This window comes from Rhizobium sp. PP-CC-3G-465 (assembly GCF_004343445.1).
Lineage (GTDB): Bacteria > Pseudomonadota > Alphaproteobacteria > Rhizobiales > Rhizobiaceae > Ferranicluibacter > Ferranicluibacter rubi.
Window position 1 is genome coordinate 1 of sequence record NZ_SLYH01000007.1, and the last position, 206,561, is coordinate 206,561.

Below are 206,561 nucleotides of genomic sequence, written 5' to 3' on the forward strand. Positions count from 1 at the left end.
CAGGCGGCGGCCGCCGAAATCAGCGGTCTCTCCGGCGAGACGGTGCAGGTGGCGACCGAAGCCGGCGACATGCTCGGACGCCTCGTGCCCGACATCCGCAAGACGGCCGAACTGATCGCCGAGATCTCGGCTGCCTGCCGCGAGCAGGATATCGGGGCCTCGCAGATCAACGAGGCGATCCAGCAGCTCGACAAGGTGACGCAGCAGAATGCCGGTGCCTCCGAGCAGATGTCGGCGACATCAGAGGAACTGGCCGCCCAGGCCGAGGAGCTTCAGGCCTCCATCGCCTTCTTCCGGGTGGACAACGTCTCGCACAAGCCGGCCCCGGTCGCCGCCGCTCCCCAGCGGTCCACGCATCATGCGGCCCATCATACGGCAACCGCACGCCCGGCCGCCGCCCCGCGCAAGCCGGCAGCTGCCGCCCCCCGCCAGAGCGTTTCTGCCCAGCAGGCCCGCGTGAAGGGTTTTGCGCTGGATATGTCAATGGGCGGCCCGGACGCCGACGACGCCGACTTCAAGCAGAGCGCCTGAGATGGACCATATGCCGGCGGAGTCCCAGTTCGTCACCTTCAGCCTCGGGGAAGAGCTGTTTGCCGTTCCCGTCACCGTGGTCCGGGAGATCCTGGACCACGAGGACCCGTTCAAGATCCCGCATGGCCCCGACTACCTGATGGGCCTGCGCGACGTGCGCGGTCAGGGCGTACCGATCATCGACCTGCGCCTGCGGCTGGGCATGACGCCCACCGTGCGCACGCCCCACACCCGCATTCTGGTGCTCGACATTCCCTTGGGCGAGAAGGACCTCGCGCTGGGGCTGGTGGCCGACAAGGTGTTCGAGGTAACCCCCTTCCGGCGCGACAGCATCGAGCAGGCGCCGGACATCGGCGTGCGCTGGCGCTCGGACTACATCCGCGGCGTGGTGCGCCGCGAAACCGGCTTCGTCGTCATCATCGATCTTGCTAAGCTGTTCTCGGACAGTGGGCCGGCGCTTGCAGGAACCACCCTTCCAGAGCGGAGCGTCGCATGAGCACGGCAAGGCCCGCCATCCCAGGAGCATCTTTTCCGTGACACAGGCCGCTTCCTATCAAAACGCTTCCCGTCATGGCGCTTCCTCTACGGAAGGCGGACGGCTGAGTGCGCGCAACTTCAAGCGGCTTGGCGCCTATATCTACGACTATAGCGGCATTAAGATGCCGCAGAGCAAGGCCACCATGCTCGAAGGCCGGTTGCGGCGGCGGCTGCGCGCTACCGGTATCGAAACGCTCGACGCCTATTGCGACTTTCTGTTCGACGGGCATGGGATCGAGCGCGAGGCGATCCACCTGATCGACGCCGTCACCACCAACAAGACGGATTTCTTCCGCGAGCCGAACCATTTCGATATCCTGCGCCAGACGATCCTGCCGGGATTGAAGGAACAGGGCGTGCGGCGTGTCCGCACCTGGAGTGCGGCCTGTTCCACGGGTGCAGAACCCTACACGATGGCGATGGTGCTGGAAGACTACCGGCAGACCTGCAACGGCCCTGATTACTCGATCCTTGCCACCGATCTCTCGACACAGGTTCTCGAGGTCGCGACCAAGGGCATCTATACGGAGGAGATGATCCGGCCGGTTCCGGCCGATCTGCGCCGCCGCTTCGTCATGACCGCTCGGGACCCGGCGCGCGGTGAGGTGCGCATCGTGCCCCAGCTACGCTCCCGCGTCGGCTGCATGCGGCTGAATTTCATGGACGACGTCTATCGCGTCGGCGAGCCGATGCATGTGATTTTCTGCCGCAACGTGCTGATCTATTTCGATAAGAAGACCCAGATGCATGTGCTGAACCGTCTGGTCGATTGCCTGCTTCCCGGCGGGCATCTGCTGATCGGCCATTCCGAGTCGATCACCGGCATGAACCTGCCGGTCCGCCAGCTTGCCAATACCGTCTTCGTGAAGGAATAGCCTGTGCCCGGCAAACAGATCCGCGTCCTGATCGTCGATGATTCCGCCAGCGTCCGGCAGACGCTGACGGCCGTTCTGGAATCCGACCCGGGCATTACCGTCATCGGCGCGGCCTCGGATCCGTTCATGGCCGCCAAGCGCATCCAGGAGGAAATTCCCGACGTCATCACGCTGGATGTGGAGATGCCGCGCATGGACGGCATCACCTTCCTGCGCAAGCTGATGTCGCAGCGGCCCATTCCCGTCGTCATGTGTTCATCGCTGACGGAGACGGGTACGGAAACGCTGATGCAGGCGCTGGAAGCCGGTGCCGTCGATGTGATCCTGAAGCCGAAGATCGGCGCGGCCGACTATCTCGCCGAACAGGCTGCCCGGATCTGTGACGTGGTCAAGAGTGCGGCCCAGGCGCGCGTCCGGCAGAAAGCCGGACGCGTCGTGTCGGCATCTGCAGGCGGACCCAGCGAGAAGCTGACGGCCGATGCCATGCTACCGCCGCCCTCCGGCAAGGCCATGGCGCGCACCACGGAAATGGTCGTCTGCATCGGCGCCTCCACCGGCGGCACGGAAGCGCTGCGCGAACTGCTCGAACGGCTGCCGTCGAATGCGCCCGGCATCGTCATCGTCCAGCACATGCCGGAGAAATTCACCGCCGCCTTCGCCAAACGCCTGAACGGGCTTTGCGAGGTGGAGGTGAAGGAGGCCGAGGATGGCGACCCGGTGCTGCGCGGCCATGTGCTGATTGCACCGGGCGACCGCCATATGATGCTGGAGCGGCAGGGTGCGCGCTATCACGTCTCGGTCCGGCCCGGGCCACTCGTCTCGCGCCATCGCCCTTCGGTGGATGTGCTGTTCCGCTCGGCCGCGCGGGCGGCCGGCAGCAATGCCATGGCGGCGATCATGACAGGGATGGGCGACGACGGTGCGCGCGGCATGCTGGAAATGCATCAGGCCGGCGCCTTCACGATCGCCCAGGACGAAGCGACGTCCGTCGTCTTCGGCATGCCGAAGGAAGCGATCGCCCGTGGCGGCGTCGATCGGATCGTGCCGCTCGGCCAGATCGCCATGGAAATTCTCTCCGAGGACAGGCGCCGCTAGCGCGTTTCCGCTTTTCTCCGAATCGCGAAAACCCTCCATCTCATTGTTTCAACGCTATTCCGGATGCAAAACCGCTGCGCACTTTTGCGGGAAATGCTGTAGCTGTTTTAACCCGGCCTTAACCATGACGCCGCAAAACTTGTTTCGGACGCCATGTGAGCGGCGGTCGGGACGGGCGATGACAAGCTCTGTGACGGAAACGGGGTTTGCAATGGCTATCATCACTTTCGCCAATACCAAGGGCGGCGCCGGCAAGACCACGGCCGTGCTTCTTCTGGCGACGGAACTCGTGCGGCGTGGCCATCGCGTGGCGATCATCGACACCGATCCGCAACGCTGGATCTCCCGCTGGTTCGAGGCCGCAGATCCCGTCGCCAACCTGACGGTCGCCACCTTCGTTTCGCTCTCGGCCTTGCCGCGCACGGTCGAGGAATATCGCTCCGCCGATTACGTGATCATCGATCTCCCCGGCGCCCAGTCGCCCTTGCTGGCGACCGCGCTCGGCCTGTCCGATCACGTGCTGATCCCCATACAGGGCAGTTCCATGGATGCGCAGGGCGGGGCGCAGGTTCTGGAGCTGCTGTCCTATCTCGACCGCAAGGCCGGCATCCGCATTCCCCATTCCGTGGTTCTCTCGCGGGTCAATTCCATGGTCACCACGCGCGGTCTTCTCGCCGTCAAGATGCTGCTGCAGGAGCGCTCGGTGCATATGCTCTCGACCCCGATCATCGAGCGCGCCGCGTTCCGCGACATGTTCGAGTACAAGACCTTCCTGCATCTCATGAACCGCGATCGCGTCAGCAATCTCGACAAGGCGATCCTCAATGCGGAACGCTATGCCGACGAGGTGCAGGCGCTGGTGAAGGGCCGGGCGAGGGGCGCTGAGTCCAACCTTTCCCTCAAGGCCGACGCAGCCTGACGGGGGTCGAGGCTAGAACAACGCGTCTTCGAAGAGATCGTCGTCGCTCATCGCAGCAGCGGGCGTTGCCGCCGCAGGTGCCGTGTCCAGCTCGTCCGTCGGGAAGATCGACAGGTGAATGTCGCGCTCCTGCGCCATCGTGTAGGTCCGGTAGATGGTCTGCGACAGGCTTGCCGCTGCCGCTGACGGCACGGGCGCACCCAGATCATCGGCAAAGCGGCCGGCCATCTCGACGCAGGCTTCCAGAACGGTGCCGAGGCTGCTTTCGAAGTCGAGCGCGCCGATGGCCGAAGCGATCTTTCCGAAGACGGCATCGCCCTGTTCGTTGAAGGCGTCGAGATTTTCATCCATCTGCGTCGAGACGGCGGAGATCGACTGGAGGGCCATGTCGAGCGGCATTGCGATATTCGCGATCTCAGAGCCGCTGCCGGACGAAAGCGAGGCGGCGGAGGTTTCGATCCGCCGCATGCCGGCGACGACATTGTCGGCGGGCTCTTCCAGTCGGCCTGCAAAGGTGCGCAGCTCGCCACTGACGACGTTGACCGAGCGACCGGCATCGCCCAGCCGCGAGCATCGCAGGTTGGAGTTCAGCGCCATGTAGTGGATGTCGACCTTGATCGACCGGATCATCTCGATCGCGGTGATCAGCGTCTGCACGGCATCGACGACGGAAGCGACGAGCGCCGTCGCATCGCGGCTGCGACCCTCGACACGGGCGGCAAGGTCACAGGCGTGGCGAATGTCGCGCGCGATGACCTTCAGAATGTCCTCGTCCGGCGCGTCGCGAAAGCCCGCAAGCTCCGACCGGAGGTCGAGAATGCGGGAAGCATCCGCCGTGAAGCTCGAGATCGTCGTGAAGACGCTGGCACATTTCTTCCGGAAATCCAGCAGTGTCTCTTCCAGCTGGGCATGGGCCAGATGCAGGACGCAGGCGGCGATGCCGTCTCGCTCGGCACTGCCGAGATGCCGGCCATCGCCTTCGAGGAAGGCATCGAGATGGGTGAAGCTCGCCTGGACATGCTCGATCCGCTGGCGCGTGATGTCGCCGATCTGAAGGGCAGACAACGCCGCGGCGATCTTCGTCTGGACGTTGGCAGCGACAGCCCTGACTTCGCCGGCGCGCTTGGTCATGGCCGCGTGCTGCGCGATCAGCCGGGTCGCATTGCCGGTGAGGTTGGCGACGATCTCGGGGATGGCGACGCGAAAATCGCCGAGGACGGAGGAGGAAAAGCTGCGCGCGGTGGACAGTTCGCCCTGCATGGATTTGAGCTCGGCTGCGAAACGCTCGATCTCGCTCGCGCCCGAATGGATGCGGTCTCTGATCTCGTCGGCGAAATCGGCAAACTCGTCGAGGCCGGCACCAGTGATCTTGACGGTGATGGCGAAGACCTTGAGGTAGCGAAAGGTCTCGTGCATGTCATCGACGTGTCGGCGCGATGCGGCGCAGAGATCGGCGATCTCGTCGAAGGACAATTGCCGTTCTGCCATGATGTCCGGCAGGCGGGCGAGCTCTGCGATCGTCCGGTGCAGACCGGCAATCGCCGCCGTGGTTGTCTCGCCGTCCAGTGCGCCGGTGACACGATCGAGTGTGCCGACGAGCCCGGTCACGAGCTCCATGACGGCCACGAGGGACGCTCCGCCATCCAGAAACGCCGTCTCGATCCGCTGATGCGCCTGTGTCAACCTGTCTTCGAGGTTGCCGCGTGCATAGGTGCTCGATTGGGAATTACGCAAGGCTAGCGGCATGGTTCTGGGTCCATTCTTCGTTCCCCCGACGTATAGCGGAAAGGCCCGAAGGTGCCGTAAAGGAGCAGGCTTAAGGGATCGTAACCTGAGGTTTTCTTCGGCTTGCAACCTTTCGGCTCGCTCGATGGGAACTTTTGTGCCGGTCATCCGTTGCTGCCTCGGCGCGCCGAGACTTGGTCGAACTCCGCTTCCTGCCCGCGGTAACCACTGTTGCCCCGGCCACGCGCGCCAGCGATGATATCCTCTACGTCACGATCGTCGAAACCTTACGATCTCCCAAGACAAGGAACAGAACCCATGGACCAGTCCGTAAAATCGCGCCGTAAGGCCGACCTGAAGACGCCGACAGGACTTTCGCAGGAAGGCGTGAAGGACATTTCCGGAGGCGCGACCGCCCTTCTGGCCGATGTCTTCGCCCTTTACCTGAAGACGAAGAATTTTCACTGGCATATGTCCGGCGCGAATTTTCGCGACTACCATCTGCTGCTCGACGATCACGGTGCCGAACTTCTCGCCATCACAGACCCGCTGGCCGAGCGTGTTCGCAAGCTCGGCGGATCGACCCTGAAGTCGATCGGTGACATCTCCCGTCAGCAGCGGATCAAGGACAACGACGCCGACTTCGTCCACCCGCACGAAATGCTGGCGGAACTTCGCGACGATAACGGAGCCCTGGTCCAGAGCATGCGGGAACTGCATGACGTCTGCGACGAGCATGGCGACGTCGCAACGGCGAGCCTGCTTGAAAACTGGATTGACGACGGCGAGAAGCGCGTCTGGTTCCTGTTCGAGATTCTGCGCGACACCAACGCCTGACGGGTGACTGATCGGTCGTTCCGGAGGCCGTACGAATGAAGAGAGGCGCAGGCCTTGCAGCCTGCGCCTCTCTTCATGTTCGATAGATTGTCGAGATTGCGTTCAGATCTTGCCGTCCTGAAGACGCGACAGGAGGTACTTGCCGTAGGTGCTTTTGCCGAGCTTCTTGCCGAGCACTTCTAGCTGGTTGGCGTCGATGAAGCCGTTGAGGTAGGCGATTTCCTCCGGGCAGGCGATCTTGAAGCCCTGGCGACGCTCCAGCGTGGCGACGAATTCGCCGGCGTCCAGCAGGCTGTCGGGGGTTCCCGTATCGAGCCAGGCATAGCCGCGGCCCATCAGTTCGACGCTGAGATTGCCGCGCTCCAGGTAGACCCGGTTGACATCGGTGATCTCAAGCTCGCCGCGCGGCGAGGGCTTGAGGTTGGCGGCGATCTCGACGACGGCGGCGTCGTAGAAGTAGAGACCGGTTACGGCCCAGTTGGACTTCGGCTCTGGCGGCTTTTCCTCGATGGAGAGCGCCTTCATGCTCTTGTCGAACTCGACCACGCCGTAGCGTTCCGGATCGGCGACGTGATAGGCGAACACGGTGGCACCGTCCGTGCGGGCGCTTGCGCGGTCGAACAGCTCGGTGATCCCGTGGCCGTAGAAGATGTTGTCGCCGAGGATGAGGCAGGAAGGATCCGAGCCGACGAAGTCGGCGCCGATGATGTAGGCCTGTGCCAGACCATCCGGGGACGGCTGTTCGGCATAGGTGAGGTTGATGCCCCAGGCGCTGCCGTCACCCAGCAGACGCTGGAAGTTCGGCAGGTCGACCGGGGTCGAGATGATCAGGATGTCCTTAATACCGGCCAGCATGAGCGTCGACAGCGGATAGTAGATCATCGGCTTGTCGTAGACCGGCATCAGCTGCTTGGATGTAACCAGCGTCATCGGATGCAGGCGCGTGCCACTGCCGCCGGCGAGAATGATACCCTTCATCGAAATACTCCTAAATGAATTATGCCTGGAGGATGCGGGTGACGACCGTTTCGGTCGCTGCGCGCCAGTCCTGCAGGGTGACGCCGTGCGTGGCGGAAAGCTTGCTGCCGTCGAGTTGGGAATTGGCCGGGCGCTTTGCCGGCGTCGGATAGGCACTCGACGGGATCGGGTTGACCTTCGCCGACGGGCCGCCTTGCTCTGCCGAGAGGCGGAAGATCTCGGTTGCAAACTCCGCCCAGCTGGCGCGGCCGGCATTGGTTAGGTGGAATATGCCGCGCAGCGCCGCATCGTCGCTCTTCAGCAGGTTGCCGGCAACGGCAAGGACGGCATCGGCGATGTCGAGCGCCGAGGTCGGGCAGCCCACCTGATCGGCGACCACGTTCATCTCGTCGCGGTCGGCCGCCACGCGCAGCATCGTCTTGACGAAGTTCTTGCCATAGGGGCTATGGACCCAGGCGGTGCGCAGAATTGCGTGGTTCGGCGTGGCCGCTGCCACCGCTTCTTCACCGGCAAGCTTCGAGCGGCCATAGGCGCCGATCGGCGCGACCGGATCGCTCTCGACATAGGCGCCCGACTTGGTGCCGTCGAAGACGTAATCGGTGGAGATGTGGACGATCGGAATGCCAAGACCGGCCGCCGCTCTGGCCAGCGCGCCCGCCGCCTCGCCATTGACCGTAGTGGCGAGGTCTTCTTCGCTTTCCGCCTGATCCACCGCGGTGTAGGCGGCAGCGGAGATGATGATGTCAGGCCGGACAGTTGCGATAGCCGGTCCGAGCGTTTCCGGCGCACTGAAATCCACGTCCGGGCGACCGAAGGTAACGATGGCGATGTCGGGATGGTTGGCGGCCCGCTCGATGATCGAGCGGACGACCTGTCCTTCCTTGCCGGTGACGAGATATTTCAGGGCCATCAGGAAGCCTTCGGCTGCGTCTGGATGAGGCCGAGGCGGCCGCCGTCATAGCCGTCGCGCAGCGGCTTCCACCACCATTCGTTCTCCAGATACCAGCGCACCGTCTTCTCGATGCCGGTGTCGAAGTTCTCGAGTGCCTTCCAGCCGAGTTCGGTTTCCAGACGCGTCGCGTCGATCGCGTAGCGGGCGTCGTGGCCCGGGCGGTCGGTGACGTGCTCGATCAGCTTGGCATGCGGTGCGCCTTGCGGGCGCAGCGTGTCCATGAGTTCGCAGACGCGGTGGACGACGTCGATATTGCGCCGCTCGTTGCGGCCGCCGACATTGTAGGTCTCGCCGACCTGGCCGCGTTCGGCGATCAGGTCCAGCGCGCGGGCGTGATCCTCGACATAGAGCCAGTCGCGAATGTTGGCGCCGCTGCCGTAGACCGGCAGCTTCTTGCCGTGCATCGCGTTGAGAATGATCAGCGGGATGAGCTTTTCCGGGAAGTGGTAGGGGCCGTAATTGTTCGAGCAGTTCGACACGACGATCGGCAGACCGTAGGTGCGCTGCCAGGCCTTGGCCAGATGGTCCGACGAGGCCTTGGAGGCCGAGTAGGGCGAGCTTGGGTCGTAGGGCGTCGTTTCGGTGAAGAGGCCGTCGTCGCCGAGCGAGCCGTAGACCTCGTCCGTGGACACGTGCAGGAAGCGGAAGGCGTCCTTGGCATCGGCTTCCAGCGTGTTCCAGTAGGCGCGCGCGGCTTCGAGCATGGTGAACGTGCCGATGACGTTGGTCTGCACGAAGTCGGCAGCACCGGTGATCGACCGGTCGACATGGCTTTCGGCGGCCAGATGCATGACGCGGTCCGGGCGGAACGTGTCGAAGGCTTCCTGAATGGCGCTGCGATCGCAGATGTCGGCCTGTAGGAACCTGTGGTTTGCCTGGTTGCTGATGCTTTCGAGAGAGGTCAGCGTGCCGGCATAGGTCAGCTTGTCGATGGTGAGAACCTCGTAGCCCTTCTCAAGGACGAGATAACGAACCACGGCCGAACCGATGAAGCCGGCGCCTCCGGTAACAATAACGCGCATAGTCGGGATTCCTGATGGTTACGAGTTGGCGTTGGGGCCGGTATAGGTGAAGCTTTCCTTCAGGTCGGCCAGCAGCGGCTGCAGCGTGTCCTTCTTCGACAGGACGGGCGTCCTGGCGACATCTGGCCAGACGATGCCGATGGCCGGATCGTCCCAGCGAAGCCCGCGGTCGTGTTCGGCGCTGTAATAGTCCGTCACCTTGTAGCTGACCTCCGTGGCCGGCACCAGAGTGCAGAACCCATGGGCAAAGCCTGCGGGAACCCACAGCTGATGGCCGTTCTGCGCGGTCAGTTCCGCGCCGACATACTGGCCATAGGTGGGCGAGCCGACGCGGATATCGACGGCGACGTCGTAGATGGCGCCGGCGATGCAGCGCACGAGCTTGCCCTGCGCGCGTGGTTCCAGCTGGAAGTGCAATCCGCGCACCGTGCCGGCATCTGCCGAAAGCGACTGATTGTCCTGACGGAACTCGACCTTGGCAGCCTGTTCTTCGAACAGGGACTGGCGGAACGTTTCCATGAAGTAACCACGGTCGTCACCGATCTTGTTCGGCTTGATCAGTATCACGTCGGAAATCGAGAGGCGCTCAAAATTCATCCAAAAGTCCATCTATCGTTGCTGAAATATCGATTGGCTGCCAATGCTTGTACCAACTTGTCTGTGCAGCTTTCAAGACATGTGTGAGAAGCAGGCCCCGGAGAGGCAGGATTTCCGTCTAATCCTTAATGGAGCCGTCTTCGCGATCGCGCGTCAGGTTGACGTTGTAGTAGGGATCGTTGGTAATCCGCTGCTTCCAACGGGCAAGGACCGTTTCGGCTTCGCGGCGGAATCGGTCCGCTTTCTCCCCCGTCATGTCGAGGCCGCGGGTGGCGCTTTCCAAGTGGATGAGGCGCGCTGCCGGCACCATGAGATTGCGGTAGCCGGCAGCATCGAGCTTGAGGCAGAGATCGACGTCGTTGAAGGCGATCTGCAGGGCGGCTTCATCCATACCGCCGACCTCGGCATATTTGCGGCGCTCCACGATGAGGCAGGCAGCGGTGACAGTGGAAACGCGGTGCGTGGCGACGAGGCTGTCCATGTAGCCGCGGTCATCCCGTGCCTTGAACTTCTGCGGATGCGCGGTGACGTAGCCGACACCGCAGGCCATGCCGCCGTGCTGCACGTGGCCGGAGGGGTAGAGAAGCTTTGCGCCGACCGCGCCGATGTCCGGCCGCACGGCTTCCGCAACCATGTCCTTCAGCCAGGAGGGCTCGATGGCGAGGATGTCGTTGTTGACGAGGCCGAGCACGGCGCCCTTGGCCACCGTCGCCGCCTGGTTGTTCAGATGAGCGAAGTTGAAGGGGCCCGGCACCTTGACGATGCCGACCTGTCCGCCCGCCGCGATCTCATCGAAATAGGCCAGCGTTTCCGGCTGCGTACTGCCGTTGTCGATGATGAGGATATCGAAGCTTGGATAGTCGGTCTCGCGAAGAAGCGAGGCGACGCCGTTGCGCAGGATATCGACGCTGTCGCGTGTCGGGATCATCAGCGTGACGTGCGGCCAGCCGCCGACCGGCGCCTCTGGAGGCTGCGGCAGGGAGGCGATGGGCTTCGGCGTGACGTGACGATGGTTCAGCACGTCGGGGATATGCAGCACGTCCGTTTCCTCGGCGCCAGACAGCACGGTCGCCAAAACGTCCTGCCACCGGTCGGACGGTCCGGAGAGTGCCTGGCTCAGCCGGTCCTGACGAATTGTGACGAAGGTGCCGATGTAGCCGGTCGAGGCCTGAAAGTCCGGATCCCAATCGGGCTTGAAGAGCGGGTCGCGGCGCTCGCCCGAGACCCAATGATCCTCGTCCGTGTAGATGATGTCCGTGCCCTTGCCGCGTCTGGCGAAGATCTCTTCCGCAAAACGGAACAGCGCCGCGGGAGAAAGCCGGTCGCCCGCGTCGATATGCACGATGTGGTTGCCCTGCCGGCTGTCGAGGGCTTCGGACAGGTCGGCGGGGAAGGCCGTACCGGGGACGACCGTCTCGATCTGTTGCCGTTCCCCTGCCGTCAATGGGCGGGGTGAAAGGATGTCGAGCGTCCAGTGCGGATAGATTTGTTCTGCGAGCGATGCCAGCGTCTCGGTAATGGGCATCGTTTCCGAAGCGTCCCATTCAACAAGGACCGCCAGAGCCGGCTTCTTCGGCCAGCGTGCGATGTTCTTGCGGGCTTGATCTGGGGCAAGCCGCGACGGCGTCTCGTAGCGGCGGATCCAGCGCTGGTAGGCGTCGAGCGCGGGGTTCGCAAGGCGTTGCACCAATGCTTCTTCCATGGCCGACGGGCCTTCGTTCCGGCGCTTGGCCAGGGCTTCGCGCGTCGCGGCGCGGTCCCGTTTCCACGCATGACGCACGACGCGGCTCAGCCCGATCTGGCGCAGGCCGATCTGCGTGACGGTGAAGGGGCCGGCGGCGTTGGACGGGTCGAGCCGGAGGCCGAGGATGGGCGCTTCCAGCCGGCAGACGGCGTGGAACCGGCCATTGCGCGGGACGAGGCGGAAGGTCGAGAAGGCCTGCCACTGCGGTGCATGCTCGACATAGAGGATCGGCTCGATGATCGGCGTCGTCATGTCGATGCCGAAATCGATCTCGACCCAGCCTGGGGCGCATGCGGTGGCGCACCGGATCTCGAATTGCGGATTGTCGGTGGTTCCCGTGAGAACGCCGTCGCGAATGACCAGATTGGCCTTGGGCACCAGTTCGGCCTTGAGGTCGGTCGAGCAGGTGAGGGACGGGAGACGCGGGCGCGTCGTCGTGTCCGCCGCCGGTGCGGTATCGGTAAGATCGACGCCGGCACGCGTCAGCTCGCCCGAGAGGTCGTCCAGCAGGGCATGGAGGCGCGGTGAAAGCGGGGAGGCGGGCGGTGGCGCTGAGGGGCGCTGGATCACGCTGTTTTCGGGCAGGAGCGCGACGCGCAAGCCGGCCATCTCGTGCTCGACATTTGGTCCGTCCGGCAGCGCGCGGATGGTCTCGAACATCGTCAGCGCCTCCGGCAGCCGGTCGAGACGTTTCAACAGGTGGGCGAGGTGCAGTCTCGGATCCCATTCCGTGCCGTCGCACCGGATCGCCGTTCGATAGGCCTTCTCGGCTTCTTCCAGAGCGCCCGCGTCCTTCAGCAGATGCGCGAACTGGACCCAGCGCGGTGAAGACGTGATCTCGCGCCGGAGTTCGCCCGTCATGGCGGTGATGGCTGCAAGACGGCGTTGGTCGTCCAGGGAGATCTCGGCGGACACGAATGGCTTCTCCGAAAGCGTGCGATGCCGAACGCTTTAAACGATCTCTGCGCGAAGGGAAACGCCGACGTCCGCCCGCAGGCTGCACAGGCCGGCGATCGCGGTGACCCGCGCTTGAGGCGTTCTTTTCACCCCGATGGTCAGCACGCGGCAAGCTCGTCGCTTCATGGTCGTTTTCCCGTGGGAGAGATGGCGGGGTGCGCTATAGTTTAGCGTAACAGGATTGGAAGAAAGCCGCAGACATGCCGCATCGCAGGGACGCTCGCAACAAGCAGACAGGGCGCGCTACCAGCGTGGCAGCAGGGGATCTGGAGGAAGAGCAGACGCTTGGCCAGCAGCTGCGGATGATGCAGCAGGCCTTCGTCGCCTCGCCGTCGCGGCGTATCATCCTGTTGCTGGCTGCCGGGCTCCTTGCAGTCATCATCGCCATTGCCATCGGGCAGATCTTTCTCAATCGCTGGTACAAGCCGTTCTACGACACGCTGGAGCGGCGCGACCTGCCGGCCTTTCTCGGGCAATTCGTCGTCTTCGGGCAGATTGCCGGCGTCATTCTCGTCCTCAACGTCATCCAGACCTGGCTTGGGCAGTGGATCAAGATCAAGCTGCGGGAAGGGCTGACGCGGGATTTGATCACCGAGTGGATGAAGCCGACGCGGGCGTTCCGCCTTGCCAATGCCGGCTCGCTCGGCATCAATCCGGACCAGCGCATCCACGAGGATGCACGGCATCTGACCGATCTGACGGCCGGTCTCGGCATCGGGCTCGTGCAGTCCGGCATCCTGCTCGTCAGCTTCATCGGCGTGCTCTGGTCGCTGTCGGCCGGTTTCGTTTTCCGTTTCCAAGGCTATGCCGTGGCCATTCCCGGTTACATGGTCTGGGCCGCCATCCTCTATGCGGGTGTCGCCTCGTGGCTCAGCTGGCTGGTCGGGCGGCCGCTCGTGAAGCTCAACGGCGAGCACTACCAGCGCGAGGCAGCCCTCCGGTTCTCCCTCATGCGCGTCAACGAACATATCGAGGCGGTGTCGCTCTCGGGCGGCGAGGCGAACGAGAAACGCCGGATCGAGCGCGATCTTGCCTCGGTGCTGGAGATCAGCCGCGGCCTGATGTTTGCGATGACCCGGCTGACCTGGGTGACGGCCGGCTATGGCTGGGTCACGGTCATCGCGCCGATCGTCATCGCGGCGCCGGTGTTCTTCGCCGGAAATCTCTCCTTCGGCGGGCTGATGATGGCCGTCGGCGCCTTCAACCAGGTGCATGCGTCGCTGCGCTGGTTCGTCGACAATATCGAGGCGGTGGCCGACTGGCGCGCGACGCTGCTGCGGGTTTCCGCCTTCCGCTCGGCCATGCTGATGACGGACGAGCGCTACGAGAACGACAAGCGGATCGTCTATGCCGAGCCGGGTTCCGGCAGCATCGTCATGGACGACCTTGCGGTGGCGTCGCCGTCCGGCAGCGTCAAGCTCGCCGATACGCATGTCGAGATCCTGCCCGGAGACCGGGTGCTGATCACGGCTCGCACCGACGTCGACAAAAGCTCATTCTTCCGCGCGGTGACGGGCCTCTGGCCCTGGGGGCGCGGGCGGCTCGCCCTGCCGCCGTCGGACAGCATGGCGTTCATTCCGCGCACACCTTATTTTCCGCCGGGCAGCGTGGCGGAAACCTTGATCCATCCCGCCGCACCCGACCGGTTCCCGCGCGAGCAGCTCGCCTCCGTGCTGACGCGCCTCGGGCTCGATCGTTTCGTGGCAGGGCTCGATCAACCGTTGCAGTCGCAGGTGAAGCCCACGGAGGCGGAGCTGCGCCTGCTCGCCATCGCCCGGCTCGGCCTGCACAAGCCGCGCTGGATCGTGGTCGAGGAGGTGCTCGATACGCTCGATCCTGAAACCTACCAGCGCGTCGTCACCTTCTTCACCGTGGAGACGGCGAAGGCTGCCATTATCAATATCGGGCGGATGCAGCCGAACGACACGTTCTTCAAGCGCGTGTTGCACCTGGAAAACGACCCTGGCGGAAAGACGCTGAAGCGCCTGCAGCCGCGAAGCCTGAGGACGCGTCGCGACGGTTAGGCGGCTTTTTCGCGCCGCCATTAATCGGCTATTGGCGAATTTGGCCTATCCCGGATGCAACCGCCCTCAGGGGCGGACGCTACGGCATCCGCGCCTTTGGCGGATCGGGAGGTTCGACGTGGAAGGACCACTGCAACATCGCTTTTCCCTCGTTGTGGCGACCCTCGGGCGGGTCGATGAGATCGAGCGCCTTCTGATGTCGCTCGTCGCGCAGCAGCGACGGGATCTCGAGGTTCTGTTCGTCGATCAGAACGGTGACGACCGGCTCGTGCCGGTTCTCGCGCGGTTTTCCCAAGAGATCGACATCGTCCATATCCGATCAGCGGAAAAGGGCGTCTGTCGCGCGCGAAACCGCGGTGCGGCGCAGTCGCGCGGCATCTGGCTGATGTTTCCGGACGACGACTGCTGGTACCCCGACGATTTCTTCCGGACGCTGGAGTCGCTGATGGCGTTAGAGCCGGCCGACATCTATAGCGGCCGGCCGACGGCGCCCGATGGACGGACGATCATGGGGAGCTTTGCCACGGAGACGACGGTGCTGACACGGGACACGGTCTGGAATACGCTGATGGAGTGGATCGTGGTCGTGCGGAAACCGGTGTTCGAGGCCGCAGGCGGGTTCGATGCGGCTCTGGGGCCGGGGTCGGGCACGATCTGGGGCGCACACGAGGTCCAGGATATGGTGCTCAAATGCCTCGAGACCGGCGCCAGCGGACAGTATTATCCGACACTCACGGCCCATCATCCCGAAGACCATGGCGATCGGCGGACGCGCGAGAATGCGCAGAAGATGTATCGCTACGGGGCGGGGCTCGGCTATGTACTGCGGCGGCACGGTTTTTCGATGGGGCGGTTTCTGCCGGAAATCCTTCGTCCGCTGGCCGGTATCCTCGTTTACGGTCTCAAGGGTGATAGGGCGATGGCCCGACGCTCGCGACATTTGCTTCTCGGTCGCCTGCAAGGGTGGCGTACCGCGCCTGCCCGAAATACGGCGCCGCAGACCGTTCTCAAACCCGTCTCGCCCAAGGTCTGAAGGGTCGGATCTTCATGAGAATGATCGAATATTAACCGCTGCCGCCTTAGATTGACGAGCCGCGCACGCTTGTGCGTCCAACCAACGGAACCGAATGCGCGATGACTGCCGTCAGCATGGATGCCATCCAGATGCCCCGTCCTGCCGGTCGGCCGGTCACGTTCGAGAACACCGTTGGCCTCTTCACGCCGGCACAAGGAGTGATAACGCGCGCCGCCGTTCTGTTTATCAGCCCCTGGGGGCTGGAAGAGCTTTGCGTGCATAAGGCGTGGCGCGAGCTTGCCGATAGTCTTGCCGATGCCGGCATGGCCAGCCTGCGCTACGATCATCCCGGCACAGGTGATGCGCTAGACCTGTTCGAACCCTCGGGTCTCGAACCCTTCACGACGACAGCGCTGGCCGCTGCGCGATGCCTTCGCGATCTCTCCGGGCTTGAACGTCTGGTGGTGGTGGCGCAGGGGTTCGGATCGCTGTCGGTTCCGGACCTGCTGAAGGCCAATGACCCCTCGCTTCGGTTTGCGGGCGTCGCGCTTCTCGCCCCTGTCACGAGCGGACGGCGGTATCTGCGCGAGCTTTCGCTCTGGGCAAAGGTCGTGGACGAAGGACTGGGCCTGCCGCCCGGCAGTGGCGGTCCTAGCACGTCCATCGCAGGTCTGGTGATGGAGGACAGCGTTGCCGCCGCCGTGCGCAGCGCGGATCCCAAGGCATTCAAACCAGCGGGATCGACACGTTTTTTCATCGCGGAACGTCCGCAATCGGATGCTGACGGTGCGCTGGCTGTTCAGTTGCAGACGGAGGGTGCCGATGTCACCCGGGTCGTCTTCGACGGCTATTCCGATCTCGTGTCGAACCCGACCATCGCCGAGACGCCTGTTGCCGTCTTCAAGGCCTTGACCAGCTGGATCCTCGGCCTCGATGCTTCTGAGCTCGAAAAGGGTGCCGGGCAGGGGGCGCCGTCTTCCGGTGTTCTCGATGGCGGCAGCTTCATCGAATGTCCCATGCGGTTCGGCGCCGGAGATCGGCTGTTCGGTGTCCTCTGCACGCCGGCCGATGCCATTCCCGTGGGAACGGCCCTTTTGCTCGGCACCGGCTACGACCGGCAGTCCGGCTGGGCCCGCTCCACCGTCGAGACGGCGCGGATGCTGGCCACATCCGGCATTGCCTCGTTCCGGTTCGACGCCGCCGGCATCGCCGACAGCCCGCCGGTGCCGGAAGGTGACCGACAGGTGCTCTATTCGCCCGGACAGATTTCCGATGTGCGCGCCGCACTCGATCGCATCGAGGCCATCGGCCTGCCCGACCCCGTCTTCGTCGGGCGATGCAGCGGCGCCTACCTCGCGTTCAACGCGGCACTGGCCGATCCGCGGTGCCGCGGTGTCATTGCGATCAATATTTTGACCTTCGCCTGGGATCCGCGCGACGATGTGGATCAGATGATCCGCTACAATCCCCGCTCTCTCGACGACTACAAACGACGCGCCCTGCGCATGGAGACGGCCTACCGGTTGATCTCCGGCAAGATCGACGTGCCGCGCGCCGCCGGCAATATCCTGAAGATCGTCGCCCGCCGCGTCTCGCGGACGGCAGCGCCGGTGCTGGGCTCGCTGTCGGTCGAAGCAAGGTTGCGCAATGGGGTGCACCGCGCGTTCCGCCAGTTGCGCGAACGTCATGTGCCCGTTTCGCTCGTCTACAGCGAAGGCGATATCGGCCTTGCGCGGCTGAACCAGCATTTCGGCCGGGACGGCCAGCTTCTGGCACGATATCCGAACGTTTCGCGCATTCTGCTGGCCGATGCCGACCACAACGTCACACCGCCCAAGGCGCGGCGCGAACTGCGCGAGCACCTCCACGATACGATCCTTGCGATCGTGTCCGGCACGCGCAAGGCATCGTGAGCGGATCGTTACTGCATAATTCAGGGCGCTCTATACGCGGATCAAAAGTTGACAGGGAAGGCGCTGCCGATGGCGGCAACGTCGCCTGAGGGGCGCGCCGGCTTCTCCCTCGTCTCCGGCTGTGTCGCCTGCGGTGCCAGCTGGATACGGCGGGGGAGACCGGGCGCCAGGTGGAACCAGTTGTCGGACGGCAGGAAGCCGGGGCAGGCAATGTGCACCGACTGGGCCAGGCGATCAGTCGCGATGTCGAGCGCGAATCCCTCGTCAGTCTCGACCAGGGCGGCCGTCAGCGTAGCATCGTGGATTGCCGGGCGACGGCCGAGCGGGAAGTGGAAGGCTTCGGCGACGGGTTCGTTCGTTTCCGTGGAGACGAGGCGGGCAACCGTTACGTCGTGCTGTGGGCCGGCGAAGCGGTAGGCATAGGTCGTATCGAAGAAGGCGCCGAAGAGATCGGTTGCGGGCAGACGAAGCCTCGATTGCGCGGGCAGGAGGACGTCTCGGCGGCCGGAGATGACGGGCTGGCGACCCGCGCGCAGGCAGGTGAGTTCGAGCCGCACCGCTTCGTCGCGCGCCGTGTCGTTGACGAGATGGATGTCGAGGCCGTTCGTTCCCTCGTCGAGGAGAAGCACCTGGACCGGGCGGAAGGCGCGGCGCACGGCGTGCCAGACGGGCTTCGGGAGACCGGTGGCATCGACGAGACCCCAGCCTGCCCCTGCGAGCAGATCCTGAAACGTCCAGACGAGCGCGCCGCCGCAGGCGGAGCCCGCGCGGCGCCACTCCGAGAACGTCGCCTCGATCACCTCGCCGGTCACCGCGCGGGAGAGGTCGAGATAGCGTGCGGGATCTTCCCGCCGCAGCCGCGCCGGATCGAGATCGTAGAGGCGGCCGAGATAGTGGTCGCGCGTATCCTCGAAATCCCAGGAGGCATCGCGGTCGCGGGGAACGCGGGCCTTCCAGCGGGGATCGTGGACGGGGGCGACGGGCAGGTGCGCATCGAGCGTCACTTGCTCCGGCACGTTGGCAAAGGCGAGGCATTCGGCAGCAAAGCTGACATCGGCGCGGCGCGCATCCTCGAGCGGTCGGTCATAGGCGCCGACGCCATAGTAGTGGCCGACGCCGGCATTCGGCGAGAAGGGCTGCGCGCCCCCGAAGGGGGAATTGGGGACATAGGCGATATCAGGCCGCTCGTTGGCCACGATGCCCGGCAGGATCGTTTCGGTGAGAGGGCCGGCCCAGACGCGTTCCGCGAGACCCATCATCGCGGCCTGCTGGTACATCTCGCTGCCGCCGCAGAAGACGGCGAGCGACGGCGAGGCGCGTGTCGACCGCAGCAGCGTCTCGACCTCTTCGCGCAGCAGGGCGGCAAAGGCCTCGTCCTCGACCGGATAGTCGAAATTGGCCAGCATGGCGTCCTGCCAGACCATCAATCCGAGTTCGTCGCAGAGCGCGAAGAAGGCCTGCGTTTCGTAGGTCATGGTGCCGCCGATGCGGATCATGTTCATGTTGGCGTCTGCCGCAAGCCGCAGCCAGGGCGCATAGGCTTCCCGTGTTCCCTGTAAGCCTACGATATCCGCATTGGTCCAGACGGCGCCGCGGCAGAAGATGTCGATGCCGTTGACCTTCAGGGCGAAACGCGTGCCCTCGGCGCCGCGGTCGATCTCGACCCGGCGGAAGCCGGTGCGGCCGAGGACGAGACGGTCCTCACCCATGAGAATCTCGACTTCGTGAAGCACCGGTTCGCCATGGCTGCGTGGCCACCAGGGTGCGATGCCGGGCAAGGCGAGCGTCGCCTCCGCGCGGCCGTTTTCGACGGTAACGGTGGTCTCGTGGCTGGCACAGCGCAGCCGGATTGGCTCTGTTGCCGTCGTCTCGAAGCGGACGTTCAGGTGCCCGGTGCGGTCGGTATCGAGAGAGGCGGCGATATCGACGGAGTTGACGGAAGCCTGTTCGGCGCGGCTGAGCGTGACGGGACGATAGGGGCCGGCGGCATGGATCTCCGGGCACCAACCGGGCATGTAGCCGAGCGCCGTGGTGCGCACGCCGCGCAGGCCTGCGGGAACGATCATCTTGGTGCGCCAGCGCGCCCGCTTCAGCTTGCGGGACAGATGCGGCAGGAGCGCCCGGCAGCAGATGGCGAGGTGGTCGTTGCCGCTGAGGTGCACGGGGACGTCGTGGCTCGTAAACATGCTGTGCGAGGACAGGATCTTCTCGCCGTTGAGGAAGACGTCGGAAAGGGTCGCCAGGCCTTCGAAACGAAGAACGGCCTCACCCGGCGGTTCATCCGCGATGACGGTGAGGAACCAGGCATCCTGCCCGTTCAGCGGGTGGGGGGCCGTGCGGTCGAATTGGCCCGCCGCTTTCAGGGCTCCGGCGACGGTGCCGGGCACGATCGCGGGGATGCCGTCATCGTCAGGCAGGGCCGATGGGTCGGCGTGGAGCCCCGGGGGCGTCAGGACGAGGCGCCAGCCTTGCGTCAGGGGGCGTGCATCCACGAGACGAAGGGGGGCGGGCAGCGTTGTCATGATGTCCTGAGGTTTCCTGTCTGTCGGCCGCGAACGTGTCAGGCGAGCTTTGCCGCCAGCCCCTGCATCAGAGCATCCCAGGCCTCTGCGGCCGGCGTCAGCGTGCCTGCCAGCGCATCGAACTTCTTGCGGTTGACGGCGCGGGCGACCTGGAACTGCACGGTCTTGCCGACCTCGGAGATCTTCAGGGCCGCGAGGCGTTCCGCCTCATAGCGACCGTCCGGCGAAAGCCATCCGAGATGGGTGGCGAGCAGTTCGTAATTCGCACCGAACTGGCGCAGTGTGTTGAAGGCGTATTTGTGGAAGAAGTCGAAGTCGCGGCTGGCCAGCGCCTCCACCTGCGCCGGGAACACGGCGGCGAAGGCCCGAAACGGGTTTTCCTGCGGGCGGCGGGCGAAGTGAAACGCGAGCAGCGCCTGCGCCTTCTCCCGGATCCGCGCCTCGTCCGGCAGCACGGTCGGCAGCTTGGCGAACTCGGTATAGGGCAGGAGCGGCAAGGCCTCCGGGGCAGCCAGCGTCTGGAACAGGCCGTCGAAATCGTCGCCTTCCAGATGGAAGAAGCCGCCATTGTGGAAATAATCGAGGCTTCGGTCCGCCACGTCCAGCCGATTGATGCCGATCGTCGTCTTGCCGTGCTCGCGGCCATAGGCGACGCCCGCGGTGTCGGGCATGAAGAAGCTGTCCATCTCGACGAGGCAGAGACGGCCGCGGGCGATCTGGGTCTCCAGATGCCGCTCGACCCTGTCGAAGATGGCGAGTTCCGTGCAGGTGATGCCGTACAGAGCTTCGAGGTCTTCCAGCGGCACCTTGAAGAAGGTGAACTGGTCGCCCTCGAAGTCTTGGCCCAGCGTGAAGCCGAGCATGGCTTCCGGCGGCAGGCCCAGCGTGTTCAAGACCTCGATCCAGAGATCGATGTAGCAGTTGGTCTCCGGCCACATGCGCGCCGTGTCGTGGAGCGCATGTGGGCGATAGGTCTCGGGCGCGATGCCGGGGAAGACGGCTTGCATGGTTCGATCAGCCCCAGAGCGTCTTGCGGACGTGTGCCGGCCACTCGTTGACGTCGAGGCCGTGGTGCTTGAAAAGCGCCAGCGCGATGCGCTCCAGGCCGAAACCGACGCAGGCGGTGTGCGCGGTTTCGCCGTCATCCGTCGTCAGGCCCCAGGTCTTGCCAAAATGGTCCTGATGGTAGTTGAAGCTCATGCAGGCGGTCGGGCCGGCATTGGCGTTGACGGGGATCAGCAGTTCGAACTTGAGGTTCTGGTTGCGCTGGTTGTTCTTGTACATCTTGCCGGCGCGGCCGAAGAAGGGGTCGTTGGCGACGTCGATCTCGACGGGCAGGCCAACCGATTCCATCAGCTTGGTGCCGCGCTCCATCCAATCCTGGCGGAAGGCGACGACGTCCGTCGGCTTGCCCATGCGGACATATTCGCGCATGCGGAACAGCTGCATGCGGGTCGGCTCTTTCGACGGCTCATGACGGAAGCAATAGGACTGCAGGTCGAAGAGACCGCCGCCGGCCGGCAGGGCGCCACGCTTGGCGATCGTCGGGTAGAGCGGGTAGCAGGCCGCGGGCGTCAGCACGATGTCGGTCGCCTGCTGCTGGCCGGTCCAGTCCTTGCCTTCCTCCATGCAGGTCAAGAGGCTGACATGGTCGAGTTCGCAGCCGCAGAAGGAGTGGATGGTGCCGGCGAGCTGCGGGAAACTCTTCATGTAGCCGGAGCCTTCGAAATGGGCGCGGTTCATGCCGGGCGGGAAGCGGATGGTCTCCGGCTTGTCTACACCGCCGAGACCGTCGATGACGGCTTCGAAGCGGGTGATGACGTCTTCGAACGCACCGCTGCGGCCGTAGAGGCCATCGACGCCGGTGTCGATGAGGAGGCCGGCCGCAAACAGCCGGTCGAGCAAGGGAAGCTGCATATCCATGGTCGGTTACCCCAGAAGGTTGGTTTCAATCTTGTTCACGAGAAGCATGTTCGACGTATTGGCGAGAATGCGGTCGTTGGAGATCATCAGCTGCGCCGACTGGGCGTCGCGCAGGTGGCGTCCGAGCGAGAACGGGGTGCCGTTCTTGTAGCCCATGATGCCGGTAATCTGCATGGCGTGGTCGATGATCTCGGGCACGGTCCGGGAGACCGCGATCTTCACGTTGTTCATCGCGACGGAGAAGCCCATGGAGGAGAGCAGTTCCGGCTCGGCAAGGGCTGCCTCATAGCGGGCAAGGCCGGCCGTGACGTTGGCGCGGACCTGTTGCAGGAGGCTGGAGGCTTCTGCGAGGTGTAGCGCACCGGGCGGTGTCTGGCCGGGGCTCTTGCGGGCTGCAGCGCGGACGAAGGCCTGAGCGCGGGTCATCGCATTGACCGCGATACCGTACCAGACGCCGCCCCAGAGCAGGTGCGAGCTTGCCAGCATGGACTGCGCCGCGATCTCCGCGAAAGGTTTCGGCAGGATCTGTTCCTTCGGGGCCTCGCCCTTGAAGAGATAGCCTTCCGAACAGGTGCCGCGCATGCCGAGCGTGTCCCACTCGTTGGTACGCTCCAGCGTGTACTGGTCCTTCGTGAAGACGGTCATGACCTGATCGGTCGTTACGGCATCCGGATGGGCGCGGGACGTGATGAGGATCGCATCGGCGTGGCGACCGTAGGAGATGACCGTCGCGTCCTTCTGGAGCCGGCAGGTGTCGCCATTGATCTCGATGGCGCAGATCGAGTTGCGCATATTGCCGCCGATGCCGCCTTCCGTCGTCGCCGAGGCGATGAGAAGCTGTTCGTCGACGATGCGGCGCATGAAGCTCTGGTGCCAGGGGCTGTCGATGCCGTGGGTGACCAGGCTCGAAAGCTTGATGTGGTGCATGGCGAAGACCATTGCGGAGGCGGAGCAGGCCTGGCCGAGAACGGTGCAGACTTCCGCAATCTGCGCGGTCGTCGCGCCCTCTCCGCCCAGGGTGACGGGGATCTGGATCGACAGCAGTCGTTCCGAGATCAGGGCATCCGCCGCTTCACGCGGGAAGCGGGCATTGCGGTCCACGTCGTCGGCGTGCTGGCCGGCGATACCCGCCACGCGGCGGGCGCGCTCCAGCAGCGTCGATCCTTGAGCGTTGAGGGAGACGTCCATCAGGCGGCTTCTTTCGCGGCCACCAGCTGGTTGACCGTCTGCTCGATAATGGCGATCGTGGAGAAGGACTTGCGGTTGAGCAGGTTGTCGGGAAACTCGACGTCAAAAGTGTCTTCCAGCGCCAGCATCAGCTGCACCGAGCCATGCGACGACATGCCGGCCGCATAGAGGTCCGCATCGTCGTCCAGACCGGCGGCCGAGGGCAGGGAGGCATATTGGGCAAGCATCTCACGGATCTGGGTCTTCACGGCGTCACTCCTTTGCAGCGCGGCTCGAGGGCCTGTGGCTCTGATGACGCAGGGATAGCGGTTGCGGGCTAAAAACGGGCTAAGGAATATAGCTAAAGTTTCCTCAAGCCATGCCTGATATGGCCCGACGCCCGGGACGTTCGTCCTTAAGTCCCTGCAAATGCTGTGCTTCGCATCAATGTAAGTCACGACGTTCAGGGGTTGTTAACCATAAGCTGTCAATTCTTCGGATCGAGAACCTTGTGCGGGCTGCAGGTCATTGTCCGAACCCGCCGAGCCGAGATGTGAGCGCGGACAAAACAACCTGGCGTGGATATGGAAGCCCTATGGACATCGACGTCTTTCAACTTCCGTCGATCGTGATGCGCCGCATCGGCATCGTCATCGTGACGGCGCTGATCTTCGGTGGTCTGGGGTTTGCGTTCGTTCTCAGCCAGCCGGCCGTGTTCCGTGCCTCCACCCAGATCCTGCTCGACCCCGAACGGCTTGCCGCCGTCGGCCAGTCCGCCGGCGATACCGCCGCACCGGCGCAGGCGCAGCAGGCGATCGACAGCCAGATCTACGTCATGCAGTCCTTCAGCGTCCTCTCCGAGGCTGCGCGCAAGCTCGCATTGCAGGAGGATCCTTTCTTTCAGGCGAAGGTGGGCCTGATCGGCCGTCTTCTCGGCCGGTCGCCATCGCTCCCCGTTTCGGAAGAGGCGGCAGCGGCGGGCGCCGCAGCGACGCTCGCGCAGAACCTCATCATCGCGCGTGCCGATCAGTCGCTGGTCTTCACCATCACCGCCCAGCATCCGAACGCGGCGCGCGCCGCCGAGATCGCCAATACCGTCTCGGCGATCTACCTGGAGAAAGCCAACAAGATCGGGTCCGACAAGAGCCTCAAGGCCAGCATGAGCCTTCAGGTCGAGGCCGAAGAGCTGCGCAAGCGGTTGCTCGAAGCCGAAGACAAGGTCGTCAAGTTCCGCACGCAGAACGGCCTGATCAGCACCGGCGAGAAGGGCCTCGTGACCGACCAGCAACTCGAGGCTGTGACGCAGCAGCTCGGCAGTGCCCGCGCCGCCCTCGAGCAGCAGCAGATCAATTACAATCAGGTTCGCACGTTGACGACGGGCGATCTCGCCTCGGGCGCGATCCCCGAAGCGCTGCAGCAGACGTCGGTCACGACGTTGCGCACGCGCTACGCGCAGACGCTCGACCGGTTGGCGGAGCTGCAGACCAGTCTCGGTAGCCGCCATCCGCAGCTCCAGACCGCGCAGGCGCAGGCCGAAAGCATGCGGCGGGCGCTGGAGTCGGAATTGAAGCGCGTTCAGGATTCGGTACGCAATACCTACGAGCGCAGCAAGGCCAATGTCGCGGCGCTCGAAACGCGCTTCGCCGCGCTTCGCAACGCCAATGGCGACAGCGGCGATGCGCGCACGACCCTTGCGCAACTGCAGAGCGAGGCCGATGCGATCCGCGGCGTCTACACCTCATTCGTCACGCGCTCGGAAGAGTTGAGCCGCCAGTACGATATCGGTTCGGGCAATTCCCGCATCATCTCGGAGGCCCTGCCGCCGATAAAGACGACGCGCGCCTCCGCCCTGCTGGTCGCCATCGCCGGCTTCCTGTTCGGGGCTGCGGCCGGATCGGCCATCGCCGTCGGGCTGGATCTGCTCGACGGGCGCGTGACCTCCGACCGGCAGATCGTCGATACGCTCGGCGTTCCCGTCATCGCTCGGATCGCGGCTCGGCAGACGCGGGGAACATCGGATGTGCCGGACGATGGCTGGCCTTCCGGGCGTTCGCGGCGCAACGGTGGTCTCGTCGCGCGGATGAAGCGCCGCCTGCCGTTTTCCGGCAAGGCGGCTGCACGGTCGCATGCCGCAGAACGCCAACGCGAGGCGGGCGTCACGCGCTCGGCCTATGTGCTGACCGATGCCGTTGCGGCCCTGCCGGCCCGGATCGTGTTTCTTTCGCCCGGCATGGAAAAGCCGGATGAAACGCTGGTGGGCGACATCGCGCTCGCGCTGGCCGATACGGGTGCTGCCGTCGATATCGCAGCGGCATCCGTGCCTGCCTCGTCTCTGCTGGCCGGCACGCTGAAGCGCATGCAGATGGGCGGTGTCCCTGCTTTTGAAAGCGTCAGTTACCGCCGTCTCGATCGCCATGCCATGCCGCGGCAGCGCAGCCGCGCTTCCGGCTCGCTCCTGTCGGCGGCAGTCAAGCCGGCACCCGCCGACTTTTCCGTGGTCGATGCGACCGGCGAAGAGAATGCCGCGCGGTTGATGGCCTTCGTGAAGGATAGCGACGCGATCGCCATCGTCATCCGGCCCGGCCGGGTGGGTCGCGCCGACCTCAAGGATCTCGCACAGACGCTCGGCCCCTGGAGAACCAAGCTCGTCGGTGTCGTGATCGTCGAGGCGGTCGCCTGATGAGCGTTATTCAGGACGTATCCGCGCGATATGCCCTGCCGGTCGGTGGTCTCTCGGCCAAGAATGACGACGCCTGGCGGGGGCTCTACACGCGGCTTGCGGCCTTCAGCGTCATCGGCGGCCTCGTCTTCAACGCGCTTCTCTGCCTCGTCAACACACGGGTGATGCGGGTCTCCGACGGGCATGTGATGATGTCGGAAATGGTGCTGGTCGGCTGCGTCTTCATCGTGGCGCTCGGGCGGCGCACGGCACCCTACATGCTGCTGGCCGTCTATATCTCCTACATGATCTTCCTCTTCACCATGCGCGGCGCGCCGGACCTCAAGGCCGTGCGCGACATCCTCATCCCCATCGGATTCTATTTCGCCGGCCGGACGCTGCAGGACTTGAAGCTGGCGGATCGGCTGGTCTTCATCTCCTCGGCTATTGTGGTGGCCGTCGGCCTGTTCGAATATATGGCGCTCGACGTCTACATCTCCTTCTTCAACGTCATCGGCTATTATCTCGCGCGCGGCAGCGTCACCGTCGATCAGCTCTACGGGCAGACGACCGGCCTCTTCATCAGCGGCATGCGGCCCAGCGCACGCACCATCCTGCCGTTTCTCGGCATGCACCGCGTGTCCTCGGTCTTTCTGGAGCCGGTTTCCGTCGGCAATTTCGGAGCGATCGTCTATGGCTGGTGCCTCTTCCGGCCGACCATGCGCCTGCGCTTCGTGACGCTCTTTCTCGCCCTTACGGTCATCGCGCTCGGCGATGCGCGGTTCGGGCTCTATACCTGCATCCTGATGACGCTGCTTCTGCCGGTCTACCGCTTCATGCCGCGCTTGGCCTGGTACGTGCTGCCGTTCATCATGCTGTCGGTGCTCGCCTATTACGGTATCCAGTCGGGAACGCAGGGCGGGCCGAACGATATCGGCGGGCGGTTTCAGGTGACGGCGCACCTTCTGACCTCGCTCGACCTGCGCGTGGTGTTCGGCGCCCAGACGACGACGCAGTTCACGGCGGATTCGGGGCTTGCCTATACGCTGACGAAGTTCGGCCTGTTCGGCTTCATGGGACTATGGGGCCTGCTCGTCTTTGCGCCGCTCAATAGTGTGAAGGCCCGGACCTTCCACGGCATGGTCATCGTCTATCTGCTGCTGCTGATGATCATCAGCGACAGCGGCTACTCCATCAAGACCGCGGGACTGCTGTGGTTCCTGTTCGGCACCATCTCGGTGCTCGACGATGCGGCGCTCGGTCGCAAGCCGCGTGACCGGAGCCCTGCAGCAGCCACTGGTCGGAACCTCAGCGCGGCCTGACCGTGTCCAAGGCGGGGCAGGCGTCTTCCTCGCGGGCGAGCTTGCGTGTCGTCAGGGCTTTCAGCTGCAGCCTGTCGCCGGTGTCCGTCGGTTGAATGTTGAGGGGTTCGTCCGGCGACCACCAGTCGCCGGCGGCCCAGTAGGTCCAGCCGATCCAGACGTCGTTTGCCTCTGCCATCACATCGACCATGCGGGCGAGCCCGATCATGCAGTCCGATGTCGCCGATCCTCCGAACTCGCCGAGGAAGCCGCGTGTCTTGTTGGCCCGGAACCAGTCGGTCATGGCGCGAAGCGCGGCGGCCGCATCGTCGCCACGCGGGCAATCGTCGTTCGTGCCGGAGAAATCGCTATCGAGATACTGGTGCACCTCGAAGGCGAGGTTGTTCGCCGTATCCTTGACGTCGATCATAGTGGAGGCATTGGAAGAGCCCTCGATATCGGCCTGCCAGCTGTGCGCGCCCGTCCAGGAGACGCCGGGCACCAGCACGAGGTTCTTCGCACCCGTCTTGCGGATCGCGGCGATCGCGGCATTGGCCGGCTGCAGCCAGGCGGTGGGGGGCATGTCGAACGGCTCGTTCATCAGCCCGAAGACCACGCCCTTCTGGTTGGCGAAAACCTTGGCGAGGCGCGCCCAGACATCGGCGAGCGCTGCGTCCGGCACGTCCTTCGTGCCGACGATCTTCTCGTTATAGCGGGCGAAATTGTGGAGGTCGAGAATGACGGTCTGGCCGTGCGCGCGCATGGCCGCGACGCTTTCTTTCAGACGGGCAAGCTCCTCCCGGTCGAGTGGGCCGTTCAGCCTGCGCTGGATTCGCTCCCAGCGAAAGGGGAGGCGGACGGTGTTGAAGCTCTTGCCGGCGAAGTAGTCGATCGTTTCCTGGGAGGGGTAGGTATATTCCTTGCCGAACACGCCGGGCATGGTGCCGAACTCTGCGCCTGCGAGATTGATGCCGTTGAAGCAGCCGGCGAGCGCCGGCTGGACGCCGGTGGAAAGGCAGGCCGCAAGCGCGACGAGACGGGCGGCGCGTCCGGCGAGAGAACGTGTCGGTTGCATGGTGTCGGTCCTCATCGGGCAGGGGCGGTCGTGTCGAACGACATAGCGGGGGGCGACACGGAGGCAAGGCCGAGAACCGAGCGATAGACGTCGCAGTAACGGTCCGCTACGGCGCTCCAGCCGTAGGCATGGGCTGCCGACATCAGATCGGCCCGGAGCGCAGGCCCCTGTGTCTCGAGGCGCGCATAGGCGGCTTCCACCGTATCGGCCGTTGTGGCGATGTCGGCAAAATCACAGAGCGACAGCGCGGGATGCCGGCCCGCGAGATCGACGAAGGCGGCATTGGCGTTGAGCACCGGAAGCAGCCCTGCGCTCATCGCCTCGACGGCCACGAGGCCGAAGCCTTCATAGTCGGACGCCGAGACGAACAGGGATGCCTCGGCGAGGCGATGGCGGATTTCGGGATTGGTCAGGCCCTTGTGGACTGTCACGGCCGTCTCGACCCCCTGCTTGCGGGCCTCGGCCTGCAGCATATCCACCGTGAGGTCGGAGGGAACGCCGATGATGTCGAGGCTCCAGTCGGGATGGCGGGCCTTCAGGGCGGCCGTCAGCGCGATCAGCAGGGGCAGCCGCTTGTTGGAGGAGAAGCGGCCGATGGTGACGAGCCGGCGTGCCGGCACTTTACTGGCGGCATCCTCGAATTTGCCGATATCGACGCCGTTCTCGATCAGGCGAACGCGGTCGCCGGCGATCGGCTGGAAGGTGCGCACATCCGCCTCGCTGCAGCCGATGATGTTGGCGTAACCCTGGGCGGACACGCGCGTGACGCTGTTGAACCACGTCGTCTTCAGGGCCGAAAAAGCCTTGGTGTGGAAGAAGCCGCCATGGGTCGTCGCGACCATCGGGCGACGGTGAAGGAGGCGTCCCCAGGACAGGGCATCGAAGAAGAAGTCGATGGCGTGGACATGGACGAGATCGGCTTGCCGCAGATGCCGGAAGACCGCAGGTGCGACGGGATAGCGCGTGGAGCCGCGCCAGGGGATGCGGACGATCTCGATACCGTCGATGACCTCCTCGACGGGCAGGCGTCCCCGTTCCGGCTCGGAGAACAGGCTGTCGCAGGTGACGACGCGCACGCGAAAGCCACGCTCTGGAAGCGAATGGCAGAGATTGGCGACCACGTCTTCCAGGCCGCCGCGATTAGGCAGGAACTGCCGCACGACCTGAACGATCAGCGGCTTTCGCGCTTGCGACGTCATGTCCTTCCGCTCCTGCTTGCCCACCTCAGGCTCCTTGATTCTCGATCGTCTTTGGTGCGGCGACCGCCGGCGGAAACGTGCGTCCGACGGTCGATGGGTTCGTGACGGAGCCCTCGCCACCGCGCGATCCCCGGCGGTTCCATGCGCCTCTTGCGACCGACAGGGTTTCATCGAAGATCGCCCGTTCCTGAAAACGCAGGAGCGCGATGGAGATGAGCATGCTGACGCAGGCGGCCGCGAGAAGAGCGACGATCGAGCCTGCAAGGAAAAACTGGAGCGCACCGGCCGCCACGACCAGCACGGCGGAGGGGAAAAGTGCGCGGAAAATGCGCCGGGGCATCTGGGAGAAGAGAATGAGCAGGCTGCAATCGAGATAGCCGCGGCAGAGGAAGGCGATGGCGGCACCGAGGATGCCGAACTGGTGCGTCAGGACCAGCAGCAGGAGGACATAGGGCACCATCTGCGCCACATGGATCTTCGCCGTCATGTCGGGGCGGCCTTGCCCCTGCAAAAGCGTGTAGGGGGCGAAGGTCAGGGCATTCGGCCAGCTGCCCATGAGGAGGACGACGGCGACGGTGCCGGCGATCGCCGTGAAGGGCGGTCCCATCCACAGGTCGAGGAACGGCCGCATGAGAAGGATGCCGGCCGCGCAAAGCCCGGCATAAAGAATGCCGCTCACCATCATCGCGCGTTCGGAAATGGCGATGGCTTCCGCGCGTGGCAGGCTCGACAGCCGGGGAAACAGCGTGCGGGCGAGCGAGCTGGTGAAGACCTGGCTGCGCATCACGAGGTTCATCGGCACGGAATAGTAGGTGACGGCGCTGACGCCGAGCGTCTTGCCGATGACGATCTGATCGAGCGTGTTGAGAACCGGCAGGACGATGGAGGAGAGCGTGATCCAGCCGCCGTAGTTCATCAGCGAGCGGACCTTGGCGAACCGGAACCGGTCGAAACGGAAGCCCTGCTCGGTATAGAGCGCGATCAGCGTCGCCACGACGACGGAGGCCGCGCGGGAGAGGGCGGCGGCGGGAATGATGACCGAGAGATCGGGCGAGATGAAGATGGCGCAGAGGACGGGCACGATCTGCCCGACGATCATGCCGCCGATCTGCAGCGCATTGGCGAGCAGGAAGCGCTCGCGCGATTCGAGGATGCCGATGGAAAAGCCGGAAATGAGCGCGAGCGGCAAAAGACAGGCGATGAACGGCAGGGCGGCCGCGATTTCGGCTTCGAGTTCCGGCGGTACGGTGAAGACGGTGAGTAGGAGGAAATTGCCCGCGAAATAGAGCAGTATGGCGCCGAGGCTCGCCAGTGCCATGTTGAGAATGAAAGAGGTCGCGACGATTTCGGAGCGTTCCTGCTTTGCGGAAAACGGCAGGCGCGACAGGGCATTCGTCGAGGCCCGCGACAGGCCGAGATCGAGGAAGCCGAGATAGCCGAGCAGGACCCAGACGATCGACATGACGCCGTAGCGGGCGTCGCCGATATGGCGCACGAGAATGGGCACCGTCACGAGCGCGATCACGATCGGCGCGATGGCTCCTGCAACGTTGATGGCGAAATTCACCGATAATTGCCGTTTGGGCTTTTCCGTGGACATAGGGTCTTCCCGGGTCATTGCCGTCACCGAACAGGACACAGCCTCGCTTCTGGACGCGGATGGTCGTTCAGCGGGCAGATGTAGCGGGCAAAGACTAATGGATGCTGCAGAGATCCGGGCATGTGCTCGGAAGGGTAACCGGGATGTTAACAGGATTCGGACGATGCATCTGCGCCGCCGGGGGGAAAGCCGGTTGGCTGGAAGCGCCATGGCGACGACGCGGTAGTGACCGGATGGCCGGTTCCTGCTAGCGGATGTCGCGAAGCGGATGGACGGAGGGTTCGCAAGCACGGTAGCTTGCAGCCTGCCGGACGATTGCGTCCGCGGCGATCTGCGAAGGCGAGAGACAAACCCCATGAAGAGCTATGTGCTGACCGTCAGCTGCAAATCCACCCGCGGCATCGTGGCTGCCATTTCCGGCTATCTGACCACGCAAGGCTGCAATATCGTTGATAGTTCGCAGTTCGACGATCTCCAGACCGGTCTCTTCTTCATGCGGGTCAGCTTCATTTCCGAGGAAGGCGTCACCGAGGCTGCGATCCAGGACGGGTTCGTGGCCATCGCCGAGACCTTCGCCATGACGTGGCAGATCCACGACTCTGCAAAGCGCATGAAGGTACTGCTGATGGTGTCGCGTTTCGGACATTGTCTCAACGATCTTCTCTACCGTTGGAAGATCGGCGCGCTGCCGGTCGAGATCGTCGGTGTGGTGTCCAACCACTTCGAGTACCAGAAGGTGGTCGTCAATCACGACATTCCCTTCCATCACATCAAAGTGACGAAGGAGAACAAGCTCGAGGCCGAGGCGCGGCTGATGGAGATCGTCGAGCAGTCGAATGCGGAGCTGATCGTGCTGGCCCGCTACATGCAGGTTCTTTCGGATGCCGTCTGCAAGAAGATGTCGGGCCGCATCATCAATATCCACCACTCCTTCCTGCCGAGCTTCAAGGGTGCAAACCCCTACAAGCAGGCCTATGAGCGCGGCGTGAAGCTCATCGGCGCGACGGCGCACTACGTCACCGCGGATCTCGACGAGGGCCCGATCATCGAGCAGGACATTGCCCGCATCACCCATGCGCAGTCGCCCGACGATTACGTCTCCATCGGCCGCGATGTGGAAAGCCAGGTTCTCGCCCGCGCCGTGCATGCCCATATCCACCACCGCGTCTTCATGAACGGCAACCGCACCATCGTGTTTCCGGCAAGCCCGGGCTCCTACGCGTCCGAGCGGATGGGCTGAGGCTTTTTCGCTCGCGGTGGCGGGTTGACAGGCGCGGTTGCTTCACGCTCCCATGCGGGCCGCGGAGGACATGACCTCCGTTCCCGCTCCGCTTGCTCATCCGGATGACACCATGGTCCAGACATCGCCGCCACGGCTGGTTATCCGGCTTGATCTGCCCGGCCCGTCGGGGCCCGAGCGGCTGGGGCGCGGCAAGATCGCGCTTCTCGAACATATCCGCGAGACGGGTTCGATCTCGGCTGCGGGCCGTGCCATGGACATGAGCTATCGCCGCGCCTGGCTGCTGGTCAGTGCCCTGAACGCGATGTTCGAGGAGGAGTCGGTCACCTCGCAGCGCGGCGGCAAGCAAGGCGGCGGCGCGGTGGTGACGCCGTTCGGCGAAGCGCTGATCGCCCGGTTCCGGGCCATGGAGGAAAAGGCGCTGGCGGCCATGGCCGAGGATGTCGCCTGGCTCGAGGCGCATCGCGCCTCGTCTTGAGGCATGTCGTTTTCCCGAAACCGCTCCACCCTTTCTTTCAGGCAACATGCTTTCAGGGATCCAGCGCCACCGTCTTGATCACGGCATGGACCGGCATTCCGGGTGCAAGGCCCAGCATATCGACGGAGACGCTGGTGATGCGCGCCGTTAGCCGAGTGCCGGCACAGTCGAGCGCGACATCGACCTGATCCCGACCGGACGGCTCCATGCCGCTGATAACCCCCTCGATGATGTTCAGCGCGCTCAGGCCTTCGGGCCTCTTCGTGGCGAGCATGATGTCGCGGGCGGCGATGCGCAGGCGCAGACGCTGTTCGGGCTGTCGCTCGGTGCCGACCAGCCAGAGTGTCAGGCCGCCGGCCGCGACCTTGACGATCCGGGGATCGGGCTGGTGGGGTGCAACCGTCGCCTCGATCACGGTTCCCGCCTCGCGGCGGCTGATCGCCTCGCTCGATCCGGGCAGGCTGAGCATCTCCGACGCGGTGCCGCTTGCGGTCAGCCGGCCGTTTTCGATCATCAGGACGCGATCGGCGAGCTGGGTCACCTCCGCGACGGAATGGCTGACATAGAGGATGGGGATGTCCGTCTCGTCGCGCAGACGCTTGAGATAGGGCAGGATTTCGGCCTTGCGCGCGTCGTCGAGGGCGGCAAGCGGTTCGTCCATCAGGAGAAGGCGTGGGCGTGCCAGAAGCGCCCGGCCGATCGCCACGCGCTGCATCTCGCCGCCGGAGAGATTGGCCGTGGGGCGGGCGAGCAGCGGGGCGATACCGAGAAGGTCGACGATGCGCTCGATGTCGCCGGTGCCGACAGGGGCTTTGGAAAACCAGCGGCCGTAGAGCAGGTTCTGTCGCACGCTGAGGTGCGGAAACAGGCGGCCCTCCTGAAAGACCGTCCCGAAGCGCCGGCGATGCGGCGGGGTGATGGTCCGGCTTGCGGTGTCGAGGATCGTTTCGCCATCGAGCCGCACATGGCCGTCGTCAGGGCGGATCAGACCGGCCAGAACACGAATGAGCGAGGTCTTGCCGGAGCCCGAGCGGCCGAACAGAGCGGTGATGCCGCCGTCCGTCGAGAAGGCGATGTCGAGCGAGAAGGCGTCGAGCCGGTGGCGCACGGAGACATCGAGCGTCATGTGCCGGACACCCTGCGGGCGGCGGCGGTCGCCAGCCATTCCGACAGCAGCAGCGCCGCCATGGAGAGGACCACCGAGACGAGCGTCAGGCGGAGCGCGCCGCTATCGCCGCCCGGCACCTGCGTGAAAGTGTAGATAGCGGCCGACAGCGTCTGCGTTTCGCCTGGAATGTTGGAGACAAAAGTGATGGTAGCGCCGAACTCGCCCATCGCCTTGGCGAAGGAGAGGATCATGCCGGCGATGATGCCGGGCAGGATCAGCGGCAGGGTGATGGTGGCAAAGACCCAGGCCGGCGAGGCGCCGAGCGTGGCGGCCGCCTGCTCCAGTCGCCCGTCCACGGCCTCGATCGACAGGCGGATGCTGCGCACCATCAGGGGGAAGCCCATGACCGCGCAGGCAAGGGCCGCGCCCGTCCAGCGAAAGGAAAAGACGAGGCCCGTATAGGTTTCGAGAAACGCACCGACCGGACCGCGTCGCCCGAATAGGATGAGCAGCAGGAAACCGGTAACGACCGGCGGCAGGATCAGCGGCAGGTGGACGATCCCGTTCAAGAGGGAGCGCCCCCAGAACCGGCCGCGGGCAAGCGCCATTGCCGCTAGAAGCGCTAAGGGCAGGCTCGCCAGCATAGCGACGGCCGAGACCTTCAGGCTCAGCCGGATCGCCGTCCATTCCGCATCGCTGAGCGCAAGCCAGTCCAAAGTCGCAATGTCCTCCACGCCGCCGGGCCCGGTTTAAAGGCCGGATGGAAGCCTTTTCCTATTTGGCGAGGACGGTAAAGCCCTGTGCCTCGAAAAGCGGCTTTGCGGCCGGTGAGCGGACGAAATCGAGATAAGCGGCCGCGTCTGGATGGGTGCTCTCCGAGAGGATCGCGATCGGATAGACGATCGGCGGGTGAGAGCTCTCGGGGAAGGTGCCGACGATCTTGACCGAGGGGTCGGCGGCAGCGTCCGTTTCGTAGACGATGCCGAGGGGTGCCTCGCCCTTGGAGACAAGGAGGAGGGCGGCGCGAACGTTCTCGGCACCTGCGACATCCTTCTCGACCGATGGCCAGACACCAAGCTTCTCAAGCGCCGCCTTGCCGTACTTGCCGGCCGGCACCGTCTCCACGGCGCCCATGGCGAGCTTGCCGCCGGCAAGCCGCGCCTTCAGGTCGAACCCCTGGCCGATCTCCACCGGCTTGGCGTCTGCTGCCGGCGCGACGAGGACGAGACGATTGCCGAGAAGCGTCGAGCGGCTGTCCTCGCGGATCAGCTTCTTGCCTGCGACGTAGTCCATCCAGGCGAGATCGGCGGAAATGAAGATATCGGCCGGTGCACCCGCTTCGATCTGCTTGGCCAGCGCCGAGCTTGCGGCATAGGAGGCCGTCACCGCATGTCCGCTCTGCTGCTGCCAGGCGTCGTTCACAGCATCGAGCGCGTTCTTGAGGCTCGCGGCGGCAAAGACCGTCACTTTCTCCGCGGCCATGGCCGGCGTCGCCAGCGACGCTGCGGCGACAATGAGAACCGTCAACACGGCCCGTACGTTCGTCTTCAGTCCTTGCATTGTCAGCATTATAGCATCTCCAGAGATCGAAATATCTTGAGGAATATAACGTGCGCGAGGCGGTTGGCCAGCGATATGTTTGTGGAAATACATTGCAGTGGTGCTCTTGCGATGCCGGCGCGATGATCTATCGTTTCCCGCTCGTGGGACGACCGGCAACAAGCAGGAGACGGCAGGATGGACGGGACGGTGAGGCTGGAGGAAAGCTGGAAACAAGCGCTTTCGAAAGAATTCGACAGCGCCTACATGGGCACGCTCAAAGGCTTCCTTCAGGCGGAGAAGCAGGCGGGGAAACAGATCTTCCCCAAGGGGTCGGAGTATTTCCGGGCCTTGGACCTGACGCCGCTCGAAAAAGTCAGTGTCGTCATCCTCGGGCAGGACCCCTATCACGGCGAGGGGCAGGCACATGGGCTGTCCTTCAGCGTACGGCCCGGCGTGCGCATTCCGCCGTCGCTCGTCAATATCTACAAGGAACTTCAGAACGATCTCGGCATACCGCCGGCGCGCCATGGTTTTCTCGAGCATTGGGCGGAGCAGGGGGTGTTGCTTCTCAACAGCGTGCTGACGGTGGAGCGGGCTCTGGCTGCATCTCACCAGAAGCGGGGATGGGAGACGTTCACCGACGCCATCATCCGGGCGGTCAACGATCAGCCTCGGCCGGTGGTGTTCATCCTCTGGGGCTCCTATGCACAGAAGAAGGCCGCGTTCGTTGACCAGAGCCGGCATCTGGTGCTGCGCTCGGCGCATCCGTCACCGCTGTCGGCGCATAACGGCTTCTTCGGCACGGCGCCGTTCTCCAAGGCGAACGCGTTTCTCGAGGCCAATGGCCGCCCGCCGATCGACTGGGCGCTGCCGCCGCTCTGAATGCCGGTATTATGCCCGCGGGTGTGTGCCCGCGGCGCCGGCCCGGCGGGCGACGACGCTTTCGCGCCAGACGGTGAAGATGCCGGCGGCGACGACGATGACGGCACCGACGATCATGTTGACGCTGAGCACCTCGCCGAAGACGGAAACGCCGATGATGCTGGCAAAGACCAGCTGCAGGTAGGTCAGCGGCTGCACTTCCGACGCGTCGAGATATTCATAGGCCTTGATCAGGAAGAAGTGGCTCGATGTGCCTGTGATGCAGAGGAGCCCCATCCACAGCCAATCGACCGGGGCGAACCATGTCCAGTAGAACGGCCCGATCAGCGTGATCGCCACGGCGCCGGCAGCGCCGGTGTAGAAGAAGCTCGTCATGGCCGTATCCTCGCGGCTGACGAGGCGGGTGGTGACGACGTAGAAGGCGAAGATCAGCGCGGAGGAGACGGGAACGACGAGCAGGGAGGCGGATTCGTCGCCGGTCGGGTCCAGGATGACGATGACGCCGATGAGGCCGACGAAGATCGCCGTCCAGCGCCGCCAGCCGACGCGCTCGCCGAGAATGACGATCGAGAGAAGGGCGACGAAGATCGGCCCGACGGAGAAGATCGCCTGCGAATGGGCGAGCCCGACGCTGGCGAAAGAGGCGATGACCAGCACGATCTGGCTCACCAGCAGCAGCCCGCGCACGATCTGCAGGACGGGGTGCTTCGTGGTCACCGCCGCCTTCAGCCCGCCGCTCGACCGTGCCGCCAGGATGAGAACGAAGGCCGCAAACGCCCAGTAGCGGATCATCGTGATGAAAACCGGGGGATAGAGCCCGCCCATGTGCTTGGATGTCGCATCCTGCAACGTGAAGATCAGGATCGCGACGAAGACGAAGAGATAGCCTTTGCGCTTGGATGTCATCAGTCGTCTTGCCGTGCTCGCCTCGACGACCGTGTTGGACGCGCTCAGGTCTTTTGGGACATGCCCTGGTCGGGCACGCTTGTCTCTACTGCATAATTCCCGGGACCGGTATCGGTTTCAGGAGGAATTATCCAACCGGTATAGAGTGGTAGAGCGACGTTAAGGTGCTGCAGGAAACGGCGCCCCCGAGCCGGGAGCGCCTGTTCGTCCCGTCAGTCTTCCCGGAAGGTGCGCTGCATCTGTTCGGTCAGCGGTTTTGCGAGATAGGAAATGACGGTGCGGTCGGCGATCTTGATATAGGTTTCCGCCGGCATGCCCGGATAGAGCGTGAGGCCCTTGAGGGCGCTAAGGCTCTCCGGCTTCGGGCGGATGCGCAAGGGGTAGTAGCTTGCGCCCGTGCGCTGGTCGGTTACCTGGTCCGGGGCGATATTGGCGACCTCGCCTTCGACCACGGGTGTCGTGCGCTGGTTGAAGGCGCTGAAGCGGATCTCGACCGGCTGGCCGAGCGTGATCTGGTCGATATCGCTGGTGGCGATCCGGGCTTCGACCGTCAGCGTGTCCGCGGCGGGAACGACGAGCATCAGGACCTCGCCGGCATTGACGACGCCATCGACCGTGTGGATGGCAAGCTGGGAGACGCGACCCGATAACGGTGAGCGGATGTCCAGCCGCTTCAGCTGGTCCAGCGCGGCCACGCCACGATCCTCATATTCCGCGATCCGCGCTTCGACATCGGTCAGGTCCTTGGCGTTCTCCGTCCGGCGATCTTCGTCCAGCTGCAGGATCTGCAGGTCGATCTCGCTCGATTTGCCGGCGGCCTGCGCGCGGGCGGCGATGCGGGCGCCGCGGTCGCCTTCGAGCTGGGCGCGGTCGCGCTTGAGGGCGGTGACGCGCTGCATGGAGACGAGGCCCTGGGCATAGAGCTTGTCGACGCCTTCGAGCTCTTGGCTGATCAGCGTCAGGCTGTCGGCGATGGCGTTGAGCTGAACCGTCTGCCCCTCGATCTCGTCCTTCAACTGAGCCTTGCGCGAGGCGAGCTGGTTCTTCATGCCGACCAGCGCGCTCCGGCGGCTGTCGAAGAGGCGTCGTTCGCTGTCCTCGAAGCCGGTGGACACCATGTCCGTCGGCACGACCTGCGTGATCTTCGGCACGGTGAAGGTCTTTTCTCCCGCCTGCTCGGCGAGGATCCGGGCGCGGCGGGCATAGAGCTGGGCCAGCGTGTTCTGGACGATCGACAGGTTGGCGCGCACGGTGGTGCCATCCAGCCGCACGAGCACCTGCCCGGCCTCGACGGTTTCACCCTCGCGCACGTTCAGTTCGCCGACGATGCCGCCGGTCAGGTGCTGGATCTTCTTGACGTTGTTCTCGACGACGACAGTGCCGGAGGCGACGATGGCGCTCGAAAGCTCCGTCGTTCCGGCCCATCCGCCGATGCCGCCGACGAGCACCACCGCCATGACGCCGACGGCCGTGATGTGGCGGGAGAGGGAGCGGCGCGACTGTGCCGGGGGAAGCGCGGCGGACGATTCGCTTGTGCTCATGATGCAGTTTCCTGTCCATTGCCCACGGCTTTCAGCGCGGGCGGCTGCGCCTGCAGCTGTGTCTGGAAATTCGGCTGGAACGGTTGTCCGGCTGCGGGGCGCGGTGGCTCCCGGCGCAGGATCTGCGCCAGAACCTCGTCCTTCGGCCCGAACGCCTGCATGCGGCCCTCGTTCATCATCAGCACCAGATCGACGCTGGCAAGCGCGCTCGGGCGGTGGGCGACGACGATGACGATGCCGCCGCGGGCACGCACGCCGAGGATCGCCTCGCTCAGCGCCTGCTCGCCTTCGGCGTCGAGGTTGGAATTCGGCTCGTCGAGAACGACGAGGAAGGGCTCGCCATACAGCGCGCGGGCAAGGGCGACGCGCTGGCGCTGGCCGGCCGACAGGGACGAGCCGCCATCGCCGATCTCGGTTTCATAGCCGTTTGGCAGTTTGAGGATGAGGTCGTTGACGCGCGCGGCCTTGGCGGCCTCGACGATCGCGCCGGGTGCGGCGTCTTCCTCGAAACGCGCGATGTTCTGCGCCACCGTGCCGGAGAACAGTTCGACGTCCTGGGGCAAATAGCCGATATGCTTGCCCAGGCGATCGCTGTCCCACTGGTCGAGCGCTGCGCCATCCAGGCGCACCGCGCCGCGCAGGGTCGGCCAGATGCCGATCAGCGCGCGGGCGAGCGAGGACTTGCCGGAGGCGCTCGGCCCGATGATGCCGAGTGCGCTGCCGCTTTTCAGGGTGAAGGTGACATCCGCAAAGGTCAGGCGCTGAACGCCGGGCGGTCCGCCGGCAATGCCCTCTGCGGTCAGCTTTTCGCGCGGCACCGGCAGTTCCAGCGGTGCATCGCGTTCGGGAAGGGCGGTGAGGAGTTCGCCGAGACGCTTCCAGCTCTGTCGTGCCGCCACGAAGGAGCGCCAGTTGCCGATCGCCAGTTCCACCGGCGCCAGCGCCCGGGCGGTAAGGATGGAGCCCGCAATGATGATGCCGGGCGAGGCGAGGCCCTCGATGACGAGCACCGCGCCGGTGGCCAGAACCGCCGACTGGAGGATCATGCGGGACACCTTCGACAGGGCGCCGTAGCCGTTCGAGACGTCGGAATTGACGAGGTTGTGGTGCCGGTAGGCATCGTTGCGCTCGCCCCAGAGAGTGGACATGCGGCCAAGCATGCCCATGGACTGCATGACCTCGGCATTGCGCTGGGATGCCTGAGCGAAGGCATTGCGCAGGTTTCCGGTTTCCGACGCCTTCTTGGACGGGCCCTGCGTTCCCCGGTTGGTCAGGAAGGTGAGGGCGATGAGGATCAAGGAGCCGACGACCGAGACCATGCCGATGACCGGATGGAACAGGAAGCAGATACCGATGTAGAAGGGCAGCCAGGGCAGGTCGAAGAAGGCGGCGGGTCCTGCGCCCGAGAGGAAGGCGCGCACCTGATCGAAATCGCGCAGCGGCTGCAGGCCATCGCCGGCCGTGCGCATCTTCAACGGCTGGCGGACGACGGTGCGGTAGATCCGCCCGGTCATCGCCTCGTCCAGCGCACCGGCGATACGCACGAGCATGCGGCCGCGGATCCACTCGAATGCGCCCTGGAAGGCGTAGAGCATGAGCGCGAGAATGCAGAGCGCGACGAGCGTCGGGATGCTGCGGCTCGGCAGGACGCGGTCGTAGACCTCGAGCATGAAGAACGAGCCGGTGAGGTACAGCACGTTGACGAGCGCGCTGGCGACGCCGACGCCGATGAAGGCGCCTTTGCAATCCCGCAAAGCCTGCGCCGGCTCGGCGCCTGAATGTCTGGTCTGTGTCATCGTTACCCCGAGTGCCCGGCAGCGGCCTGCCATCCCGAACGTGAAGCCACCCTCTGCGGTCGCTCTTGCCCTTGTAGATGCGGGCACATTAGAGAACATGATGTCAATTTTTTATCACCGAACGCGTATTTTCGATTTTATTTTAGCATTACCCGTTTCTCGGTTCCACGGGCTATAGGCACGGGCAGAATGCCGCAGGCCCTGCGGCGCGGCGAATGCTCTGCGTGATCGTGCCTTGAAGGAGAAGCCATGCGACGGATTCTGGTGATCGGAATCGGTACGGGACATCCCGACCACCTGACGCTCGAGGCCATCCGGGCGATCGGCGCCGCGGACGTGATCTTCGTGCCGACGAAAGGCGAGGACAAAGCCGAGCTTGCCGATGTCCGCCGCAGCATGATCGCCCGGCATGGAGCGGCGGGCGCAAGGCTGGTCGATTTTGCCGTGCCGCGGCGGCACACGGATGGCGTCGGCTATCGGCAGGGCGTCGATCTCTGGCATGCCGAGATCGCCGATATCCACGAGCGGTTGTTTCTCGACCATCTGGCAGAAGGGGAAGCGGGGGCCTTCCTCGTCTGGGGTGATCCCATGCTCTACGACAGCACGATCCGCATTCTGGAGCGTGTGCGCGAGGGTGGGCGCGTTGCGTTCGAGGTTTCCGTGCTGCCGGGCATCACCAGCATGCAGCTGCTGGCGGCCCGCCATCGCATTCCCATCAATGGCATCGGGCAGCCGGTGACCATTACCCCCGGTCGTCGGCTCTCCGAGATTTTCCCGCAGACGGCGCAGGCGGTCGTGGTGATGCTCGACGGCGAGGAGGCGTTTCTGGCGGTCGAGGATCTCGAGACCGAAATCTTCTGGGGCGCCTATCTTGGCCTGCCGCAGGAGATCACGATTGCCGGACGGCTCGGCGCGGTGCGCGAGGCGATCGTTGCGGCGCGCGCCGCGGCACGGGCGCGTCATGGCTGGATCATGGACATTTATCTCCTGCGCACGCCGGCGTCGTCGTCGGCTGCATAGACGACGTGCCTGTGACCCGGGGGATGTGAGCCGGGATTTGCGTGGCCCTTGCCGCATGCTGTATGACGGCTGATCGAAGGGCACCGACATGATGATGGCCGGGACGGCAATGCGCAGGGATAGGACGACGACGGGATCACCATCGGCGCTGCGTCGCGGTGCCTGCCCGACGCTGGCAGCCCCGATGCAGACCGGCGACGGACTGCTTGCGCGGCTGCGGCCGGCCTCCGGTTTCTTCACGGCAGAGGCGTTTCTGGCTCTTCTGGATGCGGCGGACGCGTTCGGCTCGGGCAGGCTGGATATTACCGCGCGAGGCAACCTGCAGATCCGGGGTCTGCGGGCGGAGAGCGTCGCGCCCTTGTCGGCCGCTATTGCCGGTGCAGGCATCATGCCGTGCGAGGGCATTGCCGTGGAAATGCCGCCTCTTGCAGGGCTCGACCCGTCCGAAGGGACCGACCCGCGCCCGCTCGCCCGAAAGCTTGCGGACCGGATCGGCGACAGCGGCCTTCATCTTGCGCCGAAGCTGGCCATCATTGTGGATGGCGGGGGGAGGCTGCATCTCGATGGTGTCGCGGCCGATATCAAGCTTGTGGCGGAAGCCGCCGGCGCCTCGTCGCGCTGGCGTCTGCTCGTTGCAGGGCGGCAGACGGGTCTTGTGGGCACGGCAGACGAGATGATCGAAGCGGCGATGTCCGTCGTTGAGCACATCGCGGCCTGCGGGCCTGCCGCGCGGGCGCGCGATCTTCCGGCGGATCGGCTGCCGTCCAGTTCTTCGTCGCTCGTAAAACGGGACATCGCCATGTCGCCGGTTGGCAGATTTGATCTCGGCGCGCATGTCGTGCTGGGGGTGGCGCCGGCGTTCGGACAAATGGAAGCGCAGGCCGTTCGACAGCTGGTCCTTGCCGCCATGGCCGGGGGCCTGTCCGAGGTGCGGCTCGCGCCCGGCAGAGCGCTTCTCCTCGTCGGTCCTGCCGGCTGTGAAATGTCGGCACTCGCTCTCCTCGCCAAGGCGCTCGGCTTCGTCGTGGACGCCGGCGATCCTGCCCTGCGAATCGATGCCTGCGCCGGTCAACGTGGCTGTGCCTCGGCGCGTATCGACACGCACGCGGTTGCAGGGCACCTGATTGCGCGCGCTCCGGCGCTGATGGACGGCTCGCTCGACCTGCATGTGTCCGGATGTGCCAAGGGTTGCGCCCGGCCGCGTGCTGCGGATCTCACGCTGGTTGCGGCGTTCTGTGACGGCCAGCCGGGGCTCGGCATCGTCGTGGGTGGGCGCGCCGGTGACAGTCCGGTTGCGACAAAGCGGCTGGAAGACGGCGCTTGCGCCATCACGGCGCTTGGCCAATGGGTTGCCGAGACGATAGAGAAGGGCGAATCGGCTGCCGCCTGCCTGAAACGGCTGGGGCCGGCGCGGATCGCCGCCGCCTTCTCAGGGGCTCGCTTCAACGGGATTGACCATGCCGGCTTATGACTACATCCGCGATGGCGACGCCATCTACGAACGCTCCTTCGCCATCATCCGGGCGGAAACCGACCTGTCGCGGTTCTCGCCGGAGGAGGCCGACGTTGCCGTGCGCATGGTGCACGCCTGCGGGCTGGTGGAAGCGGCCCGCGACTTCGTCTTCTCGCCGGGCTTCGTCACGGCGGCGCGCACGGCGCTGGCCGCCGGCGCCCCGATCCTCTGCGATGCCTTCATGGTGGTGAACGGGGTGACGCGCGCGCGGCTGACGGCCGGAAACGACGTGATCTGTACCCTGCGCGAACCGGAAACGCCGGGGCTTGCCCGCGAGATCGGCAATACGCGGTCGGCCGCTGCGCTGCGGCTCTGGGGTGAGCGGATGGGCGGCGCGGTGGTTGCCATCGGCAATGCGCCGACCGCGCTCTTCCATCTCCTGGAAATGCTGCGCGACGGCGCGCCGAAGCCGGCGGCGATCCTCGGCATGCCGGTCGGCTTCGTCGGCGCGGCGGAATCCAAGGATGCCCTTGCCGAACAGTCCTATGGCGTGCCCTTCGCCATCGTCCGCGGCCGGCTCGGCGGCAGCGCCATCACGGCCGCTGCCATCAACGCGCTGGCGAGGCCGGGCCTGTGAGAGTGTCGATGACCGGAGAGATGGAGACGAGTGTCGGCGGCGCAGCCCTTGCGGGCGTGGCGGCCGGACGCCTGATCGGCGTCGGCACCGGGCCGGGCGATCCGGAGTTGCTGACGCTGAAGGCGGTGCGGGCGCTGGCCGAGGCCGATGTGCTCGCCTATTTCGCAAAGGCCGGTCGGCGCGGCAACGGGCGCACCATTCTCGATGGCCTGGGGAAGGCGGACGGCGTTGCCGCCTTGTTTGCGCCGGGGCAGATGGCGGGCATCCTGAAGCCCGGGCGCATCGAGCTGCCGCTCTATTATCCCGTTACCGTCGAGATCGACAAGGAGCACGACGACTACAAGGGCCAGATCACCGGCTTCTACGATGCGTCTGCCGCGAGCGTCGCCGCGCATCTGGATGCCGGGCGGACGGTGGCGATCCTCAGCGAAGGCGATCCGATGTTTTACGGGTCCTACATGCACCTGCATGTGCGGCTGGCAGGGCGCTACGCCGCCGAGGTCGTGCCGGGGGTGACGGCAATGTCCGGCTGCTGGTCGCTCGCCGGCCTGCCGATCGTGCAGGGCGACGACGTGCTGTCGGTCCTGCCGGGCACCATGGACGAGGCCGAACTCTGCCGCCGGCTCGGCGATACGCAGGCGGCGGTGATCATGAAGGTGGGGCGCAACCTGCCAAAAATCCGCCGCGCGCTTGCTGCTTCCGGCAAGCTTGAAAACGCCGTCTATGTCGAGCGCGGCACGATGGCGAATGCGGCGATGACGCCGCTTGCCGACAAGCTGACCGACGAAGCGCCCTATTTCTCGCTGGTGCTCGTGCCCGGCTGGAGCGGCCGCATCATGGACGGCTCCGCATGAGCGGCTGTCTGACCATCGTCGGTACGGGGCCGGGCGATCCGCGTCAGACGACGCCGGAGGCGCTGGAGGCGATCGCAGCGGCCAGCCATTTCTTCGGCTACGGACCCTATCTCGACCGTCTCTCACTGCGCCCAGATCAGGTCCGCGTCGCCTCGGACAATCGCGAAGAACTGGATCGCGCCAAAGCGGCGCTCATGCAGGCTACAGGGGGTGCCGACGTCTGCGTCGTCTCCGGCGGAGATCCGGGCGTATTCGCGATGGCCGCTGCCGTCTGCGAGGCGATCGACCATGGGCCAGCCATCTGGCGCGAGATCGACTTTCGCGTGACGCCCGGCGTGACGGCCATGCTGGCGGTTGCGGCCCGGATCGGCGCCCCGCTCGGGCACGACTTCTGCGCCATTTCGCTCTCGGACAATCTGAAGCCGTGGGAGATCATCACCCGGCGGCTGGCGCTGGTAGCAGAGGCCGGGCTCGTCATCGCGCTCTACAATCCCATCAGCAAGGCGCGGCCGTGGCAACTCGGCGCTGCCTTCGACGTGTTGCGGCCGATCCTGCCGGCCCAAACGCCCGTGATCTTCGGCCGCGCCGCCGGCCGGCCGGACGAGCGGATGCGCGTCATGCCGCTCGCCGAGGCGGATGCGACGGTTGCCGACATGGCAACCTGCGTCATCATCGGCTCGCCGGAAACACGCGTTATCGCCCGGCCCGGCCGTGGCGATCTTGTCTATACGCCGCGTTTCCTGCCCGGAGCGAGCACGTGATCGATGCGGGCGAGCGCCTCCTCCACCGTGCCGACCGTGGGCAGCACAGCCTCGCTCGAGCGTTCGACGAGGATAATGGGTACCTTCAGCGCTCTGGCCGCTGCGATCTTGCCATAGGTGGCACTGCCGCCGCTGTTTTTGGCGACGATGCAGTCGATGCCGTGCTCCACGAGCAAGGCATGTTCTTCGGTTTCACCGAACGGCCCTGTCGCGAGGATGTAACGGACATCCGGCAGGGTGAGGGTCGGATCGACGGGATCGACGCTGCGCACGAGATAGGCATGCTGCGGCGCGGCTTCAAACAGTGCTGCCTCCTGTCGGCCGATCGCAAGGAGCACGCGCCGCGGCGTTTTGCCCAGCGCTGTGACGGCGGCATTTATACTCTCGACACAGGTCCAGAGGTCGCCCGGCTGGCGCTCCCAGGGCGGACGGCGAAGGGCGAAGGCGGGGATGCCGGTTTCGAGGGCAGCCCTCGCGGCATTGTTCGAAATACGGGTCGCAAAGGGATGCGTCGCGTCGATGAGAAGATCGAAGCCTTCGGTTGTCAGCGTCCGCGCGAGGCCCTCGGCGCCGCCGAAGCCGCCGATGCGGGTAGGGACAGGCTGCGCCATCGGCGCGCTCGTTCGGCCGGCAAGGGAGAGCACCACGTCGTGCGCAGTCGTGGCCAAGGCACCGGCCAGCGCGCGGGCTTCCGTGGTGCCGCCGAGAATAAGGATATGATGGCTCATGCGTGACGGCGAAAACGCTTCCCTGACGACGGAACCCTGGCTGACGATCGTCGGCCTTGGAGAAGACGGTCTAGCGGGTCTCGGCGAGGAGGCCAAGCAGGCGATCTCCGCGGCGCGTCTCGTCTTCGGCGGCACGCGGCATCTGGCTCTGGCCGCGCCGCTCATCAGCGGGGAAAGCTGCCCTTGGTCGAGCCCGTTCGAGACCGCCATCGATGTCGTGGTGGCGATGGCCGGCATGCCGGTCGTCGTGCTCGCCTCGGGCGATCCCTTCTTCTTCGGCGTGGGCGTCACCCTGTCGCGCCGCATCTATCCGGCGCAGATGCGCGTCCTGCCTGCGCCCTCGGCCTTCAGTCTTGCGGCAGCGCGGCTCGGTTGGGCGCTGCAGGATGTCGTCTGCCTGTCGCTGCACGGCCGGCCGCTCGATTTGATCCGCCCGCATCTGCACAGGGGAACGCGAATTCTTGCGCTGACATCCGACGGGGACGGGCCGGCGGCCGTTGCCGAACTCATGTGCGACACCGGCTTTGGCGCCTCCACTTTCACCGTGCTCGAAGCGATGGGTGGGCCGCAGGAGCGGGTGAGCCTTCATACGGCGGGCGGGTTCGATCTTGTGGATTGCCATTCCCTCAATGTCTGCGCCATCGAGGTGGTCGCTGGGGCGAATGCGCGGGTTCTTGGCCTGTCGCCGGGGCTTGCCGATGATCTGTTCGAGCATGACGGGCAGATCACCAAGCGGGAGGTTCGGGCGCTGACGCTCTCGGCGTTGTCTCCACGGCGTAGCGAATGGCTTTGGGATATCGGCGCGGGTGCCGGGTCCATCGCGATCGAGTGGATGCTGGCCGATCCATCGCTGCGCGCCGTCGCCATCGAGGCGCATCCGGAGCGGGCGGCACGAATCGGCCGCAATGCGCGTGCCTTCGGCGTGCCGGACCTGCGCGTTGTCGAGGGCTCAGCGCCGCAGTCGCTGGCGGGCCTCGCCGAGTTGTACCGACCCGATGCAATCTTCGTCGGCGGTGGTGGCAGCGAACCGGGTGTCATGGATGCGGCGCTCGCCGCCCTGCGGCCCGGCGGACGGCTGGTCGCGAATGCGGTGACGACGGAGATGGAAGCGGTGCTGCTCGCCGCTCACGCGACCCATGGCGGTAGCCTGACCCGGATCGACATTGCGCGTGCGTCACCTGTGGGCACGATGACGGGCTGGCGCCCGGCTATGCCGGTAACGCAGTGGGCTTGGGCCAAGTCGCTGCAAGACGACACCGGCGAAGACGCACATGGCAGCACGCAGGGAGAGCCGGCATGACCGTTCATTTTATCGGTGCCGGTCCGGGTGCTGCCGATCTCATCACCGTGCGCGGGCGCGATCTGATCGCGGCCTCGCCTGTCTGCCTGTTTGCCGGCTCCATCGTATCGCGCGACCTGCTCGGTTATTGCCCGCCGGGCGCCCGGATCGTGGATACGGCGCCTTTATCGCTGGACGAGATCGAGGCGGAATATGTGCGGGCGGAGGCTGGTGGCGAGGATGTGGCGCGGCTGCATTCCGGCGATCTCTCCGTCTGGAGTGCGGTGGCCGAGCAGGTGCGGCGGCTGGAGGCACATGGTATCGCCTATACGATGACGCCCGGGGTGCCGGCTTTTGCGGCGGCGGCGGCGGCACTTGGGCGTGAACTGACCTTGCCGGCGCTGGCGCAGAGCCTCGTGCTCACGCGGGTTTCCGGTCGTGCCTCGCCCATGCCGAATGCGGAGACGCTGGCCAATTTCGGCGCGACGGGTGCGACGCTCGCCATTCACCTTGCCATTCACGCGCTGCCGCAGATCGTCGCCGAGCTCACCCCGCTCTATGGCGCCGACTGCCCGGTGGCCATCGTCGTCAAGGCGTCGTGGCCGGACGAGCGGGTGGTGCGCGGTACGCTGGAGGATATCGAGGCGCGTGTAGCGGAAAACCCGATCGAGCGGACGGCGCTGATCTTCGTCGGGCGGACGCTCACGGCCGACGGGTTCCGCGAGAGTGCGCTTTACGATGCGGGTTACCAGCGGCGGTTCCGCGGGCGCGACGGGCTTTAGATGTCGATGCCCGGATCGGCCTTGGCCGTTTCCGTCTTGCGCGGGACTTCCGCGCTCTTTTCCGCACGGTCGCGATAGAGCGCGGACTGGCCGAGCAGCATGAGCGTGACCGGCGTCGTGACGATCATGAAGATCACGATGAGGACTTCATGCACGATCCAGCGGTTCTGGAGCACGGCGAAGGCGAGCATCGAGGACATGGCGATCAGCAGGACACCGCCGCTGGTGCAGAGCGTCGGCGCGTGCAGGCGCTCGTAGAAGCTCGGGAAGCGGACGAGCCCGATGGCGCCGGCCAGCGTGATGGCGGCGCCCGACAGCAGGAGCAGGCAGACGGGGATGGCGGCCCAGACCGGCAGATCGACCAGAAATGTCATTCGATCACCTCGCCGCGCATCAGGAACTTGGCAAAGGCGATCGTCGAAACGAAGCCTAGCATGGCGATCGTCAGAGCGGCTTCGAAATAGAGCACGTTGGCCGTGCGGATGCCGAACGTCAGAAGCAGCAGCATGCCGGTGATGTAGACCGTATCGAGCCCGAGAATGCGATCCTGCGCTCGTGGCCCCTTGGCGACGCGGTAGAGCGCGCAGATCATGGCAAGGCCGATCATGATCTGCGAGATCAGTACCGACCAGATGATGAGAAGTTCGGTCATTCGAAGATCTCCTTGAGAAGCCGCTCGTAACGGTTGGTGACGATGGACTGCCAGTCCTTGCCGTCGGCCGTGTCGAGCACGTGAATGAGGAGCATGCGGGTCTGGCGGTCATATTCGAGCCAGGCGGTGCCGGGCGTGGTCGTGAGGATGCATGCGAGCAGCGCGAGGGCGTTGTCGTCCTTCAGCGTCAGTTCCAGCATCACGAAGGCCGACTGGACGGGCGGCTTGCGACGCGACAGGACGGCGCCGAGAACGGCGACGTTGGATTGCGCGATATCCTTGATCACGGTGCCTGCCAGACGGAGCGCGGCGCCCGGCCGGCGCAGGCGCGATTTGCTCGGCTCCAGATTGACCATGGCCCAGGAAAGGGACACGGACAGGATGGTGCCCAGCACGATCTGTCCCGGGGACACCGACTGGTTGACGAGCAGCCAGAAGCCGAGAAGCAGGAGCGACAGAAGCGGATAGGGGAACCAGTAGCGCATCACGACCCCCCGTGGGAAACGACCGGCACGGCATCGCGCACGCTGCCGATGTAGATCTGCGGCTGCGACAGGACCGTTGCCGTATCCTGAAGATAGCGCAGCGCGTGGCCGGACTGAAGCGTGAGGAAACCGCAGGCGGCGAGCAGCACGAGCACGGGCGTGATCTCGATCAGCCGGACGCGGGGCACGGTGCCCTCGATCGAATTCCAGAAGGTGCGGATGCCGACCCGGTTGAGCGCGATCAGCGCTGCAAGGCCCGAGAGGATGAGCAGTGCCACGAAGGTCCACTGCGCCGCCGTGATGGGGGCGTTTTCGCCGAGGCTCGCAAACAGTCCGTGAAGGATCGCGAACTTGGCGACGAAGCCCGACAGGGGCGGCAGGCCCGCCATCAGCATGGTGCAGGCGACGAAGCAGATGCCGAGCACCGCCATGGTGCCGGGCACCGCTGCGCCGACTTCCTTCTCGGCCTCGTCGTCATCGCCGTCGCCATAGGCCTCCATCGTGACCGCGAGAACGTCGGCCCCCGCGTCTCTGGCGCGCTCCACGAGGTCGATGAGCAGGAAGAAGGCGCAGATGCCGAGCGTGGACGAGATCAGGTAGAACAGTGTGCCGGGAATGACGCCGGTGATGCCGAGGCCGATAGCGGCCATCAGCGATCCGGACGAGATCAGCACGTAGTAGCTCGCAAGCCGGCCCATCGCCTGCGACGCCATGACGCCGATCGTGCCGAAGGTGACGGTGAGCAGGCCGCCATAGAGGAGGACGCCCTGTCCGAAGCCCGCGGACGTGCCGGCCTCATTGCCGAAGAGAAGGAGCGACAGGCGAAGCAGGATATAAACGCCGACCTTGGTGAGGATGGCGAACATCGCCGCGACGGGTGGCGTTGCCGCCGAATAGGCCTGCGGCAGCCAGAAGCCGAGCGGCCACATACCCGCTTTCACGAGAAATGCGACGCCGAGAACGGCAGCGCCGGCCTCCAGCAGCATGCGGTTCTCGGCACTCAGATCCGGAATCCGCAGAGCGAGATCGGCCATGTTGAGTGTGCCGGATGCCCCGTAGATCAGGCTGACGCCGATGAGGAACAGCGACGACGCGGCGAGATTGATGGCGATGTAATGCAGGCCCGCTTTGACGCGCACGGGGCCGGATCCGTGCAGCATGAGTCCATAGGACGCGGCCAGCATGATCTCGAAAAAGACGAACAGGTTGAACAGGTCGCCCGTGAGAAACGCGCCGTTGACCCCGACCAGCATGAACTGGAACAGCGTGTGGAAGTGGGGGCCGGCCTTGTGCCAGCGGGCCATGGAGAACATCTGGGCGCAGAGCGCCATCAGCGTCGTCAGCGTGATCATCATCGCCGAAAGGCGATCGACGACGAGGACGATGCCGTAGGGAGCAGCCCAGTTGCCGAGCTGATAGACGAGCGAGCCGTTGTCCTGCGCCGTGGCGGAGGCGATCATCAGGGCCGTGCCGGTGAGCAGCAACACGAGCGTCGCACCGAAGCTCAAGCTACCTTTCAATATTCGCCGGCGCTCGTCGATCGGGATCAGAGCCGCAGCGGTGACGAAGGGCAGGAGGATCGGCAGGATGATCAGGTGTCCGAGCCAGTTCATCGCTCTTCCCTCCCGTCCACATGGTCGTTGCCGGTAAAGCCGCGCGAGGCGAGCAGGACCACGAGGAAGAGCGCCGTCATGGCAAAGCCGATGACGATGGCGGTGAGCACCAGCGCCTGCGGCAGCGGATCGGTATGGGTGAGGAAACCGCCGGCGACGCCTTTTTCGAGCACCGGCGGCGCGTTGAGCCGCAGGCGCCCCATGCCGAAGATGAAGAGGTTGACCGCATAGGACAGCAGCGCCAGCCCGACGACGACCTGATAGGTTCGCGGACGGAAGAGGAGCCAGATGCCCGAGCCCGCGAAGACGCCGATGCCGGCGGACAAAACGAGTTCCATCAGCTCCTCTCCTTTCCGGACAGTTTGACGCTGCGCATATGCGCGCGCGGCGAGCGGACGGACTGGTGGGCGAGCGCGATGAGGATCAGCACGGTGGCGCCGGTCACGAGCGAGAAGACGCCGAGATCGAACAGGATGGCGCTTGCGAGTGGCATCTCGCCGATCAGCGGCAGGTCCGCATAGCGCGAATGCGTGGTGAGGAAGGGATAGCCGAACATCCAGGATCCGAGCCCCGTGGCGGTGGAAACCAGAAGGCCGACGCTGATCCAGCGTAGCGGATGGATGCGCAGCCGCTCCTCCACCCAGCGCGTGCCGCTGCTCATATACTGCAGGATGAAGCCAATGGAGAGTGCGATGCCCGCCGCAAAGCCGCCGCCCGGCAGGTCGTGACCGCGGAAGAACAGGAAGGCCGCGAACATGCCGATGACGGGGAAGAGCCAGCGCATGATGACCGAGGGGATGTGCAGATATTCGGCCACGCTCTCGCCTGTTTCGCGCTCGGGATGACGCGCATCGAACGCATTCTGGACACGCTGCTGTTCCGGACGCTCGAGGCTTTCGGCGGCCGGTCGGAAGCGCAGCAGCAGCGAGAACACGGTGAGCGCGACGATGGCGAGAACCGCGATTTCACCGAACGTATCGAACCCGCGGAAGTCGACGAGGATCACGTTGACCACATTGGTACCGCCGCCTTCGGAATAGGCACGTTCCAGGAAGTAGCTGGAGATCGTCTCCGGCATCGGCCGCGTCATAACCGTGTAGGAGATCAGCATCAGTCCGACCCCGGCGGTGACCGCGACCACGAGATCGCGAAGGCGGCGCATGCGCACGCCGACGGACATGGCGGCGGCGTCGCCCTTCTCGAAGCGCTTGGGAAGCCAGCGCAGGCCGAGGAGAATGAGAACCGTCGTGACGATTTCGACCAGAAGCTGGGTGACGGCCAAATCTGGTGCCGACAGCCAGACGAAGGTGATGCAGGTGACGAGGCCCGCGCCGCCGAGAAGAACGAGGGCCGCGAGACGGTGGAACTTCGCCTGGTAGGCCGCGCCGACGGCGCAGCCCATGCCGATCAGCCAAAGAATCGCGAAGACCGGATCTATGCCGCGGAAAGCGAAGTCGGTGGGCTGGAAGCGACCCCACAGAAGGGGTGCGGCCGTTGCGACGATGGCTGCGAAGATAAGGATGCGCATCTGCGGCTGGAGACGCCGCGTGCCGGCCTTCATTTCCACCATGCGTGCCCATTTCCAGGAGATGGTGACGAGGATGCGCTCGAAGATGCGCTGGCCCTGCAGCCTGCGGAAATAGGGCGGGCCCTCGACGCTGGTGGCAAGGTAGGGCCGCATGACGACATAGAGCAGGATGCCGGCCACGAGCGCGAAGAGGCTCATGAAAAAGGGCAGGTTCCACCCGTGCCAGACGGCAAGGCTGTAGACCGGCGTTGCGTCGCGCAGCACGGAAACCACGGCCGTGTGCAGCAGCGGTCCGATGGTGAGGCTCGGCACGATGCCGATCACGAGGCAGGCGAGCACGAGGAAGCCGATCGGCGCGATCATCCAGGGCGGTGGCTCGTGCGGCTCGCTCGGCAGGTCGTGCGGCTTCGGGCCGAAGAAGACGGTGTAGATGAAGCGGAGCGAATAGGTGACGGCAAAGAGGCTTGCCAGCGTCGCCACATAGGGCGTCAGCGTGTCGAGAAGGTTGACCCGGTGCGTCTCGATGGCTTCTGCAAAGAACATTTCCTTGGAGAGGAAGCCGTTGAGGAGCGGCACGCCCGCCATGGAGGCGCTCGCGACCATGGCGAGCGTGGCGGTTATCGGCATGTATCGAAACAGCCCGCTGAGGCGCCGCATGTCGCGCGTTCCGGTCTCGTGATCAATGATGCCCGCGGCCATGAACAGCGATGCCTTGAAGGTCGCGTGGTTCATGGTGTGGAAGATCGCGGCAACGGCCGCCAGCGGACTGCCGAGGCTGAGGAGAACGGTGATGAGACCGAGATGGCTGATGGTGGAGTAGGCGAGCAGGCCCTTGAGGTCCTGCTGGAAGATGGCGAAGTAGGCACTGAGCAGCAGCGTCGAGAGGCCGGCAAGGCCGACCAGCCAGAACCAGGCATCGGTGCCCGCCATGACCGGCCAGAACCGGGTGAGAAGGAAGACGCCGGCCTTGACCAGCGTGGCTGAATGGAGAAAAGCGGAGACAGGCGTGGGGGCCGCCATGGCCTGCGGCAGCCAGAAGTGGAACGGAAACTGCGCGCTCTTGGTCAAAGCACCGACGAGCACCAGAACGAGGATCGGCACATAGAGCGGATGGTCGCGGATCGTATCGCCGGAGGCCAGCACCACGTCGAGATCATAGCTGCCGACGACATGGCCGACGAGCAGCAGGCCGACGAAAAGGCAGAGCCCGCCGGTGCCCGTGACGGTCAGCGCCATGCGTGCGCCGTCTCGCGCATTGGCATTGTGATACCAGTAGCCGATCAGCAGGAAGGAGATGATGCTGGTCAGCTCCCAGAAGATCGACAGGAGGATGAGATTGCCCGAGAGCACGAGGCCGAGCATGGCGCCCATGAAGGCGAGGAACATCGAGAAGAAGCGCGGAACCGGATCTTCCGCCGACATGTAGTAGCGCGCATAGACCACGACCAGCAGCGCGATGGCGCTGATCAGGGCCGAAAATAGCCAGGAGAAGCCATCCATGCGCAGCGTAAAATTCAGGCCGAACTGCGGAATCCAGGCGATATCGGTGCGCAGCACGCTGCCTTCGATCACGAAGACATAGAGCGAGGTGGTGATCGCCAGACACAGGAAGGCGATCGTGCCCGAAAGCCAGGCGGCCAGCGTGCTTCGGTCGCTCGGCAGGCTGATGGCGATGAGGCTTCCCACGAACGGCGTGAGCACGAGCAACAGCAACAGGGTTTGCGCGATCTCTATGGTCATTTCCCCAGTTTGATCGTTACGATGTCAGCTTCCTCGTGCCGGCCTCTGCGCGATGCAGCGGCGGACGAAGCCTTCGGGGCCGGGTGGCATGAAGGGTCGGCGCGAGCGAACGCCGCGCGACACGCCGGAAATTTATGCCGGTATTCCGCCGCGATGCCAACCCGCGAAAGTGGCAAATAGACGCCCCTCGTCGTTTTTCCAGTTTGTCTTATAAACATCATGCGGTGTTTTCGGCGGGCGGGAGCCCTGCCTAACGTTTCGTGGCCGGGAGAGCCAAGGAAACATTGCGTTACCCATTCGTGATGGGCGACAGGAGGCCGGCCTGAAGATGGCGAGCGCTGCCCGGAATGCAAAACGCACCGGAGAAAGCATCTCCGGTGCGTTTTCACGTTGGTCTTGTTGCCGTCGCTTACTTCGTCGCGACTTCGATGCCCGAGCCACCGCCGAGGGCGACGTTGAGGGCGACATAGTTGGCGGCCAGGCTGCGGATGGCGGCTGCGAGCTGGATACGGCTGTTGGACAGCGTGCGTTCCGCATCGAGCACGTCGAGCAGCGAGGTTGCACCGCCGCGATAGCTTTCGCGGGCAAGGCCGAGAGCCTGTTCCGAGGAGGCAACGACCCGGCGCAGGGCGGACACCGTCTCATAGTTCTTGCGCAGCGCGATCATCGCGTTCTCGACTTCCTCGATGCCGTTGAGGACGGTCTGCTTCCAGACGAGATACTGCTCCTGTGCGACGGAGCGTTGCGCTTCGACATTGGCACGCAGGCGGCCGCCGTTGAAGATCGGTACGTCGAGCGTCGGGCCGAAGGACCAGCTCGTCAGGTTGCCCGTGACGGCATTGCCGAAGGTGCGGCCGGCGTTGATCGAGCCGCTGAGCGATAGGCTCGGATAGAGCTGCGCTTCGGCCACGCCGATGCTGGCGGTTGCGGCGGCCAGCTGCCGCTCGGCAACGCGGATGTCGGGACGGTTGCGCACGAGATCGGCGGGAACGCCGACCTTGGTGTTGAACTTCGGCCAGGGCTGCGCCTTGCCGCGTGTCAGCTCGGCAGTGATGGAGGTGGCGGGAAGGCCGAGCAGCGTTGCGATGTGGTTCGCCGCCTGGTGGAAGCCGGTCTCATAGGCCGGAAGTTCGGCGAGCGTCGAGTTCACGAGACCTTCGGCCTGCACGACATCAAGGCTCGATGCGGCGCCGGCGCTGCGGATGTCGTTGGTCAGCTTCAGAGTCTCGCGCCGCGACGACAGGCTCAGCCTGGCAAGGGCCAGAGCTTCCTGATTGTAGCGGGCGTCGATGTAGGACGTCACGAGATCCGAGAGATAGGCGAGACGGGCGACGTTGATGTTGTTGTACGCGGCATCGAGCGACGCGTTGGCGCTTTCGCGAGCACGGCGGTACTGGCCGAAGAGATCGAGCAGCCAGGAGGCGCCGAGGCCGCTATCGAGCGACTTGGTCTCGGTGTGGCTGGCGCCGGAGGTCTTCTGAAGGTACGAGCCATCGGAGCCCTGCAAGTTGCCGGAACCGCTGCCATTCAGCGCGGGAAGGCCATCGGCACCTGCGATCACGACGTTGGCCCGCGCCTGGACGATGCGTTCGATCGACTGCTGGACATCAAGGTTCTGGTTCATGCCCTGGGCCACGAGAGCGTCAAGCTTCTTGTCGTGGAAACTCTGCCACCAGGGGTTCAGGGTCACGTTGGCTGCGGGGGCATCGGCCTTGGAAAATTTGGCTGGCAGGTTGTCGGACGGCGTCTGGTAATCCGGACCCACCACGCAGCCGGACAGCAGGAGCATGCTCATGGGAAGGAGCGCTTGAGCAATCTTCATAAGGGTCCCCATCCGGCAAACGATGCGCCGGTAACGAATGATTCACAATTGGTCTTTAGCATGTTCACCATCCGAAGCGAGGAAACAATCCAAAAGCTGAGGGCCTTCCGCATTATTGTCTGAAAGTGTTCCCCGCATGCCACGCTTCGCGAGCGTCATGTGGCGCGCAACGCATGGGCGAAGATGACGAAGTCTGTTCTAAATATCTGTAATCGCTATCGATTTTTGGTATGTCCCAATCCATGCCACCCACGCGGATTGTGTTTTCCTTATTCCTTTTTCGGCCGTCTACCGGACGATCGAAGCGCGGCATTTCGTGTTTTCGGGCCTCAGAGCTGGCTTACCGAGCAATTCCGGCGTCCTTTCCATCGGACAGGGCGGACGCTGAATCGCACGGCCGCCGCGATATTGACGACGAACGGTCGAGACGGAGGCCTGAGGAAGAATCACTGTCTGTCGATCGGCTGGAAACAGCCATGCCGCGAAAAAGTGCAATTGCCGGGAACAAAGAGGCCTGATGTTTCGGGCATTCGAACCGGTTGCAAAATCCTCTTGAAACCGGATTACACGTCGTCCGTCACCGGAGCGCCCGCGTCGATCATCGACACCAGCGTCTCCAGCCGGTCGGCGTCGCGCGGCAGCTTGTCCGTTCTCAAGCGCGAGATGCGGGGGAAGCGCATGGCGACGCCCGACTTGTGGCGGGAGGAGAAGGCGATGCCTTCGAACGCGACCTCCACCACGAAGCCCTGGTCGGGTTCCGCCCTCACCGAGCGAACCGGGCCGAAGCGTTCGACCGTGTTGTTGCGGACATAGCGGTCGAGCACTTCAAGCTCGGCATCGGTAAAGCCGAAATAGGCCTTGCCGACAGGCACGAGAACGTCGCCCTCGCCCTTGTCGCTCTGCGTCCAGACGCCAAAGGTGAAGTCGGAATAATAGCTCGACCGTTTGCCATGACCGCGTTGGGCATACATCAGCACGGCGTCGATATTGTAGGGCTCGCGCTTCCACTTGAACCACGGCCCCTTCATCCGCCCGGGTGTATAGGGCGAATCGCGGCGTTTCAGCATGATCCCCTCGATGACGGGATCGGGCGGCGCGGTCCGCAGCCGGTCGAGTTCCTCCCAGGATGAGAAGGGTACGAGCGGCGAGAGGTCGAAATGCAGAGGCGGCGTGGTGGCGATCAGTTTTTCCAGCGCTTCGCGCCTGACGTCGAACGGCTCCGGGCGCATGTCGCGCGGGCCATCGAACAGGAGGTCGTAGCCGCGCAGGAAGGCCGGATATTCCTCGATGGTCTTGCGGGTCACGACCTTGCGGTTCAGGCGCTGCTGCAGGTCGGAGAAGCTGCGCGTCGCCTGGTTGGAGCGGAGCGTTCCCCCGACCAGAAGCTCGCCATCGATCACGCCTTCGAAATCCACCGCTTCGAGGATGTCGGGGAAAGCGCCGGAGATATCGTCGCCGCTGCGGGAATAAAGCCGGCGCGTGCCCGAGAGATTGGCCAGCTGCACGCGGATGCCGTCCCATTTCCATTCGGCGACGAAATCGGCGGGGTCGAGACTATCGAGATCCTTGTCGCCGACCGGCGTTGCCAGCATGACCGAGTGGAAGACGGCCGGCATGGTAAGTTCCGGGCGGCCGGAATGGCCATCGAGCCAGGCGAACAGCTCGACATAAGGCGGCAGCAGGCCGTGCCACAGCGTTTCGATCTCACCGACATCGACCGTGCCCATCTCGCCCAGCGCCTGCTTGACGAGGCGGGACGAGACGCCGATGCGCATGGAGCCGGTGATGAGCTTGAGGAAGGCGAAGCGGCTGGAGCCGTCCAGGCGATCGAGCAAAGTGCGCACGAGGTTGCGCACGTCCGCCCGACCGACCGACTGGAGCTGCGCGACGATGACCCCGAGCGAGAGATCGCCGACATCAGCCTCGTCGGGCTCGGTGCCCTCCCAGACGAGCGAGATGGTTTCGGCGAGATCGCCGACATAATCATAGGAATATTGGAAGAGGACCGGGTCCATCCGCTCCAGCATCAGCTGGCGCAGCACGTTGGGCTTGACGGTGGAGAGGGTCAGCGTGCCGGCGAGGGCGGCCAGCGCGTAGCCGCGGTCCGGGTCTGGCGCCGTGCGGAAATAGTCGGTCAGCAGGCGGATCTTCGCATTGCGCGAGGGTGTGAGGACCAGACGGTCGAGAAGTTCGGCAAAATCCCGCATCATTCGCCCTCGTCGTCATAGCCGACCAGATGCAGCGGGCGGGCCTTAATGCCCTCCAGCTCGCACCAGCGGACGAGCGCTTCCTCGCGCCCGTGGGTCACCCACACCTGTCCCGGCCGGATCTCGCGGATGGTGTCGGTCAGCTCCGCCCAATCGCAATGGTCGGAGATAATGATCGGCAGTTCGACGCCGCGCTGCTTTGCCCTCTGGCGCACGAGCATCCAGCCGGAAGCGAAGATAGGGATCGGATCGGGGAAGCGGCGTGCCCATTTGTCGGCAAAGGCCGAGGGTGGGCCGATGACGACGGCGCCTGCAAAGGCCGGCTTCTCCTTCGCCGTGACGGTCGCCGGACGCAGTTCGCCGAGCGGAATACCCTTGGAGAGATAGTAGTCGCAGAGCTTGACCAGCGCGCCGTGAATGTAGATCGGCTCGTGATAGCCCGCCTCCCGTAGGAGCATGATCACCCGCTGCGCCTTGCCGAGCGCGTAGGCGCCGACGAGATGGGCGCGCTCGGGAAACTGGCGCAGCGAGGTCAGGAGCTTGCCCACCTCGTCCGCATCCGACGGATGATGGAAGACGGGCAGGCCGAAGGTCGCTTCCGTGATGAAGACATCGCAGGGCACGGGCTCGAAGGGGAGGCATGTCGGGTCGCGGCGGCGTTTGTAGTCGCCGGAGACGACGATTTTCGTACCCCCGCGACTGACCGCGATCTGGGCGGAGCCGAGAACATGGCCGGCTGGATGGAAGCTGACAGTCACGTCGCCGATTGTCATCGTTTCGCCGAGCACCGCCTTCTGCGACCGGCGACAGAAATCCGCTCCGTAGCGGATCGCCATGATCTCCAGCGTCTCCCGCGTCGCCAGCACCTCGCCATGGCCGGAGCGGGCGTGGTCCGCATGACCGTGCGTGATCAGGGCCTTGTCGACCGGATGCACCGGATCGATGTAAAAGCCGCCCGCTTCGCAAAACAGGCCCTTGGGCGTGGGATAAAGCAGCGTTTCCGGTCTCATGAGGATCTAGATAGCCGGACCGGGGCCGGCCGCCAGAGAGGCGGCCGGGATTCTTTGCAGCAGACGCTTACACGCGCGACAGCGTTTCGGTGATCAGCGCCATCACGGCATCCGCATCGATATCCGTGCAGACGGTCTGGCTCGGCAGCTCGTCCCAGGGGCTGGGCGGGAAGGATCGGCCATCGGCTTTCTGGATGGTCTGGCCATCGGCGATGCCGCCGCAGACGACGCGGATTGCGCCGGTTCGCGTGGTGAAAAGCTCGGGCGCCACGACATAGACGCAGGCGCAGCTGTCATGCACGACCATGCCGTCGGCGACGATGTGGGCGTAGAAGTCGATGTAGAAATCGGAGATATCGGCCAGCAGTTTTGCGCGCGGGCCGGAGGCGGCGGCGATGGCTGCGAGTGCCGGGCGGGTCATGACCGTCTTCATCGTCACGTCGAGGCCGATGACGGTGACGGGCCATGCTGCACCCATCACGATGTCCGCTGCCTCCGGGTCGCCGTGGATATTGGCTTCGGCGGCGGGCGTGATGTTGCCGGCGACATCGAAAGCGCCGCCCATGATGACCACGGCCTTCACCAGCGAGACGATCTCCGGATCGTCTGCCAGCGCCCGGGCAAGATTGGTCATGCGTCCCACAGCGACCAGCGTGACCTCGCCCGGATGAGCGCGCACCGTGTCGATGATGAAGCGATGGGCGGGACGCGCATCGGGCTCGCCCTCGACCGTGTCGGGAACCCCGATATTGCCGAGGCCGTCATGGCCATGGATCATGACGGGCCAGCCGACATGCGCGCGGGCGGGGTCGATCGTCTCGGCCACGCCCTTTGCAACCGGTGCCGGAATGTCCCAGGCGCTTTTGAGGAACAGGGCGTTGCGGGTCGTCGTCTCGATGGACGCGTTGCCGAAGATGGTCGTGATGCCGAGAAGGTCGATGTCAGGGTGTTGATGCAGGAAGAGCAGCGCCATGGCGTCGTCCACGCCGGGATCGGTATCGAAAATGACTTTGTGCATGATGTCCCCCTCAGGCCTTGGTGCCGCGCTGGAAGCGGCGAATGCTGAATGGCGCGAGCGCCGGTTGCTCGCCCTTGTCGAACAGGTCCGCGACCAGCCGGCCGGTGGTGGCCGAAAGCGTGAGACCGAGATGGCCGTGGCCAAAGGCGAGCGCGATGCGCGGGTCGTCGGGGTTGAGGCTGATGACCGGCAGGCTGTCGGGCGTCGAGGGACGCCGGCCCATCCATTCCGTGCCGCCTGTCTCGGGCAGCGCGGGCACGTAACGGCGCATCTTGGTGCGCATCGCTTTCGCGCGGGCGAAGTTCGCAGGTGCGTCCGGCCGTGCCAGCTCCACGGCGCCGCCGACCCGTAGCGCATTGTCGAACGGCGTGGCGCAGAAGCCGTGCTCGGAGAAGAAGATCGGCATGGGCAGCGTCACTTGAGGATCTGCGAAGGTCGTGTTGTAGCCGCGCTCGGTTTCCAGAGAGACGCGAAGACCGAGGCCGCGTACGAGGTCGCGCGACCAGACGCCCGCGGCAATCACGGCCTTGTCGAAGGTGTGCGTGGCGCCGGCGGATGTCGTGAGGGTGATGCCATCCGGGCTCGGGCGGACCGCGGAAATGCTGGCATCGACCAGGGTCGCCCGGGCACGGACGTGCGCCTGCAGAGCGCGCAGGAAGGTCTCGGGGTGGCGGAAGGTGTGGTAGCCGGCCGAGAGGATGCCGCCTGCAAGCGAGCCCTCGAGGGCCGGAATGCGCGCGCGAACGTCGGCGGGGCTCAGGCGCTCCACCGCAAAGCCGAGCAGCTTTGCCGTTTCGCTTTCGTGACGGAAGGCCGCATCGAGCGACGTCGGCGTGTCGAAGATCGTCATGGCACCGGTGTGCTGCACCGGATCGACAAGGGAGACCATGTCGGCGAGGTGCCTGTGGTCGTCGAGGACGGTTCGCATCAGGCCGAGGAGGGCGGTGCGGGTGCGGGCGGCCTGCGCCGGACGGGCCGAGCGCAGAAAGGCGAGCAGCCAGGGGGTGAGGGCCGGCAAGTCACTCCAGCGCAGGGTCAGCGGCCCCAGCGGATCGGCAAGCCAGCGCGGGGCGGACAGAAGCATGTCCGGCCGGGCAATGGGGTCGATCTCCGGGATCGCCATAATGCCGGCATTGCCGACCGAGGCGGGAAGGCCGGTCGCGTCCTGCTCGAACAGCGTGACGTCATGGCCGCGCGCGATCAGGTGGATTGCCGTCGCACAACCGATGATGCCGCCGCCCACTATGCCGATCCGTGCCATGCCGTCCTGTCCGATGCTCAAGAAGTCTCTTGCCCAAGGTCATGCGCCATCCGGCCATCGGCAATCAAGGGCAAACGCAAGGGAGCGCACGGTTTTTCGCGAAGCGCGGGCCACCGTGGAGGCTTGCGGATTAAAGCTTCCTCAACCCTGTTCGTTTACGGTCCAGCCGTGACGTCTGCCGCTGGCAGGCCATTTGGAGCGCGGGATTGGGCATGGAGCGGCGGAGGTGAAAGGTTTTTCCCTGAAGGTCCGGCTGTCGAAGAAGCGTCTTCTCGGCGCAGCTGTCGTTCTGGTCCTCGTCGGCGGCGCTGGCGCCTATGTGCTGCAGAGCGGTCTGCTTTCGCATGAGGAGGCCATGGTCGAGGCTTCCCAGCCCTCGGGCGTTGCCTGCAGCACGGCGGATCTCATCAAGCTTAATCGCGGCGGCCAGCGCTGGCTGCGCAAATATGTCCGTACGGACAATGTCGACGGCATCGAACGGGTGCGCACCGCGCTGCGCGTTGCCGGCGTGCTCGCACAGTCGGAGAAGGCGGATCTCTATCAGATCGTCGTGCTCGACCGGGCGGGGCCGGAGGGCCGGGCAAACCTGCGCGGTGCAGCGATCGGCGCCGAGGTGCTGTTTGCGCCCGACCCGACGAAGTTGCCGGATATGGACCAATCCTTCATCGCCCGCTACGCCGACGGCAAGGCCAACGCTGTCGGCTTGTTCTATGGTGAGCGCAAGGCGCTTTCTCCCGAAGACATTCGCACGACGCTGACAGCAATGACCGATCGCGCCGATTGCGAGACGCTGGTCGCCGATGCATCCGTTGCGGTCGAGGGCGATGCGGTGGGCGGACACGGCAAGCCCGCCGGGCACGGCGAGAGCGTGGCCGAGGGAAATGGCGCACCTGCGGAAGGTCACGGCGAGGCGCCGGCAGAGCATGGTGCGCCTGCCGAAGGGCATGATGCGCCGGCAGCCGCTGGCGAATCAAGCCACGAGGCACCCGTGAGCGAACACGCAGAAGGCGAGGCCGGTGGCGAGCCGACCGTTGCGGCAGAGGGCGGATGGTTCTCGACCGTAACCGCCTGGATCCCAGGCATGGGCGGCAAGGCCGCGCATGCGGATGGCGAAATATCGAAGGCTGCGGAACCTGCCCGGGATGGCATGTTGTCCACGGTCATGCGGCTGATCCCGGGAATGGGTGCGGACAAGGCGGAAGCGCCGGTGGCGAACGACGATCATGCGCCCGAGACGCCTGAGCCCGGCACGTCCAAGCATGGTGCGCCCGAACAGGCGGTGACGGCTCCCGAGGATGGTCACGAGACAGATTCAGCGGAAACCGGGGGGCATGCAGCGGATGCGGCCCATGCGCCGAAGACGCCTGAGCCTGAGACGCCCGAGCATGGCACCTCCGAACAGGCGGTGACGGTTCCCGAGGCCGATCACGAGAAGGATACGGCGGAAACCAAGGGACATGGCAAGGTTGCGGAAGACGCGGCTCAGGCTCCCGTCGCGGCCGAGGTGGAGCACGAGGCGGCAGTACCGCATGGCGTGACGCCGGAGGAGACCGGCGCCACGCATTGATGGCGCCGGTCCCGAAAGACTCTTTTCCTCAGTCCGCCTTGCGGCGGGCCGGGAAGAGGATGACGTCGCGGATCGACGGGGCGTTGGTCAATAGCATCACCAGGCGATCGACGCCGATGCCGAGACCGCCTGCGGGCGGCATGCCCTGGTCGATCGCATCGAGGAAGTCGTCGTCCAACTGCTTTTCCTTCTCGCCGCGGGCATGGGCCTGCTCCAGCTGCTCCACCATGCGGCGGCGCTGTTCTTCCGGATCGTTGAGTTCCGAGAAGGCGTTGCCGACTTCCCAGGCATTGCAATAGGTCTCGAAGCGCTCGACCAGGCGCGGCTCGCCGGGTACTTCCTTGGCAAAGGGCGAGATGTCCTTGGGGAAATGCGTGACGTGGCTCGGCTGGATCAGCGTGCCCTCGACCTTCTCCTCGAAGATGAAGGCGAGGCATTCGCCCCAGGTCCAATCCTTCTCCACCTCGAAGCCGGCAGCCTTGGCGGCGGCGCGCGCCTCCTCGTCGGTCTTGATGGCGAGGAAATCGATGCCGGTAACGTCCTTCACCGCATCCGGCATGGGGACGCGCTTGAACGGTCCGGCAAACGACAGCGTCTTGTCGCCGAAGGTCACCTCGGTCGAGCCGTGGATGGCCATCGCGAGCGAGGAAAACAGGCGCTCGACGAGGTCCATGATGTCCTCATAGTCGGCATAGGCCCAGTAGCACTCCATCATCGTGAACTCGGGATTGTGCCGGGTGGAGACGCCTTCGTTGCGGAAGTTGCGGTTGACCTCGAAAACCTTGTCGGCAAGGCCCGAAACCAGCGTGCGCTTCAGGAACAGTTCCGGCGCGATGCGCAGATACATGTCGAGCTTCAGCGTGTTGTGGTGCGTCTTGAAGGGCTCGGCGGTCGCGCCGCCATAGACGGAATGCAGCATGGGGGTCTCGACCTCCATGAAGCCGTCTTCCTCCATGAAGCGGCGGATGCCGGAGATGATGCGGGCGCGCTGCTGGAAGCGGAGCTTCGAGTCCTCGTTGGTGAGAATGTCGAGGTGCCGCTTGCGGTAGCGCAGCTCGATGTCCGACAGGCCGTGCCACTTCTCGGGCATCGGCAGCAGCGCCTTGGTCAGCATGGTGATCTCTTGCGCATTGATCGTCAGCTCGCCGCGCTTGGTGCGGCGCACGACGCCGGTGACGCCGATGATGTCGCCGATATCGACCATCGGCAGCAGGGCGCGGGCTTCCTCGGGCGTCGTGTCCTTGTGCGAGAAGATCTGGATTTTAGCCCCGGCATCGCGGATGTCCATGAACATGCCGGAATTACGCGACGAGAAGACGCGGCCGGCTACGGTGACCACATCTTCGGTCACGGCGTCAGGCTCCAGCCCTTCGTATTTATCGGCGAGCTCACCGTTGGTAATCGTCCGGTGAAAATGCGCGGGGTAGACATCGCCGATCTGCTCGCGCAGCAGCTTCAGCTTCTGGGCGCGGACTTCGGTGACGTCGGATGAGAGGGCGGTGTCAAGCTTTTCGGTCATGGTTGCCTGTCCTGTGGCGGCGGGGCCGCGAAATGGTTCGATCTGATGACGATCTGTGGTGGGTGTGGCTGCCCCTCACCCTAGCCCTCTCCCCGCTTGCGGGGAGAGGGGACGTGCCCGACGGCCGCTCCGAGTCCCTTCTCCCTGGCCAAGCGGGGAGAAGGTGCCGGCAGGCGGATGAGGCGCTGCCATCCCCCAGATGTTATTTTCCTGCGTTCGCCGCCATCAATGCTACCACCTGGCCCGCGACCTTCAGGCGCTGGCGCACGACGGAGCGGCCGAGGATGGCCATGCTGTCGAAAAGGGGCAGCGAGCGTGACGAGCCGGAGATGGCGATGAACAGTGGTGCGAGCACGACCTTCAGCTTCTTGCCCATGCGGTCGGAACTGGCGCGCAGTTCGGCTTCCACCGATTCCGCGTTCCATTCGATGATGGTTTCGAGATCGGGCTGCACGGTCTTGAAGATCTCGACCAGCTCTTCCGGCGCGGTCTTCACCTTGGCGAAGGACGACGCGTCGAGCCCGAGATCGGCCTTCAGCAGGAAGCCGGCGAGATCGGGCAGATCGCCGAGCTTGGAGATGCGCGACTGGGAGAGGCGCAGGCCTTCCTTGATCCGGTCGTTCTCCATGGCCCAGGCCAGCACTCGGCCGACGAACTCTTCTTCCGAAAGACCTTCGCGCAGCCAGCGGCCGTTCAGCCAGTCGAGCTTCTGGACGTCGAAGATCGCGCCCGCTTTCGACAGGTTTTCCGGATCGAAGTGCTCGGTCAGCTGCGCCATGGTCAACATCTCATCGCCTTCGGCGATCTGGATGAAGAACAGGCCGAGGAAGTTCATCACCGCTTCCGGCAGGTAGCCGAGCGCGGAATAGTAGGAGATCGACGTTGGGTTCTTGCGCTTGGAGAGCTTCGACTTGTCGGCATTGCGCATCAGCGAGAGATGCATGAACACCGGCGGCTCGAGGCCGAGATAGCGGTAGAGGAGGATGTGCTTGGGAACCGAGGACAGCCATTCCTCGCCGCGCGCCACATGGGTAATGCGCATCAGGTGGTCGTCCACGACGTTTGCCATATGATAGGTCGGCATGCCGTCGGCCTTGAGCAGAACCTGCATGTCGACGGCATCCCACGGAATTTCGACCGGGCCGTAGACGCCGTCGACGAAGGAGCAGACGCCTTCCGTCGGGATCTTCATCCGCACGACGTGCGGCTCGCCGCTTTCCACGCGGCGCGTCACGTCCTCGGCGCTCAGGTGCAGGCAGAGGCCGTCATATTTCGGTGGCTTGCCGGCGGCGCGCTGCGCTTCGCGCATTTCGGTGAGGCGCTCGGACGTGCAGAAACAGCGAAAGCCGTGGCCGGCATCGACGATCTTCTCGACGTAGGGCTTGTAGATGTCTTTGCGGTCGGACTGGCGATAGGGGCCGTAGGGGCCGCCGATATCGGGGCCTTCCGACCATTCGAGCCCGCACCACTTCAGCGCGTCGAGCACCTTGGTCTCGAACTCCGGCGTCGAGCGCGTCGCGTCCGTGTCTTCGATCCGCAGGATGAAGGTGCCGTTGTTCTTCTTGGCGAAGAGATAGTTGAACAGCGCGATATAGGCCGTGCCGACATGCGGCTCGCCGGTGGGGGAGGGAGCGATGCGCACCCGGACTGGTGTGTCTGTCATGATCTCGGCCTGTTGGCGTGCTGCTGGCGTTTCCGGGCAAGCGCCGCCGCACCGGCCCAGGCCCTCAAAGGCGGAGACACGCGGCCACGCGCCTTGCGAGGGGCGGCCGGGCGTCTTCAATCGCGGGCGTGAGACCATATTCCCCGGCGCGCGTCAAGGCGGAGGCGGTGCGCAGCAGGTCTTGGCATAAAGGATAAGGGCCCGGCATTGCGGCCGGGCCCTTTCGTTCAGGCAATCAATGCTGCGTCGGTGTCACGCCGCCGTTTGCGGCGCGCTCCCGCTCGCGCTTGCGGCGCGTGAACATGTTGAGCGCCTCGACGCCGGCCGAAAAGGCCATGGCGGCATAGATGTAGCCCTTGGGGACGTGGACGCCGAAGCCTTCGACGATCAGCGTGCCACCGATCATCAGCAGGAAGGCGAGGGCCAGCATGACGATGGTCGGATTCTTCTCGATGAAGTTGGCGAGCGGCGTCGCGGCGAGCAGCATGACCGTGACGGCGGTGATGACGGCGATGAACATGATCGGCACGTGCGGCGTCATGCCGACGGCGGTAATGATGCTGTCGATCGAGAAGACGAGGTCGAGGATCAGGATCTGGCCGATTGCCGCGCCGAAGGTCATCTTCACGACGTTCTTGCCGGCGCCGACGAGGTCTTCCTTGTGGTCCTGGACGTCGACCGAATGGTGGATTTCCTTCGTGGCCTTCCAGACCAGGAAGATACCACCGGCGATCAGGATCAGGTCCTTGCCGGAGAAGCCCATGCCGGCGATCGTGAACAGGTCGGAATCGAGCTTGACGATCCACGCGATGGCGAAGAGCAAGCCGAGGCGCATGATGAGAGCCAGGCCGATACCGATCTTGCGGGCCCTGTCGCGGTGCTCCGGAGGCAGCTTGTTCGTCAGGATGGAGATGAAGATCAGGTTGTCGATGCCGAGCACGACTTCCATGACGACGAGCGTGATAAGCGCAATCCAGGCGGCTGGGTCTTGCATGAGCAGCAGGAATTCCTGCATCGGGGCGGGTCCTTCTTCGATAGGAGTGGCCTCTTTGAGAGGCTGATACGGGATGCCTGCGGATTGCAGGCGTCAACGTTCCCCATGTAAAGGCAAATCATCACACGACAAGTCGCCCGGCGTGCGCCAAACCCGTCCCGAAGTCACATTACTTCACGTTTTCGCGATATAGAACTTTAGAAACATCGCGATGGCCGAACGAACCGTCCGGTCGATCTCGTCCGCGTCTGGCGGAACGGGCAGCCAGCCGAACAGACGGCGCTTGAAAAGGCCGGGCATGCAGAGCTCGATGAACTGCCGCGCGGCGAGATCCGTATCCTCGATCTCCAACAGCCCATCGGCGATCTTGCTTTCGAGATAGGTCTTCAGGATCGAATAGCCGTTTTCCGGCGAGGCCGAGAAGAAGCGCTGGCAGAGGGCCGGCATGCGCTCGCTGACGCTCAGCGCCATCTTCATGCCGCGCACGGTCTTGTCCGAGCATATATGGGTGACGAACGTTACGCCGAAATCATGCAGGACGGCATCGACAGGCCCGTGATTGCTCTGCAGCACATGCTTCATGCTAGCAACAACCTTCGCACGCTCGCGTTCGATCATCGCCGCGAACAGGTCCTCCTTGCCGCCGAAGTAAACGTAGATCGTGCCCTTGGAGACCCCGGCCTCGCGGGTGATGTCGTTCATGCTGGCGGCATCGAAGCCGACGGCCATGAAGACGCGCTTGGCGCCGTCGATGATCTGGTCACGTTTGACCGGATCCTCGCCCGCCACCCGTCGGCCACCCGTCCCGGCATCCGCCATGGACGCGCCGGGCTGCAACGCTTCGGCGACGGGAGCATCGGCCTTGACGGTTATCGTTGGGGCATCGGCTGGCTGCAGCGCAGGCATCGCATTCTCCCATCATGAACTTTTCGAACCGAGCGGTTCGATTTCGCTTGATATGCGGGATGGACTTGCCTATGTCAAATCGAACTGAGCGGTTCAGTTTGCTTTTCTTACTATTTTCTCGGGCCAATTTTCGGGGACGTCGACCATGGCAGGTTCCAGCAAGACATCGGCAGCGCATGTGCGGCCGGTGGGTGAGGATTTCGACACGGCGGATGCTGCGCCCACGGCCCGTGCCGAGGATGCGCCTGCCACCGTTGCACCCATCGCCGCACCCGCTCCCGATGCACAGGCAAAACAGCCGAAGCGCCGTCGTCTGGTCGTGCCCATCATAGGGCTTGCCGTTCTCGGGGCTGCGGGCTGGTTCGGCTATGAGTGGTGGACCAATGGCCGCTTCATGATCTCGACCGACGATGCCTATATCGAAGGTGACCTGACGTCGATCGCCCCGAAGGTCTCCGGCTATGTCGAGACGGTGAACGTCGTCGCCAACCAGCGGGTGAAGGCGGGCGATCCGCTCGTTACGCTCGACAATGGCGACTACCGGATCGCCGCCGATCAGGCGCAGGCCCAGATCGAAACCGAAAAACTGTCTCTTGCGCGGTTCGATGCGCAGATCGCCGGTGCGCAGGCGAGCCTGCTGCAGGCCCGGGCGCAGAAGACCGCCTTGGAAGCGACCGTGCGCGGGGCCGAAATCACGCAGAAGCGTGCCAGTGACCTCCAGTCGAAGGCCGTGGGTTCGGTCGCTTCCCTCGATAGCGCCAATGTGTCGCTGGACCAGGCGCGGGCCAACGTGCTCGCAGCCGATGCGACGATCGCGGCTGCCGCCGCCAACGTCTCGGTGCTGCAAGCCCAGCGCGCCGAGGCCGAGAGCACGATCCGCTCGCTGGAACTGTCGCGCGACAAGGCTGAGCGGGATCTCGCATTTACGGTCCTCAAAGCCCCTTACGACGGCGTCGTCGGCAATCTCGCGGTTCAGGATGGGGATCTTGTCTCCGCCGGCCAGCGTCTTGCGGCCCTCGTGCCCGTGAACAAGCTTTACATCGATGCGAACTTCAAGGAGACGCAGATCGCCGGTCTCGTGCCGGGCTCCAAGGTGAAGGTGCATGTGGACGCCTATGACGACAAGCCGATCGAGGCGACCGTCGAGTCCATCGCGCCGGCCTCCGGTTCCGTCTTCTCGCTGCTGCCGCCGGAAAATGCGACGGGCAACTTTACCAAGGTCATCCAGCGCGTGCCGGTGCGCATCGCCCTGCCGCAGGACGTGCTCGACAGCGGGCGCCTGCAGGCCGGCCTGAGCGTCGTCGTGGATGTGGACACGCGCACCGCGCCGCAGACGACCGACACAGCCGCCGCGCGGTAACACCTCGTTTCTCCTTCTGCCCGGGCGACAGCGGCTCCGCCCCGCCGCCCGGGACGACATTTTCTGACGATATCGAGCGTTTTGCGGGCCTTTCGACAGGCGGCAGCGTTCGCACGGGAGCAAGCCTATGGCTGCGAGTGCAACTGCAACCGCCGGCGGGCGGCCCGGCGCGATGACGGCGGGTTCCGGCTCGGGCGCCAAGGCCGGCGCGGAAGAGAAGATGGACCCGCGCCGGCTGATCGCGTTCTTCGCGATGGTGGTGGGCATGTTCATGTCGATCCTCGACATCCAGATCGTCTCCGCATCGCTTGCCGAAATCCAGGCCGGTATTTCCGCCGGTTCCGACGAGATCGGCTGGGTGCAGACGGCCTATCTCATCGCCGAGGTCATCATGATCCCGCTTTCGGGCACGCTCGCGCGCATCGTCTCCACCCGCGTGCTGTTTGCCTGCTCGGCGGCCGGCTTCACCGTTGCCAGTGCGCTGGCTGCGACCGCCACGAACATCGACCAGATGATCATCTATCGCGCGCTGCAGGGCTTCATCGGCGGCGGCATGATCCCCTCTGTCTTCGCCGCAGCCTTTACCATCTTCCCGCCCTCCAAGCGCAATATCGTCTCGCCGATCATCGGCCTCATCGCGACGCTCGCGCCTACCATCGGGCCGACCGTCGGCGGCTATCTCAGCCATGCCTTTTCCTGGCACTGGCTGTTCCTCGTCAACATTCCCCCGGGGATCGTGGTGGCGATCGTCACCTGGAACTACATCGACTTCGACAAGCCGGAGCTTAGCCTCATCAAGAAGTTCGACTGGTGGGGGCTTCTCTCCATGGGCGTCTTTCTTGGCTGCCTCGAATATGTGCTGGAGGAGGGCAATACGAACGACTGGTTCAGCGACGGTCATATCCTCTTGGGCGCCGTTGCCTGCGTCGTCGCGGCCGTGATCTTCTTCTACCGGGTGTTCACGGTCGATTTCCCGGTGGTGGATCTGCGCGCTTTCTCCAACCGGAACTTCGCCTTCGGCTCCCTCTTCTCCTTCATCATGGGTATCGGGCTCTACGGGCTCACCTATCTCTACCCGCTCTATCTTGGACAGATCCGGCATTATGATTCGCTGATGATCGGCGAGACCATGTTCGTCTCGGGCGTCGCCATGTTCTGCACGGCGCCGATCGCCGGCATTCTCTCGGGCAAATTCGACCCGCGCGTGCTGATGGTCATCGGCTTCGCCTCGTTCTCCAGCGGCACCTACATCATGACCAACATCACCACCGACTGGGATTTCTACGAACTCCTCGTGCCGCAGATCCTGCGCGGCTTCGGCATGATGATGTGCATGGTGCCGATCAACAACGTGGCGCTGGGAACGCTGGCGCCCGACAGGATCCGCGGCGCATCCGGAGTGTTCAACCTCACCCGAAATCTCGGCGGCGCCGTGGGCCTCGCGGCAATCAACACGATTCTCACGCGACGGCAGGACGTGCATTACGCCCAGCTTTCCGAGCATGTGACCTGGAGCAATCCGGAGGCGATGGACCAGTTGAAACAGATCGCCGGGAACTACAACGCCCACGGCATGGACGGCGCGACGATCGCCATGAAGCAGCTTGCCGGCATCGTCCAGCGGCAGGCGTCCATCCTGTCGTTCGCCGATATCTTCGTGCTGCTGACAGGCCTGTTCGGTGCCCTGATCTTCTGCGTCCTCGTGATCCAGAAGCCGAAGCCCGTGGCGCCCAGTGCCGGCGGCGGGCACTAACAGAAAGCTAGTCCTGGTGATCGACGCCGGTATTCATGCCGGCGTTTTTCGTTTCGATGATACTCCCTGAAAATTTCTGATTTACGTACATCAAGAATTCATCTAGACCTCGTTTCCGGAGGAGCCATGCGACCGACCGTTCACGATATCGCTGCAGAAGCGGGCGTTAGCCTGGCCACGGTCGACCGGGTCCTGAACCGGCGGCCGGGCGTGAAGGCGGCGACGCGCATGCGGGTGGAGGCGGCCATTGCCGCCATCGGGTTCGTCCGCGACATGGCGGCCGCAAATCTTGCCAAGAGCCGGGTCTACCCCTTCACCTTCATTCTTCCCGCCGGTGACAACTCGTTCATGCGCGGGCTGGAACGGCATGTGCGCGACGCCATGGCGCGGCCTTCCGCCGACCGTGTGGCGATCTCGCTCGTCATCGTTCCCCCATTCGACGGTGCAGCCGTTGCCCGTGCGCTCGATGCGGCGATCTCCAACGAGCCGGCGGGCATCGCCGTCGTGGCGGTGGATGCGCCCGACGTGGTGGACGCCGCGCTTCGCGTGCAGGCGTCCGGTATTCCCCTGGTAACGCTGGTGTCCGACCTCGGTCCCTCCTGCCGCGATCATTTCGCCGGCATCGACAACCACGCGGCGGGACGCACGGCCGGCAGCCTGATGCGCCGCTTCGTCGGGCAGGAGAGCGCCACCATCGCTGTGCTCGCCGGCTCGATGCTGGTGCGCGACCATCGCGACAGGCTCGACGGGTTCCGCGCCGCGCTGTCCGACACCTGCCGCGTGCTGCCGGTGCTCGAGGGGCAGGACGATCCGGCAGCAACGGAGCGGCTGATCGCTGATCTTCTGGCGCGGCATCCGGATGTCGCGGGCATCTACAGTCTCGGCGCGGGCAATCGCGGCCTGATCGCGGCCCTGCAACGTCATGACCGGCCGCGCCCCCGCGCCGTCATCGCGCATGAGCTGACGCCCCATACGCGCGCTGCGCTCGAAGGCGACCTGATCGATGCCGTGCTCAACCAGGATGCAGGTCATGAGGTGCGCAGCGCCATCCGCGTTCTCAAGGCCAAGGCCGACGGCATTCCCGCGGTGGAGGCGCAGGAGCGCATCCGTATCGATATCTTTCTCAAGGACAACCTGCCGTTCGCAGACGATGCGGACGGCATGTCCCTTCGCCCATCCGGCGCCGCAAGTGGCGCAAACTAGGAGCATTCCATGTATCTCGGCATCGATCTCGGCACGTCCGGCGTCAAGGCGCTGCTTATCGACGGCGATCAGCGCATTATCGGTTCGGCGACCGGCGCTTGCGACGTGCTGCGCCCGCATCCCGGCTGGTCCGAGCAGGACCCGGCCGACTGGGTCCGCGCCACCCAGGAGGCGATCGCCGGCCTGAAGGCATCCCATCCCGCCGAGCTTGCCGCCGTGCGCGGCATCGGTCTGTCCGGACACATGCACGGCGCGACGCTGCTCGACGAGAGCGACAGCGTGCTGCGCCCCTGCATTCTCTGGAACGACACGCGGTCCCATGCCGAGGCCGCAGCGCTCGATGCCGATCCGCAGTTTCGCGCCATCACCGGCAACATCGTGTTCCCCGGCTTTACCGCGCCGAAGCTCGCCTGGGTGGCGAAGAACGAGCCGGATGTGTTTGCCAAGGTGCGCTGGGTGCTGCTGCCGAAAGATTATCTGCGTCTCTGGCTGACAGGCGAGCATATGTCGGAGATGTCGGATTCCGCCGGCACGTCCTGGCTCGATACGGGCAAGCGCGCCTGGTCGGAAAGCCTGCTGGCAGCAACGGGCCTCAGCGAACGGCAGATGCCGTCTCTGGTCGAGGGAACGGCACCTGCGGGCACGTTGAAGTCGGATCTTGCAGCCGGCTGGGGCATGGGCGCGGGGGTCGTGGTGGCTGGTGGCGCCGGCGACAATGCGGCGTCTGCCTGCGGCATGGGCACGATCGGCGAGGGGCAGGCTTTCGTTTCGCTCGGCACGTCGGGCGTGCTCTTCGCGGCGAATGCGCGCTATTTGCCCAATCCGGAAAGTGCCGTTCACGCCTTCTGCCATGCGCTTCCCGACACATGGCACCAGATGGGCGTCATCCTGTCTGCCACCGATGCGCTGAACTGGCATGCCGGCGTGACAGGCCGCAGCGCCTCCGAACTGACACAGGAGCTGGGCGATACGCTGCAGGCCCCGACCGGCGTCACATTTCTTCCCTACCTCTCGGGCGAGCGGACGCCGCACAACGACGCGACCATCCGCGGCGCCTTTATCGGCCTTGGCCATGAGAGCGGCCGGGCGGTGCTGACGCAGGCGGTGCTGGAAGGCGTGTCCTTTGCCATCCGCGACAGCCTTGAGGCCTTGAAGAGCGCGGGAACACAGCTTCACCGAATGACCGCCATTGGCGGCGGATCGCGCTCCGCCTATTGGCTGTCGTCGATCGCGACCGCGCTCGACCTGCCGGTCGATGTGCCGGCCGATGGCGACTTCGGTGCAGCCTTCGGGGCCGCCCGTCTCGGCCTTGTCGCGGCCACCGGTGCCGATCCGCTTTCCGTCTTCACGCCGCCGAAGACCGCCCGGACGGTCGAGCCGGCCGCTTCGCTGCGCGAGGCCTATGAGGACGCCTATCAGCGCTATGGCCGGCTCTACCCCGCCATCCGCGCCGCCTACTGATCCCGAACACAGACACCATTGGAGGAGACATCATGAGCACCGGTTATTTCAAGGACATCCAGAAGATCCGCTTCGAAGGGCCTGACAGCACCAACCCACTGGCCTTCCGCCATTACGACCCGAACGAGGTGGTCATGGGCAAGCGGATGGAAGAGCATCTGCGCTTTGCGGTTGCCTATTGGCACACCTTCGTCTGGCCGGGCGGCGATCCCTTCGGCGGACAGACCTTCGAGCGCCCCTGGTTCGAGGACAGCATGAAGGCCGCGAAGCTGAAGGCCGACGTCGCGTTCGAATTCTTCGACCTGCTCGGCGTGCCCTATTACTGCTTCCACGATGCCGATGTGCGGCCGGAAGGCAAGACCTTTGCCGAGAACACGAAGAACCTAAACGAGATCGTCGATTACTTCGCCGGCAAACAACAGGAGACCGGTGTCAAGCTGCTTTGGGGCACGGCGAACCTCTTCTCGCACCGCCGCTACATGTCGGGTGCGGCGACCAATCCGGATCCGGACGTGTTCGCTTTCGCGGCCGCGACGGTGAAGACCTGCATGGACGCGACCGTGAAGCTCGGCGGCGAGAACTACGTGCTCTGGGGCGGGCGCGAGGGCTACGAGACGCTGCTCAACACCAACCTGAAGCAGGAACTCGACCAGCTCGGCCGCTTCGTCAACATGGTGGTGGAGTACAAGCACAAGATCGGCTTCAAGGGCGCGATCCTCATCGAGCCGAAGCCGCAGGAGCCGACCAAGCACCAGTACGACTACGACGTCGCGACGGTCTACGGCTTCCTGAAGTCCTACGGGCTCGAGAACGAGGTGAAGCTCAACATCGAGCAGGGCCATGCCATCTTGGCCGGTCATTCCTTCGAACACGAGCTGGCGCTCGCCAATGCGCTCGGCCTGTTTGGCTCGATCGACATGAACCGCAACGACTACCAGTCCGGCTGGGATACCGACCAGTTCCCCAACAACGTCCCGGAAATGGCGCTCGCCTACTATCAGGTTCTGGCCGGCGGCGGCTTTACCACCGGCGGCACCAATTTCGACGCCAAGCTGCGCCGGCAGTCGCTGGATGCCGAAGATCTTCTCATCGGTCACATCGGCGGCATGGATTGCTGCGCTCGCGGCCTGAAGGCTGCGGCGAAGATGGTCGAGGACAAGGCGCTGTCCGGTCCGCTGGACGCGCGTTATGCAGGCTGGAGCACGGAAGACGGCCGCAAGCGCCTGACATCCATGTCGCTCGAGGACCTTGCAGCCCATGTGGAAGCGACCGACCTCAACCCGCAGCCTCGCTCCGGCCGTCAGGAATATCTGGAGAACGTGGTCAACCGCTACGTCTAGGCGATCGAGACATGATCCATATCCGGCGCGTTCGTCGAAGCGAACACGCCGGATATGTTTCCGCGCGCTGCAAACCCCATTTTTCAGGTAAGTCGTACTTTAACAATGTCTTAGGGAGGGTCGAACACCTCTCCGTGATCAGGCAGACAAAGCTGCTTTACGTACCTCATCAATTGCGCTAGCTTCGATTTCGGAGGAGATTTAGCGTGATTTCGACAGCACCTTTTGGCGCTTGCGGCGGACACCCGTCAGCGCGCCGATCTGTATTTCTGCGCTTGCATTGCGTACCTCGCGTTTCGTCTCGGGCGTTCGCGATGCGGAGTGCGGCATGAGCACTGCCCCTGTTTCCGCTGCCCCCTTGTTGCAAACGAGCGGACTGTCCAAGACGTTCGGCATCGTCGAGGTGTTGAAAGGCATCGATCTCACCATCGAGGCCGGCAAGGTGCATGCGATCATCGGCGAGAACGGCGCCGGCAAGTCGACGCTGATGAAGCTGATCGCCGGCAATCTTCCGCCGACGCGGGGCGAGATCCTGATCGACGGCCAGCCGGTTACGCTGTCGGGGCCTGTCGATGCGGAGGCGCGCGGCATCGTGCTGGTGCATCAGGAAATCCTGCTCGCGCCCGATCTCACCGTCGCCCAGAACATCTATCTCGGCCGCGAAATGGTCCGTGGCCTGACGCTTAACGACAATGCGATGAACGAGGGTGCGCGCGAGGCTGTCCACGCACTCGGAGCCCACATCGATCCGCGCATGGTCGTTGCCCGGCTGTCGATCGCGCAGCGCCAGCTCGTGCAGATCGCCCGCGTGCTGCTGGTGCCCCACCGGGTCGTCATCTTCGATGAACCCACCGCATCCCTCACGCCACACGAGACGGCGGCGCTTCTTCAGCTGATCCGGCACATCCGCGATCGCGGCGTCGCCGTGCTCTACATTTCGCACCGCCTGCCGGAGGTGAAAGACATCGCCGATACGGTGACCGTGCTGCGCGATGGCCGCACCGTCGCCACTCACGCGGCCTCCACCTTGCAGCCCGGCGATATGGCGCGGCTGATGGTCGGGCGCGACGTCGCTAAACTTTATCCGGATCGCGTATCCGTCGCGTCGCGCGAGGCGGTGCTTGAGGTTTCCGGCCTGTCCGTGCCCGGCTATGCGACGAATGCCAGCTTCAGGCTCGGCAAAGGCGAGATCCTCGGCTTTGCAGGTCTCGTCGGGGCTGGGCGGACGGAACTGATGGAGGGCTTGGTCGGTCTTCGCCCGGCGCATGGCACAATCATGCTGCATGGACGCCCGGTCCAGTTTCGCGACGTGCATGCCAGCCTCAAGGCCGGCATCGTCTATCTCTCGGAAGACCGCAAGGGCAAGGGGCTGCTGCTTGCCAAGGATCTGCGCGTCAACCTCACGCTCGCATCGCTCGGTCGTTTCGTGCGCGGGTTTCAGGTGGATCGCAAGAAGGAACATGCGGCGCTCGATATGGCGATCAAGGATTTCGATATCCGCACCGGCCGCAAGGACCTTTTGGCCGGGCAGTTATCGGGCGGTAATCAGCAGAAGCTGCTGATCGCCAAGATGATGTTGCTCGACCCGCAGATCGTCATCATCGACGAGCCGACCCGCGGCATCGATATCGGCACGAAAGAACAGATCTATGCCTTTATCGCCCGCCTGGCCGAGGAGGGCCGGTCCATCATCGTCGTCTCCTCGGAGATGCCGGAGCTGATCGGCATCTGCGACCGGATCGTCGTCATGCGGTCGGGGGGCATCGTCGGCGAGGTCGCGGGCGAGCGGATGACGGAAGACGATATCGTCGTGCTGGCCACGGGGGTGTCCGGGGGCGTTTCTGGGGAGGCCGCGTGACGCGGGGGACAATGACCAATATCACGGCAGACGGCGCAAAGCCGGCACGATCCATTCGCAATATCGATCTTGGGGCCGTCGCGCCCTTCATCGCGCTGGCGCTGCTGCTGGTGCTCGGCGCCTTCGCGCATCCGAATTTCCTCAGCATCGACAACCTGACCAACGTGCTGGCGCGCAGCGCCTTCATCGCGGTCATCGCCGTCGGCGCCACCTTCGTCATTTCGTCCGGCGGGCTCGATCTCTCCGTCGGGGCCATGGTTGCCTTTGTCGCGAGCGTGATGATCCTGTTTTTGAACAGCGGTGCGGCGGGCAGTCCCGGCATGACGCTTCTGGCGGGGGTCGGCATCGCCCTTCTGGTGGGGGCTGCCTGCGGGCTCGCCAACGGTCTGGTAACCACCGTCGGGCGGATCGAGCCGTTCATCGCGACGCTCGGCGCCATGGGCATCTATCGCGGGCTGACGACGTGGCTCTCGCAGGGCGGCGCCATCACGTTGCGCGATCCGGCCGTCCAGTCACTTTACCGGCCGGCCTATTTCGGCACTATCCTCGGTGTTCCCGTGCCGATCGTCGTGATCTTCGTCACGGCGGCCATCGGTGCTTTCGTGCTTTATCGCACGCGCTACGGACGGCATGTCGTCGCGGTCGGCTCCAACGAGGATGTCGCGCGCTATTCCGGCATCAAGGTCAACCGCGTCCGCACCATCGCCTACATCATCCAGGGTGTGTGCGTCGCCATTGCGGTTCTCATCTATGTGCCCCGGCTCGGATCGACATCGGCGACCACGGGCATTCTCTGGGAGCTGCAGGCGATCACCGCCGTGGTGGTCGGTGGCACGGCGCTGCGTGGCGGTGTCGGGCGTATCTGGGGGACGATCTGCGGCGCCTTCATTCTGGAGATCGTCGGCAACATCATGCTCCTGTCGAACGTGGTCAGCGAGTATCTGCTGAGCGCGATCCAGGGCGCCATCATCATCATCGCCATGCTGGTCCAGAGGTTTCTGATCCGGCGGCCGTGAACGACATAAGGGTTCGCGGGCGCCCGGGCCAATGCCCAGAAGCCCGCATCATCGGGAGGAGAGAAACATGACAAAACGTATTCTAGGACTGGCATTCGTTATGGCGCTGGCAGGCACGGCCCTGTCATCTGGTGCCTTCGCGCAGGAGACGAAGACGATCGGCGTGTCGATCCCGGCCGCCGACCACGGCTGGACGTCCGGCGTGGTGTTCCATGCCGAGCGCGTGGCGAAGCTTCTGATGGCCGAACATCCCGGCCTCAACGTCATCGTCAAGACATCGCCGGACGCGGCCAATCAGGCAAACGCCGTGCAGGACCTCAACACGCAGGGCATCGACGCTCTCGTCATCCTGCCGTCCGATCCGGATCCGCTGGTCAACGCCATCCGGGAAGTCAAGGACAAGGGCAAGTTCGTGACCATCGTCGACCGCGCGCCGAGCGTCAATGACGACACGATCCGCGATCTCTACGTGGCCGGCAACAACCCCGCGCTCGGCGAAGTCGCCGGCAAGTACATCGCGGGCAAGACGCCGGATGCCGAAGTCGTCATCATCCGCGGCCTGCCGATCCCGATCGACCAGCAGCGGCAGGACGGCTTCGACAAGGGCATTGCCGGCTCCAACGTCAAGGTGCTCGACCGTCAGTTCGGCAACTGGAACCGCGACGATGCCTTCAAGGTCATGCAGGACTTCCTGACCAAGTACCAGAAGATCGATGTGGTCTGGTGCCAGGACGACGATATGGCTGTGGGTGTGCTGCAGGCCATCGAACAGTCCGGCCGCAAGGACATCCAGTATGTGGTGGCGGGTGCCGGCTCCAAGGACATGATCAAGAAGGTCATGGACGGCGACAAGATGATCCCGGTCGACGTTCTCTATCCCCCGGCCATGGTCGGCACGGCGATGGAACTGACGGCGTCCGCGCTCTACGATCAGGTCCCTGTCAGCGGCACCTATACGCTGGATGCGACGCTGGTGACCAAGGAGAATGCCGAGAAGTTCTACTTCCCGGATTCGCCGTTCTGATCAGCGATCGAGGGCCGCCTGCGGACATCCCGCAGGCGGCTTTTTCATGCCCTGAGCGGACGAAACGTCGCGTCGCCGATGGCCGGAACGGGTTGCGCCCATATGTCAGAGTGATACCGTACCGCTCGGCTGCAACGTTGCAGGCTGGCGTGATCGTAAAGAGGATGGCAGGCCGAAAGGTCTGCTCGACAGGATCGCTGCGCTGCGGCCGATCGATAGGATGGAGGAGTTGTAAGATGAAGACGATCAAGGGGCCGGGCCTGTTTCTGGCGCAGTTTGCGGGCGACGAGGCCCCGTTCAATTCCTTCGATGCCATCACGAAATGGGCAGCCGATATCGGCTATAAGGGCGTGCAGGTGCCCACATGGGATGCGCGGCTCATCGACCTGAGACAAGCCGCGGAGTCCAAGGGCTATTGCGACGATCTGGCAGGCCAGGCGCGCGACAACGGCGTTGTCATCACCGAGTTGTCGACCCATCTACAGGGCCAGCTGGTTGCCGTTCACCCGGCTTATGACGAGGGCTTCGACGGGTTTGCTGCACCGGAGGTGCGGGGCAATCCGAAGGCACGTCAGGAATGGGCCGTCGATCAGGTGAAGCTCGCGCTGACCGCGTCGAAGCACCTCGGCCTGAACGCGATGGCGAGCTTCTCCGGCGCGCTTGCCTGGCCCTATCTCTACCCTTGGCCGCAGCGTCCGGCAGGGTTGGTGGAAACCGCCTTCGACGAACTGGCAAAGCGCTGGAAACCAATCCTCGACCATGCCGAGGATTGCGGCGTCGACATATGCTATGAGATTCATCCAGGCGAAGACCTGCATGACGGCATCACCTACGAGATGTTTCTGGAGCGCACCGGCAACCATGCCCGCGCCTGCATGCTCTACGATCCCTCGCACTACATCCTGCAGTGCCTCGACTATCTCGACAATATCGACATCTACAAGGATCGCATCCGGATGTTCCACGTCAAGGACGCGGAGTTCAATCCGACCGGCCGGCAAGGCGTCTATGGCGGGTTCCAGAGCTGGGTGAACCGGGCCGGCCGCTTTCGGTCGCTCGGCGACGGGCAGGTGGATTTTGGCGCGGTGTTTTCGAAGATGACGGCGAACGATTTCGACGGCTGGGCCGTGGTGGAGTGGGAATGCGCGCTGAAGCATCCGGAGGACGGTGCCCGGGAAGGGGCGGAGTTCGTCAAACACCACATCATCCGCGTGACGGAAAAGGCCTTCGACGACTTTGCCACCGGCGGAACGGATGAAGCCGCCAATCGGCGCATGCTCGGCATCTGACGACACCGCGTTTACGCGACATGAAAACGGAGAACAGGAATGGCCATCGAAGGTAAGGCAGCGGAGGCGCGGCAGCCGCGCATCCGGCTCGGAATGGTGGGCGGCGGGCAGGGTGCTTTCATCGGCGCGGTGCACCGCATGGCAGCGCGTCTCGACGACCAGTTCACGCTGGTCGCAGGCGCTTTGTCCTCGACGCCCGAAAAGGCGCAGGCCTCGGGCCTCGAACTCGGCCTCGATCCGGCCCGCACCTATGCCGACTATCGGCAGATGGCGATCCGCGAGGCAAAGCTGAAGGACGGCATCGAGGCTGTGGCGATCGTCACGCCGAACCATGTGCATTACGAGGCGGCGCGGGAGTTTCTGAAGCGCGGCATCCACGTCATCTGCGACAAGCCGCTGACCTCGACACTTGGCGACGCCCGCAAGCTGAAGGCGCTGGCGGACGAGAGCGAGGCCCTGTTCATCCTCACCCACAACTACACCGGCTATCCGATGGTTCGTCAGGCGCGGGCCATGGTCGCGAACGGCGATATCGGCACGGTGCGCCTCGTCCAGGTGGAATACCCGCAGGACTGGCTGACGGATGCGGTGGAGAAGTCCGGCTCCAAGCAGGCGGAATGGCGGACGGACCCGGCGCGTTCCGGCGCGGGTGGCTCGACCGGCGATATCGGCACGCATGCCTATAATCTCGGCGCCTTCGTCTCTGGGCTGGAGCTCGACGAACTCGCGGCCGATCTCGACAGCTTCGTGGAGGGTCGTGCACTCGATGACAACGCCCATGTCATGATGCGTTTCAAGGAGAAGGACGGCGTGCGCGCCAAGGGTCTGCTCTGGTGCAGTCAGGTGGCGCCGGGCCACGAGAACGGGCTTCAGGTGCGCGTCTACGGCACCAAGGGCGGGCTTGAATGGACGCAGAAGGACCCGAACTATCTCTGGTACACGCCGTTCGGTCAGCCGAAGCAGCTGCTGACCCGCATGGGTGCCGGCGCGCTTGAGGAAGCCAATCGCGTTTCCCGCATACCCTCCGGACACCCAGAAGGGTATCTCGAAGGGTTCGCGACGATCTATGCCGAGGCTGCCCGCGCCATCCAGGCAAAGCGCGCGGGCGGTAAGGTCGATCCGGCCGTCACCTATCCCACGATCGACGATGGCATGAAGGGCATGCTGTTTGTGGATGCTTGCGTGCGGTCATCGAAGCGGAACGGGGCCTGGGTTTCGGTCTGACGTCCCACACGCTTGCAGATTATCGCCACCGGATGTTCCACGTCCGGTGGCTTTTTCGTGTGTTCTTCACGTCTCCGGTCATGCGCCGTTCATGTTCGCGTGGATAGTCTTCCCAGCTTGCCGACATTTGCGGCTCTGGCTTTCCCTGCGCCGCGGCGGTATGGGCGTCGGCCGAGACGACGATTGAAGAGGACACGAGTGATGACTGATCCCAAGACGCTGGCTGCGCGCTTTCCCGGAGATTTCCTGTTCGGGGTGGCCACGGCCTCCTTTCAGATCGAAGGCGCGTCGAAGGCGGACGGGCGCAAGCCGTCGATCTGGGATGCGTTTTCCAACATGCCGGGCCGCGTCTTCGGCCGGCACAATGGCGATGTCGCCTGCGACCATTACAATCGCCTTGAGGACGATCTCGACCTGATCGCGAGCCTCGGCGTGCAGGCCTATCGCTTCTCCATCGCCTGGCCGCGCATCATTCCCGATGGCACCGGGCCGGTGAACGAGGCCGGTCTCGATTTCTACGACCGGCTGGTGGATGGGCTGAAGGCGCGCAATATCAAGGCGTTCGCGACGCTCTATCACTGGGATCTGCCGCTGACACTGGCGGGCGACGGCGGCTGGACCGCGCGCTCCACGGCGTTTGCCTTCCAGCGTTATGCCCGCACCGTCATCGCCCGTCTCGGCGACCGGCTGGATGCGGTTGCGACCTTCAACGAGCCCTGGTGCTCGGTCTGGCTCAGCCATCTCTACGGTATCCACGCGCCGGGCGAAAAGAACATAGAGGCGGCGCTGCATGCGATGCACGTCACCAATCTCGCCCACGGCCTCGGCGTTGCCGCCGTGCGCGAAGAGCGGGCGAACCTGCCGGTCGGCATCGTCATCAATCCCATGCATGTCTATGCCGGTAGCGACAGCGAGGCCGACAAGGCGGCGGCCGAACGGGCATTCGATTTCCACAATGGCGTGTTCTTCGGCCCGATCTTCAAGGGCGCCTACCCCGACAGCGTGCTCGAGGCGCTCGGCTCGCGCATGCCGGAGGTCGAGGCCGGCGATATGGCCGTGATCAGCCAGAAGCTCGATTGGTGGGGCGTGAACTACTACACGCCGATGCGCGTCAGCGATGACCCGACCGAGGGTGCAGAGTTTCCGGCCACCAAGCCGGCACCCTTCGTCAACGAGGCAAAGACCGATATCGGCTGGGAAATCTTCCCGCAGGCGCTCGGCGATCTCATCCGCACGGTCAACGAACGCTACGATCTGCCGGATTGCTACATCACAGAGAACGGCGCCTGCTACAATATGGGCGTCGAAAACGGCGAGGTGAACGACCAGCCGCGGCTCGATTATATCGCCGAGCATCTCGCTGTCACGGCCGACCTGATCGCCGAGGGCTATCCGATGAAGGGCTATTTCGCCTGGAGCCTGATGGACAATTTCGAATGGGCGGAGGGCTACCGCATGCGCTTCGGCATCGTCCATGTCGATTACGAGACCCAGGTCCGCATCATCAAGAAGAGCGGTCTCTGGTATCGGGATCTCGCAGGTGCGTTTCCGAAAGGAAATCACGCGGAAACGACATCGGCTTAAGGATTAGGCGACCGTGCTGCGGCGGAATATATTGACGCCGTCGACATCGGTTTCGAGCCGGTTCCAGCCCCGGCGCTCGTAGAAGGGCGTGTTTTCCGGCGTGCAGTAGAGATGGATCTCCGCCGCCAGCCGGGAGACTTTTTCGAGAGCGGCGTCGATCAGGCGCTCTCCGACACCCTGGCGGCGGGCCTGCTCCTCGACCCAGAGGGCGGCGAGCCAAGGGCGATATTGCGGACGAGCGGGCATGTCGTCCTCGATGACGGAGACGGTGCCACAGAAGACATCGCCGCGATGGGCAATCAAGCTGAAGGGGATGCCGGTCGATGTGAAATTCTCGCCGATCTTTTGGACAAGCTGATCCTTCGTGATCAGGCCCTCGTCGCGCCACCAAGCGGTCCAGAGGCGATCTGCCATAATGTCGCGAAATTGCGGCGCGTCCCGCAGATCCGAAACGGTGATGTCGTCCGGCATCGGTTCAGCTTCCCAAATGCTTCGATCCGCGCTTCTTCGCAAGCTCGATCTGGCGCTGTCGCTGCCGGTAGCGCTCGCGGTCCTCGTCGGTTCGCGTGTCATGACAGTGAACGCAGGCCACACCTTCCTCATGCACCGGTGAGGCGCGCTCTTCCAGCGTCAGCGGCTGGCGGCAGGCATGGCAGAGCGTGTGCTCGCCTTCGCCCAGCCCATGCGTCACAGACACGCGATCGTCGAACACGAAGCAGGCGCCTTCCCACAGGCTTTCCTGCGGCGGCGTTTCCTCCAGATATTTCAGGATGCCGCCCTTGAGGTGGTAGACCTCGTCGAAGCCTTGGCTCTTCATGAAGGCCGTCGCCTTCTCGCAGCGGATGCCGCCGGTGCAATACATGGCGATCTTCGGCTTGTTGTGCAGGCCGGTATTGTTCTTCACCCAGTCCGGAAATTCGCGGAACGTCTTCGTCTGCGGATCGAGCGCGCCGCGGAAGGTGCCGATTGCGGTCTCGTAATCGTTGCGGGTGTCGATCACGAGCGTTTCCGGGTCCGAGATCAGCGCGTTCCAGTCCTTTGGCTCCACATAGGTGCCGACGATCGTCAGGGGGTCGATATCCTCGACGCCCATGGTGACGATCTCCTTCTTGATCCGCACCTTCATGCGCAGGAAGGGCATGGCCACTGCCCGGCTTTCCTTGTGTTCCAGAGCCTTGAACTCCGGCTGGGCGCGCAGGAAGGCGAGCACGGCGGCGATGCCGGCCTCCGTGCCCGCGATCGTTCCGTTGACGCCCTCCTGCGCCAGGAGCAGGGTGCCCTTCACCCCGTTCTCGTCGCAGACGGCTTGCAACGGATCGCGCAGATCCGCGAACCGGGGCAGCCGGGCGAAGTGGTAAAGGGCCGCGACCAGAAACGCGCCTTTGGCTTCCGGGAGCAGTGTCGTTGCGCTGTTCGTCATGGGCGGTGAAATACCGCGTTCGGCGCGCGCGCGCAATCACCTGGCTGCGCCGGACGAATGCCTTACCCCTGATGCGACGGGTGGAATGCGCGCAGGCGATGACCATCGGGGTCGGCGGCGGTAAAGGTGTAGCCGAAATCGGCCTCGACCGGGGCCTGCAGGATCGGCAAGCCTTGTGCCTTCCACCTGTCATGGCATTCGTTCACGGCCTCGGCGTTCTCCAGCACGAAGCAGAGTTCGGTGCTGCCGGGGGCGACGGCGACGGGTGGCTCGATCGTATGTTTCGACCAGAGGCCGAGCATGGTCGACGGGTTCATGCGAAAGAGGGCGAAGGTCTTTTGTGCTTCCAAAGCGGCGGTTCCGAGAATGCTCTCATAGAAGGCGGCGCTTGCCAGCGGATCGTTGACGACGAGAAGGATGTAGGTCGGTTGCATGGCTGTCTCCTGATGGGCCGGACTGTCCGGCAGATCGGGTTTAGGCCGTGCTCCTGTCAGTTTCTGTCAGCATGGGACACGCCTGTCAGAGATCGTGGACGATGCCGTTCGCGCGGCGCCATTCCCCCAGAAGCACCTCGCCGCGACGGGGGACGATCTCCTGCGTCGCCGTGACGTCGATCATGCGGTCGATGCGGAAATGGCGAAAGCCTTCCCGCAATTCACACCATGCGACGAGGATGCGCAGCCCTTCGAAATAGCCGAGAGCAACGGGCCAGATACGGCGCTGCGTTTCCTGTGCACGCTCGTCGCGATAGGCGATGTCGAGTTTCACGCCCGCCTTGATGGCATCGCGCAAGGCTGCGACATCCCGCTCGGGGCTTTCCTTACGGCGGGTGTTGGGGACGAGGAGGGCGGATGTCTCCAGCTCCCGCCGCAGGTCGCCGGGAAGAACGGCCGCGATCTTGGCGAGCGCGTGCGCCGCGGATTGCTTCAGGCGGTCGTCGGTATTGGCGCGGACCCAGCGGGCGCCGAGTACCAGCGCCTCGATCTCCTCGCTCGACAGCATGATCGGCGGCAGCAGGAAGCCGGGATTGAGCATGTAGCCGAGGCCCGGCGCGCCGGTGATGTCGGCACCTTGCGCCTGCAGCGTCGCGATATCGCGATAGAGCGTGCGCAGGCTGACGCCGGTTGCCTCCGCCAGCGCCACGCCGCTGACCGGCCGGCGGTGGGTGCGCAGGATCTGCAGAAGATCGAGAAGGCGGGCAGAGCGGGACATGGTGGAAAGGGATAGCCGGTGGCCACGCGCTTCTCAACAGGGATGGACCGTTTGTCCGCCGCCTCAGGCGGCAGCAAGCCAGAGGATGGCGATGCGCTCGGCCTCCTTGCCGGCGACGTCACCGAACAGGGCATCGCCGTCGGCGAGCGCGTGACGCTCTTCGGCGCGCATTTCGAGGCCGATGGCATGGCGCAGGATGGCGATGTCCTGCGGCGGCAAAAGCTCGGGTTCGCGGGCGAGCGTGTCACCCAGGACAGCGAGATCGTGGATGAAACCGAGGCGGTCGATCAGCGCCTTGACCTGCCGCTCGCGCGCCAGAATGACGCCGGGCCAGGCCGCCTGAAGCAGGAGATGATAGAAACGATAGTCCTGCGTGCGCTTGCGCAGCGTATGGAAATGCTCCGGCGTCGGCTGCTGGTGGCTGGCGGCAAGGGCAAGCTGGGCACGCTCCACCGCCTTGCGCCATGCCGCGGCCAGCATGTAGGCCGTCGGGCGGACGCCGTTGGCGAAGCTGCGCTTTCCCACAGCAGCCTTGGCATCGCGCAGTTCGGCGATCATCGCATCGATTGTCGCGTCGAGATCGCTCTCCGCGGTCACCACCCAGCCCTTGCGAACACGCAGCGCCTCGACCGCCCGCTCGGCTGCGGCCCGCTCTTCATCAGAGATGCGCTCTGACAGGATCGTCGCGGTGTCGATCAGTGCGGTTGCATCCCGGAGATCGGCCACGGTGCGCGAAGCGTCCCGCAGGCGGGCATTTTCGCTTTTATAGAACTTGCGCGCCTCGGGTGCGGCAAGCCGGTAGAGTGCGCGCGTGCGTTTCAGGCAGCGGCGCGCGACATGGATGGCCTCGGAGGTTCCCTCCGGGCGCAGTTCCAGTGCCGAGATGGCCTTGTCGAGTTCTCGCCCTGCGATGCGCTGGAATTCGTCGGTGAAGCGTTTCGCGGGTTTCAGTCTGTAGGCCATGATCGTTCCTGTCTGTCTGCCCCGATGCCGCCGGCGGCGGCTTCGTCTCTCAGCGTCCGTCCGGCGAGATGTCCGGGCGCTGCTTGTCATCTCGCGTCGCCAGCGCAAAGTTCGAATAGCGCCGGTCGTCCGTGACCTCCTGGCCGATCCAGTCCGGCAAAACAGGGTCGTCGTTTTCGGTGCGCATTTCGACCTCGGCAACGATCAGCCCGGCATAGGGTTCCTCGAACACGTCCACTTCCCAGACATGCGTCTCGCCCTGCACGCGGTAGCGCGTCTTGGCGATCACGGTGCCGATGGCAGATGCGATCAGTTCCTCGCCGTCACCGAGCGGCACCTCGTACTCGAATTCGTCCCGTGTCAGCATGCCCGTGCCGATCTTGATGGTCAGGCGGGCACTTTCGCCATCGATCAGGCGGATGCGGACGGTGCGGTCGTCCATGGCGGCGAGATAGCCCTGGCGCATGGCGGCGCCCGGTCCAGCCTCCGCCCGCCAGCTTTCATGCTTCACAAGGAACTTCCGTTCGATTTCCTTGGCCATCCCGTTCCTCGCACAATGTCTTGGCAACCGTGTCCTCGCACCAAAGGCAACGTAATTCAGAAAATGCGAAAGTCCACCATGTCACCCCTGCGATACCACCGCATAAGGGCACGGAGGCATCTCGACATTGACGGATGCGGGCGGTATTGCGAAGGAAGATTCAATCGATTGAGGAGTGAAGCCGCATGATCGAGAAAACCGAACGCCTTCTGTCCGTCCTCAAGCTGCAGCCGGTCGTGCCGGTGCTCATCATCGAAGACCTCGCGACGGCCGTGCCGCTCGCCCGGGCATTGGTGGCCGGCGGCCTGAAGGCAATCGAGATCACCCTGCGCACGCCGGTAGCCCTCGCTGCCATCGAAGCGGTCGCCAAGGAGGTCGAAGGTGCCGTGACCGGTGCCGGCACCGTTCTCAACCCCGAGCACTATGCCGCTGCCGTCGAGGCCGGTGCGCAGTTCGTCGTCAGCCCGGGCACGACGCCCGACCTGCTGGATGCTGCCGACGATCACGAAGCGTCGTTCCTGCCGGGCGCTTCGACCGCCAGCGAGGCGATGATCCTGCGGGCCGAAGGCTACGAGATCATGAAGTTCTTCCCGGCCGAACAGGCCGGCGGCGCGGCTTTCCTCAAAGCCCTGTCCTCGCCGCTCGCCGGCACGCTGTTCTGCCCGACCGGCGGCATTTCGCTGAAGAACGCCATGGACTACCTCTCGCTGTCCAACGTCATCTGCGTCGGCGGCTCCTGGGTCGCGCCTAGGGAACTGGTGGCGGCCGGCGACTGGGCCGGCATCACAAAGCTGGCATCGGAAGCCTGCGCACTGACCGCCTGAGGCTACTGCTTGAAGATGGAGCCTGCCAGAAACGCTTGCTCGATCAGCATCTTAGCTGGCTGATCGATGCAATGTCTTCCGGCAGGATATCGCTCGACCTTCCGGGCCGTGCATTTGTTTTCCGCGTGCGACTTCCTATGTCACCTCCTCAGATGAACCAATCAGGAGGTTGACGACAGGATGTTCGACGCGAAAAAACTGCTGGACCAGTTTCTCGGCTCTCAGGGGCTTGGGGGGCAGGGGCTTGGCGGCCAGGGGAACCAAGGCACGCAGGGCCGTTCTGGATCTCAGCCCGGATCACAGGGTTCGTCGCAGGGCGGCTTTCTTGGCGGTGCCGGCGTAAGTTCCGTCGGCGGTGCGCTCGGCGGCCTGCTTGGTGGCGGCTCGATGAAGGACAAAGCCGGGCAGATCGTCCAGATGGCCCGCAACAATCCTTTGAAGACCGGCGGTCTTGCCGCCGTGTTGCTTGGCACGGGCGCTGGGCGCGACATCGCGGGCACGGCGCTGAAGCTCGGCGGCCTCGCGGCCATCGCCGGTCTCGGCTATACCGCCTACAAGAATTATCAGGCCGGACAGGCGCCGCAGCGGGTCGATCCGCAGACCGCGCCTGAGATCCTGCCGCCGCCGGACAATTCTGGTTTCTCCATCTCGCCCTCCGTCGTCCGCAACGATTTCGTGCTCGTTCTCGTGCGCGCCATGATCGCGGCCGCGCGTGCCGATGGACATATCGACGAGAGCGAGCGTGCTCGTATCATGGAGCGTGTCGGAGCCAGCGGCCTCGACAGAGAGGCAGAAGCCTTCCTGCGAGACGAGCTGGCGAGCCCCGTCGATATCGATGGTCTGGTGGCTGCCGCCCGCACCGAGGAGGAGAAGGTCGAGCTTTATACGGCCTCGCGCCTGACCATCGAGCCCGACAGCCGCACCGAGCGTGGCTATCTCGACATGCTCGCCGGCCGACTTGGCCTGCCGGACGCGCTGGTGGATCACATCGAGGCGACGGTCGCTTCCGCCAAGGTGCCGGCCGGCAGTAGCCCGTCTGTGGTCGATCCCTCGATCATCTGACGTTCCCATCTCTGTTGTCCATGCGCGGCGGTGATGACCGCATCACCGGATTGCATTTGCACCGCCGCGCACCTTCGCCTATGCCGGAAAGCAAGGTCTGCCGGCTTGATGCCGGGGCAGGCCATGTCTCGATCTTGGCGAGGATGACATGACGAACCGCGATCTTACCAGCTGGGCAGGATGCCCGGCGCCGAAGCCCGTGACGCTGGAGGGCGCCTATGTCGTGCTCGAACCGTACGACCGGGCGCAACACCTTCAGGCGCTCTGGGATGCCTTCGGCGGTCTCGCTATCAACGAGCGCCTGCGCTATTTCCCGCAAGCTGCCTTTGCCGATACGGACGCCTTCGGAGCATGGCTCGATGCCGCTCAAGTCAACTGGGTGACGCTGATCTTCCGGGACAAGGCCAGCCGCGACGTCGTGGGCATGGCGAGCTACATGCGGCCGGACCCCGCCTACGGCGTCGTCGAGGTCGGCTCCGTCGCGCACAGCGATGCCATGGCGCGTTCGCCTCTTGCCACCGAGGCGCATTATCTCATGGCCCGGCATGTCTTCGAGGATCTTGGATATCGCCGCTACGAATGGAAGTGCCACAACGACAACACGCCCAGCAAAGTCGCGGCGGCTCGGCTCGGCTTCACCTTCGAAGGCATCTTCCGCCAGCACATGGTGGCCAAGGGTGCCAACCGCGATACGGCGTGGTTCTCGATGATCGATGGCGAATGGCCGGTGCTGGATGCCGCGTTCAAGGCTTGGCTCGCGCCGGAGAATTTTGACGCCCAAGGGCGGCAGCTTCGGCGCCTCGAAGACCTGCGAGCGGACATTGCTGCCACCACCGGTGCTGCATGAAGACGCTCGATCCGCGGGACCGCTCAGCGGCCATTGCCGCCGCGGTCTTTCTGGTGATCTTCGGCGCCGGCTTCCTGTTCCTGCCCAGAGTCATGCTCTATCTGGGCACGATATCGCCCTATCTCGCGGCTGCCGTCGGCACGCTGTTCGTGCTGGCTTTCTTCTTCGTGTTCTGGCTGCGCGCCCGCTATCAGCGCCGCCGCTGACCTAGAGTCTGTCAGGTTCATTCTGAACCATCCAGACTCTGGATTCCCTTGCTGTCGTTTGTCTCTTCGGGATAACCGGATTCCACTTATCCCTGACAAACTCTAGCTTCAGCCCTGCAGCGATGCACCGAGCAGGGCAAGACCGAGGCCGAGGACCAGGACGGCGCCGAAGATTTCGATGCCGTTCGTCACTCGCATGGCCGTGCCGGCACTCGATGCGTAGCGCACGGCGAGATCCTTGGCGGTGACGGCAAGGGTGGCCAGGACCGAGACCGTGATCGCCGTGCCCATGGACATCGCCAGCACGGACAGCACGCCGCCGAGATAGAGCCCGTTCAGCAGCGCGAAGGACAGCACGATCAGCGCGCCCGAGCAGGGACGCAGGCCGACGGCCAGCACGGCCGACCAGGCCTCGCGCAGCTGGAAGCGGTCGCCCTTCAGCATGGACGGATCGGGCGCATGGGCGTGGCCGCAGCTGGAGCAAACCTCTCCCGGCCCATGAGCATGTCCCGCGTGATCATGATGGTCATGGCGGTGCGCGTGCCGGTGATGATGATGATCAAGGGCCTCCGGCATCGCAGGAGCGAAATCGAGACCGCCGGCGAGCGCCAATGCAGGCCCTCGGGAAGGGCGGGCAAGCGCCCGCATCTTGCGGAACAGGAGCCAGGCGCCGAAGGCGGCGACGAGGGCGTAGCTGACGCGCTCAAGGAAGGTCGTCGCTTGCGTCATCGAGATCGAGCTACCGCGCAGCACCAGATAGGCCGCACCGACGAGCAGGATGGCGACGCCGCCCTGCAGGAAGGACGACATGAAGGACAGGGTGACGCCGCGCTTCAGTTCGGTCTCGTTGGCGATCATGTAGGACGAGATGACGGCCTTGCCGTGGCCGGGACCTGCCGCATGAAAGACGCCATAGGCGAAGGACAGGCCGACCAGCGACCAGAGGTGCCAGGGATTGTCGCGCATGCCTTTCAGCGCATCGGTCAAGGTCCGGTAGAAACCCTGCTGCTCCATGTTCACCCAGGAGAGGAACCCGCCGAGAAAGCCGGATGTGTTGAACGCCGGCTCGGCGGTGCCGATGCCGAGCGGGGACTGCGCGTGCGCAGCCGCGGCGGCCAGCACCAGCAGGGCGCCGGTCATGAGGGGGAGGCGAAGGGCGCGGGTCAGCATGTGAATTCTATCCTCGTCGCAAAGAGCTTCGACATGTCGGTACCGGTCGGGTCCGTGAAGAAGGCGTCGGTCAGCGTCGACTGGTTCTGCGAGATCACCTCGTCCGGGTCCGGCCGCACCACCTTGTGCTGGCAGGCGGCAAGCTTGTCGCCGACGACGGCGAGATCGCCATCGCTCGGGAAGTCGATCGCGGTGTAGAGCGTCGGGTCGTAGATGCCGAAGGACATGGTGCCCTTCAGCGGGATGGACTCGGCCGGCTTGACCGCGAAGATCAGCAGCAATTGGTTGTCCTTGAAGTCGGCATGGATCGCATCCGGCTTGGAAACCTTCACCAGCTTCCCGTTGTCGTAGATCGTTGTGTAGTAATTGTATTCGCTGAGCGAATCCAGAACGGTCTGCCCGACCTCCGCCAGTTCGTCCGGATCGAGCGTGGCGTTGGAGTTCTTGTCGAAATCGAGGAGAACGCTTGCCGAGAACAGCTCGTCGAAGCGCCAGACATTGCGCAACTGGCTGATATGGCCGGTCTCGTCCGAGACGACCTCCAGACGCGCCTCCGCGAAGATGTGCGGATGGGCGAAAGCCTGCGCCGGGAGAATGAGCGCTGCGGCAAGCCCGGCGAGCAGGCCTCGCGACGAAAGGGTACGTCTCATGGAAAACAGGGTCCTTGCCTATAGCGCTTCCGGCGCGAAAGATCTCGTGTCCGACGCAGACGCGGAGCAGGTCGCCCTGTCATCCGGCCGAAAGTAGACGGAATTGGGACAGCCACGCCGTGACCCGTCTCGGCTTGCTTAAGCATCCGCCCTTTTGCGAAACCATCCATGCAGGAAATCGACCAGCGTGCGCACCTTCGTCGGCAGATACCGGCGATGGGGATAGATGGCATAGATGCCGCGATCATGCGGCAGGAAATCGTCGAGCACGGCCACGAGGCTGCCGTCCTCCAGCTTCTGCCGGGCAATGAAATCGGGAACGCCGGCGACGCCGAGGCCCGATTCGGCCGCGCGTAGGCTGGCGAGCGGACTGTTGACCTCCATCGGGCCGCTGACCGGCACGGAGAAGTTCGTGCCGTCGCGGTCCACGAACCGCCAGTTGCTGTAGGAGCGGCCATTGGTGTCGATCACACAGGGCAGATGGGCGAGATCCGAGGGATGGGTGATCGGTCCGTGCTTTTCGAGGAAGGCCGGGGAGACGCACATCTTGACGTGGAAATCGTCGAGCTTGCGGGCGATCAGGGTACTGTCCTCCAGCCGGGTGATGCGGATGGCGACGTCGAAGCCTTCCTCGACCAGATCGACGAAGCGATCGTCGGAAATGATTTCCAGCGAGAGTTCGGGATGGGCAAGGCCGAAGTCGATCAGGGACTGCCCGATATCGGCATCGATGAAGGTGCGCGGCGCGGAGATGCGCAGGCGTCCCTTGAGGTCGCTGTTTCCGGCGCGCACGAGATCGGCGAGATTGTCGATCTCCTTCAGGATCTCGGCGGCGGTGCGATAATAGATGTGTCCGGCTTCCGTCAGGGAGAATTGCCGGGTGGTGCGGTTGAGGAGGAGGGCGCCGAGTTCGTCCTCCAGTTCGCGCACATATTTGGAGAGCAGCGCCTTGGAGCGGCCGACGCGGCGGCCGGCCGCGGAGAAGCCCTCGGCATCGACGACGTCGATGAAGGCTCGGATGCGTGTCAGTGTGTCCATCTCGGCTCCCTTGCGCGGCTCCCGTGCCTCCTGGCCGGACATTATCCGGGAACCATTATCGCGCGCCGCCATTCAAAACATAGGGTTGGCGATGTCCGCAACCCTGTTGATGATCCGGCGCGGGCCGGACGACCATCCGTTCGTTGTTTGAAGCTGGTGCGAGGCTTGCGGCGGAGCGAAAAAAGATCGGGCGCGGACCAGAAACCGCTTGATTACGACAGGGATATTTCTTATCTCCGCTCTGCCCAAAGTCGCACGTGCCTGTGGGTGTCCGCCGATCCCTCGTTTGGTGAGGAAATCGGTAAGGTACCTGGATCTAACCGCTCCAGTCGTTTTTCCGGCCAACCGGAATTGCGAGGACATCTTGAAGCAACGACGGTGCGGGCCTTTTTGTTCTCTGCCGGCTTTCCATCAGCCGGGGTTACTGAAGAGGCACACCTTCATTGCCGGACGTGCGGTAGGTTCCAACCTCCAATCCATGGCAGACAAAGCCGGATGAACGCCTCGGCGGGCTTCATCCACAATTCGCGCTGTACGAGCGCCGTCTAGGATTCCGGGGTCTCCACCGGCTGGTATCCGAGCGCGCACCCGTACGCCCTTTGTCCTTCACACCTCGGCGAGGCCTCCTCGCTGATCGTGAAGCCTAACGTATTGGGATTGAAACCATGACGACTGCTCGCATCATCGACTTCCTGAACACCCGTCGCCCCGAAGGCCCTTGCCTCGTCGTGGATCTCGATGTCGTCCGGGACAATTTCAAGGCTTTCCGCCACGCGATGCCGGACAGCTCGATCTATTACGCCGTCAAGGCCAATCCCTCGCCGGAAATCCTGCGCCTGCTCGCCGGTCTCGGCTCCAACTTCGATTGCGCCGGCGTGGCTGAAATCGAAATGGCGCTGGACGCCGGTGCGACTCCCTCGCGCGTCTCCTACGGCAACACGATCAAGAAGGAACGCGACATCGCCCGTGCGCATGCGCTCGGCGTTTCGCTCTTCGCGGTCGACAGCCATGAAGAAGTCGAGAAGGTTTCGCGCGCCGCTCCCGGTGCCCGTGTATTCTGCCGCGTCCTGACGGATGGCGAAGGTGCCGAATGGCCGCTGTCGCGCAAGTTCGGCTGCGTTCCCCAGATGGCCGTCGACGTTCTCGTCTACGCGCACCAGCTCGGTCTCGTCTCGCACGGCGTCTCGTTCCATGTCGGCTCGCAGATGACCAAGGTCGATGCCTGGGACGTGGCTCTTGCCGATGCCAAGCGCGTTTTCGTGCAGCTGGCCAAGCAGGGCATCGAGCTGAAGATGGTCAACATGGGCGGTGGTTTCCCGACCAAGTACCTGCGCGACGTTCCCTCGGCCGAAGCCTATGGCAAAGCCATCTATGCGGCGCTGCGCAAGCACTTCGGCAACCAGCTTCCGGAAACGATCATCGAGCCGGGTCGCGGCATGGTGGGCAATGCCGGCGTGATCAAGGCGGAAGTCATTCTGATTTCGAAGAAGTCGGACAATGACAATCACCGCTGGGTCTTCCTCGACATCGGCAAGTTCGGCGGTCTCGCCGAGACGATGGACGAGGCGATCCGCTACCCCATCCGCACCGCGCATGATGCGGACGAGATGGAGCCCTGCGTGCTCGCCGGCCCGACCTGCGACTCGGCCGACGTGATGTACGAGAAGAACATGTACCCGCTGCCCGTGTCTCTCACGATCGGCGATGAGGTTCTGATTGAAGGCACCGGCGCCTACACGACGACCTACTCGGCCGTCGCCTTCAACGGCTTCGACCCGTTGAAGTCCTACGTCATCTGACGTTTCCGGCTCCCGCCAATGGGAGCTCGCGGTTCCCGGACACGGGAACCGCACCTTCACAATGAACCTTCGATACCGTTTGAATCGGTTTTGAGTACGGGAGGCCTTGCTATGGCCGCTGTTCTTGATTCTGTCCGCGCCTTCTTCGCGCAGAATGCCTTCACCATCGACGCCGAGAACCCCGGTGATATCGTTGCGCGCGAGCGGCTGCTCGATCGCGCCATGGGCCCGAACCGTCGTCGCAAGTCGTCCGAGCAGCTTCGCCGCGGCCGTGTTCCGGCCGAAGGTCTGGCGCTCGTCGCACGCGATTGCGATGGCCATGTGATCGGTACCGTGCGCCTGTGGAACGTCGATGCCGGCGTCGATGCGGAAGGCCGTGCCATTCCGGCGCTTCTCCTCGGTCCACTCGCGGTCGATGCCGCGCAGGAGGGCAAGGGTGTCGGCGGCGCGCTGATGCGTGCGGCGATCGGCGAAGCAATGTTGCGCGGACACGGCGCCATCCTGCTTGTCGGCGATGCGCCCTATTACGAGCGCTTCGGCTTCCAGGCGCACCATGCCCAGCACCTTGTGATGCCCGGCCCGTTCGAGCGCCACCGCTTCCTCGGCCTTGAGCTGAAGGACGGCTGGCTGAAGGGTGCCGCCGGCATGCTCACTGCCAGCGGGCGCAAGCTCTCGCAGGCGATGCCGATGCGGAAGGTTGCCTGAACGGACCTCTTCGTCAAACGGCCGCTGGTGCGGTCGTTTGACTTGGCGGCAAGCCTGATCTAGCATGCGGAGGTACGGGTCAGAGCCCCGGCCGTCCGCAAGCCGTTCCGGCTTTGGTGAAGTCTCTTTTCACAGTCTCTTCGGTCATCCCTCCCGGCATGTTCCCGATGGTAATGCGGACCCCACGGATATCACGGCATGCCATTGCTGGAGAGATCCCGTTGCGATCATCATTATCACCACCCCCATTGCCCTGCCTCGACGCGCTCAAGGAGCAGGCGAAGCGGCTGCGGTCGTCCGTTGCCGCGCGCGGTATCGATATGTCCCATTCCCGCGCTCTGGAAACGATCGCGGAGCAGTATGGCTTCCGGGACTGGAATACCCTTCATGCGGCCGTCGGCAACCGGCCGCCGCTCGATCCCTATCGACTGGGTTCGCGCGTGCGCGGTTTCTATCTCGGCCAGCCGTTCGAGGCGCAGGTTCTCGGTGTGCAGGCGCTGACGGCGCAGGCTGGGCGGTACCGGTTGACGCTCGATTTCGACGAGCCTGTCGATGTCGTGACCTTCGAGAGCTTCTCGGCATTCCGCAAGCGGGTCCACTGCACGATCGACGCGTCCGGGCGAACGGCTGCGAAGACGTCGGACGGCAGGCCGCACGTCGAATTGCTGTGGTGAGGCGTCACGTTGACGTGAGGGCGGCGCGCGAGACGCGCCGCCACCTTGCGGCCCGGCCGAGAATGCCTACCTCGGTTTCATGACATCGATCTCTTCCACATCCGTCCTCGCGCTCGCTTTGTCGGGCATTCTTGTCTGCTCACCGGCCTTGGCCCAATCGACAGTTGCTCCGACTGCGGTCACGACTTCCTTGGATACGACGCGGCTTTCTAGCGTCCTCAATGACGCCGCGCGCCTCTCACCGTTGGAGACGGTCGTCGTCGCCCGCAACGGAGAGATCGTCGCCGAGCGGGGCTACCGGTCGAACAAGACGACGGACAGCACCAATATTAAATCCGCCTCCAAGACCATCATCTCCGCCATGGTCGGGATCGCGATCGAGAAGGGGCTGCTGACCGGCGTGGACCAGCCGATTGCGCCGATCCTTTCGCGGGACCTGCCGGCCAATCCGGATCCGCGGCTGGCGAAGATCACCATCGGCAACCTCCTCTCCATGCAGGCGGGGCTCGACCGGATGTCGGGGCCGAATTATGGGCGCTGGGTTTCCAGCGGCAACTGGGTCCGGTTCGCACTGGCGGCGGATTTCGTGGACGAGCCCGGCGGGCAGATGCTCTATTCCACGGGATCGACGCATCTCCTGTCGGCCATTCTCACGAAGGTCGGGGGGAAATCGACGCTGGCGCTGGCCCGCGAATGGTTTGCGCCGGTCGAGGGCTTTCGCATCGGCGCCTGGGAGCGCGACCCTCAGGGCATCTATCTCGGTGGCAACCAGATGGCGATGAGCGCTCGCTCGCTTCTGGCCTTTGGCGAGCTCTATCGCAACGGCGGGCGAACGGCTGAAGGCCGACAGGTGGTGCCGGAAAACTGGGTCACGCAATCCTGGACCGAGCGCACGCAGTCCCGCTTTTCGGGCGATGGTTACGGCTATGGCTGGTTCACCCGTGAGATCGGCGGCCACAGGGTGCATTTCGCCTGGGGCTTTGGCGGGCAGATGCTCTATATCGTGCCCAACCTCAAGATGACCGTCGCCATGACCTCCAATGAGGGCGCGCCGTCCGCCCGAACCGGCTATCGCGACGACCTGCACGATCTTCTCGCCCGGATCATCTCGACTGCGGGGGCGTGATGCGGACAGACCCTTGCGGTACTGCATCGCAAGGGTTTAGCGACCGGTTGGTGGCCTCACGCGCGGCGGATGGAGAGAAGCGTGTAGTGGAAGGGACCCTTGATCCCATCCTTCGGATAGGTGGAGATGCTGACGCGATCGCCCTGATTGCCGCCGAGGCAGGTCACGGTGGTTTCCGTCATGGAGTGGAAGAAGGCGACGTGTCCTCCGTTGGTCTTCTCACCCTTCCGGCTGAAGACGACGATATCGCCGACCTGAGGCGCCGCGGTTACGTCATTTCCCCATTTTTCATCATGCCACGACCGCGCCCATTTGCTGTCCGTGCCTTTGATTCCGGCCTGTTCGACACAATAGTTGACGAAAGAAGAGCACCATGCGGTTTCGTCGGGCGCTTTCCCGCCTTCGGTGGTGGCATGGTACATGACGATCCGCGGGTTATTGCCGGGCCCGGGAACCTCCGCGACACCCAAGGCAAGTTCCGCATTGGCGATATCGATCGGTTTCCGGGACCCACTGCCGGTGAAGGCTAGCGGCAGGCCGCCGATCTCGGCCTTGAGATAGGAGTTGTGCATATAGCCGTCTGACGCGCCGTCGCCCTGGATATCAACCTGCGTCCAGTCGCCGATCTGTTTCACGCCGCGCACGAGCGTGTCGAGCGGATACTTCTGGATGACGCCGAAGGTCTCGCCGGGGCCGGCCCGCAGGTTGAGGCCACCACGCGCGGTGATGGCGAAGGTGGCGGATGCGCCGACGGTGCGTGGGGTCTCGACGGGACCGTCCGCCGTGAACTGGCCGAAGCCGGCCTCTGCGGAATTGAAGACATTGCCGTCATAGGCGATACCGCCAAAGGGCAGATGCTGCTGCATGTCCTTCTGGAACAAGGTCCAGAGACCGTCCTTCAAAGCGCTTCGCGTGCCGGTCCATCCGAGCGATCCGGAAAGCCAGATGAGATCCACGAGACCCTTGTCATGGAGTTTGCGGGCGACGAGACCCGACCCGTAGACGCCGAGGACGTAACGCCCGGCGAGTTCAGCTTTGACCTTGGCGAAGTAGCTTGCGATCTGGGCGAGATCGGCCGCCGCGACATAGTCGTGATCGACAGCGAAGTAGATGCCGGAGCCGGTCGGCTGACCGAGTTCCGCTGCAAGCTTCAACGCGCGTTTTGCGTCGCGGGTGCCATTGGCGTCGGAAAGATCGCCCAGCTTACCGTTCGCGCCACCCCCGGCCTGAAACACGACGGCCACGGTGAGGCCGGCTGCGTGAAGCGCCGTGAGTTCTGCCTTGGTCAGGCACTTCGACGGCAGGTTGCTGCTGTTGCCGATGTTGTAATACCGGATCACGGAGACGACTCCGAGATCGGCAAGCTTCTGCGCATAAGGCCCGACATTGTGGGCGACGTCGATGATCTGCTGCATGTCCCTTCTCCGGTTCAGCGGAAAATTAGGCATGCAAAATTTTTAATTCAACCAAAAATATAAGTGATTTATAAATACGTCTTATGCGTGCTTCTGGTTGTACGCCTACGAGGTGAGGTCGATGACGCCGGCTTCGCCAGCTTCCGTTCCGAACGCCAGTTGCTGACTGGATCTCGACCACGCGAAAGCGCTGACCGCACCCTTGCCGGGACGGCGCAGCAGAACCTCCTTGCTGTCGGCAAAGCGAACCGCGAGCACCATGCCGTCGGAATAGCCGATGGCTGCGACCTCTTCGGACGGGTGGCAGGCGACCTGCGAGACCATGACGTCGGCGCGCGTGCCGAGTTCCAGCGGCGCCTTGCCCATGGGGCCATCTTTGGACTGGAAGGGCCAGACGATGGCGGCCGGGGCGCCGGAGGATGCGAGCCATTTGCCGCGCGTCGACCACGACCAGGACTTCACCTTAGCCGGGTAACCACTCATGCGCATGTGCCGTGCTTCCGCACCGGGCTTGGTGTCCAGCTTCCAGCCATGCAGAGCGTTTTCTTGCATCATGGTGACGACGAAGCGCCCGTCCGGTGAGAACGTCACACCTGTATGCGCGCCCTTCCAGTCGAGATCGATAGCCGGGCTCGATGTCGCCACCCAGTGCAGGGACACGCCGTTGTAGCGCGCGAGCGCGATGCGAAGCCCCTTCGGCGCGAAGGCGATGCCCTCAACCGTACGCTCTTCGGTAAAGTCGCGCGTTGTGCCGTCTGCCAGACGCACGGTCGCTGTCTTGCCGGTCGCGAAAGCGACAGCGCCCTGCGGGCCGGCGGCGATCTTGGAGATCCACTTGCGCGGCGCATGGGCGAGTTCCGTCACGCCGCCATCGCGCGTGATGCGGACCACCCGGCCATCTTCGCCGCCGGTCAGCAGCGTGTCGGTCGCGTCGTCGCGCAGCGCGACGAGCAGGCCTTCATGGGCCGGCGTGACCGCATGGCCACCATCCAGACGATGCACGAGACCTGCGGCATCGGCAAAGACGGGAACGTCGCCCAGATAGGCGACGCCGACGATATGGGCTTCGAGATCGAGCGGGGCGACGGTCGGCATCAGTTCGGCTTTGCCGCACAGGCCTGGAAGGTTCGTTCCAGCTTTTCGCGATCGAGATCGCGGCCGATGAAGACGAGGCGGCTTTCGCGCGGCTCACCATCCTTCCAAGGGCGCTGATGGTCGCCCTCGATGATCATGTGCACGCCCTGTACCACGTAACGATCGGCGTCTCCGGCAAAGGCGATGATGCCCTTGAGGCGCAGGATGTTCGGGCCGTCGGTCTGGGTGATCTTCTGGATCCAGGGGAAGAACCGATCCGGATTCATCTCGCCGCCGCGCAGCGAAACCGACTGCACGGTCACGTCGTGGATGTCGGACGGGGCATGCGCGTGCCCGTGATCATGGTCATGATGATGGTCGTGTCCATGATGGTGGTGATCGTGCCCGCAATCGGGACCGCAGGCGTGATCATGATCATGGTCGTGATGATGATCGTCCTGCTTCAGGAAATCCGGCTCGTTCTCCAGCGCGCGCTCCAGGTTGAAGGCGCCCTGGTCGAGGACCATGGCGAGATCGATTTCCGAGCGCTGTGTGCGATGGATACGGGCGGACGGGTTGATGACGCGGATCGTCGCCTCGACCTTGGCCAGTTCTTCCGGCGTCACGAGGTCGGTTTTGTTGAGGAGCACGACATCGGCAAAGGCGATCTGGTCTTCGGCCTCGCGGCTGTCCTTCAGGCGCAGCGGCAGATGCTTGGCGTCAACGAGCGTGATGACGGCGTCAAGTTCGGTCTTGGCGCGAACGTCGTCGTCCATGAAGAAGGTCTGAGCGACGGGCACGGGATCGGCAAGTCCGGTCGTTTCCACGATGATCGCATCGAAGCGGCCGGGACGCTTCATCAGGCCTTCGACCACACGGATCAGGTCGCCGCGCACCGTGCAGCAGACGCAGCCATTGTTCATCTCGTAGATTTCTTCGTCGGATTCGACGATCAGGTCGTTGTCGATGCCGATCTCGCCGAATTCATTGACGATAACAGCATATTTGCGGCCGTGATTTTCCGAGAGGATGCGGTTCAGCAGCGTCGTCTTGCCGGCGCCGAGATAGCCGGTGAGGACGGTGACGGGGATGGGCTTCTGGACGGGTGCTTCGGACACAGGTGCTTCGGACATGGGAAACCTCGGGGACTGAGGAAAAGGGCCCACCGGCGCGCCGGAGGGCGGCCAATGCGCAGGATCGTTGCGCTGATATAGGAGATGGCGCACGGCAGTGCAAATGCTCTGCTGCAGATATTCCACCCTTTATAACATTACATGGTTTTGGTCCGCTCAGGCGTCGAACTGCGCGAGATCGAACGCGGCCACATCCGACAGGAGGGCGAGCAGGCCGGAGACTGCATGGTCGAGCAGGTGTTCGCCCCGCTCGGCCGTGGCCGCAGCGGCATTTCCGGCTGCGCCTTTCGGGTTCAGGTCGCGCATACGCCAGCCGAAGGCATGGGGTCCATAGGCGCGCAGATGTGCAAATTGCGCCTGCCAGTCGCTCTGGCGCGAGGAGAAGGACTCCGCCCGTGCCCGATCCACCTTGTCGGGATGGAGGGCGAGCATGACCGAGGTTTCGATGTCGCCGCCGTGAATGTCGATGGATTTGGCGATCGGATCGATCCAGCCTTTGGGCTGGCCGAACCGGGTCCAGCTGGTGGCGACCGTCAGCATGTCGTAGCGCACCCGCGCTTCCGTCGCGACGATGGTCATCAGGGGGGCATTGCCGCCATGCGCGTTGAGCATGACGAATTTGCGGATGCCCTGCGCCTGCAGTCGGCCTGCAATGCCGAGCCAGCGCTCGATGGCCTCGTGATAGGTCAGCGTCTTCGTTCCCGCGACATCCATATGCTCGATCGAGTAGCCAACGGGCTCGGTCGGCAGGACGGTGACCGGCAGATCGCCGCGCGCGGCGATGAGGCGCTCCACCACGCCGTCTGCGATCAGCGTGTCGGTCTCGAACGGCAGATGGGGCCCATGCTGCTCATGCGCGCCCAGCGGCAGAACGGCGATCCAGCCGGCGCGTGCGGATGGGGCTAAGCCCGGATCGTTGTCCGCCCAACGGGCTGCGGGTCTCGTCATCGCATGTCTTTCCTGGCAGTGTCCCCGCAATAGGCGTTTCGCAAGGTCTTGCGGCCCTATTGTCATATGAGTCATACAAGCTCGACAAGGCGGTGCAAGCCTTCGGCAGGCAGGGGAGCGAGCATGGGCAAGAAAGACAAGTCCGAGAAGAAAGCCAAGCAGAAAAAGATCAAGATCGCCGATCACATCGGCATCGACGGGGAGGATGCTCTGGATGCAGCGTCCGCGCCGGTTCTGGCACCTCTGCTGGCGCAGGCGGCCCGCTCCATGCGGACCGTGCTGTCGCGCAATCTTCTGGAAAGCGGGCTCTATGCCGGGCAGGACGGTGTGATGCTGGCGCTGGCGGAGACCGATGGCATGACCGCCGGTGCGCTTGCCGGCCATCTCGGCGTCAAGGCGCCCACGATGACCCGCACCATCGGCCGCATGGAAGCTCAGGGCTTCCTCGAGCGCAAGGCCGATGCGGGAGATGCCCGGCTGACCAAGGTTTACCTGACGGCGAACGGGCGCGAGCGGCTGCAGGCCATCGAGGCCGCAGCGGACCTTTCGGAAGCCACCGCGCTCAAGGGCATGACGGACAAGCAGATCCGAACGCTCGCCAAGCTCCTGAAGGTCGTGGATGCCAATCTGCAGGGTGCCGAGTAGGCCTTGCCACGCCCTCTCGCGCAGGGATTGCAGTCTCGATTTAAACAGTTTAAAGAGGGTTTAAGAGCGCTTTCAGGCATTGCGGAAGGCGTTGGGGAGAGGGCCGTGCGAACCGGGAGGACACGTGGCGCAGAAGATCAAGCTGTCGACGATCGCGGAAACGCTGGGTGTTTCCACCGCGACCGTTTCCCTCGCTTTGCGTGACAGTCCCCTTGTCGCATCGGTGACGCGGGACAAGATCAAGGATCAGGCACGGGCGCTGGGCTACATCTACAACCGCCGTGCCGCCAGCCTGCGCACCTCGCGCTCCGGCATTATCGGCGTCGTGGTGCACGACATCATGAACCCGTTCTACGGCGAGATCCTCAAGGCCATCGAGGCGGAGCTCGACCGCGACCGCCAGACCTTCATTCTCTCCAATCACTACGACTCGGTCGAAAAGCAGCGCGTCTTCATCGAGACCCTGCTGCAGCTCGGCGGCGACGGGGTGATCATGTCGCCCGCCATCGGCACGCCGCCGGAGGACATCAAGCTCGCCGAAGACAACGGCATGCCGGCAATCCTCGTGGCGCGATCGATCGAGGGCGTCGATGTGCCGATCTTCCGCGGCGACGACGCTTACGGCATTTCGCTCGCCACCAACCATCTGATCAGCCTCGGCCATCGCTGCATTGCCATGGTCGGGGGGACGGACCTCACGTCCACCGGCCGTGACCGCTATCTCGGCTACGTGCAGGCGCTGCGCAAGGCCAATATCGACGTCGATCCCGATCTGCGCATTCCCGGCCCCCGCTCCATGCAGGGCGGCTTCGAGGCGGCGGTGCATCTCTTGTCCCTGCCGCAGAAACCGACGGCCGTCGTCTGCTGGAACGATCTCGTCGCCATCGGCATGATGAACGGCATCGCACGCGCGGGCCTCGTGCCGGGACGCGATGTGTCCGTCACCGGCTATGACGATCTCGAGGAAGCTGCTATCGCCACCCCGGCGCTGACGACGGTCTGGAACGGGCAGTCGGATGTCGGCCGCAGTGCCGCGCGCGCGCTGCTCGACCGGCTGAATGGTAGTCATGAGCCGGACGGCATCCACCTGATCAAGCCGGAAATGCGGATCCGCCAGTCGACCGGGCCGTTGCGGTTGCAGCAGGGCGACTGATCGATCTGTTTGCAGGTCATCCGTCTAATTCCCAATCATCTCAAAGATCGGTAACCCACAGCTTCGGTTGACGCGCGGGATCGTTGCGGTAGTTTCCGCTGCGCTGATCCTGCTGCCAAGACCTGTTGCGGCGGCTTCCCTCGGCCGATGTCTGAAAGGATTTACCATGTCGCAAGATCGCCCGGTCATTCTCATCCCCGGCAAGATGCACCCGCGCGCGCGCGAACGCATGACCGATCTCTTCGATGTCCGGCAGATCGACGGTGCGGATGCGAGCCTGATCACACCGGACCTTGCCACAGGTGTTGCCGGCATCGCGACCTTCAACAAGGTCCCGGCAGCGCTGATGGATGCGCTGGAAAATCTGGAGATCGTTTCCAATTTCGGCGTCGGCTATGACGGCGTCGATGCCGGGCATGCCGCTGGCCGTGGCATCGTGGTGACGCATACGCCGGATGTTCTGAACGATGAGGTTGCCGATACGGCCATCGGCCTTCTGATCAACACGCTGCGCCGTCTGCCGGCCGCCGAGCAGTGGCTGCGTGACGGGCGCTGGGTCAAGGACGGGCCGTTCCCGCTCAGCCCGCTGTCCCTCAGCGGTCGCAAGGTCGGTTTCTATGGGCTCGGGCGCATCGGGCAGGCCATCGCAAGGCGGCTCGAAGGCTTCGGCCTCGAGATTGCCTATAACACCCGCTCGCGCCGTGACGGCGTGGCCTATGCCTATCACGATACCCTGCTCGGGCTCGCACAGGCCGTGGATACGCTGATCGTCATCGTGCCCGGCACTGCCGAGACTCGGCACACCGTCAATGCGGAGATCCTGCAGGCGCTGGGGGCGGACGGCGTCGTCATCAATGTCGGGCGTGGCATCACGGTGGACGAGACCGCGTTGATCGCGGCGCTGGAGCAGGGCGTGATCGCCGGCGCCGGGCTCGATGTTTTCGAGCGCGAGCCGCATGTGCCGGAAGCGCTGATGTCCCTGCCGCAGGTGTCGCTGTTGCCGCACGTCGCCTCGGCGTCGGTTGCCACCCGTAACAAGATGGCCGACCTCGTGGTCGACAATCTCGTTTCCTGGTTCAAGACCGGCAAGGCGCTGACGCCGGTGTCCGAAACACCGTTTACGCGGCCGGCTCGCTAACCGGCTGCTTCGTCTTGCTATAGGCGCGGACAGCCTCGCCGAAGGCTGCGAACAGGTCGTTGGAGGTCTTGTCGCGGCCGACCCAGTATTCCGGGTGCCACTGCACACCGACGGCGAACGCCTTGGCGCCGATGACGGACACGGCTTCCACGGTGCCGTCGTCCGCCACCGCTTCCACGGCGAGGTTCGGCGCAAGGTCTGAAATTGCCTGTCGGTGCAGGGAGTTGACCTGCACCGCGCCGGCGCCGACCACGCCCGCAAGGCAGCTTCCCGGTTCCACCATCACGGTCTGGCGGATGCCATAGGCGATGTCGAGATCCTTGACGTCGGGCTTGCGATGGTCCTGCCGGCCGGGAAGATCCTGGATCTCGGAGGCGAGCGTGCCACCGAGTGCGACGTTCAGCTCCTGGATACCGCGGCAGATGGCCAGTACCGGAATTCCGCGGGCGAGCGCCCGGCGGATCAGCGGCAGGCTGGTGGCGTCGCGGCCGGGATCGAACGGCCCATCGGTCTCCAAAGCCTCCCGTCCATAGAGCGTGGGATGGACGTTCGAGCGCGAGCCGCTGACCAGAAGCCCGTCCACACGATCGAGAATGGCATCCGGCTCGTTGCCTGCCTCGAGCGCCGGCACGAGAAGCGACATGACGCCCGAGCCGTTCAGCGCGGCGCGGACATATTGATGCGGTGCGGCATGCCAGACATTGCCCTCGATCTCACGGAAATCGGCGGGTATGGCGATGATCGGCTTCGGCATGGGATTCTCCGGTGCGTGGGGTCTGCTTCCGACTTGCCGGGAACCCGTCGCGTCGTCAATGCCTCGCTTGCGCTACAGGCCTTGACGTCGCGGGGCAGGGCGGGCATGTCTTATGCCAAGAGGTGCCGCGTCTTGCGGCGTGGAAACTTGCGGGGAGAGAGAGACGATGGCCGAACATCACACGGGACCTTCCGAAACCGGTGCGCCGATGGATTATCCCGAACACGAGAAGACCTATCTTCACTTCCTCAGTGCCGCGAAATTCCTGACCATTTTCTGTGTCGCGCTGTTGATCGCCATGGCGGCAGCCTTCTTCACCACCGCTGGCTGGTTTACGGGCTTCGTGCTGTTCGTGCTTCTGAACATCGCCGGTGTCGTGCTTCTGCGCTGAGGCCCTTGCTGACCGTCGTTGCCGGTCTGCTCACGAAAATTCGTTGTATCTCTGCGTGATTTGCTCTTAGCTGCCGGCGTTGCCCAAGCAGCGAGAGGGATCAGGATGACGGAAACCACACGGCCGCTCGGCGCCACGGTCAACGGGCGGTGGACGCGGTTTGCCGTGCGCTCGCAGACGGCCGAGCGCATCGACCTCTGCCTGTTTCATGCCGATGGCGAGACCGAGCTGCGCCGCCTGCCGATGGGCCGCGAGGAAGGCGATGTCTTCGCGATGACCCTGCCGGACGCGCCGGTCGGAACCCGCTACGGCCTGCGCGCCCATGGTGCCTATGATCCCGATCGCGGCCTGTGGTTCGATCAGGCAAAGCTTCTTGTCGACCCTTACGCGCTGGAACTCGACCGCCCGTTCCGCCACGATGCCCGCCTGACGCAGTTCGGCGCGGAGACGGCGGATCTCGTGCCGAAAGCGCTGGTGACAAAGGTACCGAAAACCCGCGTCGCCCCGCCACGCTTCTCAAAGGATGGGCTGATCTACGAGGTGGCCGTGCGGCCGTTCACCATGCTGCATCCGGATGTGCCGGACGAGCAGCGCGGGACCGTGGCGGCGCTGGCGCATCCGTCCGTCATCGCTCATCTCAAGCGCATCGGCGTGTCCGCCGTCGAGCTGATGCCCATCACCGCCTGGATCGATGAGCGCCACCTGCCGCCGCTCGGGCTGACCAATGGCTGGGGCTACAACCCCGTGGCCTTCATGGCGCTCGACCCGCGCCTGGTGCCCGGCGGCCTGACCGAACTCAGGGACACCGTCGCCACGCTGCATCGCGAAGGCATCGGCGTCATTCTCGATCTCGTCTTCAACCATTCGGGCGAGAGCGACCGGCAGGGTACCACGGTCTCCATGCGCGGCCTCGACAACGCCGTCTACTATCGCCATGCCAGCGGTCAACCCGGGCAACTGGTGAACGACACCGGTTGCGGCAACACGATTGCCTGCGACCACCCGACGGTTCGCTCGCTGATCCTCGATACGCTGCGCCATTTCGTCAGCGCAGCCGGCATCGACGGTTTCCGCTTCGATCTCGGCTCTATTCTCGGGCGCGATGCCGGTGGCTTCCGGCGGGATGCGACCCTTTTTTCGGAGATGCTGGCCGATCCGTTGCTGAAGGATCGCGTGCTGATCGCCGAGCCCTGGGATATCGGCCCCGGCGGCTATCAGCTCGGCCATTTCCCGCCGCCCTTCCTCGAATGGAACGACCGCGCGCGTGACGACATCCGACGCCTGTGGCGCGGCGACGGCTGGATGATCGGGTCGCTTGCCGGGGCGCTGGCAGGCTCCTCGGATATCTTCGCGCAGCATGGCGGCACGCAGAGCCGCAGCGTCACCTTCATCGCCGCCCATGATGGCTTCACGCTCAGGGATCTCGTCTCCCACAGCCACAAGCACAACGCGGCGAATGGCGAAGACAATCGCGATGGCCACAACGAGAACCATTCCTGGAACAACGGCGCCGAAGGGGCGAGTGACGATTCCGGCATCGTCTCTGCCCGCACGCGCGACGTGAAGGCGCTGCTCGCGACGCTGTTTGCCACACGCGGCGCGATCATGATCACGGCGGGCGACGAGTTCGGGCGGACGCAGCAGGGCAACAACAACGCCTATTGCCAGGACAATCCGATCACCTGGCTCGACTGGGCCTCGGCGGATGAGGCGCTGATCGCGCAATGCGCAGCCCTCGGCGAACTCCGCCATCGTTTCGATGTGTTTGAGGGCGACAGCTTCTTCACGGGCCGGGGCGATGTCGCCTGGGTTCGTCTGGACGGCAAGCCGATGGAGGTTGCGGACTGGGAGGGCGAGCGCACGGACGGCCTCGTCATGCTCCTCTCGACCCGCGATGCGACGACGCGCAAGGCCTGCCGTCTGGCGGTGGTCTTCAATCGCGCCCATGCGGCGGCGGCACTGACGCTTCCCGGCAAGGGGTGGCAGTCGCTGTTGCCGGACGCGGGAACACTTGAAGAGGTCTCCGCCCGTTCGGTCGGCTGGTATGTGGCGCCCGGACGTTCTTAAACGGTTGCAAGCGATGCGACAGGAATGATCGATATGGATGCGAACGGTACGAAGACGACCAGCGTCAGGGAGATCTCGCTCGGGGAGGTCAAGGACCTCGTCGGTCAGGAGGTCGGGATCTCCGACTGGATCACGGTCTCTCAGGATATGATCGACCGCTTCGCCGATGCGACGCAGGATCATCAGTTCATCCACACCGATCCGGTGCGGGCCGCAGCCGAGACGCCCTATGGCGGCACGATCGCGCATGGGTTCCTGTCGCTCTCGCTTCTCTCGGCCATGAACTACAATTGCCTGCCGGCCGTGCGCGAGCAGACCATGGCGATCAATTACGGCTTCGACAAGGTCCGCTTCCTTGCGCCCGTCCACTCGGGCGCGCGGGTCCGCGGTCACTTCACCCTGACAGAAGCCCGCTTCCGCGGCGCCGGCATGCTCGTCGTCACCTATGAGGTCTCGGTCGAGGTAGAGCATGAAGGCAAGCCGGCGCTGACCGCGACCTGGCTGACGATCATCCAGTTCGACCCGAAGGACCGGCCGGAGGATGCCTGATGTCGCGACCAGCGATGCGGCCGTCCGCGCGGCGTTCCGGTCTCAGTCCGTCAGTTGTCGTGCGCTGGGCTCGCCCTTCGTCGCAACGCTCTGCGACCTCGCCGCCGAACGCCTGACGGCCACGCATCCTGTCGGGCGGCATATCCTTGGCTGGATGGGTGATCCGTCATCGTCTGCCGACTCCGTACCGCTGCGGTTCGCCGGATCCTTGCATGCTCTTGTTCTCGACGGCGCCGATCCCGCCCTTGCGGAGGCTTATCCGCCGCATGCGACGGATCCAGATGGTCTCTGGGATGCGGTCGAGCGTGCCTGTCGCGAGCATGCCGAGGCCATTCTCGCGCGCCTTGCTTCTCCGCCGCAGACGAACGAGGTGCGGCGGTCGGCAGCACTGCTGCCGGGCTTCCTCACGATTGCCAAGCGGTTCGACAAGCCGATCTGTATCTCCGAAGTCGGCGCGAGTGCCGGACTGAACCTTCTTTGGGATCGTTACGCCTACCGCCTCGGAGACTTTGCCTGGGGTGATCCACAATCGCCGGTGATGCTCGCGCCCACATGGACAGGCGGGCCGCCACCCGATGGGCCCCTTACCGTTCGGGACCGGGCTGGCTGCGATCTCCGGCCTCTCGATCCGGCACATCCCGATGATGCGGAGCGGCTTCTGTCCTATCTCTGGGCGGATCAGGCCGACCGGGTGGAGCGGACCCGCGCAGCGCTTCACCTTGCGGCTCTGTCCGGACTGAAGGTCGAGGCGGCCGATGCCGTGGACTGGCTGGAGCGTCGGCTCGCCGTCACCCGCCACGGCTGCGTGCATGTGATCACCCACACGATCGCCTGGCAGTACCTGCCGGCCGAGGCGCGCGAGCGGGGCGAGGCGCTGATCGAGAAAGCCGGTCGTGCAGCCACTGAAGGAGCCCCGCTTGCGCATCTGTCACTCGAAGGCGACGGCCGGGAGCCGGGCGCTGCCCTGACGCTCCAGATGTGGCCGACCGGCGAGCGCCATGAGATCGGGCGCGCAGACTTTCACGTCCGCTGGGTCGATTGGCGCGGCTGGCCGGACGTTTCCTGACGCCGGTTGGCGCCGATCAATGCTGATCTCAGTGCCCGGCGTCCTGCGCGCCGGCCGCCAGCAGTCCCGAGACGTAAGGGGCGAACGAGCGCCAGCACTCGACGCGAAACGCGGTTTCGCCCGTGCGGTAGAGCACGATCTCCGCCTTGCCGAAGACGGTGCGCGAGCAGGCGCCGATGGGGAAGGTGTTCAGCGACAGGTCCTGCGGGCAGCCGGCATTGATGGTGGCGGAGGCGCCCGGTCCATCCACGAGAACGGCCGTGTTGCGGTGGGAGATATCGGTTGCCGAATGCAGCACGCCGGCGGAGGCCGCAAGGCCCAGCAGATCGGTGTCCGTTTCGTCGATCACGAGCCACTCGTCCGGGCCGAGCCAGAGAGCGTGACGGGTGCCGCTCGTGGTCGAAGCCTTCGGGCGGGTCGGCAGGGACAGGCCGAGTGCTGCCGAGAGCGCTGCCACGGCATCCGGCTTGGCGCGGAGCGACAGTCGGCTTGCAGGTAGCGCCGGCGTCAGGCGGACGGTGGCGGAGCCTCCATGGAAGCCGCCAAGCGGCAGGGTGCGTGTTGCGAGATCAGCCATGGATGCGGCCACCTTCCTTGTCAAAGAACACCATGTCGCTCACCTCGACGGCGATCGTCCGGTCGGCCATCGGCACGTAGAGTGTCTGACCGAGCCGCGCCTTGCCGCCCGCCACCACCGCCATCGCGATGGAGCGTCCGCAGTTTTCCGACCAGTAGGACGAGGTGACATGGCCGAGCATGGTCATGGGCTTGGGCTGGTTGGGGTCGGCGACGATCTGCGCGCCTTCCTCCAGCACGACGCTCGGATCCTTCGTCAGCAGGCCGACGAGCTGCTTGCGGCCTTCGCGCACGAGGTCGGGACGCTTCATGCCGCGGATGCCGACGAAGTCGGTCTTCTTCTTGCCGACCGCCCAGGACAGGCTGGCATCGTCCGGCGTCAGCGTGCCGTCGGTATCCTGGCCGACGATGATGTAGCCCTTTTCGGCGCGCAGGATGTGCATGGTCTCCGTGCCGTAGGCACAGCCATCGACGGCCTCGACCCGTTCGCGGATCGCATTCCAGACATCCGGGCCGAAATCGGCGGGGACGTTGACCTCGAAGCCAAGCTCGCCGGTAAACGACATGCGGAAGAGCCGCGTCGGCACGCCGCAGATCCGGCCCTCAGTCACGCTCATATGCGGGAAGGCCTCGTTGGAGATGTCGATGCCTTCGACCAGCGGCGCGATGATCTCGCGCGCCCTGGGGCCCTGCAAAGCGATGACAGCCCACTGCTCTGTGGCCGAGGTCAGCCAGACGTTCAGATGCGGGAACTCCGTCTGGAGATAGTCTTCCATGTGGTGCATCACGCGGGCGGCACCGCCGGTCGTGGTGGTCACATGGAAGCGATCGTCCGACATGCGGCCGACGACACCGTCATCATAGATAAAGCCGTCTTCCCGCAGCATGATGCCGTAGCGGCAGCGGCCCGGCTTCAGCGTATCCCAGCTGTTGGTGTAGATGAGGTTGAGGAAGGCGGCCGCATCCGGGCCGACGACCTCGATCTTACCGAGCGTCGAGGCATCGAACATGCCGACCGTCTCGCGCACCGTGCGGCACTCGCGGTTGACCGCGGCGTGCATGTCCTCGCCAGGGCGGGGATAGTACCAGGCGCGCTTCCACTGGCCCACATCCTCGAAGGCCGCGCCCATGGCTTCTTCGGCCTCGTGCATCGCGGTCTTACGGGTGGGGTCGAACAGGTCGCCGCGGGAATGGCCGATCAGCGTGCCGAAGGTCACGGGCGTGTAGGGCGCGCGAAAGGTGGTGAGGCCAACTTCAGGGATGCCGCGGCCGAGGGTTTCCGCGGCGATCGCGAGACCGTGGATGTTGGAGAGCTTGCCCTGGTCGGTCGCCATGCCGTTGGTGGTGAAGCGCTTGATGTGCTCGATCGAGTGCATGCCTTCGCGCACCGCGAGCCGAATATCCTTGGCGCAGACGTCGTTCTGAAAGTCGATGAAGGCCTTCACGTCGTCCTCAGCCCCGGCGCCATAGGCGGCGCCCGCCATGCCACCGGTCCAGGCGAAGGCCTGCGTGCCGGAGAGCGCGAGCCGTGTGCTCGCCGGGAAGCCGGCTGCCTGCGCGGCAAGCTCGCCACCGGCGACAGCCTCGGCAAGGGTCGCGGCGATGTCGGTGGTGCCGTTGCAGGCGCCGACAGAGACACAGTCTTGCGCGTAGATGCCCGGAAGGAACCGCTGCGTTTCCGCGTCGAAGGCCACCTTGCCGCGCGATTGCGAGAACATGTGCACCGACGGCGTCCAGCCGGAGGAGGTGATCAGCGCATCCACCGCGATCGAGCGGGCGCTGCTGCCGCCGCTGACGCGACGAACTGTTATGGAGGAGACACGCAGCTTGCCCTTGGTGTCGGTCACGGCATGGCCGGTGAGGACCTCGATGCCGAGCGCCTGCGCCTGCGCCAGGACGTCAGCACCCGGCTGCTCGCGGCTGTCGACGATGGCCGGGATGGCGATGCCGGCACGGTGCATGTCAAAGGCGGCTTCATAGGCGCTGTCGTGGGCAGTGTAGACGCCGACCTTGCGGCCGACGGCGACGCCGAAATGGTTGAGATAGGTCCGCGCGGCCGAGGCCAGCATGATGCCGGGGCGGTCGTTGTTGGCAAACACCATGTGCCGCTCGATGGCGCCGGTGGCGATGACGACGCGCTTGGTACGCACCTGCCAGAGCCGCTCGCGCGGGGCAGTGCGGGCCGGGCGGGAGACGTGGTCGGTGACGCGCTCAGTCAGCGCCACGAAGTTCTGGGCGTAATAGCCGAAGGCGGTGGTGCGGGTGAGCACGGTGACATTGTCCATGGCGGCGAGCCGGCGGGCGGCATCCTGCGCCCAGGCATAGCCATCCCGACCGTCGATCGTCACGCCGGCATCGTAGTGCAGTGCACCGCCAACCTCCGGCTGCTCGTCGCACAGGATGACGCGCGCGCCGGTGGCGGCAGCAGCGAGCGCGGCGGTCAGGCCCGCGACGCCGGCGCCCATGACCAGCACGTCGCAATGGGCGTAGCGGCTGGCATATTCGTCGGTGTCCTCTTCCGTCGGCGACACGCCGAGGCCGGCTGCAGCGCGGATGCGGGGCTCGTAGATGCTCTTCCAGGCCTGCTTCGGCCACATGAAGGTCTTGTAGTAGAAGCCGGCGGCGAAGAAGGGTGCGAGAATGTTGTTGATACCGCCGACGTCGAAGGTGAGCGAGGGATAGCGGTTCTGCGACGTCACCGTCATGCCGTCGAAGACTTCCTGCACGGTCGCGCGCACGTTCGGCTGGCGGCGGGCATTGTCGCGCATCACGTCGATCAGCGCGTTCGGCTCTTCCGGGCCGGCCGAGACGATGCCGCGCGGGCGGTGGTACTTGAACGAGCGGCCGACGAGGTGGACGCCGTTGGCGATGAGCGCCGAGGCGACGGTGTCGCCCTGCAGGCCCTGGTAGGTGCGGCCGTCGAAGGTGAAGCGCGCGGTTCTTGCCGGCGTCAGGCGTCCCTTGCCGGGAATGCGGTTCGCTCCACCCATGCTATCGGCTTTGTCTGTCCGCTTGGCGCCGCTCATTCCGCGCGTCCTTCCGTGGCTTCGTAGGTTTCGACGACGGTCTCGTCGGTCATGGCGGCGATCGGCAGCGACGGTTTCGGCTCGCCGGCCTTGTAGGTCTTGAGGAACCGGTCGCTGACGGTGTCACGCGCCGCGTTGAAGAACCGGCCGCAGCCAGCGATATGGCGCCAGCGCTCGAAGATCAGGCCCTTCGGGTTGTCCCGCAGGAAGAAATATTCCTCGAATTCTTCGTCTGAGATGGCCGCGATGTTCTCGGGCCGGGCGATATGGGCGTCGCCGGCGGCGCGGAACTCGAGTTCGGAGCGCTCTTCCTCGCAATAGGGGCAGTGGATCAAAAGCATGGGCGTGTTCCTGATGCGGGGGAGGACAGGCGAAAGCGGCGAGCCGGGGCGATCATCGTCAGTGCGCCACGGCCGCGGCTGCCGCCTCGTCGATCAGGCGTCCGGTGCGGAAGCGGTCGAGTGTCAGGCCCGCCGCCAGCCGGTGCGGCTCGCCTTTCGCGATGAGGTGCGCGAACAGGTTCGCCGAGCCCGGCGTCGCCTTGAAGCCGCCCGTGCCCCAGCCGCAATTGACGAACAGGTTCGGCACGGGCGTGACGCCCTGGATCGCCGAGCGGTCCGGCGTGTTGTCTGTGATCCCGCCCCACTGGCGCATCATCTTGACGCGGCGGAAGATCGGGAACAGTTCGCAGATCGCATCCAGCGTGTGGGTGATGATCTGCAGGCCGCCGGTCTGGGAGTAGGAATTGTACTGGTCGGTGCCGGCGCCGATGACGAGCTCGCCCTTGTCGGACTGCGAGATATAGGCGTGCACCGTGTTCGACATGACGACGCAGGGGAAGATCGGCTTCAGCGGCTCGGACACCAGCGCCTGCAGCGGCACGGAATGCAACGGCACGCGAACGCCGGCCATGGCCATGATCACGGAGTTGTGGCCCGAGGCGGAGACGCCGATTTTCTTCGCGCCGATGAAGCCGCGATTGGTATCGACGCCGGTCACGGCACCGTCCGGCCCACGGCGGATGCCGGTGACTTCGCAGTTCTGGATGATGTGGACGCCGCGGTCGGAGGCGGCGCGGGCATAGCCCCAGGCCACCGCATCGTGGCGCGCGGTGCCGCCGCGGCGCTGCAAGGCGGCGCCGTTGATGGGAAAGCGGGCGGAGGCGGAGATGTCGAGTGGCGGACAGAAATCCTTCGCCTGCTCGGGCGACAGCCACTCATTGTCGATGCCGTAGAGACGGTTGGCATGGATATGCCGCTTGAACACCTGCTGGTCGTGGATGCCGTGCGACAGCATCATCACGCCGCGCGGGGAATACATGACGTTGTAGTTCAGGTCCTGCGACAGGTTTTCCCAGAGCTTCAGCGAATGCTCGTAGATGTCCATGCTCTCGTCATAGAGATAGTTGGACCGGATGATGGTGGTGTTGCGACCGGTATTGCCGCCGCCGAGCCAGCCTTTTTCGAGCACCGCGACATTGGTAATGCCGTGCTCCTTGGCGAGGTAATAAGCAGCACCCAGCCCGTGGCCGCCGCCGCCGATGATGATCGCGTCATAGGCCGCGCGCGGCTCGGGAGAGACCCACTGCGCTTCCCAGCCCTTGTGCGCCCGCATGGCTTCGCGTGCCACGGCAAAAACCGAATATTTGCGCATTCGCCTCATCTCCTGTCCGGGGTGCCCCGATCCGTCTGTCCAACACATCGCAAATCGAGGCGCGTCGCAACGTCCATTTTGCGACGTGGCAGGCCTTCACTTTCGACACTGCGAAAATGGCAGGACTGCAGGCTTTGATAAGCAGGACTATGACAGCGATGAACCCACGCCTATTGACGGGCGAATAAGGGACCGGCGTGGCACGACTGAGGCAGGGCCCACCCTTGAGATGTCGTTTTTGTGTGCCAGATACCCTGAAACAACGTCGCACTCCGGCGCGGGTGGACTTTGCAGCATTGATCTGCTACTTGCCGCCCATCATCGCAGCGCTCGAGCCCTTGCGATCAACGAACCATGCCGTCCGGCGGTGCCTCAAGCGCAGCCTCGGGTTCGGCCAATACACAGCAGCCTGAGCTTGTCTCGGCTCGATATCAAGGAATGTAAACACGTGCAGGTACTCGTTCGCGACAACAATGTTGACCAGGCGCTTCGCGCGCTGAAGAAGAAGCTGCAGCGCGAAGGCGTCTTCCGTGAAATGCGCGCCCGCGAGGCGTATGAAAAGCCGTCGCAGCGCCGCGCGCGCGAAAAGGCCGAAGGCATCAGCCGCGTTCGCAAGCTGGCCCGCAAGCAGGCCCAGCGCGAAGGCCTGTTGCCTATGCCGAAGTCTGCCGCCAAGTTTGCGGCCAAGGCACGCTGATCGGCGCTTGCTCCGAGAATGGTGACGGCGGAGGCGATGCATGCGCCGCCGCCTTTTTGCGTTAGACGTATCCGGTGGCAGTCGCGTATTTGCTGTGGATGCGGCACTTGCGTGAACGAACCGCTTGTTGCGGCGTTACCGTTGCAGCCGGGGCGAGACCGCGGATTTGCCACGTGCCTGAGGCATTCTTGATTTGAGGGATCGATCTTGACATCGACTGTGACGACAGAGGGTTTCGCCGGCCGGGACGCATCCCGCAAAGGCACGCAGCGCTCCAGCCGCCTGGGCATCCTTTCCGCGCTTGGAGCAGCCCTGCTTCTGACAGCCTGCCAGACGGATCCCTCGAACGATAGCACGCTGCAGGTCGAGCGGGCGCAGGGCTCCGAGCAGAACATCGCCTCGCTGTCGGGCGTCATCAACAGCAATCCGAGCGACCCCGAAGGCTACAATGTGCGCGGCTCGGCCTATGGTCGCGCCGGCGAATTCCGCCGCGCGGTGGCTGATTTCAACAAGGCGATCGAGCTCAACCCGCGTTTCTACCAGGCCTATGCCAACCGGGCGCTGGTAGAGCGTAACATGGGTGATCTCGCAGAAGCCCTAGCCGACTATAATTCGGCACTGCAGCTCAACCCGCGCTACGACGTCGCCTATATCGGTCGCGGCAATCTCTATCGCCAGAGTGGCCGGCTGGATCAGGCCTTTGCCGACTTCAACAAGGCGATTGAGAACGATACGACCGATCCGCGCGCCTATCACAATCGCGGCCTGATCTATCAGGCGCGCAACCAGCATGGACAGGCGATCGAGGATTTTTCGACGGCCATCTCGCTGTCGCCGAGCTCGCCGGAGCCGTATAATGGTCGCGGCATCTCCTATGTCGCCCAGAACGACGACGACAATGCTTTTGCCGATTTCAACACGGCCATCAACCTCAACGGCAAGATCGCGGAATCCTGGGCCAATCAGGCGCTGGTCTACGAGCGCCGCGGCGAAAAGGCGAAGGCGCAGCGTTCCTACGGACACGCCCTGCAGCTCGACCCGAAATACGAGCCCGCCCGGACAGGCCTTGCCCGCGTCAAAGCGGCATCCTGAGACCTCCAATCGCATTTCATAAAAAACGCCGCTTCGAAGCGGCGTTTTTCGTTTGTGGTTTTACTGACGGGCCGATGATCAGGTGATGACCGTCGGTTCCGTGCGGCCGGTGCGTTCCTTGATGCCGGCCAGTGCGTCCGCGGCTTCGATCAGGTCGGCTAGGGCAACCTGGGTATCGACATCGTGCTTCGTCGCATCCGGCTCGAAGCGCTCGATGTAGACGCGCAGCGTCGCGCCTGATGTGCCGGTGCCCGACAGGCGGAAGACCACGCGGGAGCCGCCTTCGAACAGGATACGGATGCCCTGATTGTTGCTGACGGAGTGGTCAACCGGATCGTGATAGGAGAAATCGTCTGCCGTCTCGATCGTGAGATTGCCGAGCTTGCGGCCGGGCAGGGTGGCGAGTTGGCTGCGAAGCGCATCCATCAGGCCGTTGGCTGCAGCAGAGTCCACCTCTTCATAGTCATGCCGCGAATAGTAGTTGCGGCCATAGGTCGTCCAGTGCTCGCGGGCGATATCGACGACGCTTTCCTTACGGACGGCGAGGATGTTCAGCCAGAGCAGCACGGCCCAGAGACCATCCTTCTCGCGGACATGGCTGGAGCCGGTGCCGGCACTTTCCTCGCCGCAGATCGTCGCAAGACCCGCATCGAGCAGATTGCCGAAGAACTTCCAGCCGGTCGGCGTCTCGTATATGCCGATGCCGAGCTTTTCGGCCACGCGGTCGGCCGCGCCGGATGTCGGCATGGAGCGGGCGATGCCGGCAAGGCCCTTGGCATAGCCAGGCGCCAGCGTCGCGTTTGCGGCAAGCATGGCCAGGCTGTCGGAGGGCGTTACGAAGATGCCCTTGCCGATGATCAGGTTCCGGTCGCCGTCTCCATCAGAGGCCGCTCCGAAGTCGGGCGCGTTCTCGCCCATCATTTCCTCGTAGAGCGCGCGGGCGTGGACGAGGTTCGGATCCGGGTGGTGGCCGCCGAAGTCGGGCAGGGGTACGAAGTTGAGCACGGAACCCTTGGCGGCACCGAGACGATTTTCGAGGATCTCCTTGGCATAGGGGCCCGTAACCGCGCTCATGGCATCGAAGACGATGCGGAAGCCACCGGCGAGGTGGGCGCGGATGGCCGGGAAGTCGAACAGGGTTTCCATCAGTTCGGCATAGTCGGAAACCGGGTTGATGACCTGCACGGTCATGCCCGCGACCTCCTGCTCGCCTTCGGCATCGAGATTGACGTCGGCGACATCGGCGATCGTGTAGCGCTCGATGGTCTTCGTGTGAGCGTAGATTGCGTCCGTTACCTTTTCCGGTGCCGGGCCGCCATTGCCGATATTGTACTTGATGCCGAAGTCTTCGGTCGGGCCGCCCGGATTGTGGCTCGCCGAGAGAACGATGCCGCCGAAGGCTTCGTATTTGCGGATGACGTGGGAGGCGGCGGGCGTCGAGAGGATGCCGCCCCGGCCGACGAGGACCCGGCCGAAGCCGTTCGCCGCCGCCATCTTGATCGCGATCTGGATGACCTCACGGTTGTAGAAGCGGCCGTCACCACCGATGACCAGCGTCTTTCCCGCGAAGCCTTCGAGGCTGTCGAAGATCGACTGAATGAAGTTCTCGGCATAGTTCGGCTGCTGGAACACCGGCACCTTCTTGCGAAGCCCCGACGTTCCGGGTTTCTGGTCGGTATAGGGGGTCGTGTTTACGGTTTTCGTCATGATTCAACCTTTCGCAAGAAGACCGGCATAAAGCGCGGCGTAGCGCGTGGCACTCATATCCCAGGAGACATCGGATTTCATACCGCGCGCTTGCAGGCGCGCCCAGATTTTCGGCTGGCGCCACAGGGAAAAGACGCGGCGGAGTGCAAGCCGCAGGCTTTCCTCGGAGACGGGGGAGAACAGGAAGCCGGTGGCAACATTCGCCGCCACCGCCGCCTCGTTGGCATCGATGATCGTATCGGCGAGGCCACCCGTGCGGGCGACCACCGGCACGCAGCCATAGCGCAGGCCGTAAAGCTGCGTCAGGCCGCAGGGCTCGAAACGCGACGGCACGAGGATGGCGTCGGCGCCGGCCTGCATGAGGTGCGACAACGGTTCGTCGTAGCCGACAACGATGCCGACACGACCGGGATGCACGGCGGCGGCCGTCCGGAACGCCGCTTCGAGCGCTGGATCGCCTGAGCCGAGGACGGCCAGCGTGCCGCCGTTGTCGACGATCATGTCGATGACACCGGCCAGCACGTCCATGCCCTTCTGATCCGTCAGGCGACTGACGACGCAGAAGAGCGGGCCATCCGTCGCGACCAGGCCGAAGCGCTCGCGCAGGGCATCGCGGTTTGCCGGCCGCTTCTTCAGGGTGGCGGCTGCATAGGGTGAGACGATGTGCGGATCGGCTGCCGGGTTCCACACATCCGTGTCGATGCCGTTGACGATGCCGTGGAGGTCGGCGATGCGGCTGGCCAGAACGCCCTGCAGGCCCATGCCGAATTCGGGGGTCAGAATTTCCTGTGCATAGGAGGGGCTGACGGTGGTGATGGCCGTTGCCGCCATTAGGCCGCCCTTGAGAAAGGAGAGATCGCCGTAATATTCGACGCCCTGCACTGAGAAGGCGCCCCAAGGGAGGGCGAGTTCCGGAAAGGTGCTGGCGGGAAACTGGCCGCGGAAGGCGATATTGTGGATGGTCAGTACGGTCGGTACGTGCGCGGCACCGCCATGCTGCATATAGACCGGGGCAAGGGCTGCCTGCCAGTCGTGGCAATGGACGAGGTCCGGCGTCCACTCCGGCAGGACGCCGCGCGCGATCTCGGCCGCCGCCAGCGACAGAGCGGCAAAGCGGCGGAAATTGTCGGGGTGGTCGAGGCCTTGTGGGTCGAGATAGGGTCCGCCCGGCCGGTCGAACAGCGCGGGGGCGTCGAGCACCAAGAGGTCGAGACCGTCATGCTCGGCAGCCAGAATCGCGGCGGGATGGCCGAACAGTGTGTCGATGCCGCCGAGCCGCGTCGTCGCCCCGATCTTCGCCATCACGGCGGGGTAGCCGGGCAGCAGCGTGCGCATGCGGATGCCATGGGGTTTGAACGCCGCGGGCAGGGCGCCCGCGACGTCGGCCAGGCCGCCGGTCTTGATCAGCGGAAAGACTTCGGAGGCGACCGAAAGGACGTTCATCGTCCTCACAGTCCCAGCTTGTCGATCATCGGTTGTGTGATCAGGCAGATACCGTTTTCCGAGCGACGGAACCGCTTGGCGTCGAGTTCGGGATCCTCGCCGACGACGAGACCTTCCGGGATCACGACGCGGCTGTCGATGACGACGTTCTTCAGCTGTGCGTGACGGCCGATCTTCACGCTCGGCAGGATGACGGCACCGTCAAGGCGGGAGAACGAGTTCACGCGGACGCCGGTGAAGAGCATGCTGCGGTTCAGCGATGCGCCGGAAATGATGCAATCGCCCGAGACCAGCGAGGAGGTGGCCGAACCGCGGCGGTTCTCGTCGTCATGGACGAACTTCGCCGGCGGCTTGATCTCGGCAAATGTCCAGATCGGCCAGGTGCTGTCGTAGATGTCGAGTTCCGGTGTGACATGCGTCAGGTCGATATTGGCCTGCCAGTAGGCATCGATCGTGCCGACGTCGCGCCAATAGGCCTCGCGCTCGAAATCCGAGCGCACGCAGGACTCGTTGAAGCGGTGGGCGATCGCCTTGCCGTGCTGGACGATGTAGGGAATGATGTCCTTGCCGAAGTCGCGGCTGGAGGTCGGATCGGCTGCATCGCGCCGCAGGATGTCCATCAGGAACTTCGTGTGGAACACGTAGATGCCCATGGACGCCAGCGCCATCTCCGGATTGCCGGGGATGCCCGGCGGGTCGGACGGCTTCTCGACGAAGGCGATGATGCGGTCCTTCTCGTCCACATGCATGACGCCGAAGCCGGTCGCTTCCATGCGCGGCACCTCTAGGCAGCCGATGGTTACGTCGGCGCCGCTGTCCACGTGCTGCTGAAGCATCAGCTCGTAGTCCATCTTGTAGATATGATCGCCCGCCAGGATGACCATATATTCGACGCCGTGGTCCTCGATGATGTCGATGTTCTGGTAGACGGCATCCGCCGTGCCTTCGTACCATTGTGTTTCCGACACGCGCTGGGAGGCTGGTAGGATGTCGAAGCTCTCGTTTCGCTCGGGTCTGAAGAAGTTCCAGCCGTTCTGCAGGTGGCGGATGAGAGAGTGCGCCTTGTACTGCGTGGCGACGCCGATGCGGCGGATACCCGAATTCATCGCGTTCGACAGTGCGAAATCGATGATGCGGGCCTTGCCACCGAAGTAGACGGCGGGCTTGGCGCGACGGTCCGTCAGTTCCTTCAGACGGCTTCCGCGGCCACCGGCCAGAACGTAGGCCATTGCGTCGCGAGCCAGCGGCTGTATGCGTTTTTCCATGATATCCTCCCGATTTTGCGGTCTCTTGGCCGGTCTGCCCGCCCTCTCAAACGGGCCGACCGGCATATGCTTTCGTCTCGGCCGGATGCCCGGCCTCGTCGGTTTTCAGTCCTTCTCCAGCATCAGCGTGGCGAGCGGGGGCAATGTCAGGTCCGCCCGAATTTCACCCGATGCGGTGCGCACGGCATGAACCACGCCGCCATTGCCCTTGCCGCTGCCGCCGTAGATCTCGGCATCGGTGTTGACGATCTCGCGCCAGCGACCCTCGCTCGGTAACGGGATCGAGTAGACCTCGCGGTAGACGGGGGTGAAGTTCGAGATGACGGCGATGGCCTTCTCGCCCGGTGCCTTGCGCAGCCAGGCAAAGACCGAATTGTCGCTGTCGTCGGCGATCAGCCACTCGAAACCTTCGCCCTCGCAATCGCGTGCATGCAGCGCCTGCTTGTTGCGGTAGGTGCCGTTCAGGTCGCGGATCAGGCGGCGCATGCCCTGATGCAGAGGGTATTCGAGCAGGTTCCAGTCGAGCCCGCGCTCCTCCGACCATTCCGCCCACTGGGCGAACTCCTGACCCATGAACAGCAGTTTCTTGCCGGGATATCCCCACATGAAGCCATAATAGGCCCGGAGATTGGCGAATTTCTGCCAGTCGTCGCCCGGCATCTTCGCCACGAGCGACCCCTTGCCGTGCACCACCTCGTCATGGGAGAGCGGCAACACGAAATTCTCGCTGAAGGCGTAGACGAGGCCGAAGGTCAGGTCGTTGTGGTGATGCTTCCGGTGGATCGCGTCACGTGCAAGATATTGCAGCGTGTCGTGCATGAAGCCCATATTCCACTTGAACCCGAAGCCCAGACCCCCGGTGTGGACCGGTGCCGAGACGCCCGGCCAGGAGGTGCTCTCCTCCGCAATGGTCAGGATGCCCGGATGGCTGCCATAGACCTCCTTGTTCATCGTCTGAAGGAAACGCACGGCATCGAGGTTCTCGTTGCCGCCATATTCGTTCGGAACCCATTCGCCGTGCTTGCGGGAATAGTCGAGGTAGAGCATGGACGCGACCGCATCGACGCGCAGCCCGTCGAGGTGGAATTTCTCGGCCCAATAAAGCGCGTTGTTGACGAGATAGGCAAACACCTCGGCGCGGCCGAAATTGTAGATCGCCGTGTTCCAGTCGGGATGGAATCCCTGGCGGGGGTCCTCGTGTTCGTAGAGGGCGGTGCCGTCGAAGTTGCGCAATCCGTGTGCGTCGACGGGGAAATGGGCGGGCACCCAGTCGAGAATGACACCGAGGCCGACTTTGTGGGCACCGTTGACGAAGCGGGCAAAGCCCTCCGGCTCGCCGAAGCGGGCGGTCGGCGCATAAAGGCCGGTCGTCTGGTAGCCCCAGGAGGGATCGTAGGGGAACTCGCTGATCGGCAGGAATTCAATATGGGTGAAGCCCATGTCCACGCAATAGGGGATCAGTCGGGCGGCCATCTCGTCCCAGCTCAGGAACGCGCCGTTGTCGCCGCGCTGCCACGAGCCGGCGTGCACTTCGTAGATGGAGATCGGCTGGCGACGCGGGTCGGCCGAGGCCCAGTGCGCGCGATGCGCCTCGTCTTCCCAAACCTGCGCGATCTCGGACGTGGTGACCGACGCCGTCTGCGGTCGCAGTTCCGAGCGCCGGGCGAACGGATCGGCCTTCAGCGGCTGCAGCTGGCCGTCCTGTCCGATGATTTCGTACTTGTACGGCGTTCCCGCGGGGACGTCGGGAATAAAGATTTCCCAGATGCCGGTGTCGAGACGCAGCCGCATGACGTGGCGGCGCCCGTCCCAGGCATTGAAGGCGCCGACGACCGAAACGCGCCGCGCATTCGGTGCCCAGACGGCGAAGTGGAAGCCATCGACACCTTCATGGCGGACCGGGTGGGCGCCGAGCTTGTCGAACAGGCGAAGGTGCGAGCCCTCGCGAATGTAGTAGTCGTCCATGGGGCCGAGAACAGGGCCGAAGCTGTACGGGTCGGTGACCGTCCAGCGTGCGTCCGCGTTTTCGGCCTTATAGCGTACTGGCTGCACCTTGCGCAGGCTCACCGTGCCTTCGAAGAAGCCGGCTTCGTGGCGAAGCGCCAAGGTGCCGAGGTCTTTGCCGGACAGGGTCTCGACCGAGACGATGGTGGCGCCAGGCAGAAAACACCGGACGACGACGTCCTTGCCGACCGCATGAGGCCCGAGGCTTGCAAACGGATTGGTATGCGTACCCTCGATGAATGCTGCTACCTCGTCATCCGGCAGACGCGCCGGCGACGAGGCCTCTTTCAGCTCGGAGGTCATCCGGCTCTCCAAATCTCATCGGCATACTGCCGAATCGTCCGATCGGATGAGAACCAGCCCATCCGTGCGGTGTTGCGGATGGTCTTGCCGTACCATTGGCTGGGATTGGTCCAGATCGCATCCACTTCGCGCTGCGCCTTGGCATAGGCATCGAAGTCGGCCGCGACCATGAACCAGTCGTGAGAATAGATGCCGTCGATCAGGCCGGAGAAGCGGTTGCGGTCATCGGGCGAGAAGACGCCGGACGCGATCGCCTGGAGGGCCTGCGAAAGCTCGCGCGACGCCTCGATGACGGCCCGTGGTTCGTGGCCTTCCTGGCGCAGGTTGGAAACTTCTTCCGCGGTCATCCCGAAAATCTTGATGTTCTCCTCACCGACGCAATCGCGCATTTCGACATTGGCGCCGTCCAGCGTGCCGATGGTCAGCGCACCGTTTAACGCGAACTTCATGTTCCCGGTTCCCGACGCTTCCATGCCGGCGGTCGAAATCTGTTCCGACAGGTCGGCGGCCGGCACCATGATTTCTGCCAGCGAGACGTTGTAGTTCGGAATGAACACCACCTTCAGCAGGCCGCGCACCGCCGGGTCGTTGTTGATCACGCGCGCGACGTCGTTTGCCAGCTTGATGATGAGCTTGGCGTTGTGATAGCTCGGCGCCGCCTTGCCGGCGAAAAGCTTGACACGCGGGACCCAGTCGAGCTCGGGATGCGAGCGGATCTGGTCGTAGAGCGAGATCGCCTCGATGATGTTCAACAGCTGACGCTTGTATTCGTGGATGCGCTTGATCTGGATGTCGAACATGGCCGACGGATCGATGCGGATGCCCATCCGGCTCTGGACGAGCTGGGCGAGCCGCACCTTGTTGTTGCGCTTAATGGCTGCGAAACGATCCTGGAAAACGGCGTTGTCTGCATGCGGGTCCAGCGCCTTCAAGGCCTCGGCGTCATCCATGAAGTCGTCGCCGATCGTCTCGCGGATCAGCGAGAACAGCTCGGGATTGCACTGCATCAGCCAGCGGCGCGGGGTGATGCCGTTGGTCTTGTTGTTGATGCGCTTGGGGTAAAGCTTGTGCAGGTCGGCAAACACGGTGATCTTCATGAGGTCCGTGTGCAGCGCCGAGACGCCGTTGATGGAATGCGAGCCGACGAAGGCGAGGTTGCCCATGCGCACGCGGCGGTCGCCGCTTTCGTCGATCAGCGAAATGTTGCGCACCTGCTGGTCGCTGTAATTCGCCAATTTACGGGCCTCGAGCAGGATCTTCGCGTTGATCGCGTAGATGATCTGCATGTGCCGCGGCAGCAGGCGCTCGAACAGCGGCACGGGCCAGGTTTCCAGCGCTTCCGGCAGCAGCGTGTGGTTGGTGTAGGAGAAGGTGCGGCGGGAGAGATCCCAGGCCGTGTCGAAATCGACGCCGTGGACGTCCGTCAGCAGGCGGACCAGTTCGGCGACGGACACGGCAGGGTGGGTGTCGTTCAGCTGGATGGCGACCTTGTCCGGCAGGGACGTGAAGTCCGGATACTGCTGGAGGTGGCGGCGCAGAATGTCCTGCAGCGAGGCGGAGGAGAAGAAGAACTCCTGGCGCAGGCGCAGTTCCTGGCCGGCCGGCGTCGCGTCGGCCGGGTAGAGGACGCGGGCGAGCGCTTCGGCCTTGTTGCTTTCGCGCAGCGCGCCGATGTGGTCGCCGGCATTAAAGGCGTCGAGCAGGATGGGGTCGATCGGATGCGCGCTCCAGAGGCGCAGCGTATTGGTGCGCTTGCCGCGCCAGCCGACGACCGGCGTGTCGCAGGCGGTAGCGATGACGCGCTCGGCGGGCTTCCAGACGTAGCGGGTCAGTTCCTCGTCGATATTGACGGTCTCGACCGAGCCGCCGAAGCCGATTTCGTAGGAGCTTTCGCGGCGCTCGAACTCCCACGGGTTGCCATGCGCCAGCCAGGTTTCCGGCAGTTCCACCTGCCAGCCATCCGCCATCTGCTGGCGGAAGAGGCCGTGCACGTAGCGGATGCCGTAGCCATAGGCCGGGATGTCGACGCTTGCCATGCTCTCCATGAAACAGGCGGCAAGCCGGCCGAGACCGCCATTGCCGAGCGCGGCATCGGGCTCCAGTTCGGCGACCACATCGATATCGACGCCGAAGGAGGCGAGCGCTTCCTTCAACTCGTCCATCAGGCCGATATTGGTGACGGCATCGCGCATCAGGCGGCCGATCAGGAACTCGAGCGACAGGTAGTAAACGCGCTTGGAACTGTCGGTATAGGCCTTGCGGGTGGACTCCATCCAGTTGTCGGTGATGCGGTCGCGCACGACCAGGATCGCGGCCGTCAGCCAGTCATGCGGCTTGGCGACCTTGGGGTCCTTGCCGATGCGGTAGGTCAGGCGCTCGATGATCTCCTGCGCCAGAATTTCGGCGCTCGACTCGCGGCGCGCGGCGTTCGGAATTTTCTCATTTGAGATACGGCTGACCATGGATCCGGGCTACCCTTTTGGACGTTGTTCCGACACCACCGAAGGCGCATGCCGACGGAGAATTCCAGCAATGTATGCACCGATACGAAGCGCTTGCAATAAGTGTTTTCAAGAGGATGTAAAATGAAGCCGGCGGGCGGCGGGCGCGTGCTCGGTGGCGCAAGGCTTCATCGCCGCCGCTTCCGATCCGTCGGCCGCAGCGTGCTGCAACCGGATGATCTGCAAGTACGAAAAACCCGCGCGAACGGGTCGCGCGGGTTTGAAAGAGGTGACGTCGATGTCGGTTTACTGCGTCAGCCGGACCATGAGGTTGCTGGCCTTGTCGCCGATCGTCTTGAAGGCTGCGACGAGATCCTCGCTCTTTTCGGCCTGGAAGTAATAGGTCGGGTCCGTGGCGCAGCCCTGCAGGAGATCCTGGCCGCGCTTGGGTGCCTTGAAGGCGACGGTGAAGACCTTGATGCCGTCGTCGCGGGCCTTGTCGCAATAGAACTTCGTGGCGGCGTCGGATCGCGTCGCCTGACTGTCGCCGGTTCTGTTCTGGTAGAAATTGTTCTCGCCATCGGTCATGAAGACGATGTACTTGGTCGGTGTCGCCCCGGTCTTCTGCGCATGGGCCTTCGTCTCCGTGTTTCCCGACAGGTCCCTGTAAGCAGAGGTGAATGCGTCGCTCGAATCTGTTCCTCCCTCTGCCACGAGGGTATTGACGTAGGTTCCCGTGCCGGCCGTTCCCCAGGCGAGCACGCCGGCTGCATCCTGCGCGTCGTTGTAGGAGACGGCGGAGGTTCTCACATAGATCGAGGTCGGATCGGCGGTCTTCAGCTGGGTCAGCAGGCTGTTCACGGCCTTCTTGAGCGTCGCGATCTTCGAGACGTAGCAGGGCGTGCTCCACTTCGCGTAGGGCCAATAGGCCTCCTCGTAGATGTAGCAGCCATTGGTCGAGGTGTCCTTGGTGTCGGTCTTCCAGGCCATCGAGCCGGATCGATCGAGCACGAGCACCATCGACAGGGCGTTCTTCGTGTCCGAGACGCCTTCCGACTTTCCCGTGGCCGACAGGCTGATGCCGTTGCCGCTCACGAGGCGCGTCATGGCATTGAGGTCGATGGACAGGTTGGATTTGACGCTGATGTCGTAGCCCTTCGCGCCCGTCTGGAGGGTCTTTGGCTCGATCGTGACCGATGTGTTGTCGACCAGCAGCTTATCCGCCGCAGCCTGCTTCACGAGGGCTTCCGCCGCCGCGGGCGTGCCGACCTCTATCGCGCTGGAATTGGTCTTCCGCATGGCCATGACCACGTAGTCGTGCGCCGTTTCGCGGGCCTCGTCCACGCTCATGTGTTTGTTCGCAAGGCCGGAGGCGGCAGCAAGTGCGCCGCTGTCCACCGCCGCCTGGAGTCGGTTTTTCTGGAGCACGATATTGGTGGTGTCGATCGCCACGCCGGCGCCGAAGAGAACCACGGGAAGCGCTACGGCCGCCATCAGCGCGATGTTGCCGCCCCGATCCTCCAGGCAACGCTCGATCATGCCAAAAAATCGCCTCATGTTCCGCTCCTGCGCCCACGGTCCGCTTCGCGATATCGCGGAAGCCCATCTTGCTGCTTCGATATCACGGGTTCGTTGGCGACTGCTTACAAGAGCGCTTAAACTTTTACGGACAAGGCAGGCTTTCGGGCATGAACCTGTCTCGCATTGCGGACAGGTGGTGCAGAACAGGACAGATGAACGAGAAAAGGACCGTCAGGACACGGGGACGACATCGACGGCCTGGTCCGTCTTGTGGCTGCCGTAGCTCTTGAGGACGCCGATAACCGGCGCGACGTCCGAATAATCGCGGCCGTGGCCGACGACGATGTGATCCGTGCCGGCGGGCACATTGTTGGTGGGGTCGAGCTCCACCCAGCCCAGCATCTTGCCGCACCAGACGCGCACCCAGGCATGCATGGCGTCGGCACCTTCCAGCCGCTCCTTGCCCGGTGGCGGCAGCGTGCGCAGGAAGCCGCTGACATAGCCGGCGGGAATGCCGAGTGCGCGCAGCGCAACGATCATGATATGCGCGAAGTCCTGGCAGACGCCCTTCTTCAGCCGAAAGGCCTCGATCGGCGTGCTGTCGACCGACGTCGCCTTCGGGTCGTAGGTAAAGTCCTTGTAGATCCGCTCGCACATCAGGCCGGCGATCTCGCGGACGGTCATTCCGGGCTTGACCATCCCCCGGGCATAGGCCGCGATCGTCGGGTCCTCGGCAAGGCGCGGGCTCGTTGCCAGAAAATGGTGCGGGGAGCCGGGATCGAGCGACCAGACGGCGCCGATCTCTGCGGGAAAGGCGGCGAGGTCCGGCGAGAAATCCGCCGTGGGCATCGCAGCTTCCAGCTGGACCCGCGCCTTCATGTGGATAATCAGCTCGTCGTGAAGCTTGCGGAAGAGGATCGACGTCGAGGGGTTTTGAAAGAAATCCAGCATGTCGGTGCGTTCTTCGGGCACCGGCGTGCAGGTGACGGTGCCTGCCACCAGACGCTGGCGCGACGGCAGGGACAGCGGCAGCACGCGCACGATGTGGCGTCCGCCGGAAACCGGGATCTCGTAGCTATAGGTGATCTTGAGGCTGATATCGTAGAGCATGGATCCCCCGCGGTCTGGTCCGTCCCGACTCTATGCCCTGTTTGACGTTTCTGCGCATTCTAAAAGCGGCGGCGTCACAAAAGCACAAGACAGCGCGGATGGCGCGCGATCAGCTCAGATAGGTCTGGGCGAGAATGTCGGAGAAACGTTCCATCTCCTTCTCGAGGTGCTCGTAGACCTCGCTCGTCATGCCTTCGGGCGTCATCACCGCGAGACCCGAATGCAGGCGCACCGCCTCACGGTAGAAGGGCGACATCTGGCCGTTCTGGTAAGCGTTCGGCAGCTGTTCGACCTCGGCGCGGATTTCGTTCAGCTGATAGAGGATGGAGCGCGGGTTGAGCGGATCGAGCGCCAGGAGGTCGGTGACCGTCAAAGGCGCGGTGTTGACGTTGTAGCGGCGGCGATGGGTCATGACGCTGTCGCCGATCTCCAGCAGCATGTCGAGCGCGCCGTCCGGCGCATCCCTGCCCGACATATGGCCGAGCAGGCGGGTCATGTGCATGCCGCGCTCGAGATAGCGGCCGATCGACAGGAAGCGCCAGCCGGTGAAGCGGTACATGTTTTCGTGCACGAGACCGGCAAAGCCCGCGAGCTTGCGCAGCAAGATGGTCATGGCGTGCGTCGCATCGTCGCCGGCCTCCACCGTCGCGCGGAACTTGCGCACCGTCTTCGAAAGGTCGTTCAGCGCCAGCCAGCCATCGGCGGAAAAGCGGTCGCGGATGTTGCTTGCCGAATAGAGCGCGCTGTCGATATTGGCGACGAGACTGTCGGGCACCGGCTGTGCCGAATCGATGTCGAGCACCTTTAGATATTCGGAGACGTCCTTCAGCAGCGGCATTTCGCTGTTGGCGTTTTCGGCAAAGCGTCCGTGCCATGCTCGCAGGATGCGCAGGGCGCCTTCCGAGCGTTCGATGTAGCGGCCGAGCCAGAAGAGGTTGTCGGCAGCCCGGCTCGGCAGGCTGCCGGGCATGGTGCGAATGAAGGTTTCGTCGGAGGTGAGGAGCGTGGTGCGCTCGACAGGGCGATCGCTGACGATCCAGACGTCGGCCGCCGAGCCGCCGGCCTGCATGGCGATGGCGGCGGCATCCGCCCCGCTCGAGATCCGGGCAAAGCCGCCGGGCATGACCTGCCAGCCGTTCCGCGTGCGGGCGAGATAGACGCGCAGGCTCATCGGGCGCGGCGTCAGCTTGCCATCCACCCAGGCGGGCGTGGTGGAGAGCGTGACGACCTCCTGGCCGACCAGCTTCTGCCCGTCATTGGCCAGCCAGTCGCGGATCGACAGCTTGGCGTTTTCGCGCATGGACGAGCCGAGAATCGATCGGCCGTTGTCGTCGAAGAAGGGGCGCGTGGAGTAGGCGGGGCCGATGACCATCTTCTCGATGTTGCGGGCCACCTGCTCGCGCTCGGGTTTCTGTCCGCACCACCATGTGGCGATGCTCGGCAGCAGCAGGTCTTCGCCCAGCAGATGATGGCAGATCGTCGGCATGAAAGCGAGGAAGGCGCGCGTTTCCAGAATGCCGGAGCCGAGGGCGTTGACGATGGAGACGGTGCCCGCGCGCAGCGCCGCGAGCAGGCCGGGGGTGCCGATGTGAGAGCGCTGGTCGAGTTCGAGCGGATCGGCGAAGGAGGAGTCGAGGCGGCGCCAGAGAATGCCGATCGGCTTCAGGCCGGCCACGGTACGCACCATCACGCGCCCGTCCACCACAGTCAGATCTTCGCCCTCCAGCAGCATGAAGCCGAGATAGCGGGCGATGTAGGCGTGCTCGAAATAGGTCTCGTTGGCAAGACCCGGTGTCAGCACGGCGATGCGATCGTCCGGCGAGCGCTTGCGCATCTGCAGCGCATCGCGGAAGGCGACGAAGAAGCGGGCGAGACGGTGGACATGGGTCTCGGCATAGATGTCGGAAAAGGCGCGGGTGGTCGCCACCCTGTTTTCCAGCGCGAAGCCGGCGCCGGATGGAGCTTCCGTGCGGTCGGCCAGCACCCACCAGTTTCCGTCCGGACCGCGGCCGATCTCGAAGGACACGAAATGCAGGAAGTTGCCGTCGGCCGGCTGCACGCCGACCATGGGGCGCAGGAACTCGGTATTGCCCGCGACCAGCGCCGGCGGCAGGAAGCCTTCGTTGACGAGCGTGTTCGGCCCGTAGATGTCGGCGGCGATCCGCTCCAGCAGGTTCGCACGCTGGATGAGCCCGAGCGACAGCTCTTCCCATTCGCGTTCGGCAATCAGCACCGGGATGTGCGACAGCGGCCAGCTGCGCTCGGAGTTTTCCTTGGTGCCGTAGGCGCGGTAGAAGACGCCCGCGTCGCGGAGATAGCGGTCGGCCCGGGCGAACCGGTTGGCAAGCTCTGCCTCGTCCATGCGGCCGATGGCCGAGACGAGATGCTGCCAGACGGGGCGCACGTTACCCTGCGCATCCACCATTTCGTCGGCGATGCCCGGCAAGGCGCGATAGTCCGCCACCGGGTTGCTCGCCCGCTTCGGGATGCCAGCGGTCGTCCCGGCCAATCCCGCTTTGATGGCCTCCCCTTTGATGGTCCCGGCCGTCGGCTTCTGTGTCATGTCGTCCTACAGTCCCGCCGGCCGACGTAGATCGAGCGTGAAGGGGAACTCCGGTGAGGGGGTTTCCGGCGTCAGCGCATAGCCGCCGGCCGTGTGGCCCCAAGGCTCGAACCGCGCCAAGCGCCGCGCCTCCGCCTCGTTGCCGTTGACCGGGAACGTATCGTAATTGCGGCCGCCGGGATGGGCGACGTGGTAGATGCAGCCGCCGATCGAGCGGCGCGACCAGGTGTCGTAGACGTCGAAGGTCAGCGGCGTGTTGACCGGGAGCACCGGATGCAGGCCGGCTGCCGGCTGCCATGCCTTGTAGCGCACGCCGGCCACCGAGACGCCGTTGACGCCCGTCGGGGTCAGCGGCACCGGGCGGCCGTTGCAGGCGACCGTGTAGCGGCCGGGATTGGCGGTCTCAAACCGAACCTGCAGGCGCTCCACGGAGCTATCGACATAGCGCACCGTGCCGCCGATCGCGCCCTGTTCGCCCATGACGTTCCAGGGCTCCAGCGCCTGCCGCAGTTCGAGCTTCGTTCCCTCGTAGGTGACCTCGCCGCAGAAGGGGAAGCGAAACTCCAGCTGTGCCTCGAACCATTCCGGGCGGAAGTCGAAGCCGTTGGCGCGCAGGTCGGCCAGCACGTCGAGGAAGTCGGCCCAGACATGGTGCGGCAGCATGAAACGGTCGTGCAGGGTGGTGCCCCAGCGCACCAGCCTGCCATCGGCGGGGTTCTGCCAGAAGCGGGCGATGAGCGCGCGCACCAGAAGCTGCTGGGCGAGCGACATGCGCGCATTCGGCGGCATTTCGAAGCCGCGGAACTCGACGAGGCCCAAGCGACCCGTCGGGCCGTCCGGGGAGAACAGCTTGTCGATGCAGATTTCCGAGCGGTGCGTGTTGCCGGTGACATCGGTCAGCAGGTTGCGGAACAGGCGGTCGGTCAGCCACGGCAAGGGAGCCGTGCCCTGGCCGGGCAGGGGCACCTGCGCCATCGCCGTTTCCAGTTCGTAGAGGCTGTCGTGACGGGCCTCGTCGATGCGCGGCGCCTGGCTGGTCGGGCCGATGAACATGCCGGAGAAGAGATAGGAGAGCGAGGGGTGGCGCTGCCAGTGCAGCACGAGGCTCTTCAACAGGTCGGGACGGCGCAGGAAGGGGCTGTCGTTGGGGTTGCGACCGCCGACCACCACATGGTTGCCGCCGCCGGTGCCGGTGTGGCGGCCGTCGATCATGAACTTGTCGGCGCCGAGGCGCGACTGGCGCGCTTCCTCGTAGATGACCGAGGTGATGTCGACGCATTCCTGCCAGTTCGCTGCAGGGTGCACGTTGACCTCGATGACGCCGGGGTCCGGCGCGACGCGCATGACGTTGACGCGCTCGTCGTGCGGCGGCGCGTAGCCTTCGATGTGTATGGCGAGGCCGAGGTCGCTTGCGGCGGTTTCGGCCGCGGCGATCAGGTCGAGATAGTCCTCGACCCGCTCCACCGGCGGCATGAAGATGCAGAGGCGGCCGTTCTGGGGCTCGACTGTGATCGCGGTGCGTACGGCGCCGCCGATTTCGGCGAGCACCTGCTCGTTGCGGTCCTGCTGGGCTTCCGCAGCCTGGAAGGATGCTTCGGCCATTGCCCGATCCGGCTTCGGCTCGGCTTTCTCACCGGGCTTCTCGGTCACACCGGCAGCACGACCCGGGCCGACGGGGAAGTCCGGCAGGGCGGTGCGGGGGATCGAGGGATCCGCCTCGTGGATATAGGGGAACTGGGACGGCGGGATGTAGGGCAGGGCGCCGAGCGGGATGCGATAGCCGACGGGGCTGTCGCCGGGCACGAGGAAGATCTTGCCGCGGCGCGTGCGCCAGCGTTCGCTCATCCATTTACGCCCGCCCATCTGTCCGCCGGAGGCCTGTGCGTTCCAGGCCTGCACGGGCAGGACGAAGCCGGTGGGAACCGTCAGGCCGCGCTCGAAGACGCGGGCGATGCGGCTGCGCTCCTCCGCGTCCTTCAGTTTGGAATTCGACGGATCGACATTCTCGGGCAGACTGCCTTCCTTGATGATCCATTCGGCTGGGTCCTCATAGGCCGGCAGAACCATGTCCGGCTCGATGCCGAGCGCGACGGCGATGCCGGTCAGAAGCTTTTCGGCCTCTTCCGGTCCCGCTTCGGTGTCCACGTCCTCGCGCGCGACGAGCTCAGGATTGCGCCAGATCGGCACGCCGTCCCGACGCCAGTAGAGCGAGAAGGTCCAGCGCGGCAGGCTTTCGCCGGGATACCATTTGCCCTGGCCGTAATGGAGGAAGCCGCCGGGCGCAAAGCGCTCGCGTAGGCGCCGGATCAGGTCGTCGGCTTTGCCGCGCTTGGTCGGGCCGACGGCATCCGTATTCCATTCGCCGGATTCGAAGTCGTCGATCGACACGAAGGTCGGCTCGCCGCCCATGGTCAGGCGGACGTCGTTGGCGGTGAGAGCGGCATCGACCTCGTGGCCGAGTGCGTTCAGCGCATCCCAACTTTCGTCGGAGAACGGCTTGGTAATGCGCGGATGTTCGGCGACGCGGTCCACCCGCATCTCGAAGGCGAATTCGGTCCGCGTGTCGGGATCGCCAGCAAAGCCACCGGAAATCGGCGCAGCATTGCGATAATGCGGCGTGGCCGAGAGGGGGATATGGCTTTCGCCGGTCAGGAGGCCGGAGGTCGGGTCGAGGCCGAGCCAGCCGGCGCCGGGAAGATAGACCTCGCACCAGGCGTGCAGGTCGGTGAAATCGACCTCGGTGCCGGAGGGGCCATCGAGCGCCTTCAGGTCCGGGGCAAGCTGTATGAGATAGCCGGATACGAAGCGGGCGGCGAGGCCGAGATGGCGCAGGATCTGCACCAGAAGCCAGCTGGAGTCGCGACAGGAGCCGAGCGCGTTCGTCAGCGTTTCCTCAGGCGTCTGCACGCCGGGTTCCATGCGGATGACGTAGTTGACGGCCTGCTGAAGGCGCATGTTGATGCCGACGACGAAATCGACCGTGTTCATCGGCGTCCGGTCGAGGCCGTCGAGATAGGCCTGCAAGGCGGGGCCGGCCGGCTCGGGCTGGCTGTAGATGGCAAGGTCTTCGCGAATGTCCTCGGGATAGTCGAACGGCCAGATCTCCGCGCTCTCTTCGACGAAGAAATCGAACGGATTGTAGACCGTCATGTCGGCGACGAGATCGACCTCGATCTTGAATTCGGTCACCGGGTCGGGAAACACGTACCGCGCGAGATAGCTGCCATAGGGGTCCTGCTGCAGCGTCACGAAATGGTTGGCGGGCGTCACCTTCAGGGAGTGGCTCAGCACCTTCGTCTTGGAATGCGCGGCCGGCTTGAGGCGGATCACCTGCGGGCCGAGGCGGACCGGCCGGTCATAGGTATAATGAGTCAGATGGTAGATGCTGGCTTTGATCGACATGCGGTCCCCTCGATGACGGATGGAATGTGTGCAATGCAACGAAATAAAGCAAGGCTGAAAAATCGGCAGGTCGGCCGCGGCTCTGCCATCGCACCCAGATGCAAAATGATCCGACCGAGCGATGCCCGGTCAGGCGTAAGTTTCGAATCTCATACATGATCCACCCGCGCAGGCAGGCGGGTATGACGCTCAAGAGGAGGAAAGCGGGCCTGCGGTCGGCGCAGGCCCGAATGTCTCGGTCTAGAGTGTTTCCGCGTTTCTCCGAATCGCGAAAACCCTCTATCTCACTGTTTCAACGCAATTCCGGACGCAAAACCGCTGCGCAATTTTGCTGGAATTTGCTCTAATCCGGCAGGATGCGCACAGCACCCTTGTCGGCCGAGGTTGCGAAGGCGGCATAGGCCTTCAGCGCCGTCGTCACCTTGCGCTTGCGCAGCTCGGTCGGCTTCCAGCCATTGGCGTCCTGCTCGGTGCGGCGCAGCGCCAGTTCGTCCTCGGACACGCGCAGCGAGATCGTGCGGTTGGGGATGTCGATGTCGATCATGTCACCCTCGCGCACGAGGCCGATCAGGCCGCCATTCGCCGCTTCCGGCGAGACATGGCCGATGGAGAGGCCGGATGTGCCGCCCGAGAAGCGGCCGTCTGTGATGAGCGCGCAGGCCTTGCCGAGGCCCTTCGACTTCAGATAGCTCGTGGGATAGAGCATTTCCTGCATGCCGGGGCCGCCCTTCGGACCTTCGTAGCGGATGACGACGACGTCGCCGGCCACGACCTGGTTGGACAGGATCGCCTTGACGGAGGCGTCCTGGCTTTCGAAGACGCGAGCCGGGCCGGAGAACTTCAGGATCGACTCGTCCACGCCGGCCGTCTTCACGATGCAGCCGTCGAGCGCGATGTTGCCCTTGAGCACGGCGAGGCCGCCATCCTTGGAGAAGGGGTGCTGCGCGTCGCGGATGACGCCCTTTTCGCGGTCGAAATCGAGTTCCTTCCAGCGGGCGCTCTGGCTGAAGGCGACCTGCGTCGGCACGCCGCCGGGCGCTGCGGAGAAGAGTTCGAGAGCGGCCGGATTGTCGGTGACGGCGATATCCCACTGCGACAGCGCGTCGCCGAGGGTCTTTGCATGCACCGTCGGCAGGTCGGCATTGATGAGGCCGGCGCGGTTGAGCTCACCGAGGATCGCCATGATGCCGCCGGCGCGATGCACGTCTTCCATGTGCACGTCGGCCTTGGCCGGTGCCACCTTGGAGAGGCAGGGCACCTTGCGCGACAGGCGGTCGATATCGTCGAGGTTGAAGTCGATCTCGCCTTCGTAGGCGGCGGCCAGAATGTGCAGGACGGTGTTGGTCGAGCCGCCCATGGCAATATCGAGCGCCATGGCGTTCTCGAAAGCGCCCTTGGAGGCGATCGTGCGCGGCAGCGCGGTTTCGTCGTCCTGCTCGTAATAGCGCTTGGTCAGGCCGACGATGGTGCGGCCAGCTTCCAGGAACAGCTTTTCACGATCCGAATGCGTCGCAAGCGTCGAGCCGTTGCCGGGCAGGGACAGGCCGAGAGCTTCCGTCAGACAGTTCATGGAATTGGCCGTGAACATGCCCGAGCACGAGCCGCAGGTCGGGCAGGCGGAGCGCTCGATGGTCTGGACGTCCTCGTCCGACATCTTGTCGTCGGCCGCAGCCACCATGGCGTCCACGAGGTCGAGCGCGTGGATCTTGCCATCGGACAGGAGAACCTTGCCGGCTTCCATCGGGCCGCCGGAGACGAAGATGGTGGGGATGTTGAGGCGCAGCGAGGCCATCAACATGCCGGGGGTGATCTTGTCGCAGTTGGAAATGCACACCATGGCGTCGGCGCAGTGCGCATTGACCATGTACTCGACGCTGTCGGCGATGATCTCGCGGGAGGGCAGCGAATAGAGCATGCCATCGTGACCCATGGCGATGCCGTCATCGACCGCGATGGTGTTGAACTCCTTGGCGACGCCGCCGGACGCCTCGATCTCGCGGGCGACCAGCTGGCCGAGGTCTTTCAGATGTACGTGGCCCGGCACGAACTGGGTGAAGGAATTGACCACGGCGATGATCGGCTTGCCGAAGTCGCTGTCCTTCATGCCTGTGGCGCGCCACAGGCCGCGGGCGCCGGCCATGTTGCGGCCGTGGGTGGTGGTTCTGGAGCGATAAGCTGGCATGGCGTTTCCTCGAAGCGTTTATGAGGCTCGGGCGGGGCCTGGTTTGGCTTGGGCGCGACGTCCGACGACAGTTTCGGGGTCTCTAGCGTAAAACAGTCGTCGCGTCACGGTCTTCATACGGCAATCCGGTACGGTGCGATCAGGTTTTTGAACGACCAAGTTCTTCGCATCTGCAAAAGAGTTTGCTCATGCAGCACATGTGGCGGGAACCAACAGGCGGGGATGCCTGTTGATGCAGCGCCCGCGTGACGGTCCGTCACGTCATCCGGGTTCCCGCGCCGTTTCGTCCGCTCCTCTCAGAAGGCAGGTCTTCCACGATGACAGTTCCGATCGCCACCTATCGGCTCCAGTTCCGCAACGGCATGACCTTTGACAAGGCCATCACGCTGATCGACCACTGGAAGGCGCTCGGCATCAGCCATCTCTATGCCTCGCCGATCTTTGCCGCGACGGAAGGGTCGACCCATGGTTATGACGTCACAGATCCTAATGCGTTCGACGTGGCGCTCGGCGGACGCGAGGGCTTCGACCGGCTTTCGGCGGCGCTGAAGGCTGCCGATATCGGCCTAATCCTCGATATCGTACCGAACCATATGGCGGCGTCGCTTGAAAACCGCTGGTGGCGGAGCGTGGTTGAATGGGAGGACCAGAGCCCCTACGCGCATTATTACGACATCGACTGGTCCCGTCCGCTGACTATTGCCGAACTGGGTAAAAGCTTCGACGAAGCGCTGGATGACGCGGAAATCGAAATCCGGCTGGACGAGGTCGCTGGCAATTTGGCACTCGGCTATTATGAAAGTAATATTCCGTTGCACCCGTCGAGCTATAGTGCCGTTCTCGACGGCGCGCCGGGCACGCTCGGCGCGAAGATTTCGGCATTGGCCGCCTCCGCTTCCGCGCAAGAAGACGAGGCGTTCCACCACACGATGCAGACGCTGATGACGGGCAGTTCGGAGAGTGACCGTAAGGTGCTGTCGTCCTTCCTCGCCGGCCTGCCGGTGGAGCGTGTGAAAGCTGCGCATGCGGCACAGGCTTTCCGTCTCGTGCACTGGAAGACGGCGGCGAGCGATCTCAGCTATCGCCGCTTCTTCGAGGTAGCAGGCCTTGCCGGTCTCCGCGTCGAGGCGCCCGACGTCTTCGATGCCGCGCACAGGCTCGTTCTGGAGCTCGTCAAGGACGGTACGGTCGATGGGCTGCGAATCGACCATGTCGATGGTCTCGCCGATCCCGAGGGGTATCTGAAGACGCTGCGCGATGCGGTCGGCCCGGACGTTTATCTCGTGGTCGAAAAGATCATCGAAGAAGACGAGCGCGTTCCCGCAAGCTGGCCCATCGCAGGAACGACCGGCTACGAGTTCATCGCGGCTCTCGCGCACCTGTTCGTGGATTCGTCGCAGGCGAAAGCGCTAGACGCAGCTTATGCCGACTTTGCCGGCAGCAAGGGCTATGCGGCGATCCTGACGGACGCCAAGCAGCTGATGCTGGACCGCAATTTCGAAGGTGAGATCAAGCGGCTCGTGGCGCTGGCCGGTTCGTCTGTGGGTGAGGCATACGACGCCAAGGCACTGGAGCAGGCGCTGAAGGCCTTGATCACGGCATTTCCGGTGTACAGGACCTACGGCACGCGCGATGCGCTGGGCGAGGACGACCGCGAGATTCTCGATGGTGCGGCGGAAGAGGCGGCGCGCACGCTGTCCGGCGACAGCCGCGAGGCGCTCGACGCCATCGTCGCGGTGCTCTCGGGTGCGACGGAGGGTGATGCCTTCGAGTTCCGCAGTCGGTTCCAGCAGGTGACCGGGCCGATCATGGCGAAGGCCATGGAGGACACCGCCTTCTATCGCTACCACCGCCTTCTCGCTCTCAACGAAGTGGGCGGCAACCCGGCGGAAGAGGAGATGTCGATCGCGCATTTCCATGCCGCCATGCAGCGCCGGGCGGCCGAGCAGCCGCATGCAATCACCACCACGTCGACCCATGACACTAAGCGCGGCGAAGATGCGCGCGCCCGGCTCTATGCCATCAGCGAGGCGCCCGATGTCTGGGCGAAGGCTGTCGCCCGGTGGCATGATATGAATGCCCACCTCATCCAGACGCTCGCCGATGGCCCGGCGCCGGAGCCTGCGGTCGAATGGGCGCTCTACCAAGCGCTGGCCGGTGCCTGGGAGGAGACGTCCGCGATGCCGGACGCCGAAGCACTTGAGGCCTTCAAGGAACGCTTTTCCGCCTATGTGGAAAAGATGCTGCGCGAGGCGAAGGAGCGCAGCGACTGGTCCGAGGTGAACGAGGACTATGAGAACGCCGTGCAGGCCTTTGCTGGCGGACTTCTTTCGCCGAATAACAAGGCATTCCTGAACGATTTCCTCAAGGCTGTGCAGCCGTTCGCTGAAGCCGGTTTCGTCAATGGCCTGACCCAGACGCTGGTGAAGATGACGGCGCCGGGCGTGCCGGATGTCTATCAGGGGTCGGAACGCGCCGATTTTAGTCTTGTCGATCCCGACAATCGCCGCATGCCGGATTATCCGGCCATGGCATCTCTGCTCGAATCGGCAGATGGCTTTCCGTTCGACACCACAGCTCTTGCTTCGGGACAGGCGAAGGTCGCTCTGACCGCCGGGCTGATTGCGGCGCGACGTGCCTCGCCAGACCTGTTTCAGGATGGCGACTATCGCGCACTTGAGGTCTCGGGGGAGGGTTCCGATAGCGTCGTTGCCTATGCCCGCCGGGTGGGCGATGCGGCCGCGATCGTCATTGCGCCCTGCAAGGTGCTGGCATTGCTGGAGAAGGGCGCTCTGGAGCGTGCCTTCGACGCGATCGAGGTATCCCTGCCGGAAGATCTGGCCGACCGTTCGTACCGCAACGTCCTGCAGGGCGGAACGGTCGATGCGGGCCGGGCCCTGCATATGCGCAATATCTCCGGAGCACCCTACATTCTCCTGATCACGGAATAGTTGCCGCCTCCGATCGCATCGCATGGAACTTTCTGACCCTCGTGGCGTTTCAAAGCGCCACGAAGTTTGGCCATGCGTAACGGTCGGGGGAAGTGCACGTGTATCATGTCGGCCAGGAGAATGACGGCGATCGTCTCGGCGAGGATTCTTCAAGTGGCGGTGAGACGGGTATCATCCGGATCGGCGAAAATGCCTGGCGCCGGGAGATGGCAAACAAGATCGCCTTCATGATCGATGGCAAAGCTTACTTTCAGACGCTGGATCAGGCGCTGCGGCTTGCTTCCCGGCGTATCTGGATCATCGGCTGGGATTTCAGCCCCGACATTCGCCTGACACCCGAAAATCCGGAAAGCCCGACGCTTGGAAACCTGCTTCTCTCGCTGGTCGAGGCGAAGCCCGAGCTTGAGATCCACATCCTCGTCTGGGCCATGGGGCCGATCTATTCCGGCAAGTCGCTGAAGCTCTTCCGCAAGAAGGGGTGGGCGAGCCATGCCCGCATCCACCTGAATTTCGACACGCATCATCCGCTGCGCGGTTCGCATCACCAGAAGATCGTCTGCATCGACGATACGACCGGCTTCATCGGCGGCATCGATCTGACCGCCCGCCGCTGGGACGACAGCGACCACAAACCAGGTAACCCCCTGCGTGTGACGCCCGATGGCGAGACCTACGAGCCGGTGCACGACATGCAGGCCGCCGTTTCCGGCCCTGCGGCGCGCATGCTCGGCGATATCTGCCGCGAGCGCTGGCTGTCCGCCATGGAGGAGACGATCGCACCCGTCGAAGGCGCGGCCACCGCATGGCCCGAAAGCCTCGTGCCCGCCTTGACCGGGTGCCCGGTCGCGATTGCCCGCACCACGCCGGCGACGATCGGCCATGACGGCATTCACGAATCCATCCACATGCTGACGGATGCGCTGAAATCGGCGCAGCGGATCGTCTATATCGAGGCGCAGTATCTCGCTGCTTTCGGCATTGCTGATATCCTCATCGAGCGCCTGTCGCGGCCCGATGGCCCCGAAGTCCTGATCGTCGTCACGCGTATCTCGCATGGCTTCATCGAGAAGGTGATGATGGGCACCAATCGCGACCGCCTGATCCGCCGGCTGAAGCGCAACGATCCGTATGACCGGCTGCGCGTGATGTATGCCGTCGTGCCCTGCGACGACGCGGACGGGGAACAGGAGGTGTTGGTGCATTCCAAGCTCGTCATCATCGACGATCGCTTTCTGCGCCTCGGCTCCTCGAACCTCAACAACCGCTCGGAAGGTATGGATACGGAAGCCGACATGGCGATCGAAGCCGTCAACGAGGATCAGAGCGCTGCCATCGCCGATGTGCGCTATCGGATGCTTGCCGAGCACCTCGACTCCACGCCAGAGGGGGTACGAGACGCCATCCTCAGGCTGAATTCTCTACATGACGGCGTGGAATCGCTGAACACCGGTCGCCGCGGCCTGCGCCACTTCGATATCGATCTGGCGGAGGGCGAGGAAGACCCGTTGCCCGGCACCGATATCGTTGATCCCGCCGGGCCGATCCATCCGATCGACACGCTACGCCGCCGCGCCGGCGCTATCGCCAGCCGCATTTTCGGCCGCGCCTCGTAAAGGGTCGTTCGGCGCCTGAAGTCCCTCAGGCCGGCGATCCCTCAGGCCGACCGTGCGGCTCATCGCCCTTGCTTGACGTTCCCTCCAAGGTCTTGTCCTTCATCACGATCTCGCTGATCAGAAGGGTCGGAAGACCGATGGCGAGCGGGATGAAGTAATAGATCACCCGGAAGGCGATGACCGCGGCGACGGACTCCGCGCCCGGCAGGATATGCGCGACCGTCGCCTCCAGCACGCCGATGCCACCGGGGACGTGGCTGATGATCGCGGCGACGTTGGCAATGATCGAGACGGAAGCGACCTTGAGATAGCCGGCCTCGGCAAAGGCCGAGAGCATCTGGTGCAGGCTGGCGGCCACGAAGGCGAAGTTCAGCGTTCCCACCACGATCTGCGCCGCGGCGATCGGCAGCTTCGGCAGGTCGAAGCTCCAGTCCCTGATCGTCAGCGGCTTTCGCACGAAGGCCGATAGAACGAGGTAGATGACGGGGGCGATCAGTGAGGCGATGCCGATTGCAAAGACGGCGCTGCGGCTGAGCCCGGTCATGTCGGCCGCATCCTGCGGGCGAAGCAGCAGGCTGGCGCCACCAAGGGTCATGAGGCCCAGCGCGACGGTGACGCCGCAGAACAGCACGATCTTCGCTACATCCTCGGCCGTCAGCCCCCAGCGTGCATAATAGCGATACCGGACGGCACCGCTGCTGAGAGCGGCGACGCCGACATTATGGCCGATGGACAGGCTGACGAAGGAGGCCAGCGCCGTCTTGTGGAAGGGCAGGCGCTTGCCCGTATAGCGCACGCCCAGCGCATCGAAGCAGGAAAGGCACGCATAGGAAGCGGCGGCAAAAGCCAAGCCGAGAAGCAGATGCGAGACCGGTATGGCCCGCAGCGCGGTCAAGATCTCGTCCAGCGTATACTGACGCAACGTCTGGAAGAGCAGATAGATGGCGAAGAGAACGGCCGCGACAGCGACCAAGCGGAAGATGATGCGAAGGCTCATTCTGTGGTCGCTCTCTTAAGAATACGGACTTAGAAACGGTGAAGGGGACGTTGTGAATGTACCGTACACCGCAACGCAGCACGCATTCGCGACTGCATTGTCGCACGGAACGAATTGGCCCCCCTCCGGGTTCCCTCGCCATGCCCGAACACGATATCCAGCCTTCGCTCGACTCTGCCGCTGCTACGCTGCCTCAAACCGCCGGCGTCCTCTCCATCCTCACCTACAATGTCCACAGCTGTATCGGTACCGACCGGCGGATGGACCCGGAACGCATCGCCGAGGTCATCTCTGCTGCCCAGCCGGATGTCATCGCGCTGCAGGAACTCGATGTCGGCCGCGCCCGCACCGGGGGCATCGACCAGGCAGCGCGGATCGCCGATCTCCTCAAGATGACGTCGCATTTCCATCCCGCGCTGCATGTGCGCGAGGAGCAGTATGGCGATGCCATCCTGACGGCACTGCCGTCGCGCCTGATCAAGGCCGGGCCCATCCCGTCTGTCGGCGAGACGCGCGGCGCGCTCTGGGTGGAGGTCATGGTCGACGGACGCCCGGTGCAGATCTTCAATACGCATTTCGGCCTGAGACGCGCAGAAAGACGGCAGCAGGCGGAGACGCTTCTCGGAGATGCCTGGATCGGCAACGACGCCTGCCGGGACCAGTCCATTATTTTGACCGGAGATTTCAACGCGATCCCCTCGTCGGTCGCCTATGGCCTTCTCAAGCGCCGGCTTCCGCCCGTCCGCGTCGGTGTTGGCGCTGGCAGTGCTACGGGGACGAGGATGGCACCGACCTTCCCCTCGCGCTTTCCGCTCCTGCGTCTCGACCATATCTTCGTCTCCGAGGGGATAGAGACGATCACAGCAGGCCCCGTGCGCACGCCGCTTTCGCGAATCGCGTCCGATCACCTGCCGCTCCAGGCAAGCCTCAGGATCGGCGGTTCGTGAAACTTCGGAACCTTCGCCAGACCGGGCCGTTAGTCTCGCGAACGCAATGGAAAGGATGAGATCATGCCAAATCGTGACCCACTTCCGACGCCCGAAACCGATACGCCACGGGGCCCAACGTCGACACCGGGTGTACCCGATCGCGGACAGGACCCGTCACCGGTGCCACCCGTGATCGCCCCAGGCGATACGAAGAACCCGAATGATCCGGCTTTTTTGCCGATCGGAGATCCCGCTGGGATCGCCTGAAACGGGACCGAGATTCCTATATATGACAAAGGGCCTTTACAGAGATGTAAAGGCCCTTTTTATGGTGAGGCACCCTTTCAAAGACTGCCTTCCCCTTTGAAATAGCCCGGATATTGTACGAATTCAGGGTCGGGTTTTCCCGGAACCGGCGAAGGTGGCGTCTCGCCTTCCTCCTCATCCGCCAGAAAACCGTGCGTGCGCATCCATTCGCGAAGGATGCGACGGACCGCTTCGTCACGCGAGATGTTCTGCTGGCGGGCGTGGGCGGCAAGGGCTGTTTCGAGATCGGTGGGGAGGGTCGTCATGTGGCAAGCCTCTCTGGTCTGGTGTCGATGCCGGACAACGTCTGCGTGTCCGGATCGTTCCCGAGACCACCAGTGAACGGGCGGCGGCATCGTCCGCCGCTTCAAAGCCCATCCATTCGGCAGGCTGGCCTGCGGCGCAGCGAACCGATATCCACTGCGCCGTTCCGTTAACGATATGAAAAGGCAACGTCGTCTTACGGTGTCACCGTCAGCTTGGCCTGCATGCCTGCCTCGTAGTGACCCTTGATGTTGCAGAATACCAGATAGGTTCCCGCCTTCAGGCGCGTCTTCAACTGGCCATCGGCACCCGGCTTCAGGTCCTCCACCTCGCCGAGGCTCTTCAGCTTGCTTTCATCGACCCGGTGCTTGGTCACCTCCAACGGGATTTTCTGGTCGGCGGATTTCAGCCGCACGACGATCATCTCGTGCTCCTCGCCGACGGCGGCATTGTGCACGCTGAAGACGGTGGCCCCGGCCTTGACGGTCGCGGGCTCCAGGCTCAACCCCATGGTGCCGCCACCTTCACCGGTTTCCACGACCGTGATCGTGTTTTCGGCAAAGGCCGCTGTGCTGAGAAGCGCGCATCCGGCAGCCGTGAAAAGGGAAAGCGCCGTACGGGACAGGGAGATCATGGGATAATCCTTCGGATAAGACCTCGCGCCGCGCAGGGTGCATCCGCATCCCGCCACGCGAGCGATGATCCTCGCTGACGGACCCTGTCGATCAGCCGTCGAAGCCGGGCGGGCTCGATCATTGATATGAAAAGTGTCCCGTTGTCGGCGGCTGCCGGAAGCTCAGAGACCCGCCGCCTTCCGCAGCACATCGTCGATTCTCGACTGCCACCCCTTGCCCGTTGCCTTGAAGGCGTCAATGACCTCCGGGGAAAGTCTGATCGAAATCTGTTGCTTCGGCTTCTCGACGGCCGGCCGTCCGCGTTTTGCTTTCTCCCCATCGATGCTGGCAGCAAGATCAGGGAATACCTCGCGGAAAGGCTTTGCCGTCTTCCATTCGTTAGGCTGGAGGGGGCGTTCGATGTCGGGATCGGGACCGATCAACTCGCCCGTCGCATCATCGATCCACCAGCCGTCCGCGTCCTGATGAACGCCGCCGGCGCGAATGATCGCCTGCATCTGATCATTGTAGATCTGCCAGCGCCGCAGCATTTCGGCATCGTCGTTCTCACCAAGGTCTTTCGTCACAAAACTGGGCCATGTCTTCGTCATGAGCTTACGTCCTTTCCGTGCGGTTTGCCCGGCGCATGGAAATAACCGACAGGGCTTCCGAGCCGAGGGGGCGGAAAACAACCGCGACGACCAAAGCGCCGTTGAAATCACCGATGGCGAGGAACCGTCCATCTTTCGCGCTCTCGATGCGGGCGGTTTCGAAGAACGCGATCGTCAGGTCCGCGAAGTCGAAGCCGTGCTTGGAGATGTTTGAAAGACGCTTGGGTTCATCGTACGTGATTTTCATGTGATTAAACGTATCACATAAATCAAGGCGCGCAATAAAGGCTAATCCAAAAGACGGAGTAAATGCTTTTCGACAACGCTGACAAGCGGCCTCCGCAGGAATGCGTGTCAGTCTCCAGAAACGGAAAAATCCGCCGAAGCGGATTTCTCAACGTATTCGAGATTAGGATGGTGGGCGTGACAGGGATTGAACCTGTGACCCCTACGATGTCAACGTAGTGCTCTCCCGCTGAGCTACACGCCCATCCGTGCCGCGCATAGACCACAAACCTTTTTGAGCGTCAACTGGCATCATGATGCTTTTTTGACAAAAGAGGTGGGCCGGTGCGGGGGCTGGTGTCGGCGCCTTGTCAGGCGGCCAGCATCTTGTTCACTTCGTCCACGAGATCGCGCAGGTGGAAAGGCTTGGAGAGAACCTTTGCGTCCTTCGGGGCCTTGCTGTCGGGGTTCAGCGCCACGGCGGCGAAGCCGGTGATGAACATGACTTTCAGGTCCGGGTCGAGTTCGGTCGCGCGGCGCGCGAGTTCGATCCCGTCCATTTCCGGCATGACGATGTCGGTGAGGAGGAGCGAGAAGGGCTCTTCGCGCAGCCGGTCGTAGGCACTGGCGCCGTTATCGAAGGAAAGGACCTTGTAGCCGGCTTTTTCCAGCGCCTTCACCAGGAAACGGCGCATGTCGTTGTCGTCTTCTGCGAGGAGAATTTTGGGACTCATGGATTTCCAGCCGTTGCTGTCTAGGTCTTATGATACTGACGGGAAGGTGCGGTCGCCTCATGAAACCGTTTCGGAGTAAATATCCCGTGAAGACCGGCCGTCAAGGGCCGGGCGCCACGCGAGCCCGCAACCCTCGTGAGGGGCGACTATGGACACAGATGCGGCCAACTGGCAACATGAACGAAGCGGCAAGATGACGACATGGTAAAAAGGATCGCGATGGAGGAGACGGTTCGGGAGCACGACCTGTTTTGCGTTCGCGAGCCGGACCATCAGCGAATTCCCTTTGTTTTCAACTCTCCGCACAGCGGCAGGCTCTATAGCGACGCGTTTCTGGCGCAGTCGCGGCTTGATGCGCGCACGATTCGCCGCTCCGAGGATCATTATGTGGATGAGCTTTTCGGCCGTGCGGTCGGGCTCGGTGCGCCGATGCTGGTTGCGCATTTCCCCAGGGCTTTTCTCGACGTCAATCGCGAACCTTACGAGCTCGATCCACGCATGTTCGACGGCGCATTGCCGCCGCATGCCAATATCAGCTCCATGCGGGTTGCCGGCGGTCTCGGCACCGTGCCGCGGCTTGTGGCCGAGAACATGGAGATCTACCGTACCCGCCTGCCGGTCGATGACGCGCTGGAGCGGATCGAGACGATCTACAAGCCTTATCATGCGACGCTTCGGCGGCTGATCGCCCGGACGCATGTGCTGTTCGGGCGCGCGATCTTGATCGATTGCCATTCCATGCCCGGCAATGTCCGCGTGGCGGGCAGCAGCATGCGGCCGGATATCATCATCGGCGATCGCTACGGCACCAGTGCGTCTGCCGATCTCTCCCGTATGGCGGTGACGCTGCTGGAGGATCTCGGCTTCACGGTGACGCGCAACAAGCCCTATGCCGGCGGGTTCATCACCGAGCACTACGGGCGTCCGAGGCGGGGCCTGCATGCGCTGCAGATCGAGATCAATCGCGGGCTCTATGTGGACGAGACGACGCTCGTGAAGAAGCCGGAATTCGACTGGCTGGCGCATATTCTCGGAACGTTCTTCGCGGAATTCGCAGCCCATGTGGAGAGCTCGACCGAGAGCTTGCCGCTCGCCGCGGAATAGGCGTCTCCCGACATGCGCGACCCGATCCTGCCATGGACGGCGACCGGCCAAAAAAAACCGCGCTTGTCGCGCGGCTAAGTCTAGGGAGGAAACACCCAAGGAGGGTATTTACAGCCACGAGTGACTGTAGGGTGAGTTTGATATTGCAGCGCACAATTGTCAAGGCCACTTTGCCGCGCGTGACGAATCGACGGCGGGCTAAGCCTCAGCTTTCGCAAAAGAATTTCTGAATTTGCCCAATTAATGATCGGAAATTTCGACATGGCGTGCGAATGTGCATATGTCTTGTGCGGATCGCCTGAAAACTGCTGAAATCTTGTTCTGCATTTTCTTTTGAAAAAATTCGTCTAAGCATCCTCTGGTCGGCTTCAGGTCGATCTTCACGCCCATCTCCAGGAGAGTGCCATGTTGCCGGACCGCCCGTTCTTTGATCGCCTTGCGGATGCAGCCAAGGCGGAGACGTTGCCGCGGTTTCGCATGGGAATCGGCGTTTCCAACAAGCTGGAGAGCGGGTTCGATCCTGTGACGGAAGGCGACCAGGCGGCGGAGCGGGCGATCCGGGCGCTGATCGAGGACGCCTTTCCGGAGCATGGCATCCTTGGCGAGGAATACGGCACGGTGGGTGCGGATCGCGATTACGTCTGGGTCATCGATCCGATTGACGGCACGCGCGCCTTTATCTCCGGCCTGCCGGTCTGGGGCACGCTGATCGGTCTCTACCACAAGGGTCGGGCCGTGATGGGGCTGATGGACCAGCCTTTCACCGGCGAGCGCTTCTTTGCAGCCGATGGCGTCACGCATTACCGGGGGCCGGAGGGCGAGCGGACGCTGGCCACGCGCGACTGTGCGTCGTTGTCGGAAGCCACCATGTTCACGACCTCGCCCACGCTCTATCACGGTGACATCAAGACGAAATTCGAGGCGGTGCAGGACAAGGTGCGGCTCGCCCGCTACGGCTGCGACTGCTACGCCTTCGCACTGCTGGCGGCCGGGCATATCGATCTCGTCATCGAAGCAGGCCTGAAGCCCTACGATGTCGGCGGGCTCATTCCGCTGATCGAGCAGGCCGGCGGCATCGTCACCGACTGGAACGGCGGGCGGGCGGAAATGGGTGGCGAGGTGATCGCGGCGGGAAGTGCGGCGCTCCACGCCGAGGCTCTGGCGATCCTCCGGGGCTGAGGCTCAGAGCACGAGCATATCGCCGCCGCTCAGGCTTTCCGTGACGTCGGGGCCCGTGCTGCCGGGGATGAAGGCGTCAAGCGCGGCGATCGCCTGCGCACGATAGCGGTCGTCCTCTTGGAAGACCTCGTGGCGGGCGCCGTCGATGGGGATGAGCGTGGCGGCGCGGAAGTTGCGGGCCAGCGCCTCGATGGCGGCATAGGGCACCAGACGGTCGCGCGTAGGGGCGAGCAGCAGCGTCGGCACCGTAATGCGCGTCAGGTGCTCGCGGCGCGTGACGCGGCGGATGGCGCGAAAGGTTTCATGCAGCCAGCGCGCGCTCGGGGGTCCTAGCGCCAGTTCGGGATGCGCCTGTGCAATCTCGGCGTTGCGGGCGTAGCGCACGGGGTCCGAGGAAACGAGGTTCTGCGGAAAGAGCATGGGCTGCTCCTTCGACAAGGCCAGGGCGCCGAGGCCGAACAGGCTGAAGGCGGCCGAGAGCAGGCCGATCTTGCCATGGCTCATGCGCTGGTTGCCGAGCGCCACAAACGGTGCATTCAGCACCATGCGGTCGATTCGCGTTGCCAGCCGCGGGGCCTGTGCCAGCGCCACCAGCGCGCCCATGGAGTGGGCCACGAGGAAGAATGGCAGGCGCGTATCCGGCAGCACGATCTTTTCGAGGAAGATCGACAGGTCCTCTTCGTAGTCCGAAAAGCGACGCACATGGCCGCGGCGCAGCTGCTTCAGCAGGCGCTCGGATCCCGCCTGTCCGCGCCAGTCGAACGTCGCCACCCAGAGGCCGCGGGCGAGCAGATCGCCGATCATCTCGAAATATTTCTCGATCGATTCATTGCGACCGTGGAGGAGAACGACGGTGCCCTTGGCTGCTGTGTCGCCGCTGCGGAAGACGGCGTATCGTAGGCGTCGCCCGCCGGCGCCGGTAAAGAAGCCGACGGTGTGCCGGCGCGGATCGGCGGCAGCAGGCGGCAGCGGGTTATCCGGCGTTGGAAACAGGCGCGGCTTCAGAAGCGTTTCATCTTCCGCGCGCGGCACGTCTCCGGATCTGGTCGCTATCGCGGCGACAGCGTTCCCAGGGTTGCCGGTGTCATGTCTTTGCGGAGCGGAGCGTGTCTGCATCTGGGGTTCCCGATCGGCGGTCTCGGCGTCGTGCGGCCGTGCCGTGAAGCGTCATCCTAGACCTGCAGCCTTTCGGGCGGGTGAACGACAGACGACGCGGCCGGACGTCAAGGAATAGGGCGAGCGAGATGGGCGGTCAAAGGATTGTCGTCTGTTCTCCGCTGCGTCCGACCATAAAAAGGGGCCGGAGCGGCGGGGAACCGCTTCCGGCCCGGAAGGGCGAAACAGGGGCGCAACGGGGAATGCAACCTTTCAGGGACGATCCGGCTGCTGTCTTGCTCCTGTTCCGATGACCCCGTTCTAGCGCAGCTCAGGTGAACCGAAACGGAACCGGCCGTTCATCCCCGGTTTATGTCAGCTTCGGCACGCTCGTATGGTTACGCCATCATGCGAAATCAAGGGCTTGGCTTGATGGCGGGGGACAGAGAAAATTCCGATGCCTGCGATTTTGTCTCTGGAACGCCTCTTGACGGTCGAAATCGTCATTCCCATCTCATGGTCACGGGCGCCGAAGAGGGCCCGGCCACCGGCCTCGCCATCGCCGCTTACGGGATGACGGGCCAGAGAACCGCAACACGTTGCTCGAATAGTGAGGACACCATGCGTCACGTTGATTTTTCTCCGCTTTACCGCTCCACCGTCGGCTTCGACCGGCTGTTCACCATGCTCGACAGCCTCGGCCAGCCCGACCAGTCGCAGAGCTATCCGCCCTATAATATCGAGCGGACCGGCGATAACACTTACCGGATCACCATGGCAGTTGCCGGTTTCGACGAAAGCGAGCTTTCGATCGAAGCGCGGGAACACACGCTGACGGTCAAGGGCGAGAAGAGCGAGGAGCAGACGGCTGAAAACCAGTTCCTGTATCGCGGCATTGCCAAGCGCGCCTTCGAGCGCCGCTTCCAGCTCGCCGAATATATGGAAATCCGCTCCGCTTCCCTGAAGAACGGCCTGCTGCACATCGATCTCCTGCGCGAGATCCCGGAAGCTGCCAAGCCGCGCCGCATCGAGATTTCGGCCGCACAGAGCGCGTCGAAGCAGATCGAGGCGAACCAGGTGGAAGCTAGCGTCAACTGATCCACAGCTGATCGCCTGATAGAAGAGACGGCGTCCCGAGAGGGGCGCCGTTTTTCGTTGTTGCTCTCAAGCGCTGCGGCAGCCGTCGAGGAAGGCATCGACGTCGGCCGGCTCGGTGGCAAAGCTGGTGACCAGGCGATACAGCCCCTCGTCGGTGCCGAGCGTGCCGGCCAGCGCATGCGGCACGGGCCAGTCGTAGAACAGCGCGCCCTTTTCCTTCAGCGCCTCGGCATTGGCGGTCTTCAGGATCACAAAGAGCTCGTTGGCATTCGAGGGCCAGGCGAGGCGGGCGCTGTTGCTGTCGGCGATGCCGTCGGCCAGGCGTTTGGCCATGGCATTGGCGTGTCGCGCAAGGTCGAGCCAGAGGTTGTTGTCGAGATAGGCTTCGAGCTGGGCCGAAACGAAGCGGGTCTTGGAGAAGAGCTGGGCCGAACGCTTGCGCAAATAGGGCATATCGCCTGTCTTTGCGGGATCGAACAGGATCAGCGCTTCGGCGCACCAGCAGCCGTTCTTGGTGCCGCCGAAGGAGAGGATATCGACGCCGCGCTTCCAGGTCATTTCCGCCGGTGTCGCATCCAGCGCGACCAGCGCATTGGCAAAGCGCGCGCCGTCCATGTGCAGTGGCAGGTTATAGCGTTGCGCAATCGCGGAAATCGTGGAAATCTCGTCGAGGGTGTAGACCGTGCCGGCCTCCGTCGCCTGCGTCAGCGTCACGGCCATCGGCTGGCCCGCATGGACGAAGCCGGGCGGAAAGCGCTTGATCTCGGCTTCCAGCCGCTCCGGCTCCATCTTGCCGAAGGCGCCATCGACCGGTGCCATGCGCGCGCCGAGCGAGAAGAATTCGGGCGCGCCGCATTCATCGGAGTTCACATGCGCCTCGCGGTGGCAGAACACGTGGCCGCCGGGGCGAGTGACGCTGGCAAAGGCCAGCGCGTTGGCCGCCGTCCCGGTGCCGACGAAGAACACGGCGACTTCCCGCTCGAAGACCTCCGCCAGCATCGCCTCGACCCTGCGGTCGAGCGGGCTCGTGCCATAGGCGGGGGCAAAGCCCGGGGCCGCCTTCACCAGGCTTTCCGCAATGAGAGGATGGGCGCCGGCCCAGTTGTCGGAGGAGAAGATCATGGGGGCTTCCGATGGTCGAGAGAAGAGGGCAGATCCTACAGCGCAGAGGCGCGCCGAACCTTCACACGACCATAATCACCCGGCGTCGGCAATCCAATCCAGACGAGAATGATCAGGACAATTGCAGACCAGTTTGAAACCAAAGGAAAGGCTAGGGCCATTCCGCGCAACATTCTTTCGTCAACCTTGGAAAAGCCGACATTTTCGGATCGATGACGCCGATTATTTAAGCGGTCTCCCTTGCAGTCACCGGAGCTTTCTGGCATAGAGCCTGTGAAATAGGACAGGCTTGCTGTCCTATTTCGGTCTGAAGACCGAATGGCCCGAAGCGCACATCCAAGCGGCGCGGGGCCTGAACAGGGAAACACCGTCTCATGCGGCGAGCGATCGGCTCACCCATGCGGTTGGCTCGATGCCGGTGTTCCCTGTCGAATGGTCGCGGATCATCTGACCCGGCACCGCCAAGCTTCGTTTGCGAGCGGCACAGGATCATGCAACGATAGACCGGGCGTCACAACGCGGTTGAAGCCGCGAGTGCGCCCCGACGACGGCAGGCCCGAGAGAGAAGGGCCGCAACTGGAGGGAAGACGATGACGCAGATCACGCCATCACATGACGCCGCATCCCATCGCGTAGAGGCCCAGGCCACCGCGACGACGACGGCCGTGTTCCCGAAAGCCTTCCCGGAAAACACTTACAAGAGCGGCCTGCCGGCAAAGCAGGGTCTCTACGATCCGCGCAACGAGCACGATGCCTGCGGCGTCGGCTTCGTCGCGCATATGAAGGGCGTCAAGTCGCACCAGATCGTGCGCGACGGCCTGTTCATCCTCGAAAACCTGACGCATCGCGGTGCTGTGGGTGCCGATCCGCTGATGGGCGACGGCGCCGGCATTCTGGTGCAGATCCCGGACCGCTTCTTCCGTGAGGAAATGGCAGCCCAGGGCGTGACCCTGCCGAAGGCGGGCGATTATGCTGTCGGCTATCTGTTCATGCCGCAGGACGAAGCGCAGGTTACGCATTTCAAGCAGGTCATCGCCGATGTCGTTGCTGAAGAGGGGCAGTCGCTGCTCGGCTTCCGCGATGTCCCGGTCGATAACGCTTCGCTGTCGAAGGCGCCGCACATCGCCGCCACAGAGCCGCGTCACGTGCAGGTGTTCATTGGCGCCGGCCGCGATGCCGCGACGAATGCCGAGTTCGAGCGTCGTCTCTTCACGCTGCGCAAGGTCATCTCGAACCGGATTTACGACGCCTACAAGGGTGCGGAAACCGGCTTCTATCCCGTATCGCTGTCGACGAAGACGATCATCTACAAGGGCATGTTCCTCGCCTATCAGGTTGCGGCCTATTTCAAGGATCTGGAAGATCCGCGGTTCGAGAGCGCGGTCGCGCTCGTGCACCAGCGTTTCTCCACAAACACCTTCCCGTCCTGGAAGCTCGCGCACCCCTACCGCATGGTCGCCCATAACGGCGAAATCAACACGCTGCGCTCCAACGTCAACTGGATGGCGGCGCGTCAGGCGTCCGTGTCCTCGCCGCTCTTCGGTGCCGACATCTCCAAGCTGTGGCCGATCTCCTATGAGGGCCAGTCGGACACCGCCTGCTTCGACAACGCGCTCGAATTCCTGGTGCAGGGCGGCTATTCGCTGTCGCATGCGGTGATGATGCTGATCCCCGAGGCCTGGGCCGGCAACCAGCTGATGGGGCCTGAGCGCAAGGCATTCTACGAGTACCATGCCGCCCTGATGGAGCCGTGGGACGGACCGGCCGCGGTCTGTTTCACCGACGGCCGGCAGATCGGCGCGACGCTCGACCGCAACGGCCTGCGTCCGGCCCGCTACCTCGTCACCGATGACGACCGCGTCATCCTCGCCTCCGAAGCCGGCACGCTGCCGGTGCCGGAAGAGAGCATCGTCAAGAAGTGGCGCCTGCAGCCGGGCAAGATGCTGCTGATCGACATGGAAGAAGGCCGCATCATCTCCGACGAGGAGGTGAAGTCCTCGCTCGCCGGCCAGCACCCCTATCGCAAGTGGCTCGACAACACGCAGCTGATTCTCGAGGAGCTGAAGCCGGTGGAGCCGCGCGCGCTGCGCCGCGACGTGTCGCTGCTCGATCGCCAGCAGGCCTTCGGCTACACGCTCGAAGACACCAAGATCCTGATGTCGCCGATGGCGACGACGGGTCAGGAGGCGATCGGCTCGATGGGCACGGACACGCCGATCTCGGCGATGTCGTCGAAGTCGAAGCTGCTCTACACCTATTTCAAGCAGAACTTCGCGCAGGTGACCAACCCGCCGATCGACCCGATCCGCGAAGAGCTGGTGATGAGCCTCGTCTCGTTCATCGGGCCGCGGCCGAACATTCTCGACCATGTCGGGGCATCCCACGCCAAGCGGCTGGAAGTGCGCCAGCCGATCCTGACCAATGGCGATCTCGAAAAGATCCGCTCCATCGGCCACACGGAAGACCGGTTCGACACCAAGACGCTCGACTTCACCTATGACGTCGCGCGCGGCGCCGAAGGTATGCCGGAAATCCTCGACCGGCTGTGCGAGCGTGCGGAAGCCGCCGTCAAGGGCGGCTACAACATCATCGTGCTCTCCGATCGTCAGGTCGGTCCGGACCGCCTCGCCATTCCTGCGCTGCTCGCGACCGCTGCCGTGCACCACCACCTGATCCGCAAGGGGCTTCGCACCTCGGTCGGCCTCGTCGTAGAATCGGGCGAGCCGCGCGAGATCCATCATTTTGCGCTTCTCGCCGGCTACGGTGCCGAGGCCATCAACCCCTATCTCGCCTTCGACACGCTGACGGACATGCACAAGCGCGGCGAGTTCCCGAAGGAAGTCGACGGCAGCGAGATCGTCTATCGCTACATCAAGGCCGTGGGGAAGGGCATCCTCAAGGTCATGTCCAAGATGGGCATCTCGACCTACCAGTCCTATTGCGGCGGGCAGATCTTCGATGCGGTCGGTCTCTCGAGCGAGCTGATCGAGCGCTACTTCTTCGGCACGGCAACGCAGATCGAAGGCATCGGCCTCAAGGAGATCGCCGAGGAGACCTTCAACCGTCACCAGGCGGCCTTCGGTCCCGATCCGGTGCTGACCAACACGCTCGATGTCGGCGGCGAATATGCTTACCGCATGCGCGGCGAAGGCCATGCCTGGTCGCCGGACTCGATCGCTTCGCTTCAGCATGCCGTGCGCGGCAATGCGCAGGACCGCTACCGCGAGTTCGCCGACATGGTGAACGGCGACGCGTTGCGCATGAACACCATTCGCGGCCTCTTCACCATCAAGGGTGCGGAGGGTCTCGGCCGCACGCCGATCTCAATCGACGAGGTCGAACCGGCGACCGAGATCGTCAAGCGCTTCTCGACCGGTGCCATGTCGTTCGGCTCCATCTCGCGTGAGGCGCACACGACGCTCGCCATCGCCATGAACCGGATCGGCGGCAAGTCGAACACCGGCGAAGGCGGCGAGGAGAGCGATCGGTATTTCCCGCTCCATGACGGCTCGGCCAACCCGGAACGGTCGGCCATCAAGCAGGTGGCCTCCGGCCGCTTCGGCGTGACGACGGAATATCTGGTCAATGCCGACATGCTGCAGATCAAGGTGGCGCAGGGTGCCAAGCCCGGCGAGGGCGGGCAGCTGCCCGGCCACAAGGTGGACGCGACCGTTGCCAAGACCCGGCATTCCACGCCCGGCGTCGGCCTCATCTCGCCGCCGCCGCACCACGACATCTACTCGATCGAAGATCTGGCGCAGCTGATCTACGACCTGAAGAACGTCAATCCCGAAGCCAACGTTTCGGTCAAGCTCGTCTCGGAAGTCGGCGTCGGCACCGTTGCCGCCGGCGTCGCCAAGGCGCGCGCCGACCATATCACGGTCTCCGGCTATGACGGCGGCACGGGTGCATCGCCGCTGACCTCGCTCAAGCATGCCGGTTCCCCATGGGAAATCGGCCTTGCCGAGACGCACCAGACGCTGGTGCTCAACGGCCTGCGCTCGCGCATCGCCCTGCAGGTGGATGGCGGCCTGAAGACCGGCCGCGACGTCATCATCGGCGCGCTTCTGGGGGCCGACGAGTTCGGCTTCTCCACCGCGCCGCTGATTGCGGCCGGCTGCATCATGATGCGCAAGTGCCACCTGAACACCTGTCCGGTGGGCGTGGCGACGCAGGACCCCGTCCTGCGCAAGCGCTTCAAGGGCGCGCCCGAGCATGTGGTCAACTACTTCTTCTTCGTTGCAGAAGAGGTGCGCGAAATTCTCGCCTCGCTCGGCGTGTCGAAGTTCGACGACATCATCGGCGCTTCGGAACTGCTGGAGAAGGACACGCTGATTTCGCACTGGAAGGCGAACGGGCTCGATTTCTCCAACATCTTCTACAAGGTCGATGCGCCGAAGGCCGCGACCTACTGGACGGAGAAGCAGAACCACCCGATCCACGACATTCTCGACCGCAGGCTGATCGCGGAAGCGATGCCGGCGCTGGAATCCAAGATCCCGGTGAAGATCGAGGCGACGATCAAGAACGTCGACCGGTCGGCCGGCGCGATGCTGTCGGGCGAACTGGCCAAGCGCTGGCGCCACAAGGGGCTGAAGGACGACACGATCTTCGTGACGCTGCGCGGCACGGCAGGCCAGTCGTTCGGCGCGTTCCTCGCACGCGGCATTACGTTCGATCTGATTGGCGACGGCAACGACTATGTCGGCAAGGGCCTGTCCGGCGGCCGCATCGTCGTGCGTCCCTCCGAGGCGTCGAAGATCAAGGCGGCGGAGTCGATCATCGTCGGCAACACCGTGCTCTACGGCGCGATCTCGGGCGAGTGCTACTTCAACGGCGTGGCCGGCGAACGCTTCGCCGTGCGCAACTCGGGCGCCATCGCGGTGGTCGAGGGTGTGGGCGACCATGGCTGCGAATACATGACGGGCGGCGTGGTGGTCGTGCTCGGCGAGACGGGCCGCAACTTCGCGGCCGGCATGTCGGGCGGCGTCGCCTATGTGCTGGACGAGAGCGCCGACTTCCCGCAGCGCTGCAACATGGCCATGGTCGAGCTGCAGCCGGTGCCGGAGGAAGACGACATGCTGGAGAAGCTGCATCATCACGGCGGCGACCTCATGCACAAGGGCATGGTGGACGTCTCCGGCGACATGACGCGCCATGACGAGGAGCGGCTGGTACAGCTCATCTCCAACCATCTCCACTACACGGGTTCGCCCCGCGCCAAGGAGATCCTCGACAACTGGGCGGACTTCCGGCCGAAGTTCCGCAAGGTCATGCCGGTCGAGTACCGTCGTGCGCTCGAGGACATGGAGCGGATGAAAATGGCGGAGGCTGCCGAGTAATCGGCGGTCTCGCCCGGGGCGGCGCTGGTCGCGGCCCCGGTTCGACCCTCCGGCGACGCGTCTTGCCCGATCCTTCAGCGGACGGACAGCGCGCCGATCCGGCCTCTCCTGCGGGTCTTGCCAGGAGCCGATATGGGCGCGCCCGATCCGGCTCGGGCGTTCTCGCGAAAACCCGAAATATGCGCATTCCGACCCGCGCAAGAATGAACATGGTGTAACGTGTCCAGTGACCTTCTCGACATCGTCGCGTCGAAGGCTGCCATCCCGGTCTCCTGGGTGACGCCGCCGGTCGGCGAGGATTATCTCAATCTCGGCGATGCCCTGTCGCCGGTGATCGTTTCGATGATGTCGGGACTGCCGGTGACGCATGCGCCGAGCAAGAGCCGCAAGACCCGTCTTGCCGCCGTCGGCACCATCGGCCACATGATGGCGGGCGGGCATGTGCATGTCTGGGGAACGGGCACGTCGCCGAACCTCAATCCCGGCCAGCATTCCGACGAGAAGATCCCCTATACCCGGCCAGTCGATACGCGCTTCACCTTCCATGCGACGCGGGGGCCGTTCAGCCGCCGCGTACTCGGCAGTGACGGGCCTGCCGTCTATGGCGATCCGCTCTGGCTGCTGCCGCATTTTCACGATGCGCCCGTCAAGAAGACGCATGAACTCGGCGTCATCCTGCATCTGGCGGAACTGTCCGAGCGCACCTTCGACGCCCGGCCGAAGGATACCGAAGGCCGCCATCATGTAGCGCCGTCGGAGGCGGGTTCCGTCAAGCTGATCAACACGGTCACGCCGACGACGATTGCTGCGCTGCGCGAACGGCTGGATGAAATCCTGTCCTGCAAGCGGATCGTTTCGACCAGCCTGCACGGCATGGTCTTTGCCGAATCCTACGGCATTCCCTGCCTCTATTTCTCGCCACGGTCGCGCAGCACCGGGCTCGGACGCATCGATCTCTCCGACGAGAGCGGCGTCATCGACCTGCGCTTCGTCGATCTCTATCGCGGTCTCGGTCTGTCGGACCTCGACATCTGGTACCAGCCGCGGCAGGTCAAGACGAACTGGCAGGCCGTGATCGACGCTATCGACCGGGTGTGGACGCTGAAGGTCTTCGACGACAAGCCGTTGATCGACAGCTTCCCGCTGCCGCTCGCCATGATGGGCAAGGGCGCGCGCGGAAGCGCCTTCGATGCGCCGCTGATCGCCGCGCTGCCGACCCAGCGAAAACGGCTTCCGGGCCAGGCCTTCATCGAGGGGCTGGCGGACCGGTTCTTCAGGTGACGGCCATGAAACATCTCTTGGTCATGAAATTCGATTGAGTGTTCGCCCTATCTGGCGACAATGCGATGAAAAGCCTGCCGGATCTCCGGCAGTCAGGAACAGAAACGGGTGGACGCGGAGCGGGTGGCATCAGCGCTTCCACGGCGACGATTGAGGGTTACGTCATGGGCAAGGTTACAGGTTTCATGGAAATCGACCGGCAGCTGGCAAAGTATCAGCCGGCCTCCGATCGTATCCGCCATTTCCGGGAATTCACGATCCCGATGTCGGAACCGGAAGTGCAGAAGCAGGCGGCGCGCTGCATGGATTGCGGCATCCCCTTCTGCCACGGCCCGACCGGCTGCCCGGTGCACAACCAGATCCCCGACTGGAACGACCTCGTCTACAGCGGCAACTGGGAAGAGGCGATCCGCAACCTGCATTCGACCAACAACTTCCCGGAGTTCACCGGCCGCATCTGCCCCGCGCCTTGCGAGGAGGCCTGCACGCTGAACCTTGAGGACGCCCCGGTCACCATCAAGACCATCGAGCAGGCGATCGCCGACAAGGCCTATGAGATGGGCTACATCGTGCCGAAGCCGGCGGTGACGAAGACCGGCAAGTCGATCGGCATCATCGGTTCGGGTCCTGCCGGCATGGCGGCGGCCCAGCAGCTGGCACGCGCCGGCCATGCGGTGCATGTCTACGAGCGCGAGACCAAGGCCGGCGGCCTGTTGCGCTACGGCATTCCCGACTTCAAGATGGAGAAGAACTTCATCGACCGCCGCGTCGAACAGATGACCGGCGAAGGCGTCACCTTCCATTACGGCGTCAATGTTGGCGTGGACCGCACGGTGGAGAGCCTGCGCGAGGAGCATGACGCGGTGCTCTATTGCGGCGGCTCCGAGACGCCGCGCGATGCCGGCCTTCCCGGCGGCGATTTCGCCGGCGTGCACGATGCCATGCCCTATCTCGTCCAGCAGAACCGCCGCGTCGGCCGCGAAAATATCGACAGCGTCGGCTGGCCGTCGGATCCGATCCTTGCCGGCGGCAAGCATATCGTCGTCGTCGGCGGCGGCGACACGGCGTCGGACTGTGTCGGCACCGCCTTCCGTCAGGGTGCCGTCAAGGTGACCCAGCTCGACATCCGCCCGCAGCCGCCGGAGAAGGAAGACAAGCTCGCCGTGTGGCCGTTCTGGGCGACGAAGATGCGGACCTCCTCCTCGCAGGCCGAAGGCGCCGTGCGCGAGTTTCAGGTGGCAACGCTGGAATTCGTCGGCGAAGATGGTGTGTTGACGGGTGTGAAGTGCTGTCAGGTCGACGATCGCCGCAAGCCGGTTCCCGGCACGGAGTTCGTCATCAAGGCCGACCTCGCCTTCATCGCCATCGGCTTCAGCGGTCCGCTGAAGGCGGGCGTTCTGGAAGAGCTTGGCGATGCGCTCGCCATCAACACCGACCGTCGCGGTTCCAGCAATGTCATCGCCGACGACAAGGACTACCGGACATCGGTCGACAAGGTCTGGGCTGCCGGTGACGTGCGCCGTGGCCAGTCGCTCGTCGTCTGGGCGATCCGCGAAGGCCGTCAGGCAGCACGCGCGATCGACGAGGCCCTGATGGGCTCCAGCGTTTTGCCGCGCTGATTTCGAGCGCGCGCTATCGACAGACGGATGTCCGGCCAATGCCGGGCGTCCTCGAAGCCCCAAATCTCTCAGGCATTTCGCTGGTCGTAGGCCAGGCGCGCCTGGTCGATCGTTTCCTGATGCTCGAACGCCCAGTTGCCGAGCGTCTGCACGGGTTCGCGCAGCGACTGCCCGAGATCGGTCAGCGCATATTCCACCTTCGGCGGAATGGTCGGGTAGATCGTTCGTGTCACCAGCCCGTCCCGCTCCAGGTTGCGCAGCGTCAGCGTCAGCATGCGCTGGGAAATGCTGCCGAGCGCGCGCTTCAGCGCGTTGAACCGCTTCGGCCCCGGCGTCAGCAACATCACCACCAGCATCGACCATTTGTCGCCGATCCGGGAGAGGAGGGCGCTGGCCAGACGGCAGTCATGGGTCTCGTGCAGCGTCTCCAGCGTCATGTCCGTATTTGCAGGTGTCAAGAATGTGCCTCCTTGCGCATGCGCATCCACGTCATTCATAGTGCCTCGGTATGGAAAAGTAACTCCCATACGTCACGTAATCGGTGACGAAGCGGGGCTTTGGCTTTCCATGCAGACCTTATTCGAATGACCTGCACATGGTGCACCAAAGGATAGATACATGAAACTCCTTCACCTCGACTCCAGCATTCTCGGCGACCACTCCGTCAGCCGCGCGCTGTCCAAGGCTGCCGTCGAACGGATCACGGCGGACAACCCCGCGATCGAGGTCACCTATCACGATCTCGTCGCCGAGCCGATCGCCCACCTCACCGGCCGCTATCTCGCCGGCCAGAGCGACGATGTGCAGCACGATCAGGCGCTTCAGGAAGATCTAGCGCTCGGCGGCAAGGTGCTGGAAGCGTTCCTTGCGGCCGATATCGTCGTCATCGGCGTGGCACTCTACAACTTCTCGATTTCGAGCCAGCTGAAAAGCTGGGTGGACCGCATCTGCGTGGTCGGCAAGACGTTTCGCTACACCGAAGCAGGCCCGGAAGGTCTGGCGGGGGATAAGCGCGTCATCCTGACGATCGCGCGTGGCGGCCTGTACGGTCCGGGCACGCCGTCGCAGCCCTTCGAACATGCCGAGACCTACCTCCGGTCGGTTCTCGCCTTCATCGGCGTCACCAATCCTGAGGTCATCGTGGCCGAAGGCCTGGCGCTCGGTGCCGAGCCGCGTGAAGCCGCAACCAAGGCGGCCCTTGAGACGGTGGCCACGCTGAAGGCCGCCTAGAGCAATTCCAGCAAAAGTGCGCAGCGGTTTTGCGTCCGGAAGTGCGTTGAAACACTCTGAAAAATCAGGGCGCCCGCTCGGAGCCTATCGGAGCGGGACGGCCTGCCATGGCGGTGCGGCCCCTAGCCGCGGGCCGGTTCCGGTCTTCGGCGGGGCTGTGGCCGCCGATGGCGACGGGTCGGCATTGCCAAGAGATGGGCCTGCCGCCGGTAAGGCTGCCTCCGGTGTCACGGCCGGCGGCGCTAGCGCCGTCTTCACCAGCCGGAAGTCGTCGATCCGGCCGAACGGGGCGGGCGGGGCTTCGCCTTTCTCGATCAGCAGGTCCCGCGCGCTGCGCCCCGTGCTCGCCGGCAGGCTGGCGTCGTCCAGCAGCGCGGACGCGCCGTCGAGGTCGGGATCGACGAGGCTGATCGGCTGGGTCTTGATGATGGTCTCGCTGGTCGGGGCCGTGACCACGAGGTCCTTCATGTCGCTCGGATCGGGAATGTCGCTACCGGGCGCAGCCGTCTCGCCCAGAAGGCGGCGGATGTCTTTCTCCACGTAGAAGGCGAGCTTGCGCTTGCCGGCCGGTGTCAGGTTGATGCCGTCGGCACCGCGGAGGCGCACCTGCTGGCCATTGATGTCGGAGCCCGTCGTCACGAACTTGCCCTGCTCGTCGACGAAACCATCCCAGATATCGATGAACTGCCCACCGACCTTCTCCGCCTCGGTGCGGAAGATGCCGTTGAAGGTCACCATGTCCGCTGTCATCGCGGGGGACTGGAACGACGGCATGCCGACCCAGAGAAGCGGCACGTTGCGGCTGCGGGCAAGGGCTGCGAATGCCGCGACGCGCCGTGTGTACTCGGTCATCCAGGCATCCGTGCGGTATTTTTCCCGCACCGCGCCGATCTTCATCTGCTGGCGGTCGTTGGCGCCGAAGCTGACGACGATCAGAGCCGGCTTCACGTCGTCCGCATAGACGGGGAGCATGTTGGGCCAGTCGAAATAGTCGTCGCGCACCATGCCGGACGAGCCCTCGCTGCGGTTTTCGACCACGATGCCCGGGCTGTCGGCAAAGGCGGTCTGCAGGCCGTCACTGAGGCTGCCGGCGATGAAGTCGCCGACGACGAGCACGGTCTTGGCATCCGCCTGTTTCGCCACGATCTCGGGCGCCGGCGTCTCGACGGGTGCGGGGCGGGCTTTGGCCCGCTGAGGCTTCGGCTGACGCCGTACCGGCGGCGGGGCCTCGCGGTATATGTTCCCGCCGTCGCCATCGTCCTCGTAAACGCGCTGCTGCTGGCGCGGCCGGCCGAAGAACATGTCGAGGATCGTGCGCCGTTCCTGCGCTTCGGCACGGCTGACCGGCGGAAGAAATGCTGCAGTCGGCAGAGCGATGATGATGGCGAGAATGAAGGCCGCAATCCGGCGCAGACGCGCATGCCGCGACGGTTGCGGCGAGACTTTGCTCTGATCAGCGCGTGGTGTCACCGCTTTGGGCATCTCGGCTCGGGGCATCGACATCTGCATTCCGGCCGGGCGTCCTGCCCGGTCCTCTTCATTTCCGCCAGACCATCTGACGATGGCTTGCCCGTCCCGGATCCTGCGCCCGGAAACGGCCTGGTTGCCCGGTGTCGCCGATCAATCCCGCAGGGCGCGGAGAAGGTTCTGCGTCGGCTGGCCGTCCGGGGTCATGCCCTTGCGGTTCTGGAATGCCTGGATCGCGGCCTTGGAACCGGAGCCGAAATTGCCGTCCACCTCGCCGTCGTAATAGCCGAGTTCCTTGAGGCGTGACTGCAGTTCGAACTTCTGCTTGACGTCCAGCGTGCCGTCCGGCCGGCTCCAGGCCTGCTGCATGCCGCCATAGCCGGCAATTTCGTCGGCAAGAAGACCAACGCCGAGGGCGTAGGAGTCGGAGGCGTTGTAGCGCTTGATGACGGAAAAATTCTTGGTCATCAGGAAGCCCGGGCTGCCACTGCCGCCCGGCATCTTCAGCGTGGCGCGGATGTTGCCATCGCGGAAGCCCTTGCCGTTCGGGCGGGTGAAGCCGAGGGCCGCCCACTGCTTGAGCGTTTTCGTCTGGCCCTGCAGATCGGAGCCGCCGGCGGGCACCGCCGTCTCGTAGCCCCAGGTCATGCCCGGCTGCCAGCCGTTCTTCTTCAAGAGGTTGGCGGCAGTCGCCAGCGCATCGGGGATCGAGTTCCAGATATCGCGATGGCCGTTGCCGTCCGCATCGATCGCATAGAGCAGGTAGCTCGTGGGAATGAACTGCGTGTGGCCCATGGCGCCGGCCCAGGAGCCGTTGAGTTCGCGTGGGCTCACATCGCCCGACTGCAGAATCTTCAGCGCGGCGATCAGCTGGGTCTTGGCGAATTTCGCCCGCTTCGGATCGGCATAGGCAAGGGTGGCCAGCGCCCGCGGCACGTAGTGCAGCCGGTCGTCCTTCTCCAGGACAGCGCCGTAATTGGACTCCATCGACCAGATGGCGAGCAGCACGTTGCGATCGACGCCGAAGTGCTTCTCGATCGCATCCAGCGTGCGGCGGTGCTTCACCGACATTTCCTGGCCGACCTTCTGCGTGTAGGGGTTCACGCGGCTGTCGATATATTCCCAGATCTTGTGCTTGAATTCCGGCTGGTAATTGGCCTTCTCGATCACGGTCGCATCGGGCGTCTTCACGCCGGCAAAGGCCTTGCGATAGGTGCTCTCGGAGATGCCGGCCTTGGCGGCCGTCGGATAGAAGCCGTTGATCCAAGTCTGGAAGCCGGCATCGGCGAAAGCGGGCGTGGTGGCGAGGAACGCGGCGGCGGCAAAAAAGGCGGCGCTGAGGCGGCGGCGAAGGGGCAGACTGTTGCTGTTCATCGGTCTGTCGTTTCCGTAATCTCGGTCACGCGCGTCGGGGCCGACGGGCGAGACATCACTGTACCATTCCAGAACCGTCCCATCTTGCGCTGCCGGTGACGGATCCGACGAGTGCCGGCTCTGCTGTGAGGGCCGGTTTGAGGAAGAGTATCGAAATGAGGTCAACAAGTTCTTTACCATGCCGAAGGACTTGCGTCTTCCTTAGGGAAAAAATAGCCTCTTACCCCTAGATACGTTCACGTTCTTGTGACGCGCATGTTGCATGTTCACCGGGCATTCACCCGGGGTCGTGCATCTAGGCGGTGCATGCACGGCGCTCCTTTCTGGCCGACTTTTGGGGGCTGGACGTCGACGCTCTGGAAACTGCGGGGAAGTCCGATAGATCCATGTCATCCGTCGCCGGGCTTGGGAGAGAGGTGCGCAGCAATTGCGGGGAAACGGAGTTGCCACGAACGAGAACATCGGGATCGACGTTCATTTTAAGCCGGTTTCCGGTAAGACGACATCACGCCACGGTGGATCAGCGATCGTTGATCCACCGTCCATTTTAAAGAATGACTGAGAACTGGAGATATTGATGAGTGAGAAGCGTAAGGTCCGAAAGGCCGTCTTTCCTGTTGCCGGCCTCGGCACGCGTTTTCTGCCCGCCACCAAGGCTGTCCCGAAGGAAATGCTGACGGTCGTCGACAAGCCTGTCATCCAGTACGTCGTCGATGAGGCGATCGAAGCCGGTATCGAGCACCTGATCTTCGTGACGGGGCGCGGCAAGGGCGTCATCGAAGACTATTTCGATATCCAGACCGAGCTCGAGCAGACGCTGCGCGAGCGCAACAAGACCGCCGAGCTGACGCTGCTCGCCGACATTCTGCCGAAGGCCGGCATGGCCAGCTTCACCCGCCAGCAGGCGCCGCTTGGTCTTGGTCATGCCGTTTGGTGCGCCCGCGATATCGTCGGTGACGAACCCTTCGCGGTTCTCCTGCCCGACATGATCATGCGCGGCGAAAAAGGCTGCCTCAAGGGCATGGTCGAGCTGTACGAGCAGAGCGGCGGCAACGTTCTTGCCGTCGAGGAATGTGCGCCGGAAGTGGCCCACAAGTACGGCATCGTCGGCGTCGGCGAGACGATCGGCGAAGGCTTCGCCATCAACGCCATGGTCGAGAAGCCGGCCGCCGGCACCGCCCCGTCCAACTACTTCATCAACGGCCGCTACATCCTTCAGCCGGAGATCTTCAATATCCTGGAAACCCAGGAGCGCGGCGCCGGCAACGAGATCCAGCTGACCGACGGCATGCTGAAGCTCCTGAAGAGCCAGGATTTCGCAGGCTACGTCTTCCGTGGCGAAACCTACGACTGCGGCGCCAAGGATGGCTTCATCCTCGCCAACGTCGCTTTCGCACTGTCGCGCGACGATATCCGCGGCTCGGTCGAAGGTCCCCTCAAGGCCCTTCTCGCCCGTTGATCGATCGATACCGAACAAAAGAGCCGCGTTGCATCAGCAGCGCGGCTCTTTTCGTTTCGGGAAATAACGCGCAACCTCTAAACCACGAGCGACAGAGCCTCTGTTCGAAAGCGTCGCCCAATTGATTGATAAATACCGGTTCGAAAGTCTGCAGACCAAGTAGTGATTCTTTAACTAGTCTAGCGGGGCTTAGAGATGTACGGGATCAGCATTTGACCCATCGATGTCACCGTACATTTTGTGCGGCCGCCGTCAGTCATGTGTGCCTCGATCATACGAGTGGTGGTCAGCTCATTGATCGAAAACCGAATGCGCTCTTGGTATCTCGGATCGCTAATGAGTTTGATTTTGACGTATGCAGATGTGAACTCAACTAACCAGTCGGATGTCACTCGACTGCCATCCGAGACCCTATTGTTTAAAGTTATTAGCGGCCAAGACACGCGGTCAGCCAAAATCGCTAGAGCTTGCGGCGTTAGCTGATCAATCTTTGCAAGTGCATACTTGTGCTCTTCGAATAAGGACTCAAAGTCTGTTTCAACGATATGCTCAAGAGCATTTGCCAGGTGGTCAACTAAAAGAGGATCGGGCGGATTTCCATCAAGGATTTGCAGAATTTTATTAAAAAGGGTGTTTCCAGGAGCACTGACTAGTAGCTTCTTCAGGTCCGAGATGGCGGAGGTGTTTTCATCAGTTCGTTCGAGGTAGCTGGACAAAAGCAAAGCTTTTTTCGCGGCCTTGATCTCTTCGTCCACATTCTCGTTCCAGTTCAAGACCTCCCTGACAACCTCTCCGATCTTAAAGAGGCCGAGGACTTGATCTCTAATAATGCGCTTAGTTCTTCCTGCTGCGATAAACTCTTCAGTCCCAGCCGGCAGCTGCACGCTTTGCAGTCGGTCATCGAGCGTTTTCCCCTGCTCTGCCAAATACTGCTCAGGCCGGAGCACAATATCTTTGCCAGTTGGCTTATCCATTCCTATGCTTCCCAAGGTTAGCTTCTAGCGGTCCTGAAGAGCCTGCTAAAGCGGCGTGCGTCATATATGACGCACGCCGCTTTAGCACTTTATATCTTCTGCATCATTTTATCCTGAAATCCATTCCGATTAGGGGATTATGCAGTAGAGCGTTTTCGCTTTTCTTCGAATCGTGAGAACTTGCTATCTGTTTGTTTTACGTAATTCCACGCACGAAACCGCTTTGAACTTTTGCCGGAAATGCTTAGCGCCGCAATGTCAGCCCGACGCCGATCCGGGCGACGGAGGTAGCCTCGCCGCGGTCCGGTGTCGTCCGCTCGTAGCTGACGTCGCCGGTCAAAGCGAGATAGCGGTTGATGTCGTAGGTGAGGCCGGCGCCGGTCAGCCAGACCTTCGTATCCGACGAGGCGCTGCCGGAGGGATAGTTGCGGAAGGTCAGGCTGTTGGAGAGCCGCGCAACGAGGGCCGAGCGGAGTTCGTGCGTAACCCGGCTCGACAGCGTATAGGCGAGCGCGCCGCTTTCGCCCGAAGTGGTGGAGGGCTCCAGCGTCGTGGATAGGCCGGTCATGACATCCGTGCCGCGCTGCGGCGACCAGTTGATGAGGCCGTCGATGGTGGCGCCGTTCAGGTTCTTCAGCCGCGTGTCGTCGAAGCGGTAGGTGTTGTAGCCGAGCGCCAGCTCGCCCTTCAGCTTCTCGCCGAGATCGGCTTCCACCCCGGCGCGGCCGGAATAGGTCTTGTAGGATCGGCTGTAACCCAAGCTGTCCGAGCGCAGCTCATACACCCCCCGGCCGATGGAGGCTTCGAGGAACGGGATGAGGGCCGGCGACAGCTCATAGCCGATGCGCGTCGTCAGCGTGCCGACATCGCGGTTGCGGTCCTTCTGCGACAGCGTGGTGCCGTTGGAGAGATCGACATCGGAATAGGTCAGGCGGTTGACATCGACCTTGGCCGAGCCGCGCAGGATGCCGAAATCGTGCTCGATGCCGGCGCCGAGCGAATACTGGTTGACGCCGGCCTGCGTTTCCGCGCCGTTGATCGCGTTCGGGTCCGTCGCATCCTCGCGGTCGAAGCTATAGCCGGCGCGAAGCGTCGCCATCGTGTCGTGGCTGATATCGAGCCGCAAGGCGCCGTCGATGTCGGCCCGCGGCTTGGTTTCGCCAGTGCCTGAGAGGTTGCGCTGCCAGTAGCCCTCGCCGGTGATGCTCAGCTGGTGGCGGGACCAGTCGGAGGTCAGCGTGCCCTTGAGGCCGGTTTCGGTATAGGTGCGCCGCTCGCGGCTGTCGCCGCTGCGTGTCGTCTCCGAGTTCACCGTCTGGCCGATCGAGGGTTTGAGGGTGAAGGTTCCGAGCGGGATGCCGGGCACGTCGTCATCGTCGGCGAGCGCCGATTTCAGGCCATCGACGCCGGTTTCCCGCAAGTTGGACCGGATCAGGTCCTGATCGCGCAGCAGCCCGCCGCCGACCACGGCGTCATCGCCGATGGCGCCGGTGATATCGGCGTCACCGGTTGCCGTCGGCGCGCCGCCCGCTATGGGCACGGCCGCTACGGCCGCGCCGGCCGCCTGCGGGCTGAGTGTTCCCGAGGTCGGATCCTGCGGTCCTGCAAGGTCGGTATCGCCTGCGTCATCCTCCACCGCCTGCGCCCGGGCGGTGCCGGGCAGGGCAAGCGATGTGAGGCAGACGGAAAGGAGCAAAATGGCCATGGCGGCACGAGCGGGCCGAACGGCACGCGCATCAGTGTCCGGGAGGTGAGAAGGCGCCATGGGCCAGGTCCGCAAGCTCGAAGCAATTGTTTCGCAATCGTAAACGCTTGTGGTTAACCAATCCTTATCCGCAGGCTTCCTCGCTTAAGCTTTCGGCTCAGGCGGCTAGGGCTTCTTCCACGAGAAGCCGCTGGCCATCTGCGGACAGGACGCGGACGCGGGCGCCGGTCGGCAGGTCGGGGCCGCTGACGGGCCATGTCGTATCGCCAAGGCGAACGCGGCCGCGCCCTTCGGCGATCGGCTCCTCGAGGATGGCCGTGCGCCCGATGAGGCTGCGTCCGCGCTGGTTCAAGAGCGGCGCGTCGGAGGCGTGATCGAAGCGCGCCAGCAGCCAGCGGCCGACGAGTACGGAGACAACGGAGAGGATGGCGAACAGCGGCAGTTGCACATGCCAGCCGAAGAGGTCCGCATTCCAGAAGATCAGCGCCAGCGCGCCGGTAACGATCGCCGCCATGCCGATCCAGACGAGGAAGACGCCGGGAACGAATATTTCGGCCGCGAGCAGGACGAGGCCGAGCACCCACCAGGCCCAGGGGCCGAGTTCCTCGATGACGCGCGCGACCATCAGACGCCGGTCCGCGGCGGGGCGAAGGGCGAGGGCGTGTTCGGTGTGCTCGGGGGCACGGATCGTGTCGAGCCGCGCGGCCGTTCCGGCGTGGTCGGGGCGTCGCCGAAGACCTCGCGGGCGATGGCGCCGATGCCGCCGAGCGAGCCGATGAGCGCGGAGGCTTCCATCGGCATCAGCACGATCTTGGAGTTGGGCGCGGTGCCGATCGCGGCGATGGCTTCGGTGTATTTCTGGGCGACGAAGTAGTTGATGGCCTGCACATCGCCGGCCGCGATCGCCTCGGAGACCATGCGGGTCGCCTTCGCTTCGGCCTCCGCCAGGCGTTCGCGCGCCTCGGCGTCCCGAAATGCCGCCTCGCGCTGGCCTTCGGCCTGAAGGATCGCCGATTGCTTGGCGCCTTCGGCCCGCAAGATCTGCGCATTGCGCGAGCCCTCTGCTTCCAGCACCTGCGCGCGCTTTTCGCGCTCCGCCTTCATCTGGCGCGCCATCGCATCCACGAGGTCCTTCGGCGGCTGGATGTCCTTGATCTCGACGCGGGTGACCTTAATGCCCCAGGGCCCGACCGCCTCGTCCACCACGCGCAGTAGCTGATCGTTGATCTTGTCGCGGTTGGACAAGAGCTCGTCCAGATCCATCGAGCCCATGACGGAGCGGATATTGGTCATGGTGAGGTTGAGGATCGCGCTCTGGAGGTTGGAGACCTGATAGGCCGCCTCCGCCGCGTTCAGCACCTGATAGAAGGCGACGGCATCGGCCGAGCAGCTGGCATTGTCCTTGGTGATGACCTCCTGGGTCGGCACATCCAGCACCTGCTCCATCACGTTCATGCGCGCGCCGACACGGTCGATGAAGGGAATGATCAGGTTCAGACCGGGCTCCAGCGTGCGGGTATAGCGGCCGAAGCGTTCGATCGTATGACGATAGCCTTGCGGGACCGTCTTGATGCCGGCGATGAGCACGAGGATGACCAGGACCGCGAAGGCCACCACAACGATATCGAATCCGCCCAAAATCATCTTCTCCGTGTATCGATTGGCCCCGGCTTAGCATGCCGGGGCGCGATGCGGAACCTTGCCGTTCCCGCGACGTGGGAACGGCGGGGATTAGATGCTCGGTGCGCCCAGCACCCTGTCCAGCGAAACGGCCTGAGGTGCTGCCACATCCACCCAGCCGCCCAGCTCGCGGCGCACGACGTGTTCGAGGACACGCATGCCGTCGTCGCTGTCGTTCAGGCAGGGGATATGCGTGAACTTTTCGCCACCCGCATGGTGGAAGGTCTCGGCAGCCTCCACCGCGATTTCCTCGAGCGTTTCCAGACAGTCGGACACGAAGCCTGGGTTCATCACCGCGATCCGCTTGATGCCCTTCTGCCCGAGCGCCTCCACGGTCTTATCCGTATAGGGCTGCAGCCACTCTTCCGGGCCGAAGCGCGACTGGAAGGTCACCTGGAGCTTCTCCTTCGACCAGCCGAGCCTCTCACGCAGCAGGCGCGCCGTCTTGTAGCACTGGCAATGATAGGGGTCGCCCTTCTTGAAGTAGGACTGGGGAATGCCGTGGAAGGAGGTGAGCACCACTTCCGGCTCCCAGTCGAGCGTCGCCAGATGCGTTTGGATCGAGTTCGCGAGGCTTTCGATATAGACCGGGTCGTCGTGATAGGGCGGCACGGTGCGCAGCGCCGGCTGCCAGCGGGACTTCAGCAATAGGCGAAAAGCCTCGTCGTTGACGGTCGCCGTCGTGGCGGCGGCATATTGCGGATAGAGCGGGAAGAGCAGGATCTTCTCGCAGCCGGCCTGCTTCAGCGCTTCCATGCGCTCCGGAATCGATGGCTGGCCATAGCGCATGGCCCAGTCGACCACCAGATTGTCGTGACCGGCAAGGCTCGCCGCCATCTTCTCCGCCTGGCTGCGTGTGTAGGTGCGCAGATAGCTTTCGTTCAGATCCTTGTTCCAGATCGTCTCATAGGCCTTGCCCACCTTGGCGGGGCGCGTGTTGAGCACGATGCCGTAGAGGATCGGGTACCAGAAGACGCGCGACCATTCGATGACGCGCTTGTCGCTCAGGAATTGCTTGAGATAGCGCCGCATGGACACCTTGTCGGTGCCATCAGGCGTGCCGAGATTGACCAGGAGGACGCCGACTTTTCCAAAGGCCACCTTTGGGTGGTCGGCGGGGAGGGGCGTGACGGTCATGTTCATGGCGGTGTCCTAGGCAAGAGATGGAGACGCTACCCGGTACGGACGCGGCCTGCATCGGTTCACATCGCCTTATGTAAAACAAAAACCGGCCCGGGGAAGCCCGAGCCGGTGCAATAGGATGAGGCCGATTGTCTCATTGGCTGGCCGGATGGCGTTTGCCACGACGTGACGTTTGCTGAAAGCGCGGGGTCTCCGGGCTGTTCTCCCGCTGTCGCAGGTCGGCCACGAAGCCTTCGTGTTCCACCGGGACCACGCGGCCATCGCGAGATGACCGCATGAAGATCTCGTCAGCGCGGCGGCAGGGTCAGTTCCGTGCCGACATGCAGCCTCTCGGGAACCGGATTGCCGTTCGCCCCGGCAATCGTCTTCCACTTTTCGCCATCGCCGTAGACGGACTTGGCGATGTCCCACAGCGTATCACCCTTGACGACGACATGGCGTGTTTCGGCCGGTGCCGTGGCTGCTGGTTCCGGCGTGGCCGGTGCGGCTGCTGCGGGCTCTGTCGGTGCCGGTGTCGTTTCAGGCGCAGGCGTTGCAGGAGCGGGCGCTACCGGGGCGGCAGGTGTTGCAGGCTCAGGCGTTGCGGGTGCGGGGGCCGGTGCTGCCGGAGCCGTTTCAGGCGGCGTTGCTGGTGCCGCTGGCGCAGCCGGAGCCGGAGCCGGAGCCGTTGCAGGTGCCTGAGCCGTCGTCGTCGGCGTTGCGGCCGGCGGGGCGGCGGGGGCCTGCTTTGCCGGGGGCACGTAGCTCGCCGGCGTTAGATCGGTGATGCGGCCATCGGTATAGGGCGTGTAGGGGTTGTGGGCGCCGAGATAGGCGGCTACCGCTTCTTCGAGATTGGGTCCGAAGTCGTAGGCATTCTTGGCGTTGGTCGCGAAGATCTTGAAGCCGTCGCCGCCGCCGCGCACGTAGTTGTTGGTGACGACGCCATAGGTCTTGGCGGGATCGATGGCCGTGAAAGCGTCGCCCTCCTTCACTTCGACGGCGCTGATGCGGCTGCCGACCGGCTTCGACCGGTCGAACGCATATTTCAGGCCGGCAACCTGCAGGAAGCGGCCGCCGCCGTCATCCACCTGGCTCACCGCATTTTCAAGCGCCGTCAGCAGATCGGCGCCGGTCAGCTGGAAAGTGGCGATGGTGTTCTGGAATGGCAGCACGGTCAGCACTTCGCCCATGGTCACCGGGCCCGCATCGATCGGTGCGCGCAGCCCGCCGCCGTTCTGCAGGGAGATGGTGATGCCCTGGTCCTTCACGCGGTCGAGCTGCGCGTCGGCCAGCAGGTTGCCCATGCTGCATTCCCTCGCGCGGCAGACCTTCCGGTCGCCCTCGATGGGGCCGGAGGTCTCGCCGACCACCTTCTGCTTCAGTTCCTCGATCGGCGCCTTCAGCTCGTTGATGCGCGCCGTCATCGCGGCATCGGGCTGGAATTTGCCGTCGATCAGAATCGGCTCGCCGGTCGCTTCCTTCACGACGCCCGCATCGTCGAAGACGATCTTCAGGTCGCCGAGATATCGGCTGTACTGGAAGGCCTGCACGACCGGTACCTTGTGGCCGTCGGGATTGTCGACCCAGGTCGGGTAAGGCCCTTCGGCGCCCTCGACCGTGTTCGACAGCAACGTGTGGGAATGCCCGCCGACGACGACGTCGACATCGGGAATCTTGGCGATGGCCGAGAGGTCACGTGGATAGCCGACATGGGTGAGCGCGATGATCTTGTTGACGCCTTGCGCCTTCAAGGCGGCGACCGCCTCGGTGATCTTGGCGACATCGTCGGCGATCGTGATGTTCGGGCCGGGATTGGCGATATCGGGCGTGTCGTTGGTGACGGCGCCGACGATGCCGATCTTCTGCCCACCCTTCTCGATGACGATGGAAGGCTTGATGCGGTCGCCGATCTTGGCGGCGGCACTCGGCACGACATTGGCGGTGACGACGGGGAACTGCACCTTGTCGAGGAAGGTCGCGAGCACGTCGTCACTGTCGTCGAACTCATGATTGCCGACGGTCATGGCGTCGAACTTCATGGCGTTCAGGACCTCGGCTTCCGTCGCGCCCTTGTAGGTCGTGTAAAACAGGGAACCCTGGAAATTGTCGCCGGCATTCAGCAACAGCGTGTTCTTGCCGGCACCATCCAGCGCGCCGCGTGTGGTGTTGATGGCGGTCAGCAGGCGGGCGCCGCCGCCGAAGCAGGCGTTCTTGGCTTCCTCTTCTGCGGAGCAGGTCGCATCGGACTTGTTGATCGCCTCGATGCGGGAATGGAAGTCGTTGATATGAAGGATGTTCAGTTCGTAATCGGCAAAAGCGGCACCTGTGGACAGGGCCAGCAGGGACGCAGCCATCAGGCCGGTCTGCAGGGTGCGGATCATCACGATCTCCTCTTTGTCGTACGCATGCCCGCTGCCGGGGATCCGGCACCGGACACCGGGATCGTTTCATCCCGCCGTCCCGACTTCAAGGAGAAAGAGCAATGCCCTGCGATTTTTGCCGCCTAGATGTCGTCAGGTTTTACACGCGGCGCGACAGCGAGAACTGAGCGCCGGTGTCGGTCGTGCAGTTGAGCTGCGAATTGGTGACCATGGCGCAGTTGACCTTCTGCTGGGTCTTGCGAACCATCGAGGTCATGTTGATCTCGACGAGCTTCGGCGTGATGCTCACATAGCTGCCGGAGGCGAGAATCTGGTTCGTGTCGGTCGTGCGGGTGGAGAAGGTGCCGCTCGCGAAGGTCGAGACGATGCCGTTCGGATCGGCCCAGGTTCCCTCGACGCCCACCGGCATGGCCTGGCTTCTCGGCATCTGGCTGACCTCGCGCGGAGCGGACTGGCACGAAGCGAGTGACGCAGCGACGGCAAGGGCGGTCATGATGGCTTTGGGGTTCATTGCAGGGTCTCCGTAGTGCTCGGAACGATCGGAACGTCGAAAAACCATGACGTGATCAACACTTGTTTGCAAGCGGTGCGGGCATGGCGGTCGCCGCGGTGATCGCTGCAAACCATCAAGCGCGGCTTTCGGGAGACAGTTAGGGGCGATCTGCGCAGAAAAAAGCCCGGAGCGATGACGCTCCGGGCTTTATCCGGTCTCGATCGGTCGCGGCTTAGCGAACCAGGATGTTCTTGAACTGCCAGGCGTCGCTCTCGTCGATCTCTTCCGGGAAGAGGCCCGGGCGGCCGTCGAGCGGGGTCCAGTCGGTGTAGTGGCCTTCGACGGGGCCGAGATACGGCGTCTGCACTTCGAGGCAGCGCTTGTAGTCGATCTCGTCGGCTTCCACGATGCCGGCCTTCGGGTTTTCCAGCGCCCAGACCATGCCGGCGAGAACAGCCGAGGTCACCTGCAGGCCGGTCGCGTTCTGGTAAGGCGCGATGCGGCGGGTTTCCTCCAGCGACAGGCGCGAACCGTACCAGTAGGCGTTCTTGTCGTGGCCGTAGAGCAGGACGCCGAGTTCGTCGACGCCGTCCACCAGTTCGTTCTCGTCGAGAACGTGAAGAACCGGCTGCGGCGTACCGCCATTGCCGAACATCTCGTGCAGCGACAGCACGGCATCGTTGGCCGGATGGTAGGCGTAGTGGCAGGTCGGGCGGAAGGTAACTTCGTCGTCCTTGTCGCGAACCGTGAAGTAGTCGGCGATCGAGATCGACTCGTTGTGCGTCACGAGGAAGCCGTACTGGGCCCCCGGCGTCGGGCACCATGTGCGCACGCGCGTGTTGGCGCCGGGCTGCTCCAGATAGATGGCGGCCTGGCAGCCCTTCTTGTGCTTCTTGGCGTTCTTCGGCATCCAGTTTTCATGGGTGCCCCAGCCGAGTTCGGCCGGCTGCAGGCCTTCGGAGATGAAGCCTTCGACAGACCATGTGTTCCAGAAGACGTTGAGCGGCTTCGGGTTCTTGGCGCGCTGCGTGTCGCGCTCGGCAATGTGGATGCCCTTGACGCCGACCTTCTTCATCAGCTTCGCCCAGCCTTCACGGTCGTGCTGGTCCGGCTCGTCGAACTTGACGTCGAGATCGTTGGCGAGGTTCACCAGTGCCTGCTTGACGAACCAGGAGACCATGCCCGGGTTTGCGCCGCAGGTGGAAACGGCCGTCGTGCCGCCCGGGTTCTTCTTCTTCTCGTGGCGCATGGTCTCGCGCAGCGCGTAGTTGGTGCGCTCGGAGTTCTTCATGCTCTTGTCGAAGTAGAAGCCGAGCCAGGGCTCGACGACCGTGTCGATATAGAGAACGTCGAGTTTGCGGCAGAGCTTCACGAGATCGACCGAACCGGTATCGACCGACAGATTGACGCAGAAGCCCTGGCCGCCGCCGGCCGTCAGAAGCGGCTTCAGCAGTTCCTTGTAGTTTTCCTTGGTGACGGCCGCCTTGATGTGCTTGACGCCGTGCTTCTTCATGATCTTCAGGTCGGCCGCGTCTTCACGCGGGTCGATGACGACCATCCGGCTCTTGTCGTAGGTGAAATGCCGCTCGATCAGCGGCAGGGTGCCGCGACCGATGGAACCGAAGCCGATCATGACGATCGGGCCGGTGATTTCGCCGTAAACCGGATGAGAGGCTTCCGCCATAGGGTCTTCTCCTGAACGTGTTCTTTTAAGGCAAGCCGATCCGGGTTCGGTCGGCTCTGGGCAATATGCGCGCCCCTAGATCATAAATCGATGTCACAATAAAGGGCCGGCATCTTTCGGCGATCCCTTAAATGACGGCTTTCGCGGTGCCGAAGGGTTCAGGACTCGACCAGCCGGGCGGGAATGAGGCCGCGCAACGCATTGCCCATGAACAGCGAGCCCGCGCGCACGGCATCGAGCGTCAGGCGCTCGACACGGGCGCGGCGGGCGCAGATCAGCTCGGTGCGCAACACGCCGGCCAGCAGGCCGCAGGCGATCGGCGGGGTTTTGAGAATGCCTGTGCCATCGTCCAGAAACAGCGAGGTGATGGTTCCCTCGCAGGGTTCGCCGCGCTCGTTGAGCAATAGTACCTCGTCGGCCTCTCCCGCCGGCCACTCGCCACGCGCCGCGTCATAAGCATCCCGCCGGCTCGTCTTGTAGCGGAGCAGCGGATTGGTCGAGGCGAGGCGGGTTTCGGCAATCCTGACGCGCCAGACGGTACCCGGCGGCTGGGCCGTGAAGGGCACGACGGCGATATCGAGGTGGCCGTCGCGCGCGAGTTCCAAACGGACGCGGGAGGGACCGGCAGCGTGGGCAACGGCGCGTTCGAGCCGGGAGGTCACGTCGTTCGGCAGGGTGAAGCCGAGGCGGCGGGCGGAGCGGGAGAGGCGAGCCATGTGCAGGCGCAGTCGCGCGAAGCCGGTGTCGGGACTCTGGGGCGGTTCGTATCGCAGCGTCTCGATCAGGGTGAAATCGCTCATGGCGCATTCCCCAGTGCGGGGGCCTCGTCGCCGAGCGCAAAGCGGGCCTTCAGCAGGCATTCGGCATATTCCGCCTCGGTGGTGGAATCATAGACGATGCCGCCGCCGACATTAAAGATCGCTTCGCCTGTGTCGAACAAGGAGATGGTGCGGATGGCCACGCTGAAACGCATGTCGCCGTTCGGCGCGATATGGCCGATGGCGCCGCAATAGGCGTCGCGCGGGCAGGTTTCCAGCGTGCTTAGGATCTCCATCGCCCGGATCTTCGGCGCACCCGTCACCGAGCCGCAGGGAAAGAGAGCCCGGAAGATGTCGGCGATGGAAAGGCCGGGGGAGAGCCTTGCCTGCACATGGCTCACCATCTGGTGGACGGTCGGGTAGGTCTCGATGTCGAACAGCCGGGGCACGTCGAGGGTGCCGACCTCGGTAATGCGCGAGATGTCGTTGCGCAGGAGATCGACGATCATACGGTTTTCCGCCTGGGTCTTGCCGTCGGCCAGCATGGCCGCGACAATCGCCTCATCTTCGGCAGGGGATGCGCCGCGCGCGGCGGTGCCCTTCATCGGATGCGTCTCGATCATCCCGTCCGCGATTCTGAAGAACAGCTCCGGCGAGCGCGACAGGAGGGTCGGGCCATCGAGATGGACGAGGGCCCCGTAGCGCACCGGCTGGCGCTCGATCAGCGACCAGAAGGCGTCGAGCGGATCGCCGTTCCAGCGGGCTGTGATCGGCATAGTGAGGTTCGCCTGATAGCAGTCGCCCTGCCGCAGATGGCGGTGCAGCCGGTCGAAACGATCGCGATAGGCGGGGAGATCCCAGGCGGCGCGGGGTGATGTGAGAAACGGCGTGTTGTCGCGCCGTCGTCGGGGCTGGCCAAGTGGATGGTCGGCGTCGGCCGGACGCTCGAAGACGCCGAAGCACAGGAGCGGCGTTTCCCGGTTTTCCGGCGTCAGCGGCGCGAGCCGGTCCTCGAAAAGATAGCCAGCCTCATAGGCCATGAATCCTGCCAGCCAGTGGCCGGCCGCCTTCGCCGCTTCCATGCGGGCGAAGGCGGTGAAGACCTCGGGGCGCGTACGCGCGGTGATGATCTCCAAGGGCTCGGTAAAGAGCGTCACCGTGCCGGTCGTGTCGTCGCTGAAGAGGATGATCGGGTCGGTGTGCATCGGGGTTTCCGGGTTGTGGCCTGCCCCTCATCCGGCTGCCGCCACCGTCTCCCGTCTTGACGGGGAGAAGGAACGTGAGGTTGGCCGCTCGCTCAGACTGTGAGCATGCCACTTTCCCTCTCCCCGCAAGCGGGGTGAGGTAAGGGGCGGAGGCGTGCGAAGAGTGTCATCTCAATCCTGTGCTCACGCGGGTCACGCCGCGTCCAGTGCCTCCAGCTCGTCGATCAGGCCTTCGATCATCGACAGGCCCTTTTCCCAGAAGGCGGGGTCGGTGGCGTCGAGGCCGAAGGGGGCGAGAAGTTCACTATGGTGCTTGCTGCCGCCGGCCTTCAGCATCTCGAAATACTTCTGCTGGAACCCGCCTTCGGCTTTCTCGTAGACGGCGTAGAGCGAGTTCACCAGGCAATCGCCGAAGGCATAGGCATAGACGTAGAAGGGCGAATGGATGAAGTGGGGGATATAGGCCCAGTAGGTCTCGTAGCCCTCCGAAATCGCGATGGCCGGGCCGAGGCTTTCCGCTTGTATGGACAGCCAGAGCTGGCCGATGGCCTCCGGCGTCAGCTCGCCGTCCTTCCGCGCCGTGTGCAGCTTGCGCTCGAATTCGTAGAAGGCGATCTGGCGCACGACCGTGTTGATCATGTCCTCGACCTTCTGGGCGAGCATCGCCTTGCGCTCGCGCTTGTCCGTCGTGCGCTCCAGCAGTGCGCGGAAGGTCAGCATCTCGCCGAAGACGGAGGCGGTTTCCGCAAGCGTCAGCGGCGTCGAGGCCATCAGCGCACCCTGTCCACCTGCCAGCACCTGATGCACGCCATGGCCGAGTTCGTGCGCGAGCGTCATCACGTCGCGCGGCTTGCCCATGTAGTTCACCAGCACATAGGGGTGGGCCGAGGGCACGGTCGGATGCGCGAAGGCACCCGGCGCCTTGCCCGGGCGCACCGGCGCGTCGATCCAGCCGCCATCGAAGAAGCGGCGGGCGATGGCGGCCATTTCGGGGTCGAAGGCGCCATAGGCCGAGAGCACTGTCTCGCGCGCCTCGCTCCAGGGGATCAGGTGATTGGGCGTTTCCGGCAGGGGCGCGTTGCGGTCCCAGAAGTTCATCCGCTCCATGCCCAGCCACTTCGCCTTCATGGCATAGTAGCGGTGCGACAGGCGCGGATAGGCCTCGCGCACGGCCTGCGCCAGCGCGTCCACCACCTCACGCTCCACCCGGTTCGCCAGATGTCGGCTGTCGGCGATGTCGGTAAAGCCGCGCCAGCGGTCGGAGATCTCTTTATCTTTGGCCAGCGTGTTGGTGATGAGCGCGAAGGTGCGGATGTTCGCCTTGAACGTCGCGGCCAGCGCCTGCGCGGCCTTGCGGCGGGTGTCCGGGTCCCGCTCCTGCAGCAGGCTCAGCGTGCGCTCCAGCGGCAGGACCGCGCCGTCCACGGTGAAGGTCAGCGCGGCCATGGTCTCGTCGAACAGGCGGTTGAAGGCGCCGGCACCGGTCATGGATTTTTCGAGGAACAGCTGCTCCAGCCGGTCGTCCAGCTGGTAGGGCTTGTCCATCCTCAGGTCGAGGATCCAGGGGCGGTAATGCGCGGCCAGTGCGTCGGCGGCGAGCGCCGCCTCGAGCACCGCATCGTCGATCCGGTTCATCTCCAGCGCGAAGAACAGGAGATGGCTCGCATCGTCCGTCAGCTTGGCCTGCACATCGCCGAAGAACTTGCCGATCTCGGGGTCGGAGGTGTCGGTATAATAAGTGAGCCCGGCATAGGAGCCGATGCGGCCCATGAGGTCTTCCAGCGCCTCGAATTCCTGCACCGCCTTCCCCAGGCCTTCGTCACCGGTCTTTGCGGCCGCGTCCGTCAGGCGGCCTTTCCACTTTGCCTCGAAGGCCAGGCATTCGGCGCAGGCCTTTTCCATATCGTCGCGGAAGGCCTGCGAATTCGGTGCGGGATAGAGATCCTCCAGCTTCCATGTCGGCAGGTCGCCCAATGCAGCGTCTATCGTTGCGGCGTCGAGGGTCGCGGCATCTGCGGGGCTCATGACATGCTCGGGAAAAGACGACGTCTGGGGAGAAAGGGTCATTGCGGTCACTCGCTTGCTTCGGCGCGCCAAGGCACTCGGCCGGCCTTGGCGCGGGGCCGGAACCTAACGTCCCCGTTGGTTAAAATGCAAGTCTTTCGCCAAACACCGTGTTCAATCCTTTGTGCCAGGAATGGACGCTGAAAGTGGCGCGCAGGACTGTGCGCCGATGACGTTGAGGCAGGAGGTCCCATGGCAGCGCAGATTCTCGTGATCGAGGACGATCCGGTCCAGCGGCGGATCCTTACAGGCATGATCGAGCGGCTCGGCCATATCGCGCATGTGGCTGAAAACGGTCGCGCGGGGCTCGATGTGCTGCTGCGCCGCGGCGCACGGATCGATGTCATTCTCCTCGACCTGATGATGCCGGAAATGGACGGCCATGCGGTGCTCGCGGCGCTGGCCGAACGCAATATCACCACGCCCGCCATCGTCCAGACCGGGCAGGGCGGCATCGAGACGGTGGTGCTCGCCATGCAGGCCGGCGCCTTCGATTTCGTGGTGAAGCCGGTCTCGCCGGAGCGGCTGGCGGTGGCCCTCGGCAATGCCTTGAAGCAATCCGGTCGTCCGGTGCGCGGCTCGACCAGCCGGCGCAGCCGTGGCGATGTCGTGCGTTTCGAGGATGTGGTTTCCGCTAGCGAAGCGATGATCCGCGTGCTCGATCTTGCCAAGCGCGCCGCCCAGTCGAGCATTCCCGTGGTGCTCGAAGGCGAATCGGGCGTCGGCAAGGAGATGGTGGCGCGTGCCATCCAGTCCGGCAGCGACCGCGCGGCCAAGCCGTTCATCACCGTCAATTGCGGCGCGATCCCCGCCAATCTTGTGGAAAGCATCCTCTTTGGTCATGAGAAGGGCGCCTTTACCGGCGCGACCGAAAAGCATGCCGGCAAGTTCGTCGAGGCGGATGGCGGCACGTTGTTCCTGGACGAGATCGGCGATCTGCCGCTCGCCGTGCAGGTGAAGCTCCTGCGCGCCGTGCAGCAGGGCGAAATCGAGACGGTGGGCGCGCGCCTGCCGCAGAAGGTCGATGTGCGGCTGATCTCGGCCACCAACAAGGACCTGATCACCGAAGTCCGCGAGGGTCGGTTCCGGGAGGACCTCTATTACCGCCTGAACGTCTTCCCCATCGCCATTCCCGCGCTGCGCCGCCGCAAGGAGGACATTCCTCTGCTGGTGCGCAACTTCGTGGAGATCTTCTCCAGCGAGCAGCGACTGGCCAAGACACGCACGGTCAGCCATGGCGCCATGGCGCTCCTGACGGCTTACGACTGGCCGGGCAATATCCGCGAACTGGAAAGTGCCATCTACCGTGCCGTGGTCATGGCGGAGCATTCCGAACTCGACGTCACGGATTTTCCGCAGTTGGCTGTCACGCTGCCGGATGGACTGGCGCATGGCGTGATCCCGCATCTCTCGTCCGAGCCGTTGCGGAGCGAGGGTTCGACCGGCGCTCTGTCGTCCTATGCCGGACTGTCGCATGCCCGTCCGGCACAGAGCGAACCGCCTCTCTCGCCCTCCGAACGGCGCGCGATGCGGTCGGTGGAGACGGTAACCGATTCGGCCATTCCGAGCATCGACGCCGGTGGCAATGTGCGAAAGCTGGCCGAGGTCGAGGAGGAGCTGATCCGGTTCGCGCTGAAATTCTATCGCGGGCAGATGAGCCAGGTGGCGCGCAAGCTCGGCATCGGGCGCTCGACGCTCTACCGCAAGCTCAAGGATTACGGGATCGATCCGGACGATCCGTTCTCCGAAGCCGCGTGATTCACGTCCTGTTGGGACAAGCTTGCCTTACGCTTTCGTCGAAAACATGCGGTGTCGTTTAGACCTTGTTAGTGGTCCGTTCACTATATTATAAGGATAAGGGACGACTGTGGCATAAATGCCATGCTGTCACCGTATTTGACAGTCAACTGGACAGCCACAGGGAGCGGCGTGTCCGTCGACGGGGAAGAAGGTTTGCAGGATTTGTCGGGAATGATAACGCCTTTCGGCGCCAAAGTGCGCGACCTTTGCCGCCGTTGGGCCGGCCGCATGCCGCGTCTTCTCGGATCGCTGGTCATTGCCGCCTCCATGGTGACGCCCGGCGTGGTTCCCGCCGTCGAGGCTGCCGGGCAGACCCGGACGCTCAAGATCTTTTTCATCCATACCCGCGAGAAGGCCGAAATCACCTTCAAGCGCAATGGCCGCTACGACCCCAAGGGTCTGCAGCAGGTCAACAACATGCTGCGCGACTGGCGCCGCAACGAGCCGACGAAGATGGATCCGCGTCTTCTCGACCTGATCTGGGAAGTCTACCAGAAGAGCGGCTCGCGCGATTACATCCACGTCGTCTCCGCCTACCGCTCCCCGGCCACGAACGGCATGCTGCGCTCGCGCACAAAGGGTGTCGCCAAGAAGAGCCAGCACATGCTCGGTAAAGCGATGGACTTCTACCTGCCCGACGTGAAGCTGAAGACGCTGCGCGAAATCGGCATGAAATTCCAGGTCGGCGGCGTCGGCTACTATCCCACATCCGGCTCGCCCTTCGTCCATATGGATGTCGGCGGCGTGCGTGCCTGGCCGCGCATGAGCCGCGGCGAACTCGTTCGCCTGTTCCCGGACGGCAAGACCATGCACCTTCCCTCCGACGGCTCGCCGCTTCCCGGCTATGAGCAGGCGGTGGCGGACTACAAGCGCCGTGTCGGCTCCAGCGCCATCGAAGTGGCCGGCGGCGGGACAAAGGGTGCCGGCGATCGCGACACCAAGCGCGGCGGCAAGAACCTCTTCGCCATGCTGTTCGGCGGTGGTGGCGACGAGGATGAGGACGCAACGGCAATTGCAAGCGGTGCCCCCAGCGGGTCCGAGAGCGATGATTCCGAAGCGCCTGCCCAGGCACCCGCCCGTACCACCAAGCCTGCGACCGCCCCGGTCCAGCAGCCGGTTCTTGCCGGTGTAGAGGGTGCGGACGAAGGCCCCGTTGTCGCCGAACAGACCGTCAAGGCGCCGGTTCCGCTCGTTCGCCCCGCTTTCCAGGAAGCCGACACGGCCGTCCAGACCGCGCTCGTGGCGCCGACCCGGAATGCCGCGCAGGATGCTCTCGCCGCAGCGCTTCCCGATCCGGCGGCGACAGGCCTAGCGACCACAGGCGAGGAATTTGCCGATCTGCGGAGCTACAAGGTTCCCGTGCCGATGGCGCGCCAGACCGATCCGCAGGGTAGCGAGGCATTGCTTGCCAGTGCCGACCCGAATGCGATGACCGAGGATTCCGAAGCTCTTGGCTTCGTGCCCGTACCGGCCCTTCGTCCGGCTGGTGAAGCTGCCCTGATGGCTGTCGCCCAGGCCGACGTCTCCGGCACAACGGCCGGCATGGCTGCACAGCCGCTGCCGGCACCGACAACGACGGCTCCGGCTGTGATCGCGACTGCACAGGCCCCGGTCGATACCGCGGCGGAAGCCGGTGCCAAGGTTGCCCTTGCGGCCCCGACCGTCGCCACCATCCCTGCTGCGCGACCGGAAGCCGTCGCCACGGCGCAGACGCCGCCGGCCGTTCCGGCCCATGATCCGACCCGCATCGCTGCGGCACCGGTTCGCCCGGCCAACCCGCCGGTCGAGCTTGCGTCCTACGCGCCGGCTCCGTCCTCCGCACCGCGTGATCCGTTCGGCAGTGCCTTCGATGCGCCCGCCGAGGTGCCGACCAAGGCTGCCCGTCCGAAGAAGGTTCAGGCCGATGCCGCGCATCGCACATCCGTGCGCACGGAGCCGAAGCTGACGCAGAAGATCATCGCGGAATGGGCGCTCTCGACCAGCCGCATGGCGACATTGTCGAAACCGGTCAAGGCACCGCGCTTCGTCTCCCGCTCGCTACGTGCCTCGCCGACGACGGTCTACTCTGCCGGTTTCACCAACCGTCCGGCCGTGGCCGATACGGCGAAGTTCAGCGGCACAGCCGTCAACTTCATGGAAGTTCAACGTTTCAACTGAGGGTGGCGGTATTTGAGGTGCGACCTCAGCTATTCCCGCTCCCTAAAACACAAAAATGCCCCGGAAACTCGGGGCATTTTTGTCTCTATACGGTAAATCCCCTAAAAATAGATCTTTTGGTTGTAAACTCGGGCGAAATTTGACACCGTCTCAGCAGACTTACAGTAAGTCAGCATTCGGAGTCCGGTCATGGCCACCAAGGCACACTCATCGCTCTCCCCATTCAGTCCGGAATGGCGCGATCTGAATTCCGTTCCTCGGCATCGCTATTTCACGTCGAATCCCGTGGTCGATCGCCTCAGGCGTGCGGTGCCGTTCGATCATATCGCGATCAGCGGGCTCGACCTGGAGGGGTATCAGTTCGGACATGGGGTGTCCGTGGATACCGACCTGCCGCCTGCCTATGTCGAGACCTATGCGCGCGAGCGGCTCTATGAGATCGATCCCTTCGTCGAGGCCGCGCTTTCGGGAAAGGTCGTGATCGAGGCCGAGGTTTTCGCGGAGACGCCGAGGCCGGCCCTTCTGGAGCGCGTAACATCGACCTTCAACGTTCACAATCGAACGCTCGTGCCGGTCATGCGCAGTTCCGTGGTCTACGGCGCCGTCACCTTCATGCGGGAGCTGCCGTTCGACAGCGAAGAGCTCGCATTCCTCACACTGATCGCGCCCTCCCTGCATGCAGACGTCACGCGGCCGCTGATGGAGCGCTTTGCCGTTTCGCATCTGCGGTTGTCGCGCGGTGAAGTTGCCTGTCTGAAGCAGGCGAGCCATGGCCTGACCAGCGAGGGCATCGCGCGGGCGACGGGCTATCAGAACGATACGGTGAACAGCTACATCAAGTCGGCCATCAAGAAGCTGGGGGCCGCGAACCGCACCCACGCCATCGCCGATGCCATCCGACGAAACCTCATCCATTAAACTTGAGCGACCGCACAGGCCTTCAAACGCAAAACGCCGCCCGTCGATCATGACGCGCGGCGCTGATGCTGCCTGCGGATTACGCGGCCGGACTATTCCATGCCCAGAGCGGCCATGTAGGTCTGGAGGATCGTTTCCTCCTCGATGCGTTCGTTCGCATCCTTCTTGCGCAGGCGAATGATCGTGCGGATCGCCTTGGTGTCGTAGCCGCGGCCCTTGGCCTCGCCCATGACGTCCTTGATGTCGTCGTTTTCAACCATTCTGAAATTAAGCCTACCAAGTATCCGCCGACTAGGCGGATTCCATATGTCTTTAGATAAGCCTGATGAGGCCATGACTACTACTACGGTGTCATCAGGCTTATCTAAACCAAAGTAGTGTCGGGCGTAGCCCGTCAGTTCGGCGCAGCCGTTGGACCCCTGCCGGAAGGCAGGGGCCTACTCGATTGGCATCAAGAAGAAGGTGAGTTGCTGGCTACGCCGACTCATGGGTGGTGGCGCAGGCGCTGACTAACGCAGTGAGGCGAGAGTAGCGGTAACAGCCGCGATTTGAAACGCATGGTTTCGTTAAGAGCGCCGAAAATGGTACCCCTCTCCGGCGCGAATCGATGTTATTTGAAGTTTAGTACGCCCGTATGGTAGTTGCGATCCTTCACGACTGGGCAACGTGCCTTGACCGAGGAGCTCTGCTTCCGTGTTATGGAGAGAAGTATGAGTGCATTGCTCCATGCTTCCTTACAGACGTCTGCTATCATTCATCACGCGCCCACGGCGGACAACTGGCAAAGCTGGTGAAGCGATCTGCGATCAAGCGGACAAGCGATTTGGGTATCACAGTCAGGGCTACGGCCCATCAGTCAATCAGTTCGCTCGTCATCATAAGACCCAGTCACAAAATTCGTGCGGATGCCCCAGCCATCTGCTGCACTTGGCGGAAGAAAACCTACGCCACGCTTAGCGTAGTAACGGACGAGTTTTTCCACACTCGCGATGCCGGCCACGCCCTTTTCGATCATATAGACAGTGCGCGGGCTGATGCCGGAATCTTCGGCGACCTCGGCCTGGGTCTGACCAAGGACTAGTCGAGCGACAGCAAGCATTCGTGACGGCGGCCTCATAGAGCTTTGGTGTCATCAAACGCTTCTTTCCGCAAACAAATGTTGACAATTGCGATGAGATCGCAAAAAAAAGCATAGCAGCAGCAAAATATTGCGACTGATTCGCCATTCGACTTAATATCGATTTCTGCGAATCAGAATGAAAGAGATTGATGATGTTTCCGTACCTGAAAGCGGACAATGCGCGTAGACTCGCCTGCGTTATGCGCTGGATTGAGGCTGGAGTTCGCCCGTCGCTGACAGTTGTTGCAGCTTCAATCCTAGGCGTCTTCCGGTTGTTTTCATGCAGGACAGCCTGCCGGTCAGGGTACGTATTTGACCCATCCAACTCTGGACGACGATTGTGAAATCATTACCAGTCAGCATATCTACATGGGCACAGAAGTGGGTATCGCTCGAACAGGTAAGCGTTCTTGTCATCTTGGACGTCCGGCCGAGAGCTGAAACGAATGAACCCAACAACTCCTTCGATCCTCAAAGCTACCTGTCCCGCGTTGCTGGTTGATGGCGCCATCCCGATGCGTGGACGTGCCACCGCACCACATGTCCAAGCATCGCTGCGGCTTCTTCGCCGCATTGTCCAATAAATGCTCTCAAGGGATCATCCTGTGATGAACGGATCGCCATCATTGAACCGCCATTTCCAACGTCGCCAGAAGGCTGCAATCGCCGGACTGCACTTGCCGACGATCGAAGAATTGCTACGAGGGATGGCGTTCTTCCGCGATGACATGGTTGAAGACATCCGCGAATATTCCGGACGACTGTCCGCGAGCGTCAAGAAGCGTAACGGGGCTGGACTCAAGCTTCTTTCTGCCAGCTTGGACATGCTCAATCTCGATCCGAGTGAAGATGGTGTGCTTGCGGTTGAGGTTGCTCTTGATCACAGCGATAAAGCCGAGCGATTGCCCATCGATCAATGCCGCATGCGGTGCCGTTTCTATCGGGCGGTATTTGGGAACGGCCAAGCGACAGCTCTGGTAGCTGGCGAAATCGCGCATCTTGCGTCTGAGGATCTTGGGTCGGGAAGGGGGAATGAACTACTTTCAAGGTCTCTAGGCTGGGCGCTGCAATCCCGTGCTCTCGATCGGCGACAGCGGCTTGGCATTTCCGTTCAAGGATATCCTGATTGGTTCTTGCCAGAGATTAGGACGTACGAAGTCCACTTCAGTAAAGCGATCACAAAAGCTGCGGGCAACGAGTCTGAAGCCCTTGAGTCAGCATTGGATGTCCTTGGGGTAGCCAACTGTGAAAAGAAGTCGTTGGAAGGTCTCGAGCGCCCTTGCGACGGTGTGGTCGTTTTCGGCGGCGTTGGAAATGAGGGGACGGCTGACGGTAAGCGAGTGGCAAGGGAGTTCGCGAAGTTGAGCCAACGTCCGTTGCCGCTGTCAGCCACACCAGAGCTGACCGGAATCCGATCGCGACTGGTTGCGGAGTTCCCGCATGCCGCAGCGGTTACTGACAAATTGCTACAAGACCTGAGCGGTCGGTCGACCGTCCACATGCGGCCGGTCATTTTTCTTGGATCACCCGGAAGTGGAAAGACTCGCTACGCCCGGCGATTGTCTGAGGAGCTGGGTACGCGCTACAACCTCGTTTCCTGCGGGGGATTGAGTGACAGTGCCATTGGCGGAACAGCTCGGCGATGGTCGTCGGGTGAACCTAGCCTGCCGATCATGGCGGTGTGCCAACATGGATGCGCCAACCCGATTGTCATTCTCGATGAGATCGAGAAGATCGGAACCAGTCGACATAATGGCAACGTTCACGATGTACTGATCGGACTTTTGGAGCTAGAGACGTCTGAGCGCTGGCACGACCCCTATCTTCAGGCCAACTGTGATTTGTCCCACGTATCCTGGTTGATGACTGCAAACTCGATCGAGCCAATCCCGAGCGCTCTGCGGGACAGGTGCCGGATCCTGCGTTTCCCAGATCCGGAAGCTGACCAGTTAGCCGTCTTCTCTGCGCGTATCCTCGAGCGGCTGTACATCGAAGCGGGTCACGATCCCCGCTGGGCAACACCGCTTGAACAATTTGAGCTGGATGCGTTAGCGGACGTTTGGACAGGTGGTTCGCTTCGAAGGCTGGAACGTCTTGTGGAGGGATTGCGGGAGGCGCGCGAACGCGCAAGGCAGCAACATTGAGACTCTTCGAAGGCTGCCTACTCTTTTTGGCAACGGTCGATGCCAGCAACGACGATGTGTCGGCGCGCATCCCCAAAACGCTGGCCGCCGCCAAGGGCGAAGGCGGGCTGAAGCCGGGCACTAAAATTCTTGACGAGCAATCGCCGAGCACTCTGCGTGAGCCGCGTCGTCGTGCGCGGAGCCCTAGGAAGAGCTTTTCGTAGGAGTTGAGATTAAAAGAAAAGGCTGGTTAGGAGCCGTGAGCAGACCGACTGGTTCTGGAGCTCAAGGAAGAATTAGCTGCCATAGAGCGTGAGAGACCTTCATGACCGATTCCGACGCCTCGGAGTCGTTTGGCGCCCTTTCAGCTTGCCGCCGTTAGCGGACGTTGCGTCTGAACGCCGAACTGAACCTGCTCGTCTCTAATTTTTAGTCCTTTGGGAATAAGCGCCGTTGCAGAACGTCTTCCGTTGGCCAATCGCGGCCGAACCGAAGGACACCGAGCCATGAAGACCCTTTTCGCAGCCATCACCATTCTTTCCGCCGCGGCTTCGACCGCGCTTGCGGGTCCCGCCGGCGACATGGCGAAGGCGCATATCGAAGCGATCGCCAAGGGCGATAGCGCCGCGGTCACCGCCGCCTATGCCCCGTCGGCAACGCTTCACTGGGTCGGGGGGCCGCTCGATGGCACCTACACGGGCCCCGAGATCGCCGCGACCTGGGCAAAGTTCGCCAAGGCGCAGACGGGCCTCAAGGCCACCATCGTCGAGATGCGCGAGAGCGTGAACTCGAAGGGCGCCACCGTCGTCGCCGATGTCGTCTTCGCCAACGACAACAAGATCCCGGTGCGCTACGTCATGATGTTCCGGGACGGCACGCTCACCGATGAGATCTGGCAGATCGACCCCGCGCTGGAGAAGTAAGGCATGTCCACCGACGAGATCGCGGCGCGGATCGAACCGCTCATTCCGGGCCTGAGGCGCTATGCCTATGCGCTGGTGCGCGACAGCGACGCCGCCGACGATCTCGTCCAGGACTGCCTGGAGCGCGCCGTCGGGCGCTGGCACCTGCGCCGGCCCGACGGCGACCTGCGCGCCTGGCTATTCGCCATCCTGCGCAACCTCCACATCTCAGGCCTGCGCCAGCACAAGCGGCGTGGGCCCCACGTGGCGCTCGACGAGATGGCCTCGCCGCCGGCGGTGGACGGCGACCAGGACGGTCGCGCCGGGCTCCGCGACGTCCTGGCTGGGCTCGATGCGCTCAGCGAAGAGCACCGCACCGTCCTCCTTCTCGTCAGCGTCGAAGACATGAGCTACGACGAGGCGGCACGGGTGATCGGGCTTCCGGTCGGCACGGTCATGTCGCGCCTGTCGCGGGCGCGTGAGAAGCTGCGCGCCATCCTGGAGACCGGGATCCGCGCGCCCTTGAGGAGAGTCAAATGAGCCGCAGGGACACGCCCGTCGGCGAGGACGACCTGCAAGCCTATGTGGACGGACGGCTCGAGGCCGAGCGGCTGTCCGCAGTCGAGGCCTATCTCACGGAGCGACCGGAGATCGCCGCGGCCCTCGATCGCGACCGCGAGATCGCCCGGACACTGCGCGAACGCCTTGCCTTCAAGGCCGGGGAGCCGATCCCGGCGCGGTTACGCATCGCCAACATCCGCGAGGCCCGGCGCGGTCGGTTTGCTGTCACGCGTCTGCGCCTCGCGGCTGTCATGGGCTGGCTGATCCTCGGCAGCTCCGGCGGGTGGCTGGCGAACGACGTCCTGCGCGTGCCGCCGCAGATGCCTCGCGTGGCGGTCATGGCCGACGAGGCAATCGCGGCGCATCGCACCTTCGTGGTCGAGGTGGTCCATCCCGTCGAAGTCCGCGCGGACGAGGAGGCGCATCTCCTGCAATGGCTGTCGAAGCGGCTTGGAACGCGGCTGTCGGCTCCGGACCTGACAGGGCTCGGATATCGGCTGATGGGTGGGCGCCTGCTGCCTGCGGGCGCAGGTCCTGCCGCGATGCTGATGTACGATGACGACCAGGGCACGCGTCTGACGCTCTTCGTGAAGACCGACGAGAAGGCCGAGACGTCGTTCCAGTTCGTCGAGGAGGACGGCATCTCCGCCTTCTTCTGGCGCGACGCCGGCCTTGGCTACGTTGTCTCGGCCGAGGCACCGCGCGAGCGGCTGATGCAGGTGGCGACCGCCGTCTACGACAGCCTGAACCGCTCGGCGCCGAGCCTTTCCGGCGATACGCTGTGACGCTCGACCAGCTTCGCGTATTCGTCGCCGTGGCCGAGCGCGAGCATGTAACGGAGGCGGCGAAGGCGCTGAACCTCACGCAGTCGGCGACGAGCGCCGCTATCGCTGCGCTGGAGGAGCGCCACGATGTCCGGCTGTTCGACCGCGTCGGACGACGGATCGAACTGACCGAAGCGGGGCGCCTGTTCTTGCCCGAGGCCCGCGCGGTGCTTGCGCGGGCCGAGGATGCCGGCCTCATGCTTTCCGAACTTGCCGGACTGAAGCGGGGTCGTCTCTGCATCGTCGCCAGCCAGACGGTGGCGAACCACTGGTTGCCGCCGGTGCTCGCGGGCTTCAAGGCCCGCCATCCCGGCATCGAACTTCGGCTGAGCATCGCCAACACGGCGCGCACGGCCGAGGCGGTGCTGGATGGCACGGCCGATCTCGGCTTCGTGGAGGACGAGCTCGGCGATGTCCGGCTCGGCACGCAACGCGTCGCCGATGATCGGCTGATGCTGGTCGCGGCATCAGGGCACAGAGGCTCTGGGTCTCCCGTCGCGGCCGGGGATCTTGCATCGGCGCGCTGGGTGCTTCGCGAACGAGGCTCGGGCACCCGCGCGATCCTCGAAGGTGCGCTCGAAGCCTTCGGTGTCGATCTCACCGCGCTGTCGGTCGAACTCGAACTGCCCTCGAACGAGGCCGTGCGCGCGGCGATCGAGGCGGGCGCCGGCGTCGGGATCCTCCCCGCCGTGGTAGCGGATGCCGCCCTTCGCACGGGGACACTGGTGGCGCTACCCTTCGACCTGCCGTCGCGCGGGTTCTATTCGGTGTTGGCGAGGGACCGTCACTCGAGCCGCGCGGTCGCCGCCTTTCTCGCCGAGCTGCCGACGATCAAGGTGCCGCCGGCGTGATCGATGGATCGACCACGTCCGGACGACATTCAGTCGACGCGATCGTCGAGCGTCTCGCGGCGCTGCCCGGCAAGGCCAACCTGTTCAACCCCTATGCCGGGTTCGACGCGGAGATTGAGGACGCTGACGCGCCGGTGACTCGCCGTCGCAATCTTCAACGCTATCTCGCCGCGTTGGCGGATCGCGGCGTCCGTGACCTTTGGCTCGGCGAAGCGCCCTCGCGCTTCGGAGCGCGTCGGACGGGCGTGCCGTTCACCGGTGACCGGCGGCTCGCCGACCTGTCGGAGCGGCTCGGCCTCGATCCGCCGCTGGCGCGGGCGACCCGCGAGACCCTGCCGACACCGGAGTCTGGAACCTCCCTGGAGATCTGGAACGCGATACCCGACCCGCTGCCGCTGTTCTGGAACGCGGTGCTCTTCCATCCCCATCGCGGCGTTCTGCCCTTGCGCAACCGGACGCCCACCTGGACCGAGATCGCCGAACATCGGAAGGTGCTGGAGATAATCGTCGCGATCTTCGCGCCGCGCCGAATCCTCTGCATCGGCCGGGTGGCGCAGCGTGCGGCGGACGGGCTCGGTATCCCCGCCACCTACGTGCGCCACCCCGCCCAGGGCGGCGCCGTCCGGTTCCGGGCTGGCGTCGCCGCGTTCCTCAACGACCGACCGCCGGCGGATGCCCCTCCTTCTCTCAGTCGGCCTTGAGGCAGGGCGAGACAAAGAGATCTCCCCTCCAGGCGCCGCGCACCGTCCTCGTGCCGACGATCAGCCAAAGCAGCGCCAGCACCGCGACGAGCAACGTGCCGAAGACGTGGATGGCAGCGATCGGCAAAAGGGTGCCGAGCTTCAGCGTAGTCACGGCATAGACACCAAGCGGGAACGTGTAGCCCCACCAGCCGATGTTGAAGGGAAGGCCATCGCGCAGGTAGCGCAGCGTCACGAGCACAGCCATCGCCAGCCACCAAAGCCCGTAACCCCAAAGGAGCAGACCGCCGAAGAAGCCGAGCCCTTCCGCAAACGCGCCGAAACGCTCCAGCCCGTTGGCGGAAAGGATCGCGGGTGCCGCGCCGCCCAGCGTCATCAGCCCGAGCGCGCCAGTGCCGATGGGTCCGAGCGCCAGCCAGCTCGACGCCGCCATGTTGGCGTGCGGCAGCTTGTGGATGGCCATGCGCAGGAGGAGCACGACAAGGATGCTGAGCGCGATCGGCACCGACAGCGCCCAGAGCGCATAGCAGAGCGTCAACACCACGAGCTGTGAATGCGGGTCGACGAGATGCGGCGCGAGCAAGCCGCCGGAGACGGCGGCGACTTCGGCCGCGACCACCGGCAGGAGCCAGACCGCCGTCATCTGGTCGATCGAGTGGCTCTGCCGGGTGAACATCATGAAGGGGATGGCAACCCCGCAGGCTGCTGCCATCGCAATGTCGATCCACCAGAGCGTCCCTGCGATCCTGACTGCGACCTCACCATAGCGCGGCAGGCCGAAGATCAGGAAGCCGTTGACGATGGTGGCGAGGCCCATCGGGATGCAGCCGAAGAACATCGACACGACGGAATGGCCAAAGATGCGCTTGGCCCCGTCGAAGAAGAAGATCCAGCGGGCGGCGTAGAGACCGGCGAAGAGTGTGAACAACGCGATGTTGAACATCCAGAGGCCCTCGGCCACCGGATGCAGCATCGGCATGTCTGCCTGGAACTGCGAGAGCGCGATTGCCAGGATCCCGGTGCCCATCGTGGCGGCGAACCAGTTCGGGGTGAACTGGCGCACGACCTCGCGCGGGCTGTCGAGGCGCGACAGCGGTTGGAGGCCGAGGGTGACGGCACGCATCTGTTCGAAGGTCATTGGCGGGGTCCTTATCCTGCTGGGGACCATACACAACGGGAATCGTTCGATCCAACGCGTTGTTTTGGTCATTTCGATCGATGGAGGCGATTAATCCTTCAGGCGCTTCGCCCCGAATAAATTTTGCCGCCACGGGAATAAAAGGCTTCCGCAAGCGTCTTTTTGTCGAACCCGTACTTTGAGGACCTTGTGATTCCATGCTGAAGACGCTTTTCCTGACCCTGGCCTTCGCCGGGGTGTCACTCTCCTCGGCAGAGGCGCAGGACGCGCACGCCCATCAGCACTCGCCGATGGTGCCGGCCACGCCCGACGGTCCACACTATGCCGAAGCGACCGCGGAGGCGATGGAGAGGATGCACGCCGGCATGATGTCGGCCCCGGTGACCGGGGATCCCGAGCACGACTTCCTGTCCCAGATGATCCCGCATCACCAAGGCGCGATCGACATGGCCAAGGCCGTCCTCGGCTCGACCTGGGACCCGGCGATCCGCAACCTCGCGCAGTCCATCATCACCGAACAGACCTACGAGATTACGCTGATGCGCTCGATGCTCGCCGCATCTGCCAACAAACCAAAGCCCGTTCCGGAGACAACCCCATGACCCGCACCGCCATTCTCGCCGCCGCGCTCCTCGTCTCGACATCGGCCTTCGCGCTGCCCGCCGCCTCAGACCGCGTCTACACCGCCGACCAGAACTCCAACACGGTCTCGGTCATCGACCCCGTCTCAAACAAGCTTCTGGGCCAGATCCGGCTCGGCAATCCGCGGCCGGACGTTCTGAGCCCCCTCTACAAGGGCGAGGTCAACGTCCACGGCCTAGGATTTTCGCCGGACCACAAGACGCTCGTCGTCGTCTCGACGGTGACGAACTCCGTCACCTTCATCGACACGGCGACCAATGCCGTGAAGGGCACGACCTATGTCGGGCGCAACCCGCACGAGGCCTTCTTCACGCCGGACGGGAGGGAAGTCTGGGCGACGGTGCGCGGCGAGGACTACCTCTCGGTGATCGATGCCACGACCTTCAAGGAGATGGGCCGTATCCCGACGACAAGCGGCCCCGGCATGACCAAGTTCTCGCGAGACGGCAAGCTCGCCTTCGTCGCCAACTCGTTCAACCCGGTGCTCGAGGTCTTCGACGTCGCGAGCCATGCGCTGGTGAAGCGGATCCCGGTCGTCTCGCCCTTCGTGCCCTTCGTACAGGTGAGCCCTGACGGCAGCGACGTCTGGCTGACGCACAAGGACGTCGGCAAGGTCACGCGCGTCGATGCCAGGACGCTCGAGGTGAAGGAGGTCATCGACAGCGGACCGATCTCTAACCATCTCGGCTTCGGCACGGTGGACGGCGAGACGCTGGTTTACGTGACGATCGGCGGCGAGAACGTCGTGAAGGTCTACAAGCCCGGCGAGACAACGCAGCTCGTCGCGACCATCCCCGTCGGCGCATTACCGCACGGCATCTGGGGATCGGAAGACGGCAGCCGCATCTTCGTCGGGCTGGAGAACGGCGACAAGGTCGACGTGATCGACACGGCCGAGCAGAAGGTTGTGGCCGAGATCCCGATCGGTCAGGCCCCGCAGGCCCTTGTCTTCGTGCCGGGCGCGGTGCCTGAGGGCGCGGGCACCGAGAACCTCATGCCGTTGAAGGCGGGTCCAGAGAACCTGACGCTATCGCTTAAGGCGCCTGAGGGCGCGGACGGTTCCGGCATGGTCGTCTCGCGCAATCTCGGGCTCGTCGATGCGATCGACGTCAGCGTCGCCAAGCTGAAGCCGATGACCGAATACGGCATGTTCTTCGAAGGTGAGGACGAGCCCGTCGTGGTGCTGAAGACCAACGACAAGGGCGCCGGCATGGCCTCCAGCATCGGCCCGGTGCGCACGATCGGCGCCCCCAGGGAGCCGACGGCGGGCAAGGAGCCGCGGCTGGTTGTGGTCGAGGGTCTGAAGGGCAAGGCTACCCCGGTCCTCGCCAGCCGCTAGAGACGGCTGGGTCCAAAATCGCCATTTTCGCCGCGAGCAACAGTCCGCGCCGAATTGGCTTGGTGGCATGTTCGCTGCGTATGGCGCTGTCTCTGGGGCCGATGATTGGACTCAAATTTGGGTGTCGCCGAACCCGTCGGGAGCAACTGAATGTCAGCTATCTACGAGTAGCAGCAGTAAGCGGACAGGCGGAAAACCACCCCATTTCGGCAGTAGCACCGACCAAAAAAGAAGATCTGCTTTCGGTATTCGGCCGAGGCCCGGTGGATGGCTGAAATGAGGGCGCGAAGCCGACGCCGCCTCCGGGCAAACCGGAACCTTGTGGTCGTCATAAACGATGGATTCAGCTTCGGTTCGATCAGGCTTGCCGTTGGAAGCGGAACAGAGTTGTAAAGGCGGCAACTGCCAGTAGCGCCAATACAATGATCCCGCCCACCGAAACACGGATGCCGAACCACTCCATCGTGAGGGCAAGTGCGAAGGGCGCAAGTGCCGAAGCCACCAGGCGGGCCGCCATCATCCTACCCTGAAGCTTGCCGTAGCCTTCACTGCCGAACAGCGCCAGCGGCAGGGTGCCGGACACGATGCTCAGCAAGCCATTGCCCATGCCGAAGATGACGGCAAAAACCATGGCACCGGGTATCGAGGGAGCACTCAGGATCAGGATCACCGCGCTGACCGGAATCAAGGCCGACGAGATCAGGGCAAGATGCAGGGCGTTGAGGCGCTTGCCGAACACCATATTGATCAGGCGGCTCGCCACCTGCGACGGACCGAAGAGAGTGCCGACGATGGCGGCGCTTGCGCCGAGCCCTAGTCCGGCCAGCAGCGGCACCATGTGCACCAGCACGGCTGCGCCCGCGAGGTATTGCAGGGCGAAGGCCGTGGTCATGAATAGGAATCCCGAGCGCCTGCGTTCCAGAGGCAGTGTGCCGAGCACCGGCTCGGTCGGGGATGATGCGGCCTGCTTGCGACTGTGAGTCACCCTCGTTGCCAGCCAGGCATGCAGCGGCAGGCAGACCAGCAGGTTGAGGCCTGCAAAGACCAGATAGACGTTCTGCCACGAGAGGTGCGTGTGCAGGCTCGAGGTGAGCGGCCAGAACAGTGTGGAGGCGAAACCCGCGATTAGAGTCAGGTAGGTGATGCTGCGTTGGGCCACGGTCGGCTGAAGCTGAACCAGGAGCGCAAAGGCGGCCCCGTACTGGACGAGGTTTGCGGCAACCTCGATGCCGATCAGGGCCGCGACATAGGTGGTTCTGCCGGGCGCATATGCGCAGGCAACCAAGGCGGCAGCGGCGACAGCCGAGCCGATGGTCATCAGCACACCCGCGCCAGCGCGGTCGATCAGGCTGCCGAGCCATGGCGCGGTGAACCCGCCGATCAGCAGGGCAACCGAAAGCGCGCCGAAGATCCACTCCTTCGACCAGCCGAAGCTGGCGCCCATGTCCGGCGCCAGGATGCTGAAGCTGTAATAGAGGGTGCCGTAACCGATGATCTGGGTGACACCGAGTGCCAAAATGGCCGCAACCGGCAGCCGTGCGGTCATATGGACGCGAGGCTCACGCGCTGCTCCAGCTTCTCGGCGGTTTCCTTGCGCTCGCTGTAACGATCGGTGAGATAGGCGGATGCGTCGCGGGTCAGCCATGTAAACTTGACCAGCTCCTCGCACACGTCGACGACCCGGTCGAAATAGGACGAGGGCTTCATGCGGCCGTCCGCGTCGAACTCTTGGAAGGCCTTGGCAACCGAGGACTGGTTGGGGATGGTGATCATCCGCATCCAGCGGCCGAGCACGCGCAGGTGGTTGACCGTGTTGAACGACTGGGATCCGCCGGACACCTGCATCACCGCGAGCGTCTTGCCCTGCGTCGGGCGGATCGAGCCGACCGCCAGCGGAATCCAGTCGATCTGCGCCTTCATGATGCCCGTCATGGCGCCATGGCGTTCCGGCGAGATCCAGACATGGCCTTCCGACCATTGCGTCAGGTCGCGCAGCTCCTGAACCTTGGGATGAGTGACCGGCGCGGCATCGGGCAGCGGCAGGTCTGTGGGATCGAAGATCCGCACTTCGCAGCCCAGCTCCTCCAGCAGCCTGCCCGCCTCGAACGCCAGCAGACGGCTGTACGATACGGTGCGCAGCGAGCCGTAGAGGATCAGGATACGAGGCTTGTGGGTCGAAAATGGCGGTCGCAGCGCGTCGAGGTCCGGCTGGCGCAGGTGGTCACGGTCGAGGGCAGGCAGATCAGCCAATGCGCTTGCCCTCCGCATCGAGGACCTGCTCGCCGTCTTCCTTGGTGAAGGGACCCTTGTGGGTGTCCGGCAGGATGTCGAGCACCACCTCGGAGGGACGCGACAGGCGTGTGCCAAGGGGTGTAACAACGAAGGGGCGGTTGATCAGGATCGGGTCCTTCAGCATGGCATCGAGCAACTGGTTGTCGGAGAGGTCCGGGTTGTCGAGGCCAAGATCCGCATAGGGCGTACCCTTCTCACGGAGGGCTTCACGCACGGTGAGGCCCGCATCCGCAATCATGGTTGCCAGCGTCGCTTTCGATGGTGGATGCTTCACATATTCGATGACCGTCGGCTCGATGCCGGCATTGCGGATCATCTCCAGCGTGTTGCGCGACGTGCCGCAGGCGGGGTTGTGGTAGATGGTGACGTCCATGGTATCAGGCCTTTCTGATGGCGTTGGTCCGGACGGCGGCGCCGCGCTCGTACCAGTTCTTGCTGCGGTTAACGATCCAGACCACCGACAGCATCACCGGCACCTCGACAAGGACGCCGACGACGGTGGCGAGCGCTGCCCCGGAGGTGAACCCGAACAGGCTGATGGCGGCAGCCACTGCCAGCTCGAAGAAGTTCGAAGCCCCGATCAGCGCCGAGGGACCGGCCACGCAATGCTCCTCACCGCTCACGCGGTTCAGCAGATAGGCAAGTCCGGAATTGGAGTAGACCTGGATCAGGATCGGCACGGCGAGAAGCGCGATGACGGTGGGCTGCGCGATAATCTGCTCGCCCTGAAAGCCGAACAGCAGCACGAGCGTGGACAGCAGGGCCACCAGCGAGACCGGCTGCAGCCGACCGGCCATGCGATCGACATCGGTGCTGCGGCGCAGGAGCTGGGCCACGATCACGGGCAGAACGATATAAAGCACCACCGAGAGGATCAGCGTATCCCACGGTACGGTGATGGCGGAAAGTCCCAGCAGCAATGCAACGATCGGGGCAAACGCGACCACCATGATCGCATCGTTGAGCGCCACCTGGCTCAGCGTGAAGTGCGGCTCGCCCTTAGTGAGGTTCGACCAAACGAACACCATGGCCGTGCAGGGCGCCGCCGCAAGGATAATCAAGCCCGCGATGTAGCTGTCGATCTGGGTTTCCGGCAGGTACGGCCGGAACAGCCAGCCGATGAACAGCCAGCCGAGCAGCGCCATCGAGAACGGCTTGACAGCCCAGTTGATGAACAGCGTGACGCCGATGCCCCGCCAATGGCGGCCGACCTGCGCCAGTGAGGCAAAGTCGATCTTGAGCAACATGGGAATGATCATCAGCCAGATCAGCACCGCTACCGGCAGGTTGACCTTGGCGACTTCGGCCGCACCGATGGCTTGGAACACGCCGGGCATGAGGTGCCCGAGGCCGATGCCAACGATGATGCAGAGGGCGACCCACAGGGTCAGGTAGCGTTCGAACGTAGACATCAGGCGACCTGCCCTTGCGGACGGGTGCTGCCTTCGAGTGCGCCGATCTCGCGCAGGCGGGTTTCCAGCGCCAGCTTGTCGATCGACGTCAGCGGCAGGCTCAGGAACGCCGAGATCCGGTTCTTGAGGAAGCGCGCGGCCTTGGAGAATGCCTGGCCCTTCTCGATCTCGGTGCCTTCCACGGCGGCCGGGTCCTCGACGCCCCAGTGAGCGGTCATCGGGTGGCCGAGCCACACCGGGCAGGCTTCGCCAGCGGCGTTGTCGCAGACGGTGAATATGAAATCCATCTGCGGTGCGCCGGGTTCGGCGAACTCGTCCCAGGTCTTTGAGCGGAAGCCGGTGGACTCGTAGCCGAGGGCGCGCAGTGTATCGAGGGCCAGCGGGTGCACCTGGCCTTTGGGCTGGCTTCCGGCCGAATAGGCCTTGAAGCGCCCTTTCCCTTCGCCGTTGAGGATGGACTCGGCAATGATCGAGCGGGCGGAATTGCCGGTGCACAGGAACAGCACGTTGTAGACGCGGTCGGTGGTCATTGCAGGTTCTCCGGAGCGGACGGGTCGCAGCAGGGGGTGAGAGCGGTGATGATAGGCGCGCATAGTTCAGCGCTGCCGCCGCAGCAGTCCTTGACCAGGTAGAGGGTCAGGTCGCGAAGGGCGTCGATCTCGGCGCGGTAGATTATCGAGCGGCTATGGCGCTCGCCTTTGATCAGCCCAGCGCGCGACAGGATCGCGAGGTGGGCCGACATGGTGTTCTGCGGCACGCCGAGCAGGCGGGCAAGTTCACCGGCGGGTACGCCCTCCGGTTCATGGCGGACCAGCAGCCGGAAGGTGTCGAGGCGGGTGGATTGGGCAAGGGCGGCAAGTGCCGCGATGGCTTTCTCTGATTCCATGTATCTGTATTACTGGATACATGGATTTTGTCAATCGTCGCGATCCGGTTAGCGATATTACCTCATCATCAGTGCGCTTGTGCTTCCAGTGAATGTCTCGCGAATCTAAGGCCGTTGGCGCCACTGCTGTGCTGTCAGCCGTAGTGGCCAGCATCCTTCCCTGATATCGGATGTCTGCTTAGGGCGACATGGCCGCTGTTGGCGGCGCAGAGGCGACGTGAGCCCCCGCCGGCGGGATGACTGCTTTCAGGTAGGCGCCATCACCGCTCTAATGTCGGAGATGATGGCGCATAGCGGAAATCATTTCCGCAAAGGGGCCGTGGGCGGACGGTCTGCTTCCGCGTGCGGCATTACCTTTAACGGCCATCCGTGTTTGGACGCCTACTACCGCTAAATTTCGGAAGGCAGTGCTATTAGGGTTGGTTAGATGGGATTTGTGCGCCATCATCGTTCGCTGCGGCTGAGTATCCCATCAATGCTGCGCGCAGTCAGGCTGACACTCTCGCGATACCTATAGACGGTCAGGCAGCACTTCAGACAACCTCAGTATTGCGGCCTGACAACTCGGATGTTAATCGTGGGTTGAATATTGGGGGGTGAGTATGCAGGACATAATCGGGCACATCATAACGTTCTTAGCGGGACTAGGGGCAGGCGTTGTCATCAAAATTCGCTTCGATTCAAGCAAACGGAAAAACTCCGTGACCTCGGTGGCCCGGAACAGCCAGGGAGCCGTCAATCAAAGCGGTAACAAGGTCGGCGGAAACCTGTCCGGCCGCGATACCCATGTGACGAGAGACTGACGGCCATCGAAGACGATCAGGATGAGCCAAGCATTCTAGCTGGGACTGCGTTGAGCGTTGTTCCGATGCCTTCGAATGGCCTGACCACATCACAGACCAAGAATAAGGTCGGCGGCCACATGGGCGGCAAAGACGTCTATGCGAACGGTGGTGACGTCAATATCTACAACGCCGCGCCTGATATGCAACCTGTCCCGAAGTCCACCAACGTCTTCCGGAAGCTATTCTCCAGGTTGGAGAGGGAAGCTGCTGAAGACAAGGTCTTGAACTCTTACATTCGGCAACTCGAAGTCTACACCCGACAGGTCGAAAACGAGGATGTGATCGGGTTAGAGGCGAAGCTCGTCTTGGCGAACAGGGAGCGACAAGTGCAGTTGGCGAAAGCTCTCAAGGAGAACGTCTATGGGGAAATCAAAGCGAACCAGTTTTCGCCGGCATACCAACTGATTGTGGCGACGCTGATGGCGAGAATCCACGAGCGTTTCGATTCACAGGTGCGCCACCTGATCGATGCAGGTGTGGATGCATCATTGGTGGATCAGACCGTCTCGAAAAATATAACTGTACCCATTGCAAACGAACTCGATGACTGCCCTCAGTTTGAGGATGTCTCGATAGATTACGTCCGCGGCATGATCTATTTCCTGACCGGCAACTGCCACATTAGGTGGGACTGATGTTAGTTTATCATCCCGCTTTCGACGTCTACCATGGTGTCTTCCGTGCTCTCCTGATTCTGGAAAACACACCAGGCAAATCCATGCCGACGGATACCCTAAGGATTGTCGATCTCTATTATGTCTTTCCATACCTGCTCGCCGATCTGGAGTTTCCGAAAGGTGCTGGAGTGAAGGGCAGGAAGCTGGCAGGCACCGCGTCCCGGTTCAACACATTGCCGTCTCCGAAGACGTTTCTGGCGCAGTCCAAAGGTCTGCATAAGCTGATCGTCGCCGCCTTGGCTGGCCGAGAGCTGATCTCAGGCGATGCCCTAAAGGTGGGCATAGTGAAGCGTACGGAGAATCTGGTGCCTGATGAATTGCTGAGGCACGCTACGCCCGAAGACCTGGATTTGGCCGGATATCTGGGAACAAAAATCGCAACCGTCCCACTGCTTGGCAAAGAGGGCCTAAAAGCGCGGTCGAAGTTGATGGAGTTTCGATATGATCCGACGTGACCCATCGCTAAGGCTGATCAGGCTGGTTGTGACCAAGTCCGGAAAAACCGCCTACGACGAGACATTCCATCCTGGCGTCAACATGATCCGAAGCGATGGAAACAGCCGTGGCAAGTCGACGATTGCGGACCTCATCTTCTTCGCGCTAGGCGGCAACCTTCTGGATTGGAAGCGCGAAGCAGGAATGTGCGATCAGACCTTCGCGGAGGTTGCACTCAACGGTTCGCTGGTCACATTGCGTCGCGAGATATCGACGACAGCTTCCCAGTTACCGATGTGGGTGTTTTTTGGCACCTTCGAGGAGGCGAACGCGAGTGCGGTCGAGGGGTGGATGAAGTTGCCCTACTCCCGATACCTCGAGCGAATGGGCTTCAGCCAGGTTCTGTTTACGGCGCTTACAATGCCCGAAGTCCCATCGGACGAAGCCAATATCACGATGCACCAGCTCCTCAGGCTGATGTATGTGGATCAGATGACCCCGGTGAATGCGATATTCCGAATGGAAGATCGAGATGCCGCGAATAGGCGTCAAGCCATCGGCGATCTGCTTTGCGGCGTTCTTGACGATCGCATTTACCCCAGTCAGATCTTGGCTCGACAGCTTGATCGTGAATATTCTGAAGTCACGAGCTCCTTTACCGCCCTACTGAAGGTCCTTCGGCGTGTTGACGAGAAGCTCGACTTCTCGGATCTCATCAATAGAACCGAAGAAGTCGAAGCCAAGCGTGTTTCCATCCTCCAGGAGATCGAAAACCTCCGCGCGTCGAGATATGAACGAGGACAAGCCGAGGACGACAGTTCGTCCGTGATCGAAGCGCTTCGCCGTGATCTGGACAAAGTCAGCCGCGACGTGGTCGCCACACAGCGTAGTCTCGATCGCCTCGCTCTTGCGATCGAAGACGCCGCTCTTTTGATCTCGGACCTTGAAAAGAACCTGAAGCAGATAGACCAATCGCAGGCGACTGGAGAGTCGCTTGCACCTTTCGTTTTTTCCTTCTGCCCCAGTTGCCTTTCTTCGGTCGAGCCGTCTCCGGACGGTCATCAATGCCATCTTTGCAAGACGGGCCTCGATGAGACCTATAATCAGTCTCGGTATGCACGTTTGCGCAACGAGGTGGAAATGCAGCTTAAGGAATCGAGGTCCCTTCAGGTAACGCGAGAAACGGACCGCGCTGCTCTTAAGGCTCAGCTCAGCGGGATGTATCGGGTACGCAATACCCTTTCCGAAGAACTCCTGACACGATCGCGACACTATCTAACCGAAGCCGACGCAAAGATCGAGGAGCTGACCCGATCGGTCGGATATCTCGACAGGGAGCTTGTCGATCTGGAGCGCGAACGCCGTCTGGCAGCCGAGGTGACCGAGCTTGCCCAGCGGAAGGAAAAGCTCAACGACACGCTGACGAACCTGAAGCGGGATATTGCAGGCTGGATAGCGGCCCGAGAGAAGCGGCAGGCGTCTATATATGGTCTGATATCGCGATTGACGGCTAAAATACTTGAGGACGACTTACCGAGTGATATAGAGCCTGTCGATGAATTCGGGGTGAGATTCAACTTCGGTGACAACGATATCGTAGTCAATGACAAGCGCGGCTACTCAGCAAGCTCCGCCACTATCATCAAAAACGCTTTTCACTTGGCACTGGTGTTCGCCTCCTGCCTGGACCAGCGCATGAAGTATCCAAGATTCGCGCTCTTGGACAACATCGAAGATAAAGGGATGACCGAGGCGCGAAGCCACAACTTCCAACGCGTTATATTGAAATGGAGCCAAGAAATGAAGGTTGAACACCAAATTATTTTCACGACGTCAATGCCTGACGGTGCTTTGGAAGACCCAAAATATACAGTCGGTCAAAAATACAGTGAGAAGCAGATGTCCTTGGACATTGGTTAACTTCAACCCGCTACCGTAACCGCGTCCGCTCTCGGGAAGACTGGCTCCTCTGTGAATGGCGGAAAGGGAGGCGCCAAGCGGCCGTAGGTCACCGCCTCAAACATCGATCTAAGCCCTAGAAACTCCCTGTCGGCAAGAGACGGCGCTAATGCGCTCCCGTAACGTCAACCTTCGAAAATGTACACGTCGGTGGTATCCTCGGCATCTCGCAGACCCTTGTAGCTCGCGTGACGAAGTTTCCCGTCGCCCGTCCAGGCACGGTATTCAATCTCGGCTGCGAGTATCGGTTCTACGAACACCAGGGACTTTCCCTTCACGGCGACGGCTGGCCGCTTCGTGCGCATCGCATTTAGTCTGTCCATCAGTTCGCGTGCATCCCTGTCCGTAAAACCCGTCCCTACGGAGCCGACATAAACCAGCGCATCACCCTTGCGAGCACCGAGCAGCAAGCTGGCGATTGCGCCGGGCGACGAGGTCGAGGGTTCATAGCCGACTACGACGAAGGTGTCCGACTGGACGCATTTGATCTTCCTCCACTCGCCACCACGTCCTGACCTGTACGGGGCGTCTAATCGCTTTGCGACAATGCCTTCAAGGCCCAGTTCGCATGCTGTCGCAAACAGGGCCGCTCCGTCGGTAACGAGCATCTCGGAAAGCCTGATAGCGCCGGCTGCCTTTTCGAGAAGCGGATCGAGAAGCATTCGGCGCTCCTCGAGTGAGAGCTTGGATAGGTCGTGGCCGTCGAGGTAGAGCAGGTCGAACGCGTACAGCACCGTGTCCGTCGCGACCTTTTTACCTCCGCGGCCGCCGAGCGACGCGACGAGAGCGTTGAAGTCGCTGCGACCCTGCTCGTCGAGGACGACGACCTCCCCATCGAGGATCATGGTCGCCGGACCAAGTTCAAGCGCGGCTTTTTCGATTGCTGGAAACCGATGTGTCCAGTCATGGCCACCACGGGTCAGTATGCGGATGTTACCTCCGAGCTCGCTGTGGACGTGGACGCGATAGCCGTCCCATTTCACCTCGTAGGCCCAGTCCGGTCCTTTAGGTGGCTTGGCTGTCAATAAGGCAAGGCACGGTTCGATCCGCTCCGGCATGAGGTCGAGCGGCAACTGAGGCTGTGCGGGATCACGAGCGTTTCGCCGTTGGCTGCGAAGCGGTGCTTCGGCCTCAGTCCTGAGGTGCTTTGGTCTTGAACGGTTGAGGGGTTTGCTCGCCATCAGGCGATGACAGCATTAAAAGGTTAAAGAACGACCGACACCATATTGATCTTGATGATCGAGAGTGAAGGAACCTCAGAAATCGCAGCAAGTTACCTATATGTTTCGATATTCGGAGATACAAGATGGCCAAGACCTCTCGCGGAAGAAACCAGGACCGAGCCCGTGTCGCAGCAGGCCAGGATCACGAAGTCGCCTACGAGGCCAAAAAAGAGGACGTTTCGAAAGACAGCGTCAAAGATGCGGTAAAGGCCGTAGGCAACAGCCGAAGCAAGGTCGAGGACAAGCTCGAGAAATGAGCGAAGATCGTTCGGGTGGTCCGATTGGGCCCAAAAGGCATGATATTGGCGCGACCTTCGGCGGCCGGGATATCCAGCGGGCCGAGGTGTCGCTAATGGTGAAGAAAGACAGCGGCTTGCGTGCGACGGCCGAAATTACGAACCGCGGACTGCTGTCGGTGGCGGTGCTGGTTTCTTCGATACTGCTATCGACGGCGGCTCTCGTTCATGTCGCCGCGACTGCAAAGGGCCGAAGGCGATAAAGCCAACGCCATCTCTACGATAACGCGTCAGCAGAGCCAAGCTCGCGGTCAACAGAAGGAGGATTGAGGAGAACCAGCCGGTCTTCCGGCAATGGACGCTGCAGCGCCTTCGCCTCTGCCCAAGGCAGCGTCAGCCACGCCTCGACCTCGTCCGATGTCGTCAGGATTACCGGCATCGCCTTCGGGTGGATCGGCCCGACGACCGCATTCGGCGGGCAGGTAAGGAAGGCATGATAGTCCGCGGTGATCAGCCCTTCCTTGACCTTGCGCACGCTCGTCCAGTCCTTGACCCAGATGCCGGCGAAGAACATCAGCGGCTCACTCGCGTTGGCGGCAAACCAGGCATTCGGCGTGCGTCCGCCTTCGACTTTACCGGCCGGGTTCGGCTCGGCAAAGCGGGTGAGCGGCACGACGCAGCGGTTCTCGATGCCCAGCCAGCGCTTCCAGTGGCGACTTGCAGTATTGCGCACGTTTGTCGTGCCACCGTCCGGCTCGTGTTTGAGCAGCGCGTCGAAGTCGACGTCCTTCCCCTTGGCGCGCAGCTTGTCGGCCCGCTTGGTCGCGGCCTCGTACAGCGCCTGGCTTGAACTCGGCATGCCCCAGCGCACGGAGGCAAGCTCGCGCACGCCGTCGGGTGCATTGCGCACGATCGGCGCCATCCGGTCGGGGTAGACATCGAGCGACGGCTCCATGTTGCCGATGATGTCACGGGCAGCATTGGCAAAGGCGCGGATCGCCTCCTGGTTCGTCGTGATGTTGTAGAGGTTGCACATCTGTCTCCTCCCATGGGAATGGCCGGTCGAGAGGCCGGGTCGGGCGATCCTAGCACGCGGACGCGATTTTGCGAGCAACAGCCTCCATGCGAATGAGCGGCGACGCTCCTCCACAGGCCGACGCATTTCCTGTTGATGATCCGGAAGGTGGTCCGCGACTTACCATTCTGAATCAAAAGCGGATTCCTCACAGAACGTCCGCCTCCGACTATTTTCCTATTCCAAGCGGACTTGACTCCTATCCCGAAAAGAACAAGTCATGAACATCAGCTTCGTAAGCGGCATGATGCCGCGCTTGTAACCCGCAAATCTCGAAAGGAGTGCGTGATCGATGACGGCTGCCCGCGCACAGGTTCTCACCGAGCTTCGCGACCGGATCGCAACGCTGGAATGCAGCGTTCCGCGTCAGGCCGGCTGGCTGCCCTTCGGCGTGCTGGCGATCGACGCCGTTCTGCCGGGCGGCGGTCTTGCCCGTGGCGCGCTGCACGAGATCGCCGGCGGCGGATCGGGCACAGTCGACGGTGCGGCGGCAGCCTTGTTCGCCGCGGGGATCGCGGCCCGCACGAAAGGCAAGGTCGTCTGGTGCCTCACGCGGCCGGACCTGTTCTTCCCGGCACTTGCCCAGGTGGGCCTCGATGCCAATCGTGTGGTCTTCGTGGAAGTCGATCGTGAGGAGGACGTGCTGGCTTCGATGGAAGAGGGCCTATCGCATGGCGGTCTCGGTGCCGTGGTCGGCGAACTCGTGCGCCTGCCAATGACCGCCTCGCGTCGGCTCCAGCTTGCCGCCGAGAAGTCCGGGACGCTCGGTCTCGTGGTGCGGCGATGGCGACGGCAGACGGAGGCCAATGACTTCGGCCAGCCGACGGCATCCAGCACGCGGTGGCGGGTCAGCGTGCTGCCGTCGGTGGCGCTGCCGGTTCCCGGTGTCGGCCGGCCGCAATGGTTCCTGGAGCTGATGCGGGTCAAATCGGGAGA

The 206,561-nt window shown here is 63.9% G+C and carries 177 protein-coding genes, 1 tRNA gene and 1 pseudogene; 81 read left to right on the plus strand and 98 right to left on the minus strand.

Annotated elements, in window-relative coordinates; all coding sequences use genetic code 11:
* From C8J33_RS20300 to C8J33_RS20320, 5 genes and pseudogenes are all read left to right on the plus strand, one after another.
* Positions 1-531: pseudogene (locus C8J33_RS20300) on the plus strand (methyl-accepting chemotaxis protein); the annotation flags it as partial.
* A 1-nt stretch (position 532) separates the two neighbouring features.
* A complete protein-coding gene (locus C8J33_RS20305; RefSeq protein ID WP_132665161.1) occupies positions 533-1,027 on the plus strand; it encodes a chemotaxis protein CheW in 495 nt (164 codons plus the stop codon).
* 37 nt (positions 1,028-1,064) lie between these two features.
* Positions 1,065-1,943 carry a CheR family methyltransferase gene (locus tag C8J33_RS20310; protein ID WP_207901572.1) on the plus strand — a complete coding sequence of 293 codons (879 nt, stop codon included), beginning with the start codon at positions 1,065-1,067 and terminating at the stop codon, positions 1,941-1,943.
* A gap of 3 nt (positions 1,944-1,946) precedes the next feature.
* Positions 1,947-3,038 carry a protein-glutamate methylesterase/protein-glutamine glutaminase gene (locus C8J33_RS20315; protein ID WP_132665162.1) on the plus strand — a complete coding sequence of 364 codons (1,092 nt, stop codon included), beginning with the start codon at positions 1,947-1,949 and terminating at the stop codon, positions 3,036-3,038.
* Between the two features lie 211 nt (positions 3,039-3,249).
* On the plus strand, positions 3,250-3,957 hold the full coding sequence (locus C8J33_RS20320; protein WP_110800897.1) for a ParA family protein: 708 nt from the start codon (positions 3,250-3,252) through the stop codon (positions 3,955-3,957).
* A 12-nt stretch (positions 3,958-3,969) separates the two neighbouring features.
* Here the strand turns inward: C8J33_RS20320 and C8J33_RS20325 are convergent, their stop codons facing one another.
* Positions 3,970-5,703 (minus strand): chemotaxis protein, encoded by a 1,734-nt coding sequence (locus C8J33_RS20325; protein WP_132665163.1) that lies wholly within the window; start codon positions 5,701-5,703, stop codon positions 3,970-3,972.
* Between the two features lie 297 nt (positions 5,704-6,000).
* Between C8J33_RS20325 and C8J33_RS20330 the strand changes: the two genes are divergently transcribed.
* Positions 6,001-6,519 carry a Dps family protein gene (locus C8J33_RS20330; protein ID WP_110730283.1) on the plus strand — a complete coding sequence of 173 codons (519 nt, stop codon included), beginning with the start codon at positions 6,001-6,003 and terminating at the stop codon, positions 6,517-6,519.
* Between the two features lie 102 nt (positions 6,520-6,621).
* On the opposite strand, the gene rfbA is transcribed toward C8J33_RS20330, so the two are convergent.
* From rfbA to C8J33_RS20355, 5 genes are all read right to left on the minus strand, one after another.
* A complete protein-coding gene (gene rfbA, locus C8J33_RS20335) occupies positions 6,622-7,497 on the minus strand; it encodes a glucose-1-phosphate thymidylyltransferase RfbA (protein ID WP_110800894.1) in 876 nt (291 codons plus the stop codon).
* 19 nt (positions 7,498-7,516) lie between these two features.
* A complete protein-coding gene (gene rfbD / locus C8J33_RS20340; RefSeq protein WP_110800959.1) occupies positions 7,517-8,401 on the minus strand; it encodes a dTDP-4-dehydrorhamnose reductase in 885 nt (294 codons plus the stop codon).
* 5 nt (positions 8,402-8,406) lie between these two features.
* Positions 8,407-9,471, minus strand: a complete 1,065-nt coding sequence (gene rfbB / locus C8J33_RS20345) for a dTDP-glucose 4,6-dehydratase (RefSeq protein ID WP_132448614.1) — start codon at positions 9,469-9,471, stop codon at positions 8,407-8,409.
* Between the two features lie 18 nt (positions 9,472-9,489).
* The gene (rfbC, locus tag C8J33_RS20350; protein WP_110807779.1) at positions 9,490-10,068 is read right to left on the minus strand and encodes a dTDP-4-dehydrorhamnose 3,5-epimerase; all 579 of its coding nucleotides are present in this window, start codon (positions 10,066-10,068) and stop codon (positions 9,490-9,492) included.
* 118 nt (positions 10,069-10,186) lie between these two features.
* Positions 10,187-12,727: a glycosyltransferase gene (locus C8J33_RS20355; RefSeq protein ID WP_132665164.1), complete on the minus strand. Its 2,541-nt coding sequence runs from the start codon at positions 12,725-12,727 to the stop codon at positions 10,187-10,189.
* Positions 12,728-12,969: 242 nt separating this feature from the next.
* Here C8J33_RS20355 and C8J33_RS20360 point away from each other — a divergent pair, with 242 nt between their 5' ends.
* From C8J33_RS20360 to C8J33_RS20370, 3 genes are all read left to right on the plus strand, one after another.
* Positions 12,970-14,793, plus strand: a complete 1,824-nt coding sequence (locus tag C8J33_RS20360) for an ABC transporter ATP-binding protein/permease (protein ID WP_132665165.1) — start codon at positions 12,970-12,972, stop codon at positions 14,791-14,793.
* 118 nt (positions 14,794-14,911) lie between these two features.
* A complete protein-coding gene (locus tag C8J33_RS20365; protein ID WP_165929847.1) occupies positions 14,912-15,826 on the plus strand; it encodes a glycosyltransferase family 2 protein in 915 nt (304 codons plus the stop codon).
* Positions 15,827-15,927: 101 nt separating this feature from the next.
* Positions 15,928-17,721: an alpha/beta hydrolase gene (locus C8J33_RS20370; protein ID WP_132665167.1), complete on the plus strand. Its 1,794-nt coding sequence runs from the start codon at positions 15,928-15,930 to the stop codon at positions 17,719-17,721.
* Positions 17,722-17,762: 41 nt separating this feature from the next.
* Here C8J33_RS20370 and C8J33_RS20375 read toward each other — a convergent pair whose 3' ends face one another.
* From C8J33_RS20375 to C8J33_RS20395, 5 genes are read right to left on the minus strand one after another with little or no spacing between them, the layout of a single operon-like run.
* The gene (locus C8J33_RS20375) at positions 17,763-20,243 is read right to left on the minus strand and encodes a glycoside hydrolase family 2 protein (protein WP_132665168.1); all 2,481 of its coding nucleotides are present in this window, start codon (positions 20,241-20,243) and stop codon (positions 17,763-17,765) included.
* Positions 20,244-20,281: 38 nt separating this feature from the next.
* Positions 20,282-21,250: a DUF1839 family protein gene (locus tag C8J33_RS20380; RefSeq protein WP_132665169.1), complete on the minus strand. Its 969-nt coding sequence runs from the start codon at positions 21,248-21,250 to the stop codon at positions 20,282-20,284.
* Between the two features lie 7 nt (positions 21,251-21,257).
* Entirely contained in the window at positions 21,258-22,166 is a 909-nt protein-coding gene (locus tag C8J33_RS20385; RefSeq protein WP_110730274.1) for an amino acid--[acyl-carrier-protein] ligase, read from the minus strand.
* A gap of 6 nt (positions 22,167-22,172) precedes the next feature.
* Positions 22,173-23,354, minus strand: a complete 1,182-nt coding sequence (locus C8J33_RS20390; RefSeq protein ID WP_132665170.1) for an acyl-CoA dehydrogenase family protein — start codon at positions 23,352-23,354, stop codon at positions 22,173-22,175.
* Positions 23,354-23,602 (minus strand): acyl carrier protein, encoded by a 249-nt coding sequence (locus C8J33_RS20395; RefSeq protein ID WP_132665171.1) that lies wholly within the window; start codon positions 23,600-23,602, stop codon positions 23,354-23,356. Before C8J33_RS20395 ends, C8J33_RS20390 begins: the two co-directional genes overlap by 1 nt.
* Before the next feature lie 326 nt (positions 23,603-23,928).
* Here C8J33_RS20395 and C8J33_RS20400 point away from each other — a divergent pair, with 326 nt between their 5' ends.
* Entirely contained in the window at positions 23,929-26,013 is a 2,085-nt protein-coding gene (locus C8J33_RS20400) for a GumC family protein (RefSeq protein ID WP_165929848.1), read from the plus strand.
* Complete coding sequence (locus tag C8J33_RS20405; RefSeq protein ID WP_132665173.1) at positions 26,013-27,314, plus strand: UDP-phosphate alpha N-acetylglucosaminyltransferase; 1,302 nt, start codon at positions 26,013-26,015, stop codon at positions 27,312-27,314. Before C8J33_RS20400 ends, C8J33_RS20405 begins: the two co-directional genes overlap by 1 nt.
* Here C8J33_RS20405 and C8J33_RS20410 read toward each other — a convergent pair.
* From C8J33_RS20410 to C8J33_RS20420, 3 genes are read right to left on the minus strand one after another with little or no spacing between them, the layout of a single operon-like run.
* On the minus strand, positions 27,301-28,368 hold the full coding sequence (locus C8J33_RS20410) for a glycoside hydrolase family 5 protein (protein WP_132665174.1): 1,068 nt from the start codon (positions 28,366-28,368) through the stop codon (positions 27,301-27,303). The two genes, C8J33_RS20405 and C8J33_RS20410, sit on opposite strands and share 14 nt — an antisense overlap.
* A gap of 11 nt (positions 28,369-28,379) precedes the next feature.
* On the minus strand, positions 28,380-29,567 hold the full coding sequence (locus C8J33_RS20415; protein WP_132665175.1) for a glycosyltransferase family 4 protein: 1,188 nt from the start codon (positions 29,565-29,567) through the stop codon (positions 28,380-28,382).
* 25 nt (positions 29,568-29,592) lie between these two features.
* Positions 29,593-31,167, minus strand: coding sequence for a flippase (locus C8J33_RS20420; protein WP_165929849.1), 1,575 nt, complete (start codon positions 31,165-31,167; stop codon positions 29,593-29,595).
* Positions 31,168-31,522: 355 nt separating this feature from the next.
* Between C8J33_RS20420 and purU the strand changes: the two genes are divergently transcribed.
* Positions 31,523-32,407, plus strand: a complete 885-nt coding sequence (gene purU, locus C8J33_RS20425) for a formyltetrahydrofolate deformylase (RefSeq protein ID WP_132665177.1) — start codon at positions 31,523-31,525, stop codon at positions 32,405-32,407.
* Between the two features lie 112 nt (positions 32,408-32,519).
* Positions 32,520-32,885 carry a winged helix-turn-helix domain-containing protein gene (locus C8J33_RS20430; RefSeq protein WP_132665260.1) on the plus strand — a complete coding sequence of 122 codons (366 nt, stop codon included), beginning with the start codon at positions 32,520-32,522 and terminating at the stop codon, positions 32,883-32,885.
* 52 nt (positions 32,886-32,937) lie between these two features.
* Here C8J33_RS20430 and modC read toward each other — a convergent pair whose 3' ends face one another.
* Genes modC through modA form a run of 3 tightly spaced genes read right to left on the minus strand, consistent with a single transcriptional unit; the run spans position 32,938 to position 35,562 of the window.
* Positions 32,938-34,011 carry a molybdenum ABC transporter ATP-binding protein gene (gene modC, locus C8J33_RS20435; protein WP_132665178.1) on the minus strand — a complete coding sequence of 358 codons (1,074 nt, stop codon included), beginning with the start codon at positions 34,009-34,011 and terminating at the stop codon, positions 32,938-32,940.
* Positions 34,008-34,709: a molybdate ABC transporter permease subunit gene (gene modB, locus C8J33_RS20440; RefSeq protein ID WP_132665179.1), complete on the minus strand. Its 702-nt coding sequence runs from the start codon at positions 34,707-34,709 to the stop codon at positions 34,008-34,010. The genes modC and modB overlap by 4 nt, the downstream gene beginning before the upstream one ends.
* A gap of 58 nt (positions 34,710-34,767) precedes the next feature.
* Positions 34,768-35,562, minus strand: a complete 795-nt coding sequence (gene modA / locus C8J33_RS20445) for a molybdate ABC transporter substrate-binding protein (RefSeq protein ID WP_132665180.1) — start codon at positions 35,560-35,562, stop codon at positions 34,768-34,770.
* 168 nt (positions 35,563-35,730) lie between these two features.
* Here modA and ung point away from each other — a divergent pair, with 168 nt between their 5' ends.
* A complete protein-coding gene (gene ung, locus C8J33_RS20450) occupies positions 35,731-36,417 on the plus strand; it encodes a uracil-DNA glycosylase (protein ID WP_110800875.1) in 687 nt (228 codons plus the stop codon).
* Between the two features lie 9 nt (positions 36,418-36,426).
* Here ung and C8J33_RS20455 read toward each other — a convergent pair whose 3' ends face one another.
* The 3 genes from C8J33_RS20455 to C8J33_RS20465 form a co-directional block, all read right to left on the minus strand.
* Positions 36,427-37,323, minus strand: coding sequence for a DMT family transporter (locus C8J33_RS20455; RefSeq protein WP_132665181.1), 897 nt, complete (start codon positions 37,321-37,323; stop codon positions 36,427-36,429).
* Positions 37,324-37,535: 212 nt separating this feature from the next.
* A complete protein-coding gene (locus C8J33_RS20460; protein ID WP_132665182.1) occupies positions 37,536-38,864 on the minus strand; it encodes an HlyD family type I secretion periplasmic adaptor subunit in 1,329 nt (442 codons plus the stop codon).
* Positions 38,861-40,660, minus strand: a complete 1,800-nt coding sequence (locus C8J33_RS20465; protein ID WP_110800956.1) for a type I secretion system permease/ATPase — start codon at positions 40,658-40,660, stop codon at positions 38,861-38,863. The genes C8J33_RS20460 and C8J33_RS20465 overlap by 4 nt, the downstream gene beginning before the upstream one ends.
* A 249-nt stretch (positions 40,661-40,909) precedes the next feature.
* On the opposite strand from C8J33_RS20465, the gene cobF reads away from it, so the two are divergent.
* The 5 genes from cobF to C8J33_RS20490 all read left to right on the plus strand — a co-directional run bounded on the left by cobF (position 40,910) and on the right by C8J33_RS20490 (position 45,385).
* Entirely contained in the window at positions 40,910-41,680 is a 771-nt protein-coding gene (gene cobF / locus C8J33_RS20470) for a precorrin-6A synthase (deacetylating) (RefSeq protein ID WP_132665183.1), read from the plus strand.
* A gap of 88 nt (positions 41,681-41,768) precedes the next feature.
* Positions 41,769-43,151, plus strand: coding sequence for a precorrin-3B synthase (gene cobG, locus C8J33_RS20475; protein ID WP_132665184.1), 1,383 nt, complete (start codon positions 41,769-41,771; stop codon positions 43,149-43,151).
* Positions 43,138-43,770: a precorrin-8X methylmutase gene (locus C8J33_RS20480; RefSeq protein ID WP_132665185.1), complete on the plus strand. Its 633-nt coding sequence runs from the start codon at positions 43,138-43,140 to the stop codon at positions 43,768-43,770. The genes cobG and C8J33_RS20480 overlap by 14 nt, the downstream gene beginning before the upstream one ends.
* Before the next feature lie 8 nt (positions 43,771-43,778).
* Entirely contained in the window at positions 43,779-44,624 is an 846-nt protein-coding gene (locus C8J33_RS20485; protein ID WP_245507227.1) for a precorrin-2 C(20)-methyltransferase, read from the plus strand.
* On the plus strand, positions 44,621-45,385 hold the full coding sequence (locus tag C8J33_RS20490; RefSeq protein ID WP_132665186.1) for a precorrin-3B C(17)-methyltransferase: 765 nt from the start codon (positions 44,621-44,623) through the stop codon (positions 45,383-45,385). Before C8J33_RS20485 ends, C8J33_RS20490 begins: the two co-directional genes overlap by 4 nt.
* On the opposite strand, the gene C8J33_RS20495 is transcribed toward C8J33_RS20490, so the two are convergent.
* The gene (locus tag C8J33_RS20495) at positions 45,349-46,113 is read right to left on the minus strand and encodes a cobalt-precorrin-6A reductase (protein WP_132665187.1); all 765 of its coding nucleotides are present in this window, start codon (positions 46,111-46,113) and stop codon (positions 45,349-45,351) included. The genes C8J33_RS20490 and C8J33_RS20495 overlap by 37 nt on opposite strands.
* On the opposite strand from C8J33_RS20495, the gene cbiE reads away from it, so the two are divergent.
* Both cbiE and cobM read left to right on the plus strand, forming a co-directional pair.
* Positions 46,112-47,413 (plus strand): precorrin-6y C5,15-methyltransferase (decarboxylating) subunit CbiE, encoded by a 1,302-nt coding sequence (gene cbiE / locus C8J33_RS20500; protein WP_132665188.1) that lies wholly within the window; start codon positions 46,112-46,114, stop codon positions 47,411-47,413. The genes C8J33_RS20495 and cbiE overlap by 2 nt on opposite strands.
* Positions 47,410-48,174, plus strand: coding sequence for a precorrin-4 C(11)-methyltransferase (gene cobM / locus C8J33_RS20505; RefSeq protein ID WP_132665189.1), 765 nt, complete (start codon positions 47,410-47,412; stop codon positions 48,172-48,174). Before cbiE ends, cobM begins: the two co-directional genes overlap by 4 nt.
* On the opposite strand, the gene mnhG is transcribed toward cobM, so the two are convergent.
* The 11 genes from mnhG to C8J33_RS20560 all read right to left on the minus strand — a co-directional run bounded on the left by mnhG (position 48,171) and on the right by C8J33_RS20560 (position 61,531).
* Positions 48,171-48,548 (minus strand): monovalent cation/H(+) antiporter subunit G, encoded by a 378-nt coding sequence (gene mnhG, locus C8J33_RS20510; protein WP_110730252.1) that lies wholly within the window; start codon positions 48,546-48,548, stop codon positions 48,171-48,173. The genes cobM and mnhG overlap by 4 nt on opposite strands.
* A complete protein-coding gene (locus C8J33_RS20515; protein ID WP_110730251.1) occupies positions 48,545-48,826 on the minus strand; it encodes a K+/H+ antiporter subunit F in 282 nt (93 codons plus the stop codon). Before C8J33_RS20515 ends, mnhG begins: the two co-directional genes overlap by 4 nt.
* The gene (locus C8J33_RS20520) at positions 48,823-49,311 is read right to left on the minus strand and encodes a Na+/H+ antiporter subunit E (RefSeq protein ID WP_110730250.1); all 489 of its coding nucleotides are present in this window, start codon (positions 49,309-49,311) and stop codon (positions 48,823-48,825) included. The genes C8J33_RS20515 and C8J33_RS20520 overlap by 4 nt, the downstream gene beginning before the upstream one ends.
* Entirely contained in the window at positions 49,311-50,924 is a 1,614-nt protein-coding gene (locus tag C8J33_RS20525; protein ID WP_132665190.1) for a monovalent cation/H+ antiporter subunit D, read from the minus strand. The genes C8J33_RS20520 and C8J33_RS20525 overlap by 1 nt, the downstream gene beginning before the upstream one ends.
* Positions 50,921-51,262 (minus strand): Na+/H+ antiporter subunit C, encoded by a 342-nt coding sequence (locus C8J33_RS20530; RefSeq protein ID WP_092930522.1) that lies wholly within the window; start codon positions 51,260-51,262, stop codon positions 50,921-50,923. Before C8J33_RS20530 ends, C8J33_RS20525 begins: the two co-directional genes overlap by 4 nt.
* The gene (locus C8J33_RS20535) at positions 51,262-54,192 is read right to left on the minus strand and encodes a monovalent cation/H+ antiporter subunit A (protein WP_132665191.1); all 2,931 of its coding nucleotides are present in this window, start codon (positions 54,190-54,192) and stop codon (positions 51,262-51,264) included. The genes C8J33_RS20530 and C8J33_RS20535 overlap by 1 nt, the downstream gene beginning before the upstream one ends.
* 409 nt (positions 54,193-54,601) lie before the next feature.
* Entirely contained in the window at positions 54,602-56,014 is a 1,413-nt protein-coding gene (locus C8J33_RS20540; RefSeq protein WP_132665192.1) for an efflux transporter outer membrane subunit, read from the minus strand.
* A gap of 563 nt (positions 56,015-56,577) precedes the next feature.
* On the minus strand, positions 56,578-58,221 hold the full coding sequence (locus C8J33_RS20545) for a cisplatin damage response ATP-dependent DNA ligase (protein WP_132665262.1): 1,644 nt from the start codon (positions 58,219-58,221) through the stop codon (positions 56,578-56,580).
* The gene (locus tag C8J33_RS20550; protein WP_132665193.1) at positions 58,221-59,231 is read right to left on the minus strand and encodes a ligase-associated DNA damage response exonuclease; all 1,011 of its coding nucleotides are present in this window, start codon (positions 59,229-59,231) and stop codon (positions 58,221-58,223) included. Before C8J33_RS20550 ends, C8J33_RS20545 begins: the two co-directional genes overlap by 1 nt.
* Positions 59,232-59,298: 67 nt before the next feature.
* Entirely contained in the window at positions 59,299-60,249 is a 951-nt protein-coding gene (locus tag C8J33_RS20555) for a nucleoside hydrolase (protein ID WP_132665194.1), read from the minus strand.
* 10 nt (positions 60,250-60,259) lie between these two features.
* Positions 60,260-61,531: an FAD-dependent oxidoreductase gene (locus C8J33_RS20560; RefSeq protein WP_245507228.1), complete on the minus strand. Its 1,272-nt coding sequence runs from the start codon at positions 61,529-61,531 to the stop codon at positions 60,260-60,262.
* A 205-nt stretch (positions 61,532-61,736) separates the two neighbouring features.
* Between C8J33_RS20560 and C8J33_RS20565 the strand changes: the two genes are divergently transcribed.
* The gene (locus C8J33_RS20565; protein ID WP_132665195.1) at positions 61,737-63,077 is read left to right on the plus strand and encodes a hypothetical protein; all 1,341 of its coding nucleotides are present in this window, start codon (positions 61,737-61,739) and stop codon (positions 63,075-63,077) included.
* Between the two features lie 28 nt (positions 63,078-63,105).
* Here C8J33_RS20565 and lysS read toward each other — a convergent pair whose 3' ends face one another.
* The 4 genes from lysS to C8J33_RS20585 form a co-directional block, all read right to left on the minus strand.
* The gene (lysS, locus tag C8J33_RS20570) at positions 63,106-64,596 is read right to left on the minus strand and encodes a lysine--tRNA ligase (protein ID WP_132665196.1); all 1,491 of its coding nucleotides are present in this window, start codon (positions 64,594-64,596) and stop codon (positions 63,106-63,108) included.
* Between the two features lie 202 nt (positions 64,597-64,798).
* Positions 64,799-66,259 (minus strand): glutamate--tRNA ligase, encoded by a 1,461-nt coding sequence (gltX, locus tag C8J33_RS20575; RefSeq protein WP_132665197.1) that lies wholly within the window; start codon positions 66,257-66,259, stop codon positions 64,799-64,801.
* Between the two features lie 235 nt (positions 66,260-66,494).
* Positions 66,495-67,274 carry a TerC family protein gene (locus C8J33_RS20580; protein ID WP_110730240.1) on the minus strand — a complete coding sequence of 260 codons (780 nt, stop codon included), beginning with the start codon at positions 67,272-67,274 and terminating at the stop codon, positions 66,495-66,497.
* A 153-nt stretch (positions 67,275-67,427) separates the two neighbouring features.
* The gene (locus C8J33_RS20585) at positions 67,428-68,072 is read right to left on the minus strand and encodes a TetR/AcrR family transcriptional regulator (RefSeq protein WP_132665264.1); all 645 of its coding nucleotides are present in this window, start codon (positions 68,070-68,072) and stop codon (positions 67,428-67,430) included.
* A gap of 232 nt (positions 68,073-68,304) precedes the next feature.
* On the opposite strand from C8J33_RS20585, the gene C8J33_RS20590 reads away from it, so the two are divergent.
* From C8J33_RS20590 to C8J33_RS20640, 11 genes are all read left to right on the plus strand, one after another.
* Complete coding sequence (locus C8J33_RS20590) at positions 68,305-69,519, plus strand: HlyD family secretion protein (protein WP_132665198.1); 1,215 nt, start codon at positions 68,305-68,307, stop codon at positions 69,517-69,519.
* Between the two features lie 127 nt (positions 69,520-69,646).
* Positions 69,647-71,272, plus strand: coding sequence for a DHA2 family efflux MFS transporter permease subunit (locus tag C8J33_RS20595; protein ID WP_132448580.1), 1,626 nt, complete (start codon positions 69,647-69,649; stop codon positions 71,270-71,272).
* 126 nt (positions 71,273-71,398) lie between these two features.
* The gene (locus C8J33_RS20600) at positions 71,399-72,475 is read left to right on the plus strand and encodes a LacI family DNA-binding transcriptional regulator (protein ID WP_132665199.1); all 1,077 of its coding nucleotides are present in this window, start codon (positions 71,399-71,401) and stop codon (positions 72,473-72,475) included.
* A 9-nt stretch (positions 72,476-72,484) separates the two neighbouring features.
* Positions 72,485-73,936, plus strand: a complete 1,452-nt coding sequence (gene xylB / locus C8J33_RS20605; RefSeq protein WP_132665200.1) for a xylulokinase — start codon at positions 72,485-72,487, stop codon at positions 73,934-73,936.
* 32 nt (positions 73,937-73,968) lie between these two features.
* Positions 73,969-75,276 (plus strand): xylose isomerase, encoded by a 1,308-nt coding sequence (xylA, locus tag C8J33_RS20610; RefSeq protein ID WP_110800851.1) that lies wholly within the window; start codon positions 73,969-73,971, stop codon positions 75,274-75,276.
* A gap of 328 nt (positions 75,277-75,604) precedes the next feature.
* Positions 75,605-77,134, plus strand: coding sequence for a sugar ABC transporter ATP-binding protein (locus tag C8J33_RS20615; protein ID WP_132665201.1), 1,530 nt, complete (start codon positions 75,605-75,607; stop codon positions 77,132-77,134).
* A gap of 11 nt (positions 77,135-77,145) precedes the next feature.
* Positions 77,146-78,150, plus strand: coding sequence for an ABC transporter permease (locus C8J33_RS20620; protein ID WP_092930490.1), 1,005 nt, complete (start codon positions 77,146-77,148; stop codon positions 78,148-78,150).
* 67 nt (positions 78,151-78,217) lie between these two features.
* On the plus strand, positions 78,218-79,174 hold the full coding sequence (locus tag C8J33_RS20625) for a substrate-binding domain-containing protein (RefSeq protein ID WP_132665202.1): 957 nt from the start codon (positions 78,218-78,220) through the stop codon (positions 79,172-79,174).
* 236 nt (positions 79,175-79,410) lie between these two features.
* Positions 79,411-80,463, plus strand: a complete 1,053-nt coding sequence (locus C8J33_RS20630) for a sugar phosphate isomerase/epimerase family protein (protein WP_110730232.1) — start codon at positions 79,411-79,413, stop codon at positions 80,461-80,463.
* A gap of 39 nt (positions 80,464-80,502) precedes the next feature.
* Positions 80,503-81,687: a Gfo/Idh/MocA family protein gene (locus C8J33_RS20635; protein ID WP_132665203.1), complete on the plus strand. Its 1,185-nt coding sequence runs from the start codon at positions 80,503-80,505 to the stop codon at positions 81,685-81,687.
* Between the two features lie 201 nt (positions 81,688-81,888).
* Positions 81,889-83,271, plus strand: coding sequence for a GH1 family beta-glucosidase (locus C8J33_RS20640; protein WP_132665204.1), 1,383 nt, complete (start codon positions 81,889-81,891; stop codon positions 83,269-83,271).
* Positions 83,272-83,274: 3 nt separating this feature from the next.
* Here the strand turns inward: C8J33_RS20640 and C8J33_RS20645 are convergent, their stop codons facing one another.
* The 6 genes from C8J33_RS20645 to C8J33_RS20670 all read right to left on the minus strand — a co-directional run bounded on the left by C8J33_RS20645 (position 83,275) and on the right by C8J33_RS20670 (position 87,407).
* Positions 83,275-83,742, minus strand: coding sequence for a GNAT family N-acetyltransferase (locus C8J33_RS20645; RefSeq protein ID WP_165929850.1), 468 nt, complete (start codon positions 83,740-83,742; stop codon positions 83,275-83,277).
* A gap of 4 nt (positions 83,743-83,746) precedes the next feature.
* A complete protein-coding gene (locus C8J33_RS20650; RefSeq protein ID WP_132665206.1) occupies positions 83,747-84,691 on the minus strand; it encodes a rhodanese-related sulfurtransferase in 945 nt (314 codons plus the stop codon).
* Between the two features lie 62 nt (positions 84,692-84,753).
* On the minus strand, positions 84,754-85,125 hold the full coding sequence (locus tag C8J33_RS20655) for a VOC family protein (RefSeq protein ID WP_132665207.1): 372 nt from the start codon (positions 85,123-85,125) through the stop codon (positions 84,754-84,756).
* Between the two features lie 85 nt (positions 85,126-85,210).
* Positions 85,211-85,903 (minus strand): helix-turn-helix transcriptional regulator, encoded by a 693-nt coding sequence (locus tag C8J33_RS20660; RefSeq protein ID WP_132665208.1) that lies wholly within the window; start codon positions 85,901-85,903, stop codon positions 85,211-85,213.
* A 63-nt stretch (positions 85,904-85,966) separates the two neighbouring features.
* Positions 85,967-86,866, minus strand: a complete 900-nt coding sequence (locus C8J33_RS20665) for a CHAD domain-containing protein (protein WP_165929851.1) — start codon at positions 86,864-86,866, stop codon at positions 85,967-85,969.
* A 49-nt stretch (positions 86,867-86,915) separates the two neighbouring features.
* The gene (locus C8J33_RS20670) at positions 86,916-87,407 is read right to left on the minus strand and encodes a CYTH domain-containing protein (protein ID WP_110800841.1); all 492 of its coding nucleotides are present in this window, start codon (positions 87,405-87,407) and stop codon (positions 86,916-86,918) included.
* A gap of 185 nt (positions 87,408-87,592) precedes the next feature.
* On the opposite strand from C8J33_RS20670, the gene C8J33_RS20675 reads away from it, so the two are divergent.
* From C8J33_RS20675 to C8J33_RS20690, 4 genes are all read left to right on the plus strand, one after another.
* Positions 87,593-88,231, plus strand: a complete 639-nt coding sequence (locus C8J33_RS20675) for a 2-dehydro-3-deoxy-phosphogluconate aldolase (protein WP_132665210.1) — start codon at positions 87,593-87,595, stop codon at positions 88,229-88,231.
* Positions 88,232-88,411: 180 nt separating this feature from the next.
* Positions 88,412-89,293: a tellurite resistance TerB family protein gene (locus tag C8J33_RS20680; protein WP_245507229.1), complete on the plus strand. Its 882-nt coding sequence runs from the start codon at positions 88,412-88,414 to the stop codon at positions 89,291-89,293.
* A gap of 148 nt (positions 89,294-89,441) precedes the next feature.
* Positions 89,442-90,140, plus strand: a complete 699-nt coding sequence (locus tag C8J33_RS20685; protein ID WP_132665211.1) for a GNAT family N-acetyltransferase — start codon at positions 89,442-89,444, stop codon at positions 90,138-90,140.
* Positions 90,137-90,346, plus strand: a complete 210-nt coding sequence (locus C8J33_RS20690; protein WP_132665212.1) for a hypothetical protein — start codon at positions 90,137-90,139, stop codon at positions 90,344-90,346. Before C8J33_RS20685 ends, C8J33_RS20690 begins: the two co-directional genes overlap by 4 nt.
* Before the next feature lie 108 nt (positions 90,347-90,454).
* On the opposite strand, the gene C8J33_RS20695 is transcribed toward C8J33_RS20690, so the two are convergent.
* From C8J33_RS20695 to C8J33_RS20705, 3 genes are all read right to left on the minus strand, one after another.
* Entirely contained in the window at positions 90,455-91,516 is a 1,062-nt protein-coding gene (locus C8J33_RS20695; protein WP_132665213.1) for a nickel/cobalt transporter, read from the minus strand.
* A complete protein-coding gene (locus tag C8J33_RS20700; protein ID WP_132665214.1) occupies positions 91,510-92,166 on the minus strand; it encodes a DUF1007 family protein in 657 nt (218 codons plus the stop codon). Before C8J33_RS20700 ends, C8J33_RS20695 begins: the two co-directional genes overlap by 7 nt.
* A 138-nt stretch (positions 92,167-92,304) precedes the next feature.
* Positions 92,305-93,204, minus strand: coding sequence for a LysR family transcriptional regulator (locus tag C8J33_RS20705; protein WP_132665215.1), 900 nt, complete (start codon positions 93,202-93,204; stop codon positions 92,305-92,307).
* A gap of 665 nt (positions 93,205-93,869) precedes the next feature.
* Here C8J33_RS20705 and odc2 point away from each other — a divergent pair.
* The 4 genes from odc2 (at position 93,870) to C8J33_RS20725 (ending at position 97,508) form a co-directional block, all read left to right on the plus strand.
* Positions 93,870-95,003 (plus strand): ornithine/lysine decarboxylase, encoded by a 1,134-nt coding sequence (gene odc2, locus C8J33_RS20710; protein ID WP_110730217.1) that lies wholly within the window; start codon positions 93,870-93,872, stop codon positions 95,001-95,003.
* Between the two features lie 111 nt (positions 95,004-95,114).
* Entirely contained in the window at positions 95,115-95,708 is a 594-nt protein-coding gene (locus tag C8J33_RS20715) for a GNAT family N-acetyltransferase (protein ID WP_132448562.1), read from the plus strand.
* A 221-nt stretch (positions 95,709-95,929) separates the two neighbouring features.
* Positions 95,930-96,382 carry a glyoxalase superfamily protein gene (locus C8J33_RS20720; protein WP_132665216.1) on the plus strand — a complete coding sequence of 151 codons (453 nt, stop codon included), beginning with the start codon at positions 95,930-95,932 and terminating at the stop codon, positions 96,380-96,382.
* 79 nt (positions 96,383-96,461) lie between these two features.
* Positions 96,462-97,508, plus strand: coding sequence for a serine hydrolase domain-containing protein (locus C8J33_RS20725; RefSeq protein ID WP_132665217.1), 1,047 nt, complete (start codon positions 96,462-96,464; stop codon positions 97,506-97,508).
* 56 nt (positions 97,509-97,564) lie between these two features.
* On the opposite strand, the gene C8J33_RS20730 is transcribed toward C8J33_RS20725, so the two are convergent.
* The 4 genes from C8J33_RS20730 to C8J33_RS20745 form a co-directional block, all read right to left on the minus strand.
* Complete coding sequence (locus C8J33_RS20730) at positions 97,565-98,923, minus strand: TIGR02594 family protein (RefSeq protein WP_165929852.1); 1,359 nt, start codon at positions 98,921-98,923, stop codon at positions 97,565-97,567.
* 105 nt (positions 98,924-99,028) lie between these two features.
* Positions 99,029-100,018 (minus strand): WD40 repeat domain-containing protein, encoded by a 990-nt coding sequence (locus tag C8J33_RS20735; protein WP_132665219.1) that lies wholly within the window; start codon positions 100,016-100,018, stop codon positions 99,029-99,031.
* Complete coding sequence (locus tag C8J33_RS20740) at positions 100,018-101,130, minus strand: CobW family GTP-binding protein (protein ID WP_422038760.1); 1,113 nt, start codon at positions 101,128-101,130, stop codon at positions 100,018-100,020. Before C8J33_RS20740 ends, C8J33_RS20735 begins: the two co-directional genes overlap by 1 nt.
* Positions 101,131-101,286: 156 nt before the next feature.
* Complete coding sequence (locus C8J33_RS20745) at positions 101,287-102,078, minus strand: creatininase family protein (protein WP_132665220.1); 792 nt, start codon at positions 102,076-102,078, stop codon at positions 101,287-101,289.
* Between the two features lie 123 nt (positions 102,079-102,201).
* On the opposite strand from C8J33_RS20745, the gene C8J33_RS20750 reads away from it, so the two are divergent.
* From C8J33_RS20750 to C8J33_RS20760, 3 genes are all read left to right on the plus strand, one after another.
* The gene (locus tag C8J33_RS20750; protein WP_132448556.1) at positions 102,202-102,723 is read left to right on the plus strand and encodes a MarR family winged helix-turn-helix transcriptional regulator; all 522 of its coding nucleotides are present in this window, start codon (positions 102,202-102,204) and stop codon (positions 102,721-102,723) included.
* Positions 102,724-102,847: 124 nt separating this feature from the next.
* Complete coding sequence (locus tag C8J33_RS20755) at positions 102,848-103,876, plus strand: LacI family DNA-binding transcriptional regulator (protein WP_092930444.1); 1,029 nt, start codon at positions 102,848-102,850, stop codon at positions 103,874-103,876.
* A gap of 166 nt (positions 103,877-104,042) precedes the next feature.
* Positions 104,043-105,014, plus strand: a complete 972-nt coding sequence (locus C8J33_RS20760; RefSeq protein ID WP_132665221.1) for a 2-hydroxyacid dehydrogenase — start codon at positions 104,043-104,045, stop codon at positions 105,012-105,014.
* On the opposite strand, the gene C8J33_RS20765 is transcribed toward C8J33_RS20760, so the two are convergent.
* Positions 104,995-105,768, minus strand: a complete 774-nt coding sequence (locus tag C8J33_RS20765) for a gamma-glutamyl-gamma-aminobutyrate hydrolase family protein (RefSeq protein WP_132665222.1) — start codon at positions 105,766-105,768, stop codon at positions 104,995-104,997. The genes C8J33_RS20760 and C8J33_RS20765 overlap by 20 nt on opposite strands.
* Before the next feature lie 166 nt (positions 105,769-105,934).
* Between C8J33_RS20765 and C8J33_RS20770 the strand changes: the two genes are divergently transcribed.
* The 4 genes from C8J33_RS20770 (at position 105,935) to C8J33_RS20785 (ending at position 109,841) form a co-directional block, all read left to right on the plus strand.
* Positions 105,935-106,159, plus strand: a complete 225-nt coding sequence (locus C8J33_RS20770; RefSeq protein ID WP_110800828.1) for an aa3-type cytochrome c oxidase subunit IV — start codon at positions 105,935-105,937, stop codon at positions 106,157-106,159.
* 105 nt (positions 106,160-106,264) lie between these two features.
* Positions 106,265-108,226, plus strand: a complete 1,962-nt coding sequence (gene glgX / locus C8J33_RS20775; RefSeq protein WP_132665223.1) for a glycogen debranching protein GlgX — start codon at positions 106,265-106,267, stop codon at positions 108,224-108,226.
* 33 nt (positions 108,227-108,259) lie between these two features.
* Positions 108,260-108,775: a MaoC family dehydratase gene (locus C8J33_RS20780; protein WP_132665267.1), complete on the plus strand. Its 516-nt coding sequence runs from the start codon at positions 108,260-108,262 to the stop codon at positions 108,773-108,775.
* Positions 108,768-109,841, plus strand: coding sequence for a DUF2332 domain-containing protein (locus C8J33_RS20785; protein WP_132665224.1), 1,074 nt, complete (start codon positions 108,768-108,770; stop codon positions 109,839-109,841). Before C8J33_RS20780 ends, C8J33_RS20785 begins: the two co-directional genes overlap by 8 nt.
* A 28-nt stretch (positions 109,842-109,869) precedes the next feature.
* Here C8J33_RS20785 and C8J33_RS20790 read toward each other — a convergent pair whose 3' ends face one another.
* The 4 genes from C8J33_RS20790 to C8J33_RS20805 are packed head-to-tail and all read right to left on the minus strand — an operon-like array spanning position 109,870 to position 115,096.
* Complete coding sequence (locus C8J33_RS20790; protein WP_132665225.1) at positions 109,870-110,418, minus strand: sarcosine oxidase subunit gamma; 549 nt, start codon at positions 110,416-110,418, stop codon at positions 109,870-109,872.
* Positions 110,411-113,407: a sarcosine oxidase subunit alpha gene (locus C8J33_RS20795; protein ID WP_132665268.1), complete on the minus strand. Its 2,997-nt coding sequence runs from the start codon at positions 113,405-113,407 to the stop codon at positions 110,411-110,413. The genes C8J33_RS20790 and C8J33_RS20795 overlap by 8 nt, the downstream gene beginning before the upstream one ends.
* Positions 113,408-113,439: 32 nt before the next feature.
* Entirely contained in the window at positions 113,440-113,784 is a 345-nt protein-coding gene (locus C8J33_RS20800; RefSeq protein ID WP_110730202.1) for a sarcosine oxidase subunit delta, read from the minus strand.
* Positions 113,785-113,842: 58 nt separating this feature from the next.
* Positions 113,843-115,096, minus strand: coding sequence for a sarcosine oxidase subunit beta family protein (locus C8J33_RS20805; RefSeq protein ID WP_110730201.1), 1,254 nt, complete (start codon positions 115,094-115,096; stop codon positions 113,843-113,845).
* Between the two features lie 448 nt (positions 115,097-115,544).
* Here C8J33_RS20805 and rpsU point away from each other — a divergent pair, with 448 nt between their 5' ends.
* Together rpsU and C8J33_RS20815 are read left to right on the plus strand one after the other, a co-directional pair.
* On the plus strand, positions 115,545-115,793 hold the full coding sequence (gene rpsU, locus C8J33_RS20810) for a 30S ribosomal protein S21 (protein WP_062595880.1): 249 nt from the start codon (positions 115,545-115,547) through the stop codon (positions 115,791-115,793).
* A 282-nt stretch (positions 115,794-116,075) separates the two neighbouring features.
* A complete protein-coding gene (locus C8J33_RS20815; RefSeq protein WP_422038795.1) occupies positions 116,076-116,885 on the plus strand; it encodes a tetratricopeptide repeat protein in 810 nt (269 codons plus the stop codon).
* A gap of 78 nt (positions 116,886-116,963) precedes the next feature.
* Here C8J33_RS20815 and C8J33_RS20820 read toward each other — a convergent pair whose 3' ends face one another.
* From C8J33_RS20820 to ilvD, 10 genes are all read right to left on the minus strand, one after another.
* Positions 116,964-118,592, minus strand: coding sequence for an alpha-D-glucose phosphate-specific phosphoglucomutase (locus tag C8J33_RS20820; protein ID WP_132665227.1), 1,629 nt, complete (start codon positions 118,590-118,592; stop codon positions 116,964-116,966).
* A gap of 3 nt (positions 118,593-118,595) precedes the next feature.
* Entirely contained in the window at positions 118,596-120,035 is a 1,440-nt protein-coding gene (glgA, locus tag C8J33_RS20825; protein WP_132665228.1) for a glycogen synthase GlgA, read from the minus strand.
* Positions 120,036-120,040: 5 nt separating this feature from the next.
* Positions 120,041-121,303 carry a glucose-1-phosphate adenylyltransferase gene (glgC, locus tag C8J33_RS20830; protein ID WP_110800945.1) on the minus strand — a complete coding sequence of 421 codons (1,263 nt, stop codon included), beginning with the start codon at positions 121,301-121,303 and terminating at the stop codon, positions 120,041-120,043.
* Between the two features lie 102 nt (positions 121,304-121,405).
* Positions 121,406-123,607, minus strand: coding sequence for a 1,4-alpha-glucan branching protein GlgB (gene glgB, locus C8J33_RS20835; protein ID WP_132665229.1), 2,202 nt, complete (start codon positions 123,605-123,607; stop codon positions 121,406-121,408).
* Positions 123,604-126,069, minus strand: coding sequence for a glycogen/starch/alpha-glucan phosphorylase (locus C8J33_RS20840; RefSeq protein ID WP_110800821.1), 2,466 nt, complete (start codon positions 126,067-126,069; stop codon positions 123,604-123,606). Before C8J33_RS20840 ends, glgB begins: the two co-directional genes overlap by 4 nt.
* Before the next feature lie 285 nt (positions 126,070-126,354).
* Positions 126,355-127,605 (minus strand): vWA domain-containing protein, encoded by a 1,251-nt coding sequence (locus tag C8J33_RS20845; RefSeq protein ID WP_245507231.1) that lies wholly within the window; start codon positions 127,603-127,605, stop codon positions 126,355-126,357.
* Positions 127,606-127,800: 195 nt separating this feature from the next.
* Positions 127,801-128,679: a transglutaminase family protein gene (locus tag C8J33_RS20850; RefSeq protein ID WP_132448543.1), complete on the minus strand. Its 879-nt coding sequence runs from the start codon at positions 128,677-128,679 to the stop codon at positions 127,801-127,803.
* A gap of 109 nt (positions 128,680-128,788) precedes the next feature.
* A complete protein-coding gene (locus tag C8J33_RS20855) occupies positions 128,789-131,242 on the minus strand; it encodes a circularly permuted type 2 ATP-grasp protein (protein ID WP_132665230.1) in 2,454 nt (817 codons plus the stop codon).
* Between the two features lie 6 nt (positions 131,243-131,248).
* Positions 131,249-134,644, minus strand: coding sequence for a DUF2126 domain-containing protein (locus tag C8J33_RS20860; protein WP_132665231.1), 3,396 nt, complete (start codon positions 134,642-134,644; stop codon positions 131,249-131,251).
* A 343-nt stretch (positions 134,645-134,987) separates the two neighbouring features.
* A complete protein-coding gene (gene ilvD / locus C8J33_RS20865; protein ID WP_132665232.1) occupies positions 134,988-136,826 on the minus strand; it encodes a dihydroxy-acid dehydratase in 1,839 nt (612 codons plus the stop codon).
* 317 nt (positions 136,827-137,143) lie between these two features.
* On the opposite strand from ilvD, the gene treY reads away from it, so the two are divergent.
* Both treY and C8J33_RS20875 read left to right on the plus strand, forming a co-directional pair.
* Positions 137,144-139,777 carry a malto-oligosyltrehalose synthase gene (gene treY / locus C8J33_RS20870; RefSeq protein WP_132665233.1) on the plus strand — a complete coding sequence of 878 codons (2,634 nt, stop codon included), beginning with the start codon at positions 137,144-137,146 and terminating at the stop codon, positions 139,775-139,777.
* Between the two features lie 98 nt (positions 139,778-139,875).
* The gene (locus C8J33_RS20875) at positions 139,876-141,390 is read left to right on the plus strand and encodes a phospholipase D-like domain-containing protein (RefSeq protein ID WP_245507232.1); all 1,515 of its coding nucleotides are present in this window, start codon (positions 139,876-139,878) and stop codon (positions 141,388-141,390) included.
* Between the two features lie 25 nt (positions 141,391-141,415).
* Here C8J33_RS20875 and C8J33_RS20880 read toward each other — a convergent pair whose 3' ends face one another.
* Positions 141,416-142,387 (minus strand): lysylphosphatidylglycerol synthase domain-containing protein, encoded by a 972-nt coding sequence (locus C8J33_RS20880; protein WP_132665234.1) that lies wholly within the window; start codon positions 142,385-142,387, stop codon positions 141,416-141,418.
* A 140-nt stretch (positions 142,388-142,527) separates the two neighbouring features.
* Here C8J33_RS20880 and C8J33_RS20885 point away from each other — a divergent pair, with 140 nt between their 5' ends.
* Entirely contained in the window at positions 142,528-143,334 is an 807-nt protein-coding gene (locus C8J33_RS20885) for an endonuclease/exonuclease/phosphatase family protein (RefSeq protein ID WP_132665235.1), read from the plus strand.
* A 63-nt stretch (positions 143,335-143,397) separates the two neighbouring features.
* On the plus strand, positions 143,398-143,583 hold the full coding sequence (locus C8J33_RS27595) for a hypothetical protein (protein WP_132665236.1): 186 nt from the start codon (positions 143,398-143,400) through the stop codon (positions 143,581-143,583).
* 77 nt (positions 143,584-143,660) lie between these two features.
* On the opposite strand, the gene C8J33_RS20895 is transcribed toward C8J33_RS27595, so the two are convergent.
* The 6 genes from C8J33_RS20895 to cpdR1 all read right to left on the minus strand — a co-directional run bounded on the left by C8J33_RS20895 (position 143,661) and on the right by cpdR1 (position 146,070).
* Positions 143,661-143,888, minus strand: a complete 228-nt coding sequence (locus C8J33_RS20895) for a hypothetical protein (RefSeq protein WP_110800812.1) — start codon at positions 143,886-143,888, stop codon at positions 143,661-143,663.
* Positions 143,889-144,082: 194 nt separating this feature from the next.
* Positions 144,083-144,520: a plastocyanin/azurin family copper-binding protein gene (locus C8J33_RS20900; protein ID WP_132665237.1), complete on the minus strand. Its 438-nt coding sequence runs from the start codon at positions 144,518-144,520 to the stop codon at positions 144,083-144,085.
* Between the two features lie 162 nt (positions 144,521-144,682).
* Complete coding sequence (locus C8J33_RS20905) at positions 144,683-145,111, minus strand: BrnA antitoxin family protein (protein WP_132665238.1); 429 nt, start codon at positions 145,109-145,111, stop codon at positions 144,683-144,685.
* A gap of 4 nt (positions 145,112-145,115) precedes the next feature.
* Positions 145,116-145,358 (minus strand): BrnT family toxin, encoded by a 243-nt coding sequence (locus C8J33_RS20910; protein WP_132448532.1) that lies wholly within the window; start codon positions 145,356-145,358, stop codon positions 145,116-145,118.
* A 168-nt stretch (positions 145,359-145,526) separates the two neighbouring features.
* Positions 145,527-145,601: transfer RNA gene (locus tag C8J33_RS20915), tRNA-Val, on the minus strand.
* Between the two features lie 106 nt (positions 145,602-145,707).
* Entirely contained in the window at positions 145,708-146,070 is a 363-nt protein-coding gene (cpdR1, locus tag C8J33_RS20920) for a response regulator CpdR1 (protein WP_018327941.1), read from the minus strand.
* Positions 146,071-146,289: 219 nt separating this feature from the next.
* On the opposite strand from cpdR1, the gene C8J33_RS20925 reads away from it, so the two are divergent.
* Together C8J33_RS20925 and hisN are read left to right on the plus strand one after the other, a co-directional pair.
* On the plus strand, positions 146,290-147,174 hold the full coding sequence (locus C8J33_RS20925; protein ID WP_132665271.1) for an N-formylglutamate amidohydrolase: 885 nt from the start codon (positions 146,290-146,292) through the stop codon (positions 147,172-147,174).
* Positions 147,175-147,579: 405 nt separating this feature from the next.
* Positions 147,580-148,353, plus strand: a complete 774-nt coding sequence (gene hisN, locus C8J33_RS20930) for a histidinol-phosphatase (RefSeq protein WP_132665239.1) — start codon at positions 147,580-147,582, stop codon at positions 148,351-148,353.
* A gap of 3 nt (positions 148,354-148,356) precedes the next feature.
* On the opposite strand, the gene C8J33_RS20935 is transcribed toward hisN, so the two are convergent.
* Positions 148,357-149,358, minus strand: coding sequence for an alpha/beta fold hydrolase (locus C8J33_RS20935; protein ID WP_422038797.1), 1,002 nt, complete (start codon positions 149,356-149,358; stop codon positions 148,357-148,359).
* A gap of 711 nt (positions 149,359-150,069) precedes the next feature.
* Here C8J33_RS20935 and C8J33_RS20940 point away from each other — a divergent pair.
* Positions 150,070-150,546, plus strand: a complete 477-nt coding sequence (locus C8J33_RS20940; RefSeq protein ID WP_132665241.1) for an Hsp20 family protein — start codon at positions 150,070-150,072, stop codon at positions 150,544-150,546.
* A gap of 66 nt (positions 150,547-150,612) precedes the next feature.
* Here the strand turns inward: C8J33_RS20940 and C8J33_RS20945 are convergent, their stop codons facing one another.
* Positions 150,613-151,668, minus strand: coding sequence for a threonine aldolase family protein (locus C8J33_RS20945; RefSeq protein ID WP_132665242.1), 1,056 nt, complete (start codon positions 151,666-151,668; stop codon positions 150,613-150,615).
* Between the two features lie 289 nt (positions 151,669-151,957).
* Here C8J33_RS20945 and C8J33_RS27120 point away from each other — a divergent pair, with 289 nt between their 5' ends.
* The 4 genes from C8J33_RS27120 (at position 151,958) to C8J33_RS20960 (ending at position 159,910) form a co-directional block, all read left to right on the plus strand.
* Positions 151,958-152,119, plus strand: coding sequence for a hypothetical protein (locus C8J33_RS27120; RefSeq protein WP_165929853.1), 162 nt, complete (start codon positions 151,958-151,960; stop codon positions 152,117-152,119).
* 139 nt (positions 152,120-152,258) lie between these two features.
* Positions 152,259-157,010 (plus strand): glutamate synthase large subunit, encoded by a 4,752-nt coding sequence (gene gltB / locus C8J33_RS20950; protein ID WP_245420080.1) that lies wholly within the window; start codon positions 152,259-152,261, stop codon positions 157,008-157,010.
* Between the two features lie 219 nt (positions 157,011-157,229).
* Positions 157,230-158,291 carry a polysaccharide pyruvyl transferase family protein gene (locus tag C8J33_RS20955; RefSeq protein WP_132665243.1) on the plus strand — a complete coding sequence of 354 codons (1,062 nt, stop codon included), beginning with the start codon at positions 157,230-157,232 and terminating at the stop codon, positions 158,289-158,291.
* Positions 158,292-158,455: 164 nt separating this feature from the next.
* A complete protein-coding gene (locus C8J33_RS20960; protein ID WP_110800943.1) occupies positions 158,456-159,910 on the plus strand; it encodes a glutamate synthase subunit beta in 1,455 nt (484 codons plus the stop codon).
* 68 nt (positions 159,911-159,978) lie between these two features.
* On the opposite strand, the gene C8J33_RS20965 is transcribed toward C8J33_RS20960, so the two are convergent.
* Positions 159,979-160,347, minus strand: coding sequence for a winged helix-turn-helix transcriptional regulator (locus tag C8J33_RS20965; protein WP_110736087.1), 369 nt, complete (start codon positions 160,345-160,347; stop codon positions 159,979-159,981).
* Between the two features lie 181 nt (positions 160,348-160,528).
* On the opposite strand from C8J33_RS20965, the gene C8J33_RS20970 reads away from it, so the two are divergent.
* On the plus strand, positions 160,529-161,140 hold the full coding sequence (locus C8J33_RS20970; protein ID WP_132665244.1) for an FMN-dependent NADH-azoreductase: 612 nt from the start codon (positions 160,529-160,531) through the stop codon (positions 161,138-161,140).
* Positions 161,141-161,224: 84 nt separating this feature from the next.
* Here the strand turns inward: C8J33_RS20970 and C8J33_RS20975 are convergent, their stop codons facing one another.
* Positions 161,225-162,643 carry a DUF459 domain-containing protein gene (locus C8J33_RS20975; protein ID WP_245507233.1) on the minus strand — a complete coding sequence of 473 codons (1,419 nt, stop codon included), beginning with the start codon at positions 162,641-162,643 and terminating at the stop codon, positions 161,225-161,227.
* 117 nt (positions 162,644-162,760) lie between these two features.
* The gene (locus C8J33_RS20980; protein WP_132665245.1) at positions 162,761-163,981 is read right to left on the minus strand and encodes a lytic murein transglycosylase; all 1,221 of its coding nucleotides are present in this window, start codon (positions 163,979-163,981) and stop codon (positions 162,761-162,763) included.
* Between the two features lie 577 nt (positions 163,982-164,558).
* Here C8J33_RS20980 and galU point away from each other — a divergent pair.
* Complete coding sequence (gene galU, locus C8J33_RS20985) at positions 164,559-165,440, plus strand: UTP--glucose-1-phosphate uridylyltransferase GalU (protein WP_092930376.1); 882 nt, start codon at positions 164,559-164,561, stop codon at positions 165,438-165,440.
* Positions 165,441-165,619: 179 nt separating this feature from the next.
* Here the strand turns inward: galU and C8J33_RS20990 are convergent, their stop codons facing one another.
* The 11 genes from C8J33_RS20990 to C8J33_RS21040 form a co-directional block, all read right to left on the minus strand.
* Positions 165,620-166,414 carry a hypothetical protein gene (locus C8J33_RS20990; RefSeq protein WP_132665246.1) on the minus strand — a complete coding sequence of 265 codons (795 nt, stop codon included), beginning with the start codon at positions 166,412-166,414 and terminating at the stop codon, positions 165,620-165,622.
* A 244-nt stretch (positions 166,415-166,658) separates the two neighbouring features.
* Positions 166,659-168,179 carry an outer membrane beta-barrel protein gene (locus C8J33_RS20995; protein ID WP_422038777.1) on the minus strand — a complete coding sequence of 507 codons (1,521 nt, stop codon included), beginning with the start codon at positions 168,177-168,179 and terminating at the stop codon, positions 166,659-166,661.
* Positions 168,180-168,276: 97 nt separating this feature from the next.
* Positions 168,277-168,744, minus strand: coding sequence for an NfeD family protein (locus C8J33_RS21000; RefSeq protein WP_132665248.1), 468 nt, complete (start codon positions 168,742-168,744; stop codon positions 168,277-168,279).
* Complete coding sequence (locus C8J33_RS21005; protein ID WP_132665249.1) at positions 168,744-169,763, minus strand: SPFH domain-containing protein; 1,020 nt, start codon at positions 169,761-169,763, stop codon at positions 168,744-168,746. Before C8J33_RS21005 ends, C8J33_RS21000 begins: the two co-directional genes overlap by 1 nt.
* 87 nt (positions 169,764-169,850) lie before the next feature.
* Positions 169,851-170,936, minus strand: coding sequence for a ferrochelatase (gene hemH / locus C8J33_RS21010; RefSeq protein WP_132665273.1), 1,086 nt, complete (start codon positions 170,934-170,936; stop codon positions 169,851-169,853).
* A 293-nt stretch (positions 170,937-171,229) separates the two neighbouring features.
* Complete coding sequence (locus C8J33_RS21015) at positions 171,230-173,305, minus strand: bifunctional metallophosphatase/5'-nucleotidase (protein WP_132665250.1); 2,076 nt, start codon at positions 173,303-173,305, stop codon at positions 171,230-171,232.
* Between the two features lie 139 nt (positions 173,306-173,444).
* Complete coding sequence (omp10, locus tag C8J33_RS21020; protein ID WP_092930366.1) at positions 173,445-173,816, minus strand: outer membrane lipoprotein Omp10; 372 nt, start codon at positions 173,814-173,816, stop codon at positions 173,445-173,447.
* A gap of 214 nt (positions 173,817-174,030) precedes the next feature.
* Positions 174,031-175,482, minus strand: coding sequence for a homospermidine synthase (locus C8J33_RS21025; RefSeq protein ID WP_110800797.1), 1,452 nt, complete (start codon positions 175,480-175,482; stop codon positions 174,031-174,033).
* A gap of 158 nt (positions 175,483-175,640) precedes the next feature.
* Positions 175,641-176,282: an aminotransferase class IV family protein gene (locus tag C8J33_RS21030; protein WP_132665251.1), complete on the minus strand. Its 642-nt coding sequence runs from the start codon at positions 176,280-176,282 to the stop codon at positions 175,641-175,643.
* Positions 176,279-177,445 carry an aminodeoxychorismate synthase component I gene (locus tag C8J33_RS21035; protein ID WP_132665252.1) on the minus strand — a complete coding sequence of 389 codons (1,167 nt, stop codon included), beginning with the start codon at positions 177,443-177,445 and terminating at the stop codon, positions 176,279-176,281. Before C8J33_RS21035 ends, C8J33_RS21030 begins: the two co-directional genes overlap by 4 nt.
* 192 nt (positions 177,446-177,637) lie before the next feature.
* On the minus strand, positions 177,638-179,470 hold the full coding sequence (locus C8J33_RS21040) for a M3 family oligoendopeptidase (protein ID WP_245507234.1): 1,833 nt from the start codon (positions 179,468-179,470) through the stop codon (positions 177,638-177,640).
* Positions 179,471-179,701: 231 nt separating this feature from the next.
* Here C8J33_RS21040 and C8J33_RS21045 point away from each other — a divergent pair, with 231 nt between their 5' ends.
* From C8J33_RS21045 to C8J33_RS21055, 3 genes are all read left to right on the plus strand, one after another.
* The gene (locus tag C8J33_RS21045; protein ID WP_132665254.1) at positions 179,702-181,267 is read left to right on the plus strand and encodes a sigma-54-dependent transcriptional regulator; all 1,566 of its coding nucleotides are present in this window, start codon (positions 179,702-179,704) and stop codon (positions 181,265-181,267) included.
* A gap of 195 nt (positions 181,268-181,462) precedes the next feature.
* On the plus strand, positions 181,463-183,466 hold the full coding sequence (locus C8J33_RS21050; RefSeq protein ID WP_132665255.1) for a DUF882 domain-containing protein: 2,004 nt from the start codon (positions 181,463-181,465) through the stop codon (positions 183,464-183,466).
* Positions 183,467-183,655: 189 nt separating this feature from the next.
* Complete coding sequence (locus C8J33_RS21055; protein ID WP_110800791.1) at positions 183,656-184,384, plus strand: helix-turn-helix transcriptional regulator; 729 nt, start codon at positions 183,656-183,658, stop codon at positions 184,382-184,384.
* A 92-nt stretch (positions 184,385-184,476) separates the two neighbouring features.
* On the opposite strand, the gene C8J33_RS21060 is transcribed toward C8J33_RS21055, so the two are convergent.
* Positions 184,477-184,719 carry a DUF2312 domain-containing protein gene (locus C8J33_RS21060; RefSeq protein WP_110730163.1) on the minus strand — a complete coding sequence of 81 codons (243 nt, stop codon included), beginning with the start codon at positions 184,717-184,719 and terminating at the stop codon, positions 184,477-184,479.
* Positions 184,720-185,240: 521 nt separating this feature from the next.
* Entirely contained in the window at positions 185,241-185,483 is a 243-nt protein-coding gene (locus C8J33_RS21065) for a helix-turn-helix domain-containing protein (protein ID WP_062693292.1), read from the minus strand.
* A 629-nt stretch (positions 185,484-186,112) separates the two neighbouring features.
* On the opposite strand from C8J33_RS21065, the gene C8J33_RS21070 reads away from it, so the two are divergent.
* The 7 genes from C8J33_RS21070 (at position 186,113) to C8J33_RS21100 (ending at position 191,466) form a co-directional block, all read left to right on the plus strand.
* The gene (locus tag C8J33_RS21070; RefSeq protein WP_162241369.1) at positions 186,113-187,648 is read left to right on the plus strand and encodes an AAA family ATPase; all 1,536 of its coding nucleotides are present in this window, start codon (positions 186,113-186,115) and stop codon (positions 187,646-187,648) included.
* A complete protein-coding gene (locus C8J33_RS21075; protein ID WP_422038784.1) occupies positions 187,645-187,851 on the plus strand; it encodes a hypothetical protein in 207 nt (68 codons plus the stop codon). Before C8J33_RS21070 ends, C8J33_RS21075 begins: the two co-directional genes overlap by 4 nt.
* A gap of 282 nt (positions 187,852-188,133) precedes the next feature.
* Positions 188,134-188,550, plus strand: a complete 417-nt coding sequence (locus tag C8J33_RS21080; protein ID WP_062595838.1) for a nuclear transport factor 2 family protein — start codon at positions 188,134-188,136, stop codon at positions 188,548-188,550.
* Between the two features lie 3 nt (positions 188,551-188,553).
* Complete coding sequence (locus C8J33_RS21085) at positions 188,554-189,069, plus strand: sigma-70 family RNA polymerase sigma factor (protein ID WP_062595837.1); 516 nt, start codon at positions 188,554-188,556, stop codon at positions 189,067-189,069.
* Positions 189,066-189,875: an anti-sigma factor family protein gene (locus tag C8J33_RS21090; protein WP_062595836.1), complete on the plus strand. Its 810-nt coding sequence runs from the start codon at positions 189,066-189,068 to the stop codon at positions 189,873-189,875. Before C8J33_RS21085 ends, C8J33_RS21090 begins: the two co-directional genes overlap by 4 nt.
* On the plus strand, positions 189,872-190,765 hold the full coding sequence (locus tag C8J33_RS21095) for a LysR family transcriptional regulator (RefSeq protein WP_062595835.1): 894 nt from the start codon (positions 189,872-189,874) through the stop codon (positions 190,763-190,765). Before C8J33_RS21090 ends, C8J33_RS21095 begins: the two co-directional genes overlap by 4 nt.
* A complete protein-coding gene (locus C8J33_RS21100; protein ID WP_062595834.1) occupies positions 190,762-191,466 on the plus strand; it encodes a uracil-DNA glycosylase family protein in 705 nt (234 codons plus the stop codon). Before C8J33_RS21095 ends, C8J33_RS21100 begins: the two co-directional genes overlap by 4 nt.
* On the opposite strand, the gene C8J33_RS21105 is transcribed toward C8J33_RS21100, so the two are convergent.
* Positions 191,453-192,604 (minus strand): TDT family transporter, encoded by a 1,152-nt coding sequence (locus C8J33_RS21105; RefSeq protein WP_062595833.1) that lies wholly within the window; start codon positions 192,602-192,604, stop codon positions 191,453-191,455. The two genes, C8J33_RS21100 and C8J33_RS21105, sit on opposite strands and share 14 nt — an antisense overlap.
* Before the next feature lie 197 nt (positions 192,605-192,801).
* Between C8J33_RS21105 and C8J33_RS21110 the strand changes: the two genes are divergently transcribed.
* Complete coding sequence (locus tag C8J33_RS21110) at positions 192,802-193,206, plus strand: DUF305 domain-containing protein (RefSeq protein WP_062595832.1); 405 nt, start codon at positions 192,802-192,804, stop codon at positions 193,204-193,206.
* The gene (locus C8J33_RS21115; RefSeq protein WP_062595831.1) at positions 193,203-194,585 is read left to right on the plus strand and encodes a YncE family protein; all 1,383 of its coding nucleotides are present in this window, start codon (positions 193,203-193,205) and stop codon (positions 194,583-194,585) included. Before C8J33_RS21110 ends, C8J33_RS21115 begins: the two co-directional genes overlap by 4 nt.
* Positions 194,586-194,943: 358 nt before the next feature.
* On the opposite strand, the gene arsK is transcribed toward C8J33_RS21115, so the two are convergent.
* From arsK to C8J33_RS21145, 6 genes are read right to left on the minus strand one after another with little or no spacing between them, the layout of a single operon-like run.
* The gene (gene arsK, locus C8J33_RS21120; RefSeq protein ID WP_062595830.1) at positions 194,944-196,131 is read right to left on the minus strand and encodes an arsenite efflux MFS transporter ArsK; all 1,188 of its coding nucleotides are present in this window, start codon (positions 196,129-196,131) and stop codon (positions 194,944-194,946) included.
* Positions 196,128-196,853 carry an arsenical resistance protein ArsH gene (arsH, locus tag C8J33_RS21125; protein ID WP_062595829.1) on the minus strand — a complete coding sequence of 242 codons (726 nt, stop codon included), beginning with the start codon at positions 196,851-196,853 and terminating at the stop codon, positions 196,128-196,130. Before arsH ends, arsK begins: the two co-directional genes overlap by 4 nt.
* Positions 196,828-197,250 (minus strand): arsenate reductase (glutaredoxin), encoded by a 423-nt coding sequence (arsC, locus tag C8J33_RS21130; protein WP_062595828.1) that lies wholly within the window; start codon positions 197,248-197,250, stop codon positions 196,828-196,830. The genes arsH and arsC overlap by 26 nt, the downstream gene beginning before the upstream one ends.
* A gap of 4 nt (positions 197,251-197,254) precedes the next feature.
* Positions 197,255-198,289 carry an ACR3 family arsenite efflux transporter gene (arsB, locus tag C8J33_RS21135; RefSeq protein WP_132665256.1) on the minus strand — a complete coding sequence of 345 codons (1,035 nt, stop codon included), beginning with the start codon at positions 198,287-198,289 and terminating at the stop codon, positions 197,255-197,257.
* Positions 198,289-198,819, minus strand: coding sequence for an arsenate reductase ArsC (locus C8J33_RS21140; RefSeq protein ID WP_062595826.1), 531 nt, complete (start codon positions 198,817-198,819; stop codon positions 198,289-198,291). Before C8J33_RS21140 ends, arsB begins: the two co-directional genes overlap by 1 nt.
* Positions 198,816-199,175 (minus strand): ArsR/SmtB family transcription factor, encoded by a 360-nt coding sequence (locus tag C8J33_RS21145; RefSeq protein ID WP_062595825.1) that lies wholly within the window; start codon positions 199,173-199,175, stop codon positions 198,816-198,818. Before C8J33_RS21145 ends, C8J33_RS21140 begins: the two co-directional genes overlap by 4 nt.
* Before the next feature lie 853 nt (positions 199,176-200,028).
* On the opposite strand from C8J33_RS21145, the gene C8J33_RS21150 reads away from it, so the two are divergent.
* From C8J33_RS21150 to C8J33_RS21160, 3 genes are read left to right on the plus strand one after another with little or no spacing between them, the layout of a single operon-like run.
* A complete protein-coding gene (locus C8J33_RS21150) occupies positions 200,029-200,655 on the plus strand; it encodes an ABC-three component system protein (protein ID WP_132665257.1) in 627 nt (208 codons plus the stop codon).
* The gene (locus tag C8J33_RS21155; protein ID WP_132665258.1) at positions 200,655-201,152 is read left to right on the plus strand and encodes an ABC-three component system middle component 5; all 498 of its coding nucleotides are present in this window, start codon (positions 200,655-200,657) and stop codon (positions 201,150-201,152) included. The genes C8J33_RS21150 and C8J33_RS21155 overlap by 1 nt, the downstream gene beginning before the upstream one ends.
* The gene (locus C8J33_RS21160) at positions 201,139-203,052 is read left to right on the plus strand and encodes a hypothetical protein (RefSeq protein ID WP_062595822.1); all 1,914 of its coding nucleotides are present in this window, start codon (positions 201,139-201,141) and stop codon (positions 203,050-203,052) included. The genes C8J33_RS21155 and C8J33_RS21160 overlap by 14 nt, the downstream gene beginning before the upstream one ends.
* A 164-nt stretch (positions 203,053-203,216) precedes the next feature.
* Here the strand turns inward: C8J33_RS21160 and ligD are convergent, their stop codons facing one another.
* A complete protein-coding gene (gene ligD, locus C8J33_RS21165) occupies positions 203,217-204,272 on the minus strand; it encodes a non-homologous end-joining DNA ligase (RefSeq protein ID WP_062595821.1) in 1,056 nt (351 codons plus the stop codon).
* Between the two features lie 125 nt (positions 204,273-204,397).
* Between ligD and C8J33_RS21170 the strand changes: the two genes are divergently transcribed.
* Both C8J33_RS21170 and C8J33_RS21175 read left to right on the plus strand, forming a co-directional pair.
* Complete coding sequence (locus C8J33_RS21170; protein WP_132665259.1) at positions 204,398-204,571, plus strand: DUF3606 domain-containing protein; 174 nt, start codon at positions 204,398-204,400, stop codon at positions 204,569-204,571.
* Entirely contained in the window at positions 204,568-204,813 is a 246-nt protein-coding gene (locus tag C8J33_RS21175) for a hypothetical protein (RefSeq protein WP_062595820.1), read from the plus strand. The genes C8J33_RS21170 and C8J33_RS21175 overlap by 4 nt, the downstream gene beginning before the upstream one ends.
* Before the next feature lie 14 nt (positions 204,814-204,827).
* Here C8J33_RS21175 and C8J33_RS21180 read toward each other — a convergent pair whose 3' ends face one another.
* Positions 204,828-205,586, minus strand: a complete 759-nt coding sequence (locus C8J33_RS21180; RefSeq protein ID WP_062595819.1) for an SOS response-associated peptidase — start codon at positions 205,584-205,586, stop codon at positions 204,828-204,830.
* Positions 205,587-205,917: 331 nt separating this feature from the next.
* Here C8J33_RS21180 and C8J33_RS21185 point away from each other — a divergent pair.
* Positions 205,918-206,561, plus strand: a 644-nt coding sequence (locus C8J33_RS21185) for an ImuA family protein (RefSeq protein WP_110730160.1), incomplete at its 3' end; no start/stop codon positions are given.

What these genes read in the sequence shown, in the direction of transcription:
- C8J33_RS20305 (WP_132665161.1), top strand. Translation starts at nt 533, where the DNA reads ATGGACCATATGCCGGCGGAGTCCCAGTTCGTCACCTTCAGCCTCGGG.
- C8J33_RS20320 (WP_110800897.1), top strand. Translation starts at nt 3,250, where the DNA reads ATGGCTATCATCACTTTCGCCAATACCAAGGGCGGCGCCGGCAAGACC.
- C8J33_RS20325 (WP_132665163.1), bottom strand. Translation starts at nt 5,703, where the DNA reads ATGCCGCTAGCCTTGCGTAATTCCCAATCGAGCACCTATGCACGCGGC.
- C8J33_RS20330 (WP_110730283.1), top strand. Translation starts at nt 6,001, where the DNA reads ATGGACCAGTCCGTAAAATCGCGCCGTAAGGCCGACCTGAAGACGCCG.
- rfbA (WP_110800894.1), bottom strand. Translation starts at nt 7,497, where the DNA reads ATGAAGGGTATCATTCTCGCCGGCGGCAGTGGCACGCGCCTGCATCCG.
- rfbB (WP_132448614.1), bottom strand. Translation starts at nt 9,471, where the DNA reads ATGCGCGTTATTGTTACCGGAGGCGCCGGCTTCATCGGTTCGGCCGTG.
- rfbC (WP_110807779.1), bottom strand. Translation starts at nt 10,068, where the DNA reads ATGAATTTTGAGCGCCTCTCGATTTCCGACGTGATACTGATCAAGCCG.
- C8J33_RS20360 (WP_132665165.1), top strand. Translation starts at nt 12,970, where the DNA reads ATGCCGCATCGCAGGGACGCTCGCAACAAGCAGACAGGGCGCGCTACC.
- C8J33_RS20370 (WP_132665167.1), top strand. Translation starts at nt 15,928, where the DNA reads ATGACTGCCGTCAGCATGGATGCCATCCAGATGCCCCGTCCTGCCGGT.
- C8J33_RS20375 (WP_132665168.1), bottom strand. Translation starts at nt 20,243, where the DNA reads ATGACAACGCTGCCCGCCCCCCTTCGTCTCGTGGATGCACGCCCCCTG.
- C8J33_RS20380 (WP_132665169.1), bottom strand. Translation starts at nt 21,250, where the DNA reads ATGCAAGCCGTCTTCCCCGGCATCGCGCCCGAGACCTATCGCCCACAT.
- C8J33_RS20385 (WP_110730274.1), bottom strand. Translation starts at nt 22,166, where the DNA reads ATGGATATGCAGCTTCCCTTGCTCGACCGGCTGTTTGCGGCCGGCCTC.
- C8J33_RS20390 (WP_132665170.1), bottom strand. Translation starts at nt 23,354, where the DNA reads ATGGACGTCTCCCTCAACGCTCAAGGATCGACGCTGCTGGAGCGCGCC.
- C8J33_RS20400 (WP_165929848.1), top strand. Translation starts at nt 23,929, where the DNA reads ATGGACATCGACGTCTTTCAACTTCCGTCGATCGTGATGCGCCGCATC.
- C8J33_RS20405 (WP_132665173.1), top strand. Translation starts at nt 26,013, where the DNA reads ATGAGCGTTATTCAGGACGTATCCGCGCGATATGCCCTGCCGGTCGGT.
- C8J33_RS20410 (WP_132665174.1), bottom strand. Translation starts at nt 28,368, where the DNA reads ATGCAACCGACACGTTCTCTCGCCGGACGCGCCGCCCGTCTCGTCGCG.
- C8J33_RS20415 (WP_132665175.1), bottom strand. Translation starts at nt 29,567, where the DNA reads ATGACGTCGCAAGCGCGAAAGCCGCTGATCGTTCAGGTCGTGCGGCAG.
- C8J33_RS20420 (WP_165929849.1), bottom strand. Translation starts at nt 31,167, where the DNA reads ATGTCCACGGAAAAGCCCAAACGGCAATTATCGGTGAATTTCGCCATC.
- purU (WP_132665177.1), top strand. Translation starts at nt 31,523, where the DNA reads ATGAAGAGCTATGTGCTGACCGTCAGCTGCAAATCCACCCGCGGCATC.
- C8J33_RS20430 (WP_132665260.1), top strand. Translation starts at nt 32,520, where the DNA reads ATGGTCCAGACATCGCCGCCACGGCTGGTTATCCGGCTTGATCTGCCC.
- modC (WP_132665178.1), bottom strand. Translation starts at nt 34,011, where the DNA reads ATGACGCTCGATGTCTCCGTGCGCCACCGGCTCGACGCCTTCTCGCTC.
- modA (WP_132665180.1), bottom strand. Translation starts at nt 35,562, where the DNA reads ATGCTGACAATGCAAGGACTGAAGACGAACGTACGGGCCGTGTTGACG.
- ung (WP_110800875.1), top strand. Translation starts at nt 35,731, where the DNA reads ATGGACGGGACGGTGAGGCTGGAGGAAAGCTGGAAACAAGCGCTTTCG.
- C8J33_RS20455 (WP_132665181.1), bottom strand. Translation starts at nt 37,323, where the DNA reads ATGACATCCAAGCGCAAAGGCTATCTCTTCGTCTTCGTCGCGATCCTG.
- C8J33_RS20460 (WP_132665182.1), bottom strand. Translation starts at nt 38,864, where the DNA reads ATGAGCACAAGCGAATCGTCCGCCGCGCTTCCCCCGGCACAGTCGCGC.
- C8J33_RS20465 (WP_110800956.1), bottom strand. Translation starts at nt 40,660, where the DNA reads ATGACACAGACCAGACATTCAGGCGCCGAGCCGGCGCAGGCTTTGCGG.
- cobF (WP_132665183.1), top strand. Translation starts at nt 40,910, where the DNA reads ATGCGACGGATTCTGGTGATCGGAATCGGTACGGGACATCCCGACCAC.
- cobG (WP_132665184.1), top strand. Translation starts at nt 41,769, where the DNA reads ATGATGATGGCCGGGACGGCAATGCGCAGGGATAGGACGACGACGGGA.
- C8J33_RS20480 (WP_132665185.1), top strand. Translation starts at nt 43,138, where the DNA reads ATGCCGGCTTATGACTACATCCGCGATGGCGACGCCATCTACGAACGC.
- C8J33_RS20485 (WP_245507227.1), top strand. Translation starts at nt 43,779, where the DNA reads ATGACCGGAGAGATGGAGACGAGTGTCGGCGGCGCAGCCCTTGCGGGC.
- C8J33_RS20490 (WP_132665186.1), top strand. Translation starts at nt 44,621, where the DNA reads ATGAGCGGCTGTCTGACCATCGTCGGTACGGGGCCGGGCGATCCGCGT.
- cbiE (WP_132665188.1), top strand. Translation starts at nt 46,112, where the DNA reads ATGCGTGACGGCGAAAACGCTTCCCTGACGACGGAACCCTGGCTGACG.
- C8J33_RS20495 (WP_132665187.1), bottom strand. Translation starts at nt 46,113, where the DNA reads ATGAGCCATCATATCCTTATTCTCGGCGGCACCACGGAAGCCCGCGCG.
- cobM (WP_132665189.1), top strand. Translation starts at nt 47,410, where the DNA reads ATGACCGTTCATTTTATCGGTGCCGGTCCGGGTGCTGCCGATCTCATC.
- mnhG (WP_110730252.1), bottom strand. Translation starts at nt 48,548, where the DNA reads ATGACATTTCTGGTCGATCTGCCGGTCTGGGCCGCCATCCCCGTCTGC.
- C8J33_RS20515 (WP_110730251.1), bottom strand. Translation starts at nt 48,826, where the DNA reads ATGACCGAACTTCTCATCATCTGGTCGGTACTGATCTCGCAGATCATG.
- C8J33_RS20520 (WP_110730250.1), bottom strand. Translation starts at nt 49,311, where the DNA reads ATGCGCTACTGGTTCCCCTATCCGCTTCTGTCGCTCCTGCTTCTCGGC.
- C8J33_RS20525 (WP_132665190.1), bottom strand. Translation starts at nt 50,924, where the DNA reads ATGAACTGGCTCGGACACCTGATCATCCTGCCGATCCTCCTGCCCTTC.
- C8J33_RS20530 (WP_092930522.1), bottom strand. Translation starts at nt 51,262, where the DNA reads ATGGAACTCGTTTTGTCCGCCGGCATCGGCGTCTTCGCGGGCTCGGGC.
- C8J33_RS20535 (WP_132665191.1), bottom strand. Translation starts at nt 54,192, where the DNA reads ATGACCATAGAGATCGCGCAAACCCTGTTGCTGTTGCTCGTGCTCACG.
- C8J33_RS20540 (WP_132665192.1), bottom strand. Translation starts at nt 56,014, where the DNA reads ATGAAGATTGCTCAAGCGCTCCTTCCCATGAGCATGCTCCTGCTGTCC.
- C8J33_RS20545 (WP_132665262.1), bottom strand. Translation starts at nt 58,221, where the DNA reads ATGCGGGATTTTGCCGAACTTCTCGACCGTCTGGTCCTCACACCCTCG.
- C8J33_RS20550 (WP_132665193.1), bottom strand. Translation starts at nt 59,231, where the DNA reads ATGAGACCGGAAACGCTGCTTTATCCCACGCCCAAGGGCCTGTTTTGC.
- C8J33_RS20555 (WP_132665194.1), bottom strand. Translation starts at nt 60,249, where the DNA reads ATGCACAAAGTCATTTTCGATACCGATCCCGGCGTGGACGACGCCATG.
- lysS (WP_132665196.1), bottom strand. Translation starts at nt 64,596, where the DNA reads ATGACCGAAAAGCTTGACACCGCCCTCTCATCCGACGTCACCGAAGTC.
- gltX (WP_132665197.1), bottom strand. Translation starts at nt 66,259, where the DNA reads ATGACAGACACACCAGTCCGGGTGCGCATCGCTCCCTCCCCCACCGGC.
- C8J33_RS20580 (WP_110730240.1), bottom strand. Translation starts at nt 67,274, where the DNA reads ATGCAGGAATTCCTGCTGCTCATGCAAGACCCAGCCGCCTGGATTGCG.
- C8J33_RS20585 (WP_132665264.1), bottom strand. Translation starts at nt 68,072, where the DNA reads ATGGCGGATGCCGGGACGGGTGGCCGACGGGTGGCGGGCGAGGATCCG.
- C8J33_RS20590 (WP_132665198.1), top strand. Translation starts at nt 68,305, where the DNA reads ATGGCAGGTTCCAGCAAGACATCGGCAGCGCATGTGCGGCCGGTGGGT.
- C8J33_RS20595 (WP_132448580.1), top strand. Translation starts at nt 69,647, where the DNA reads ATGGCTGCGAGTGCAACTGCAACCGCCGGCGGGCGGCCCGGCGCGATG.
- C8J33_RS20600 (WP_132665199.1), top strand. Translation starts at nt 71,399, where the DNA reads ATGCGACCGACCGTTCACGATATCGCTGCAGAAGCGGGCGTTAGCCTG.
- xylB (WP_132665200.1), top strand. Translation starts at nt 72,485, where the DNA reads ATGTATCTCGGCATCGATCTCGGCACGTCCGGCGTCAAGGCGCTGCTT.
- xylA (WP_110800851.1), top strand. Translation starts at nt 73,969, where the DNA reads ATGAGCACCGGTTATTTCAAGGACATCCAGAAGATCCGCTTCGAAGGG.
- C8J33_RS20615 (WP_132665201.1), top strand. Translation starts at nt 75,605, where the DNA reads ATGAGCACTGCCCCTGTTTCCGCTGCCCCCTTGTTGCAAACGAGCGGA.
- C8J33_RS20620 (WP_092930490.1), top strand. Translation starts at nt 77,146, where the DNA reads ATGACCAATATCACGGCAGACGGCGCAAAGCCGGCACGATCCATTCGC.
- C8J33_RS20625 (WP_132665202.1), top strand. Translation starts at nt 78,218, where the DNA reads ATGACAAAACGTATTCTAGGACTGGCATTCGTTATGGCGCTGGCAGGC.
- C8J33_RS20630 (WP_110730232.1), top strand. Translation starts at nt 79,411, where the DNA reads ATGAAGACGATCAAGGGGCCGGGCCTGTTTCTGGCGCAGTTTGCGGGC.
- C8J33_RS20635 (WP_132665203.1), top strand. Translation starts at nt 80,503, where the DNA reads ATGGCCATCGAAGGTAAGGCAGCGGAGGCGCGGCAGCCGCGCATCCGG.
- C8J33_RS20640 (WP_132665204.1), top strand. Translation starts at nt 81,889, where the DNA reads ATGACTGATCCCAAGACGCTGGCTGCGCGCTTTCCCGGAGATTTCCTG.
- C8J33_RS20645 (WP_165929850.1), bottom strand. Translation starts at nt 83,742, where the DNA reads ATGCCGGACGACATCACCGTTTCGGATCTGCGGGACGCGCCGCAATTT.
- C8J33_RS20650 (WP_132665206.1), bottom strand. Translation starts at nt 84,691, where the DNA reads ATGACGAACAGCGCAACGACACTGCTCCCGGAAGCCAAAGGCGCGTTT.
- C8J33_RS20655 (WP_132665207.1), bottom strand. Translation starts at nt 85,125, where the DNA reads ATGCAACCGACCTACATCCTTCTCGTCGTCAACGATCCGCTGGCAAGC.
- C8J33_RS20660 (WP_132665208.1), bottom strand. Translation starts at nt 85,903, where the DNA reads ATGTCCCGCTCTGCCCGCCTTCTCGATCTTCTGCAGATCCTGCGCACC.
- C8J33_RS20665 (WP_165929851.1), bottom strand. Translation starts at nt 86,866, where the DNA reads ATGGCCTACAGACTGAAACCCGCGAAACGCTTCACCGACGAATTCCAG.
- C8J33_RS20670 (WP_110800841.1), bottom strand. Translation starts at nt 87,407, where the DNA reads ATGGCCAAGGAAATCGAACGGAAGTTCCTTGTGAAGCATGAAAGCTGG.
- C8J33_RS20675 (WP_132665210.1), top strand. Translation starts at nt 87,593, where the DNA reads ATGATCGAGAAAACCGAACGCCTTCTGTCCGTCCTCAAGCTGCAGCCG.
- C8J33_RS20680 (WP_245507229.1), top strand. Translation starts at nt 88,412, where the DNA reads ATGTTCGACGCGAAAAAACTGCTGGACCAGTTTCTCGGCTCTCAGGGG.
- C8J33_RS20685 (WP_132665211.1), top strand. Translation starts at nt 89,442, where the DNA reads ATGACGAACCGCGATCTTACCAGCTGGGCAGGATGCCCGGCGCCGAAG.
- C8J33_RS20690 (WP_132665212.1), top strand. Translation starts at nt 90,137, where the DNA reads ATGAAGACGCTCGATCCGCGGGACCGCTCAGCGGCCATTGCCGCCGCG.
- C8J33_RS20695 (WP_132665213.1), bottom strand. Translation starts at nt 91,516, where the DNA reads ATGCTGACCCGCGCCCTTCGCCTCCCCCTCATGACCGGCGCCCTGCTG.
- C8J33_RS20700 (WP_132665214.1), bottom strand. Translation starts at nt 92,166, where the DNA reads ATGAGACGTACCCTTTCGTCGCGAGGCCTGCTCGCCGGGCTTGCCGCA.
- C8J33_RS20705 (WP_132665215.1), bottom strand. Translation starts at nt 93,204, where the DNA reads ATGGACACACTGACACGCATCCGAGCCTTCATCGACGTCGTCGATGCC.
- odc2 (WP_110730217.1), top strand. Translation starts at nt 93,870, where the DNA reads ATGACGACTGCTCGCATCATCGACTTCCTGAACACCCGTCGCCCCGAA.
- C8J33_RS20715 (WP_132448562.1), top strand. Translation starts at nt 95,115, where the DNA reads ATGGCCGCTGTTCTTGATTCTGTCCGCGCCTTCTTCGCGCAGAATGCC.
- C8J33_RS20725 (WP_132665217.1), top strand. Translation starts at nt 96,462, where the DNA reads ATGACATCGATCTCTTCCACATCCGTCCTCGCGCTCGCTTTGTCGGGC.
- C8J33_RS20730 (WP_165929852.1), bottom strand. Translation starts at nt 98,923, where the DNA reads ATGCAGCAGATCATCGACGTCGCCCACAATGTCGGGCCTTATGCGCAG.
- C8J33_RS20735 (WP_132665219.1), bottom strand. Translation starts at nt 100,018, where the DNA reads ATGCCGACCGTCGCCCCGCTCGATCTCGAAGCCCATATCGTCGGCGTC.
- C8J33_RS20740 (WP_422038760.1), bottom strand. Translation starts at nt 101,130, where the DNA reads ATGTCCGAAGCACCTGTGTCCGAAGCACCCGTCCAGAAGCCCATCCCC.
- C8J33_RS20745 (WP_132665220.1), bottom strand. Translation starts at nt 102,078, where the DNA reads ATGACGAGACCCGCAGCCCGTTGGGCGGACAACGATCCGGGCTTAGCC.
- C8J33_RS20750 (WP_132448556.1), top strand. Translation starts at nt 102,202, where the DNA reads ATGGGCAAGAAAGACAAGTCCGAGAAGAAAGCCAAGCAGAAAAAGATC.
- C8J33_RS20760 (WP_132665221.1), top strand. Translation starts at nt 104,043, where the DNA reads ATGTCGCAAGATCGCCCGGTCATTCTCATCCCCGGCAAGATGCACCCG.
- C8J33_RS20765 (WP_132665222.1), bottom strand. Translation starts at nt 105,768, where the DNA reads ATGCCGAAGCCGATCATCGCCATACCCGCCGATTTCCGTGAGATCGAG.
- C8J33_RS20770 (WP_110800828.1), top strand. Translation starts at nt 105,935, where the DNA reads ATGGCCGAACATCACACGGGACCTTCCGAAACCGGTGCGCCGATGGAT.
- glgX (WP_132665223.1), top strand. Translation starts at nt 106,265, where the DNA reads ATGACGGAAACCACACGGCCGCTCGGCGCCACGGTCAACGGGCGGTGG.
- C8J33_RS20780 (WP_132665267.1), top strand. Translation starts at nt 108,260, where the DNA reads ATGGATGCGAACGGTACGAAGACGACCAGCGTCAGGGAGATCTCGCTC.
- C8J33_RS20785 (WP_132665224.1), top strand. Translation starts at nt 108,768, where the DNA reads ATGCCTGATGTCGCGACCAGCGATGCGGCCGTCCGCGCGGCGTTCCGG.
- C8J33_RS20790 (WP_132665225.1), bottom strand. Translation starts at nt 110,418, where the DNA reads ATGGCTGATCTCGCAACACGCACCCTGCCGCTTGGCGGCTTCCATGGA.
- C8J33_RS20795 (WP_132665268.1), bottom strand. Translation starts at nt 113,407, where the DNA reads ATGGGTGGAGCGAACCGCATTCCCGGCAAGGGACGCCTGACGCCGGCA.
- C8J33_RS20800 (WP_110730202.1), bottom strand. Translation starts at nt 113,784, where the DNA reads ATGCTTTTGATCCACTGCCCCTATTGCGAGGAAGAGCGCTCCGAACTC.
- C8J33_RS20805 (WP_110730201.1), bottom strand. Translation starts at nt 115,096, where the DNA reads ATGCGCAAATATTCGGTTTTTGCCGTGGCACGCGAAGCCATGCGGGCG.
- C8J33_RS20820 (WP_132665227.1), bottom strand. Translation starts at nt 118,592, where the DNA reads ATGACGAAAACCGTAAACACGACCCCCTATACCGACCAGAAACCCGGA.
- glgA (WP_132665228.1), bottom strand. Translation starts at nt 120,035, where the DNA reads ATGAACGTCCTTTCGGTCGCCTCCGAAGTCTTTCCGCTGATCAAGACC.
- glgB (WP_132665229.1), bottom strand. Translation starts at nt 123,607, where the DNA reads ATGACCTCCGAGCTGAAAGAGGCCTCGTCGCCGGCGCGTCTGCCGGAT.
- C8J33_RS20840 (WP_110800821.1), bottom strand. Translation starts at nt 126,069, where the DNA reads ATGGTCAGCCGTATCTCAAATGAGAAAATTCCGAACGCCGCGCGCCGC.
- C8J33_RS20845 (WP_245507231.1), bottom strand. Translation starts at nt 127,605, where the DNA reads ATGAGGCGATTTTTTGGCATGATCGAGCGTTGCCTGGAGGATCGGGGC.
- C8J33_RS20850 (WP_132448543.1), bottom strand. Translation starts at nt 128,679, where the DNA reads ATGCTCTACGATATCAGCCTCAAGATCACCTATAGCTACGAGATCCCG.
- C8J33_RS20855 (WP_132665230.1), bottom strand. Translation starts at nt 131,242, where the DNA reads ATGACACAGAAGCCGACGGCCGGGACCATCAAAGGGGAGGCCATCAAA.
- C8J33_RS20860 (WP_132665231.1), bottom strand. Translation starts at nt 134,644, where the DNA reads ATGTCGATCAAAGCCAGCATCTACCATCTGACTCATTATACCTATGAC.
- ilvD (WP_132665232.1), bottom strand. Translation starts at nt 136,826, where the DNA reads ATGCCAGCTTATCGCTCCAGAACCACCACCCACGGCCGCAACATGGCC.
- treY (WP_132665233.1), top strand. Translation starts at nt 137,144, where the DNA reads ATGACAGTTCCGATCGCCACCTATCGGCTCCAGTTCCGCAACGGCATG.
- C8J33_RS20880 (WP_132665234.1), bottom strand. Translation starts at nt 142,387, where the DNA reads ATGAGCCTTCGCATCATCTTCCGCTTGGTCGCTGTCGCGGCCGTTCTC.
- C8J33_RS20885 (WP_132665235.1), top strand. Translation starts at nt 142,528, where the DNA reads ATGCCCGAACACGATATCCAGCCTTCGCTCGACTCTGCCGCTGCTACG.
- C8J33_RS27595 (WP_132665236.1), top strand. Translation starts at nt 143,398, where the DNA reads ATGCCAAATCGTGACCCACTTCCGACGCCCGAAACCGATACGCCACGG.
- C8J33_RS20895 (WP_110800812.1), bottom strand. Translation starts at nt 143,888, where the DNA reads ATGACGACCCTCCCCACCGATCTCGAAACAGCCCTTGCCGCCCACGCC.
- C8J33_RS20900 (WP_132665237.1), bottom strand. Translation starts at nt 144,520, where the DNA reads ATGATCTCCCTGTCCCGTACGGCGCTTTCCCTTTTCACGGCTGCCGGA.
- C8J33_RS20905 (WP_132665238.1), bottom strand. Translation starts at nt 145,111, where the DNA reads ATGACGAAGACATGGCCCAGTTTTGTGACGAAAGACCTTGGTGAGAAC.
- C8J33_RS20910 (WP_132448532.1), bottom strand. Translation starts at nt 145,358, where the DNA reads ATGAAAATCACGTACGATGAACCCAAGCGTCTTTCAAACATCTCCAAG.
- cpdR1 (WP_018327941.1), bottom strand. Translation starts at nt 146,070, where the DNA reads ATGAGTCCCAAAATTCTCCTCGCAGAAGACGACAACGACATGCGCCGT.
- C8J33_RS20925 (WP_132665271.1), top strand. Translation starts at nt 146,290, where the DNA reads ATGGAGGAGACGGTTCGGGAGCACGACCTGTTTTGCGTTCGCGAGCCG.
- hisN (WP_132665239.1), top strand. Translation starts at nt 147,580, where the DNA reads ATGTTGCCGGACCGCCCGTTCTTTGATCGCCTTGCGGATGCAGCCAAG.
- C8J33_RS20940 (WP_132665241.1), top strand. Translation starts at nt 150,070, where the DNA reads ATGCGTCACGTTGATTTTTCTCCGCTTTACCGCTCCACCGTCGGCTTC.
- C8J33_RS20945 (WP_132665242.1), bottom strand. Translation starts at nt 151,668, where the DNA reads ATGATCTTCTCCTCCGACAACTGGGCCGGCGCCCATCCTCTCATTGCG.
- gltB (WP_245420080.1), top strand. Translation starts at nt 152,259, where the DNA reads ATGACGCAGATCACGCCATCACATGACGCCGCATCCCATCGCGTAGAG.
- C8J33_RS20960 (WP_110800943.1), top strand. Translation starts at nt 158,456, where the DNA reads ATGGGCAAGGTTACAGGTTTCATGGAAATCGACCGGCAGCTGGCAAAG.
- C8J33_RS20965 (WP_110736087.1), bottom strand. Translation starts at nt 160,347, where the DNA reads ATGACGCTGGAGACGCTGCACGAGACCCATGACTGCCGTCTGGCCAGC.
- C8J33_RS20970 (WP_132665244.1), top strand. Translation starts at nt 160,529, where the DNA reads ATGAAACTCCTTCACCTCGACTCCAGCATTCTCGGCGACCACTCCGTC.
- C8J33_RS20975 (WP_245507233.1), bottom strand. Translation starts at nt 162,643, where the DNA reads ATGTCGATGCCCCGAGCCGAGATGCCCAAAGCGGTGACACCACGCGCT.
- C8J33_RS20980 (WP_132665245.1), bottom strand. Translation starts at nt 163,981, where the DNA reads ATGAACAGCAACAGTCTGCCCCTTCGCCGCCGCCTCAGCGCCGCCTTT.
- galU (WP_092930376.1), top strand. Translation starts at nt 164,559, where the DNA reads ATGAGTGAGAAGCGTAAGGTCCGAAAGGCCGTCTTTCCTGTTGCCGGC.
- C8J33_RS20990 (WP_132665246.1), bottom strand. Translation starts at nt 166,414, where the DNA reads ATGGATAAGCCAACTGGCAAAGATATTGTGCTCCGGCCTGAGCAGTAT.
- C8J33_RS20995 (WP_422038777.1), bottom strand. Translation starts at nt 168,179, where the DNA reads ATGGCGCCTTCTCACCTCCCGGACACTGATGCGCGTGCCGTTCGGCCC.
- C8J33_RS21000 (WP_132665248.1), bottom strand. Translation starts at nt 168,744, where the DNA reads ATGGTCGCGCGCGTCATCGAGGAACTCGGCCCCTGGGCCTGGTGGGTG.
- C8J33_RS21005 (WP_132665249.1), bottom strand. Translation starts at nt 169,763, where the DNA reads ATGATTTTGGGCGGATTCGATATCGTTGTGGTGGCCTTCGCGGTCCTG.
- hemH (WP_132665273.1), bottom strand. Translation starts at nt 170,936, where the DNA reads ATGACCGTCACGCCCCTCCCCGCCGACCACCCAAAGGTGGCCTTTGGA.
- C8J33_RS21015 (WP_132665250.1), bottom strand. Translation starts at nt 173,305, where the DNA reads ATGATCCGCACCCTGCAGACCGGCCTGATGGCTGCGTCCCTGCTGGCC.
- omp10 (WP_092930366.1), bottom strand. Translation starts at nt 173,816, where the DNA reads ATGAACCCCAAAGCCATCATGACCGCCCTTGCCGTCGCTGCGTCACTC.
- C8J33_RS21025 (WP_110800797.1), bottom strand. Translation starts at nt 175,482, where the DNA reads ATGGCGGAAGCCTCTCATCCGGTTTACGGCGAAATCACCGGCCCGATC.
- C8J33_RS21030 (WP_132665251.1), bottom strand. Translation starts at nt 176,282, where the DNA reads ATGAGCGATTTCACCCTGATCGAGACGCTGCGATACGAACCGCCCCAG.
- C8J33_RS21035 (WP_132665252.1), bottom strand. Translation starts at nt 177,445, where the DNA reads ATGCACACCGACCCGATCATCCTCTTCAGCGACGACACGACCGGCACG.
- C8J33_RS21040 (WP_245507234.1), bottom strand. Translation starts at nt 179,470, where the DNA reads ATGAGCCCCGCAGATGCCGCGACCCTCGACGCCGCAACGATAGACGCT.
- C8J33_RS21045 (WP_132665254.1), top strand. Translation starts at nt 179,702, where the DNA reads ATGGCAGCGCAGATTCTCGTGATCGAGGACGATCCGGTCCAGCGGCGG.
- C8J33_RS21055 (WP_110800791.1), top strand. Translation starts at nt 183,656, where the DNA reads ATGGCCACCAAGGCACACTCATCGCTCTCCCCATTCAGTCCGGAATGG.
- C8J33_RS21060 (WP_110730163.1), bottom strand. Translation starts at nt 184,719, where the DNA reads ATGGCCTCATCAGGCTTATCTAAAGACATATGGAATCCGCCTAGTCGG.
- C8J33_RS21065 (WP_062693292.1), bottom strand. Translation starts at nt 185,483, where the DNA reads ATGCTTGCTGTCGCTCGACTAGTCCTTGGTCAGACCCAGGCCGAGGTC.
- C8J33_RS21070 (WP_162241369.1), top strand. Translation starts at nt 186,113, where the DNA reads ATGAACGGATCGCCATCATTGAACCGCCATTTCCAACGTCGCCAGAAG.
- C8J33_RS21080 (WP_062595838.1), top strand. Translation starts at nt 188,134, where the DNA reads ATGAAGACCCTTTTCGCAGCCATCACCATTCTTTCCGCCGCGGCTTCG.
- C8J33_RS21085 (WP_062595837.1), top strand. Translation starts at nt 188,554, where the DNA reads ATGTCCACCGACGAGATCGCGGCGCGGATCGAACCGCTCATTCCGGGC.
- C8J33_RS21090 (WP_062595836.1), top strand. Translation starts at nt 189,066, where the DNA reads ATGAGCCGCAGGGACACGCCCGTCGGCGAGGACGACCTGCAAGCCTAT.
- C8J33_RS21105 (WP_062595833.1), bottom strand. Translation starts at nt 192,604, where the DNA reads ATGACCTTCGAACAGATGCGTGCCGTCACCCTCGGCCTCCAACCGCTG.
- C8J33_RS21110 (WP_062595832.1), top strand. Translation starts at nt 192,802, where the DNA reads ATGCTGAAGACGCTTTTCCTGACCCTGGCCTTCGCCGGGGTGTCACTC.
- C8J33_RS21115 (WP_062595831.1), top strand. Translation starts at nt 193,203, where the DNA reads ATGACCCGCACCGCCATTCTCGCCGCCGCGCTCCTCGTCTCGACATCG.
- arsK (WP_062595830.1), bottom strand. Translation starts at nt 196,131, where the DNA reads ATGACCGCACGGCTGCCGGTTGCGGCCATTTTGGCACTCGGTGTCACC.
- arsH (WP_062595829.1), bottom strand. Translation starts at nt 196,853, where the DNA reads ATGCGGAGGGCAAGCGCATTGGCTGATCTGCCTGCCCTCGACCGTGAC.
- arsC (WP_062595828.1), bottom strand. Translation starts at nt 197,250, where the DNA reads ATGGACGTCACCATCTACCACAACCCCGCCTGCGGCACGTCGCGCAAC.
- arsB (WP_132665256.1), bottom strand. Translation starts at nt 198,289, where the DNA reads ATGTCTACGTTCGAACGCTACCTGACCCTGTGGGTCGCCCTCTGCATC.
- C8J33_RS21140 (WP_062595826.1), bottom strand. Translation starts at nt 198,819, where the DNA reads ATGACCACCGACCGCGTCTACAACGTGCTGTTCCTGTGCACCGGCAAT.
- C8J33_RS21145 (WP_062595825.1), bottom strand. Translation starts at nt 199,175, where the DNA reads ATGGAATCAGAGAAAGCCATCGCGGCACTTGCCGCCCTTGCCCAATCC.
- C8J33_RS21155 (WP_132665258.1), top strand. Translation starts at nt 200,655, where the DNA reads ATGTTAGTTTATCATCCCGCTTTCGACGTCTACCATGGTGTCTTCCGT.
- C8J33_RS21160 (WP_062595822.1), top strand. Translation starts at nt 201,139, where the DNA reads ATGATCCGACGTGACCCATCGCTAAGGCTGATCAGGCTGGTTGTGACC.
- ligD (WP_062595821.1), bottom strand. Translation starts at nt 204,272, where the DNA reads ATGGCGAGCAAACCCCTCAACCGTTCAAGACCAAAGCACCTCAGGACT.
- C8J33_RS21170 (WP_132665259.1), top strand. Translation starts at nt 204,398, where the DNA reads ATGGCCAAGACCTCTCGCGGAAGAAACCAGGACCGAGCCCGTGTCGCA.
- C8J33_RS21175 (WP_062595820.1), top strand. Translation starts at nt 204,568, where the DNA reads ATGAGCGAAGATCGTTCGGGTGGTCCGATTGGGCCCAAAAGGCATGAT.
- C8J33_RS21180 (WP_062595819.1), bottom strand. Translation starts at nt 205,586, where the DNA reads ATGTGCAACCTCTACAACATCACGACGAACCAGGAGGCGATCCGCGCC.